The sequence below is a fragment of the Microbacterium sp. PRC9 genome, from assembly GCF_031844125.1.
Lineage (GTDB): Bacteria > Actinomycetota > Actinomycetes > Actinomycetales > Microbacteriaceae > Microbacterium.
Genome location: NZ_JAUZUR010000003.1, coordinates 1 through 230,686, shown reverse-complemented (window position 1 = coordinate 230,686; position 230,686 = coordinate 1). Strand labels below are relative to the sequence as shown.

The 230,686-nt window shown below is 70.2% G+C and carries 196 protein-coding genes, 3 pseudogenes and 1 riboswitch (1 of these 200 cut by a window edge); of the genes and pseudogenes, 104 read left to right on the top strand and 95 right to left on the bottom strand.

The window, feature by feature from the left end; all coding sequences use genetic code 11:
- On the top strand, positions 1-510 hold the 3' end of the coding sequence (locus Q9R33_RS08030) for a hypothetical protein (RefSeq protein ID WP_311293419.1). Its footprint begins 1,068 nt before the window's first position; only the last 510 of its 1,578 coding nucleotides appear in the window; the start codon falls outside the window, past its left edge; the stop codon is at positions 508-510.
- A gap of 21 nt (positions 511-531) precedes the next feature.
- On the opposite strand, the gene Q9R33_RS08025 is transcribed toward Q9R33_RS08030, so the two are convergent.
- Both Q9R33_RS08025 and Q9R33_RS08020 read right to left on the bottom strand, forming a co-directional pair.
- A complete protein-coding gene (locus Q9R33_RS08025; RefSeq protein ID WP_311293418.1) occupies positions 532-1,503 on the bottom strand; it encodes a phosphoribosylaminoimidazolesuccinocarboxamide synthase in 972 nt (323 codons plus the stop codon).
- A 63-nt stretch (positions 1,504-1,566) separates the two neighbouring features.
- Positions 1,567-1,920, bottom strand: coding sequence for a hypothetical protein (locus tag Q9R33_RS08020; protein ID WP_056365207.1), 354 nt, complete (start codon positions 1,918-1,920; stop codon positions 1,567-1,569).
- Positions 1,921-2,021: 101 nt separating this feature from the next.
- On the opposite strand from Q9R33_RS08020, the gene Q9R33_RS08015 reads away from it, so the two are divergent.
- From Q9R33_RS08015 to Q9R33_RS08005, 3 genes are all read left to right on the top strand, one after another.
- The gene (locus Q9R33_RS08015; RefSeq protein ID WP_311293417.1) at positions 2,022-2,642 is read left to right on the top strand and encodes a PadR family transcriptional regulator; all 621 of its coding nucleotides are present in this window, start codon (positions 2,022-2,024) and stop codon (positions 2,640-2,642) included.
- 149 nt (positions 2,643-2,791) lie between these two features.
- Positions 2,792-4,216: a DHA2 family efflux MFS transporter permease subunit gene (locus tag Q9R33_RS08010; protein ID WP_396654080.1), complete on the top strand. Its 1,425-nt coding sequence runs from the start codon at positions 2,792-2,794 to the stop codon at positions 4,214-4,216.
- Between the two features lie 62 nt (positions 4,217-4,278).
- The gene (locus tag Q9R33_RS08005) at positions 4,279-4,437 is read left to right on the top strand and encodes a hypothetical protein (RefSeq protein ID WP_311293416.1); all 159 of its coding nucleotides are present in this window, start codon (positions 4,279-4,281) and stop codon (positions 4,435-4,437) included.
- Between the two features lie 120 nt (positions 4,438-4,557).
- Here Q9R33_RS08005 and Q9R33_RS08000 read toward each other — a convergent pair whose 3' ends face one another.
- From Q9R33_RS08000 to purD, 7 genes are all read right to left on the bottom strand, one after another.
- Positions 4,558-5,211, bottom strand: a complete 654-nt coding sequence (locus tag Q9R33_RS08000) for a response regulator transcription factor (RefSeq protein WP_311293415.1) — start codon at positions 5,209-5,211, stop codon at positions 4,558-4,560.
- On the bottom strand, positions 5,208-6,398 hold the full coding sequence (locus Q9R33_RS07995; protein ID WP_311293414.1) for a histidine kinase: 1,191 nt from the start codon (positions 6,396-6,398) through the stop codon (positions 5,208-5,210). Before Q9R33_RS07995 ends, Q9R33_RS08000 begins: the two co-directional genes overlap by 4 nt.
- 4 nt (positions 6,399-6,402) lie before the next feature.
- Positions 6,403-7,104, bottom strand: a complete 702-nt coding sequence (locus tag Q9R33_RS07990; RefSeq protein ID WP_311293413.1) for a DUF2306 domain-containing protein — start codon at positions 7,102-7,104, stop codon at positions 6,403-6,405.
- Positions 7,105-7,238: 134 nt separating this feature from the next.
- Positions 7,239-8,498 carry an L-2-hydroxyglutarate oxidase gene (lhgO, locus tag Q9R33_RS07985; protein ID WP_311293412.1) on the bottom strand — a complete coding sequence of 420 codons (1,260 nt, stop codon included), beginning with the start codon at positions 8,496-8,498 and terminating at the stop codon, positions 7,239-7,241.
- A gap of 102 nt (positions 8,499-8,600) precedes the next feature.
- Positions 8,601-8,930, bottom strand: a complete 330-nt coding sequence (locus Q9R33_RS07980) for a DUF6176 family protein (RefSeq protein WP_311293411.1) — start codon at positions 8,928-8,930, stop codon at positions 8,601-8,603.
- Positions 8,927-9,304, bottom strand: coding sequence for a hypothetical protein (locus Q9R33_RS07975; protein WP_311293410.1), 378 nt, complete (start codon positions 9,302-9,304; stop codon positions 8,927-8,929). The genes Q9R33_RS07980 and Q9R33_RS07975 overlap by 4 nt, the downstream gene beginning before the upstream one ends.
- Before the next feature lie 75 nt (positions 9,305-9,379).
- Positions 9,380-10,654: a phosphoribosylamine--glycine ligase gene (purD, locus tag Q9R33_RS07970; protein ID WP_311293409.1), complete on the bottom strand. Its 1,275-nt coding sequence runs from the start codon at positions 10,652-10,654 to the stop codon at positions 9,380-9,382.
- 415 nt (positions 10,655-11,069) lie between these two features.
- On the opposite strand from purD, the gene Q9R33_RS07965 reads away from it, so the two are divergent.
- The gene (locus Q9R33_RS07965) at positions 11,070-11,438 is read left to right on the top strand and encodes a sterol carrier family protein (protein ID WP_311293408.1); all 369 of its coding nucleotides are present in this window, start codon (positions 11,070-11,072) and stop codon (positions 11,436-11,438) included.
- A gap of 87 nt (positions 11,439-11,525) precedes the next feature.
- Here the strand turns inward: Q9R33_RS07965 and Q9R33_RS07960 are convergent, their stop codons facing one another.
- The 3 genes from Q9R33_RS07960 to Q9R33_RS07950 are packed head-to-tail and all read right to left on the bottom strand — an operon-like array spanning position 11,526 to position 14,601.
- Positions 11,526-12,350 carry a heme ABC transporter ATP-binding protein gene (locus Q9R33_RS07960; RefSeq protein ID WP_311293407.1) on the bottom strand — a complete coding sequence of 275 codons (825 nt, stop codon included), beginning with the start codon at positions 12,348-12,350 and terminating at the stop codon, positions 11,526-11,528.
- A complete protein-coding gene (locus Q9R33_RS07955) occupies positions 12,347-13,453 on the bottom strand; it encodes an iron ABC transporter permease (RefSeq protein ID WP_311293585.1) in 1,107 nt (368 codons plus the stop codon). The genes Q9R33_RS07960 and Q9R33_RS07955 overlap by 4 nt, the downstream gene beginning before the upstream one ends.
- 8 nt (positions 13,454-13,461) lie before the next feature.
- The gene (locus tag Q9R33_RS07950; protein ID WP_311293406.1) at positions 13,462-14,601 is read right to left on the bottom strand and encodes an ABC transporter substrate-binding protein; all 1,140 of its coding nucleotides are present in this window, start codon (positions 14,599-14,601) and stop codon (positions 13,462-13,464) included.
- Between the two features lie 145 nt (positions 14,602-14,746).
- On the opposite strand from Q9R33_RS07950, the gene Q9R33_RS07945 reads away from it, so the two are divergent.
- Both Q9R33_RS07945 and Q9R33_RS07940 read left to right on the top strand, forming a co-directional pair.
- Complete coding sequence (locus Q9R33_RS07945; protein WP_311293405.1) at positions 14,747-17,938, top strand: HtaA domain-containing protein; 3,192 nt, start codon at positions 14,747-14,749, stop codon at positions 17,936-17,938.
- 101 nt (positions 17,939-18,039) lie between these two features.
- Positions 18,040-18,393 carry a potassium transporter Trk gene (locus Q9R33_RS07940; protein ID WP_311293404.1) on the top strand — a complete coding sequence of 118 codons (354 nt, stop codon included), beginning with the start codon at positions 18,040-18,042 and terminating at the stop codon, positions 18,391-18,393.
- Positions 18,394-18,402: 9 nt separating this feature from the next.
- Here Q9R33_RS07940 and Q9R33_RS07935 read toward each other — a convergent pair whose 3' ends face one another.
- Positions 18,403-19,014, bottom strand: coding sequence for a hypothetical protein (locus Q9R33_RS07935; protein ID WP_056365169.1), 612 nt, complete (start codon positions 19,012-19,014; stop codon positions 18,403-18,405).
- 303 nt (positions 19,015-19,317) lie between these two features.
- Here Q9R33_RS07935 and Q9R33_RS07930 point away from each other — a divergent pair, with 303 nt between their 5' ends.
- From Q9R33_RS07930 to Q9R33_RS07915, 4 genes are all read left to right on the top strand, one after another.
- On the top strand, positions 19,318-20,187 hold the full coding sequence (locus Q9R33_RS07930; RefSeq protein WP_056366623.1) for an endonuclease domain-containing protein: 870 nt from the start codon (positions 19,318-19,320) through the stop codon (positions 20,185-20,187).
- A gap of 224 nt (positions 20,188-20,411) precedes the next feature.
- Positions 20,412-21,563: a phosphoribosylformylglycinamidine cyclo-ligase gene (gene purM, locus Q9R33_RS07925; RefSeq protein WP_311293403.1), complete on the top strand. Its 1,152-nt coding sequence runs from the start codon at positions 20,412-20,414 to the stop codon at positions 21,561-21,563.
- A 36-nt stretch (positions 21,564-21,599) separates the two neighbouring features.
- Entirely contained in the window at positions 21,600-23,060 is a 1,461-nt protein-coding gene (gene purF, locus Q9R33_RS07920; protein WP_056365162.1) for an amidophosphoribosyltransferase, read from the top strand.
- 52 nt (positions 23,061-23,112) lie between these two features.
- Positions 23,113-24,351, top strand: coding sequence for an MFS transporter (locus Q9R33_RS07915; RefSeq protein WP_311293402.1), 1,239 nt, complete (start codon positions 23,113-23,115; stop codon positions 24,349-24,351).
- 78 nt (positions 24,352-24,429) lie between these two features.
- Here Q9R33_RS07915 and Q9R33_RS07910 read toward each other — a convergent pair whose 3' ends face one another.
- Positions 24,430-24,624, bottom strand: coding sequence for a DUF3073 domain-containing protein (locus tag Q9R33_RS07910; RefSeq protein WP_045296302.1), 195 nt, complete (start codon positions 24,622-24,624; stop codon positions 24,430-24,432).
- A gap of 169 nt (positions 24,625-24,793) precedes the next feature.
- On the opposite strand from Q9R33_RS07910, the gene Q9R33_RS07905 reads away from it, so the two are divergent.
- On the top strand, positions 24,794-25,333 hold the full coding sequence (locus Q9R33_RS07905; RefSeq protein WP_056365157.1) for a universal stress protein: 540 nt from the start codon (positions 24,794-24,796) through the stop codon (positions 25,331-25,333).
- A 326-nt stretch (positions 25,334-25,659) separates the two neighbouring features.
- Here the strand turns inward: Q9R33_RS07905 and Q9R33_RS07900 are convergent, their stop codons facing one another.
- Positions 25,660-26,268 (bottom strand): PadR family transcriptional regulator, encoded by a 609-nt coding sequence (locus tag Q9R33_RS07900; protein WP_056366620.1) that lies wholly within the window; start codon positions 26,266-26,268, stop codon positions 25,660-25,662.
- 5 nt (positions 26,269-26,273) lie between these two features.
- Positions 26,274-27,242, bottom strand: a complete 969-nt coding sequence (locus Q9R33_RS07895) for a DUF4097 family beta strand repeat-containing protein (protein ID WP_311293401.1) — start codon at positions 27,240-27,242, stop codon at positions 26,274-26,276.
- Between the two features lie 283 nt (positions 27,243-27,525).
- Here Q9R33_RS07895 and Q9R33_RS07890 point away from each other — a divergent pair, with 283 nt between their 5' ends.
- On the top strand, positions 27,526-28,308 hold the full coding sequence (locus Q9R33_RS07890) for a MerR family transcriptional regulator (RefSeq protein WP_310244558.1): 783 nt from the start codon (positions 27,526-27,528) through the stop codon (positions 28,306-28,308).
- Between the two features lie 150 nt (positions 28,309-28,458).
- Here Q9R33_RS07890 and Q9R33_RS07885 read toward each other — a convergent pair whose 3' ends face one another.
- On the bottom strand, positions 28,459-28,623 hold the full coding sequence (locus Q9R33_RS07885; RefSeq protein WP_162239839.1) for a DUF2207 domain-containing protein: 165 nt from the start codon (positions 28,621-28,623) through the stop codon (positions 28,459-28,461).
- A 214-nt stretch (positions 28,624-28,837) separates the two neighbouring features.
- Here Q9R33_RS07885 and Q9R33_RS07880 point away from each other — a divergent pair, with 214 nt between their 5' ends.
- The 6 genes and pseudogenes from Q9R33_RS07880 to Q9R33_RS07855 form a co-directional block, all read left to right on the top strand.
- A complete protein-coding gene (locus Q9R33_RS07880; RefSeq protein WP_311293400.1) occupies positions 28,838-29,722 on the top strand; it encodes an SDR family oxidoreductase in 885 nt (294 codons plus the stop codon).
- Between the two features lie 36 nt (positions 29,723-29,758).
- Positions 29,759-30,025, top strand: a complete 267-nt coding sequence (locus Q9R33_RS07875) for a Rho termination factor N-terminal domain-containing protein (protein ID WP_311293399.1) — start codon at positions 29,759-29,761, stop codon at positions 30,023-30,025.
- A 72-nt stretch (positions 30,026-30,097) separates the two neighbouring features.
- Positions 30,098-31,066 carry a DNA topoisomerase IB gene (locus tag Q9R33_RS07870; protein WP_310244567.1) on the top strand — a complete coding sequence of 323 codons (969 nt, stop codon included), beginning with the start codon at positions 30,098-30,100 and terminating at the stop codon, positions 31,064-31,066.
- A gap of 161 nt (positions 31,067-31,227) precedes the next feature.
- Positions 31,228-31,641, top strand: coding sequence for a CrcB family protein (locus tag Q9R33_RS07865; RefSeq protein ID WP_056365141.1), 414 nt, complete (start codon positions 31,228-31,230; stop codon positions 31,639-31,641).
- A complete protein-coding gene (gene crcB, locus Q9R33_RS07860) occupies positions 31,638-32,009 on the top strand; it encodes a fluoride efflux transporter CrcB (RefSeq protein ID WP_311293398.1) in 372 nt (123 codons plus the stop codon). The genes Q9R33_RS07865 and crcB overlap by 4 nt, the downstream gene beginning before the upstream one ends.
- Positions 32,010-32,100: 91 nt before the next feature.
- Positions 32,101-35,253: pseudogene (locus tag Q9R33_RS07855) on the top strand (efflux RND transporter permease subunit); the annotation flags it as partial.
- Between the two features lie 1,242 nt (positions 35,254-36,495).
- On the opposite strand, the gene Q9R33_RS07850 reads toward Q9R33_RS07855, so the two are convergent.
- The 3 genes from Q9R33_RS07850 to Q9R33_RS07840 form a co-directional block, all read right to left on the bottom strand.
- Positions 36,496-36,855: a hypothetical protein gene (locus Q9R33_RS07850; RefSeq protein WP_311293397.1), complete on the bottom strand. Its 360-nt coding sequence runs from the start codon at positions 36,853-36,855 to the stop codon at positions 36,496-36,498.
- A 101-nt stretch (positions 36,856-36,956) separates the two neighbouring features.
- Complete coding sequence (locus tag Q9R33_RS07845; RefSeq protein WP_311293396.1) at positions 36,957-38,348, bottom strand: DUF3696 domain-containing protein; 1,392 nt, start codon at positions 38,346-38,348, stop codon at positions 36,957-36,959.
- Positions 38,349-38,606: 258 nt separating this feature from the next.
- Positions 38,607-39,389, bottom strand: coding sequence for a hypothetical protein (locus Q9R33_RS07840; protein ID WP_311293395.1), 783 nt, complete (start codon positions 39,387-39,389; stop codon positions 38,607-38,609).
- A gap of 442 nt (positions 39,390-39,831) precedes the next feature.
- On the opposite strand from Q9R33_RS07840, the gene Q9R33_RS07835 reads away from it, so the two are divergent.
- Entirely contained in the window at positions 39,832-40,212 is a 381-nt protein-coding gene (locus Q9R33_RS07835; RefSeq protein WP_311293394.1) for a hypothetical protein, read from the top strand.
- A gap of 346 nt (positions 40,213-40,558) precedes the next feature.
- Here the strand turns inward: Q9R33_RS07835 and Q9R33_RS07830 are convergent, their stop codons facing one another.
- A complete protein-coding gene (locus Q9R33_RS07830; protein WP_311293393.1) occupies positions 40,559-41,032 on the bottom strand; it encodes a hypothetical protein in 474 nt (157 codons plus the stop codon).
- 173 nt (positions 41,033-41,205) lie between these two features.
- Between Q9R33_RS07830 and Q9R33_RS07825 the strand changes: the two genes are divergently transcribed.
- A complete protein-coding gene (locus tag Q9R33_RS07825) occupies positions 41,206-41,955 on the top strand; it encodes a hypothetical protein (RefSeq protein ID WP_311293392.1) in 750 nt (249 codons plus the stop codon).
- Positions 41,956-42,177: 222 nt separating this feature from the next.
- Here the strand turns inward: Q9R33_RS07825 and Q9R33_RS07820 are convergent, their stop codons facing one another.
- Entirely contained in the window at positions 42,178-44,232 is a 2,055-nt protein-coding gene (locus tag Q9R33_RS07820) for a GMC family oxidoreductase (protein ID WP_311293391.1), read from the bottom strand.
- A 101-nt stretch (positions 44,233-44,333) separates the two neighbouring features.
- On the opposite strand from Q9R33_RS07820, the gene Q9R33_RS07815 reads away from it, so the two are divergent.
- Positions 44,334-44,963 (top strand): TetR/AcrR family transcriptional regulator, encoded by a 630-nt coding sequence (locus Q9R33_RS07815; protein ID WP_311293390.1) that lies wholly within the window; start codon positions 44,334-44,336, stop codon positions 44,961-44,963.
- A 337-nt stretch (positions 44,964-45,300) separates the two neighbouring features.
- On the opposite strand, the gene Q9R33_RS07810 is transcribed toward Q9R33_RS07815, so the two are convergent.
- The 6 genes from Q9R33_RS07810 to Q9R33_RS07785 are packed head-to-tail and all read right to left on the bottom strand — an operon-like array spanning position 45,301 to position 49,746.
- The gene (locus Q9R33_RS07810) at positions 45,301-45,627 is read right to left on the bottom strand and encodes a CHY zinc finger protein (RefSeq protein ID WP_056365120.1); all 327 of its coding nucleotides are present in this window, start codon (positions 45,625-45,627) and stop codon (positions 45,301-45,303) included.
- On the bottom strand, positions 45,624-46,235 hold the full coding sequence (locus Q9R33_RS07805; protein WP_311293389.1) for an energy-coupling factor transporter transmembrane protein EcfT: 612 nt from the start codon (positions 46,233-46,235) through the stop codon (positions 45,624-45,626). Before Q9R33_RS07805 ends, Q9R33_RS07810 begins: the two co-directional genes overlap by 4 nt.
- On the bottom strand, positions 46,229-46,912 hold the full coding sequence (locus tag Q9R33_RS07800; protein ID WP_311293388.1) for an ABC transporter ATP-binding protein: 684 nt from the start codon (positions 46,910-46,912) through the stop codon (positions 46,229-46,231). The genes Q9R33_RS07805 and Q9R33_RS07800 overlap by 7 nt, the downstream gene beginning before the upstream one ends.
- Complete coding sequence (locus Q9R33_RS07795; protein WP_311293387.1) at positions 46,909-48,033, bottom strand: thiolase family protein; 1,125 nt, start codon at positions 48,031-48,033, stop codon at positions 46,909-46,911. Before Q9R33_RS07795 ends, Q9R33_RS07800 begins: the two co-directional genes overlap by 4 nt.
- The gene (locus Q9R33_RS07790; RefSeq protein WP_311293386.1) at positions 48,023-49,111 is read right to left on the bottom strand and encodes a class I adenylate-forming enzyme family protein; all 1,089 of its coding nucleotides are present in this window, start codon (positions 49,109-49,111) and stop codon (positions 48,023-48,025) included. The genes Q9R33_RS07795 and Q9R33_RS07790 overlap by 11 nt, the downstream gene beginning before the upstream one ends.
- Entirely contained in the window at positions 49,108-49,746 is a 639-nt protein-coding gene (locus Q9R33_RS07785; protein ID WP_056365108.1) for a biotin transporter BioY, read from the bottom strand. Before Q9R33_RS07785 ends, Q9R33_RS07790 begins: the two co-directional genes overlap by 4 nt.
- Positions 49,747-49,835: 89 nt before the next feature.
- Between Q9R33_RS07785 and Q9R33_RS07780 the strand changes: the two genes are divergently transcribed.
- Together Q9R33_RS07780 and thiC are read left to right on the top strand one after the other, a co-directional pair.
- Positions 49,836-50,435: a TetR/AcrR family transcriptional regulator C-terminal domain-containing protein gene (locus tag Q9R33_RS07780; RefSeq protein WP_311293385.1), complete on the top strand. Its 600-nt coding sequence runs from the start codon at positions 49,836-49,838 to the stop codon at positions 50,433-50,435.
- 67 nt (positions 50,436-50,502) lie between these two features.
- A riboswitch (TPP riboswitch) is annotated at positions 50,503-50,611 on the top strand.
- Positions 50,610-52,343 (top strand): phosphomethylpyrimidine synthase ThiC, encoded by a 1,734-nt coding sequence (gene thiC / locus Q9R33_RS07775; protein ID WP_311293384.1) that lies wholly within the window; start codon positions 50,610-50,612, stop codon positions 52,341-52,343. (Overlaps the previous riboswitch by 2 nt.)
- A gap of 54 nt (positions 52,344-52,397) precedes the next feature.
- Here thiC and thiE read toward each other — a convergent pair whose 3' ends face one another.
- Complete coding sequence (gene thiE / locus Q9R33_RS07770; RefSeq protein WP_056365098.1) at positions 52,398-53,045, bottom strand: thiamine phosphate synthase; 648 nt, start codon at positions 53,043-53,045, stop codon at positions 52,398-52,400.
- A 51-nt stretch (positions 53,046-53,096) separates the two neighbouring features.
- Here thiE and thiO point away from each other — a divergent pair, with 51 nt between their 5' ends.
- From thiO to Q9R33_RS07745, 5 genes are all read left to right on the top strand, one after another.
- Complete coding sequence (thiO, locus tag Q9R33_RS07765; protein ID WP_311293383.1) at positions 53,097-54,290, top strand: glycine oxidase ThiO; 1,194 nt, start codon at positions 53,097-53,099, stop codon at positions 54,288-54,290.
- Positions 54,287-54,526 (top strand): sulfur carrier protein ThiS, encoded by a 240-nt coding sequence (gene thiS, locus Q9R33_RS07760; protein WP_311293382.1) that lies wholly within the window; start codon positions 54,287-54,289, stop codon positions 54,524-54,526. Before thiO ends, thiS begins: the two co-directional genes overlap by 4 nt.
- The gene (locus tag Q9R33_RS07755) at positions 54,489-55,301 is read left to right on the top strand and encodes a thiazole synthase (protein WP_311293381.1); all 813 of its coding nucleotides are present in this window, start codon (positions 54,489-54,491) and stop codon (positions 55,299-55,301) included. The genes thiS and Q9R33_RS07755 overlap by 38 nt, the downstream gene beginning before the upstream one ends.
- Complete coding sequence (locus Q9R33_RS07750; RefSeq protein ID WP_311293380.1) at positions 55,298-56,518, top strand: ThiF family adenylyltransferase; 1,221 nt, start codon at positions 55,298-55,300, stop codon at positions 56,516-56,518. The genes Q9R33_RS07755 and Q9R33_RS07750 overlap by 4 nt, the downstream gene beginning before the upstream one ends.
- Positions 56,519-56,680: 162 nt before the next feature.
- A complete protein-coding gene (locus Q9R33_RS07745) occupies positions 56,681-57,535 on the top strand; it encodes a PhzF family phenazine biosynthesis protein (RefSeq protein ID WP_311293379.1) in 855 nt (284 codons plus the stop codon).
- Between the two features lie 71 nt (positions 57,536-57,606).
- Here Q9R33_RS07745 and Q9R33_RS07740 read toward each other — a convergent pair whose 3' ends face one another.
- From Q9R33_RS07740 to Q9R33_RS07690, 11 genes are all read right to left on the bottom strand, one after another.
- Positions 57,607-58,422 carry a hypothetical protein gene (locus Q9R33_RS07740; RefSeq protein WP_311293378.1) on the bottom strand — a complete coding sequence of 272 codons (816 nt, stop codon included), beginning with the start codon at positions 58,420-58,422 and terminating at the stop codon, positions 57,607-57,609.
- A 223-nt stretch (positions 58,423-58,645) separates the two neighbouring features.
- Positions 58,646-58,858, bottom strand: coding sequence for a hypothetical protein (locus tag Q9R33_RS07735; RefSeq protein ID WP_056365077.1), 213 nt, complete (start codon positions 58,856-58,858; stop codon positions 58,646-58,648).
- Positions 58,859-58,980: 122 nt separating this feature from the next.
- A complete protein-coding gene (locus Q9R33_RS07730) occupies positions 58,981-60,393 on the bottom strand; it encodes an FAD-binding oxidoreductase (protein WP_311293377.1) in 1,413 nt (470 codons plus the stop codon).
- A 414-nt stretch (positions 60,394-60,807) separates the two neighbouring features.
- Entirely contained in the window at positions 60,808-61,584 is a 777-nt protein-coding gene (locus tag Q9R33_RS07725; RefSeq protein ID WP_310244624.1) for a hypothetical protein, read from the bottom strand.
- On the bottom strand, positions 61,584-62,201 hold the full coding sequence (locus tag Q9R33_RS07720; RefSeq protein ID WP_311293376.1) for a hypothetical protein: 618 nt from the start codon (positions 62,199-62,201) through the stop codon (positions 61,584-61,586). The genes Q9R33_RS07725 and Q9R33_RS07720 overlap by 1 nt, the downstream gene beginning before the upstream one ends.
- 120 nt (positions 62,202-62,321) lie before the next feature.
- Positions 62,322-62,894, bottom strand: a complete 573-nt coding sequence (locus Q9R33_RS07715; protein ID WP_310244627.1) for a YdeI/OmpD-associated family protein — start codon at positions 62,892-62,894, stop codon at positions 62,322-62,324.
- A gap of 63 nt (positions 62,895-62,957) precedes the next feature.
- Positions 62,958-63,851: a formylglycine-generating enzyme family protein gene (locus Q9R33_RS07710; RefSeq protein WP_310244995.1), complete on the bottom strand. Its 894-nt coding sequence runs from the start codon at positions 63,849-63,851 to the stop codon at positions 62,958-62,960.
- A gap of 183 nt (positions 63,852-64,034) precedes the next feature.
- Positions 64,035-64,463, bottom strand: a complete 429-nt coding sequence (locus Q9R33_RS07705) for a hypothetical protein (RefSeq protein WP_311293375.1) — start codon at positions 64,461-64,463, stop codon at positions 64,035-64,037.
- A 177-nt stretch (positions 64,464-64,640) separates the two neighbouring features.
- On the bottom strand, positions 64,641-65,279 hold the full coding sequence (locus Q9R33_RS07700; protein WP_311293374.1) for a PQ-loop domain-containing transporter: 639 nt from the start codon (positions 65,277-65,279) through the stop codon (positions 64,641-64,643).
- Between the two features lie 22 nt (positions 65,280-65,301).
- A complete protein-coding gene (locus tag Q9R33_RS07695) occupies positions 65,302-66,108 on the bottom strand; it encodes an LLM class F420-dependent oxidoreductase (protein ID WP_311293373.1) in 807 nt (268 codons plus the stop codon).
- Positions 66,105-67,028 carry a helix-turn-helix transcriptional regulator gene (locus tag Q9R33_RS07690; RefSeq protein ID WP_311293372.1) on the bottom strand — a complete coding sequence of 308 codons (924 nt, stop codon included), beginning with the start codon at positions 67,026-67,028 and terminating at the stop codon, positions 66,105-66,107. Before Q9R33_RS07690 ends, Q9R33_RS07695 begins: the two co-directional genes overlap by 4 nt.
- Positions 67,029-67,130: 102 nt before the next feature.
- Here Q9R33_RS07690 and Q9R33_RS07685 point away from each other — a divergent pair, with 102 nt between their 5' ends.
- The 3 genes from Q9R33_RS07685 to Q9R33_RS07675 all read left to right on the top strand — a co-directional run bounded on the left by Q9R33_RS07685 (position 67,131) and on the right by Q9R33_RS07675 (position 69,591).
- Positions 67,131-67,583 (top strand): cyclophilin-like fold protein, encoded by a 453-nt coding sequence (locus tag Q9R33_RS07685; RefSeq protein ID WP_311293371.1) that lies wholly within the window; start codon positions 67,131-67,133, stop codon positions 67,581-67,583.
- A gap of 135 nt (positions 67,584-67,718) precedes the next feature.
- Positions 67,719-68,477 (top strand): class I SAM-dependent methyltransferase, encoded by a 759-nt coding sequence (locus Q9R33_RS07680; protein ID WP_056365050.1) that lies wholly within the window; start codon positions 67,719-67,721, stop codon positions 68,475-68,477.
- 271 nt (positions 68,478-68,748) lie between these two features.
- Positions 68,749-69,591, top strand: a complete 843-nt coding sequence (locus Q9R33_RS07675) for a hypothetical protein (protein WP_311293370.1) — start codon at positions 68,749-68,751, stop codon at positions 69,589-69,591.
- Positions 69,592-69,734: 143 nt separating this feature from the next.
- Here the strand turns inward: Q9R33_RS07675 and aztD are convergent, their stop codons facing one another.
- From aztD to Q9R33_RS07655, 4 genes are all read right to left on the bottom strand, one after another.
- Positions 69,735-70,946, bottom strand: coding sequence for a zinc metallochaperone AztD (gene aztD, locus Q9R33_RS07670; protein ID WP_311293369.1), 1,212 nt, complete (start codon positions 70,944-70,946; stop codon positions 69,735-69,737).
- Positions 70,947-70,974: 28 nt separating this feature from the next.
- Positions 70,975-71,898 carry a zinc ABC transporter substrate-binding protein AztC gene (gene aztC, locus Q9R33_RS07665; protein ID WP_396654074.1) on the bottom strand — a complete coding sequence of 308 codons (924 nt, stop codon included), beginning with the start codon at positions 71,896-71,898 and terminating at the stop codon, positions 70,975-70,977.
- Entirely contained in the window at positions 71,895-73,097 is a 1,203-nt protein-coding gene (locus Q9R33_RS07660) for an ABC transporter (protein WP_311293367.1), read from the bottom strand. The genes aztC and Q9R33_RS07660 overlap by 4 nt, the downstream gene beginning before the upstream one ends.
- Before the next feature lie 87 nt (positions 73,098-73,184).
- On the bottom strand, positions 73,185-73,904 hold the full coding sequence (locus Q9R33_RS07655) for a metal ABC transporter permease (RefSeq protein WP_311293366.1): 720 nt from the start codon (positions 73,902-73,904) through the stop codon (positions 73,185-73,187).
- 180 nt (positions 73,905-74,084) lie between these two features.
- Here Q9R33_RS07655 and aztA point away from each other — a divergent pair, with 180 nt between their 5' ends.
- Complete coding sequence (aztA, locus tag Q9R33_RS07650) at positions 74,085-74,732, top strand: zinc ABC transporter ATP-binding protein AztA (protein ID WP_056365035.1); 648 nt, start codon at positions 74,085-74,087, stop codon at positions 74,730-74,732.
- Here aztA and Q9R33_RS07645 read toward each other — a convergent pair.
- A complete protein-coding gene (locus Q9R33_RS07645) occupies positions 74,716-76,287 on the bottom strand; it encodes a molybdopterin-dependent oxidoreductase (protein WP_311293365.1) in 1,572 nt (523 codons plus the stop codon). The genes aztA and Q9R33_RS07645 overlap by 17 nt on opposite strands.
- A 292-nt stretch (positions 76,288-76,579) precedes the next feature.
- Positions 76,580-77,875 (bottom strand): protein kinase domain-containing protein, encoded by a 1,296-nt coding sequence (locus tag Q9R33_RS07640; RefSeq protein WP_311293363.1) that lies wholly within the window; start codon positions 77,873-77,875, stop codon positions 76,580-76,582.
- Between the two features lie 182 nt (positions 77,876-78,057).
- Here Q9R33_RS07640 and Q9R33_RS07635 point away from each other — a divergent pair, with 182 nt between their 5' ends.
- Positions 78,058-79,731 carry an alkaline phosphatase D family protein gene (locus Q9R33_RS07635; RefSeq protein WP_311293361.1) on the top strand — a complete coding sequence of 558 codons (1,674 nt, stop codon included), beginning with the start codon at positions 78,058-78,060 and terminating at the stop codon, positions 79,729-79,731.
- Between the two features lie 276 nt (positions 79,732-80,007).
- Entirely contained in the window at positions 80,008-80,310 is a 303-nt protein-coding gene (locus Q9R33_RS07630; RefSeq protein ID WP_310244654.1) for a hypothetical protein, read from the top strand.
- A gap of 447 nt (positions 80,311-80,757) precedes the next feature.
- Here the strand turns inward: Q9R33_RS07630 and Q9R33_RS07625 are convergent, their stop codons facing one another.
- From Q9R33_RS07625 to Q9R33_RS07615, 3 genes are all read right to left on the bottom strand, one after another.
- Positions 80,758-81,438 carry a DUF2461 domain-containing protein gene (locus Q9R33_RS07625; RefSeq protein WP_311293360.1) on the bottom strand — a complete coding sequence of 227 codons (681 nt, stop codon included), beginning with the start codon at positions 81,436-81,438 and terminating at the stop codon, positions 80,758-80,760.
- A 72-nt stretch (positions 81,439-81,510) separates the two neighbouring features.
- Positions 81,511-82,554, bottom strand: a complete 1,044-nt coding sequence (locus tag Q9R33_RS07620; protein WP_311293359.1) for a zinc-binding dehydrogenase — start codon at positions 82,552-82,554, stop codon at positions 81,511-81,513.
- A gap of 25 nt (positions 82,555-82,579) precedes the next feature.
- Complete coding sequence (locus Q9R33_RS07615; RefSeq protein WP_311293358.1) at positions 82,580-83,812, bottom strand: MFS transporter; 1,233 nt, start codon at positions 83,810-83,812, stop codon at positions 82,580-82,582.
- A 143-nt stretch (positions 83,813-83,955) separates the two neighbouring features.
- On the opposite strand from Q9R33_RS07615, the gene Q9R33_RS07610 reads away from it, so the two are divergent.
- The 4 genes from Q9R33_RS07610 to Q9R33_RS07595 all read left to right on the top strand — a co-directional run bounded on the left by Q9R33_RS07610 (position 83,956) and on the right by Q9R33_RS07595 (position 87,889).
- On the top strand, positions 83,956-84,846 hold the full coding sequence (locus Q9R33_RS07610) for a helix-turn-helix transcriptional regulator (protein ID WP_311293357.1): 891 nt from the start codon (positions 83,956-83,958) through the stop codon (positions 84,844-84,846).
- Between the two features lie 167 nt (positions 84,847-85,013).
- Positions 85,014-86,060 carry a hypothetical protein gene (locus Q9R33_RS07605; RefSeq protein WP_311293356.1) on the top strand — a complete coding sequence of 349 codons (1,047 nt, stop codon included), beginning with the start codon at positions 85,014-85,016 and terminating at the stop codon, positions 86,058-86,060.
- A 7-nt stretch (positions 86,061-86,067) separates the two neighbouring features.
- Entirely contained in the window at positions 86,068-87,009 is a 942-nt protein-coding gene (locus Q9R33_RS07600; RefSeq protein ID WP_311293355.1) for an ABC transporter ATP-binding protein, read from the top strand.
- Positions 86,996-87,889 (top strand): ABC transporter permease, encoded by an 894-nt coding sequence (locus Q9R33_RS07595; protein WP_311293354.1) that lies wholly within the window; start codon positions 86,996-86,998, stop codon positions 87,887-87,889. The genes Q9R33_RS07600 and Q9R33_RS07595 overlap by 14 nt, the downstream gene beginning before the upstream one ends.
- A gap of 67 nt (positions 87,890-87,956) precedes the next feature.
- On the opposite strand, the gene Q9R33_RS07590 is transcribed toward Q9R33_RS07595, so the two are convergent.
- The gene (locus Q9R33_RS07590; protein ID WP_310244682.1) at positions 87,957-88,838 is read right to left on the bottom strand and encodes an aldo/keto reductase; all 882 of its coding nucleotides are present in this window, start codon (positions 88,836-88,838) and stop codon (positions 87,957-87,959) included.
- A 99-nt stretch (positions 88,839-88,937) separates the two neighbouring features.
- Here Q9R33_RS07590 and Q9R33_RS07585 point away from each other — a divergent pair, with 99 nt between their 5' ends.
- The gene (locus Q9R33_RS07585; RefSeq protein WP_311293353.1) at positions 88,938-89,648 is read left to right on the top strand and encodes a lysophospholipid acyltransferase family protein; all 711 of its coding nucleotides are present in this window, start codon (positions 88,938-88,940) and stop codon (positions 89,646-89,648) included.
- A 7-nt stretch (positions 89,649-89,655) separates the two neighbouring features.
- Here the strand turns inward: Q9R33_RS07585 and Q9R33_RS07580 are convergent, their stop codons facing one another.
- Positions 89,656-91,908, bottom strand: a complete 2,253-nt coding sequence (locus Q9R33_RS07580) for a zinc dependent phospholipase C family protein (RefSeq protein ID WP_311293352.1) — start codon at positions 91,906-91,908, stop codon at positions 89,656-89,658.
- A gap of 245 nt (positions 91,909-92,153) precedes the next feature.
- Here Q9R33_RS07580 and Q9R33_RS07575 point away from each other — a divergent pair, with 245 nt between their 5' ends.
- Entirely contained in the window at positions 92,154-92,978 is an 825-nt protein-coding gene (locus tag Q9R33_RS07575) for a sugar phosphate isomerase/epimerase (RefSeq protein ID WP_157549322.1), read from the top strand.
- Complete coding sequence (locus Q9R33_RS07570) at positions 92,975-94,099, top strand: Gfo/Idh/MocA family oxidoreductase (protein ID WP_311293351.1); 1,125 nt, start codon at positions 92,975-92,977, stop codon at positions 94,097-94,099. Before Q9R33_RS07575 ends, Q9R33_RS07570 begins: the two co-directional genes overlap by 4 nt.
- A gap of 151 nt (positions 94,100-94,250) precedes the next feature.
- Here the strand turns inward: Q9R33_RS07570 and ppk2 are convergent, their stop codons facing one another.
- The 3 genes from ppk2 to Q9R33_RS07555 form a co-directional block, all read right to left on the bottom strand.
- Positions 94,251-95,156: a polyphosphate kinase 2 gene (gene ppk2, locus Q9R33_RS07565; RefSeq protein ID WP_310244997.1), complete on the bottom strand. Its 906-nt coding sequence runs from the start codon at positions 95,154-95,156 to the stop codon at positions 94,251-94,253.
- Positions 95,157-95,598: 442 nt separating this feature from the next.
- Positions 95,599-96,513, bottom strand: coding sequence for an alpha/beta hydrolase (locus tag Q9R33_RS07560; RefSeq protein WP_311293350.1), 915 nt, complete (start codon positions 96,511-96,513; stop codon positions 95,599-95,601).
- Between the two features lie 130 nt (positions 96,514-96,643).
- Positions 96,644-97,615 (bottom strand): LacI family DNA-binding transcriptional regulator, encoded by a 972-nt coding sequence (locus Q9R33_RS07555; protein WP_311293349.1) that lies wholly within the window; start codon positions 97,613-97,615, stop codon positions 96,644-96,646.
- Between the two features lie 123 nt (positions 97,616-97,738).
- Between Q9R33_RS07555 and Q9R33_RS07550 the strand changes: the two genes are divergently transcribed.
- The 12 genes from Q9R33_RS07550 to Q9R33_RS07495 all read left to right on the top strand — a co-directional run bounded on the left by Q9R33_RS07550 (position 97,739) and on the right by Q9R33_RS07495 (position 109,164).
- Positions 97,739-98,659: a ribokinase gene (locus Q9R33_RS07550; protein ID WP_311293348.1), complete on the top strand. Its 921-nt coding sequence runs from the start codon at positions 97,739-97,741 to the stop codon at positions 98,657-98,659.
- Positions 98,660-98,724: 65 nt separating this feature from the next.
- Positions 98,725-100,044, top strand: a complete 1,320-nt coding sequence (locus tag Q9R33_RS07545; protein WP_311293347.1) for an extracellular solute-binding protein — start codon at positions 98,725-98,727, stop codon at positions 100,042-100,044.
- A gap of 8 nt (positions 100,045-100,052) precedes the next feature.
- Positions 100,053-101,000, top strand: coding sequence for a sugar ABC transporter permease (locus tag Q9R33_RS07540; RefSeq protein ID WP_311293346.1), 948 nt, complete (start codon positions 100,053-100,055; stop codon positions 100,998-101,000).
- Position 101,001: 1 nt separating this feature from the next.
- On the top strand, positions 101,002-101,913 hold the full coding sequence (locus Q9R33_RS07535; protein ID WP_194396261.1) for a carbohydrate ABC transporter permease: 912 nt from the start codon (positions 101,002-101,004) through the stop codon (positions 101,911-101,913).
- Position 101,914: 1 nt separating this feature from the next.
- A complete protein-coding gene (locus Q9R33_RS07530; RefSeq protein ID WP_311293345.1) occupies positions 101,915-102,406 on the top strand; it encodes an RpiB/LacA/LacB family sugar-phosphate isomerase in 492 nt (163 codons plus the stop codon).
- A 62-nt stretch (positions 102,407-102,468) separates the two neighbouring features.
- On the top strand, positions 102,469-103,245 hold the full coding sequence (locus Q9R33_RS07525; protein WP_311293344.1) for an RraA family protein: 777 nt from the start codon (positions 102,469-102,471) through the stop codon (positions 103,243-103,245).
- Between the two features lie 61 nt (positions 103,246-103,306).
- Positions 103,307-104,299, top strand: a complete 993-nt coding sequence (locus Q9R33_RS07520; protein WP_311293343.1) for a LacI family DNA-binding transcriptional regulator — start codon at positions 103,307-103,309, stop codon at positions 104,297-104,299.
- Between the two features lie 37 nt (positions 104,300-104,336).
- Positions 104,337-105,104 carry an SDR family oxidoreductase gene (locus tag Q9R33_RS07515; protein ID WP_311293342.1) on the top strand — a complete coding sequence of 256 codons (768 nt, stop codon included), beginning with the start codon at positions 104,337-104,339 and terminating at the stop codon, positions 105,102-105,104.
- 49 nt (positions 105,105-105,153) lie between these two features.
- Positions 105,154-106,167, top strand: a complete 1,014-nt coding sequence (locus Q9R33_RS07510) for a TIM barrel protein (RefSeq protein WP_311293341.1) — start codon at positions 105,154-105,156, stop codon at positions 106,165-106,167.
- A gap of 71 nt (positions 106,168-106,238) precedes the next feature.
- The gene (locus Q9R33_RS07505; protein ID WP_311293340.1) at positions 106,239-107,651 is read left to right on the top strand and encodes a glycoside-pentoside-hexuronide (GPH):cation symporter; all 1,413 of its coding nucleotides are present in this window, start codon (positions 106,239-106,241) and stop codon (positions 107,649-107,651) included.
- A gap of 78 nt (positions 107,652-107,729) precedes the next feature.
- The gene (locus Q9R33_RS07500; RefSeq protein ID WP_311293339.1) at positions 107,730-108,710 is read left to right on the top strand and encodes an alcohol dehydrogenase catalytic domain-containing protein; all 981 of its coding nucleotides are present in this window, start codon (positions 107,730-107,732) and stop codon (positions 108,708-108,710) included.
- Positions 108,711-108,780: 70 nt separating this feature from the next.
- On the top strand, positions 108,781-109,164 hold the full coding sequence (locus Q9R33_RS07495) for a DUF2255 family protein (protein ID WP_311293338.1): 384 nt from the start codon (positions 108,781-108,783) through the stop codon (positions 109,162-109,164).
- A gap of 20 nt (positions 109,165-109,184) precedes the next feature.
- Here the strand turns inward: Q9R33_RS07495 and Q9R33_RS07490 are convergent, their stop codons facing one another.
- Entirely contained in the window at positions 109,185-110,333 is a 1,149-nt protein-coding gene (locus tag Q9R33_RS07490) for a serine hydrolase domain-containing protein (RefSeq protein WP_311293337.1), read from the bottom strand.
- A 102-nt stretch (positions 110,334-110,435) separates the two neighbouring features.
- On the opposite strand from Q9R33_RS07490, the gene Q9R33_RS07485 reads away from it, so the two are divergent.
- Together Q9R33_RS07485 and Q9R33_RS07480 are read left to right on the top strand one after the other, a co-directional pair.
- Positions 110,436-110,930: a hypothetical protein gene (locus tag Q9R33_RS07485; protein WP_310244693.1), complete on the top strand. Its 495-nt coding sequence runs from the start codon at positions 110,436-110,438 to the stop codon at positions 110,928-110,930.
- Positions 110,931-111,075: 145 nt separating this feature from the next.
- Positions 111,076-111,621, top strand: a complete 546-nt coding sequence (locus Q9R33_RS07480) for a hypothetical protein (RefSeq protein WP_310244695.1) — start codon at positions 111,076-111,078, stop codon at positions 111,619-111,621.
- Here Q9R33_RS07480 and Q9R33_RS07475 read toward each other — a convergent pair.
- A complete protein-coding gene (locus tag Q9R33_RS07475) occupies positions 111,606-112,820 on the bottom strand; it encodes an MFS transporter (RefSeq protein WP_311293584.1) in 1,215 nt (404 codons plus the stop codon). The genes Q9R33_RS07480 and Q9R33_RS07475 overlap by 16 nt on opposite strands.
- Before the next feature lie 615 nt (positions 112,821-113,435).
- Between Q9R33_RS07475 and Q9R33_RS07470 the strand changes: the two genes are divergently transcribed.
- Positions 113,436-113,639, top strand: a complete 204-nt coding sequence (locus Q9R33_RS07470) for a cold-shock protein (protein ID WP_045296627.1) — start codon at positions 113,436-113,438, stop codon at positions 113,637-113,639.
- 187 nt (positions 113,640-113,826) lie between these two features.
- The gene (locus Q9R33_RS07465; RefSeq protein WP_056364935.1) at positions 113,827-114,933 is read left to right on the top strand and encodes an acyl-CoA desaturase; all 1,107 of its coding nucleotides are present in this window, start codon (positions 113,827-113,829) and stop codon (positions 114,931-114,933) included.
- On the opposite strand, the gene Q9R33_RS07460 is transcribed toward Q9R33_RS07465, so the two are convergent.
- Together Q9R33_RS07460 and Q9R33_RS07455 are read right to left on the bottom strand one after the other, a co-directional pair.
- Positions 114,918-116,081 carry a DUF6596 domain-containing protein gene (locus Q9R33_RS07460; protein ID WP_311293336.1) on the bottom strand — a complete coding sequence of 388 codons (1,164 nt, stop codon included), beginning with the start codon at positions 116,079-116,081 and terminating at the stop codon, positions 114,918-114,920. The genes Q9R33_RS07465 and Q9R33_RS07460 overlap by 16 nt on opposite strands.
- The gene (locus Q9R33_RS07455; protein ID WP_056364929.1) at positions 116,078-116,485 is read right to left on the bottom strand and encodes a YciI family protein; all 408 of its coding nucleotides are present in this window, start codon (positions 116,483-116,485) and stop codon (positions 116,078-116,080) included. The genes Q9R33_RS07460 and Q9R33_RS07455 overlap by 4 nt, the downstream gene beginning before the upstream one ends.
- Positions 116,486-116,608: 123 nt before the next feature.
- Between Q9R33_RS07455 and Q9R33_RS07450 the strand changes: the two genes are divergently transcribed.
- Entirely contained in the window at positions 116,609-117,778 is a 1,170-nt protein-coding gene (locus Q9R33_RS07450) for an MFS transporter (RefSeq protein ID WP_311293335.1), read from the top strand.
- Between the two features lie 37 nt (positions 117,779-117,815).
- Here the strand turns inward: Q9R33_RS07450 and Q9R33_RS07445 are convergent, their stop codons facing one another.
- The 4 genes from Q9R33_RS07445 to Q9R33_RS07430 form a co-directional block, all read right to left on the bottom strand.
- Positions 117,816-118,343, bottom strand: coding sequence for a hypothetical protein (locus Q9R33_RS07445; protein WP_311293334.1), 528 nt, complete (start codon positions 118,341-118,343; stop codon positions 117,816-117,818).
- 93 nt (positions 118,344-118,436) lie between these two features.
- The gene (locus Q9R33_RS07440; RefSeq protein ID WP_311293583.1) at positions 118,437-118,976 is read right to left on the bottom strand and encodes a DUF6578 domain-containing protein; all 540 of its coding nucleotides are present in this window, start codon (positions 118,974-118,976) and stop codon (positions 118,437-118,439) included.
- A gap of 30 nt (positions 118,977-119,006) precedes the next feature.
- The gene (locus Q9R33_RS07435) at positions 119,007-119,501 is read right to left on the bottom strand and encodes a hypothetical protein (protein ID WP_310244702.1); all 495 of its coding nucleotides are present in this window, start codon (positions 119,499-119,501) and stop codon (positions 119,007-119,009) included.
- A 70-nt stretch (positions 119,502-119,571) separates the two neighbouring features.
- On the bottom strand, positions 119,572-120,723 hold the full coding sequence (locus Q9R33_RS07430) for a hypothetical protein (protein ID WP_311293333.1): 1,152 nt from the start codon (positions 120,721-120,723) through the stop codon (positions 119,572-119,574).
- A gap of 155 nt (positions 120,724-120,878) precedes the next feature.
- Here Q9R33_RS07430 and Q9R33_RS07425 point away from each other — a divergent pair, with 155 nt between their 5' ends.
- The gene (locus Q9R33_RS07425; RefSeq protein WP_311293332.1) at positions 120,879-121,619 is read left to right on the top strand and encodes a hypothetical protein; all 741 of its coding nucleotides are present in this window, start codon (positions 120,879-120,881) and stop codon (positions 121,617-121,619) included.
- Positions 121,620-121,625: 6 nt separating this feature from the next.
- Here Q9R33_RS07425 and Q9R33_RS07420 read toward each other — a convergent pair whose 3' ends face one another.
- Positions 121,626-122,429 (bottom strand): MBL fold metallo-hydrolase, encoded by an 804-nt coding sequence (locus Q9R33_RS07420; RefSeq protein ID WP_311293331.1) that lies wholly within the window; start codon positions 122,427-122,429, stop codon positions 121,626-121,628.
- A gap of 102 nt (positions 122,430-122,531) precedes the next feature.
- Between Q9R33_RS07420 and Q9R33_RS07415 the strand changes: the two genes are divergently transcribed.
- Positions 122,532-123,338, top strand: coding sequence for a hypothetical protein (locus Q9R33_RS07415; protein ID WP_311293330.1), 807 nt, complete (start codon positions 122,532-122,534; stop codon positions 123,336-123,338).
- Between the two features lie 6 nt (positions 123,339-123,344).
- On the opposite strand, the gene Q9R33_RS07410 is transcribed toward Q9R33_RS07415, so the two are convergent.
- The 3 genes and pseudogenes from Q9R33_RS07410 to Q9R33_RS20470 all read right to left on the bottom strand — a co-directional run.
- The gene (locus tag Q9R33_RS07410; RefSeq protein WP_056364902.1) at positions 123,345-124,430 is read right to left on the bottom strand and encodes a DUF998 domain-containing protein; all 1,086 of its coding nucleotides are present in this window, start codon (positions 124,428-124,430) and stop codon (positions 123,345-123,347) included.
- Positions 124,431-124,498: 68 nt separating this feature from the next.
- The gene (locus Q9R33_RS07405; RefSeq protein ID WP_235560079.1) at positions 124,499-125,119 is read right to left on the bottom strand and encodes an antibiotic biosynthesis monooxygenase; all 621 of its coding nucleotides are present in this window, start codon (positions 125,117-125,119) and stop codon (positions 124,499-124,501) included.
- A 143-nt stretch (positions 125,120-125,262) separates the two neighbouring features.
- Positions 125,263-126,015 (bottom strand): annotated as a pseudogene (locus Q9R33_RS20470) (hypothetical protein); the annotation flags it as partial.
- A gap of 275 nt (positions 126,016-126,290) precedes the next feature.
- Here Q9R33_RS20470 and Q9R33_RS07400 point away from each other — a divergent pair.
- Positions 126,291-127,961, top strand: a complete 1,671-nt coding sequence (locus tag Q9R33_RS07400) for a DEAD/DEAH box helicase (RefSeq protein ID WP_311293329.1) — start codon at positions 126,291-126,293, stop codon at positions 127,959-127,961.
- Positions 127,962-127,972: 11 nt separating this feature from the next.
- Here the strand turns inward: Q9R33_RS07400 and Q9R33_RS07395 are convergent, their stop codons facing one another.
- Positions 127,973-129,250, bottom strand: coding sequence for a nucleotide disphospho-sugar-binding domain-containing protein (locus Q9R33_RS07395; RefSeq protein ID WP_311293328.1), 1,278 nt, complete (start codon positions 129,248-129,250; stop codon positions 127,973-127,975).
- Between the two features lie 523 nt (positions 129,251-129,773).
- The gene (locus Q9R33_RS07390) at positions 129,774-130,436 is read right to left on the bottom strand and encodes a TetR family transcriptional regulator C-terminal domain-containing protein (RefSeq protein ID WP_311293327.1); all 663 of its coding nucleotides are present in this window, start codon (positions 130,434-130,436) and stop codon (positions 129,774-129,776) included.
- Positions 130,437-130,506: 70 nt separating this feature from the next.
- Between Q9R33_RS07390 and Q9R33_RS07385 the strand changes: the two genes are divergently transcribed.
- Positions 130,507-131,448, top strand: a complete 942-nt coding sequence (locus tag Q9R33_RS07385) for an alpha/beta hydrolase (RefSeq protein ID WP_311293326.1) — start codon at positions 130,507-130,509, stop codon at positions 131,446-131,448.
- 162 nt (positions 131,449-131,610) lie between these two features.
- Here the strand turns inward: Q9R33_RS07385 and Q9R33_RS07380 are convergent, their stop codons facing one another.
- Positions 131,611-133,779: an intein-containing Rv2578c family radical SAM protein gene (locus Q9R33_RS07380; protein WP_311293325.1), complete on the bottom strand. Its 2,169-nt coding sequence runs from the start codon at positions 133,777-133,779 to the stop codon at positions 131,611-131,613.
- Positions 133,780-133,900: 121 nt separating this feature from the next.
- Here Q9R33_RS07380 and Q9R33_RS07375 point away from each other — a divergent pair, with 121 nt between their 5' ends.
- Together Q9R33_RS07375 and Q9R33_RS07370 are read left to right on the top strand one after the other, a co-directional pair.
- Positions 133,901-135,247, top strand: coding sequence for a M15 family metallopeptidase (locus Q9R33_RS07375; protein ID WP_157549307.1), 1,347 nt, complete (start codon positions 133,901-133,903; stop codon positions 135,245-135,247).
- Between the two features lie 146 nt (positions 135,248-135,393).
- On the top strand, positions 135,394-136,557 hold the full coding sequence (locus tag Q9R33_RS07370; RefSeq protein ID WP_056364887.1) for an acyl-CoA dehydrogenase family protein: 1,164 nt from the start codon (positions 135,394-135,396) through the stop codon (positions 136,555-136,557).
- A 330-nt stretch (positions 136,558-136,887) separates the two neighbouring features.
- Here the strand turns inward: Q9R33_RS07370 and Q9R33_RS07365 are convergent, their stop codons facing one another.
- The 5 genes from Q9R33_RS07365 to Q9R33_RS07345 all read right to left on the bottom strand — a co-directional run bounded on the left by Q9R33_RS07365 (position 136,888) and on the right by Q9R33_RS07345 (position 141,858).
- Positions 136,888-137,511 carry an ECF transporter S component gene (locus Q9R33_RS07365; RefSeq protein WP_311293324.1) on the bottom strand — a complete coding sequence of 208 codons (624 nt, stop codon included), beginning with the start codon at positions 137,509-137,511 and terminating at the stop codon, positions 136,888-136,890.
- A complete protein-coding gene (locus Q9R33_RS07360) occupies positions 137,508-138,380 on the bottom strand; it encodes a siderophore-interacting protein (protein WP_311293323.1) in 873 nt (290 codons plus the stop codon). The genes Q9R33_RS07365 and Q9R33_RS07360 overlap by 4 nt, the downstream gene beginning before the upstream one ends.
- 31 nt (positions 138,381-138,411) lie before the next feature.
- The gene (locus Q9R33_RS07355; RefSeq protein WP_311293322.1) at positions 138,412-139,260 is read right to left on the bottom strand and encodes an energy-coupling factor transporter transmembrane component T; all 849 of its coding nucleotides are present in this window, start codon (positions 139,258-139,260) and stop codon (positions 138,412-138,414) included.
- Positions 139,257-141,224: an energy-coupling factor transporter ATPase gene (locus tag Q9R33_RS07350; protein ID WP_311293582.1), complete on the bottom strand. Its 1,968-nt coding sequence runs from the start codon at positions 141,222-141,224 to the stop codon at positions 139,257-139,259. The genes Q9R33_RS07355 and Q9R33_RS07350 overlap by 4 nt, the downstream gene beginning before the upstream one ends.
- 82 nt (positions 141,225-141,306) lie before the next feature.
- Positions 141,307-141,858, bottom strand: a complete 552-nt coding sequence (locus Q9R33_RS07345; protein WP_056364878.1) for an ECF transporter S component — start codon at positions 141,856-141,858, stop codon at positions 141,307-141,309.
- 139 nt (positions 141,859-141,997) lie between these two features.
- Between Q9R33_RS07345 and Q9R33_RS07340 the strand changes: the two genes are divergently transcribed.
- Positions 141,998-145,018, top strand: a complete 3,021-nt coding sequence (locus Q9R33_RS07340) for a S8 family serine peptidase (protein WP_311293321.1) — start codon at positions 141,998-142,000, stop codon at positions 145,016-145,018.
- A gap of 115 nt (positions 145,019-145,133) precedes the next feature.
- Here the strand turns inward: Q9R33_RS07340 and Q9R33_RS07335 are convergent, their stop codons facing one another.
- On the bottom strand, positions 145,134-146,120 hold the full coding sequence (locus tag Q9R33_RS07335; protein ID WP_311293320.1) for a pirin family protein: 987 nt from the start codon (positions 146,118-146,120) through the stop codon (positions 145,134-145,136).
- Positions 146,121-146,134: 14 nt separating this feature from the next.
- Positions 146,135-146,455 (bottom strand): GNAT family N-acetyltransferase, encoded by a 321-nt coding sequence (locus tag Q9R33_RS07330; RefSeq protein WP_056364873.1) that lies wholly within the window; start codon positions 146,453-146,455, stop codon positions 146,135-146,137.
- A 173-nt stretch (positions 146,456-146,628) separates the two neighbouring features.
- Between Q9R33_RS07330 and Q9R33_RS07325 the strand changes: the two genes are divergently transcribed.
- Together Q9R33_RS07325 and Q9R33_RS07320 are read left to right on the top strand one after the other, a co-directional pair.
- A complete protein-coding gene (locus tag Q9R33_RS07325) occupies positions 146,629-147,468 on the top strand; it encodes a GDSL-type esterase/lipase family protein (RefSeq protein ID WP_310244731.1) in 840 nt (279 codons plus the stop codon).
- Positions 147,469-147,743: 275 nt separating this feature from the next.
- Positions 147,744-150,296, top strand: a complete 2,553-nt coding sequence (locus tag Q9R33_RS07320; protein WP_311293318.1) for a DUF3516 domain-containing protein — start codon at positions 147,744-147,746, stop codon at positions 150,294-150,296.
- Positions 150,297-150,355: 59 nt separating this feature from the next.
- Here Q9R33_RS07320 and Q9R33_RS07315 read toward each other — a convergent pair whose 3' ends face one another.
- Positions 150,356-151,294, bottom strand: a complete 939-nt coding sequence (locus tag Q9R33_RS07315) for an SDR family oxidoreductase (RefSeq protein ID WP_311293317.1) — start codon at positions 151,292-151,294, stop codon at positions 150,356-150,358.
- 154 nt (positions 151,295-151,448) lie between these two features.
- Here Q9R33_RS07315 and Q9R33_RS07310 point away from each other — a divergent pair, with 154 nt between their 5' ends.
- Complete coding sequence (locus Q9R33_RS07310) at positions 151,449-151,985, top strand: DUF1697 domain-containing protein (protein WP_310244733.1); 537 nt, start codon at positions 151,449-151,451, stop codon at positions 151,983-151,985.
- 217 nt (positions 151,986-152,202) lie between these two features.
- Positions 152,203-154,251, top strand: a complete 2,049-nt coding sequence (gene recQ, locus Q9R33_RS07305) for a DNA helicase RecQ (RefSeq protein WP_311293316.1) — start codon at positions 152,203-152,205, stop codon at positions 154,249-154,251.
- Positions 154,252-154,255: 4 nt separating this feature from the next.
- Here the strand turns inward: recQ and Q9R33_RS07300 are convergent, their stop codons facing one another.
- Positions 154,256-155,530 (bottom strand): TetR/AcrR family transcriptional regulator, encoded by a 1,275-nt coding sequence (locus Q9R33_RS07300; protein WP_311293315.1) that lies wholly within the window; start codon positions 155,528-155,530, stop codon positions 154,256-154,258.
- Between the two features lie 154 nt (positions 155,531-155,684).
- Between Q9R33_RS07300 and Q9R33_RS07295 the strand changes: the two genes are divergently transcribed.
- Both Q9R33_RS07295 and Q9R33_RS07290 read left to right on the top strand, forming a co-directional pair.
- Positions 155,685-156,986 (top strand): MFS transporter, encoded by a 1,302-nt coding sequence (locus Q9R33_RS07295; RefSeq protein ID WP_056364854.1) that lies wholly within the window; start codon positions 155,685-155,687, stop codon positions 156,984-156,986.
- The gene (locus Q9R33_RS07290; RefSeq protein WP_311293313.1) at positions 156,986-158,782 is read left to right on the top strand and encodes a glycoside hydrolase family 3 N-terminal domain-containing protein; all 1,797 of its coding nucleotides are present in this window, start codon (positions 156,986-156,988) and stop codon (positions 158,780-158,782) included. Before Q9R33_RS07295 ends, Q9R33_RS07290 begins: the two co-directional genes overlap by 1 nt.
- A gap of 151 nt (positions 158,783-158,933) precedes the next feature.
- Here Q9R33_RS07290 and Q9R33_RS07285 read toward each other — a convergent pair whose 3' ends face one another.
- Together Q9R33_RS07285 and Q9R33_RS07280 are read right to left on the bottom strand one after the other, a co-directional pair.
- Positions 158,934-159,827, bottom strand: a complete 894-nt coding sequence (locus Q9R33_RS07285) for a universal stress protein (protein WP_311293312.1) — start codon at positions 159,825-159,827, stop codon at positions 158,934-158,936.
- The gene (locus tag Q9R33_RS07280; protein WP_056364847.1) at positions 159,824-161,302 is read right to left on the bottom strand and encodes an APC family permease; all 1,479 of its coding nucleotides are present in this window, start codon (positions 161,300-161,302) and stop codon (positions 159,824-159,826) included. Before Q9R33_RS07280 ends, Q9R33_RS07285 begins: the two co-directional genes overlap by 4 nt.
- Before the next feature lie 198 nt (positions 161,303-161,500).
- Between Q9R33_RS07280 and Q9R33_RS07275 the strand changes: the two genes are divergently transcribed.
- Positions 161,501-163,195 (top strand): formate--tetrahydrofolate ligase, encoded by a 1,695-nt coding sequence (locus Q9R33_RS07275; protein WP_056364843.1) that lies wholly within the window; start codon positions 161,501-161,503, stop codon positions 163,193-163,195.
- A gap of 17 nt (positions 163,196-163,212) precedes the next feature.
- Here Q9R33_RS07275 and Q9R33_RS07270 read toward each other — a convergent pair whose 3' ends face one another.
- Together Q9R33_RS07270 and Q9R33_RS07265 are read right to left on the bottom strand one after the other, a co-directional pair.
- Positions 163,213-164,037 (bottom strand): glycoside hydrolase family 16 protein, encoded by an 825-nt coding sequence (locus tag Q9R33_RS07270; protein ID WP_311293311.1) that lies wholly within the window; start codon positions 164,035-164,037, stop codon positions 163,213-163,215.
- A 25-nt stretch (positions 164,038-164,062) separates the two neighbouring features.
- Complete coding sequence (locus Q9R33_RS07265) at positions 164,063-164,419, bottom strand: VOC family protein (protein WP_311293309.1); 357 nt, start codon at positions 164,417-164,419, stop codon at positions 164,063-164,065.
- 220 nt (positions 164,420-164,639) lie between these two features.
- On the opposite strand from Q9R33_RS07265, the gene Q9R33_RS07260 reads away from it, so the two are divergent.
- Complete coding sequence (locus tag Q9R33_RS07260; RefSeq protein ID WP_311293308.1) at positions 164,640-166,745, top strand: acyl-CoA dehydrogenase; 2,106 nt, start codon at positions 164,640-164,642, stop codon at positions 166,743-166,745.
- 125 nt (positions 166,746-166,870) lie between these two features.
- Here Q9R33_RS07260 and Q9R33_RS07255 read toward each other — a convergent pair whose 3' ends face one another.
- Positions 166,871-167,278: a glucose-6-phosphate dehydrogenase gene (locus Q9R33_RS07255; RefSeq protein WP_311293307.1), complete on the bottom strand. Its 408-nt coding sequence runs from the start codon at positions 167,276-167,278 to the stop codon at positions 166,871-166,873.
- Positions 167,279-167,402: 124 nt separating this feature from the next.
- Here Q9R33_RS07255 and Q9R33_RS07250 point away from each other — a divergent pair, with 124 nt between their 5' ends.
- The 12 genes from Q9R33_RS07250 to Q9R33_RS07195 all read left to right on the top strand — a co-directional run bounded on the left by Q9R33_RS07250 (position 167,403) and on the right by Q9R33_RS07195 (position 189,914).
- Positions 167,403-168,020, top strand: a complete 618-nt coding sequence (locus tag Q9R33_RS07250; RefSeq protein ID WP_396654073.1) for a DNA-3-methyladenine glycosylase I — start codon at positions 167,403-167,405, stop codon at positions 168,018-168,020.
- Positions 168,021-168,060: 40 nt separating this feature from the next.
- Positions 168,061-170,307 carry an LLM class flavin-dependent oxidoreductase gene (locus Q9R33_RS07245; protein WP_311293581.1) on the top strand — a complete coding sequence of 749 codons (2,247 nt, stop codon included), beginning with the start codon at positions 168,061-168,063 and terminating at the stop codon, positions 170,305-170,307.
- A gap of 164 nt (positions 170,308-170,471) precedes the next feature.
- Positions 170,472-172,820, top strand: a complete 2,349-nt coding sequence (locus Q9R33_RS07240) for an excinuclease ABC subunit UvrA (RefSeq protein ID WP_311293306.1) — start codon at positions 170,472-170,474, stop codon at positions 172,818-172,820.
- A 216-nt stretch (positions 172,821-173,036) separates the two neighbouring features.
- A complete protein-coding gene (locus Q9R33_RS07235; protein ID WP_311293305.1) occupies positions 173,037-179,090 on the top strand; it encodes an Ig-like domain-containing protein in 6,054 nt (2,017 codons plus the stop codon).
- A gap of 49 nt (positions 179,091-179,139) precedes the next feature.
- Positions 179,140-180,111, top strand: coding sequence for a MoxR family ATPase (locus Q9R33_RS07230; RefSeq protein WP_311293304.1), 972 nt, complete (start codon positions 179,140-179,142; stop codon positions 180,109-180,111).
- Positions 180,111-181,373: a DUF58 domain-containing protein gene (locus Q9R33_RS07225; protein ID WP_311293303.1), complete on the top strand. Its 1,263-nt coding sequence runs from the start codon at positions 180,111-180,113 to the stop codon at positions 181,371-181,373. The genes Q9R33_RS07230 and Q9R33_RS07225 overlap by 1 nt, the downstream gene beginning before the upstream one ends.
- Positions 181,370-183,904: a transglutaminaseTgpA domain-containing protein gene (locus Q9R33_RS07220; RefSeq protein WP_311293302.1), complete on the top strand. Its 2,535-nt coding sequence runs from the start codon at positions 181,370-181,372 to the stop codon at positions 183,902-183,904. Before Q9R33_RS07225 ends, Q9R33_RS07220 begins: the two co-directional genes overlap by 4 nt.
- The gene (locus Q9R33_RS07215) at positions 183,901-185,148 is read left to right on the top strand and encodes an RDD family protein (protein ID WP_311293301.1); all 1,248 of its coding nucleotides are present in this window, start codon (positions 183,901-183,903) and stop codon (positions 185,146-185,148) included. Before Q9R33_RS07220 ends, Q9R33_RS07215 begins: the two co-directional genes overlap by 4 nt.
- On the top strand, positions 185,148-186,005 hold the full coding sequence (locus Q9R33_RS07210) for a protein phosphatase 2C domain-containing protein (RefSeq protein ID WP_311293300.1): 858 nt from the start codon (positions 185,148-185,150) through the stop codon (positions 186,003-186,005). Before Q9R33_RS07215 ends, Q9R33_RS07210 begins: the two co-directional genes overlap by 1 nt.
- The gene (locus Q9R33_RS07205) at positions 186,005-187,552 is read left to right on the top strand and encodes an FHA domain-containing protein (protein ID WP_311293299.1); all 1,548 of its coding nucleotides are present in this window, start codon (positions 186,005-186,007) and stop codon (positions 187,550-187,552) included. The genes Q9R33_RS07210 and Q9R33_RS07205 overlap by 1 nt, the downstream gene beginning before the upstream one ends.
- On the top strand, positions 187,549-189,174 hold the full coding sequence (locus Q9R33_RS07200) for a serine/threonine-protein kinase (RefSeq protein WP_311293298.1): 1,626 nt from the start codon (positions 187,549-187,551) through the stop codon (positions 189,172-189,174). The genes Q9R33_RS07205 and Q9R33_RS07200 overlap by 4 nt, the downstream gene beginning before the upstream one ends.
- Positions 189,162-189,914 carry a hypothetical protein gene (locus Q9R33_RS07195; RefSeq protein ID WP_396654072.1) on the top strand — a complete coding sequence of 251 codons (753 nt, stop codon included), beginning with the start codon at positions 189,162-189,164 and terminating at the stop codon, positions 189,912-189,914. Before Q9R33_RS07200 ends, Q9R33_RS07195 begins: the two co-directional genes overlap by 13 nt.
- A gap of 34 nt (positions 189,915-189,948) precedes the next feature.
- Here Q9R33_RS07195 and Q9R33_RS07190 read toward each other — a convergent pair whose 3' ends face one another.
- The 3 genes from Q9R33_RS07190 to Q9R33_RS07180 form a co-directional block, all read right to left on the bottom strand.
- Entirely contained in the window at positions 189,949-190,440 is a 492-nt protein-coding gene (locus Q9R33_RS07190; RefSeq protein ID WP_235560074.1) for a recombinase family protein, read from the bottom strand.
- Between the two features lie 98 nt (positions 190,441-190,538).
- Complete coding sequence (locus tag Q9R33_RS07185) at positions 190,539-192,311, bottom strand: sodium:proton antiporter (protein WP_311293297.1); 1,773 nt, start codon at positions 192,309-192,311, stop codon at positions 190,539-190,541.
- Between the two features lie 54 nt (positions 192,312-192,365).
- Positions 192,366-193,388, bottom strand: a complete 1,023-nt coding sequence (locus Q9R33_RS07180; protein ID WP_311293296.1) for a malate dehydrogenase — start codon at positions 193,386-193,388, stop codon at positions 192,366-192,368.
- Positions 193,389-193,481: 93 nt separating this feature from the next.
- Between Q9R33_RS07180 and Q9R33_RS07175 the strand changes: the two genes are divergently transcribed.
- The 3 genes and pseudogenes from Q9R33_RS07175 (at position 193,482) to Q9R33_RS07165 (ending at position 197,687) form a co-directional block, all read left to right on the top strand.
- The gene (locus Q9R33_RS07175) at positions 193,482-194,351 is read left to right on the top strand and encodes a neutral zinc metallopeptidase (RefSeq protein ID WP_311293295.1); all 870 of its coding nucleotides are present in this window, start codon (positions 193,482-193,484) and stop codon (positions 194,349-194,351) included.
- A pseudogene (gene pip / locus Q9R33_RS07170) lies at positions 194,348-195,316 on the top strand (prolyl aminopeptidase); the annotation flags it as partial. The gene Q9R33_RS07175 and the pseudogene pip, both read left to right, overlap by 4 nt.
- Positions 195,317-196,082: 766 nt before the next feature.
- Positions 196,083-197,687, top strand: coding sequence for a DEAD/DEAH box helicase (locus Q9R33_RS07165; RefSeq protein ID WP_311293294.1), 1,605 nt, complete (start codon positions 196,083-196,085; stop codon positions 197,685-197,687).
- A 372-nt stretch (positions 197,688-198,059) separates the two neighbouring features.
- Here the strand turns inward: Q9R33_RS07165 and Q9R33_RS07160 are convergent, their stop codons facing one another.
- The 8 genes from Q9R33_RS07160 to Q9R33_RS07125 form a co-directional block, all read right to left on the bottom strand.
- Entirely contained in the window at positions 198,060-199,721 is a 1,662-nt protein-coding gene (locus Q9R33_RS07160; RefSeq protein WP_311293293.1) for a GMC family oxidoreductase N-terminal domain-containing protein, read from the bottom strand.
- Positions 199,718-201,514, bottom strand: coding sequence for an aldehyde dehydrogenase family protein (locus Q9R33_RS07155; protein WP_311293292.1), 1,797 nt, complete (start codon positions 201,512-201,514; stop codon positions 199,718-199,720). Before Q9R33_RS07155 ends, Q9R33_RS07160 begins: the two co-directional genes overlap by 4 nt.
- A 90-nt stretch (positions 201,515-201,604) precedes the next feature.
- Positions 201,605-203,002, bottom strand: a complete 1,398-nt coding sequence (locus Q9R33_RS07150; protein WP_311293291.1) for an MFS transporter — start codon at positions 203,000-203,002, stop codon at positions 201,605-201,607.
- Positions 203,003-203,319: 317 nt separating this feature from the next.
- Positions 203,320-204,585: an aminotransferase class V-fold PLP-dependent enzyme gene (locus tag Q9R33_RS07145; RefSeq protein WP_311293290.1), complete on the bottom strand. Its 1,266-nt coding sequence runs from the start codon at positions 204,583-204,585 to the stop codon at positions 203,320-203,322.
- Positions 204,572-205,552, bottom strand: coding sequence for a hypothetical protein (locus tag Q9R33_RS07140; RefSeq protein ID WP_311293289.1), 981 nt, complete (start codon positions 205,550-205,552; stop codon positions 204,572-204,574). Before Q9R33_RS07140 ends, Q9R33_RS07145 begins: the two co-directional genes overlap by 14 nt.
- Entirely contained in the window at positions 205,552-206,400 is an 849-nt protein-coding gene (gene kynA, locus Q9R33_RS07135; protein ID WP_311293288.1) for a tryptophan 2,3-dioxygenase, read from the bottom strand. The genes Q9R33_RS07140 and kynA overlap by 1 nt, the downstream gene beginning before the upstream one ends.
- 61 nt (positions 206,401-206,461) lie before the next feature.
- Positions 206,462-206,734: a glutaredoxin domain-containing protein gene (locus Q9R33_RS07130; protein WP_311293287.1), complete on the bottom strand. Its 273-nt coding sequence runs from the start codon at positions 206,732-206,734 to the stop codon at positions 206,462-206,464.
- Between the two features lie 60 nt (positions 206,735-206,794).
- Positions 206,795-208,255, bottom strand: a complete 1,461-nt coding sequence (locus Q9R33_RS07125) for a M1 family metallopeptidase (RefSeq protein ID WP_311293286.1) — start codon at positions 208,253-208,255, stop codon at positions 206,795-206,797.
- Between the two features lie 159 nt (positions 208,256-208,414).
- Here Q9R33_RS07125 and Q9R33_RS07120 point away from each other — a divergent pair, with 159 nt between their 5' ends.
- A complete protein-coding gene (locus Q9R33_RS07120) occupies positions 208,415-209,563 on the top strand; it encodes a glycosyltransferase (protein WP_311293285.1) in 1,149 nt (382 codons plus the stop codon).
- Positions 209,564-209,593: 30 nt separating this feature from the next.
- Here the strand turns inward: Q9R33_RS07120 and Q9R33_RS07115 are convergent, their stop codons facing one another.
- Positions 209,594-210,190, bottom strand: a complete 597-nt coding sequence (locus tag Q9R33_RS07115; RefSeq protein WP_311293284.1) for a DapH/DapD/GlmU-related protein — start codon at positions 210,188-210,190, stop codon at positions 209,594-209,596.
- A 175-nt stretch (positions 210,191-210,365) separates the two neighbouring features.
- Here Q9R33_RS07115 and Q9R33_RS07110 point away from each other — a divergent pair, with 175 nt between their 5' ends.
- The 14 genes from Q9R33_RS07110 (at position 210,366) to Q9R33_RS07045 (ending at position 230,685) form a co-directional block, all read left to right on the top strand.
- Positions 210,366-216,419, top strand: a complete 6,054-nt coding sequence (locus tag Q9R33_RS07110; protein WP_311293283.1) for a DUF4082 domain-containing protein — start codon at positions 210,366-210,368, stop codon at positions 216,417-216,419.
- An 86-nt stretch (positions 216,420-216,505) separates the two neighbouring features.
- Positions 216,506-217,567 carry a Gfo/Idh/MocA family oxidoreductase gene (locus tag Q9R33_RS07105; RefSeq protein ID WP_311293282.1) on the top strand — a complete coding sequence of 354 codons (1,062 nt, stop codon included), beginning with the start codon at positions 216,506-216,508 and terminating at the stop codon, positions 217,565-217,567.
- The gene (locus Q9R33_RS07100; protein WP_311293281.1) at positions 217,564-218,559 is read left to right on the top strand and encodes an NAD-dependent epimerase/dehydratase family protein; all 996 of its coding nucleotides are present in this window, start codon (positions 217,564-217,566) and stop codon (positions 218,557-218,559) included. The genes Q9R33_RS07105 and Q9R33_RS07100 overlap by 4 nt, the downstream gene beginning before the upstream one ends.
- A complete protein-coding gene (locus Q9R33_RS07095; protein WP_311293280.1) occupies positions 218,556-219,704 on the top strand; it encodes a DegT/DnrJ/EryC1/StrS family aminotransferase in 1,149 nt (382 codons plus the stop codon). The genes Q9R33_RS07100 and Q9R33_RS07095 overlap by 4 nt, the downstream gene beginning before the upstream one ends.
- Positions 219,697-220,323, top strand: a complete 627-nt coding sequence (locus tag Q9R33_RS07090; RefSeq protein WP_311293279.1) for a NeuD/PglB/VioB family sugar acetyltransferase — start codon at positions 219,697-219,699, stop codon at positions 220,321-220,323. The genes Q9R33_RS07095 and Q9R33_RS07090 overlap by 8 nt, the downstream gene beginning before the upstream one ends.
- Positions 220,320-221,441 (top strand): DegT/DnrJ/EryC1/StrS family aminotransferase, encoded by a 1,122-nt coding sequence (locus Q9R33_RS07085; RefSeq protein WP_311293278.1) that lies wholly within the window; start codon positions 220,320-220,322, stop codon positions 221,439-221,441. The genes Q9R33_RS07090 and Q9R33_RS07085 overlap by 4 nt, the downstream gene beginning before the upstream one ends.
- Before the next feature lies 1 nt (position 221,442).
- On the top strand, positions 221,443-222,657 hold the full coding sequence (locus tag Q9R33_RS07080; RefSeq protein ID WP_311293277.1) for a glycosyltransferase family 4 protein: 1,215 nt from the start codon (positions 221,443-221,445) through the stop codon (positions 222,655-222,657).
- Positions 222,654-224,261, top strand: coding sequence for a lipopolysaccharide biosynthesis protein (locus tag Q9R33_RS07075; RefSeq protein ID WP_311293276.1), 1,608 nt, complete (start codon positions 222,654-222,656; stop codon positions 224,259-224,261). The genes Q9R33_RS07080 and Q9R33_RS07075 overlap by 4 nt, the downstream gene beginning before the upstream one ends.
- Before the next feature lie 2 nt (positions 224,262-224,263).
- On the top strand, positions 224,264-225,538 hold the full coding sequence (locus tag Q9R33_RS07070) for a glycosyltransferase family 4 protein (protein WP_311293275.1): 1,275 nt from the start codon (positions 224,264-224,266) through the stop codon (positions 225,536-225,538).
- A 13-nt stretch (positions 225,539-225,551) separates the two neighbouring features.
- Complete coding sequence (locus tag Q9R33_RS07065; RefSeq protein WP_311293274.1) at positions 225,552-226,841, top strand: nucleotide sugar dehydrogenase; 1,290 nt, start codon at positions 225,552-225,554, stop codon at positions 226,839-226,841.
- A gap of 19 nt (positions 226,842-226,860) precedes the next feature.
- Positions 226,861-228,267, top strand: coding sequence for an AMP-binding protein (locus tag Q9R33_RS07060; RefSeq protein WP_311293273.1), 1,407 nt, complete (start codon positions 226,861-226,863; stop codon positions 228,265-228,267).
- A 3-nt stretch (positions 228,268-228,270) separates the two neighbouring features.
- Entirely contained in the window at positions 228,271-229,125 is an 855-nt protein-coding gene (locus Q9R33_RS07055) for a hypothetical protein (RefSeq protein ID WP_311293272.1), read from the top strand.
- Between the two features lie 47 nt (positions 229,126-229,172).
- Complete coding sequence (locus tag Q9R33_RS07050; RefSeq protein ID WP_311293270.1) at positions 229,173-230,390, top strand: pyridoxal-dependent decarboxylase, exosortase A system-associated; 1,218 nt, start codon at positions 229,173-229,175, stop codon at positions 230,388-230,390.
- A gap of 34 nt (positions 230,391-230,424) precedes the next feature.
- Positions 230,425-230,685 carry a phosphopantetheine-binding protein gene (locus tag Q9R33_RS07045; RefSeq protein ID WP_311293269.1) on the top strand — a complete coding sequence of 87 codons (261 nt, stop codon included), beginning with the start codon at positions 230,425-230,427 and terminating at the stop codon, positions 230,683-230,685.
- Position 230,686 lies beyond the last annotated feature (1 nt).

Sequence of the window (230,686 nt, the reverse complement as noted above, 5' to 3'; positions counted from 1 at the left end):
ACCGAGGTCGCGACGGGCGCGCGCGGTCGCGCCGACCGCCTCGGGCGCATCCTCGCCGCCGCCGCGGTCGCGGTGCCGCTGGTGCTGCTGGCCGCGGCACTGCCCTTCGCGTTCGCGGGCGACTGGACGCAGTTCCCCGGCATCCTCGGCATGGCGCTCGGCATCCTCTTCACCTGCTACGGCGTCTGCGCCGTCACCTCGGCCCAGCTCGTGGTGCCGGTTCCGGGCTCGGGCGACAACCCGTTCAAGCGCGTCCCGGGCACGACGTTCCTGCAGGGCATGGCGTTCTTCGGCATCTGGCTGGTGGCGCTCGCGCTCTCGGCGCCCGCGATCATCGTCGGGCTCATCGGGTACTTCATGCAGAACCCGGCCCTGAGCTGGATCGCGTTCGCCATCGGGATCGTGGGCGGCACCGCGGTGCTCGTCGCCGGCATCCTGATCGGCGGCAGGATGCTCGACAGCACGGGGCCGGTGCTGCTGGCCCGACTGAAGGCGATGAAGAACGCGTGAGGCGGATGCCGCGCCGCGGCGTCAGGCGGCGGTGAGGCGCTCGAGCAGCTCGCGGTAGCGGGCGGTGGTGCGGTCGATGATGTCCGCCGGGAGTGCGGGCGGCTCCCCCTCGCGCGGGGCCGCCCAGTTCGCGGCCAGCCAGTCGCGCACGATCTGCTTGTCGAAGCTCGCCATGCGCTCGGCGGGGGTCGTGCCGGACGCCCAGGCCGCGGCATCCCAGTATCGTGACGAGTCGCTGGTGAGCACCTCGTCGGCGATCGTCAGCACCCCGTTGCCGTCGAGGCCGAACTCGAACTTCGTGTCGGCGAGGATCACGCCGTGCGCCTCGGCGGTCGCGGCCGCACGCGCGTAGATCTCGAGCGAGAGGTCGCGGAGCTCCGCCGCGCGCTCGGCGCCGACGAGTTCGACGGTGCGCTCGTACGAGATGTTCTCGTCGTGCTCGCCGAGCGGCGCCTTGTAGGCGGGGGTGTAGATCGGCTCGGGCAGCCGGTCGCCGTTCGAGAGCCCTTCGGGCAGGGCGATGCCGCACACCGTGCCGTTCTCGCGGTACTCGGCCCAGCCCGAGCCGGTGAGATACCCGCGCACGACGCACTCGATCGGCAGCATGTCGAGGCTCTTCACGACCATCGCGCGGCCGGCGACGGCCTCCGGGATCAGGCTCTTGAGGTCATCGGCGGTGTTGGCCTCGCCGTCGGCCCCGAGCGTGAGCTCGTGCGAGGCGGCGAGATGATTCGGGATGCTGCGACCCCCGTCCGCACCCGCGAGCCGGTCGAACCACCAGAGGCTCAGGGTGGTGAGCAGCTCGCCCTTGCCGGGAATGCCCGGCGACAGCACGTGGTCGAACGCGCTGACGCGGTCGCTCGCGACGACCAGCATGCGCTCGGGCGTCGCCCCCTCGGGCGTGTCCGCCGGGACGTAGAGGTCGCGGACCTTGCCGGAGTAGGCGTGGCGCCAGCCGAGGAGCTCTGTCGTGGGGGTGGGGATAGCCGTCACCCGTCCATTATCCCGGGTGACTCCGGCGGGTTTCGGGGCGGGGTCGCATCGGGGCGGACGGGCTCACGGCGTGATCTCGTCGACGTGCGCGAACGCCTCGGCGACGAGCGCGGGCCAGCGGTCGGCAGCATCCGTCCCCGCGGTCGCCCACTCGCGCATCGGCCGCCCCCGCATGACGGCGGGCTCGGCTTCGCCCGCCTCGGCCAGCTCGCCGACGCGGCTCTCAGGCAGCTTCACCATCAGTGCGCCCTCGAAGGTGACGAAGGCGAACACCTTGCCGCGGACGTTCAGGCCCTCGGACCCGAACATCGCGCCGAGCGAGACGTCGGGCCGCGTCGTCCATTCCGCCACGATCGGGTCGAAGATCGCGTACGACTCGGGGAATTTCTCCCTGCGCGCGGCGCCCTTGTCTGCCATGACCCTCACCGTACGACGCCCCACCGACAGAGCGCGAGGGATGCATGTCGCGATGAAGAAGCGTATAGTCCACGTGGACTAATCGAAGTGGAGTGATCATCATGGAGGACCAGATCGCGCGCCTGACGTCGCTTGGGGTGGCCGTGCTCGCGCTGCTGAGCGAGGGCGACATGCACCCGTACGAGATGATCCGGCTGATGCGGTTTCGTCGTGACGACCGGCTCGTCACGATCACGAACGGCACGGTCTACCACACCGTGGGGCGGCTCGAGCGGGCGGGACTGATCGCCGAGGTCGGCGTCGACCGCGACGGCAACCGCCCGGAGCGCACCACCTATACGCAGACGGATGCCGGCGCCGCCGCGGTGCTCGAATGGGTGCGCCGCGAGCTGCCGCGTGTGGACCGCCCGGCGGAGTTCCGCGTCGCGCTCGCCGAGGTGCACGGACTGGATCGCGACGAGGCGATCGAGCTGCTCGGCGTCCGACGCGACGCGCTCGCGGCCACGCTCGGGTCCCTCGAGGACGGCCAGCGTCACGCCCTGGAGAAGGGCGTGCCCCCGCAGTACCTCATCGAGATCGACCGCGAGCTCGCGCTCCTGCGCGCGGAGCTCGTGTGGATGGACGCGGTGCTCCCGCGCATCGCCGATCCCGACTTCGCCTGGGGTCCCACCCCGACCCCCTCGGAACGCTATCTCGCCCAGAGAAAGGCAGCACGACAGTGACCACCCCCGAAACGCCGGAGTCCCGCCCCACGGCGGGCGCGGCATCCGCCACCGCTCGGGTCGCCGGCCCGATCACCGGTGCCTACGCCGTCGGGCACAAGCCCCAGAGCCCCTGGCCCGCCCTCTGGGCGCTGGTCATCGGCTTCTTCATGATCCTCGTCGACACGACGATCGTCTCGGTCGCGAACCCCGCCATCAAGGCGGCGCTCGACCCCGACACCAACAACCTCGACAACGTCGTGTGGGTCACCTCGGCCTATCTGCTCGCGTACGCGGTGCCGCTCCTGATCACCGGCCGCCTCGGCGACCGGTTCGGGCCGAAGAACATCTACCTGATCGGGCTGACGGTGTTCACGCTCGCGTCGCTGTGGTGTGGTCTGTCGGGCACCCTCGAGATGCTCATCATCGCCCGCGCGGTGCAGGGCCTCGGCGCCGCGCTGATGACCCCGCAGACGATGGCCGTCATCACGCGCACCTTCCCACCGAACCGCCGCGGCGCGGCGATGGGCCTGTGGGGCGCCACCGCCGGTGTCGCGACCCTCGTCGGGCCGCTGGCCGGAGGCCTGCTGGTCGACGGCTTCGGGTGGGAGTGGATCTTCTTCATCAACATCCCCGTCGGTGTCATCGCGTTCGTGCTCGCGTGGATTCTCGTGCCCAAGCTCGAGACGCACCCGCACCGCTTCGACATCGTCGGCGTCGTGCTGAGCGCCGTCGGCCTCTTCCTGATCGTCTTCGGCCTGCAGGAGGGCGAGAAGTACGACTGGGCGCCGTGGGTGTGGGCGATGATCTCCGGCGGCGTGGCGGTGATGGCGCTCTTCATCTGGACGCAGGCGCGCACCAAGAACGAGCCGCTCGTGCCGCTGCCGCTCTTCCGTGACCGCAACTTCTCGGTGTCGAACCTCGGCATAGCGATCGTCGGATTCACCGTGACGAGCATGTCGCTGCCGCTGATGTTCTTCATCCAGCTCGCCCGGGGGCTCACCCCCACGCAGTCGGCGCTGCTGCTCATCCCGATGGCCGTCCTCTCCGGCGTCGGCGCGCCGTTCGCCGGCCGTCTCCTCGACCGCACCGACCCGCGGTTCCTCCTTGTGCCGGGCCTGCTCATGGTTGCGGGTTCGCTGTTCTGGTACTCGTCGCTCATGAACGTCGACACCCCGATCTGGATGTTCCTCCTGCCGTCGGCGCTCATGGGCATCGGCAACGCCGGCATGTGGGGGCCGCTCGCGACCACGGCCACGCGCAACCTGCCTCCGCGACAGGCCGGTGCCGGCGCGGGCATCTACAACACCACCCGGACGATCGGTTCGGTGATCGGCTCGGCATCGATCGCGGCCTTCATGCAGGCCCGGCTCGAGGCGAACCTTCCTGGCGCGTCCGACGCATCGGGCGGGTTCGGCGAAGGAACGCTGCCTCCGTTCGTGATCGACGGATTCTCGCAGGCGATGGCGCAGGCCATCCTGCTGCCGGCCGCGGTCATGCTCGTCGGCGTCGTCGTGGTGCTGTTCCTTCGTCGGCCGAAGACGACGTCGACCGAGGATTGGCAGGCCGCGAACGCGGCTGCCGCATCCGACTAACGCCGTTCGGGGAGCTTGTCAAGAGCTTGGTCGGCGGCGGCTCAGCCGCCCACCATGGTCACATGACCGGACTCGCAGTGATCCTGCTCATCGCCGGAATCGTCCTGCTGCTGCTGGGCGTATTCATCGAAGCGGCCAAGTTCCTGCTCTGGATCGGCCTCGTGATCATCGTCATCGCCGTGATCGCGTGGCTGATGCGCTTCATCCGTCGTCAGACCTGATTTCCCCAGCTCAGGTCGCGCGGCGCCCGCAGGGTCCTCCCCGATCCCGGGCGTCGACAGGACGCCGGCCCGCATGTCCCCCAGCACGCGGCGCCGGCGTCCTTCTTTGCTTCCCGTGGTTCAGTGCCGACCGCGGCCGCGCTCGTGTGCCCAGATCGCGAGCTCGACGCGGTTGCGGGCGCCGAGCTTGGTCGAGATGTTCGCGAGGTGCGTCTTCACGGTGCTGAGCGAGACGTGCAGCTCGTCGCCGATCTCGCTGTTGCCGAGCCCCCGGGCGACGCCGGCGAGCACAGCCTCCTCCCGGTCGGTGAGGGGAGCCGACGGCGGCGTCGGCGGCTCTGGCATCGCACCCGCGAACGCCTCGATCAGGCGCACCGTGACGTTCGGGTCGATGAGCGCATCGCCGCGGGATGCCGCGCGCACGGCCTCGGCGAGCAGCACGGCGCCGGCGTCCTTGAGCAGGAACCCGCGCGCTCCCGCGCGCAGCGCCTCGTACACGTACTCGTCCAGATCGAATGTCGTGATGACCACGACGGGAATCGGGTCGGCGACGTCCGGTCCGGCGAGGGCGCGGGTCGCCGCGAGCCCGTCCATCACCGGCATGCGGATGTCGAGCAGGCAGACGTCGGGCCGGAGGCTCCGCGCGAGCGCAACCGCCTCGGCGCCGTCGGCGGCCTCGCCGACCACCTCGATGTCGGGCTGCGCGTCCAGGATCATGCGCAGCCCTGTCCGAACGAGATCCTGGTCGTCGGCGACGAGCACGCGCACGCTCATGCGGTCCATCCTGCCCGCGGGAGCTTCGCGGCGACGACCCAGCCTCCGCCGAGCGCAGGTCCGGCCTCGCACGTGCCACCCAGCAGCGCCGCGCGCTCGCGCATGCCGGTGATCCCGTAGCCGGACGAGGGAATGCTCCGCACGTCCCCTCCACGCAGCGCTGGCGCGCTGCGCGGAGCCTCCGGGCGCGTGGGCCCAGCTGCAGCCCCGCCGTCGTCGCGCACCTCGAGCTGCACGCCCTCCGCGTCGACCTCGACACCCACCTCGATCCGGCTGGCGTCGCGGGCATGACGGCGGGCGTTCGTCACCGCCTCCTGTGCGATCCGGAACACCGCGGCGGCGACCGCCTGCGGCACGCTGTCGAGGTCACCGCCGAGCCTCACGACGACGGCCGGGGTCGCAGCATCCGTCGTCTCCAGAGCGCGGATGTCGGCGAGCCCGGGAGTGGGCGCGAGCGCGTCGCCCGGCCCGCGCAGCACGCCCACCATCGCGCGCATCTCGCGGAGCGTGCGCGTCGCCTCGGCCTCGATCGCCTGCAGCACCTGCACCGTCGCGCCCGGGTCGGTGGCGGCCACAGCGCTGCCGGCCTGCGCCTGGATCGCGATCGCCGAGACGTGGTGCGCGACGGTGTCGTGCAGGTCGCGGGCGAGCTGCTCGCGCTCGAGCAGCCGCACCTGCTCGAGCTCGCGGGTGCGGGCCCGTCGACGCCAGCGCACGGCCAGGCCGAGGGTCGCCGTCATGACCGCGACGGCCATGCCGCCGATGACGTCGGCGACCTGGGGCGGTGTCGCGAGGAAGGTGAGCAGCATCCCGATCCCCATCAGCACGCCGCCGCCGATCATCGCCCGTCCGGAGCCCCAACGGAACACCGCGTACAGCAGGATCAGGAAGTACGCCGTCGTGTACAGCTGCGGGTCGCCAGCCGTGGCGAGGCCCACGGTCGTGCCGACGGCGAACGCGATCGCGAGCATCGTGAACGGGTGCGACCGGCGCCACAGCAGCGTGGGAGCGAGCACGGTGAGCACGACGGCCCACAGCCAGCGCCACGGCACGTCGACGCGGACGGATGCCTCGAACACGGCGAGCACGGGGATCACGCCGACGAGCACCCCGTCGCGCCAGACCCGCCGCGGCGGCGCCGGAACCGCCGCGGGCGCGTCCCAGAGCGCGAGGACCGGGCTCGTCATGCCCTCATGATAGGCGGGCACCGGTCGCCGCCATCGGGGCGCCGCGGCGGCTGCGCCCGGCGCGAGCGCGCCGCCGGATGACGACCTCGGCGATGACGAGATTGATCACCCAGCCGGCGGTCATCAGCAGCGTGTGGGTGAACGGGGCAGGCGTGCCGATCACCAGCGTGTAGGGCATGAACACGAGAACTTGCGTGCCGGCGCCCATGCCGATCGCGTAGGCGCGGGTCATCCACGCGCTGTGCGTGCCCACGTCGCCCCGCCGGATCGCGACGAAAGCGACGACGATGGCGCTTGCCATGGCCGTGCCCAGCACGACCCGCACGGCGGCGAGTCCCGGCCCTGTCACGGCTGCCGGCATGTCGTAGAACAGCGTCATCCAGAGTGCCGAAAGCGCCGAGACCAGCCCCGCGGGTGCGACGACGCGCCCGGCGATGCGGTGCCATCGCCGCCGCCGCAGCGACGGCGAGAACTGCAGCGCGCCGAGCACGAGGAACACGCTCGACCCGATGATGTGCGCCGCGACGGGGATGGGCGAGTCGAAGAACCGGGCGTTCTCGGCGGTGACCGTGGCTCCCGTGGTGAGCTGGGTGAGACGGGCTGAGCCGGCCACGATCGGCACGAGACTCAGGGCGATGAGGCCGGCGGGCACGAGCCATTCGGGCCGGCGTCGAGTCGGCTGCGGGCGGGCGGTGGTGGTTGTCATGCCGCCATGGTCGCCGCGGCAGGGGGTCGCCCGCTTCGGCCGCCCGGCTCGAAACGCCTCGTCCGATCGGCCGATGGACGGCGACCGCGTCGGCCATGAGCGCCGCGGCTCCGGGGCCTTGGTTCGGTGGACGCTCAAGGGGCCGGCGTGGCGGGCGGTGCAGCATCCGTCGCCGCCGTCTTCACCGCAGGAGCAGCAGCCCCCGGCGCGTCGAGGTAGTGGTCGATGACGTAGTCGGCGATCGCGATGGAGCTGGTCGCGGCGGGCGAGGGGGCGTTGCGCAGCAGCGTGACCGGGCCGACCTGGTCGACCGCGAAGTCGTCGAGCAGCTCGCCCGCGCGGCCCCACGCCTGCGCGCGCACCCCGGCGCCGTGCTTGTGCGTCAGGTCCGACGAGCGCAGCTCGGGGATGAACCGGCGCGCCTTCTGGAAGTACAGCGGCTTGATCAGCGATCCCGAGACCTCGTCCACACCCATCCGCCAGTGCTGCTTCGCGAGTGGCCACGCGCCCGGCCACCGCAGCGACTCGAGCGTGTCCTTCACCGACCACTGCAGCCAGTTGTACCCCTCACGGGCGAGGGCCGGCACCGCGTTCGGGCCCACGTGCACGTTGTCGTACACCCCGCGCGTAAAGTGCACCCCGAGGAACGGGAAACGCGGATCCGGGACCGGGTAGATCATCCCCTTGACGAGGTCGGTGCGCTCCGGCGCGAGCTCCCAGTACTCACCGCGGAAGGGCAGGATCTTCGGTGACGGGTCGGCGCCGACGAACCGGGCCACCACGTCGGACTGCAGACCGGCGCACACGATCGCCCGGTCGAACACGTCCTCCGACACCGGCGTCACCACCCGCACCCGGCCGTTCTCGAGCGTCATCGCGGTGACCTCGTGGCCGAGCCGCACCTGACCGCCGCCGGCGCGGACGTCCTGCGCCATCGCCTCGGTGATGCTGGCGTAGTCCACCACGGCGGTGTGCGGCGAATGCACGGCCGCGACCCCGGCGACGTGCGGCTCGATCTCCCGCAGCCGCTCCGGGTCGTCGATGCGGGTCAGGTCGGGCACCCCGTTCTCGAGCGAGCGCCGCTCGATCTCGGCCAGCGCGGGAAGCTCGGACTCGTCCACCGCGACCACGAGCTTGCCGACCTCCCGGTAGGGCAGGCCTTTCGCCTCGCAGAACTCGCGGATCGACACCCGCCCGGCCGCGCACAGCGTCGCCTTCAGCGACCCCGGCTTGTAGTACAGGCCCGCGTGCACCACCCCGGAGTTGTGTCCGGTCTGATGCTGCGACAGCCGGCCCTCCTTCTCGAGGACGATGACCTCGTCGCCGCGCGCGCTCAGCGCCCGGGCGAGCGCGACGCCCACAATGCCGCCACCGACGATCCCGGTCGTCCCCATCAATGCGTCCTCACCGCCGTCTTCACCCGAGTGTAGAAGCGGGTCGCCTCCCGCGCCGATCACTTCGTCGCGGAGGCTCCACAGCGGCGCGCGCAGTCCTCGCTAGCGTTCGTCGGCGCGCAGGTCGAGCACGATCTCCGCCGCGACGGGTCCCGCATCCGCCGCGCGCATCACCGCGCGATGCTCCGCGTCGATCGGTCGCTGCGACTTATCGGTGACGGCACGCGAGCGTTCGAGGTCATCGGTCTGCATCGCGTAGACGATGATCGGGCCTTCGCTGGTGTCGATTATCATCGCCGTCTCGTGGTCGACGCCCTCAGCCGCGAGCGATTCGAGCGCCTCGGGGCGACGGGGCCCGTCGATCCCACCCAGCCAGGCGATCACCCGATCGCGGTGGTCGGCACGAAGGCGTCGGGCAACGAGGTGGATCACGGCTCGCGCAGGCACCCGCCGTCGGCGTTCACGCCGCCGAGGTCGATCGAGACGGTGCCCGAGGTGCCGACCGAGCCGTACACGCAGCCGCCCGACACTTCAGCCCCGAACAGCAGGCTGTCTCCCACGACGCGCGTCTCGACCTCGGCCGCTCCGGCCTTCTCGAGCGCGTCGCGCACGGCATCCTCGGTGACCGCACCGGTTGCCTGCAGCGCCTGCAGCCCGGTCGTGGCCGCGGCCACGAGGGCCTCGTTCGCGACCTGGTGCGCCTGGTCCATCAACTCCTTGCCGGGGGCGTCGATGTCGACGGCGCCCGAGCACCCGGTCATTGTCGCGCCGGCGACCAGCAGGGCGACGGAGAGAACGGTCCTCACGCCCACGCGACGCGCCGCTGGCGCGTCGCGCGGAGCCTCCGGGCGCGTGGGCCCAGCCGCGCGCCGACGCATGCGTCAGAGCCCTTCGGCGACGCGCGCGGCGATGTCGGTGCGGTGCTGGCCCCCCTCGAGGCCGATCGCGCCGAGCGCCCGGTACGCGCGGTCGCGGGCCTCGACGAAGGTGGTGGCGACGCCGACCACGTTGAGCACGCGTCCGCCGGTGGCGACGAGGCCACCGTCGGTCTCGGCGGTGGCGGCGTGGGCGAGGTGCACCCCGTCGACCGACTCCGCCTCGCGCAGGTTCGTCAGTGCCCGGCCGGTGATCGGCGATGCCGGGTAGCCCTCGCTCGCGAGAACGACGGTCACGGCGACGTCGTTGGCGAAGGCCGGCAGGGGGAGATCCTCGAGATGACCGGATGCCGCGGCCAGCAGCAGCTCCGACAGCGGGTCGACGAGCCGGGGGAGCACGACCTGGGTTTCGGGGTCGCCGAAGCGGGCGTTGAACTCGATGACCTTCACGCCGTCGTCGGTCAGGATGAGGCCGGCGTAGAGGAGTCCGATGAACGGGGTGCCCTCAGCATCCAATTGGCGGATCACGGGCTCGGCGATGTCGCGCGTGACGAGCTCCACGAACTCGCGCTCGCTGCCGAACCTGCCGTCGAGCCAGGGGAGCGGGGAGTACGCGCCCATGCCGCCGGTGTTGGGGCCTTCGTCGCCGTCGAGCAGGCGCTTGTAGTCCTGGGCGGGGCTGAGCGGCAGCACGTGGTCGCCGTCGCTGAGGAAGAAGAGCGACACTTCGGGTCCCGAGAGGAACTCCTCGACGAGCACCGCGCCCGACGGCAGGTACTCGTCGGCGTGCGCGAGGGCGGCCTCGCGGTCGTTCGTCACGATGACGCCCTTGCCGGCGGCGAGTCCGTCGGCCTTGACGACGTGCGGGGCGCCGAGATCGTCGAACGCGGCCTCGACCTCGGCGTGCGTGTGCGCGCGCACGGCGCGGCCCGTCGGAACCCCGGCGGCATCCATGATCCGCTTGGCGAACGTCTTCGATCCCTCGAGCTGCGCGGCCGCCTGGCCGGGCCCGAACGCCGGAATGCCGCGCGTGCGCACCGCATCGGCGACGCCCGCCACCAGGGGGGCCTCCGGACCGATGATGACGAGGGCGATGTCGTTGTCGATCGCGAACTGGCTGACGGCCACGGGGTCGTTCTGATCGAGGGCGACCAGCTGCGCGTCCTGCCCGATTCCGGCGTTGCCGGGGGCAGCGAAGATCTCGTGCTCCGCCTCCTCCGACCGCAGCGCCAGGATGATGGCGTGCTCCCGCGCGCCCGAGCCGAGAACCAGGATCTTCACGCGTTCCAGCCTACCGGCGGCCCTTCTCGCTGTTTCGGAGAACCGGAGGCGCTAACCGCACCCCGCCCGCCCCCCGGCGGTGTTCCGTCCCGTCGCCGGTCCGCCCCCTCGATGCTCCGCAGTCGGTCTTGGCGGGTGAGGCGCGTGGTGACCCGCACGAAGTGACGGCGGAACGGTGGGGCGGCGGGCCGTCGGGCTGCCGGGGGCGTTCGCGTGCGTGTTCCGCAGTCGGTTTTGGTGGGTGAGGCGCGTGGTGACCCGCACGAAGTGACGGCGGAACGGCGGGGCGGCGGAACGACGGGGGCGTCCGCATGCGTGTTCCGCAGTCGGTTTTGGTGGGTGAGGCCCGTGGTGACCCGCACGAAGTGACGGCGGAACGAGGGGCATGGCGCCCGGGGCGGCGTAGCGTGGAGGGGTGGCCCGCAAGATCTCGACCGATGACGGCCGCGCCGCCCTGAGCGCGGTCGCGGCGGCGGTGGAGGCATCCGTCGCTCCCGCGCGCACCGACAACGCGACGGCCGTGCGCTACCTGCTGCAGCTGCTCGCCGAGAAGGCGCCGGGCAACTCGGTCGAGGTGCGGGTGCCGCCGTTCGGCGCGGTGCAGGTGGTCGAGGGACCCCGGCACACGCGCGGCACCCCGCCCAACGTCGTCGAGACCGATCCCGCGACCTGGATCGCCCTCGCGACCGGCGCTGAGCAGTGGACGGATGCTGCGACCGCCGGTCGCATCAGCGCCTCGGGCACGCGAGCCGACATCTCGGACCTCCTGCCGCTGCGGCCCTGACCTCGCGGGTCAGGTATCTGCGTCGGGCGTTTCGTCTGGCTCGTTCCTCGCTCGCTCAACGACCGGGGATGAGGCCGATTCTCCTGGTCAGCGCCGGGGCATGACCACGGGCGTGCCCGACACCGGGTGCGGGAAGACGTCGACCCGCTGCCCGTAGACCTCCTCGATCGCCGCCGCCGTCAGCACCTCGGACGGCGCACCCGAGGCGACGACGCGACCCCGCGAGAGCAGCGTCACGCGGTCGGCGACGCCGACCGCCGCATTGAGGTCGTGCAGCACCACGGCCACTGCCGCGCCCTCCTGCGCACGATCCCGCGCGATGCGCAGCACGTCCTCCTGATGCTTGAGGTCGAGCGCCGCGGTGGGCTCGTCGAGCAGCAGCACGTCGCACCCCTGCGCGAGCACCCGCGCCAGCGCGGCCCGCGCGCGCTCGCCGCCCGACAGCGACGTGATGCCGCGCCCGGCCAGCGGCGTGAGGTCGGTGGCCGCGAGCGCCCGCGCGACCGCGGCGGCGTCGTCGTCCTCGGCGGGCGTGCGCGCCCACGGGGCACGACCCATGCGCACGACCTGCTCCACCGTGAACGGGAACGACACGGCGTTCTGCTGCAGCAGCACCGCGCGCCGCTGCGCGAGAAGGCGCGGACGGATGCTGCCCAGCGGCGTCCCGTCGAGGCTCACGTCGCCGGAATCCGGGGTGACATCCCCCGCGAGCACCCCGAACATCGTCGACTTGCCGGCGCCGTTCGGACCGACGAGGGCGTGGAGCTCACCCGCGCGGACGTCGATCCCGGCGTCCGCGAGCACCGGCCGTCCGGCGCCGTGCGGCGTGACGGTCACGCCTCGGGCGCTGAGCCGCACGGCGCCCGGAGCAACGTCGACCGTCGAGGTCGCGGCATCCGTCGTCGTGCTCATCCCCAGCCCCCCGCCGTGCGGCGTGTGCGCAGCAGCAGCCACAGGAAGAACGGGCCGCCCACGAGTGACGTGATCATGCCGATCGGCAGGTCCGCGAGGGGCACCGCCGTGCGGGCGATGAGGTCGGCGACCGCGATCAGCAGCGCGCCGCCGAGGGCGCTCGTGACCATCAGCGGCAGGTGGGCGGGCCCAACGGCTATGCGCAGGAGGTGCGGCACGACGAGTCCGACGAAGCCGATGATCCCGGCGAACGCGACCGCCGCGCACACGAGCAGCGCGACCATGACGATGACGACGACGCGCAGCAGTTCCACGCGTACGCCGAGGTGACGCGCGGTGCGCTCGCCGAGGGCGAAGAGGTCGAGGCGGTGCGCGACGAACACGGCTGCGGCGACGCCGATCGCGACGAGCGGCGCGACGACGGCGATGTTCTGCCACAGCGCGCCGTTGAGGCTGCCGAGCTGCCAGAACACGATCTGCTCGCGGGTCGAGGTCGTGCCGACGAACGTGAGGAACGCGAGGCCCGCGCCGGCGATGGCGTTGATCGCGATGCCGGTGAGCAGCAGCGTCACGACCTCGGTACGCCCGCCCGAACGGCTGATCAGGTACACCGAGAACGCCGCGATGAGCCCGCCGACGAAGGCGAAGGCCGGGGTCGTCCACATGCCGAACACCGCGAGCCCGAACGTGAGGCTCGCGGCCGCGCCGAATGCCGCACCCGACGAGACGCCGACGACGGCCGCGTCGGCGAGCGGGTTTCCGAAGATGGCCTGCATGAGCACGCCCGAGACGGCGAGCGCTGCGCCGACGAGGAGGCCGAGCACGATGCGGGGGAGTCGGATGTCGAGGATCACGCCGGACGCGGTCGGCGCCTCCGGTGCCCACGACGTGTCGATCCCGAGGGACTGCAGCAGCACACCGATCACCTGCGCCGGGGTGAGCCAGTACTGCCCGAGGCCGAGCGACACCACGACCACGAGCACGATCGCGACCGACAGCCCCGCCGCCGTGAGCGCGAACCGGCGACGGCGGTGCGTCGTCGGCACCTCGGTGACGACCTCGGCCGTCCCGCCCTCCGCGGCCTCGACCTCGGCGGCCGTCATCGTCCCCGTCACGACGCCGGCTCCGGGGTGGCGCTCGACGCCGGCGCGTAGACGGCACGTGCGAGCGCCCGGATGATCTCCGCCGTGCGCGGCCCGAAGCTCAGGATCTCGGCATCCGCCATGTCGACCACGCGGCGGTGCTCGCCCGCGGGCGTCTGCTGCAGCGCCGGGATGCGCTCGAGCAGCCCGTCGACCCCACCCACGGATGCGAGGCCGTCGGACATCATCACGACGAGGTCGGGCTGCGCGGCGACGAGGGCCTCGGCAGTCATGGGCTTCATGCCCTCCCAGCCGATCTCGCTCGCGACGTCGACGCCGCCGACCGCCTCGATCAGGGAATCCGCCCCCGAGTCGCGCCCGAAGATGTAGTAGACGTTCGCGCTGCCCCGCACGTAGAGGAAGAGCATGCGCGGACGATCGGATGCTGCCGCCGGCGCGATCTCGGCCACCTCGGCGCGCGCCGCCACGACGTCGGCATCGAGCCGCTCTGCGAGCGCGTCACCTCGGCCGGGAACGCCCAGCGCTCCGGCGATCTCCGAAACGAGGTCGGCGACCGTGTCGGCGCGCCGCTCGCTCGAGACCACGACGACGGCGATGCCGGCGTCACGCAGCTGCTGGCGCACCTCTTTCGGGCCGATCGAGGTGTCGGTCAGCATCACGGTCGGGGCGAGCTCGAGGATCGCCTCGGCGTTGAGCGTGTGCCCCGACTTCGTCACGACCGGTAGGTCCGCGGTGCCGTCGAACGACGTCGATGAGTCGCGTCCGACGACCGCGTCGCCGAGACCCAGACCGAAGACGGTCGCGGCGATCGTGCCCGAGATGTCGACCGGCAGGATGCGGCTGACATCGGTGATCTCGACCGCGCGGCCCTCAGCATCCGTCACCGTCACCGGCAGGTCGGGGGCGTCGTCAGCCGCGACAGGCTCGATCGCGTGCGACGCCAGGCAGGCCGTGGAGGGTCCGGTCGTGGTGCGCGGGTTCTCGGCGAGAGTCAGCGACGCCAGCGGAACGGATGCTGCGGGGCAGTGCGCGTCGGCGGCATCGGCGGCCGGCGCGGCACAGCCGGCGAGGGCGACCGCGGCCACGAGCAGCGCGATCACGCCGGCCAGGCGCGGCGAACCGCGGCGGGAAGAGGAGATGGGGAGCATTAGGTGAGCCTTACCTTAGGCTTGACGCCGGCTGTGAGAGTGCCCTACATTCGTGTCGATATTAGGTTAGCCAAACCTAAGTAACCAACCCGAATCGCACTGATGCGCCGGTGCGCTTCGGCGCGCGCGGCGCCGGAGACACCCCGTGAATACGCAGCCGTTCCTGGATCGCAGCCGCGCGAGCATCGCCGCGCTCCTCGCCTTCCTGCTCGTCGTGGCAGGAGCCCTCACCGCCGTTCCGGCCTTCGCCGCCAGCCCGACCGTCTCGGCCACGCAGGCCCCACGCGCGGGCGGCACGATCACCGTCACCGGCTCCGGCTTCTCGGGCGTCGCGCCGGGGGTCTACGTCGGCGTCGGCGTCGCAGGTCTCAGCGGCTTCTACGGGGGCACGATGAGCGACGTCGTCTGGGTGTCCCCCGGCAACGCGGAGGGCTCCACCGGCGCCGGCCGCACCGCGCCGATGACGGAGTCCGGAACGTTCAGCGTTCAGCTGAGCGTCCCCGCGCACGCCGAAGGCGCCCAGTACACCGTCTACACCTCCAAGGCCCACGGCGGAGGTTTCACCGACCCGAGCCAGAACGCCTCGACGGCAGTCGCGTGGCAGCCGCTCCCCGCCGTCGCGACGACCACGACCCTGACGGTCGACCCGGCCGCCTCGAGCCTGCCCGGCGCGGACTTCGCGCTCGGCGCGACCGTCGAGCCCGCAGCATCCGGAACCGTCTCGTACTTCGACGGCGAGACGCAGCTCGGCTCCGCGCCCGTCGGCACGACGGTCACTGCGAGCATCGCGACCGCCGGCACCGCGCAGCTGAAGGCCGTGTTCACGCCGGCTGACGCCGCGGCGTTCACCGGCTCGGCCTCGCCCATCGTCTCGTACGAGATCACCGCGCCGCCGGTCGAGCCCGAGCCCGAGACCCCGACGCCCACCGTGACGGTGTCGAAGACGACGAGGCTCGACCCCGACGGGGAAACCGTCACGGTGTCGGGTTCGGGGTTCGTCCCGAACGCGCCGGCGACCGACGGCGTCCGTCCGCCGCTCGCGGGGAAGTTCGGCGGCTCGTACATCGTCTTCGGCAAGTTCCTCGACGAGTGGACGCCTTCTTCCGGTGCCCCGACCTCCGCACGGCCCGGCATCGACACGAAGTGGGGTGTGCACGTGGCTGATGTCGCGTCCATCGGCGGCGCTGCGCGCGGAGGGATCGCGATCGCCGCTGACGGCACGTTCGAGACGACGCTGACCCTCTCGCGCAGCGAGGCGTCCCAGGCGCTCGCCGGAAACTACGGCGTCTACACCTACTCGGGAGCGGGCGCGAAGTACGCCGCGTTCGAGACGTACACGCCGATCACGTTCGCCGAGCCCACGCCGGTGCCGGCCGTCGACGTGACGGTGACGGATGCCTCGGCCACCGCCGGCGCGTCCGTCGAGGTCGCCGCCTCGAACCTCGGAGATGTCACCGGCGCCTACGCCGCCATCATCGAGAAGGGCACCGAGTCGGCGGTCACCGCCGGCGACGGCTTCGCGGCGGTGCAGTACGTGCGCCCGATCTCGGGCGGTGCGTTCACGGTCGACCTCGTCGCGCCGACGGCCAAGCTCGACCGCACGAAGCAGTACGAGGCGATCGTGTGGAAGCAGCACTCCAACCCGGGTGCCGACACGATCTACGCCCGCGCCGACGTGCCGTTCACCGCCGATCACTGGACGAAGCTCTTCCCCGATGTGACGCCGCCGACCGACCCGGAGCCCCCGGTCGATCCCGGCACGCCGGTGACCCCGCCGGCGACGGTGCAGGGCGGCTCGCTCTCGTGGGCGATCTCGTCGAGCTTCGCGAGCTACATCACGGGCAGCATCGCGCACGGCAGCATCGCCGTGACGGGCGGCGCCACGCGTTCCGGCGGCCTGTTCCAGTTCGGCCAGGCGACGGGCAGCACGTTCGACGCGGCGACCGGCACGGGCACCGTCTCGTACACCGGGTCGGTCCGCTTCACCGGCCACGGCGGCGTGCTCGACGTCACGATCGCGAACCCGCAGGTGCGCATCACCTCGGCGAACGCGGCGACGCTGTACGTCACGAGCGGCGGCTCGCAGGTCGCTTTCGCGAACCTCGACCTGTCGGCCGCGGTGCGCGTCACCGCCAGCGGCACCGTCTCGTACTCGCGCGTGCCGGCCACGCTGACCGCCGCCGGGCGCGGCCAGGTGTTCCAGGGCTACACGACCGACCTCGACCCGCTGGCGTTCACGATCGGCGTCGCGGCGGCCGCGCCCGCGGGTTCGACGGGCACCATCGCGGCGGCTCCCGCGTCGACCACGCGCACGACGACGCTTCCTGCCGCTCCGCCGGCATCGACGGGCATCGACCTCGACGACGACACCCTCGCCGCGCTGCAGAAGGGGGAGCCGGTCACGGTCTCCGCGTCGGGTTTCACCCCGAACGAGGAGGGCATCAAGGTCGTCGTGTACTCGACGCCGACGCTCCTCGGCGAGGTGTCGGCGGATGCCTCGGGCAACGCCACGTGGACGGGTTCGCTGCCCGCGACGCTCGAGGACGGCGAGCACACGCTGACGTTCCAGGGGTCCGTGGACCGCGGCATCCGCTTCACGCTCGCCCGTGCCGCGATCGCCGACGGCTGCTTCGTGGAGGCCGCCAGCCTGAACTGGGGCTTCAAGGAGACCTTCCGCACGTACATCGAGGGCATCGCCGCCGGCGGCTGGGAGCTGACCGACGTCGCGTACGAATACCCCGAGTTCGTCTGGACGGCGGGCACGGGAGCGGTGGATGCTGCGACCCGGGCAGGTCTCGTCACCTATGGCGGCAGCATCCGTTTCACCGGTCACCAGGGCGCGCTCGACACGACGCTCGCGAACGCCCGGGTGGAGCTGGCGGGCGACACCGGCTACCTGGTGTTCGACGTCAGCGGCACGACGCAGGCGGGTGCGCCGGTGACGGCCGCGGGCATCCGCTTCGCCGAGTTCGCCCTGCCCGACCTCGAGGTCACCGACGACGGGCTCGTGCTCGACGCGCTTCCGGCGACCCTGACCGACGCCGGCGCGGCCGCCTTCGGCACGTACCCGGCGGGCGACGAACTCGACCCGGTCTCGGCCGTGCTCCCGGTGGCAGGCGACTGCGCGGTCGCTGCAGCGCCGGTGAAGGCCGAGGAGGCGCCGGCGGCCGAGGCTGCCGAGGCCGAGGTCCTCTCCGCCGACCAGACGACGGCGCCCGTGTGGCCGTGGGCGCTCGTGGGGATCGCCCTGGCTCTCGGGATCGGGGCCGTGGTCTGGATCGTGGTCTCCCGCCGCCGTGCGACGGCCGGCGGCAACGGAGACCAGACGGCCGGCTGACCCCCGGCCGTCACCCCGGCGGCGTCCCGCTCTCGGCTTCCGAGCGGGGCGCCGCCACTCCTATGGGCGCGTTCCCGCTCGCCGAGTGGGACAATGGATGTATGCCCGAGCACAGCCAGGACCGCATCGAGACCGTGCGCGTGCGACGCGCACCGAAGATCTCGGTGTTCCTGATCGTCGGGGCACTGGTCGGCGTCTTCGTCGCGATGATCCTGACGTTTGCGTTCAACGGCACCGCCGACGCCAGCCCGAACACCGGGGTCATGTACTCGCAGGGTCAGGTGTTCGGCTTCCTGGCGCTCATCTGCGCCCCGATCGGCCTCGCACTCGGCGGCGTCCTCGCGCTGATCCTCGACCGCCGGTCACGGCGTCACACACACCAGATCGCGGTCGACCACCAGCAGGTGCACGTCGACCCGGATCCCGGCACCAACGGCCACGGCCCGGCCCACTGAGCCCGAGCGCTACGCCAGCTCGGCGATGATCGGGTGGATCGCGGCGTCGAACGCCGCGACATCGCCCCGCAGTCCGTCGGTGACGGCGATCGTGAGAGAGCCGATCCACCAGACCCCGCGCTGATTCAGCGGCAGCACCTGCACGTTGAGCTCGAACGAGTGCGCCCGGCGGCCGACCTGCCGCTCGTGCTCGGCGATCGCCCCCGCATAGGCGCGGTACGCCGTGCCGGTGCTGTGCGACGCCTCCTTGCGGTACCGCGCGTTCGCCGACTGCGCGAACGCCACCGCCTCGATCGCATGGGGTACGAAGGCTGCGCGCAGCTCGTCGCATCCCTCGGTGGGGAGGGCGAGCGCGGTGTCGAAGCCGTCGACGAGATCGAGGGGGACCGGCGACGGATGCGCCTGCGGCTCGACGGTCATCGCCCAGAACTCACGCCACTGCCGTTCCAGCAGCGCCTGGGCCTCTTCGGACCGGTCGTTCGCGCGCGGAGGGATGCCGCGCAGGTGCGGAAGCTCCTCCGGAGAACGGATGCCGAGCACCTGGCGCAGATACAGGGCGAGGAGAACGGGCTGACCGGCGTCTTCGCGGATCAGCCACTCCGGAGTACCGGCGCCGCCCATGTGGCCATTGTAGAACCGGGCATCGACGTCGAGGCGGTGCGAACCGCGTCCCGGGACCCCCGCTCGAACCCCGCGCGCGATGACGGGAGGAGACGTGGGGAACGGAGGGCGGAACACGCCGTTTGCATCCTCCCGTCGTTGCATCTCCTCCGCTCCTCACGCGCCACGCGCGCGGCGGCACGGCGCGGACGACGTGGCCGACGTACGGGAGGCGGTCCTCCCCAACCACCCCGGGCGGTGAGTTCTGCACAGCAATGACATCGGCTCGACCCGACGAGCCCACTGTTCCCGATGATCAGGACGATGAAGCTGACAGCGGAGCAACGCGCGCTCGCGCTCCTGTCCGCGGTATCCGACGCAGGCGGAATCGTCCGTCGGGCTGCGTTGGTCAGAGCCGGGCACGCACAGCGCACGATCGAGGCGGCGATCACCGGCGGGCTCCTCCACGTGGTGCGGCGTGTCTGGGTCGCCGTTCCCCGCGTCGATCCACTGCTTCTCAAGGCTGCGCAGGCAGGGGTCGTGATCTCATGCGTCACCCGTGCACGCCGCCTGGGGCTCTGGATCGCCGCCGAGAGCACCGAGACGCACGTGGCCGCGCACCCGCATGCAGGTCGCGTCGTGGTGAGGAAGGGGATCCACGTCCATCGGGCCGCGCCCGTCATTCCGCGAGACCCGGCCGCCCTCGAGGACTCCATCGAGAACGCGCTTCTCCTCGTGTGCGTGTGCCAGCCGTTCGAATCTGCACTTGCGATCGTGGAGTCCGCACTCAACAAGGGACTCGTGCAGAAGTCAGCGCTCCTGCGTCTGCCTTACGCACCCGGCGTGCGGAAGATCCTCGAAGTCGCCAGTCCCTACTCGGACTCGGGGCTCGAAACGTATGTCGTGCCACGGCTCCGATGGATGAAGCTCCGCATCGTTCCCCAAGCTTGGATCGCGGGGCACCGGGTCGACTTCCTCATCGGCGAGCGACTGGTGCTGCAGGTGGACGGTGGCCACCACGTGGGAAGGCAACGCGCAAGCGACAACACCCACGATGCGGTCCTCCGCCACATGGGGTACCACGTCATCCGAGTGGGGTACATCCAGGTCATGGAGGACTGGCCCGGGGTGCAGGCCCTGATCATGCAGGCGGTCGCGCAGGGGCTGCATCTCGCACCGACCGGCGGCGCGTGATTCGTCACCGCGGGCGGAGATGTGGCCGGGGGAGGACCTCTTGGTGCAGCATCCGTCCTCCGCTGCCCACATCTCCTCCGCTCGTCACGGGAGCCGGCTCGTCGAGGAGCGGGATCATGGATGCTGCCACCCGGCCGAGGCGAGAGTCTTCACTTCGCGGGGCCCGGCGTAACAGCGGCGGTCCCCGGCATCCGTCCAGGCGGGGCGCCGGTAGGCTGGTAGCCGTGGCCTCATCCGAACGCGATGCCCCCTCCCGCCCCGAAGAGCCCGTGAACCCATACGCGGCTGCCGGCGTCGACACCGCCGCCGGCGACCTCGCCGTCGAGCTGATGAAATCGGCGGTGCGGCGCACCCACGGCCCCGAGGTGCTCGGGGGCGTCGGCGGCTTCGCCGGACTCTTCGACGCGGCCGCGTTGAAGGCCTATGACAAGCCGCTGCTGGCGACCAGCACCGACGGCGTCGGCACGAAGGTCGCCATCGCGCAGGCCATCGACAAGCACGACACGATCGGGCAGGACCTCGTTGGCATGGTCGTCGACGACATCGTCGTGGTCGGCGCCAAGCCGCTGTTCATGACCGACTACATCGCGTGCGGCAAGGTCTTCCCCCAGCGGATCGCCGACATCGTCCGGGGCATCGCCGAGGGCTGCGAGGCCACCGGCACGGCGCTCGTCGGCGGCGAGACCGCCGAGCACCCCGGCCTTCTGGGCGTCAACGACTACGACGTCGCGGGTGCCGCGACCGGCGTCGTCGAGGCCGATCGCGTGCTGGGCGCCGAGCGGGTGCGCGAAGGCGACGTCGTCCTGGCGCTCGCAAGCTCGGGCCTGCACTCCAACGGCTACTCGCTCGTGCGCCACATCGTGGCGCGCTCCGGCATCCAGTACGGCGACAACGCCGCCGACTTCGGCACGACGTGGGGCGAGGCCCTGCTCGAGCCGACCCGCCTCTACACGCTGCCGCTGCTGCGCCTCATCGAGGCGACCGGCGACGCGGTGCACTCCCTCAGCCACGTCACCGGCGGCGGCATCGCCGCGAACCTCGCGCGCGTGCTCCCGCAGGGCACGTGGGTCGAGGTCGATCGCTCGACGTGGTCGCCCTCGCCGGTGTTCCGCGTCCTCGCCGACCTCGGCGGCCTCGAGCTCGAGGCGACCGAGGGCACCTGGAACCTCGGCATCGGGTTCCTCGCGGTCGTGGCCTCCGACAGGGCCGAGGCCGCAGCATCCGCTCTCTCCCGTGACGGCATCGCGACGTGGCAGGTGGGTGTCGTGCGCACCGGCGACCGCCCGGCCGACGGCCACTGGGAGCAGGGCGCCAAGGGCGTCGACGGCGGCGCGGTGCGCCTCGTGGGCGCGTACGCAGACCACGCGGCTCGCTGAGCCGCAGTCAGAACACAGCAGGAGCAGGCAACACCCATGTGCGGAATCGTCGGAATGGTGGGCCGCGGGTCCGTCAACCAGGAGATCTACGACTCCCTCCTCCTCCTCCAGCACCGGGGTCAGGACTCCACGGGCATCTCGACCGCCGAGCGCAACGGCGTCGTGCACATGCACAAGGTCAAGGGGCAGGTGCGCGAGTCGTTCCGCACGCGCGACATGCGCGCGCTCCTCGGCGAGATCGGCCTGGGCCACGTCCGCTACGCGACCAAGGGCACGGCGTCGAACGAGGAGGAGGCGCAGCCCTTCTACGTGAACGCCCCGTACGGCATCGTGCTCGTGCACAACGGCAACCTCACGAACACGCGTGAGCTCACCGAGGAGCTGTTCCACAAGGATCGCCGCCACCTCAACACGTCCTCCGACACGGAGCTGCTGGTCAACGTCCTCGCGAACGAGCTCCAGTCCTCGATCTCGGGCCTCGAGCTCGACCCGGCGCAGGTGTTCCACGCGGTCAGCCGCGTGCACGAGCGCGTCGAGGGCTCGTACGCGGCGATCGCGCTGATCGCGGGCTACGGCCTGCTGGCGTTCCGCGACCCCTTCGGCATCCGTCCCCTCATCCTCGGCACGCGCAAGAACGACGACGGTCACTATGAGTGGGTCGTCACGAGCGAGTCGCTCGTGCTCGAGAACGGCGAGTTCGAGGTCGTGCGCGACGTCGACCCGGGCGAGGCCGTCTTCATCGACCTCGAGGGCAACCTGCACACGCAGCAGTGCGCCACCGACGCGCAGCTCGTGCCGTGCTCGTTCGAGTACGTGTATCTCGCCCGCCCCGACTCGGTCATGAACGGCATCTCGGTCTACGAGGCGCGTCTTCGCATGGGCGACCGGCTCGCCGACACCATCGCGAAGTACACGCCGAAGGAAGCGATCGACGTCGTCATGCCGATCCCCGACTCGTCGCGCCCGGCGGCCATGCAGGTCGCCCGCAAGCTCGGCGTCGAGTACCGCGAGGGCTTCTACAAGAACCGCTACGTCGGCCGCACGTTCATCATGCCGGGCCAGGCCGCGCGCAAGCGCAGCGTGCGCCAGAAGCTCAACGCCATGTCGAGCGAGTTCAAGGGCAAGAACGTGCTCCTCATCGACGACTCCATCGTGCGCGGCACGACGTCGAAGGAGATCATCCAGATGGCACGGGATGCCGGGGCCAAGAGCGTCACGTTCGCCTCGGCGGCGCCGCCCGTGCGTTACCCGCACGTCTACGGCATCAACATGCCGTCGCGTCACGAGCTGGTGGCCCACGGCCGCACGATCCCCGAGATCGCGGAGGAGCTGGGCGCCGACTTCGTCGTCTACCAGGAGGTCGAAGACCTCAAGGCGGCGATCCTCGAGGGCTCCGACGTCGAGGATCTCGACATGAGCTGCTTCGACGGCCGCTACATCACGGGCACCGTCACCGACGAGTACCTCGCCTGGGTCGAGGGCTCGCAGGAGTCCTGACTCTCCTCTCGGCCCGGGCCGAGGCATCCGTCCACGCCCGTAGGGTGGATAGGTGAAGTCGTCTCCTGCCCGCCCGCTCTGGCAGGGGAGGACCCTCGCGCTCGTCGGGATCGTGCTGTTCGCGTTCTCGCTGCGCTCTGCGGTCGCCTCGCTGTCGCCCCTCTACGACCACATCGCGGCGGACTTCGCCGTTCCGCCGGCGGTCATCGGGCTCATCGGCACGGCGCCGCCCGTGTGCTTCGCGATCTTCGGGCTGCTGACGCCCGCCCTCGAGCGCCGGTTCGGGCTCGAACGCCTCGCCGTCGCGGCGATGGCGGTGGTGACGCTCGGGCTCGTCGCGCGCAGCTTCGCGCCGAGCTGGGGGCTGCTGCTCGCCGGCACCGCGCTGGTGTTCGCCGCGGTCGGCACGGGAAACATCCTGCTGCCGCCGCTCGTGAAGCGGTACTTCCCCGACCGCATCGGCCTGATGACGACGATCTTCTCGACCACGATGGCCGTGTCGACCTTCCTGCCGCCCCTCATCGCCGTTCCGATGGCGGATGCTGCGGACTGGCACCTTTCGCTGGGCCTGTGGGGCGTCTTCGCCCTGGTGGCGATGATCCCGTGGATCGGTCTCGCGCTGCGCCACCGCGCCGCCCAGGCCGCGAAGGACGACGACGACATCGAGGAGCCGAGCCCGCAGGCGTTCGGCCGCATGTGGCGGATCCCGCTCGCGTGGGCGCTGCTCGTCTCGTTCGCGGTGTCGAGCACGATCGCCTACACGTCGTTCGCGTGGATGCCCCAGCTGCTCGTCGACATCTCCGGCGTCACGCCCGCCACGGCCGGTGCGCTGCTGTCGCTCTTCGGATTCATGGGCCTGCCGGCATCCCTCGTGGTGCCGCTGCTCGTCACGCGCTGGAACGTCACGCGACTGCTTTTCGGGGTCGCGGTCGCGTGCGGGTTCGCCGGCATCGCCGGGTTCCTCTTCGTGCCGACGGCCGCGCCGTGGCTCTGGGTGGTGCTGCTCGGGCTCGCGCCGCTGCTGTTCCCGATGATCCTCGTGCTGCTCGGTCTGCGCACGCGCACGCACGAGGGCTCGGTCGCGCTCAGCGGGTTCGCGCAGAGCGGCGGCTACGCGATCGCCGCGCTGTTCCCGTTCGGCATCGGTCTGCTCCACGAGGCGACGGACTCGTGGACGGGTCCGCTCATCGTGCTGGCGATCGTCGTCGCGGCCGCGATCCCCGCGGGCGTCGTCGCTGCGCGCCCCCACACCGTCGAGGACGACTGGGAGCGCCGGCACGGCGCCTGGTGAGGCATCCGCGGTGCCCTGGGCATCCGGGGTCGACGAACACCGATCAGGCCGCCAGAGCGGCGGCCGACATGCGAGGCGTTACGCCTGCGACGACGAGAGCGGCGAGGTCTCGTCCTCGTCTTCGTCGTTGTACTGGTCGGCCCACTTGTCGACGTACTCGTCGTCATGGTGACCGAGCTCGCGCTCGAGTGCGGAGTAGTTCACGTTGTACGTGTCGTACTTCAGCTCACGGGCGATCTTGGTGTGCTTCGCCTTCTGACGGCCACGCCCCATGCGAGACCCCCTCATTTAAGGTCGCGGGCTATTTTGGGAGGCTCTCGGCCTCGCAAACCCGGGCATTCACGAATCCGGCTTCGAACCGGTAAGAGTAGCATTCAGGATAACACGGAGCCCCGGTAACCCGGCCGTTCCGACGCCAGTGGTGGACGAGGAGTGCGGACATATGACCGACGAGGCATCCGAGCCGGAAGGCGGCGCGACGACCGATGCGAGCCTGCACGGGGCGGTGATCGCGGGTGTGATCCCCGACCAGTCGCCGCGGGTCCTGAAGGAGGCGGCGCGCTACGCGAAGCTTCTTCAGGCGCCCCTCGTGGTCGTGCATGTCGACATCACACGCTTCGTCACCTACGAGGACCCCGACGGGTACGTCCACTCCGCGCCGATCGACATCAACATCGCGGCCGGCGAGGGCGAGCTGGTGAAGGTGCAGGACGCCGCAGCATCCGTCCTCGGCGATTCCGGGCCGGACTGGACGGTACGCCAGCTCGTGGGCGACCCCGCGATGGCCCTCAAGCACTTCGCCGACGAGATCGACGCGCGCCTGCTCGTCGTCGGCACCCGCAAGCGCGGCTTCGGCGAGTCGGTCCGCGAGTTCTTCACCGGCTCGGTCGGCGCGCGCCTCGCGCACCGCCAGCACCGCCCGATCCTGATCGTCCCGCTCGGCGAGCCCGTGCCCGACGACGAGGAGATCTGGCCCGCCTGAGCCCCGGGCCCGCCTGAGCCCCGGTTCGGCCCGGACTCCGTTCCGCCCGGACTCCGTTCCGCCCGGACTCCGTTCCGCCCGGACTCCGTTCGCCCGGACTCCGTTCCGCCCGGACTCCGTTCGCCCGGACTCCGTTCCGCCCGGACTCCGTTCGCCCGGACTCCGTTCCGCCCGGCCCGCGCCGCCCGGCCCCGCGCCGCCCTTTCAACGGTGAGACGACAGCCGGCGGACGAGACCCTGGGTGAACCCCGAGGTCTCGTCCGCCGGCTGTCGTCTCACTGGTTTGGGTTGTGGACCGCCTCGTGCGAGAGGACGGATGTTGCGGCTCAGCCGCGCAGCGCGCGTGTCACGTCGCGGGCCACACGGTCGAGCTCGCTCGCGAGCTGGTCGACGATCGACGAGGCGAGCTCGCCGCCCCGGGCGACGTGGACGCGGACGTCGCCGCGCACGTTGGCGCGGAACTCGTTCACGAGGGCGTCGACGCGCTGCACCTGCTCACGGCTGCGCACCCGCGGGTCGTCCTCGCGCGAGGGCTGAGGTGTCGTCTGGCGCTCCTCGCGCGAGGCGGCGGCGAGGTCGGCGCGGAGGCTCTTCATCGCCTCGCGGACGCTCCCGCGCACCTCGTCGGCGATGAGCCGCACCGAGTCGGCGAGGCCGGCCTCGATGCCCTCGAGCTCGCCCGCGCGCGACTGCACCTCGGCGTGGCCGGCCTCGGTGATCGCGTACACGGTCTTGCGTCCGTCCACGGTCTTGGTCACGAGGCCCTCCTCTTCGAGCTTCGCCAGACGTGGATAGATGGTGCCGGCACTCGGGGTGTAGGTGCCCCCGGTGCGGTCCGACAGGGCCTGCATGATGTCGTAGCCGTGGCGCGGCCCCTCATCGAGCAGGTTCAGCAGGTACAGGCGAAGATCGCCGTGCGAGAAGACCGGGGTCATGGTGTTCACAGCCCTTCTCGGTCGTAGCCGTCCGCCGCTTCACCGGCGGCCGCTTCGTCGACACCCGCAGCGGGGGCCGACGACTCGGCCGAAGCCGGAGCCGGGGGCGACGCCGGGGCGTCGACGGACGCGGGGGGCGCAGCATCCGTCACCGGAGAAGCCGCGCGGCGCAGCACCGTGATGTCGCCCGAGACGCTGTGGGCGCGCACGTCGGCGAAGCGGCCCGAGAGCTCGCCGACGGAGCCGGCGTAGTTGGTGGTCGGGCCGGTGCCGTTGCCGGAGCGCACGACGCCGTCCACCTGGACCTTGCCGCTGACGCTGCGGATGACGTAGTTGGCCGGATGGCCCTCGTCGAGGCGCACGGTCGAGGTGCCGCTGACGGTGTTGAGGCCGACCGACAGGATGTCGCCGACCGAGTCCACGAGCACCGAGCCCGAGACCGTGTCGATGGTGGCCTTGCGGAGGGTTCCGGTGGTGGCCACGTCGCCCGAGACGCTGTTGGCGTTGAGCGAGCCGACGAGCTCGCGCACCTGCACGTCGCCCGAGACGGCGTTGACCGACAGGTCGCCGGTGAGGCCGTCGACGATGATGTCGCCCGACACGGTGTTGAGCGAGGCGTTGTTCTGCAGGCCTGAGACGAGGGCGCTCGCGCTGACGACGCCGAGGGTGAGGGCGACCTCGCGGGGGACCGCGACGCTGATCTCGGCCTTCGGGCCGGTGTTGCCGAAGTTGCGGAACACCTCGAGGAAGTTGTCCCAGCGCAGCTGCGGGTGGTCGATCTCGACGTGGTCGTCGGCGACCTCGATGCGGAGGTCCTTGACGGTGACGTCGTGCACTTCGATGCGGACGCCGGGCTCGTCGTGGGCGATCACGTCGACCTGCCCGCCGACGAGGCCGATCTTGAGCGTGCGCACGTCCTCGATGTCGATGACGCGCGTCTCGCCCGGGTGGATGATCCACTTCTCCAGGGTCATGACTGCTTCTCCTGCGTATCTCTGAGTGTTGGTCGGAGTTGCGATATATCGCGTGATGCGAGGATAACACGATATATCGCGTCTGTGCCAAGGGCGCGGGTCTCGATCCTCAGGTTCCTCCCGGGTTTGGGGCGCGTCGCGCACGGTTGGGGCGTGTCCGCCGCGCCCCGATTGGCCGCGGCGCGCCCCGACCAGAGGGCGAAATGGATGCCGCGGCTTGACCTTGACGCAACGTCAACCTTTAGCGTTGTCAGCGACGACGAGGAGACGAGAGGAGGTCGTCATGGAAGACGAGCAGGAGTGGTCGATCCAGCAGATCGCGAAGCTCGCCGGCACCACCAGCCGCACCCTCCGCCACTACGACGACATCGGCCTGCTCGCGCCGTCGAGCATCGGCCACAACGGCTACCGGTACTACGGCCAGGCCGCGCTCGTGCGGCTGCAGCGCATTCTGCTGCTGCGCGAGCTCGGACTCGGGCTGCCGCAGATCGCTGCGGTGATCGAGCGGGAGACCGGCGAGGTGCCCGCCCTCGAGGCGCACCTGTCATGGCTCCGGCAGGAGCAGAGCCGACTGGCGCGGCAGATCGCGTCGGTCGAGAACACGATCAGTGCAGTGAGAGGAGGTGAACGACTGATGGCAGAGAACATGTTCGACGGCTTCGACCACACGCAGTACAAGGACGAGGTCGAACAGCGCTGGGGAAAGAAGGCGTACGCCGACAGCGACCGCTGGTGGCGCTCGATGAGCGCCGACGAGAAGGCCGCGTGGCAGCAGCGTGTCTCAGACCTCGGCCGTGACTGGATCGCGGCCGCGGAATCCGGGATCGCCCCCGACAGCGACGAGGCCCAGGCGGTCGCGAAGCGGCACGTCGAGTGGCTGACCGGCATTCCCGGGACGCCCGCGGCGGCGCCCGGCGGCGACGTGAAGGCGTACGTGATCGGCCTCGGCGAGATGTACGTCGCGGACCCGCGGTTCGGCGCGAACTACGCGACGAGCCAGGGCGGCACGCACGGCGCCGAGTTCGTGCGCGACGCGCTCCGCGTCTACGCGGACGCGAACCTGTAGTCCTCCTCGCTCACCTGTCGCGATATGCCGGTCCGACCGACGATTCGTGACAGGTGAGCGGGAAGAGCGCCAACCGCGAGAAGACGGACGGATGCCGCGGCCAGCAGTGGCCGCGGCATCCGTTCGTCAACTGATCCTGTGGTGCAGGGGTCAGGTGCGTCGTCCGCCGCTGATCACTCGGAACAGGAAAGCGATCAGGGCGATGACGCCGACGATGATGGCCACCCACAGCAGCCAGCTCAGCGCCGTATTCAGGCCGCCGACGATCGCAAGGATGATCGCGACGACGATGATGATGATCAGGGCGAGGTTCATAGGAGCTCTCCTTCTTCGTCGTCGATGCATGTGATGCATCGCGTGCCTCGTGGGCACATCTCGACAGTGGCACCCGGAGGGCACGGTCCGTAGGGGGTTGACGACCCTCGTCGGCCGGTGATACGCCGGGCCTACCGGCGCGGTGCCTAGGGCGGTCCGGCGGGCGCTGTCAACCCCCGTGAGCGTTCGGGACCGCGTCCGTAGCTTCGCGGGTATGAGCACATCCGCGACCGATCCGACGACCGCTCACCACGACGACGGCTTCCCGGCGCAGCACCAGGAGCAGCCGGGCCTCACCGATGAGACGCGACCCGAGCCCGACCACGGCGAACGCTCGTATCGGGGCGCGCTGCGGCTCTCGGAGCGCCGGGCGCTCATCACGGGCGGCGATTCCGGCATCGGCCGCGCCGTCGCCATCGCCTTCGCCCGCGAGGGTGCGGACGTCGCGCTGACCCACATGCCAGAGGAGCAGGAGGACGCCGACGACACCGCGCGGTGGATCACCGAGAGCGGTGCGCAAGCCCTTCCGCTGAAGGGCGACCTGCGCGACGAGGACTTCTGCGCCGAGATCGTCGAGCGGACGGTCGGCGAGTTCGGCGGACTCGACGTGCTCGTGCTCAATGCCGCGTATCAGAAGGATCGCGACGGCATCGAGAACCTCGAGACCGAAGAGCTGGACCGCGTCTTCCGCACCAATCTGTACGCGCAGATGTTCACCGCGCGTGCCGCGATCCCTCACCTGAAGCCCGGATCGTCGATCATCGTCACCACCTCGATCCAGGCGTTCAACCCGTCGCCGGGGCTCATCGACTACGCGATGACCAAGGCTGCCCAGGTCGCGTTCGTCAAGGCGCTCGCCGAAGAGCTCGGCCCGAAGGGCATCCGCGTGAACGGCGTCGCGCCGGGTCCGATCTGGACGCCGCTCATCCCCGCGACCGGATGGGATGCTGAGCGCCTGGCGACGTTCGGACAGGACACGCCGCTGGGCCGCGCGGGTCAGCCCGCCGAGCTCGCCGGCGCCTACGTGTACCTCGCGAGCGACGACGCGTCGTTCACGTCGGGCGCCATCCTGCCCGTGACCGGAGGGAAGGGCCTGTGAAACCCGCCCCCGCGGCGGTGGACGAAGGAGGAAGCCATGCCAGGACGACGCGGATCGAACCTCAAGGACCGCGACATGTACGAGGAGCTCCGCAAGGACGGCGCCTCGAAGGAGAAGGCCGCACGCATCTCGAACGCCGCGGCGGCGCAGGGCCGCAAGACGGTCGGCAGACGCGGTGCGAAAGCGAAGGACTACGACGACCGCACGGTGCCCGAGCTGCGCAAGCGCGCGAAGGAGCTGGGCTTGACGGGGTACTCGGGCAAGAAGAAGTCCGAGCTCATCTCGATGATCCGCAATCACTGACGCAGCAGGAGACTCGGCCGGCCGGTCACCCGAGCCCGTCGGCCGGCCCTGCGATCCCGGTAGCGTGATCGGATGCCGAAGCTCGCGCGCGTCCGTCCCTACGAGGACCCCGGCTTCCGTCGGCTGCGGTCCGGGTCGGGCTTCCGGTACCTCGACGCGAAGGGCCGCACGCCCGGACCCCGGCACCTGGACCGGATACACGGCCTGGTGATCCCGCCCGCGTGGCAGGACGTGTGGATCAGCACGCGGCCCGACGGGCACATCCAGGCGGTGGGCGTCGACGACGCCGGGCGCCGCCAGTACGTCTACCACCCCGACTGGACCGCAGGCCGAGACCGTGGCAAGTTCGCGCGGTCGCTCGCGCTCGCCGAGGCGCTGCCGCGCGCGCGGGCGCGCGTCACCACGTCGATCCGCCGCGAGGCGCTCGACCGCGAGCGGGTGCTCGCGGTCGCGTTCCGCCTCCTCGACGACGCAGCCCCGCGCATCGGCTCGGAGCGGTATCTCGCCGCGCACGGCAGCCGGGGCCTCACGACGCTGCAGCGACGGGATGTCTCGGTCGAGGCATCCGTCGTCTCCTTCGCGTTTCCGGGCAAGAGCGGCAAGCACCAGGTGCTCGAGCTCGACGACGCCGACCTCGCCGCCGCGATGGAGGTGCTGGCCACGGGTCGGCCGCGGTCGCCGCTGCTCGCGTGGCAGCGGGGCGGGCGCCGGGTCGCGCTCACCCCGGCGGAGGTGAATGCGTACGTGCGGGCTCTCACGGGCGGCAAGTTCACCGCGAAGGACTTCCGGACGCTGCGCGGCACGATCCTCGCGGCCGAGGCGCTTGCACGCATCGGCACGGTCGACACCAAGACCGACCGCAAGCGCGCCGAGGTGCTCGCCGTGCGCGCGACGGCCGAGGCGCTCGGCAACACCCCGGCGGTCGCGCGGGGGTCGTACATCGACCCGCGGGTCTTCACGCGGTACCGCGAGGGGAACCTGCTCGACCTCTCGATCACGCCGGAGTCGGCGATCCGGGGGCTGCTGCGGCCGGGACGCTGAGCCGGCGTTGCGACCGCGCTCGGGGCGTTTCGACTCGCTCGTTCCTCGCTCGCTCAACGAGCGAAATCTCTGACTTCCCGCTCGTTGAGCGGAGCGCGCTCCGGCGCGCGAAGTCGAAACGCTCTGAGTATCCGGGATCATCGGGCGAGTAGCGTGAAGGGATGCCGCAGCCCGTCGATCCCCGGATCCTCGGGGTGACGGTGGCCGGCGGCGCGATCGGCGTCCTCGCCCGCGCGCTCGTGCTCGACCCGGTGACCGATCCCACGGCGGTGCCGTGGGTGACGCTCGGGATCAACGTGGTCGGGTCCCTCATCCTCGGGGTCGTCGTCGGCTGGCTCGATGATCGGCGGCCGATGCTCCGCTCGTTCCTCGGGACGGGGATCATGGGCGGCTTCACGACCTACAGCGCGTTCGCGGTGGCCACTGCTCTGTGGGTCGCGACGCCGTGGATGGCTGCGGGGCTGGCGGCAGCATCCATCATCGCGGGTGTCGTCGGCGCGATCGTCGGACTGTTCATCGGACGCCGGATCGCCGACCGGCCCGGCGAGATCGAGTACCCGGAGGACGCCGAGTGAGCCCCTGGCTGCTGGTCGCCGCGCTCGCGGGCGGCGTCGGGGCGGGGCTGCGGTACGTCGTCGACCGGTGGCTGACCCCGGCGAACGGTGCACGTTTCCCGGTCGGGATCCTCGTGGTCAACGTGTCGGGCTCGTTCGTGCTCGGCGTGATCACCGGGCTCGGCACGGCCATCGCCCCGGAGTTGTCGCTCGTGCTCGGGCTCGGCCTGCTCGGCGGGTACACGACCTTCAGCACCGTCACGGTCGAGACCGTGCTGCTCGCCCAGCGGAAGCGCTGGCAGCACGCCGCCCTCAACCTCTTCGGCACGCTCGCGCTCGCAGCCATCGCGGCGGGTCTCGGCCTCCTCCTCGGGGGAGCGGTTTCATGAGAGCCGCATGAAATACTGAAACGCGATACATCTCCGTATCGTGCGGGCTCGCGCCCTCCCCCTGCATCACCTCACCAGCGAAGGCCTCCGTGTGTCGAACCTCGCCGTTCTGAGTCTCAAGAACCGCGCGCTCATCGCGCTCATCACGATCGTCGCCGCCATCTTCGGCGGTCTCGCGCTCACGAACCTCAAGCAGGAACTGATCCCGTCGATCGAGTTCCCCGCGCTCATCGTCGTCTCGACGTACCCGGGCGCGTCGCCCGAGGTCGTGAGCAACGACGTGTCGGTGCCCATCGAGACCGCCATCCAGGGCGTTCCGGGGCTCGAGTCGACGAGTGCGACGAGCACCACGAACGCCTCGATCGTGCAGGCGTCCTTCACCTACGGCACCGATCTCGCGACCGCCGAGCAGAAGATGACGCAGGCGATCAACCGCATCAAGTCGCAGCTGCCGACCGGGGTCGAGCCCAGTGTCATCTCGGCGAGCATCGACGACTTCCCGGTGATCCAACTGGCCGTGACCGGCTACGACGACGAGGCGACGATCCAGGCGCAGCTCGAGGCATCCGTCATCCCGGATCTCGAGGACGTCGCGGGCGTCAACGCCGCGCAGATCGTCGGCGGCGTCGGCCAGCGCGTCACGATCGCCCCCGACCCGGCGAAGCTCGCCGAGGCCGGCTACACGCAGCAGGCGATCCGCGACGCGCTCGACCAGAACGGCGTGCTGTTCCCGGGTGGCGAGATCACCGAGGGCGACGAGACGCTGACGGTGCAGACGGGCTCGAAGATCTCGTCGGTCGACGAGATCGCGGCGCTGCCGCTCGTGCCCTCGACGGCCGACCAGTTCGTCGCAGGCCCGAAGACCATCGGCGACGTCTCGACCGTTGCGGAAGAGGCCGATCCGGTCACGACCATCTCGCGCGTGAACGGCGAGCCGGCGCTCACGATCGCCGTCACGAAGCTGCCCGCCGCCAACACGGTCGATGTGTCGCGCGGCGTGCTCGCGGTGCTGCCCGACCTCGAGGACTCGCTCGACGGCGCCGAGTTCACGGTCGTGTTCGACCAGGCGCCGTACATCCAGGAGTCCATCGACACCCTCGCGAAGGAGGGCCTGCTCGGCCTCGTCTTCGCGGTGATCGTGATCTTCATCTTCCTGCTGTCGGTGCGCTCGACGCTCGTCGCGGCGATCTCGATCCCGACCAGCATCCTGATCACGTTCATCGGTCTGCAGGCGTTCGGCTACTCGCTCAACATCCTGACCCTCGGCGCGATCACGATCGCGATCGGGCGCGTGGTCGACGATTCCATCGTCGTCATCGAGAACATCAAGAGGCATTACGTCGGCGACGCAGACAAGGGCGACTCGATCCGTCGCGCGGTGCGCGAGGTGGCGTCGGCCATCACGGCGTCGACGATCGTGACGGTCGCGGTGTTCCTGCCGATCGCGTTCGTCGGCGATGTCACGGGCGAGCTGTTCCGTCCGTTCGCGATGACGGTGACGATCGCCATGACCGCGTCGCTGTTCGTCGCGCTCACCATCGTTCCGGTGCTCGCATACTGGTTCCTCAAGCCCGGCAAGCCGATCCTCGACGCCGGGGGCGTCGCGGTCGACCCGGAGGACCCGGCGGCGCCGCCGAGCCGCCTGCAGAAGTCGTACCTGCCGATCCTCCGCTGGACGCTCCGCCATTCGTGGATCACGCTCGCCCTCGCCGTGCTGGTGCTCGTCGGCACGATCGCCGCGGCCCCCTTCATGAAGACGAACTTCCTCGGCGACTCGGGCCAGAACACGTTCACGATGACCCAGGACATCGGCCCGGCCCCCTCGCTCGAGGCCGAGAGCGCCGCCGCGGAGCAGGTCGAAGAGGTGCTCCTCGACATCGACGGCATCGAGACCGTGCAGGTGTCGATCGGCTCGAGCGGCTCGGCCCTGCGCGACGCCTTCTCGGGCGGCGGCAGCGGCATCACGTACTCGATCACCACCGACCCGGGCGTCGACCAGGTCGCGCTGCGCGAAGAGGTGCAGGACGCGGTCGCCGACCTCGACGACGCCGGTGAGATCACGGTCGCCGCGGGGGGCGGCGGCTTCGGCTCGACCGACATCGCGATCGACGTGACGGCTCCCGATTCGTCGACGCTTCAGGACGCGACGGATGCTGTCATCTCGGCCGTCGAAGGAGCCGACGGCGTGGGCCAGGTCACGAGCAACCTGTCGGCCTCGCTGCCGTACATCGCCGTGACGGTGGATCGCGACAAGGCCGCGGAGCTCGGCCTCTCGGAGGTCGCGGTCGGCGCGCTGGTGTCGAACACGATGCAGCCGCAGTCGATCGGCACCGTCGAGATCGACGACACGTCGCTCACGGTCTACCTCGCGGCGTCCGAGACGCCGGCTTCGCTCGACGACCTGCGCCAGCTGCAGGTGCCGAGCGCCACCGGCCCGATCCCGCTCGAGCAGGTCGCGACCGTGGAGGAGAGCGAGGGTCCGACCTCGATCACCACCGAGGGCGGCCAGCGCACGTCGACCGTCACGGTGACCCCGTCGACCGACAACCTCCAGACCGCGACGGCCTCTGTCACGACTGCGCTCGCCGACGCCGACCTTCCGTCGTCGGCCGACGCGACGCTCGGCGGCGTCGTGACGCAGCAGCAGGACGCGTTCTCCCAGCTCGGCCTGGCGCTCCTCGCGGCGATCCTGATCGTCTACATCGTGATGGTCGCGACCTTCAAGTCGCTGCGTCAGCCGCTGCTGCTGCTCGTGTCGGTGCCGTTCGCGGCGACCGGCGCGATCCTGCTGCAGATCATCACGGGCGTGCCGCTCGGCGTCGCATCGCTCATCGGTGTGCTGATGCTCATCGGCATCGTGGTGACGAACGCGATCGTGCTCGTCGACCTCGTGAACCAGTACCGCGAGAAGGGCCTGACTGCCCACGACGCCACCGTGGCCGGTGGTTCGCGACGCCTCCGCCCGATCCTCATGACGGCGCTCGCGACCATCTTCGCGCTCACGCCCATGGCGCTCGGCATCACGGGTCAGGGCGGCTTCATCTCGCAGCCCCTCGCGATCGTCGTGATCGGCGGCCTGGTGTCGTCGACCGTGCTGACGCTGCTCGTGCTGCCGACGCTGTACAACCTCGTCGAGGGTGCGAAGGAGCGGCGCATCGAGCGGCGTAAGCGCCGCGACGAGGGTGATGGCGGCGGCCCGGCTCCGGAGGGCGATGGCCCGGATGGCGGGACGGATGCTGCGACCGCGGGCGTGCTCGTAGGTGCGGGTGTCGCTGCCAGTGCCGCTGGTGCCGCGGGTGCGGGTGACGTTGCGGGTTCGGGTGCAGCCGGTGATGGCGGTGCTGCAGGGGTTGCCGGTGGGGCGGCGTTCGAGACCCGGCGGCAGCGTCGTCAGCGTGCGGTGGGCGGCTCGGCCGATGCCGAGACCGCCCAGGTAGCCGTGCCCGAGATCGAGGAGGGCCCCGACATCGAGGTGTCGGACTCGACCCCTGCACCCGTCGAGGCCGCGCCCGCCCGCGAGGTGGCTGCGCTGGAGGCTGACGCCGAGCCCGCGGCAGAGGTCGAGGCCGGGGCCGAGGTCGAGGCGGGGGCTGAGGTCGAGCCCGAGCCAGCAGGGGAGGTTGCCGCGCTGGAGCCCGAGGTCGAGCCCGAGACGGTGGAGCCCGACGTGGCGTCCGCTCCGGAGGCCGCGGGCGCTGAGCAGCCGGCTGTGTCTGAGCCTGAGGCCGCCCAGGCGCCCGAGGTCAGCGTCTCGGGCGACACCCAGGCACCGGAGAACACGGAGCCGGGGGACGGCGACGGGCTGGGCGGCGAGGCGGCCGAGGCCTCTGACTCCACGACGGAAGCGGCTGATGACGCGGCGCCGGGGGAGACTCCCGATGAGCCGGAGCCCGCCGCAGAACCTGAGCCCGCAGCGGAGTCGGACGAGACGGGCGAGCCGACGAGTGGCGCTCCGGGTGAAACCAGCGTCGAGCCGGAGCCGGTGGAATCGCCCGCGTCCGCTGAGGACTCCGCGGAAGACGGCGACAACGCTACGGGACCTGATCATGCCGACGTCGCGACCGACGAGACGGAGCCGCACGCCGGTGACGCCTCACCCGCAGGCGACGAGTCCGACGGGGCCGACGGGGCCGAGGGTGACGAGGATCGTCCCCGCGACGACCACTGACACAGGTCGGTGTCCTAGCCAGATTGCCGACGGGACTCTCCGCGTGGCCGCGCGAATAGGGCGGCCACGCGGGTCCCTTCGCGGGGCTGGGTAAACGCGCACCACCGCCGCGCGTCCCCACGCGACGGGCCGAGTCCTCAGGCGCCCGCGCGCTGGAGGACCGTCTTGCGCACCGCTCGGGAGAGTCTTGAGCCGCCGCGCGGACAAGAGGGATCACCGACAGTGAGTCGCCGATCCCACGAATTGCCGTGTTAGGGCTGTCCCCATTGGCTGCGATCCTTATGGCACGGCGTCTCAGGCCGCGGATGGCGACACTCTCTACACCTCATCAGCCAGTTCACGCACTCTGATTGAGTGTTCAAGGAGCACGTCTCGCGATTCCGCCCAGTCACTATCCGTCGCATTGACGATCACATCGGCCGACCCTTCGATGTAGACGGCGATCCATTTATGGTCCGAAGGATCGAATGCGCGGAGTGGTTCTGGCAAATACTGCGGGAGAGGTTGGGACGGCTCGAGTTCGATCCGATCCACTCGTCGGCCGTCCCACCTGTTCTGCAGATACCAGCGGAAAAAATAGTCCCCGACGCCGGGTTGGCCGCTGAACTGCATGTAGTTCTTGTACTCGGTTAGCACATGCCCGAGCGTGTCCTCGAGGAGCACCTCGGTCCCGGCCATCAACTCAATCAAACACCTAGCGGCCGCCGCACTAAGGAGCGCATCCGCGTGAGTTTGCCGACCGTTGGCCGCGATCAAGACGTTCGTGTCTACGACGTTTCTCACGCCTCGCGCGCCGCCCGCGCCTCGAGCATGGCGAGCGCCTCCTGTGTCGGGTCACCGAAGAAGTCCCTCGGCCAGTTGGCGATACTGCCGAAGAGGTCCAGTTCTAGCTCGCGAATCTGGCTGGAATCCTGTGCTACCTCACAGAAGTAGAGTGCTACGTCAGCAACGTCGAGCGTGAGTCCGCGGTCCAAAGTGCGTTCCGCGATTCTCCGCTGCAATCTTGCAAGGAGGTGCTCACTGTGGCTCTCGAGGATGATCTGAACACCACGCGCGAGTGCAGTCTCGATGATAATGTCTGCCAACCCGGCCTGCACTGCTGGGTGCAGGTGAATCTCTGGCTGTTCAAGCACAACGGTGTCACCGGGTTGCGCATAGGCAAGAAGCACCAACACGGGGAGCACTTGACTGACTCCAAACCCCACATCGGTGAGCAGAACAGGTGTCGACATTGACCGTCGCTGGACGCTCACGCGGAACACAGTTTCCCGATCATCGAGCGCTTCCACGGTGAAGCGATCGATTAGCCCCAGTTCCTTCAACCACTCCGCAACCAGTTGCTCGGTGGCTATCGCGGGCAATCGATAGTTACGTGAGGTGCGCCCACGCGTCACCTTTGTTCCGGCCAACCGGGAGGCGATCAACGCATCGATCGATAGTTCGCCCCGTCGGCCGACGTCACCAGGTACACCGCCAGCGAAGATGTACTGGCGCCTTGGGTCATCTCTAAGTGGGCCGAGATACCTTATGCGTCCGAATCGTTGCTCCAGCTTCAGTTCGAGATCGCTGAGAAAGCTCGCGTTCTGAAAGTACGCCCTAACCTGATCCGGAAACCCGTAGAACCTGGCGGGGTGAGGCAAAGGCCAGGCTCGTCCGGGCGCCCGAACAAACGTGTACTTGTTGGATGTCAGATCGTATGACGCCTCGCTCTCCCGGCGGACCATTGCGAAGGTGGCGTCGCCGAGCGAGTATTCCGTTCGCTCAACCCGGATACCGCTTTTGTCGATCTGGAGCGACGTACCGATGCCGAGCCGGTCGCTGTCGATGATTGTGGAGCGGAGTTTCCGCGCACGTAGCACTGGGTCGGTGATCTGTATAGCCGAATCCTCGACCCACTCGACTTCAACTCCGACGAGGTTTGCCTGGTCATGCCCGTACTGGATGTCTTGAGCTGTGCCGAGGTCCACGAGTGTCGATGGACCACCGAGGTCGAGAACGCGGCTGCGGTCGGGCGACTCAGTCGTTTGACGCAGCAGCAGCAGGCTCTGAAGCAGACTCGTCTTGCCGGAGGAGTTCGAGCCAAAGAAGGCAGTGATCGGCGCTAGCCGAACATCTCCCGTGTCCTGCCAACTCTTGAAGTTGCGCAGCCTCATTCTTGTCAAGCTCGTCATCGCGTCGCCGCTCCCTCGTCGAGCAAACTCTATTGGTCCCGACTGCCCTTCGCTGCGCAAGCGCTGCTCCTCGGATGTCTAACCCGGCCTTGCGTCCGAACTGAACTTGCGCCGGCCCGCCAGCGAGGCGGCATCTATCGGGCCGTGATCGATTGAGGATTGCCCTACACGCGGCATTACCGCTCGTGGTAACCGCCAGGCACGGATACGTGGCGCTATATCGTTCGAGGATCGTCACGGGCGACGGGAACCGAGGACCTATACCGCGGGGTCGACCGCCACGCTCATGAGTAGGTAGGTGGCGACCGTGGGGCGACCGTCCTCGAGCAGTCGCCCATCCTTGAACGTGAGTCCCCCCGACGATGCCGCGGATAGGAGTGCTGGGTTCCTGCCGACCACTGCATAAATGCCGTTACGGAGGAAGGCGCGTCCGGACATGGGTGCCGGCTTACCCCACAGGTGAGCGCGTTCCGCCCAAACCGAGTCGTTCTTGCCTTTGAAAGTATCTACAAGGCCGCCTACAAGGCTTTCGACAACGTCCAGGTAGGGAAATGCCTTGATCGCATCGATTTCTGTGAGACCTGACTTGTCGAGTACCTGGAGTACCTTCTTGAAACCCTCCGCGAACTGACCGTCGATCTCGTCAAGCGAAAGCCTGAGGTTGATGTCGTTTGTGAACTTCACTTTCGTAAATGCGCCCCGATACATGAAGCCGCTCGCCTTGCGGTAGTCCTTCACGTTGAATGTCAGGACGATCGCGGCCGCCTTCTCATCTTCGGGATCCTGCGGACTCTGAGCATCCACACGAATCGTGAGGCTAGCTTCGTTGTCTTCGGTCAAGTCCGGAAGGTCTCCAGCGTTCAGTCGCAGTAGATCCACCGAGAGATAGTAAGCGGCAGCCTGAGGGAAGGGTTTCGAGCCCGCCTCAGACGATGACGCAGGGACTACCGGGTAATCCTTGCCCTTCTTGAACTCGGAATCTGTGCCGAGGTCTACGAAAAGCAGATCGGGTGCCTGCTCCCCGACGTCACTCTCGTTCATGACTTGCCCCTCCGTAGTAGTTGGCCGATCTAAGCACGACCAAGTTCTCCTTGGCGAGCCCCATCCTCGAAGCGAGTATCAGCGTGGGCGGACCTAACGAACCGAAGACCGATCGATGGTCGGGGCCGGTCGCGTGGAGGGTCGGGTGGGTAGGGACTCGCGCGTGAAGCCGACGGTTACGCCGGGCTCATTGGCGTGCGGTCAGCCCAGTGCGCGCTGACCCCGCGGTATCCGTTCGTAGCGGCGCTGAAGGACGATCCGTGGCGTTGCGGTTTCCGCCAGCCAGAGTCCACTGACTCCGGACGTAGATCCGGTCGAGTGCGCGCCAGCCGTCTATGATCGGGCGCCCGCCCGCAAGCGGATCGAACGCGCTGGCAGGTGTCGACTCGGTTGTTGTCACCTCAGCGGTGTGGCAGTTCGACAGCGCCAGTAGTCTCAGGGCGTGGTGAGTGAGGAGGTTCCCGAATATCGGACTCTGTTGCAGCTCGTTTTCAGCGCCTCAGACATGGGCGATGGCCATTTTGTTGACGACCTAACCCCCTGGGCCTATTTCGGGCTGAACGAGGTTCCCGAGCCCGGCGATGTCATCGCGTATCCGGTGCCCTGGCGTACGCAGTATCTCGTGAAGCGCGTCGCTGAGGGCCAGGGCTTCGATTCCTACCCATACATCTTGGGCGACCCGGTCGAGCTCGGGTGCATCTGGTATGACCTCGACATCCATGGTGAGCGCTGCGCGGTCGATGACTTTCCCGAAGCGCGTAGGTTGATCGTCCGTCGATTCCGGCCTGACCAACCTGAGTCTCGCTCGTACCTCTTCACCTGAACGGCCGGTCCCGCGGTGACACGAACGTCCCCTCGGTGGACGTACCGGCCCGCCGTGGGCAGGGCTGGCGCCCACGAGTACCGTTCAGTGCGACGCACGCACACGGATGGATATGGAACGCGCTCCGACCCGCTCGCAACCCGCGACTACCGACCACTGCCCGTAAGCGGATCGACTTCGCTCGGGACCCTGATCCGGTGAAGACTCGGTGACGACTGGGTCTGGCCGGATCAGTTACACGCGAGTTCGACTGGTGTCCCGGCTAAAGCGGGCGTGGTGACCCGCCCCTCCGATGCTGAAGAGGAAGTGGAGGTGGCCGTGTGCTGCGGCCGCCTCCCTTCGCCGGTTACTGGCGCTGCATCTCGACAGTCATGGTCACGCCCATGGCAGTGAGCTCGTAGCTGAGTACACCGTTGGCATATGCGAACGTCTTGGTCGGATCCTGCGAAGCCAGGAGTGCGTTCTCCAGGGCGGCGGCGTCCGCCTGCGATTCCCACGAGTATGTCTCGGTGTCCTCGGTCGGCGCTGCGTAGGTACCCACCCAGTAGATGGCCTTTGTGGAGTCTGCGTCGTTGACCCAGTTGACGTCGATGCGGTCGGCGCTGATTGTGGCCGCCTGGTAGGAGTCGGCGGACTTCGAGTTGGTCTGCTTCCATTCGCCGGTCAGGTCGAGAGGCTCGGCTGGAGGAGCTTGCGTTTCCTCGGGTGCGGCCGACGACGACGCGGTGCCGCCGGCGCTCGTCGAGTCCGGGTCAGCGGCGGAGCAACCCGTAAGGAGGAGGGCGGCGATAGCGAGCGGTGCTAGGAAGCGGTGATTCACGGACTGAATCCTATGGACCGGCAATGACACACAAGAAGCGACGCTGCATGCCGTGATCGAACCGTGAGACGCGAATGCGCCCGGAGTTGATCGAGGTCGGCGCTGCGGCATGGTCGTGCGAATTGCCGGCGCTGTCGACCGATAGCGTGGCGGATATGAGAACCATTGGGGGAATGGCGACGATTCTCGCCGCGTCGCTTCTGCTTACGGCATGTGGAGCCACGGACGAGGAGGCATCGACGAAGCCGACGGCCGCCGCTTCGACGCCATCTGCAGAGCCGGCCGCCCAGGTCGAGCCGCTGCCGTTCAACGCCAGCGGCTACCTCGGTGGAACAGCGCAGCCGAACTTGGGGGACGGCGAGCCAGGCGAGGTAACGGTCGTACAGGTAGGACCGCTCGACGCCGTCAGCGGAACTCTGATCTTCGCGTTTCGAAACAACACAAGCGACGGAATCTCGCACGTCGACTGGACGGCAACCGCGCGCAGCGGAGGATCCATCGTCGCCACCGGCAGCAGTCAGGGGACGACACCAGCGCAGCTCCAGCCTGGTGAGGTAGGGCTCGCGTACATCTTCTTCGAGAACGCGGACGCCATTCCCGCCGACTCTGAGTACGAGTTTGAGGTGAGCACGAGTCCGGTCGACACCAGCCCGTACAACACGGCGCCGCTGACCGTCAGCGAGGCGAATGTGTCGGGAGACGCCATCGTCGGAAGCGCCACGAACGCGACGGGGGCGGAAACAGTCGGCCCCTACGCTGTTTCGGTGTACTGCTTCGAGGGGGACTCGCTCGTGTCGAGCCTGATCACCTTTGCCGAGCAAACCGACGAGGTTGCCGACGGCGGCACCGTCACGTTCTCCGCAAGCCTGTTTGGGGAGTCGTGTCCCACCTTTTCCGTCGGAGTGAGCGGATACTTCTCGTAAGTACGCCGACAGAAGGGCTTCGCTGGTACGGCAGCGGAGCCCTTCGCTGTTTCCAACATCGCGCTGGGAGCGCCAAGTCGAGAAGTTGAACCAGCCCTACCCACTGACGGGTCCCCCGCCCGCAAGCGGATGCCCTTCGCACGCGCTCATGCCCGCACGCGATGGACCGCGTACGTGCAATGCCCGTTTACGGATGGCAGTCGCGCAGCGCGCAGCGGTGGGTCAGTCGGGGATGAGGGTGCCGACGCGGAGGGCGTTGGCGATGACGGTGAGGGCGGGGTTGAAGCCGCCGTTGGTGACGTGGAGGGAGGCGTCCGCGACGTAGACGTTGCGAGTTCCCCACAGTCTGCCCTGAGGGTCGCACGCCCCGGTCGCGGGGTCGCTGGAGAGGCGGGCGGTTCCGGCGGAGTGCTCCTGCCCTTGGGGTGCGATCGGCATCTCCCGAGTCACGATCCGCCCGCCGCCGGCGGCTCGCAGCCAGTCGGCGCAGTGTCCTGCCATGGCGGTGACGTTGGCCCGGGTCGCGTCGTGGGCGGTGCCGCGCAAGCGGGCGGCGGGCATGCCGTGCCGGTCCGTGAGCACGGGATCCAGCAGCACTCGGGTCTGCTCGTGCGGGATCTCCTGCACCATCGACATCGTGCCGACCAGGTTCGGCGTCTCGCGCATCCAGGTCTTGTGGGCGGCACCGAACGGGGCGGGAGCGAGCTGACGGCCGGCTTGGGCCTTGTCGTAGGGGAACTGCAGGGCTGCGTCGAAGATGACGCCGCCTCCCCATCCGTCAGGGTCGTGGTGTACGAAGTCGACGGTGGCGACGGAGTGTCCGGGGCCGATGGTTTCCTTGATGTCGGGGCTGTCCCCGGCGATCGCGAGCGCGACGCCGTGAGTCATGTGGTTGCGGCCGACCCAGTCGTTGCCCAGCCCCGAGGCCAGCAGCAGCCGGGCGGTCTCGATGGTTCCTGCCGCGACGACGACCCGGTCTGCGCGCACCCGGAATCGGCGTTGCCCCGCGGTATCCGAGACCACCCCGACGACGCCTGTCGCGGTTCCGTTGCCGTCGTGCTGGATGGCGGTGACCTGCGCGCCGAGGAACAGATCGGCGCGGCCAGTCGCCAGTGCCCGCGGGATGAAGGTGTTCTGCACCCCGTTCTTCGCGTTGACGGGGCAGGCGTGGCCGATGCATTGCGCGCAGCGGACACAGGCGGCTCTGCCACCCCGAGGAATGGTGTTGATCGCGAACGGGATCGGTGATGTCGTCAGCCCGAGCAGGCGCGCCGCGGCCGTGAACGCGTCCCGGGTGCGGTCGGTGGGCATTGCGGGCATCGGGTAGCCGCGGCGCCGCGGCGTCATCCGTCCGACTGCGCTGTCCGCGTCGCCCGCGACGCCGAGCTCCCACTCCGCGCGCTCGTAGTACGGCTCCAGCTCCGAATACTCGAACGGCCAGTCTGCAAGGGTGCTGCCCGCCGGGACCCCGTAGGTGGACGCCATCCGGAAGTCTTGCTCCCAGAACCGCCACGACATGCCCTGCCAAACCCGCGTGCCACCACCCAGCACCATCGCGTTCAGCCCATAGGCCAGCGCATCGCCCTCGGCGCGAAGCACCTCCGCGCTCCCGTCGGGGTGTTCGAGCACACGCGGGTTGCCGGCGTGCGGGCCCACACGGACGTCATAGCGCCCCGTCCGCTTCCCTTGAAGATGGTTGCCCCGGAGTTCCTCGTTCCGCATCGGCTGCGCCCGGTCGATCAGCAGCACATGCTGGCCGCGCTCGGCGAGCTCGGCGGCCACCGCGCCGCCGCCTGCTCCGGCACCGACGACGATCACGTCGTAGGACTCGGCGAGCGATTCTGCGTCGATCCCCCGAGGATCGGCAGAGTCGACGGGATCGACCCCGTTCGGGACCGCGGAGTAGCCGACCATTGCCCACCCTGCCGGTTCGCGGCTGCCGGCGTAGTAGCCCTGGTAGGCGACGGTGATCAGCGCGTCCAGTGCGCCGCCTTCCCGCTCCTCCGCAAGAAGCGCTGCGAACACGGCAGAGCGATCCTCGGCGGCCAGCGCGGCGAACGATCGCTGATGAACGCGCAGTGCCGCACGCTCCACCGCCTGCACGGCGGCCTCGAGGGGCGACTCGCTCCACGACAGGAAGTCCGAGCCGTGGTCACGCAGCAGGCGTTCGACTCCGCCGTCCCAACCTCCCGCCCAACGATCCGGAGGGATGACCGTGTCGAAGAGGGGGCGCAGCGTCGGATCGACACGGTGTGTGACCTGGTCCTCGTCGGCCAATGACTCACCTTCCCCGCAACGGATGAACAGTATCCAGCTGCTGACTGTTCACGAATAGTACGCGCACGCTAACATTTCAACAAGAGTCGGAGGGTGTGACCATGACCGAAGAGCGGACGAGGCGAGGACCGTACCGAAGCGGCATCGCTCGCCGCCGGCAGATCATCACGACCGCCGCCGAGGTGTTCGCGACCTACGGCTATCGAAACGGCTCACTGCGACAGATCGCGACCGCCGTCGGAGTGACCCCCGCCGCGGTGACCCGCCACTTCGACGGGAAGGAGGACCTCCTCACCGGCGTGCTCCAGTACTGGCGCGAGCAGACCGACCAGCTCAGAGACCCGGACGCCACCGGTCTGGACTTCTTCAACGGACTCCGCAACCTCTTGCGCTACCACGTCGATCACCCCGGATACCTCGAACTGTTCCTCACCCTCAGCACTGAGGCGACCGATCCGAACCACCCGGCCGCGGAGTTCATCCGCAAGAGGTATGACGACACCGTCTCAGACTTCGGCGCACAGCTCACCCTGGCCATCGACGCCGGCGACGCACGCCCGATGAGCGAGGGCGAGATCGATCAGCAGTGCCGCGCGCTCATCGCGTACTTGGACGGCATCGAACTGCAATGGTTGCTCAACCCGACGATCGATCTCGCGGCGCAGTTCGGCCACCACCTCGACGGCGTCATCGCGTCCTGGCGACCGGTCCAGTCCATCGCACCGCGCTGACACGATCACTGCACCACCGACGGAGGAACCCTTGCCCACTTCCAGAGCGAGCGGACGCGGTGATCGCTCGATGGTTGCCGCAATCGCACCTCGTCGCCGATGTGGAACGGATCTTGTTCGCCGGCTACCCGCGCAGGGTCGCCGCAGGCAATGCCCGGGAGGGGTACCCCTTTCGAGGACCGCCCGCAAGCGGATGCCGACCGTACGGCCTGAAGCCGTTCACCTCATCCCGCTTACGTGCGTTGCCCGGATAGGGATCCCAGTGGGCACGTCATCAGGGTGATGATGGCCGTCGGTGGGATCGAAACGCAACGACACTCGGACGGGAGTGTTCGGGTCAGACCTGGAAGTACAGTTCCCAGTGCAGTTTGCATCCGGGGTTGAACGGCGCCGCGCAGGCCGGGCACGCTTCGGCGCGGGCGTACTCCGTGATCGTCAGCCGGTACCCGCACGGCCCGCACAGTACAGCGCGGTCGGCGCGCTCATCGGCGGACCATTGCTCGGCCGGATGGTCGACGGACTCCGCGTGACAGATGTGGCAGGGGTAGAACTCGCCGCAGCACCGGAACCTGATCGCGATGACGTCCAGGGGTGTGGAGTAGTGGATGCAGCGGGTCTCGGCATCCACCACCGGCCCGAGGACGCGGGGGCGCTCCTGCCTCATCGCAGCCCCCGCGCGGCGAGGGCGTCGCCGAGCTGATCGGCGTGCTTGAGCGAGACGACGAGGAACGGGACGACGAAGGTGCGCAGGGTCGCGCGGGCGCCACGGGCTCGTTGCGCGTCGCGGACCTCGCCGGCGAGCCGGGCGAGTACGGGGATGGTGCCGAGCGTCACCGTGAGCAGGAGCGCAGCACGCTCGGAGTCGACGCCGATGCGTCGCAGTGGGCGCAGACCGCGTTCGAACGCGTCGAGAAGCTCGCTGACGCGGGTGGTGAGGACGAGGAGCCCCGCGAGAACGAGGGATGCCGTCACCCGAGCGATGTTGGCGGCCGCCGGTTCCGGGCCGACGAAGAGCAGTTGCCCGGCGACGGTGATCAGGACGATCCAGCGCAGCGCGAACAGCTGACGGCCGAGCTCCCGCATCCCGCAGAGGCCGTCGCCGAGCCCTGCCACCGCGTACGCGCCGACGCTGATCGCCGCCGCCGCGGCGGCCGTCCACCACGCGGTGGGCACCAGGAGCACTCCGAGTGTGACGGCGAGCAGCAGCAGCGTCTTCGGGCCGGCCGGCATCCGGTGCAGCCAGCCGTCGCCGGGGCGGTAGAGCGTCAGCATCGCAGGAGCACTTCATACTCGGCGACGACCGCGGCGGGCTCGCCGACCGCCGCGACCCGGCCCCCGGCGAACAGCACGGCCGTCTCGCAGCGCTGGGCGAGGTTCAGGTCGTGGGTCACCAGGATCAGCCGGTGGCCGGCGTCGGCGAACAGATGGTCGGCGATGAGCCGCGCGTTGCGGGCGTCGAGGTAGGCGGTCGGTTCGTCGGCGATCACGAGGTCCGGTCGCCGGACGAACGCGCCGCACAGGGCGAGCAGCTGCTTCTGTCCTCCGGAGAGGTCATGAGCGGACCGCTCGGCGAGCGACGTGAGGCCGAACCTCTCGAGAGCCACCTCGACCCGCTCGCGGACCTCGGCCGACGGCATCCGTTCGGCGCGGAGCGAGAACGCGACGTCCTCTGCGACGGTCGGCATGACGATCTGCGCGTCGGGATTGCTGAACACGAGCGCGGTGCGTCGGCGGAGCTCTGCCGCGTGGCGGGCGGTGTCGAGGCCGAGGATGCTCAACGAGCCGCCGCTCGGACGCACCAGGCCACCCATCAGCCGGGCGAACGTCGACTTGCCCGACCCGTTCTCGCCGATGACCGCCACGGTGCGCGCGTCGAGGTCGAGTGTCACGTCGCTCAGCACATCCGTGTCGCCGAGCCGGAGGCTCACGGAGTCCAGCCGGATCGTCACCGCACCACCTCGACCACTGCCGCGATCCCCAGTCCGCCGCCGACCGACGCGGCGGCGACCCCGAGCGTGCCCGCGGGCCGGCCGTTGCGCACGAGTCTGCTGAACAGGCGCACGAGAGCCACGGCGCCGCTGGCGCCCCACGGGTGTCCGAGCGCGAGGGCGCCGCCGTCGGCGCAGACCCGCGGATCGTCGTCGGCGACGCCGAGCCGGTCCAGCACCGCGAGGCTCTGCGCGGCGAACGCCTCGACGATCTCGAACGCCGCCACGTCGGCGACGGTCGCACCGGCTGCCTGCAGGGCGGAGTGGATGCCGGGGGCCGCGCCGACGCCGGGAAGCGCGGGGTCGCATCCGACCACGGCGGACGCGCGCACGGCGAGTCCCGGGCCGGTGCCGGCGGGGGCGACGACGACGGCTGCCGCGCCATCGCCGATGCGCGTCGAGGTGCCCGCGGTGACCGTTCCGCCGGGAAACAGGGGAGGCAGCCGCGGCAGCAGCGGTTCGGCCCCGCCGATCGCATCGTCGTTACGGAGGCCCGCGAGCGGCACCAGCTCGGCCTCGAAGCGCCCCGCGGCTCGGGCGGCCCGGGCCCGCGCGTGGCTGCGGGCCGCGTGCGCGTCCTGCCGGGAGCGCGCGATCCCGTCGTGCGCCGCGAGGTCCTCGGCCGCCCGTGTCATGTCAGGGTCAGGGAAGCCGGAGGGTGCGAACGGGGCCCGGTCGTAGGCGACACCCCCGACACTGCGCACCGGAGCGGTCGAGGGGCTCTCGACGCCCCCGGCCACCCGCATCCGGTCGTCGCCGCCGCGGATCGCGGCCACTGCGTCCAGCACGGCGGCGAGGCCGCTGCCGCACTGGCGGTCGACGGTGCCGCCCGGCACCGAGGGCGCCAGGCCGGCGGCGAGGGCGGCCACGCGCCCCGGGTTGCCGCCCGGGCCCATGCAGTTGCCGAGCAGGACGTCGGCCACCGTGACGGGCGAGCCCGTCGCCGTCGCGGCGTCGACCAGCGTCGCGCGGATCACGGCGGCGCCGAGCGCGCCGACGTCCAGCCCGGCGAGAGCCCGCCCGCGGGTGCCGATCGGCGTCCGGCGGGCGGCGATGATGACGGGGTCGCGGTCAGACGGCAACGCGCGGCACCTCCCCGTCCAGGACCTGGCGGACGGCTTGCGCCCGGGCCGGTTTGCCCGATGCGGTGCGTGGCAGTTCGCCGGCGAACCACTGCCGTGGCCGGTGAGCAGGTGCCAGGCGGGTCGTGACCGTTTCGCGCAGGTCATCGGCGTGGCCGTCGAACTCCACGAACGCGGCGACGAGCGCCCCGACCCGTTCGCGGGGAAGTCCGAACACGATCGCGTCTCGGATGCCGGGAACAGAGCGGAGCACCTCCTCGACCTCCTCGGGAACGATGGTGGCCGACGCGCTCAGGATCGCGTCATCCGCGCGGCCGAGCAGCCGCAACCGTCCGTCGACGAGCTCGGCGCGGTCGCCGACCGTGGCCCACGCGCCGTCGCGCCGCAGCGGACCGGGGGCGCCCGCATAGCCTGATGCGACGAACGACGACCGCACCCACAGCTCACCGTCGCGGACGCGCAGCTCCACCCCCGGGAACGCCCGCAGCCCGTCACCGTGGTCGACGGCGACGAACGACAGCTCTGCGGCGCCGTAATACGCGACGACACGGATGCCGGCGGCCCGGGCGCGCTCGCGCAGCGCGTCGTCGAGGTGCGAGCCTCCGACGAGCGCCGTCCGCAGCCGCGGCGGGGCGCCGGCGTCGAGCACGACCCGCAGCGCCTGCGGGGTGCAGTGCAGACACGTGGCATCCGGGCCGACGGCGGCGCCCAGCAGCGGACGCGGGCCGCCGGCAAGCGCGTGCGCGACCGAGAACATCGTGAGCGAGGACACGGGCGGCGACGGCAGCGCGACCACGTCATCGAGGCCGACGGCGAGCAGCCTCGACACGGCGCCGAAGGAGTCCTCCCACGAGGAGGCGGTGCGCAGCACGATCCGCGGTCGACCCGCGCTGCCCGACGTCTGCGTCGCCCAGGCGATGCCGTCGGGAGAGCCCGCTTCGGCAGCCGCGGCGATCACCGCATCCCATTGGGCACGCGGCCAGCGCGGATCGCCCACGAGCGGGATGTCGCCGGCTTCGCGCGTCGCCCGCACGCGCTCGAGCAGGTCGGCCGCGTCGCCGGCGAGCGGGACGATCACGACACGGGTGCGGGATCGATGTCGGCGGGCTTCGTCGTCCACGCCCGGCGGAACGCGCGCGGGTATGCCCGCACGAGCGTCACCACGATTGCCGTCGCCAGCACCGCCTTCACCAGATCGCCGGGCACGAACACCAGGCTCATCAGCGCCGTCTCGGCCAGCGGCAGCCGCGTCACCAGGCTCTGCACCGGGATGCCGAGCGCGTACACGACGAGGATGCCGCCGACCACGACGCCGAGCAGCGTGCGCCAGGTCGTGGGCTTGCGGCCGCCGGCGTGAACGATGAGTCCGATCACGATGGCCCCGGCGACCCACCCGAGCAGGTATCCGGCGGACGGGCCGAAGAAGACGCCGATGCCGCCGCGTCCACCCGCGAGCAGCGGCATCCCGACCGCGACGAGGCCGAGCAGGACGGTGACCGACAGCGCGCCCAGCCACGGGCCGAGGATGGCGCCTGCGAGCATGACGCCCAGCGTCTGCGCCGTGATCGGCACCGCGCCGAGGATCGTGAAGCCGCCCGGCAGTCCGAGTACGGCGATGATCGCGGCGAACACCGCGACGCGGGCCAGCGCGGTCGCGTCGAGCGCGTGAACGCCTGTCTGCGGGGCGAGCGAAGATGCGGGGGGAGTGGCCATCGGACGAGGTCCCTTCGATGGATACAGTGGTCCTGAACGGTGTTCACTTGAACGCTGTTCACTATAACGCTGTTCAGTAGAGTGCTGTGATGGGGTCGGCGAGAGCAGGTCGGGGTCACACCCGCGACGAGGTCGCACGCACCGCGATGCGGATCCTCGACGAGTACGGCCTGCCCGACCTGACGATGCGTCGCCTCGCGGCCGCGCTGGAGGTGCAGCCGAGCGCCCTGTACTGGCACTTCCCGAACAAGCAGAGTCTGCTGGCGGAACTCTCCGACCGGATCGTCGCAGAGGTGGACTCCGGATCGGCGGATCCGGAGTGGGCCGCCCGCGTCCGCGCGGAAGCGTTCGCGCTTCGCGCCGCGCTGCTCGCTCACCGGGACGGTGCCGAACTGGTGGCGAGCACGTTCGCCCTCGGCCTGGGGTCCCGGGCCGCGCAGCACCGCCTCGCTGCGGCGATCGCCGCCGGCGGGTTCGACGATGAATCCGTTCAGCGGGCGACCGCGGTCCTGCTCCATTTCGTGCTCGGTCATGTCCTGCACGAGCAGCAACGGCAGCAGTACCGCGACCTGGGTGTCCAGGTAACCGGGATCGACGAACCGCGGCAGGACGAGGCATCGGATGCCGAGTTCGTGTTCGGCGTCGAGCTCCTCGTCGGGGGACTGCAGCTGCGCCGCGGCCACGGCTGACCGCGCGACGCCGGGACTGTGTGCGCCGGGCTCCGTCCGATCGCCTGGGGCGGATGCGGTAGCGTGGCGCTATCCACACGGGTGCCCTCGCAAGGGCTGAGATCGGGCTGACGCGGCCTGCGACCGTTCGAACCTGTCCGGGTAATGCCGGCGAAGGAAGTAGGAGTCGCCTCCATGGAGTCCGTCCATTCATCGCGCGTTCTCGCGCATCTGCACGACGGTGAACACGACATCCGGGTCCCGGTGGACCGGATCGCGCTGGAGCCGTCTCCTGACGGGTCGGTCAACGCGCCGGTGACGGTGTACCGCACCCAGGGTCCGGGCAGCGATCCGGTGCGCGGGCTCCCGCCGTTGCGGGAGCAGTGGATCTCCGCACGCGAGGACACCGAGTGCTACGACGGTCGCGACCGGGATCTGCAGGACGATGGGCGTTCCGCGGTGCGCCGGGGCGCAGCATCCGCGGAATGGAAGGGTGAGAAGCGGGCCGCGCGGCGTGCCAAGCCGGGGCGCACGATCACGCAGATGCACTACGCCCGCAGCGGGATGATCACGCCGGAGATGAGGTTCGTCGCGCTGCGGGAGGATTGCGACGTGGAGCTGGTGCGCGCCGAGGTCGCCGCCGGGCGCGCCATCATCCCCAGCAACGTGAACCACCCCGAGTCGGAGCCGATGATCATCGGCAAGGCGTTCCTGGTGAAGATCAATGCCAACATCGGCAACTCTGCCGTCACCAGTTCGATCGCCGAGGAGGTGTCCAAGCTGCAGTGGGCGACCACGTGGGGCGCCGACACCGTCATGGACCTGTCGACCGGCGACGACATCCACACGACGCGCGAGTGGATCGTCCGCAACTCGCCGGTGCCCATCGGCACGGTGCCGATCTACCAGGCGCTGGAGAAGGTGAATGGCGACGCGTCGGCGCTCACGTGGGAGGTGTACCGCGACACGGTCATCGAGCAGTGCGAGCAGGGTGTGGACTACATGACCGTCCACGCCGGAGTGCTGCTGCGGTACGTGCCGCTGACAGCCGACCGGGTGACGGGAATCGTCTCACGGGGTGGGTCGATCATCGCCGGCTGGTGCCTGGCCCACCACCAGGAGAACTTCCTCTACACCCACTTCGATGAGCTCTGCGAGATCTTCGCCCGATACGACGTCGCGTTCTCGCTCGGTGACGGGCTGCGGCCGGGGTCGATCGCCGACGCCAACGATGCCGCGCAGTTCGCCGAGCTGGACACGCTCGCCGAGCTGACGAAGCGGGCCTGGGAGTACGACGTGCAGGTGATGGTCGAGGGACCCGGGCACGTGCCGTTCCATCTGGTGCGGGAGAACGTGGAGCGGCAGCAGGAGCTGTGCGACGGTGCGCCGTTCTACACGCTGGGACCGCTGGTGACGGATGTCGCGCCCGGCTACGACCACATCACGTCGGCGATCGGGGCGACGGAGATCGCCCGCTACGGCACCGCGATGCTCTGCTACGTCACCCCCAAGGAGCACCTGGGACTGCCCAACCGTGACGACGTGAAGACCGGCGTCATCACGTACAAGATCGCCGCGCACGCCGCCGACCTGGCGAAGGGGCATCCCGGTGCCCGACTGCGGGACGACGCCCTGTCGAAGGCGCGGTTCGAGTTCCGGTGGCGCGACCAGTTCGCGCTGTCGCTGGACCCGGTGACGGCGGAGCAGTTCCACGACGAGACGCTGCCGGCCGAGCCGGCGAAGACCGCGCACTTCTGCTCGATGTGCGGTCCGAAGTTCTGCTCGATGCGGATCTCGCAAGACATCCGCGACCAGTTCGGCCTCGTCGCCGAGTCCACGCGCACGACCGGGATGGCGCAGAAGTCCGCGCAGTTCAGGGAATCCGGCGGGACGGTCTACGTGCCGACGCCCGCGCTACGCCAGCCTTAGGCACTGCGCATGGCTCACTCGAACGACCAGAGGGCCGCCGGACGCGGGGAGAGCTCAGACGAGCCCCACCGTGACAGCCGCGGGGAGGGCTGCTCGCAGCCGCCTCGCGCTGTCGGCGGGGTCGTCCGCCTCGGTGATCGCCCGGACGACGACCACCCGCTCGGCGCCGGCCGCCACGACCTCCTCGATGTTCGACAGGTCGATACCGCCGATCGCGAACCACGGACGTGCCGTGGAGATGCTCGTGGCATGGCGGACGAGCCCGGTCCCGACGGCGGCGCGCCCGGGCTTGGTCGGGGTCGCCCAGACCGGCCCGACGCAGAAGTAGTCGAGATCGTCCGCGCCGGCGGCGGCGTCGACCTGCTCGGGGGTGTGGGTGGACATGCCGACGAGCACGCGCGGTCCGACGACCCTGCGGGCAAGACGGGCGGGAAGGTCCTTCTGACCGAGGTGCAGCACGGGGGCGCCGGTGACGTGCGCGATGTCGGCGCGATCGTTGACGGACCAGAGCCGGCCGTGACGGGCGGCCGCATCCGCGAGGACGCCCAACAGGTCGAGCTGCTCGCCACCCTCCAGAGACTTGTCCCGCAACTGGATGATGTCGACGCCGCCCGCGAACGCGGCATCCACGAAATCGGCGAAGTCGCCCTGACGGGCTCGGGCGTCGGTGCAGAGGTAGAGGCGCGCGGCGGCGAGGGACATGCGCTCAGCGTAGCGACGGGCCCCCGGGGTCTTGACGGGCCGCCCGTCGATGTGGTCGTCGTCGGCGGTGGGATCATCGGGCTCAGCATCGCGTGGCGCGCGGCGCAGACCGGCCGCTCCGTGCGGCTGATCGACCCGGCGCCGGCCCGGGGCGCCACCTTCGCGGCGGCGGGGATGCTCGCCCCGGTCAGCGAGTACCACCACCAGGAGGATGCGCTCCTGCCGGCGATGCGGGAGTCCGCGGCCCGCTACCCCGAGTTCGTGCGCGCGCTCGCTCCCGCCGACGAGGTGGCGGGCTACCTCCGGAACGAGACGCTGCTGGTCGGCATCGACCACGGCGACCGGCAGGCCCTCTCCGATCTTCACACCGCGCATCGTCGTGCCGGACTCGCCGCCGAGCCCCTGACGACCCGGGAAGCGCGAACCCGCGAACCGCTGCTCGGCCCGCGGGTGACCAGCGCCTACCGCGTCCCCGGCGATCATCAGATCGACCCGCGGATGCTCACCGCACGGCTGATCGACGAGCTCACGAGGACGGTAGCGGGGAGCCGGCGGGTCGGCATCGTCCGCGTCCAGGCGGTCGCCCTCCTGCACGACGATCCGTCGGACCACGACTCGCCCGTCACCGGGGTGCGCCTGGCGGACGGGACGACGGTCGCCGGCGCCGAGGTCGTGCTCGCGAACAGTCTCGGGGCCCGGATGATCGACGGGCTGCCCGACGGTCTCGAGCTGCCGGTGCGACCCGTGTTCGGCGACATCCTCCGCCTGCGCATGCCCGACCCGACCCGCCCGCTCCTCGGGACGACGGTGCGAGCTCTGGTCCATGGCGAGAGCGTGTATCTGGTGCCCCGTGCCGACGGCACGCTCGTGGTCGGCGCGACACAGCGGGAGGACGGACTGGAGGCCGTCTCGGCGGGCGGCGTGCACCGGCTCCTCCACAATGCGCAACTGGTGCTGCCCACCGTCGCGGAACTGCCGCTGGTGGAGGCGACGGCGAGGGCGCGACCGGGCACCCCCGACAACGCGCCCCTGCTCGGACGCATCCGGGGCCGTGACGGTGCGGCGATCTCGGGGCTGGTCGTGGCGACCGGGTTCTTCCGACATGGTGTGCTGCTCGCCCCGCTCGCCGCCGACATCGTGCTCGGGCTCTTCGACGGACACCCCGATCCGCGGTGGGACGCGTTCCTCCCCGATCGACTCGCACATCCCCGTGCCGACCTCACGGCAGAAAGGACACCCCGATGACCACGATCACCGTCAACGGCGAACCACACCACAGTTCGACGCAACCGTCCGTCGCCGACCTGGTGGAGAAGATCCTGGGCGTTCGCATCGCCCCCGATGGCACCCTCCCCGACGGGACCACCCTCGGCATCGCCGTCGCGGTCAACTCCGTGGTCATCCCGCGTGCGGACTGGGGCCACAACCATCTCGTCGACGACGATGCGGTCGAGATCGTCAGCGCGACCCAGGGAGGCTGAAGTGACCACCGACACGCTGCGCATCGACGGCGTCGACCTCGGCTCCCGCCTGATCATGGGAACCGGCGGCGCGCACAGCCACACCGGACTCGGCGACGCCCTCCGGGCCTCCGGCACTGAACTCACCACCGTCTCCATGCGGCGACACGATCCATCGACCAGCGGATCCCTCTTCCGGCTCCTGAGCGACCAGGGCATCCGCCTCCTTCCGAACACGGCGGGATGCCTCACCGCCAGGGAGGCGGTACTCACAGCCGAACTGGCGCGCGAAGCCCTGTCGACGAACTGGATCAAGCTCGAGGTGATCGCAGACGAAGACACCCTCCTCCCCGACGGTGCCGAACTCGCCCTCGCCACCGAACAGCTCGTGGGCCTCGGCTTCGTCGTCTTCGCCTATACCAACGACGACCCGGCCCTGGCGCTGCGGCTCGAAGACCTCGGTGCCGCGGCCGTCATGCCGCTGGGTGCCCCGATCGGCACCGGCCTCGGCATCCTCAACCCGCACAACATCTCGCTCATCGTCGAACGCGCCAGCGTCCCGGTCGTCCTCGACGCCGGAATCGGCACCGCCTCGGACGCCGCGTTCGCGATGGAACTCGGCTGCGATGCCGTCCTGCTCGCGACCGCCGTCACCCGCGCGCAGGATCCCGTCGGCATGGCTGCCGCCTTCCGGCACGCGGTGATCGCGGGACGCCTCGCCCGCCTCTCGGGCCGCATCCCCCGACGCACCACCGCAGAAGCCTCCTCGACCATGGAAGGGCGACCCGACCTATGACCCTGACACCGCGGCCTGCCACTCTGCCGCCGCTCGTCGCGCCGGCGTCCAGCCTGGGGCCGGCGGAGATCGACCGCTACTCCCGGCACCTCCTGCTGCCCGAGATCGGAGACATCGGGCAACGGCGGCTGAAGAACGCGCGCGTGCTGGTCATCGGCGCCGGAGGTCTCGGATCCCCGGTCCTCCTCTACCTCGCCGCCGCCGGCGTCGGCACGCTCGGCATCGTCGACGACGACCGCGTGGAGACCAGCAACCTGCAGCGCCAGATCGTGCACGGCATCGACGACATCGGCCGCCTCAAGGTCGACTCGGCGCGCGACACCCTGGGCGCGATCAACCCCCTCGTGCACGTCCGCACGCACCCCTTGCGGCTGTCGGCCGACAACGCGGTGGGACTGTTCGCGCAGTACGACCTCATCATCGACGGCGCCGACAACTTCGCCACCCGCTACCTCGTCTCCGATGCCGCGACGGTCACAGGCAGGCCGTGCGTCTGGGGCTCGATCCTCCGGTTCGGCGCTCAGGTGAGCGTGTTCTGGAGCACCCACGGACCCACCTACCGCGATCTGTACCCCGACGCACCACCGCCTGACGCGGCGCCCTCCTGCGGCGAGGCCGGCGTGCTCGGCATGCTCTGCGGAGTCGCCGGATCGATGATGGCGGCCGAGGCGATCAAGCTGATCACAGGCACCGGACGCTCCCTGCTCGGTCGGCTCTCCATCGTCGACCTCGCAGACACCACATGGCGGGAGCTGACGGTGTTCCCCGACACCAACCGGCCGCCGGTGACACTCCGCGACAACCTCCCGGACGCGTGCGCCGCCGACGTTGCCGCGACCTGCGGACCCGAGGTCATCACCGTCGAAGAGCTGACCGTAGCTCTCCACGAACGCTCCGCCCGCCGGGCGGCGTTCGAGCTGCTCGACGTCCGCGAGCCCGACGAATACGCTCTCGCACACATCTCCGGCTCGTGTTCCACGCCACTCAGCCAGATCCGAAACGCCGGACCACACTCCCTCCAGCTGCCGGTCGACCGCCCGGTCATCGTCTACTGCAAGGTCGGCCCGCGCGCCCAAGCCGCCGCGAACCTCCTCCTGGCCGCCGGACACACCGACGTACGTGTCCTCAGCGGAGGAATCGACCGATGGACCGAGAAGTCCGAGCGGCGTCCGGAAGGGGCGCCACCCGCGTGCATCCGCGCCAATGGAAACCGCTGAGCGACGGTTGCGACTGAGACCGTCTCAGGGTCGCACTGGAGCCACCCGCCCGGGGCCGGTCGTGCCGTGTCGTGGGGCTCGAGGGCGCCGACCCCGGGTGTCGGTCCGCGGCGTGCCAAGTGGTCTGTCGACAGGTCCACACGCAGGAGGCACGATCGGGGGATGGATGCTGTTGTGCGACGCGCTTTCCGTCAGGTCGATGTCTTCGGACTGGGCTCAAACGACGGCAATCCCGTGGCTGTGGTGCTCGACGCGGATGGCCTGACGGATGACGCGATGCGACGGTTCTCGGTGTGGACGAACCTGTCGGAATGCACCTTCGTGCTTCCTTCGACCGTGCCCGATGCGGACTATCGGGTGCGGATCTTCAGCTTGAACACCGAGCTCCCCTTCGCAGGTCACCCCACGTTGGGAACGGCGCGCGCGTGGCTCGATGCCGGTGGTATTCCAGCCACGCCAGGTGTGGTCATGCAGGAATGCGGTGCCGGTGTCGTTCCCGTGCGCCTCGACGGTGACATCCTCGCCTTCGCGGCCCCGCCCCGACTCCGCTCCGGCGCGGTCGATGCCGACCTGCTCGCGGCGGTCACCGAGATCCTCGGCATCGACGAGGGGCAGATCGTGGATGCCGAGTGGCTCGACAACGGCCCCGGCTGGGTGGGTGTGCTGCTCGCAGACGCGGCGACTGTTCTGAAGCTGCGTCCGGATGCCTCCGGGCACCCCGGCCGCTGGGACATCGGCGTTCTCGGACTGCACGGAGCCGACTCGCTCCCGGCTGTCGAGGTGCGGGCGTTCTTCACGGACGGTGACGGGCCGCTCCGCGAGGACCCCGTCACGGGCAGCCTCAACGCCGCCGCCGCGGAATGGCTCATCGCCACCGGACGAATTGGAGCGCCGTACCTCGCGGCTCAGGGTGGCGCCATCGGCCGACGCGGACGCGTGCACATCAACCGCGAAGATGGTCGCATCTGGGTCGGTGGCCGCGCGGACGTCATCATCTCCGGAACCGCCGACCTCTGACCGACCCGTCAGAGCGGATCCCTCAGCGGTGACGCCGTACCTCGTTGTGAGCAAGGCGAGGGGAGGACACATCAGCTGTCGTTGATCTCCATGGTCATGTAGGCCCGACCGTCCCATCCGAAGGTCACCCGCTGATCGGGTGTCATGCCCGGGGGTCGCTGATCTTCGGCGAGCTTGTAGAAGGCGAGCGACACTCCAACCGTCCGCTCCGCGGTGGCATCGTGGGGAATGCACTGCGCTTCGGTCGCAGCGCCATCGGTCAACAGCAGGCAGTTCTCCGGTCCGTGCCGGCTCGATACTCTTGCGACCCATACCGCCCATCCGTAGTAGTCGCCGAGTGACTGCGCCCACATCGTCACGCCGCTGGCGGGAAACATCGGCCCATCGGGCCGCGAGGACACGTCGATGAACTCGCCGCGCACCCTGTCGACGAGCAGAGGGATGGTCACGCGACCGTTCGCGGTGGGGTCGGTCGCAGCGGGACTTGTGGGAGAAGGCACGGTGGCCGCGCCAGCGCCGGTCGGGTCCGGCGTGGTCTGCAGCCCGTGGACCGCCCCGAGTGCGGCCGCGGACAGCGTGACCGAGGCGACGAGGCCGAAGACCAGAAGGCGGCGGGGCGAGGGGCGGCCGGTCGCCGATCCGTCGGCCGTCGGGCCCGCATCGGATGGTGGTCCTCTGTGAGTGAAGGGATCCAGGGTGGAGTCCTCGGGCTCTGGGGCGCCTGACGCGCACGACGGCGCGGGTGCGGTCACAGACCGGGCTGCGAGGGCGAGCCCTTCGAGCTCGGACAGACGCTCCAACGCGACTTCGTCGTCGGCGATGTCGGCGTCCCGGTCATACGCGCGGCGACGTAGTGCGGCCAGTTCGGCGCGGGCAGCAGCATCCATCGTCAGCCGATCCTGCCCGCGCCGGGTGTGCGCGTCTCTGAGCTCGCCACGCTGTCACGCTACGCCCCGAGGGGGCGGCGGGGGGCGAAGTCCACGAGACCGACCTTGGGTGCTTTCGGGCCCAAAGGCTCGGTCCCGTCGCGACGTCGATCCGTATCCGTGCGGTGCACGCTGATGGGGTGTTGCGGGCGATGGTCCAAGCCCTTCGCCGCGCGTCCTCTCGTCAGCGGGAGTGAGTCTTCTCCTTGGTGAGGAGCGAGATCACAAGCACGGAGGCTGCCGAGAGCGCGACCAGAATGGCGATGAGCATGACATTCGCGTCGGCGGGGAGCATCGCGCACCCAGCTGAGGTGTCTTCGTCGTCGCAGCTACGCCACGGCTGGAAGAAGTACACGACGGTCACGATGGCGCCGACCGCGGCGGTCACTGCGCTCACGACAATCAGCCAATGACGGTGCCGGTCAGCCATCGTGCACCAACCGAACGTCAGACCCCGGCGATGACGACGACGCCGGCGACGATGGCCCACACGGCGATGGCGTGGTGACGGTCGGCTGTTCAACCTCGCGGCGGGATGTTGTTGTTCATCCGGAACAGGTTGCCTGGATCGTACGTCGTCTTGGCCGCCACCAGCCGATCGTAATTCGCGCCGTACGAGGCGCGAACGAGCGCCTCCTTCTCTTCGCCGAAGCCGACGAAGTTCAGGTAAGCGCGGTCCGTGGCGAATCGCTCCTGCATCGCCGCCCAGGTCCTTCGGGTCCAGTCGATGCACCGCTCCGTTGCGTCGGGATCGAACCACGAGGTGTCGAGGCTGAGCAGGTACTTCGCGTCCCGCTGCGCGAACGCCGTGGCATCCGGAGCGACCCGTCCGATCTGGCCGCCCAACTGCCAGAAGTTCACGATCGCATCAGGCGACGGCCGGTCGGCGGCAACTTCGACGACCGCGTCCAGCAGGTCATCGCTCGGCTCACCCACCAGCAGTGACTTCCAGTAGTAGTAGCCGCCGGACGGGAAGAACGCATCGAACGAGCTCTGGGCGACCGCCCAAGGCGCACGCCCGCTGAGGTCGAGGATCGGAGTCGCCCAGTCGAGAACCGGCGCCAGCAGCCGCTCCCCCTCGTCAGGGTCGCCCGAGTAGACGACCAACACGACCATGATCGGCATCCCGTGCAGCTCCGCCGGGAAATCGTCGACCGCCGGCACGCTCCAGAACATCGCCTGCGGCCCGAACTCGTCGGGCGCGGTCGCGCAGAAGTCCCGGTACTTGCGCAGCACGGCCGGCGCATCGTCGAGCGAGAAGATCGGGGCCGCTTGGTAGATCTCGGGTCCGACCGGATGCAGCGCGAATTCGAACGACGTGACCACGCCGAAGTTGCTCCCGGCACCCCGCACGGCCCAGAAGAGCTCGGGGTTCACCGATTCGCTCGCCGTGCGCACCTGACCGTTGGCCGTGACGATCTCGACCGATCGCAAGCTGTCGAGCGCCAGCCCGTACTTGCGATGCAGCGAGCCCAGACCGCCGTGCAAGGTCAGGCCGGCGACGCCGGTCGTGCTCACCTGGCCGCCCGGCGCGGCGAGACCCCACAGCTGCGTCTCACGGTCGACGTCGCCCCACGTCGCACCGCCCTGCACGCGCGCGACACGGCGCTCGGGATCGACGTGCACGCTGTGCATCTCTGAGAGGTCGATGACGATCCCGCCGTCGTTGACCGCATTCCCGGCGACGTTGTGCGCGCCGCCCCGGATCGACACCAGCAGGCCGAGTGCACGGGCGAATTCGACAGCGTCGACCACGTCGGCCGTTCCCCGGCACTGCACGATCAGAGCCGGGCGCCGGTCGATCAGCCCGTTCCGGACGGCGCGAGCCTCGTCGTACGCGGCATCGCCCGGCTGGAGGACGCCGCCGCGCAGCCCCGCTGCGAACTGCTGGATCCGCTCCGCATCGATCGACGCGGCTACTTCGGCGCTCATGGCAGGCTCCTTCGACACGTCGGAAGCTGCCCAATCGACGGGTGCACCGGGCCGGGCACCGATAGTCAGCGCGTTGCCGAGCGTGACCGCGAGGGCGCCGATCGCGAGATCCGACCCCGACGCCCATCATCCTCTTGCCCTACCTGCGGAGTCCAGCATCCGGGCGCGGTCGATACGTGTCGCGTGCCACCGTCTACCGCGAATTGCAGCGTCGCTGCGTGGCATTCCTCGCCACGTGCGAAGCGCATATCTGAACCCGCGTCGTCGCGGCCACCCGCCGCTGCGGCGGCCGGCGGCGGCGGTCAGTCCCCCCGCAACAGGGCTACGGATCGGGTCGGGCCGCGAGTCCCCTAGGCCGCCACGTACTCCTGCCGGACCGCGCCCCGCGTGGCTATCTCGATGCGCGCACGTCGCTCAGTCGGTATGCGACGCCGGGTAGACGTGTACATCCACTCGGTCTGCGAGGTAATGGAACCGGATGATGCTTCCGGCGGGGAGCGGTTCGGAGTTCTCGGCGACCGATTCGGAAAAGAGCGCCATGTCAGCGAACAGATCCACTCCGGGCGGCACGCAGTTGGCGCCGTCGACATAGGCCGGAGGCGTGACCAGCATGAAGCAGTTGTAGCCCTGCTCATTCTCGAAGAACCAGGGTTCGATTCCCCGGTAGCTCTCGTAGCCGCGGATCGTCGTGGCGTCGGGTTGCGCGTCGAGGAAGTGGATCATCGAGAGCGCGGCGTTGCTCGCCTCGTCCGCGGTAGGACGGAGGGTGGCATCCGGATGCGCACCGACGAGCCAGCCCACCGCATACCCGACGGCGAGGACGGTGGCGAGGGCAGCCGCGACGATCGTCGCGCGGCCGCCGCGTGTCGCGGCGGCACCCCTCCATCCCGAATGCGGCGGAATCTCGGATGCCGCGATGTCGGGTGAGATGTCGCCTCTGGGCCCTGCGCCCTCGGCGTGCCCTCCCGTCGCGGACGGCTCGACGACGGGCTCGCCGCCGGGCGAGGCTCCGGGCATATCGAGCTCGTCGTCTGCGGGCTTCGGTGGCCTCGGGAGGTGCGTCGCTTCCAGTTCCCACAGCCGCGCAAGCGCGGCGGGGTCCGTCTGGATGTCGGCATCAGGGCCGTACGCTCTCGCGCGGAGTTCGGCGAGTTCGCGCTCAGCATCCGATGGGACCGAGGAGGTGTCCATCAGTCGGTCCCCGGCATCAGGTGGACATAGGCGTCTACGGTGTCGCCACGGTGGATGAACCGGATGAGCCCTTCGCCGGGCAGCCCGTCGTAGTCGTCGCCGAACGACGCGATGTCGATGAAGAGCTCCGCAGGGTGAGGCGCACATCGCAGGTCGGAGAGGGTGTCGTTGGCCCGGTTCACCGAGAGGATGCACGGAGAGCCGAACCCATCTGTCCCGGACCAGATCTCCAGACCGAGGAAGGACCCGTAGCTGCGGAGTGTCGAGTCGGCGATGTGAGCCCGCGAGGCCTCGCGGGCCACCAGACCGCGAACCAGATCGTCAGGCTCAGCTGCCGTCACATGCAGAGTCTCGTCGGGACGCGGTGTCGTCGAGAGTACGACCGTCAGGGCGATTGCGCTCCCGACGACTACCAGCGCGCCTGCCGCCCACGCCAGCCGACTCCATCGCGTCGCGATCATTCGCTGCCACAGCGACCGCCAGCTGCGTGCAGGCGGCGGCGTCGCAGACGCAGGACCGGCCGGCGTCCGCGATTCGGGTTCCGGACCGTTCGTTGCACTCGCGCGCGGTTCACTCAACTCGCGGTCGGCATCCGAGCGGTGCGAGGACCCGTCCACGGGTGCAACGTACACCCGCAGCAGCGGCCGATCCATGGCGCAGCCGCGCCGACCACCGCTCGACCCCCGCCGTCGTCGCACGCAGCAGGATTGGAGGCGGTCGACTTCTCGCCGCGCGACTCAGTGGATCGTCTCGCCCTGCGCGAGCATGGCGACGTACTGAGCGACGCGGGCCGCACGGGTCTCCGGGCGCTTCAGGCTACTCACGCGGAAGGCCATCGCGAAGCGGTTCTGCGCGGACTGCGCGGCGAACGCGGCGGCGATCGCCGGGTCGGCGTCGAGTGCCGCCTGGAGGTCGGGCGGGACCTCACCGTCGCGCTGACGATAGGCGGCGTCCCATCGCCCGTCCGCCTTCGCACGTTCGATCTCGCGGTGGCCGGCGGGCCGCATCCGGCCCTCCTCGATCAGGCGGGCGACGTGCTCGATGTTGACCTTCGACCACACCCCGCGCGGCCGGCGCGGCGTGAAGACCTGCAGGAAGTAGTCGGCATCCAACGACTGCTTCTGCCCGTCGATCCAGCCGAAGCACAATGCGGCGTCCAACGCCTCGGCATAGGTGATGCCCGGCTTGCTCGACGCCACCTTGCGGACGCGCAGCCTCACTCCGTCGGGATCAGGACCGGACTCCAGCCAACGCTCCCATTCCTCGACGGTGTTCACGTGCAACTCGGGCTTGGCAGAGGCGGCGACCATTCTCGAACGGTAGACCCTGGCGCCGACAGGTTCCCCATTGGGGCACGACCCGCATGCGAATCCTCACGCGTCGCGCGCGCACCGGAACCCGATGTGCGACATCCCCGTGTCCTCGGACTGCGGCGAACGCGCTGCCGGCCGGAACCGCAGACAGTACTCCGGCGAGCACAGGAACGACCCGCCCTTCAACACGCGGCGTGCGGTCGCCGGGAACGCCTCGTCGGCGCTCGCCCGCGCCAGAAGATTCCGCCGCTTCTGCGGATCGACCGGACGATCCGACAGCCTCACGTGCCTGGGCGTGTAATAGTCGCTCGTCCACTCCCAGACGTTCCCGATCATGTCGAACAACCCGTATCCGTTCGCCGGATACGAACCAACCTCTGCCGTCCCCCCGACCCCCTGGTTGTCATACGGGAACCGGCCCAGCCACGAATTCGCCTGCGGCACCCCGCCAGGGTACGGATCCGCACCCCACGCGAACCGTTCGCCATCCGCCCCGCCGCGGGCCGCGAACTCATGCTCCGCTTCCGTCGGCAGCCGCGACCCCGCCCACGCGGCGTACGCGGTCGCGTCCTCGAACGCGACGTGAACGACAGGATGCTGCATCCGATCGTCGATCGATGATCCGGGTCCGAACGGGCGCCGCCAGAACGCGCCCGGCTGCCACCGCCACCACTTCCGCCAGTCACCCAGTTCCACCGGACCCGCCGTCGGGGTGAACACCATCGACCCCGGGACGAGGTCGGCGGGATCCGCACCCGGAAAGCCCGCAGCATCCAACTCCCGCTCCGCGACGGTCACATACCCGGTGGCATCGACGAACACGGAGAACATCTCGTTCGTCACCTCGTACCGATCGATCCGGAACGGCTCCACGGTGCGCTCATGCACCGGCCGCTCATCCGGATAGAACTCCTCCGAACCCATCCGGAACGTGCCACCCTCGATCAACACCATCCGCTGCGTGTCCACTGCCACAGCCCCACCGTACCCATCGCACCCGACCAGGTCGCCGCCCGCGTCGCGCCTGCGCAGTCGAGGGATGGGGCCTGAGCATCGACAGTCTTGCTGGGCCGGGGCGACGCACGCAGTGCATTGGCCGCCAAGCCTCTGCGGCGTGGATGCAGGCGAGCGTGAGTGTCAGCGACGACCGATCGAACGCACGATCGCGCCCAGCACCACCACCGCGCCCGCAGCTGCGGCGATCACCAGGCCGGGACGCTCGCGATAGGTCTGCTTCAGCTTGTCCGTCCACTCCGCTGCGACCGTCTTGGTCTGGGCGGCAAGGCTGTCGAAATCGACGTTGTCGGCCGCATCCTTGATACTCGCGGTTGCGGCCTTCGCGGCATCGACGGCGGCATCAGCGGCTTTTCCGGCCGCGGCCCTCGCCTCGGACGCAGCGCTCTTGGCTCCATCGACGACGTCCCCGACCTTCTCGCTCACCGTGTCTGCGAGGTCGCTCACGGTTCCTGCGACATCGCTCTTCGCGGCCTGCGCGCCGGCCGAGACCTCGTCAGCGATCTGCTCCGCCGTGGCGCCGAACGATTCAGCGCCGTCGGCGGCCGACATGCGCACTCGCTCGGCGGCGTCTCGCGCCGCCTGTGTGGCTTCGGAGTTTCCCTGGGTGTCGGTCATTCTCGTCTCCCTTCGTCGTGCGATCGCGCAATCGTATGCGCGCCACCCGTGACTGAGCATGAAATCGGGGTGGGGTTGCCAGGGACGCGGACGAATGCTACGACCCTGGGTTCATCCGGGGCGGGAGAGCTCGCGCTCAGGTGATGCGGTAGTCGGCCAGATCGGCGGAACGCCGAGTTGGCGGGCGATGTACCAGATGAGGTTGAAGAGCGCGATGGTGCCCGTTGTGCCGGCGGCGATGATGGTGCCGAGGTCGGCGACGAGGATGGACCAGGCGAGCCAGAGCACTTGGTTGAGCACGGCCAGGATCAGGAACAGCGCGGACACTCCGCCGACGTGCGGTGCGCGGATGAGGGCGACGCTCTGGCCGGCGTTCGCGATCACCGCCGGGATGAGGGCGACGGCACCGTAGGCGCCCGAGCCGAAGATCTGGTCGATGCCGATCATGATCGCGCCCAGCACGAGGCCGGGGAGCAGGGTGAGGAGGAAGTTCCGGTGGAGGTGCCGTGACAGCAGGTAGAGGATCGGGATGGTCGAGGCGAGGGAGAGGGCGCTGGCGACGATCTGGGGCGCTTGGCCGATCGTGATGCCGTGGGCGGTCCACCCGATGCCGACGGCGAGGAACGCTTGCCACGCCGGCAGTGAAAGTCCCTCGACGTTTCGCGTCCGCGCGAGCCGGATGAGTTGTGGCAGGCCGAGCAGGATGGCGGTGAGGGTGCCCGCCCATCCGAGGTAGTCCGCCATCGTCATGACTGTCTCGTTCGGATCGCGGTCAGGCGTTCTTGTGGTCGCGCCAGGCGAGCCAGTCGGTCACGACGGTGAGGTCGTAGTCGGGGCCGGAGAGCCCGATCGTGAACAATGTCGTCCCCATCTGGTGGAGCTCGTCGGCGTCTTGGAAGGATCGGTGGGCGATGGAGTCGAGAACGCCGGCGGAGATCTCGATCTCCGAGGTGTCGCGGCCGATGGCGCTGCCGTGGTCGGCGAGGACCGCGAGTTTGCGTTCCAGGGTGGGGATGTCGCTGTAGCTGTGCCAGATGTCGGCGTGGGCTGCGACGATGCGCAGCGTCTTCTTCTCCCCGGCTCCGCCGATGAGGATGGGGATCCTGCGGGTGGGCGGCGGGTTGAGCTTCCCCCAGCGTTCCTCGATGACGGGGAGGTTCTCGGCGAGGGCGTCCAGACGCTGTCCGACGGTGCCGAACGCGTATCCGTACTCGTCGTAGTCGCGCTCGAACCAGCCCGACCCGGTCCCGAAGATGAACCGGCCTCGCCCTGTCCCGTGGGCGCTGATCCGGTCGATGGTCCTCGCCATGTCGGCCTGCAGGTTCGCGTTGCGATAGCTGTTGCAGTTCACCAGGGCGCCCAGTTCGATTCGGCGGGTCTGCTCGGCCAATGCGGCGAGCATCGTCCACGACTCGAAGTGCTCACCGTCGGGGTCACCGTTGAGCGGGAAGAAGTGGTCCCAGTTGAAGAGGATGTCTACGCCGAGTTCCTCCAGCTCGGCCGCCCTGTCGCGGATCGTCTCATATGTCGCGTGCTGCGGCTGCAGCTGCACCGCAATGCGCACCGGTCGGTTGGTCATACGGTCTCCCCGGATTCTCTCCGCGTCTTCTCCACGTCGGTCTGGTGCGGAGGCTTCCGGCGTGAGGTGGACGAGGCCCAACCGCCCAGCAGCTGGAGCGCGTCATGGTCAGGTGAGCCCGGTTCCGCGGTGAGCACCGTCAGCTGCACCCCTGATTCGCCCACCAGGTCCAGCCCGTTGAAATGGAGAGTCAGGTCGCCGACCGCATGGTGGTGGAAACGCTTCACTCCGGACTGGTGCTCCCACACGTCATGGCGGCCCCACAGAGTCCGGAAGTGATCGCTGCGTGTCGACAGCTCTCCGACGAGGTCGTGCAGCGGTTTGCTGTGCGGGTCGCGTCCGGCCTCGGTGCGCAGCTGCGCGACGTTGATGCCAGCGATCGCCTCCCAGTCCGGGTAGAACCGACGGGCGACAGGTTCCAGGAAGATGAACCGAGCGAAGTTCGGCGGCGTGCTGGTCGCCGTTGCGAGCATCTCGTCCATGAGCGCGCCGCCGAGGGGGTTCCAGGCCAGCAGATCCGTGCGGCCGTTGCCGACCATCGCCACGGCGGACTGCATCGAGTCGAGGAACCACTGGATGCTCGGCGACGGCCGCCATACCGGCGCCGGCTTCCGGGCCCGGCGGGCGCCGGTCGTCGTCCCTGCGGCTTGGTGCGCGAGCCGGTGCAGGTACTCGCGCTCGGCATCGTCCATCCGCAGCGCCCTGGCGACGCCGTCCAGCACCGCCTCGGACGCGCCGGCGATCTGCCCCCGCTCCAGACGGGCGTAATACTCGACACTCACCCCTGCCAGCGCGGCCGCCTCACCCCGACGCAGCCCCGGCACACGACGATCGGCACCCCGCGCAAAGCCCACATCTTCGGGCTCCACCCGGGCTCGCCGCGACATCAGGAAGTCGCGCACCTCGGAACGGTTGTCCATGCACACAGGCTAGGTCGACCAGCCACCGCACTGGGATGCCCTGCCAGGGCACGTCAGACCAGGGACTCCCGCCCGCGTCCGGCAAGCCGTTGGCTGGGCACCATGCCCCAGCTCTCACTGCTCCGACTTGCGCCCCAACGCGTTCTCAACAGCGTCGTCGCCGCACTCCTGCTCCTCACGATGCCTACCCTTGCCCCTGCCGGCGCTGTCCCTCCGCCGCAGGCATCCGTCGCACTCGACGACTCCGCCACCGCCGCGCAGATCGCCGCCCTCCTTCCCCTCACCGTGACATTCCACGACCGGATGGGCACCGCCGTGCTCGCGCAGCTTCCCACGCCCCTCCCGACCGACCACGCCGCGCCGATGAACGAGTACCGCGCCGGCGACGTCGCCTACGTCACCGCCGAGCAGAGCATCGTCGTCTTCCTCACCGACGGGTCCGCGGTCCCCGACCACGGCCTCACCCTCCTCGGCCACCTCACCACTGGACTGGACGAGCTCGTCGACTGCGGGCGCGACTGCACCGTTGAACTGACGCTCGGTTCCAGGACCTGACACCGGCGCGAACCGACAACGCTCACGTGCACCTCCCTGACGACGCGGCCAGCACCGGCCCACGCGCATCTGACGGCGTGGGCTCTGTCACGCCACGGACCTTGACGGGTGCGCGGCGACTGGGAGGATGACGTGATGGTCGATCAGCAGAGGATTTGGGACGACGATGTCGCCCAGAACTATGACACTCCTGGCGAAGGCATGTTCAGCGACGACGTGCTGGGGCCGACGGTAGAGGTGCTGTCAGAGCTGGCCGGAGATGGCCGGGCAGTCGAGTTCGCGATCGGCACAGGCCGGGTCGCGATTCCGCTGGCCGAGGCAGGGGTGGCGGTGACCGGCATCGAGCTGTCGACCGCGATGCTCGCCCGGTTGCGGGAGAAGGTCGCACCTGATGATCTCCCGGTGGTGCAGGGCGACATGACGACAGCGAGCGCGGGTGACGGCTACGCGCTCGCGTATCTTGTGTTCAACACCATCTCGAACCTGCTCACCCAGGACGAGCAGGTCGAGTGCTTCCGCAACGCCGCCCGGCACCTGCGTCCCGAGGGGCGGTTCGTGATCGAACTGTGGGTGCCCCAGCTGCGCGCACTCGTGCCGGGGCACGGTGGCACTCTCGAGGTGAGCGAGCCCGGCTATCTCCTCGTCGACACGTACGACACTCTGCAACAGCTGGTCGTCTCGCATCACGTGTCCTTCGACGCGCAGATCACCGGCAGTCGCGAAGCGCGGATCGGGAGGTCCCCGCACCGTTACATCTGGCCGAGCGAGCTGGACCTCATGGCGCGCCTCGCAGGGTTCGAGCTCGAGTCCCGATGGGCGGACTGGGACCGCAGCGCGTTCACCGCGGCATCCAACAGTCACGTATCGGTCTATCGCCTGATGCGGGACGCCTGAGGGGCCGGCGTTCGTGTCGCGTCTCGATCGCCTCGCCAGACCTGAGCAGGGGATCGGCTGAGCGCCCTCCGCGACGTAGGTCCGCGGCGACAGGACGTCCCTCAGGATCGGTACGCAGTCGTGCCGGCCGGCATCTCGAGGAGCGAGAGCTCGAACCCCTGCTCGACCAGCTCGAACTTCACGCCGATCCCGAGGCTGACCCCACTACTGCGGCAGGGCACGCGGGAGTAGCTTCGCGATAGCCGGTTCCTGCGTGTGAGGCGGGTGTCAGATGTTCCTGGTGATCGTATGCGGGGCGCTGCTGATCACGGGGGTGGTGCTCGCGATCCTGTGGAATGGCGAGCGGCTCACCGTGCCGCACTTTCCCGGGGCGGATGCACCCACACGACGTCATCGCGCCGGCTTGCGCTACTACGTGTGGTGGGTGTCGGTCTTCCTGGTCGCGGCCACGGCCTCGAGCATCCTCGTGACCGGTGCGGGCGGGCGGCTGGTGATGCGTCTGCTGGCTGTCACCTCACCGCGAGCCAGGGGGCGGCTCACGGAAGCGGGGGAGCTCGTCGGGTTCATCACGCTGGAGGGGACGCTCGGCTATCTTCTCTTCGGCGCGATACCGTTCGCGTTCGCATCGGCGCTGCTGTATCTCCTCGTGGAACCGTGGCTTCCCCCGGGACGACTGCGCGGCCCGGGTTTCGGTGTCCTGCTGCTCGTGACCGTATCGCCCTTCATCGATCCTCTGCGCTCCGACAACATCGACTTCGACATCGTCGGGCCTGGATGGCTCGCGGTGCTCCTCTTCGCCGGGCTCGCCGTGCTGCAGGGCGCGTTCCTCGCGGCAGTCGCGGGGCGATTGAGCCGCAGCCTTCCACTCATGTCGCGACGCAACTGGCCGGCGACGACCGTCCCACTGCTCCCGGCTGTCGTGCTGTGGCCGCTCGGAGTCCTGCTCGCTCTTGCCGGACTCGTCGCGCTGGCATTCCCCCGCCTGCTGCCGGCGTTGCTCGCAGCCCGCGCGTCGAGGATGGGGGTCCTGATCGGACGGATCCTGCTCGCGGTGGCATCACTCGCGGCGCTTCCCGCCTTCATCGCTTCACTGGTCTCGATCTGGGCCCGCTGACCTCCGCGAACCACGACGAGCGGGGGCGATGGCCATCCTGATCATGCCCGCATCTCCACGGCGATCGCTCTTCGGCGCCGGCCCCTCTCGAGCGAATCGACATGGACAGCGAGGGCGGACGTGGAGCCCGCCCTCGCTGTGGATCAGCCGGCGGTGACCGCGATCTCGTTCGGCGCGACGTCGAGGGTCGTCGACGCCACGATCTCGCCGGTCGTGACGTCGACGGCGTGGATCGCGTCCGCGGCCGGCTCGGTCACATAGGCGATGTCGCCGAGGACGACGATCGCCGGGTGCGGGTCCTGCCACTGGGCGGGGCCCTCCCATGCCTCGATCACGGGGAACGCGTCGGTGATCTCGCCGGTGGCGGGGTCGAAGACGTGGATGGATCCGTCGCTCGCGAGGATGTAGGCGAGGTCCTCGGGCCCGCGGGCGATGTCGCGGAACGTGTACTCCACGCCCTCGGGCAGGTCGACGACTTCGAGGGTGCCGGCCTCGGTGTCGATGACGGTGACCGCTCCGAGGAGGTAGCCCTCGGCATCCGGGTCGTTCTTGTAGTCGCCGACGACGAGCGGGCTCGTCTCGCTGACGTACGCGTTGCCCATGCGGCCATAGGGCTGGTCGGGGGCGTCGAGCTTGAGGATCTCGCCGTCGCGGTAGAGGAGTGCGCCGTTCTCGCAGCCGAAGACGACGGCCTCGTCGGCGGCGGTCCCTTCGCCGTGCACGCCGGGGCAGGCGTCGCTCGTGGCGATCACTGCGCCGGAGGCATCGCGCGCCGAGACGCCGGTGCGGCCGTCGGCGCCACCCACGGTCGTGAGGAAGGTGCCGTCTTCGAGGACGACCGAGACGCCGTGGTGCGCCTCGACGCCGGGCACCGTCTCGGTGGCGGGCAGCTCGTCGTCGGCCGAGAGCAGTGCGTCGGTGTCGAAGACGGTCGTGTCGCTCGTGCCGTCGGCGTAGAGGATCGTCTTGCCGCCGTGGCGGACCACGTGGCCCGGGGTGTCGGCCGCGAAGATCAGATCGGTGAGCTCCGGCTCGTCGGTGCTCCCCGCCGCGGTGTCGAGCACCTGGAAGCCTTCGCTCATCGTGACCAGCACGTGGCGGCCGTCGCCGGCGGGGTTGAGGCGGGTGAACTCCTCGGAGGCGAGGTCGGCCACCGGTTCGAGGGTCTCGCCGTCAAGCACGAGGATGCCGCCCTCGTACGAGAGCGCGATCCGGGGCCCTGCCGCGGTGGCCGTCGGCGTCTCGGCTCCGCCGTCGACGGGTGCCGCAGGGGCGGATGAACAGGCCGCGAGGGTCGCGACGGCACCGGCGGCGACGGCGATCAGGCCGGCGCGGCGCAGCGTGCGTGTGCGCATGGGTGTTCCTCTTTCTTGGGGGTGGGGCTCATCGCGTGAGCCCGGTGGCGATGCGCTGCGTGTTCTCGCGCATCATGGTCAGGTAGTCCTCCGCGCCGCCGCCTGAGGCGGTGAGCGACTCGGTGTACAGCTCGACGACCTCCACGTGCGTATCGGTCTCCGCCGCGAGGGCCTGCATCAGCCGGTCCGGCGAGGACGACTCGGCGAACACCGCCGGCACGTCGTTCTCTTCGATCGCGGTCACCAGGCCGGCGAGGTCGGCCGCACTCGGCGCGGCCAGTGTCGTACCGCCGGGGATCGCGGCGCCCACGATGCGGAATCCGAAGCGCTCGGCGAGATAGCCGAAGACATGGTGGTTGGTGACCAGTGCCCGGCGCTCCGCGGGAACCGTCTCGAACGCCGTCGTCATGTCGTCCTCGAGCGCTGCGAGCTCGGCGAGGTAGGCGTCGACGTGCGCGTCTATGCCGCCTGCATCCACCCCCGACAGGGCGGACAAGCGCGGAGCGAGCGCTTCGACGACATCGATCATGCGGCCCGGGTCGGTCCAGAAGTGCGGGTCGGGTGTGCCGGCGGCATCGCCCGAGGCGTATTCGAGCACTGCGATGGCTTCGCCCGCGACGAAGCTGTCGACTCCTTCGGCGACGGCGGCGTCGATGTGCTGCTGCAACCCTTCCTCGAGGCCCAGACCGTTCGACACCAGCAGGTCGGCGGTGCGCAGGCGCGCGGCATCCTGTGCGGAGATCTCGAAGGAATGCGGATCGGCGTCCGGCCGCATCAGCGTCATCACCTCGACGTCGTCGCCCACGAGCCGGTCCACGACGTCGCCGAGGATGTTCGTCGACACCACGACGAGCGGGCGTTCATCGTCCGCCGGCGCGCACCCCGCGAGGACGGATGCTGCGAGCCCGGCTGTCAGCAGCGCGGTGAGCGCTGCGGGCACCCGCCGGCTCATCGACCGGTCTCCGCGAACAGGGCGGGTTCCGTCGGTGTCGCGAAGGTCCGCGAGATGCGGGCGGCGTCGGCGAAGTCGATCTCGTAGACGACCTGCTCCGCCGGCCCGTTGAGGTAGGCGCGGGCCTGGTCGGCGATGAGCGTCGGGCTGCCGGCATCCGTCGCGAGCGAGTCCGCGACCAGCGGCCCGGTCTGCGACAGCAACACCCCCGTCTTCCCGTCGATCACCAGCACCCGCCCGTCCACAGCGAGCGCGAGCACGTGCTGGGCCTCGTCGTCGACGGCCGTCGCCTGCACGATCGGTCGGTCGACCGCAAGCAGCGTCCAGGTGCGCTCGCGAGTGTCGAGCAGCCAGATGCCCTGGTCTCCTGCCGGACCGGCGACCGTGGGCCGGCCGTCCCGTCCCGCGAACGCCGTCGCCGGCGGAGTCGTCGTGCCCGCGGGGTACGGGATCCGCTCGAGCTCCACGCCGCCGTCGACGAGGGTCGCGAGGAGCGCGCCGTCGGCGCATCCGATGACCGTACCGACACGGGTCGTGACAGTGCCCCGCGCATCGGCGCAGTCGGCGGTGGCGCCGGGCTGCGGCATCCCATCCTCGTCCAGCACCGAGACGGATGCCGCCACCCCGGCCTGCGGCTGTGTCACCAGCGCGTACCCGCCGATCGGCACGACCAAGCCGTCGTGGGGGTCGACCTCCAGGCGGAATCGCTCGACGAGTTCGCCTCTCGACATCGCCGCGGTGTCGAGGAGCACCGCTTCGCCGCTCTCGGCGAAGAAGACCCCGGTACCGCCGGTGGTCGAGGACGAGGTCGTCGCCACGGTCGCAGGCCCGCGGCCCGGCACCTCGCCCAGCATCTTCGGTGCGGCGAGATAGTAGTGGAAGTGGTCGACGTGATCCCACGTCCACCGGCCGCTGTCGACGATCGAGAGCCCGTCGCCACCGTCGGCGAAGACGTAGCGGCCGTCGCTGCTCGCGCGAGATGCCACCGGTACCTCGCCGAGCTCCGCGACCGACTCGTCGAGCAGGTCGAGCTGGCGCACGGTGCCGCCCGGGTCGATCGTCACCACGGCGAGCGGAGGCTCGCTCATCTCGGTTGCACGGGCCACGGCGCCATGGCCGGTGGATTCGCGACTCGCAGCGGGCGCGTCCGCCTCGGCACGCGCGCAGCCGGTGAGCGTGAGCATGGCAAGCGTGAGCATGGCGGTCAACGGGGCAGATCTGTGGGGCACGGGGGCTTTCGTTCCTTCGTCGGATGGGGGGTGGATGCTGCGGCGCCGACCTCTCGGTCAGGCCAAGGCGCCGCGCGTGGTGAGTGTGTGCACACGAGCGGCGTGCGCGGCCCACGAGGCCGCCGCGAGGAGCACAGCGGTGAGGGCGATGGAGGCGCCGGCGGCGGTTCCCGCGTGCCACGACAGCAGCAGGCCGAGAACGACGGCGGCGATGCCGAACGCGCACGCGAGGGCCATGGTGGACGGCAGGCGGCGAGTCCAGTGGCCGGCGGCGACTGCCGGCGCGATGAGGAGACCCACCACCAGGAGCGAGCCCACGGCCTGATACGACGCGACCACCGCGAGTGTGACAAGGCCGACCAGCGCGGCCTGTGCGATCTTCGGCCGGAGCCCGAGCACCGCCGCCACTCTGCGGTCGATCGCGAGCGCCACGAGGGAGCGGTGCGCCACCGCGGCGACCGCGAGGCCGATACCCGTCGCCCAGGCGAGCACGACCAGATCTTCGGTCGAGATCGCGAGGATGTCGCCGAAGAGGATGGCCGTGGCATCCGTCGCGAAGCTTCCCGAGTGCGAGATGACGATCACGCCGGCCGCGAGCATGGCCACGAAGAGCATGCCGATGCTGGTGTCGTACGAGAGTCGCCCGCGTCGCTGCAGCGCACCGATGCCGAGACTCATCGCCACTGCGCTGACGCCCGCGCCCAGCAGCACGGGCACACCGAACAGGGTCGCCAGAGCGACGCCCGGGAGCATTCCGTGGCCGAGAGCCTCGCCCACGGAATGCCATGCCGCGAGCGACGACCCAGGTGCCGACGACACCGCACAGCACGGCCACGAGGCCGCCGCCGAGGAGGGCGCGCTGCACGAACTCCAGGGTGAACGGATCGGTCATGAAGGTCACGAGCGACGACCGTAGCGTTAATGAGAACGATTCTCAAAAGCAGTTATGCTGAGCTCGTGCCCTTCCGAACGACGTCCGCAGCGCTGTCTCTGCGCGCGGTCTTCGTGGACCATGCCGGGACGCCGGCACTGCGTGACGTCGACTTCGACGCGGCTGGGGGCACCCTCACCGTGATCGCCGGGCCGAACGGCGCCGGCAAGTCGACGCTGCTCGAGGTGCTCGCGGGAACGATCGCACCGCGTGCAGGCAGCGTCGCGATTCGCGCGGCGTCACGGGCCTTCGTGCCTCAACGCGCGGCGATCTCGCCGACCCTGCCGCTCACCGTGCGCGATGTCGTCACTGTGGGAGCGTGGGGGCGGGTCGGCGCGTGGCGCCGGCTGGATCGCGCGGCACGAGAGGCGGTCGATGCCGCCCTCGATCGCCTCGACCTCACCACCCTCCAGCGGGCGCCATTCCCGGCGCTGTCGGGAGGACAGCAGCAGCGGGCCCTCCTCGCGCAGGGGTTGGCGCGCCGAGCCGACGCCCTCCTGCTCGACGAACCCACGACCGCGCTCGACCTGGACAGCGCGAGACGGATCCTCGGTGCGATGAGATCGGAGGCGGATCGCGGCGTCGCCGTGGTGTGCGTCAGTCACGATCAAGCGGTGATCGATGCTGCGGACGTCGTGGTTCGCCTCGACGCGGGCATCAGGTCACCGAGATGAGGGACCTCTGCCAGCCCGATGACCCGTTCGGCGCGATCGGTGCCACCTCTTCGCGCTGCAGTTCGCCGTTCTTGTTCGTCGCCCGCACCGAGACGTAGTGAGTGCCGGGTGCGGCATCCCATTCCAGGAACCACTGCACCCACGTGTCGGTGTTGATCGGAGTCGAGAGTGTCGCGGGCTGCCAGGCGCCGTCGTCGATGCGCACTTCGACGCCTTGGATGCCGACGGACTGCGCCCATGCGACGCCGGCGATCGGGATGCGGCCCGCCGCGACCGGCTTGCCGATCTTCGGGGTGTCGATCCTCGACGAGAACTTGATCGGCGCCTCCGCGCTGTAGCCGCGGGGCGTCCAGTAGGCCTCGTCCTGCGCGAACGTGGTGACCTTCAGCTCGGTCAGCCACTTGGTGGCCGAGACATAGCCGTAGAGACCGGGCACCACCATCCGGACGGGGAATCCGTGCTCGAGTGGCAGCGGCTCGCCGTTCATCGCGACGGCGAGGATCGCGTCGATCCCGTCATCGGTGAGGGCGGACAGCGGGGTGCTGGCCGTATAGCCGTCGACGCTGCGAGAGAGCACCATGTCGGCGCCGGATCGCGGCCCGGCGAGGCGGAGGACGTCGCGCACCGGCACGCCCAGCCACATGGCGTTTCCGACGAGCTCGCCGCCGACCACGTTGGACACACAGGTCAGCGTGATCGCGTACTCGTCCAGCCCCATCGCGAGCAGCTCCTCGAAGCCGAGCTCGACACGTCGGTCGACCATGCCGTCGACCACCAGCCGCCAGCTGTCGGGATTCACGGTGGGCACGGTGAGGGCCGTGTCGACCCGGTAGAAGTCCCCATTGGGCGTGAACAGGGGCGTGAGGCCGGGGATGTCGAACTCCGCGCCCGCAGGCACCGTCACGGTCGATCGTGCCGCGGGGAGGCGCAAGGCACGCCGAACCGCCTCCACGGACGAGGTGGCCATGCTCACGGCTCTCGCCGTCACGCCGATGATCACCGCGGACGCACCGGCGACACCGGCGATGACGAAGAACCGGCGCCGATCCACACCCGAGCGACTCGTGCTCGCCTGCTCATCAGGCTCCGGCGGAACGATCGCACTCTGCCATCCTCGAAGGTGCCGGCAGAGCACGACCAGCACGATCGAACCCGCGACCGCTCCGATCACCGGCGGCAGGAACGCGAGCGGGGTGGCGCCGGCCCGTGTCACGATCGCCGCGACCGAGAGCGCCCCGGCGAGACCGAGCGCGACGACGCCGAGGGGCGGCCTCGCGAATTGCAGCACCCCCGCGATCGCGGAGGCGATCACCACCGCGAGCCCGAGTCCTGCCAGCAGGGCGACCTTGTCGAACTCGCCGAACGTGGAGATGGCGAGTTCCTTCAGCGGTTGCGGCACGACGTCGATCACGAACGATCCGACGGCCAGGATCGGACTGGCATCGTGCGCCACCAAGAGGGCGAGCACCTCGGCAGCAGCGAGGAACACCGCTGCGCTGACCACGCCTGCGAGTGCGGCGAGCGCGAAGAACCTGCGCGGGCGACGTACGGTCACCGTGCACCCCCCAATCCACGAGCCGAGTGCTCGACGGTTGTTCGGAGCGCCGCTCCGATCGGATCTGAGGCGCCGGTTCCGCGGGGCGCCGGCTCGTCCGAGCGGAGGGACCTGTGGCGACGGCCCGCCCGAAGGGACGGGGCGGAGGCGAGTCGGGCTCCGCTGCGGCGCAGGGGACCCTCTTCACCGCGACCGGCAGCTCGGATCAGACCTGACATCGCGCAGCGGGGCCTCGCGACGAGATCTTCACGTCTGAAAGCGGGCCGACCGTCGCACGGTCTCTGCGTGGCGATCAGTCGTCGTCGTCCTCCCGCTGCTCTTCCCTGAGCCGCTTCTCCTCCTCTTGGGCCTGCTTGCGCTGCTCCCGCTCAGCCTGCTTACGCTCCTCCTCGGTCACGCCCGAGTCTTCGCCGCCCCCGGTCCCGGTGTTCACCTCGGCGGGCGGGGAGTCGGACGGGTCGGGCGCTGCCGGGGTCGTCACCACAGGCGCCGGCGCGGGCTCCGGCTGATTGAGCGCCGCGATCCCGGCGACCGCTCCGACGAGGACGGCAACGGCCGCAAGCGCGCCCGCAAGTGTGGCCATGAGGCGCTTGCGTCGGGCCTTGTTTCCGGCTGCGTCCGGCGCGAGGGCTGCCGCTTCTGCTCGCCCGGACGAGGCAGCGATGACGCCCCCGGCTGGAGCGATCAGCGTCGGCGCCGTGAACGGAACGGTGGCCCCGGTCGTCGCGGCGAACGACCCGGCGGCAGGAGTGTGCTGCGCGAGGCTGCCGGTCGCAGCCGCGACCTCGGCGGCGGTCGGTCGCTGCGAAGGATCGGGGTGCAGCATCCGTGTCAGCAGTTCGATCCACGGCTCATCCAGAGAGGCGGGGATCTCGGGCCGGCTCTCGAGGCGAGCCACCGCGGCTGCCATGCCGCCACCCTGCGGGTGCACCCGCTCGCCCGTGAGCGCCTCGAGGAACACCAGACCCAGCGAGTAGATGTCGGCCGCGGGTGTGGGCGGGTCACCGCGGAGCTGCTCGGGGGCCAAGTAGGCCACCGTTCCGATCACCAGCCCCGGCGAGGTGATCCTCGACGTGTCGAGCAGGTAGGCGATGCCGAAGTCGGCGAGCTTCGCGCGCGGGCGCGCGCCCGGGATCTGCGGCGGGCTCAGGAGCACGTTGGAGGGTTTGATGTCGCGGTGCACGACGCCGGCCTTGTGGACGACGTGCAGGGCCTCGGCGAGCTCGGCCCCGAGGTGACCCACGATGTGCGGTGGCAGCGGCCCGCCCGAGGCCAGTCGAGCACCGAGGGTCGGGCCGTCGACGAACTCCATGGCGAGGTACTCGGGCTGACCGGGCACGAGGCTGGCATCGAAGAGTGTGACGAGCGACGGGTGGTTCAGCGAAGCGAGCACCGTCATCTCGCTGCGCGCGCGCTCCGACGAAGCGCCGTCTATTCCTGGCCGGATGAGCTTGATCGCCACCGTGCGGCCCAGCAGAACGTCCTCCGCGCGGTAGACGCGGGCCATGCCGCCTTCGCCCACGAGGTCGCCGAGTCGATAGCGGCCGTCGATCAGCGGCGCCGTGTCGTCGGCGTTCGCTTCTGCCATCGGTTCCTCCTCGCCGCGGACCGAGCCCGCGACAGCCCCTTCGACGCTACCCGCTGCGCAGGTACCGCGCCGTGCCCTTGACGGTTCCGCGCAGCCGTGGGAGATGACGACGGCGGCGCTCGAGGGCGCGGTCGACGCAGGCACCTCTGGCCGCTGGGGTGTGACCGCGGTAGAACGGGTTCATGGGATCCCCGCTCGTGTTGGGGCCGATGCTGCGCTATGTCGATGAGACGTCGGCCGCTATCTGGGTGGAGACGCGAGCCGAATGTCTGGTGAGTGTCCATGCCGAGGGGCGATCGTGGCAGGCCCGCAGCTTCGCCGTGCACGGCCACCATTACGCGCTCGTTGAAGTCGACCGGCTCGAGCCCGGCAGCGTCTCACCGTACGAGATCGAGATCGACGGGGTCTCGGTCTGGCCGGAGCCAGGCTCTGAGTATCCGGCATCAGTGATCGCCACGCGTGCGCCCGGGCAACGGTCGCGGATCGCCTACGGATCGTGCCGTACCAGCGTCCCGCACGACCGGTCAGGCAACCGAACCCACGGCGTCGACTCGCTGCGCGCCTTTGCGCTTGCGGTGGCCGACGGCCGCGTGGACCGACCGGACATGCTGCTCTTCCTCGGCGACCAGGTGTACGCCGACTCCACCACGAAGGAGATGCAGGCATTCATCCGCAGCCGCCGCGACATCCATGAGGAACCAGGCAAGGAGCTCAAAGACTTCGAAGAATACGCCCACCTGTACCAACTGGCCTGGTCGGACGATGCGAATCGGTGGCTGCTCTCCTGCGTGCCGAGCGCGATGATCTTCGATGACCACGACATCCGCGATGACTGGAACGCCTCGCTCGATTGGAAGCGGAAGATGCAAGCCACCACCTGGTGGCACGAGCGCATCGTCGCCGGCTTGGCGTCGTACTGGGTGTACCAGCACCTCGGCAACTTGTCCCCCCGGGAACGTGCCGCTGACCAGATGTGGCAGCAGGTCATCGGGCGGCGCCACGACGCCCCTTCTCCCGACCTGAGCACTGCGCTGGACGAGTTCGCTGACCGGTGCGACAAGGACCCCGACAGCTATCGCTGGAGTTACTCCCGGGACTTCGATGGAACGCGGCTGATCGTCCTGGATTCACGCGTCTCGAGAGACCTCACTCCGTCGGCTCGGGGACTGCTCAACGGTCAAGAGCTGGCGTGGTTCGACCGTCAGATGCGGGGCGGATTCCGCCACGTTCTGGTCGCCACCTCGCTCCCGATCCTTCTGCCGCTGGGTTTGCACCATGTCGAGGCATGGGATGAGGCGATCGCACAGGGCGCTTGGGGTCGACCGGCCGCGTGGGTCGGGGAACGGCTGAGGCAGGCATTCGACCTGGAGCACTGGGCGGCGTTCCAGAACAGCTTCCAGGCGGTTGCGGGGATTGCGACGGAGCTCGCGGACGGCACCCGCGGCCCGTCGCCGCTGACGGTGACCTTCCTCTCCGGCGACGTGCACTACTCGTACCTGGCGGAGGTAGAGCGCCAGGACGGCAGTCGCATCTTGCAGGCAGTCTGCTCACCGGTTCGAAATCCGTTGCCCCGCTTCCTGCGTTGGTTCTCGGTGGCGATGTCGTACGGCGCAGCGACGCCGCTGGGCGCTGCAGCCGCGCATTCCGCAAAGGTTCCCGACCCGCCCTTCCGCTGGAGGACGGTAGAGGGTCCGTGGTTCGACAACAACCTCGCGCTGCTGCAGGACGGACCCGATGGACTCACGATGACATGGCACACCGGGGTGGTCGAGGACGGGGACGAACGGCATCCTCGTCTCGAGGAGGTGGCAGCCATCACGGTGCCCGCGAAGAGGGACTCCAGAGCTTCGTCCTGAGCGGCTGCGGACGGGTTCGGCTCCGGCGTGCGTGGGGCTCGAACTCGTCGACCCTCCGCGAGAACCTCTGGCGAGCGCGGAAGAGTTGGCACTCACCCCTTGAGAGTGCCAACCCAGCTTCCTATCCTTGAAGTGACCACATTCCGGCGGGAGTGCTCGCGTTCGTACGTCCGGGGTTCTGGGAGTCCGTCCTGCGGGCAGTCGCACGGTGACGTGCGTGCTGCGGACGTGACAGGCGGGCGCTTTCTGCTGGGTGATCCAGATCGGAGGCGAACAATGTCAACTGAACCGAACCCTCGATTCGAGATGCGCAGGGTCTCCTCTATCAAATGGCTGATCGAGGACCTCTCTCTGCCCGAGAGCCACACTGAACGTGTGGTGGCACACGTCTATGAGGTTGACGACCTGGAATACGACGTCGTGTGGCTGCGCGACCTCGGGCTCGCGGAGCACTTCATGTGCCCCTCTGACGTCCTCGACGCGGTCATCGACAGGGTCACGGCCCCGCGACGGCCCGCTGCGCGGCGCCCGATTCCGATCCCGCACCGGCCGCCGGTCAGGGAGCGCATCCCCGCCTGAGGCAACCGCCGCCGCTCCGGTGGTGGGTGCCGCTGCCACCGAGCGGCGACGGTGGGGTGGACCGCCTCAGCCACCCTTCGCGAACGTCCGACGCGCTGTCAACCCCCGACCTCAGGCACGCGTGATCGGTGAGAGTGGAATCGTCCACATCACGGAGGTACCGACGAGATGGCCAGATCAGGCGCGATCGCAGCGAGCAGCCGGGACGACCACGACCATTCCCTTCGTGATCAGGCCGACGATCTCGAAGATGACCTGCGCGCCGAAATGATCAGGTCGGGCCTGATCGCGGACTGGTGATGTCCGACAGGGGCGATCGGCGGGCGGCCGCGCCCTTCGAGCTGTTCCGCATCTCCCCCTGCGCGCACCTCGCTGAGTCTGGATCGTCGTCACGGGAGCACGCGCCGTCTGGGGGTTCACGGCCCGCGATGTGCTGAGCCGCGGTCGTCACGTCCGGTCGCTGCGACCCCGCCGCGACGACTGTGCGGCCTCGAGCAGCTCGGGGCCGAGCGTCTCGGTCAGCCAGGCGCACCAGCTCGAGACGGTGCGCCAGTCGTCGGCGATGATGTCGTACGCGTCGGGCGTCCACATCCAATCGGCGGGAGGCTCGCGCCTGCCGACCGCGAGTCGTTTGAGCTGCAGCAGCTCAATGCGCGGGTGGTCGGCTCGGTAGCCGCGAGGCGCGGTCTTGAGGGCGTCGTCGCGGAGGAGCTCGAAGCCCGCGCCGCGCAGTTCCGCGAGCAGCGCGTCGAGATCCTCGGCGGTGCGCGGATCGTCGACGGCTTCGCGGAAGCGGGCCAGCGCCGCGGGCGGCACGTCATACACGCCGCCGCCCAGCATCAGGCCCTCCTCGCTCAGCTGCACATAGTGCGCCACTCGCGCCTGCGAGACCATGCCGATGTGCAGCTTGTAGGGCGTCTTGTCGGCGCTGAACCGGACGTCGCGGTACGGGCGGAAGATCTTCACCGCGCCGAACTCGGGCTCGAGTTCCGCACCGAGCTCTTCGAACGGCCCGCGAACGGCCGTGTCGTAGCGGGTTTTGTTGGCCGTCCACCACGTCTTCGTGTTGTCGGCGCGAAGCTCGGCGTAGAACGAGACGGCGTCGCGATCGAGTCCTTCGAATCCCACCCGCCGATCGTAACGAGCGGATGCCGAGGGCAATAGCCGACCGGCACCACGGGCTCTCGCCGCCCGGCGAGGTCACGGGGTGATGAGGACCTTGAGCGCGGTGCGCTGGTCCATGTCTCGGTATCCGGCCGGTACGCCGTCGAGATCGGTGGTGGCGTCGAACACCTTGCCGGGGTCGATCTTCCCATCGAGGATGTCGGGCATCAGCTCGTCGATGTACGCGCGGACGGGCGCAGGGCCGCCGGCGAGCCGGATGTTGTGGCGGAACAGACTGCCGACGCCGATCGGTGCGTCTTCGTACTGCGGCACGCCGACGCGGCTGATCACGCCCCCGCGACGGACGACGCCGAGCGCCTGCTCGTACGCGGCCATGTAGCCGACGGCCTCGAGCACCACATGGGTGCCGTGCCCGCCGGTGAGATCGCGCACCTGGGCGATGCCCTCCTCGCCCCGGGCGGAGACCACATCGGTCGCACCGAACTCCCTGCCGAGGTCGGTGCGCACCTGATGGCGGCCCATGAGGATGATCTGCTCGGCGCCGAGGCGCTTCGCTGACAGCACAGCGAGCAGTCCGACCGCGCCGTCGCCGATCACGGTGACCGATGAGCCGGCCTTCACGCCGCCGGCGACCGCGGCGTGGTAGCCGGTGCCGAACACGTCCGACAGGGTGAGCAGCGACGGGACCAGAGTCGAGTCGGCGGCCACCGGCAGCTTGACGAGGGTGCCGTCGGCGAGCGGCACACGCACCGCTTCGGCCTGGCCGCCTTCGTCGGGGATGCCGTCCCAGAAGCCGGCCTCGTGGTGCAGGCAGGAGGTCTGCAGGTTCTCCTTGCAGATCTCGCAGACATTGTCGGAGATGGCGAAGGGGGAGACGACGAGGTCGCCCTCCTTCACCGTCACGACGTCGGACCCGACTTCTACTACGACGCCGATGAACTCGTGACCCATGCGGGCCGGTGCGGCCGCAGCATCCATCGAGTGATAGGGGTGCAGGTCGGACCCGCAGATGCAGGATGCGGTGATCCGCACGAGCGCGTCGGTGGGGTTCTTGATGCGGGAGTCGGGGACGTTCTCGATGCGGACGTCGCCGGCACCGTACATGAGCGTGGCACGCATATTCGGGTTCCTTTGCAGTTGGGGGTCAGGAGCGCTCGGGGCTGCGGTGACGCAGAACCGCGAGCGCGACGGTGGGGATGAGGGTGAGCGCGACGATGACCGCCCCGATGGCCGCTGGTCCGTGGACGCCGAGCGGGCTGGACAGAGCGGCACCGGCGATCGTGGTGCCGATGGCGGTGCCGGCGTTGAACGCCGAGACCGCGAGCGCGGAGCCGAGGGTCGCGGCCGGCCCGGCGGAGCGGACGACGACATGGATGAGCACGCCGTTAGCGCTCAATCCGAACAGGCCGAGCAGGACCACGAGCCCCGTCATGACGAGCGGAGCGCCCGTGGTGACGCTGATCGCCGCGAGGATCGCGGTGGTCACGGCGGGAGTGAGGATGGTGACGAGGCCGGGATGACGGTCGCCGTAGCGGCCGCCCAGCACCGTGCCGACGAACGAGCCGATGCCGAACCCGGTGAGCACGAGCGGGACGTAGCCCGCATCGACGCCGCCCTGATCGGTGAGGATCGGCGCGATGTAGGAGTATGCGGCCAGCACTCCGCCGGTCGTGGTGATGCACGCCAGCAGCGCCAGCCACAGGCGGCCTGAGCGAAGCCCGCCCAGTTCGCGCCGGAGTGACGCGACAGGCTGGTTCGGGTCATCCGAGGGTACGAGACGGGCGACGAGAACGGTCGCGATGACGGCGGCGACGGCGAGCGCCCAGAAGGTGGTGCGCCAACCGCCCGCCTGCGCGATGAACGCGCCGATGGGGACGCCGAGGACGGTCGCCAGTGCGCCGCCGGCGGTGACGACGCCGAGGGCGCGAGCGCCTGCGCTCGCACCGGCCGCGCGGGTGGCCACCACAGCCGAGACCGCCCAGAACGCACCGGTCGCCACCGCGGTGACGAAGCGGGCGCCGAGCAGGATGGCGAAGTCCGAGGTGAGGGCGACGGCGATGTGCCCCGCGACGAAGATCAGCATCGCGGTGATCAGGGTGAGTCGCTTCGACATCCGCATCGTGAGCAGCGCCATCAGCGGGGCCCCGATGATCATCCCGGCGGCGAACACTGTGATGAGGCTTCCCGCCTGCGCGAGTGAGATCTGCAGATCCGTGGCGACTTCGGGAAGGATGCCGGCAACCACGAACTCCGTCGTCAGCATCAGGAACGTCCCCACCGCGAGCACGTACACGACGAGCGGCAGTCGCGTCCGCGACGGGTCGGTCGACGGGGCGGTCTCTCGTGGCCGGGTGGCCTGGATGCCGTCGGTGGTCATCGGTGGCAGCTCCTTCGGATGTCCGCGGATCTCGCGGCGACAGCATCCATCACATCCCGGCGCTCGAATGCGCGGGAGGTCGGGCTTATAGGGGGTACAGGCGCCACCCCCTACGCAGCCGTGCCCGGGGTTACCGTGGGGGAATGGAGAGCCCGAGCAACCGCGATGACATCCGGGACTTCCTCGTCAGCCGGCGCGGACGCATCGCCCCCGAGCAGGTCGGGCTGCCCGCCGGCAGCCGCCGACGCGTGCCGGGCCTGCGGCGCGAGGAAGTCGCGGTGCTGTCCGGGGTGAGCACGGAGTGGTATACCCGCCTGGAGAAGGGGCACATCACCGGCGTCTCGGAAGAGGTCCTCGGAGCCGTGGCGCGCGCTCTCGAGCTCAACGACGACGAACGCGAGTACCTCTTCGATCTGGCCAAAGCCGCCCGCCCCACGGTGCGGCGCCAGCCTCGTCCCAAGGATGGGGGCCTCGACGGTCCGGTCCGCTGGCTGATCGATTCCGTGACGCTGTCTGCCGTGTTCCTCCGCAACGGCCGGCTCGACGTCCTCGCCACCAACGCCCTGGCCCGCGCCCTGCACGCGCCGATGTTCGAGAGCCCGACCGCCGTCGGCGACCGGGCGAACTTCGCCCGCTTCCACTTCCTCGACCCCGCAGCTCGCGACTTCTTCGTCGACTGGGAAGGGGGAGCATCCGCCACGGTCGCCCTGCTCCGAGCGGAGGCCGGGCGCGAACCCAACGACCGCGCGCTTCGCGAGCTCATCGGAGAGCTCTCCACTCGCAGCCACGACTTCACCGGGCTGTGGTCCTCTCACGACGTGCGCAGCCGCCACGAAGGACTCAAGCGCCTCCGCCACCCCGTGGTCGGCAACCTCGAGCTCACCTATCAATCCGCCGAGCTCGCCAACCCGAACCGCGCGGCGCGGACCCTGAACCTCTACACCGCCGAGCCGGGCACCCCTCACGAGGACCGGATCAAGCTCCTCGCGAGCTGGACCGCGACGAACGCCCCCGGCGAGACCCTGTCGACGTAGGGGGGGCGGATCCGGCACCCGCCGGCATCGCCGGGGGTATCGAACTCAGGAGGATAGGCCCGCGAGTCGGCGCCGAGGCGTACCCTTTCCCCATGGATAGGCGGCATCCGCCCCGGTCACCAGCTCGTTGGCTCCCGATCGCCGGCGCATTCGTCTTGGCCGCGGCCGTGACTGCGGCCGTGGTCATCCCGGCAGCCGCGGATGCCCAGGTGAACCTTCCCGACAAGACTCCCGCCGAGCTCCTCGAGTTCGCCGCCGCGAGCGATGTCACCGCGATGACCGGAACCATCGAGCAGACGTCGGATCTCGGTCTGCCTGACCTGTCGAGCCTGACGGGCCCGTCGGACACAGCGGATTCGAGCGCAGACGCCTCCGACGCCATCGAGCTCCTCACCGGTTCGCATACGGCCAAGGTCTATCTCGATGGCGACAAGTCGCGCGTGCAGGTGCTCGATCGCCTTGCCGAACGCGACGTGTACATCGACCGGGCCGCGGGGGAGGGCTGGTTCGTCGACTCCGAGACCAAGACTGCGACGCACTACACGGCGAGCGGCGACATGACCGCTCCGCAGCAGCAGCCTGACGCGACGGCACAAACCCCGCAGCAGATGCTCGACGACGCCCTCACCAAGCTCGGCGACTCGACCGAGATCTCGGTAGGAACCGACGGGCGCGTGGCAGGCCGTGACGTGTACGAGCTCGTGCTCGTGCCGGACGACGCCACCAGCCTCGTCGGCGAGGTGCGCTTCGCGATCGACGGTGAGACGGGCGCTGCGCTCGCAGCATCCATCGCCGCCCGCGGCGCCGACCAGCCCGCGTTCGACATCGAGTTCACGGACGTCTCTTTCGCTGCGCCCGACCCCGCGACGCTCACGTACACTCCCGCGTCGGGATACACCGTTGAGAACAAGACGCTGTCGGCCCCGGACCACGGGGCAACGCACGGCCAGGGCGATACGGGAACGGATGCCGCGCATCAGCCGGTCGTGCATGGCGAAGGCTGGACCGCTGTCGTCGAGTTTCCGCCGGCCGACACCAGCACCTCGGGTGCGACGAGCCAGCAGCAGGCGACGCTCGAGAGCCTGACCCGTCCGGTCGCGGGTGGTCGCGTGCTCGAGACGGCGCTCGTGACGGTGTACTTCGCGGACGACGGCCGCGTGTTCGCGGGTGCCGTCAGCGCCGATCACCTCGCACACGTCGCGGCCGGCGACTGAGCCCGCGGTGGCCGATCTCGCGATCCAGACCTCCGGTCTGACCAAGAGGTTCGGCGCGCAGACCGCCGTGGATGCGGTCGCGCTCGACGTGCCGCATGGTTCGGTGTTCGGGTTCCTCGGGCCGAACGGATCGGGTAAGACGACGACGATCCGGATGCTCCTCGGCCTCGTTCGTCCGACCGCGGGTGAGGCGCACGTGCTGGGGCAGCCCGTCCCCGACGCACTTCATACCGTGCTTCCACAGGTCGGCGCACTCGTCGAGGGTCCGGCGTTCGCCCCGTTCCTCACCGGCAGGCAGAATCTGCACCGGTTCGACGCGGCGGCCCGGCACACGGCATCCACTTCCCGTCGTCGACGCGTGGACGAGGCGCTCGAGCGCGTCGGACTGACCACGGCGGCCGACAAGAAGGTGCACGCCTACTCGCTCGGGATGAAGCAGCGCCTCGGCATCGCCAACGCCCTCCTCACTCCCCGCGCGCTGCTCGTGCTGGACGAGCCGACGAACGGGCTCGACCCGCAGGGGACGCGCGAAGTGCGCGGACTCATCCGCTCGCTCGCCGGCGAGGGGGCGACCGTGTTCGTCTCGAGCCACCTGCTCGCCGAGGTCGAGCAGGTGTGCACGCACGCCGGGATCATGAGCGCGGGGCGGCTCGTCGCCTCGGGCACGCTCGACGAGCTGCGCCGCGGCGACGGCGCGGGCCGCCTGCAGCTGCAGACCCCCGACGTCGCGCGCGCGAGAGAAGTGCTCGCGAACGCGGGGATTCAGACGACGGATGCTGCGCCCTTCACGCTCGTCGGCACGCTCGGCGAGCACGGGCCCGAGCCGGAAGACCTCGTCGCGGCCCTCGTGCGTGCCGATGTGCGTGTGCGCGGCATCACGGTCGAGCGGACGAGCCTCGAGGACAGATTCGTCGAGCTGACGGGGCAGGGCTTCGATGTCGTCGCGTGATGCCGCGTCTCGGCTGACCGACGCCGCTCCGACGGCGTCCGGGTCGCGCAGCGTGGCGCGCGGGAGCGGGGTTCCAGGTCTTCTCGGAAGTGAGCTGGCGACGCTCTTCCGCCGCCTCCGCACGTGGATGATGCTCGGAGCGCTGTGCCTCGTCCCCATCCTCCTCGGCGTCGCGGTGCGGATCGCGGGCGGCACCCGTGCAGGCCGCGGGCCGGCGTTCCTCGATCAGATCACCGACAACGGCGTCTTCGTCGGCCTCGCCGCGCTGACGATCGCGACCCCGCTCTTCCTTCCCCTCACCATCAGCGTCGTCGCCGGCGACACGATCGCCGGCGATGCGAGCCTCGGCACCCTTCGCTACCTGCTGGTCGCACCTTCGGGGCGCGTCGCGCTCCTCGCGGTCAAGTACGTCGTCGCCGCGGTCTTCTGCGTGATTGCGACCTTCGCGGTGGTCGCGGTGGGTGTGATCGTCGGCGCGATCCTCTTCGGCGCCGGCCCGCTGACCCTGCTCAGCGGGACGCAGGTGAGCCTCGCCGAGGGACTGGTCCGCTGTCTTGCCGTCGTCGCATACGTGTCGGTGTCGATGCTGGGGCTCGCGGCGATCGGCGTGTTGCTCTCGACCCTCACGACGGTGCCGGTCGGTGCCATGGCGGCCACCGCAATCCTCGCTGTCGCGGCGCAGATCGTCGGTCAGATCCCGCAGCTGTCGGCGGTTCACCCCTACCTCTTCACCGACCGTTGGCTCGACTTCGGCGACCTGCTGCGCTCGCCGATCTCGTGGGACTCGTTCCTCGACAATGCGCTGCTGCAAGCGGTCTGGATCGTCGTCGCGGGGGCACTCGCGGTCTGGCGGTTCACGACCCGAGACGTGCTGACGTAACCGCAGTCCTTCGAGTGACCGGCCGGTCTTTGGGCGTCCGCTCGGCAATAAGCCTGTACCCCGGTCTCTACGCCTCGGGGATGACGCGGCCGAAGGCCTCGAGGGTGATCGCTTCGGGTTCGGGGCCGCCGCGCTGGCCGGTGTCGAGGGCGTCGATCTGGGCGACTTCGTCGCCGGTCAGGTCGAAGTCGAACACGTCGAAGTTCTCGGCGATGCGTTCGGGCCGGGTCGACTTGGGGATGACTTGGATGCCCTTCTGGATGTGCCAGCGGAGCATGACCTGCGCGGCGGACTTGCCGTACTTCGCACCGATGGCCAGGAGCACCGGCTCGTCGAAGCTGCGTCGGGCGGAGTCGCGGTAGGACGTGATCCCGCCGATCGGCGACCACGCCTGCGTGAGGATTCCGTGCTCCTGGTCGAGCGCCTGCAGCTGCCGCTGCTGGAAGTACGGATGCACCTCGATCTGATTCACCGCGGGCACCACGTCGGTGCGGTCGAGCAGTTCGGTGAGGTGGTTCGGCATGAAGTTGCTCACGCCGATCGCGCGCACCTTTCCGTCGGCCAGCAGCGTCTCGAGCGCCTTGTATGCGGCGATCGTCTTTTCGAAGGCGGACGGCAGCGCCTGGTGAAGGATGAACAGGTCGAGCCGGTCGACGCCCAGCTTTCCGGCGCTCTTGTCGAAGGCGTGCAGGGTCTGGTCGTAGCCGTAGTCGCTGATCCACACCTTCGTCTCGATGAAGACGTCCTCACGCGCCACGCCCGACTCACGGATGCCTCGACCGACCTCGCGTTCATTGCCGTAGGCCGCCGCGGTGTCGATGTGGCGGTATCCCGTGCGGAGGGCGGCGGTCACCGCATCGACGGTCTCGGCGGGCGGAGTCTGGAAAACCCCGAGGCCGATGGCGGGGATGTCGACACCGTTGTTCAGGGTGAAGTTCGGAACGGTCATGTCCCCACGCTAAGCACCGGTTCGCTGCGGCGGGAGGCACTGACGCTCACCCTCTCCCGCATGCGGATCGCACCCGACGATGACGGATAGGGTGGCGAGGTGACAGCCCCCGCTTCGACGAGCCCTGCCCCGGTGCCGCGGCCGGGCACCATCTACTTCCTGGGGCGGGTCGTCCTGCGACCGTTGTTCTGGCTCATGTACCGCCCGCGCATCGTCGGCCGAGCGAACGTGCCTGAGCATGGGCCGGTGCTGCTGGCGAGCAACCACCTCGCGTCGCTCGACACGGTCATCATCCCGACATCCGCGGCCCGCCCGGTGCAGTTCCTCATCAAGTCGTCGTACTTCACGGGCTCGGGGACGCTCGGCCGCGTCAAGCGCTGGTTCTTCACCTCGATCGGCGGTGTTCCGGTGTACCGCGCGACCGGTCGCGATGCCCGCGCCGCGCTCGACGCGGGCAGCAGCATCCTCCGGGCCGGGAGTGTGTTCGCGGTGTTCCCCGAGGGAACCCGCTCCCGCGACGGGAAGCTGCACGAGGGTCACGGTGGCGCGGCGTGGATGGCCCGCGACACAGGTGCCGCGGTCGTGCCCGTCGGGCTGATCGGAACCGGCAGCGTCAAGCCGCTGAGCCATCTGCTGCCGGGGAGGCCGCGTGTCGAAGTGCATTTCGGCGTGCCGCTCGATCTCGCCGACCTCGAGGGCGTGCCGGACGGCAAGGCTCGTCGCGAGATCACCGAGCGCATGATGGCCGCGATCGCACGCCTGAGCGGACAGGAACGCTCCGGCAGCGTGAACGCGACGTCGCGCGACTGAGCCGCCGTCAGCTGAGTTCGGTGTGCCTCCAGGCGTCTTGGTACCAGAGCTGATGCACGCCGCCGTCCTCGGCGGTGAAGAAGACCTGCTGAGCCTGCGGCTGCGCGAGCGTGGCGAGAGTGCTCCCGGTGCCCGCGGGGGGCGCGCTCGACGCCGCAGTGATGTCGGTGTCGCGCCAGCCCCCGCTGTACCAGAGCACATGGATGTGGCGGTCCGTCGACAGGAAGTACACCTGCGGCTGGGGTGAGGCGAGCGTGGCGAGCGGCGAATCGGCGGCGGGAAGCGCGCCGCCGGCGGACGCCGTGAGGTCTGTGTCCTTCCACTTGCCGTCGTACCACAGCGCGTGGAGGTGGCCGTCCTGCTTCGCCAGGTACGACAGCTGGGTGTTCGTCGACAGCGCGGCGAGCGGCGTCGTGATCGCAGGATCGGGCGCGCCGGCGGATGCCGTGAGGTCGGCGTCCTTCCAGACGCCCTGGTCCGTCCACAGGGCGTGAACGTGGCCGTCCGTATCCGCTGTGTAGAACACGCGCTGGCTCTGGCCGACGGCGAGTGCCGCGATGGCGGTCGCTCGCGCGGGGACGGGTGCCGCCGCCGCGGCGGTGAGGTCGGTGTCGCGCCAGCTCTGGGTGAACCAGAGGCAGTGCAGATGGCCGTCCGCGTCGGAGGTGTAGAACAGCTGTCGGTGAGGGGTCGTGAGCGCCGCGAACGAGGTGTCGGGGTCGGCGTCGGGTCCTCCCGCCGTCGCGGTCAGGTCCGACGCACGCCACGAGCTCTCGTACCAGTACGCCACGATGTGACCGTCGCGTCCGCGAAAGAGGATCTGCTCGGACGGTGAGCCCATCGCAGCGAGCTGTGTCGGCGGCCTCAAGGCAGGCAGCATCCGATCGATCACCGTGCTCAGGTCGGTGACCACCCACCGCCCGCCCCTGCATTCGAGCTGGTGGAGATGGGCGCCGTCGGCGTCGGGGTCGCGAACCGGATCCGAACCCCCGGCCGACAGAAAGACGACCTGCTGAGGCGCGCCGAGTGTCGCCAACGCGCCGGGGATCGCTTTCGTGCTGTCTCGACCTGTCACGAGCACGGGAGACTGCGCCGCCCAGTAGAGCAGCAGGCCGGTCGTGACCCGTTGGGCGAGCTTCAGCATCGCCGTGGCGTCCGCCATCCAATCGGGGTGCGGCTTGTTGGCGCCTCTCTTGTCGAGCTTCGGCATGGTGGAGGTCTGCCCTCCGATGGGCGACGTCTGAACCCCGATCCAGGATGTGAAGACGGCGAGGCCCTTCGTCGAGGCGAGCGTGTACCAGTCGGCGGTCGTCGACACCCTGAGCTCGTTGAGCATGAGCTCGTGGAGCGGCAGCCGGCACGAGTCCTGGACATTCGCGATCCACTGCTCGTAGTTCTCGTGCTGGAAATTGATTCCGGGGTCGTTGCCGTAGAGGCCGGCGTGCATGGGCTGGCATACGTCCTGGAGGTAGTGGATCGCCAGTCCGAGCGCGCGTCCTCCGGCACGGGCATCCGCCGCGTTCACCGCCTTCTCGAAGTAGCTCACGCCGTACTTGAGCGCGTTGACCGCGGCCGGCTTCGGCTCCCAGTTCGGGCCCTTCTTCGTCTGAGGGTTGTAGAAGTGGGCGCTGTAAACGAAGCCCGAGGTGGCGGCGTCGAAGATCCCGGTGTTGTCGGCGGCGTAGATGCCGTCCCGGATCCCGGTGATGAACTCGGGTCGGCCGAGAAGTTCCTTGAGCTGAGCGAGGTTCGGGCTGTGGGAGAAGCCCGGCGTCATGATCAGATCCACTGCTCGGTTGAAGATCCACAGGTGGGTGTTGTGCCCCTCGTCGTACGCATGGCCCTCGTCGGCGCTCCAGTGCATCTGCACGCGCCCCGCGGAGGGAGCGTCGGGCACGTCGGAGACCTGGAACCAGCAGCCGGCTCCGGACGACGGGTCGGCCAGGGTGATCGGTTCACCCGCGCCCGACCCATGAAGGGCGGACCCGGTCGGACCGAGGAACATCATCCGGGTCTCATCCGGTCCGTCGAAATCGACGCGGAACGGCGTTGCGGGGTCCTTCGAGACGCGGACGCCTCCCGAATCCGCGACGATCGCGAGCCCGTCGCCCACGTAGAGGACGACGTCCCCTGGGTCGTTCCCGGGTGAGATGTCGATCGGCGAGCCGTGATCGTCATCGCTGAGGACGAGCGTGTCGCCGTCGATGAGAAGTGCGTGAGGCGTTCCGTCAGCATCGACGGAGGTGATTCTGTTGGCCACGGAGTTCCCCCTCGAACTCGACGACTGGTGGGTTCCCCTGATTCGACCACCGCTGCTCCGCGCCCGGTCGGCCTGGTGAAAACCCAGACGAAAGCGCGATAACGGTCCTTTCCTAGCAGAACGGATGCCGCTCCGCCAGGCCCACGGATCACCCACAGCACAAAACCTCCACGTGGAGGTTTTGTGCTAATCTGCCTTCGCACGGTTCAGCCGATCCGCACGAAGATGTACGAAAGGGGTCCGAAGTGACTCGACCCGAGAGCTCGGTGCAGCTCTACACCCTGGCCGCCGCCTTCTCCGCCGACATGTCCGGCTCGCTGGACAAGCTCGCCGCGATCGGTCTGAAGAACGTCGAGGCCTTCGACTTCGTCCGTCGCCCGCAGGAGATCCGCGCGGCACTGGACGCGGCCGGCCTCGCGTCGCCGACCGGTCACGCTCCGCTCCTGTCGGACGAGCTGTGGACTCCCGACGGCTCGATCCCGACGCCCGCTCCGGAGGTCGTCTTCGAGGCCGCCGCGACGATCGGCGCGACCACGGTCATCGACCCGATGGTGCCGACCGACCGGTGGCTGACCGAGGAAGGCGTCGCCGACACCGCTCGCCGCCTGAACGACCTCGTCGACATCGCCGCCGGGTTCGGTCTCACGGTCGGCTACCACAACCACGCGCAGGAGTTCCTGGCCTCGTTCGACGGCCAGACCGCGTTCGAGCGCTTCCTCGAGCTGACCGACGACCGTGTCGCCATCGAGCTCGACCTGTACTGGGCCGCCGTCGGCGGACAGGACGTCACGGCGCTGACCCGCGCCATCGGCGACCGCCTGGTCGCGCTCCACATCAAGGACGGACTGGTGCCCGCCAGCAACCCGTTCGCTCCCGACGCGCCGGCCTTCACCTCGAAGAGCCTGCAGCAGACCCACCCCGGCGATGGCGTCGTCGCGCTCTCCGACGCGCTCAACGCCGCCACCTCCGTGAAGTACGCCGTCATCGAATACGACAACGCGCCCGGCGACGTCTTCGCCGACATCGCAGCGTCGTACGCGTTCCTGCAGAACGGCGGCTTCGTCCGATGACCCGCGTCGGAGTCGGCATCATCGGCGCCGGCGTCATCAGCGACACCTATCTCGAGAACCTCACGTCGTTCCCGGACGTCGAGGTGCTGGCCGTCGGCGACCTGCTGCCCGACCGCGCGCAGAAGAAGGCCGAGGAGTACGGCGTGCCGGTGCACGGCGATGCCTCTGCGGTGCTCGACCACCCGGACGTCCAGGTCGTGGTGAACCTCACCATCCCGGCGGCGCACGTCGAGGTCTCCGAGGCCGCGATCAACGCCGGCAAGCACGTGTGGACCGAGAAGCCGGTCGGACTCGACCTCGCCGACGTCTCCCGCATCCTGGCGGCCGCGGACGCTGCCGGGCTGCGCGTCGGCTCGGCGCCCGACACGATCCTCGGACCGGGCTTCCAGACCGCCAAGCGGGCGATCGCGGAGGGCGTCATCGGCGAGCCGCTGTTCGCGCAGACCGCGTTCCAGACGCAGGGCCCCGACCTGTGGCATCCGGATCCCGCGTTCCTCTTCAGCACGGGCGCCGGCCCGCTGCTGGACATGGGTCCGTACTACATCAGCGGCCTGGTGAGCCTCCTCGGACCTGTGGCCCGCGTGTTCGCGGCAGGCCTGCGCGCTCGCGACGAGCGCACGGTCCACCTCGGCCCCATCGCCGGCACCAACTTCACGGTGGAGGTGCCGACGACGGTGCAGCTGACGACGGTGTTCGAGGCAGGCCAGCAGGCGCAGAGCCTGCTGAGCTTCGACTCCGCGCTCGAGCGCCACGGCGTCTTCGAGGTGCACGGCACCGAAGGCACGATCGTGCTGCCCGACCCCAACCAGTTCGAGGGTCGCATCGCCTACGTGAAGCCGCTCGGCGTGCTGCGCGACGGTGCGAAGTTCGAGCAGGAGTGGATCGACGTCCCCCAGCAGGGCGCGGTCGTCGGTCGCGGCCTCGGCCTCCTCGACATGGTGCGCGCCATCGCCGAGGACCGCCCGCACGTCGCCAGCGGCCGGCTCGGACTTCACGTGCTCGACGTCATGCTCTCCGCTGAGCAGTCCGTCGAGTCCGGCCAGTCCGTCTCGATCGAGACCACCGTCGACGCCGTCCCGTCGGTGCCCGCGGACTTCGATCCGTTCGCCGCGACGCTCTGACACCCGTACGCACACGAGGCCGCGCCGTCCCCTCCAGGGCGGCGCGGCCTCTTGCGTATGGTGACGGATGCTGCGGTGAAGGGCGAACCCCGGGCCGCAGCATCCGTCACCCGACGACGATCCGGCGACGTGCGGGTGCTCCGCTTCCTCGCTACTCGTCGGCGGTCTCGCGGATGCCGCGCATCACCAGGCGCGGGTCGGGCGTGCCGATGACCTTGTCGTCGCGTCCGTCGTAGTCGAACTGGCGGAGGAAGAAGCGCATCGCGTTCAGGCGGGCGCGCTTCTTGTCGTTGGAGCGCACGATGATCCAGGGGCCGTGCTTCTTGTCGGTGCGACGGAACATCTCCTCCTTCGCACGGGTGTAGTCCTCCCAGCGGTCCAGCGATGCCAGGTCCATCGGCGACAGCTTCCACCGCCGGACCGGATCGAGCTGGCGGATCGCGAACCGCGTGCGCTGCTCGGTGCGCGACACCGAGAACCAGAACTTGGTGACGTGGATGCCGGAGTCCACCAGCATCCGCTCGAATTGGGGTGCCTGCGTCATGAACTGCTGGTACTCCTCGTCGGTGCAGAAGCCCATCACACGTTCCACGCCCGCCCGGTTGTACCAGGAGCGGTCGAACATCACGATCTCGCCCGCCGTCGGCAGGTGTTCGATGTAGCGCTGGAAGTACCACTGCCCGAGTTCCCGCTCGGTCGGCTTGCTGAGCGCGACGACCCGCGCGGTGCGGGGGTTGAGGTGCTCGGTGAATCGCTTGATCGTGCCGCCCTTGCCCGCGGCATCCCGTCCCTCGAACAGGATGATCGCCCGCCGGCCGTTGTCTTCCAGCCAGTACTGGAACTTGAGCAGCTCGATCTGCAGCCGGTACTTCTCGAACTCGTACGCATCGCGGTCCATCAGATCGCCGTACGGGTAGCCCTCCTGCCAGGTGTAGACCGGGTTCCCATGCGGGTCGATCAGATCCGGATCCGCGGTGTGCCCGTCGCGCACCGAGTAGCCCTCCTGACGCAGATGCTCGATGTACTCCCGCAGGCCCTCGACCGGCACGCCATCCATCACCGTCAGCTCCCTTCATGACGGCGCACCCGCGCCGTCATGCACCGCATTATCCCGGGCGCCGGTGACCAACCGATACGCCGCCCGGCAACCCGCGGCGGCGAGTCCCCACCACGGTCACGCCGTGTCGGCGTCCTTCGCTCGTGCGCCGAGGGTCGTCCAGCCGATCGTGCCGGCGCAGACCGTGACGCCGGCGAGGACGAGCAGTGCGGCCGGGAGCGTCCACGCGGTGGCCACGGCACCGACGAGGAGAGGACCGCCGGCGGCCAGGGCGCCGAGAGCGATGGAGAGGGCCTGGATGCCGAGCGTGTAGACCAGAGCGACGCCGCGACGAACCCCAGGAGGCCGCCGACGATGACCGGCTTCGCACCGATCCTGTCGCTCAGAGCGCCGAAGATCGGCTTGAGGAACACCTCGGCGACGTCGTATCGACCAGGGACGCTCAGGGCGCGAGGCGCTCCCCGAGCCAGTCGCGGGCGGTGGCGAAGAGCCGGCGCGCCATCGGGTGGCCGGGCGCCCACGCCTCGAATCCGTGCGGCGCGCCGTCCACCACCTCGAGCGTGACGTCCGTGCCCGCCGCCCGGAGCCGGTTCGCGTAGTCGACGTCCTCGTCATGGAACAGCTCGATGTCGGAGGTGTACATCCACGTCGGCGGCATGCCCCGCAGGTCCTCTCGGCGTGCCGGCGCCGCGTAGGGCGGCAGCGACTCGGCGCCGACGGCAGAACCGAGATACGACGACCAGCCGACGCGGTTCGAGCGGTTGCTCCACATGAAGTGATTGGCAGCGTCATGGCCGCGGTCCGCGGCGGTGCGGTCATCGAGCATCGGGCAGAACAGCCACTGCGCCGCGACCGGGTCGCCCGCGTCGATCGCGCGCTGGACCAGGCTGGCGGCGAGCCCGCCACCCGCACTCTGCCCGCCGATCGCGAGGCGCTCGCCGTCGAGGCCGAGTGCCTCCGCGTCGGCGCGCAGCCACTGCCACCCGGTGAAGCAGTCGTCGATCGCGGCGGGGAACGGATGCTTCGGCGCGAGGCGGTAGTCGACCGAGACGATCGTCGCGCCGGTGTCGCGTGCGGTCTCACCACAGTGCACGTCGTCCATCGCGGCCGATCCCAGCACGAGCCCGCCGCCGTGGATCCACAGCAGGCCCGCTCCGGAAGGCTGTGCGGGGGTATAGACCCGCAGCTTGACGCCGTCATGGCGGAGTGTGCGGCGTTCGACCCCTTCGACGCGCTTGCCGGGGATGAGAGACGACGCGGTGGCGGCGAGCCAGCGCGTCGCGCCGTTCTCGATGTTCACCGCGGGTGCCTTCTCCGTCGCGGCGCGCAGTGCCGGGTTCACTGCTGAGATGTCCATGCAAGCTCCGTCCTCGCCGGTCATCGTCGACCGCCGCTCCATCGTAGAGCCGCACCGGACAAGCTTGTCCGGCGATTAGCCGTCTGACTTCGCCTCCTGGAGTGGGCTGTCTACTCGTGGCGGACGGCGCCTACGTCCGGCGGGACCCCGTGGATTCCCGAGGAGTGAGCGTGAATTCCGTCCCGTCGAGAGTGAGCACGCGATCGTCCCGGGTTGCCGACGTGATCGCGTCGACGGCGCGTTCGGCGATCTGATCCAACGGTGAGTCGACCGACGTGAGGCGGGGGACGGTGTACTCCGCCGCCCGACCGAACTCGATGGCCACCACCGCGATCTCGGAGGGTACCCGGACGTCGAGGTCCGCGGCCGCACGGAGGAAAGCTGCCGCATGCAGGGGCGAATCGATGACCACTCCGTCAGGGCGGCGAGGGCTGGTCAGAAGGTCACGCGCAGTCTCGTAGCCCGCGGACTCGGACCCGTCCACGCGCAGAAGCGTTGCATCGGCGGGAGCGATGCCACGCTCACGGAGGACGCGCTCCCAGCCTCGGTCTCTCCGGCGAGTCATCTGACCCTCCGCGTCAGCGCTCAGGCGAGCGACACGACGGCGGCCGGATGCGATGAGGTGCTCGGTGGCGGCTGCCGTGCCTTCGACGGCGACGATCGGTCGGTCGACGAGCAGTATCGGCATTCCCAGGTCGGCAGCCCAGGTCAAGTCCTGCGCGGGGTCGACGCTCATCAGGATGACTCCGTCGACCCGTCTGCCGGCGAGGTCGGTGAGGTGCTCGCGCTCGACGTCGACATCTCCGTTCGACGTGGCCACGATGACGCTGAGGCCACGCGCACGGGCGATCTCAGTGATCCGCTGTGTCATCACGGAGAAGTACTCGAGCCTGATCTCGGGGAGCACGAACCCTATCGAGTTGGTCGTGCGGGTGCGCATGGAGCGGGCGACGCTGTCCGGCCGGTAGCCCAGTTCCTCGATGGCGGCCAGCACTCGCGCGCGTGCAGCTGTCGAGACCGGGCGGGGCCCGTCGTTGAGCACGTACGAGACGACCGCCGTGGACACCCCGGCGGCGCGAGCGACGTCGTTGCGCGTGACCATGCGGCGATCCTATGACGCGACCGCCACCCGACCTCGCGAGCAGCTTTCCCACATCTCTCCTTGCCAAATCAATCTACTCGTGTAGATTGCTTATCTACACGAGTAGATCAACGGAGACAGAACATGAGCAACGGCGCTGTGAACACCGGCCGGGTGTTCGTATTCGGTTCGGCGAACCACGACCACGTGCTGGTGGTCGAAGAGTTTCCTCGGGCCGGGGAGACGGTGCTGTCAGGCGCATACTCCCTGGGCCTGGGCGGTAAGGGTGCGAACCAGGCGGTGGCCGCCTCCCGTGCGGGCGGACTGGTCGCCTTCGTCGGCTCGATCGGTTCTGATCAGCCGGGGGACGACGTGCTCGCCAACTTCGCCGCGCACGGCATCGACACGAGTTCGACTGCCCGCTCCGCCGATGAAGCCACGGGCGTCGCGATCGTCCTCGTCGATGCCCACGGCAGCAACGAGATCATCGTGGCGCCCGGCGCGAATGCCGACCTCGCTGCCACGACCGTGGACGCGGCACTCGATGACATCGCACGGAACGACATCGTCATCGTCCAGTGTGAGATCCCCATCCCACGCGTCGAGCAGATCATCCGCGGCGCTGCCCGCAGGCAGGCGACCGTCGTGGTCAACCTCGCCCCCTACGCGGAACTCGAGCGCACCACCTTCTCCGACATCAGTCTCCTCGTCGTCAACGAGTCCGAGGCGCGATCGCTCGTCGGCGCGGCCCCGGACGGCGAGGACCTGGCCACTGCCGTCGTCACGGCCACCGGCTGCGCCTGCGTCGTGACGCTCGGAGAGCGCGGTTCGGTCTTCGCCTCCACGCGCGGCCGAGTCGCCGCGGTCGACGCGGTCATCGTGCCACACGTCGTCGACACGACGGGAGCCGGCGACGTCTACGTCGGAACGCTCGCCGCCTCGCTGGCGCGGCGCGAGGACATCGTCGCCGCGATGGCGGCCGCATCGGCCGCCGCAGCCGCGTCCGTCTCCAGCCCTGGCGCCCAATCGCAACCGGACCGCGCCGCCGCAGAGGCGATCGCCTGACCAACCACCCCCCCGCGATCAGACACCAGAACGAACGATCGCATCTCAACGAAGAGGAGCAACACATGTCGAAGAAGTCCATCCGAATGACGACGACGGTCGCCGCGCTCGCTGCGGGAGCCGTCGCCTTGTCGGCCTGCGGCGGCGGCAGCGGTCCGTCTGACGCCTCGGGCGCCGTCGAAGGCACGATCGCGTACGGATTCTGGGGAACGCCCGCCAGAGCGGAGAAGGTCGACGCTGTCGGCGATCTCTTCAAAGAGGCGTACCCCGATGCGTCGATCAAGACCGAAGTTGCCGACTACTACGCCTACATCGAGCGACTCACCGTCCGCGCCGCGGGCAACGACCTGCCGTGCGCCACGGGGACGCAGAGCACGTTCTTCGCGCAGTATGCCGACAACGGTGTGCTGCGTCCGCTCGACGATCTCATCGAGTCGGGTCAGATCGATGTCAGCGGCATTCCCGATGATGTGCTCGAGGCGGGTCAGATCGGCGGCGAGCAGTTCATGATTCCCACCGGCACCTTCGTCCGCCTGCTCGCTTACAACGCCGACATGGTCGCGGAAGCAGGCCTCGAGAAGCCGAACGACGACATGACGTGGGAGGACTACGCGGCGTGGCTCGAACAGCTGCAAGCCAACCTCCCTGCCGGCGTCTATGCCGCGGAGAACGAAGGCGGGCTCATGTTCACCTTCTCCTCCTGGATCATCGGCCACGGAGGAGAGGTCTTCACCGAGGACAACGAGCTCGGCTTCGACAAGGAGATGCTCGCCGACTACCTGCAGTACTGGCTCGACCTCGCCGACGCCGGCGTGATCCTGCCCCCGTCGTCGATCCCCGAGCAGAACGGCGCGCTCGAGCTCACCCCCATGGCGACCGGCGCCGCCGTCGCCGGCACCCGCGACATCCCACACATCTACATCACCGAGCAGGCGCTCGCCGGTGCGGGCAAGCCCTCGAACATCGAACAGGTCTCGATCCCGAGCGAGGACGAGGACCAGTCCGCGAACATCCTCGGCTCCAACGGCATCTCCATCCCGGAGTCCTGTGACAATGTGCCGACGGCTGCCGCGTGGATCGACTTCTTCGCGAATGACGTGGACGCGGCGCTCGCCTTCCAGTCCGACAACGGCATCCTCACCAACACCGACGCGCAGGATGCGCTGCTCGAGGACGACGCGACGCCCGATGGCGTCAAGCAGAACGTCACGATCCTTCGCGGCCTCACCGAAGCCGGCGATCTCACCACCTCGCGGTACCCGGCAGGACTCAACACCATCAGCAACGAGCTGCTGCGCTTGTACCAGTCGGTCGCGTTCGGTGAGATGACCGTCGACGCCGCCGTCGACGCCTTCTTCGCCTCGGCTGAAGACGCACTGAACTGACTCCGACCATGACCACCACCATCGAGCGCCCGGTCGCCCCCGTGCCGACTGCTGTACGCAGCGGCCGGGCGCGCCGGCGGCGCGAGAATCTCGCGGGCTACGCGTTCATGACGCCGTGGCTGCTGGGGTTCGTGTTCATCATCGGCGGCCCGGTCGTCGTCTCGCTCTACCTCTCGTTCACCGACTACGCAGTGATCGGGGACGCCGAATGGATCGGGACAGAGAACTACGTGCGGATGTTCACGTCCGATCCGCGGTTCTGGGCGGCACTGCGCGTCACGTTCATCTACCTTCTGGTCTCCGTTCCGCTGGTCCAGGTGTTCGCCCTCTTCCTTGCGACCGTCCTCAACCGGGGCATCCGTGCCCTGCCGGTCTACCGAGCGGTGTTCTACGTCCCGTCGCTCATCGGCGGAAGCGTGGCGATCGCGATCCTGTGGCGGTTCATCTTCGAGAGCGACGGCCTGCTCAACAACCTGCTCTCCGTCGTCGGCATCGAGACGAGCTACTCCTGGATCGGGACGCCTTCCACGGCGCTGAGCACACTCATCGTCCTGAACATCTGGCAGTTCGGCGCGGCCATGATCATCTACCTCGCCGGACTGAAGAACATCCCGACCGAACTGTACGAGGCGGCCCAAATCGACGGGGCCGGCACGTGGCGGCAGTTCCGCTCGATCACTCTGCCGATGCTCAGCCCGGTGATCTTCTTCAACGTCCTGATGAACGTCGTCGCGGCGTTCCAGGCTTTCAACTCGGCGTATGTCGTCTCGAACGGCACCGGTGGGCCGGCGGACTCGACCCTCTTCTACACGCTGTACCTCTACCAGCGCGGCTTCGTCGACTTCGACATGGGCTACGCCTCGGCGCTCGGCTGGGTGCTGCTGATCATCAGCGGTGCCGTCGCCGTGCTGCTGTTCACGCTCAGCCGCCGCGTCGTCTACTACGGAGACGAGTGACATGACCACGATCACCGAAACGGAAGCGGTCGTCGTCCCGCCGCTCCACAAGCGCGGGCGCCGCGGTGAGCGTCCCCGCCCCCTCGGCAAGCGGCAGTTCTACCGCCACCTCATGCTCATCGCGATGGCATCCGTGATGTTCTACCCGCTGCTGTGGATGCTGGGAGCGTCGTTCCGCGACGACTCACAGATCAACGATCCCGGCATCTGGCCGGGCCAGTACTTCACGCTCGAGGGTTACGAACAGGGATTCGCGGGGGTTGCAGGGACGCCGTTCTGGCGCTTCATCTTCAACTCGCTGCTGGTGTCGGGACTGTGCGTGCTGGCGAACCTCATCGCATGCTCGCTCACGGCCTACGCCTTCGCCAGGATCGACTTCAAGTTCAAGAAGGTCTGGTTCGCGGTCATGCTCGCCACGCTGATGTTGCCGCACCACGTGATCCTGATCCCGCAGTACATCCTGTTCCGCGAGTTCGACTGGATCAACACGTACCTGCCGTTCGTCGTCCCGAAGATCCTCGCCACCGACGCGTTCTTCATCTTCCTGCTGGTGCAGTTCTTCCGTGCCATCCCTCGCGAGCTCGACGAAGCGGCCCGTATCGACGGCTGCGGACATTTCGGAATCTTCTTCCGCGTGATCCTCCCGCTGTCCAAGCCGGCGCTCGCGACGACGGCGATTTTCACCTTCATCTACAGCTGGAATGACTTCTTCACACCGCTGATCTACCTCACCGACACCGAGCTGTACACGGTGCCGCTGGCGCTGAGGTCGTTCATCGACGCCACCTCCTACTCCGCCTTCGGCGCCCTGTTCGCGATGAGCATCGTCTCGCTGCTGCCCGTGCTCGGGATCTTCATCGCCTTCCAGAGACTGCTCGTTGAAGGCATCGCCACCTCCGGATTGAAGGGCTGACATGCGCATCGCACTCTCCAACGACCACGCCGGCTTCCTGCTGAAGCCGCATGTGAAGGGCTTCCTCGAATCGATCGGGCACGAGGTGATCGATGTCGGCACCCTCAACGACGATCCCGTCGACTTCCCGATGATGACGCAGCGCGTGACCGCGCTGGTCGCGTCCGGCGAAGCCGAGCGGGGGATCCTCGTCTGCGGCACCGGGGTCGGCGCGGCGATCGCGGCCAACAAAGTGCCCGGAATACGTGCCGCGGTGATCCACGACACATACGTCGCCCGGCAGGGCGTCGAGCACGATGACGTCAACGTGGCGTGCCTCGGCGCGTGGATCGTCGGTCGCAAGATCGCCGAAGACGTCATCGCGGCCTACCTCAAGGCCGAGTTCAGCACCGACCCAGACTTCCGGCGGCGCGTCGCGCAGCTCGCCGACATGGAAGCGGCCACCCGCGAGGCGCAGAACCTCGTGGGCGGCCGACACGAAGGAGCCCGCTAGCTCCCGCGCAAGACCGGCGCCGCCTGGCGCAGGCCATCAACAACAACGAAAGGTTACACACCATGGCTCTCTCCGCTGAGCGGAAGAAGGAAATCCTCGAGACGGTCAAGCACCTCCGGGTCACCGACATCCGCGACGGAATGGACTGGATGGGGCGCCACCACTTCGGCACGGTCTCGCCCGAGATCCGCCCGCTGTGGCGCACGAAGGCGGCGGGTTTCGCGCACACCATGCGTCACATCCCGACGCAGCAGGTCGTGCCCACCATGACCCCCGAGGAGTACACGTCCTACGCGTACGAGTACTGGTACGGCAAGGTCTTCGCCAACGACATGGCCGACCTGATCGATGACACCACCTTCCTCGTGGTCGACACCTGCAACACGCAGACGCCGGCCGTCGGATCGATGGACTCGATGATCTGGGCCGCGCTCGGCGCGCAGGGCTGCCTCACCAACGGTGGCGCCCGCGACACCGACGAGACGCTGGAGTCGAAGCACCTCCCGGTCTGGTCGCGCTGGGTCGTCCAGCCGATGTACCAGGGCCGCGTCGAGTGGGGCGGGCACAGCATGCCCGTCGAGATCGGTGGCCAGATCATCAACCCCGGCGACTTGATCGTCGCCGACGGCGACGGCGCGATCGTCGTGCCGGAGGACATCATCGACGGCGTGCTGAAGTACGCCATCCAGGAGTCCGAGCAGGACAAGATCGCCCGCGGCTATCTGTTCGACGCGCTCGGCATCCCGCGCAACGAGTCGACCCAGTCGAAGTTCGACGTCGAGACGCACCCGTTCGCGCCGACCGCCGAGACGCTCGCCAAGACGCTGCGTCGCGCCTGACGGCTGTACCGAGCACGAGGGGCGGGGTGGGGACACCCCGCCCCTCAGCGAAAGGAATCACGTGGCCGTCACCAGGAACGATGTCGCGCGCGCGGCGGGGGTCTCCCCCGCAGTGGTGTCGTACGTGCTGAACGACGGGCCTCGCCCGGTATCGGATGCCTCGCGACGCCGCGTGCTCGAAGCGGTCGAGTCGCTCGGCTATCGTCCCGACGGTCTGGCGCGGTCCCTGCGGATGGGTCGTACGAACACCCTTGGACTCGTCCTTCCCGACGCGTCGAACCCCTTCTTCGCCGAACTCGCCCGATCGATCGAGGACGCCGCCTACACGCGGGGTTACGCCGTCATGGTCTGCAACAGCGCTGACGACATCGAACGCGAGCGCACCTACATCGCGTCCCTGGCCGAGCGTCGGATCGACGGCCTCATCCTCGTCTCAGCGACGGCCGATCAAGATCTGACGGACCTCACCGACCTCGCCATCCCCGTCGTCGCATTGGACCGCTCGCCCGATGAAGCCCCCATCTCGACGATCCGCGCCGACAATGAGCGCGGAGCATACGTCGGAACCCAGCACCTCATCGAACACGGGCACCGCGTCATCGCGTTCGTCGGCGGTCCCGATGCCGGAGTCTCCGACGCCCGGCAGGACGGCTGGCGGCGCGCGCTCGACGAAGCACAGCTCAACCCGTCGGTGGCGGAGCGCGCCGCGTTCAGCTTCGCGGGGGGCTTCTCAGCCGCGCGGGCCGTCGCCGCGCAGACGCCCGCACCCACTGCCGTCCTGGTGTCCTCGGACATTCAGGCCCTGGGCCTGTTGCGCGGCCTGGACCGGGAGGGGATCACGGTTCCCGCGGATGTCGCCGTGGTCGCGATCGACGGCACGACCGCGGGCGCGTTCGCCGTCCCGCCACTGAGCTCGATCGCGCAACCCATCACCGAGATGGGGGCGCAGGCGGTCGCCCACCTCATCGACAGCCCGGCTGAGGTCATCCACCGCGCGCTCGAGAACATGCTCGTCGTCCGACGAAGCTGCGGATGCGATCAGGAGGCGGCATGAAGACGACGAACGCACAGATCTGCGAGGAACATCGGTGATGTCATCCATCAACTTCGGCTTCAACGGCGCCGTCGCCTTGGTCACGGGTGCGGGAAGCGGAATCGGCCGGGCCATCGCCCTCGAGCTCTCGCGATCGGGTGCTGCAGTGGGGTGCATCGACGTCACTGCCGCCGGCGCGATCGAGACGGCGGACAGCATCCGCTCGATCGGAGGTCTCGCCCTCGCCGCGACCGCAGACGTCACCGATGCCGACCAACTCGACAGCGCGGTCTTCATCGTGGAGCACGAGCTGGGCCCGCTTGCTCTGGCTGTCAACGCCGCCGGCATCGCGGGCGCGGCTCCTGCGGAGGAGATGACCCCAGGGCAATGGCAGCGTGTGATCGACATCGACCTGACGGGTGTGTTCCTGTCGGCGCAGGCCGAGGGGCGGGCGATGATGCGCAACGGCGGTGGCGCGATCGTCAACATCGCCTCGATGTCGGCGACCATCGCCAACCGGGGGCTGCATCAGGCGCACTACAACACGGCGAAGGCAGGCGTCGTCCACCTGGGCCGGAGCCTGGCGTGGGAATGGGCGCCCCACGGCATCCGGGTCAACTCCGTCAGTCCCGGCTACACCGTCACGCCGATGACCGAGCGCCCTGAGCAGTCGGATGCCATGGCGGGGTACGCGGCAGACACGCCGCTCGGGCGCAACGCGCAACCCGATGACATCGCGGGGCCGGTCGCTTTCCTGCTCAGCAGTGCCGCGGCCTACATCACCGGCATCGACCTCCTCGTCGATGGCGGCCATGTCATCTGGTGACCCGCGGCACCTGATCACTGCCCACGACGCAGACGCGAGAAGGACGACCATGCAGCACGAACAGCGCTTCGGTGCGGGGATCTGGCACTTCGCCACCTATGTCGACCGCTATGCGACCGACGGATACGGCGACGCGCGCACCATCCTGGATGCGATCGACCTGGCGGGTCGGGTGCGGGACCTCTCCGTCGTCGACCTCAACTATCCGTACTTCGGCGGCGACTTCAGCCACGACCAGATCGAGTCGGCCCTCCGCCGCAACGACCTTGGCGTCATCGGCATCACCCCGGAGATCTACACCCGCGTCTTCGCGAAGGGCTCGTTCACGAACCCGGATCCGGGGGTGCGGCGCTGGGCACACGAGCTGGTGACCGAGTCCGCCGATGTCGCGCGCCGACTCGGCGCGGAATACGTCAAGTTGTGGCCGGGCCAAGACGGCTGGGACTACCCGTTCCAGGTCGACCACGGCGCGCTGTGGACCGCCTCGATCGATGGGGTCGGCAGACTCGCGTCGGAGAACCCGGACCTGCGATTCGTCATCGAGTACAAGCCGCGCGAACCGCGCGTGCACATGAGCTACCACTCGGTGTCGCGCACCCTGCTGGGAATCGAGCGGATCGGGCTCCCGAACGTCGGCGTCCTCCTCGACTTCGGGCACGCACTGTTCGGAGGCGAGTCGCCCGCGGACTCCGCGCAGCTGGCGATCGACCATGGCCGGCTGTTCGGGATCGACGTCAACGACAACCTCCGTGGGTGGGACGACGACATGATCGCCGGCAGCATCCATCCGATCGAGCTGTTCGAGTTCTTCTACACCCTCCGCAAGCACGACTGGCACGGTGTGTGGCAGCTCGACCAGTTCCCGTTCCGCGAGGACAGCGTCGAAGCGGCCGACGCGGCGATCGACTTCCTCAAGCAGATCTTCCGCGCCCTGGACACGCTCGACGTCGACGCGCTGATCGCCGCGCAGGCGAAACACGACTCCGTCGCCGCACTGCGACTCGCCAGCTCCGCCCTTTACACTGCGCACGCGGACGCGTGCGATCGACACCTGAATCCATGACGGTGGCCAAGGCGGGAACCACTGCTGCTGCAGCGTGTTCCGCAGCGCCCATCGCACTCGAAGGAGAGACGATGACCGAGCGAGCATCGACCGAAACCGTATCCGCATCGCAACCGCTCAGGTTCCGCTCGCTCGCCGCGTTCGGATCGGGAACGGCCGGCGTCGCGTTCTTCATGATCCCGACGGCATCGCTGATGCTGTTCTACTTCACGGATGTCGCAGGTATCTCGGCAGCTGTCGCGGGCGTGATCATCCTGCTGATGCGGGGACTGGACGCCGTCGTGGACATCCCACTGGGGCTGATCATCGACAAGTGGAAGCCGGGGCGGTTCGGCAAATTCCGCCGGTGGCTGCTCATCATCCCGATCCCCCTCCTCATCACGACAGTCGCGCTGTTCTCCATCCCGCAGTTGGGTCCGGTCGGCACCGTCGCGTGGGCGGTCGTCGCCTACTCCCTGTTCGGCGCGCTCTACAGCTGCCTCGACATCCCGCTGGGATCGATCGGCGCCTCGATGACGCAGCGACCAGCCGACCGCACCAAGCTCTCGAGCGCCCGTTCGATCACGCTCCTCGGCGTTCAGACGCTCGTCGTCGCCCTCGTGCTGCCGATGCTGACCCCGGACCGCGATCTGCGCACCGTGTTCACCGTCACCATCCTCATCCTCGGGGTCATCGGCACGAGCCTCGTCGTGACTGCCGCTTTCGGGACCCGCGAGCGTGTCGCACGACCCTCCGGTTCCGTCTCCGCCCGAGACGGCCTGCACATGCTCATCACGAACCGACCGCTCCTGATCATCTCCTTCGCGGCGTTCCTCTGCTTCTCGGCGGCCGCGGTCTTCAACGGGGCGATGATCTATTACATGCGCGACATCCTGGGCGCGCTTCAGCTCGCTCCGATCGTCTCGGGGATCTCTTTCGCGCTCACCGTCACCGCTGCGATGCTGGCACCTTGGCTCGTGCGCCGCATCGGCAAGCGGCGGACCTTCTTCGTCGCCGCGACGACGTCGCTCGCCGGCACGATCGTCCTGCTGTTCGCCGATGGCGTCGTCGCTGGATTCACCGGCATCGGCCTGTTCAACGGCGGACTGGGACTCATCGTCGTGATGTGCTTCGCGATGCAGGCCGACACCGTCGAGTTCGGGCAATGGCGCACCGGGGTTCGTGCCGAGGCCGTCGCCTTCGCCGTCTTCGCGTTCGTCACGAAATGGGCTGCGTCGCTCGGCGGTGCCCTGGGAGCGTTCGTTCTGGCATGGGGCGGCTACGTCGCAGGACAGGCGATCCAATCGGAAACGGCGCTCGGCGGCATCCGGATGTCGTTCGCCGCGGTCCCTGCCGTGCTGGTGGCGCTCGGCATCGTGCTCGTCGCCTTCTATCCGCTCACCGACGCCCGCTTCGCCGAGATCGCGCGCGAGCTGGAACTCCGTGAGAGCGACGACTCCGGCTCATCGCGCGAAGCCGCGCACGTCGCGGCGTCGGCACAGTAGATGACGGCAGGAAGGGACACACACATGCGCGCAATCGTCTTTGCCTCAAAGGGAGAGCTCGCGGTACAGGACCGCCCGGTGCCCGCCCCCGGGTACCGCGAGGTCCTCATCGAGACCGCGGCCGTCGGCATCTGCGGTACGGACGTCCACGTGCTGGACGGCGAGTTCGAGGGGACCGTCTTCCCGCTGGTGCCCGGTCACGAGGCGACGGGCGTCGTTCGCGCCCTCGGAGAAGGGGCTGCCGGCGGCGTCGCGGACCTTCATGTGGGTGATCACGTCGTCGTCAACCCCAGCAACGTCTGCGGCGACTGCGAATACTGCCTGAACGGTCATCAGAACCTGTGCAGGTTCTGGGACGGACTAGGCGTCGTCGCCTCCGACGGCGCTTCGCAGCAGTTGTTCACGGCTCCCGTGCGCAATGTCTACAAGCTGAAGCCCGAAACGGATCTGTACGAAGCCGCGCTCATCGAGCCGCTCGCGTGCGCCATCCGAGGGTGGGACGTGCTCCCTCGCCGCCTCGGCGACCACGTCCTCGTCTACGGCTCGGGCACGATGGGCCTGCTCATGGCACAGCTCGCCACGCGCGCCGGCGCCGCGTCGGTGACGATCGTGGATCTCAACGAGGATCGGCTCCAGACGGCCGCGGAGTGTGGGATCGAGCTGCGCTACACCTCGGCGGATGACGCCGATCGTGCGCAGTGGGACGTCGTGATCGACTGCACCGGAAGCATCCGCGCGATCGAAGACGCGCTCAGTCGGGTCAGGCCGGCCGGGTACTTCCAGGACTTCGGCGTCGCCCCGGCGGATCGCACCGCGCAGTTCTCGCCGTTCCGGGTGTATCGCGACGAGGTGACGATCGTCGGATCGATGGCTGTGCACAACTCATTCGGTCGCGCGGTCGAGCTCTTCGAAGCCGGCGCCATCAACGCGACCGCGATGATCAGCCACTCCTTCACGCTCGATCACTACGCCGAGGCGCTGGAGATGTTCCGAGCCGGCAACGGGCGCAATCTGCAGATCCGGCCCAACGACACCGAGTCTCGCATCCTCATCGGTTAGATCGGCCGGCTCGCGGGCCCGACGCGGTCGGCGGTGGCGAAAGCGCCGCCGCCGGTTGAGAATGGCGCACATGACCTCGAAGCCGCTGCGAGAGTGGTCGTCCGAGGAGTTGCGCGTCCTTTCGGACGCGATCGAGATCGAGGTCTCGGCGTCGCGCGGCGATGGCGGCTTCGGCCGCTGGACGACGATCTGGGTCGTGGTCGCCTGGGCCGAGGTCTTCGTTCGCACGTGGCATCGGCGCGAGACCGGTTGGTACGGCGGGGCCGTGCGGTCGGGGGCGGCGCGGGTGCGTGTCGGCGACACCACCGTCGACGTGACCGTTGAAGCGATCGGTGACACGGATGCTGCGACCGTCGATGCCGCGTACCGCAGCAAGTACGGAAATCTCGCAGCCCGGAGCATGGTGACCGCGGAAGCCGCGGCATCCACCCTTCGTCTCATCCCTCGCCGCTGAGTGCGGACCAGGCCCTCGGGTCATCCGTGCAGCGTCTGGAACTCTCTGATCAGCTCGATGACGGGATCGCCGAGTTCGACCTGGGTGAGAAGGATCCCGATCGTGCCGTCGGGGTCGGCGTAGAAGTTCGTTCCTTGTCCGCCGGACCAGGTGAACCGCCCGGCGTGCGGGCCGGTCGCCTCGATGCCGACCCCGAACCCCCATCCCATCTCGTCCCAGAATGCGGGGGAGAAGAAGCTGTCCGGGGCTTTGGCGGCGGGCGGGGTCTGGTCGCGGATCATGGCGGCGGCGAGGTCGGCGGGCAGCATGCGCTCGCCCCGGGCGTCGCCGGTCTGCGCGATTCCGCCGTGCACGAGCATCCGCAGGAATGCCAGGTAGTCGTCGGCGGTCGAGACCAGTTCGGCGTGACTGACGTCGAAGCGCGGGGCGCCGGCGTAGAACCCGCCTCCGGCCGGTTCGGTCTCGGTCAGCCCGTCATCGGTGTGCCGGTATGCGGCAGGCAATCGATGAGCCTGGTCGAGCGGAACCCAGAACGCCGTGTCCACCATTCCGAGCGGACCGGTCAGGTCGTCGCGGAGATGATCGCCGGTCGGGCGACCGGTGACACGGGAGATGAGGATGCCCAGGATGGCGAACGAGTGGTGATAGCGCCATCCCTGTCCCGGTTGGAAGGCGAGCGGCAGTTCGGCCAGCCGCGCCAGCCACTCGTCGGCGCCCATCGCGACAGGATCGGCGCCCGCCTCGGTGCCGTTCTCGGCCATCGCCTGCTGCAGCGGCGAGGACACGGGGATCATCCCGTATCCGCTCGTGTTGGTCAGAAGATCGCGCACGGTGATCGGCCGCGACGCGGGCACCGTGTCGGAGAGCATCGCGTCCGGCGAGACCAGCACGCGGCGTTCGGCGAGTTCAGGCAGCCAGGGTTCGACGCTGTCGTCGAGGTCCAGGCGGCCGGACGCGACCAGACGCAATGCCGAGACGCTGGTGATCGCCTTCGTCATGGACTGTATCCGCATGATCGCGTCCGGGCGCATCTCTGCTCCGCCCACCGCGGCGCGACCGACCGCGACGGCTTCGAGTGGGTCGTCGCCGACGGCGAGCACGGCGACGGCGCCGGGGACGGTGCCCCACTTGATGTGTGTGCCCAGCAGATCCACCAACGGCGTGGTCATACCGGGAGTCTTCCACCGGCGGTGGCGCCTGACCATGACCGCGCGCCCGTCGACGGTGGTCGCCGGTGAGCGTACTCTGGCGCTCATCATGTGGGAGGCACCGTGACGAGGCGGCATGCTCAGCAGCAGATCACCCCGGACGAGCAGATCGCGCGATACGCGTACGTCCTCGGGAACGTGCCGGCGAGCGTCGCTGACAAGGCGTACGCCGCCGCGTACTTCCGGCTTTCCGCCGTGGAACGCGAGGAGATCCTCGGCCAGCTGAGTGCGGAGGTGCCGGGCGCGCCGAGGGAGGCAGCATCCGTCGATCCCGGCGCGTTCGCCACGCTCATGCGCGATCTGCTGGCACGCGATGCGCTGGTGCGCATCCGAGATGGCGTCGTCGTGGCCGCTGCGTTCGTCGCGAGCCCTCCCATCGCCGCGTACTTCACGACCGGGGCGGGGTCGGTGACGATGGAGCAGCAGCCGCCGTGGATCCACCAGTTGGCCGGGCACGAGACGGCCCCCGTCGACGGCGGGAGGACCCACCACCGCCCCGGTGTGCCCGGCTTCCTGCGCTTGGGCCACGACAACTCGGGTGACTCGCGGGAGTGGTGAATCGGGCGACCTGTCGGCGCGTCGTGCGCCGGAGTACCCTCTGGCGCAAGGAGGGCGTCAACGCAGCCGGTCCTCTCGGGAAACTGCGCGTGACCGTGCGCGGACACCGTCCCTCCGCATGTCCGCTCACCCGAAGGGCACCACCATGTTCAGGAAGCTCACTCCCCTCACCGCCGCGCTCCTCGCCGGAGGACTCGTCATCGCCGCGGCCGGCCCAGCGAATGCCGCCGTCGTCGAGCGCTACAGTCTCGACTTCTCGGACAGCGGGGTCGCAGACGACTTCTGCGGCGTCGGGCTGCAGCCCACGTTCACCTACGACCAGACCGGGTCCGGCTTCGTCATGAATCGGGGCAAGGACGGGCTGTTCTGGTTTCACGAGAAGCTCACCGTCGTGCGGACGTTCACCTACAACGGGATGACCGTCACCGACATCCAGCCCAACACCCTCGCCAAGGACCACAAGGTCGTCGACAACGGCGACGGGACGCTCACCGTCACCCAGCTCCTCACCGGCGGGGGCCGGACGCTCGGCAGTGACGGCAAGATCATCGCCAAGAACGACGGGCAGATCCGGGTGCGCCTGACGATCGACACCGCCACCGACGAGGTGATCGACGAAGAGCAGATCTTCGGTTCGACGGGCACGAACGACGACTTCTGCGATGCCGTCCTGGCCTACTGGGGTGTCTGAGGTGTGACTTCGCGAGCCGTGTCGGCGGCCGGCTTCTGCGCACGGCTCAACAGGACGAAGGGGACGGCCACCGCAGATATCACGCCGCTCCAGACCAGTGACGCGCCGTAGCCGCCGACATCCGCCACCCGTCCCAGCACCGGCTGGACGGCGACGCCGCCGGCGGAACCCATGAGCGAATCGAAAGAGAGCACGGTGGCGCGCTGCTTCGACGGGATCATGTCGTTGAGGTAGGCGCGATGCACGGGGTCGTCGATCGCCGACGCGATGCCCCAGAGTGCGACGAGCACGACGGCGACCCAGAAGTTGCGCACGAGTCCGATGCCGACCAGCACCAGCGCGCTGGTGATCGTCGCCAGAAGGATCGTCGAGGTGCGCCGGCGGAAGAGCTTGCGCACCCAGGGGGCGAGGGTGCCGCCGAGGATGGCGGTGCCCGACACCAGCGCCGCCGCGAGCCCGGCGACGGTGTACGCCTCGTCGTCGCCCCACAGCTCCAGGAGGTAGGGCTGCAGTGCGTAGAACACGTAGATGCCGACGCCTGCGGTGAACGGGCTCGCGAGCATCAGCCAGCGCACGGGTGGATCACCGAGGCCGTAGCGGATCGAGGCGCGCAGGACGGTGCGCGTCGCGCGCAACGGGCTCTCGCTCCGATCCGGTGTGAAGCCCAGGTCACGCATCAGCAGCGCGGCGACGACGAACATCACCAGCAGGATGGCGCCGCGGAGCAGGAAGGGAACGCCGAGGTTCGTCACCTGGGCGATGACACCGCCCAGCACCGATCCCGACAGCATCGCGACGCCGCCCACGATCTGCGCCCGGCCGAAGACGGTCTCGAGGCTGCCCGTGTAGCTGGTCGCCTTCAGTGCGTCGACGAGCCACGCATCCACCGCGCCCGAGAAGAACGTGAAGCCGAGACCGAGCAGCACCGACACGAGCGCCCACGCCCAGAACGGCGATTGCCAGACCCACAGCATCCAATACAGGATCGTCGTCACCGCCAGCGTGACCGTGCCGAGCAGGTACGAGGCCCGGCGTCCGACGGTGTCGGCCACGACGCCCGTCGGGATCTCGAAGATGAGCATCCCGGCGCTGAAGAACGCATTCGCCGCGAAGGCCTCGAGGTTGGAGAGCCCGGCGTCGAGCAGGAACAGCGTGTTGACGCCCCAGATGAGGGAGGCGGCAAGCGTGTTGCCGAGCATGAGCGTGTAATACGTGCCTTGCACCCTGCGCGGACTGGGCAGGGAGCCCGTGGCATCGGGCCTGGAGATCGCGGCACCGCCTCTTCCAACGGGATCTGACGTCACCGCGAACGTATCCCTCGCACGCTCCGACGGCTACCCCGATTTCGGTATCTGGAGACACCCGTGCTACAGTTACGAGTTGCCTTCGGGCAACCTCGCGTTCATCTCTCTGCCTCATCGTGGAGATGCAGATTCGAACGTCTCATCCTTCCCGCGGCTTCTGCACGCCGCCCCCGCGAACGCCAAGCTTCGCGCCAACGAACGAAACACATCACCATGCACTCCCACCTCCAGGCGCTCGCCTGGCGACAGGCCGACGACGATGTCTATGTCGCAACGCGCTCCGACGAATACGCTGGCTTCATCGATACGACGTCGAGCGGATTCCGCGCACACGGACCCCGAGGTGAGGACCTCGGGCTCCATGCGACACACGATCACGCCCGCGCGGCGGTCGCAGCATCCGCATCCTCACCGTTGTCGGCTCCGGCACCGGTCCACATCCGTCCGCACCGCATTCGTCGGCGCGGCACCCCCGGTCGCTCCGGCGGCCCGAAGAATAGGAAAGACACGATGGCCACTGGCACCGTGAAATGGTTCAACTCCGAGAAGGGCTTTGGCTTCATCGCTCCCGATGACGGCTCGGCCGATCTCTTCGCACACTTCAGCGCGATCGCAGGCAGCGGTTTCAAGGAGCTCCGCGAAGACCAGAAGGTGGAGTTCGACGCCGAGCAGGGCCCCAAGGGCATGCAGGCGGCGAACATCCGTCCGCTCTGACGCTCCCGCGTTCACAAGCGCCCGCCCCGGCTTCGGCCGGGGCGGGCGCTGCTGTTCACCTGGGCATCGCCTACGAATCAGGAAGTATTCCCTCCGGATCATGTGGGTCCACGTAACCTGAGGACAGCGATGGGCAACCGCCTCTGGCTTTCAACGGCCAAACGGTCCCCATCGGAACTGGTGCATCATCTCCTCCACCGCTCTCGAGTCCCGACTCGGTCCCGTCCGTCAGACGTACGCCGGCACGGCTGACTTCCCGCCGATGGCCCGCGCGTACACCGAGGTGTCGCAGGTCGTCCGCGAGACCGGTCTCCTCCGCCGTGCCGAGTGGTTCTACGCCCTCGTCGGCGTCGGCCTTCTCCTGGGCTTCGGAGGCGTCATCACCGGCTTCGTCCTGCTCGGCGACACCTGGTACCAGCTGCTGATGGCCGGTGCCCTCGGCATCCTGTTCACGCAGGTCGCCTTCCTCGCGCACGAGGCCGCGCACCGTCAGATCCTCGCGTCCGGCCCCGCGAACGAGCGGCTCGCGCGCTTCCTCGCCGCCGGCATCGTGGGCATCAGCCTCTCCTGGTGGAACAACAAGCACAACCGCCATCACGCGAACCCCAATCGGGTGGGCAAGGATCCCGACATCGAGGTCGACACGATCTCATTCCTCGAGACGGATGCCGCCTCCGCAGGTCGATTGCGCGCTCTGGTGACCCGCAAGCAGGGGTGGCTGTTCTTCCCGCTGCTCACGCTCGAAGGCCTGAACCTGCACGCGCACGCGTTCCGGCACCTGTTCTCGCGCGACGGCGTCAAGGATCGCTGGATCGAGCTCGCGCTCATCGCCGCGCGCTTCGCGGTGATCTGGACGCCGGTGTTCCTCTTCCTGCCGCTGGGGATGGCGTTCGCGTTCCTCGGCGTGCAGCTGGCCGTCTTCGGCGTCTATATGGGCGCGTCGTTCGCGCCGAACCACAAGGGCATGCCGATCATCGCCGCGGACGCGAAGCTCGACTTCTTCAGCAAGCAGGTGCGCACCTCCCGCAACGTCAGCGGCGGCTGGTGGGCGACCTGGCTGATGGGCGGACTGAACTACCAGGTCGAGCACCACCTGTTCCCCAACATGCCCCGGCCGCATCTCGCACGCGCCCGCGAGATCGTCATCGAACAGTGCCGTACCCTCGGCGTGCCGTACACCGAGACGACATTGTGGCGCTCCTACGGGATCGTCATCGACTACCTCAACCGCGTCGGCCTGGCAGCCCGGGATCCGTTCGACTGCCCGATGGTCGGGACCTACCGCCGGGGCTGACGCAGGCGCTCCGCCTGACGCAGCAGGTGCTCCTGCTCGAGGGCGCTGGTCGCGCGGCGCGCGGCCTCCGCGTATTCGGCGGCGGCAGCATCCGTCACGCCCGCCCGTTCGTGGAGGTATGCGAGCGCGGCGTGGTACCGCGGCACATCCTCGCCGACGGGGTGGAGAGCGGCGAGGCCCGCTTGCGGCCCGTCAGCCTCCCCGACCGCGACCGCACGGTTCAGGCGGATGACGGGAGAATCCCCGAACGTCAGCAGCTCGTCGTACCACTCGACGATCTGCACCCAGTCGGTCTCGTCGGCCGTCGGTGCGTCGGCGTGCAGAGCCGCGATCGCGGCCTGCGCCTGGTACTGACCCAGCCGGTCGCAGGCGAGGGCCGACTGCAGGATGGCGACGCCCTCCGTGATCGCGTCCACGTCCCACAGGGTGCGATCCTGCTCGGCGAGCGGGATGAGCCGCCCGCCGAGCACACGTGCCGGCTGCCGCGCATGGTGCAGCAGCATGAGTGCGAGCAGACCGTCCACCTCGGGCTCGTCGGTGAGCACAGCGAGCTGCCGGGTCACGCGGATCGCCTCGGCGGCGATGTCGATCTCGCCCGAGTAGCCCTCGTTGAAGAGCAGGTAGAGCACGCGCATCACGCGGGACAGATCGCCCGGCTGATCGAGTGCGATGCCGACGAGTCGCTGCTTCGCCCGACTGATCCGCTGCGCCATCGTCGCCTCAGGCACGAGGAAGGCATCAGCGATCTGCCGGGTCGTCAGGCCCGCGACCGCCCGAAGCGTGAGGGCGATCGCCGACGTCGGGGTGAGGACCGGATGGGTGCAGAGGAAGTAGAGCCCGAGCGTGTCGTCGTGCTGCGGGACCGGCCCGGGCTCGGGCTCCTGCGCGAGCCGTTCCTCGCGCGCGGTACGCGCCGTATCGCTGCGCACCTGATCGAGGAACGCGCGCCACGCGACCGTGACGAGCCACGCCCGGATGTCGCGCACTCCCTCTGGGCCCGGTCGCTCGAGTGCGCGCACCAGAGCGGTCTGCACGGCGTCCTCGGCCGACGCGAAGTCCGCGCCGCGCCGGACGAGGATGCCGACGACCTCGGGGATCGCGCGGCGCAGGGCGGCAGCTGGGCCGGGCGTGGGGGCCGCCTCGGTCATCCGACGTCGGCGGGCGGCGCGCTCATCACCTCACGGAGCTCGAGCCACTCCCCGAGCGGCGTGCCGCCGGCCCACGGCGCCGCCGACAGCTCGGAGGCGACGTCGAGTGCGCGCTGGTAGGAGTCGACCTCGATCATCATCCAGCCGGCGATGAGGTCCTTCGTCTCGGCAAAGGGGCCGTCGACGACGGGCGGGCGGCCCTCGCCGTCGAAGCGGACCCAGGCGCCCTCCATGGCGAGCCCCTCGGACGAGACCAATTCGCCCGAAGCGATGAGGCGCTCCTCCATGTCCTGCATGTACTGGATGTGCGCGGCCCACTCGTCCGGCGTGAGCTGATCCATCGGGACCGAGTTCACCGAGGGGCGTCCGCCCCGGTAGTGCTTGAGCATCAGGTACTTGGCCATGACAGCCTCCCGTTCCGGTGCGGCCCATTCTGGCCGCTTCAGATAGGAGACGGAACCGAACGCGCGATCTCTACATCGGCCGGTGAGGATCTCTGCCCAGGCCGAGCATCCTAGAATCCAGGGATGACCGCGCCGATCACCCTTGCGCGAGTATCGGCTGCGCGGCGCGGGGTCTCGATGCTCTTCGTCGCGAACGCGTTGGTGTTCGCGACGATCGTGACCCGCTACCCGGAGTTGAAGGATCGATTCGGCCTGGGTGAGCTGGCGTTCGGCCTGATGGTGGCGTGCGGGCCCGTGGGCTCCGTCGTCGGGAGCCTCCTCGCCGGAAGGCTGGTGAATCGCCTCGGCGCGGTGCCGGTCGCCGTCACGTCATCCGCGATCCTCGGCGCCCTGCTGGTGGGAGCGGGCTTCGCCGGCACACCGGTCGTCCTCGCGGTGGTGCTGTTCGCGATCGGGTTCGGGGATGCGACGGGCGATGTCGGAAACAACGCACACGGGCTCGCCATCCAGCGACTGATGGGCCGATCGATCATCAACGGCCTCCACGGGGCGTGGAGCGCCGGAGCGATCGCGGGTGCCCTGCTCGGCGCACTCGCCCTTCAGTTCGCGATTCCGATCTCCGTCCACCTGCCCGTCATGGGTGCCGTCATCATCGCGGGAAGCCTCGGCGCGCTCCCGCTCGTGCGGCTGCGCACCGAGCCGGCCCCGCGATCGGAGCACCCGCACTCCCGTCGGCATGGTCGGCTCAGCGCGATGCTCATCGCCGCCTGCGCCATCGCTGCCATCGGCGCCTTCCTCGAAGACCTCGGATCCACGTGGGGCGGCGTGTATGTGGTCGCGGAGACCGGTGCCGGTGTCGCCGAGGCAGCGATCCCGTTCGCCGCGCTGATGGGTGCGCTGACGCTGGGCAGGTTCGCCTCCGACGCGCTCGTCGACCGCATCGGTGCCGTCGGTACGGTTCGGGTCGGCGCTGTGGCGGCCTTCGTCGGACTCGTCACCGCCGTGTTCGCTCCCGAGACCTGGGTCGTCGCCGTCGGTCTCGGCCTGCTCGGGCTCGGAATCGCACCGATGATCCCGCTGGCGATGGACGCCTCCGAACGCGCGCCCGGACTCGACCCCGGGACCGGCCTCGCCGCCGCAGCGACGGTGATGCGCGTCGGCCTCCTCGCCTCGCCGTTGCTCGTGGGTGCCATCGCCGAGTGGGCCGGGCTTCGGCTCGCGATCGCTGTGTGCCTGCTCGTCCCTGCCGCGGCGCTGCTGCTCGCGGGACGGCTGCGCCATCCCGAGGTGTGAACCCGGAGCCGCTTCGCCGGCGCTGACCGACCTGCCGTCAGTTCACCGTCAGCACGGAGTGCGCGTTGGTGGCGGTGTCGCACGTCGTGATCCGCCAGGCCGGCGTGCCGTCCTCCATGACACGGGCCATCTCGATGATGAGCGGGCTCGGCCACTGCTCGCCGGAGAGCTGAGCCGCGGCGAAGGCGCTGGTGCCAAGCATCCGTTGTTCCGCCTCGGTGAGCTCTGTCTCGTGGGAGGCGATCACTCGCATCGTCCTGACGTCGACGATCGACTCCTTGCCGTAGCTCGGGTCGTCCACGCGCTCGCCGAACCCGTCCTCCTTCGTGTCGACGCTGCGAAGACGCCACACCCATTCGGAATCGACGTACTCGAGCCGCAGGCCGACGATGGTCCCGCCGACCGCGGGCGATTCGCCCGGCAAAGCGTCGAGGAAGTCGGTAGGCCACGAGAACTCCGCCGGCATGCAGGTGCCCGGGTAGTTCTCGCCGACCGCGGCGGGAGGATCGGGAACTGTCGAACACCCTGCGACGGTCAGTGCTGCGGCGAGAATCACGACGCTCATGACCACACGTGGTCGCGCGTTCATCCGTCACTCCCTCGTCCTCGACCGGCAACGGGAGCCTATCGCCGTCGACGGATGCCGCGACCCGCCGAGTCAGCGATCTTCGACGTCGACGAGCCATCCGGCGGAGGAGCGTGTCGCCCGCTCAGGTGGCGGGTCGCCGACCGCCGGCGGGGGAGCGTCCTCCGCTGCGGGCGCGAGCCGGACGCCGCGAACCGGCTCGAGCGCGGCCGTGTCCGGCACCGGCATGCTCTCGATCATGAACCGCGACGGTCGCGACGCGGCGAACACGCCGCCGCCGAGTTCGCGCCGGACCATCGGCCACTCCTCGCCTTCCGGTGGCAGGACCGCGTCCGGCGGCGCGCCGTGACCGGGCCTCCGCAGCGACTGCCGTTCCTCGACGTCGTGAGTGACCGCGTGTACGGCGACGACGCGCCCGCGGACTCGATCAGCGAACTCCTCCTCATGGTGCGACTCGATCGCGTCCACCGTTGCGGCGAGCGGCTGGCCGAGCAGTTCGATGAGGGACGGGTCCGGCGTGCGGGCCTGGATACCGAAGTCGACTTCGTCGCCGACGGCGAATGCGTTGCCGCAGCATGCCCATTCCCAGTCGGTGAGCCACACGCGAATCATGCCTGCCACGCTACCCACCCTCGCGCCGCGTCACTCCGCGATCGTGAAGGTCTCAGGAAGGGTGTCGCCGCTGTCGGGCACCACTCGGCGGAACTCGTCGCCGTCGCGCTCGTAGAGTCCGGCCACGGCGCCGGTGATGAAGTAATCTTCCGCGGCGTCGCCGGGGAGCATGGAGGGCGTGAGGAACAGCAGGTATTCGTCACCCTGAGTGAGCACGGGTCCGGTGTCCTGTCTGACATCGATGACATCGCCGACGCCGACCGTGGCGAGGTCGCCCTCGAGGTTGGCTCCCAGCTGAGGATTGCTGGGAGCGTTGGTCACCTCGACCGTCGACACCGTCGTCGATGCGTCGGCGCGCTGCCCGGTCACGGTGCCGATGACGATGATCGAGCTGTCGGCCGCCATCGCGTCGAGGCCGTCGTAAAGCGTCGCGCGGCTCCCCGAGGAGGAGCCCGCGCAGGCGGTGAGCATCGCCGACATGAGCGCGATCAGCGCCACCCCGATGCCTCGCGTCGGTCCCCGCATTGCCACCGCCTCGCTGCCGGTCGCGAACCGGCTGCCGGTTCTGGCGTCAGCCTATCCAGTGCCGTCTGCGTCAGGCGGCAGCATCCGTCTCCGCCGCCGCAGAGTCCGCGCGCTCTGCCGTGGCGAGCGAGCGCGTGAAGAGCAGCAGCCATCCGACCACGAGGCCCGCGCAGACCATCTCGTGCGTGGCGAGGGTGTAATACCCGATCCAGAACAGACTCGCCGAGAAGAAGATGCCCGCCGCGACCGCGTACGCGAGCGTGATCATCGGCCAGCGCAGGCACGGCAGCACCCAGCGCAGGCCGAGCAGGAAGGCCCCGAAGACGATGGCCATGCCGATGGCGAAGATGTTGTGGCCGACCTGGCTGAACGTGACCGGCACGAGCGCGGCGCCGAGGAAGCACGCCGCCAGCGCGAGGAACACGAAGTAGACGATGAGGGCCCTCGTGCGGGTCACTCGGGATTCGGTGCGCGCCCACGCCTGCAGGCTCGTCAAGAGGTACATCGCGAGCAGCGCCGTCACCCCGCCCGCAATGATCAGGGTCGCGTTGAACACCGCGGAGGTGATCCCGCCCCTCCCGCCGAGCTCGCTGAAATTGAGCCGGTACCACTCGTCGTCCTGCGTCGTCGCGACGCTCACGGTGAACCCGGTCGCCACGACGGCGAACAGCAGCAGCACGAGCCGGGTCGCGGTGACGTGTGCCGCGAGGGCGAACGCCGTGTAGCCGCACCCGCCGGCCACGAAGGCGACGATCATCGTCGCCGTGAGCGTGTCGACCGCGGCGCCGGGCCAGATCATCGATGCCGCCTGGAACAGCACCCACTGGACCATGCCGAACACCGCCGCGAGCGAGACCCCGACCGCCGCTGTCATCCACGCCCGCCGAGCACGCGTGACGCCTTTCAGCCACGCCTGCCGCGGATCGCGGGCGGCCAGGCGATAGCTCACCGACGCGGCCGCGAGCGTGACGGATGCTGCGACCACGATGCCTGCCGCGCCGACCGACGCCCCTTCCCACACGAGTGCGGCACGGCCCCAGAACCCCAGGGCTCCGGCGGCCAGGCCGATGCCGAAAGCGAGAGCCGCGACGACGATCGCCCGGGCCTCGGTGCGCACCGCGAAGCGTCGCGCTTCGACCACTCCGTCACGGTGCAGCTGCTTCTCGACCCGTACCGCGGCAGCTTCGAGGCGTGCTTCCTGCGTCCACGCGCCGCGTGCCATGGCTTGATTGTCCACCCATCGCGGCCCCTTCGGGCGGTGCCGCGATGCGCGACCATCCGTCAGGCAGACCTGAGGGGACACGGATGCTGAGGCCCGCAGCATCCGTCATCAAGAGCGTCGCCCCTTCCGCGAGGGCGCGGGGGTACGTTGAGGCTGTGGATGGATCGTCCTCCGCACAAGACTCCGGCCCCGAGTCGCTCGAGCTCACGGCAGGAAGCCCGCGCCCGTCAGACCCCGAACGCGAGCTCGACGAGCTGCGCGCGCGGGCGTACGGCCCGGACGCCGACATCGAGGCGGACCCGGCGGCGATGGCCCGGCTCGTCGAGCTGGAGGCTGCCCACCTGGCCGCTGCCACCGCGGTGCGAACCGGTGGATCGGCTGTCGGCGCCGCGCCCGTCCCGGCAGCCGCGCCCGCGGCGCCGACGGGCGACACGCGACCGGCCCCCGCCCGGCGGCCGCCGCGACGTGCGTGGGCTGTCGTCGGAGCGACTGTCCTCGTCGGCGCCCTCGCGGCTGCCGTGTGGAATCTCGTGCCACGTCCCGATGCGACGCTGCAGCAGGTCGCCGTCGAGGCGGACAGCGACATCATCCGCGTGCTGAGCGCCCAGGGCAGGGGGCCGGTTGCCTCGACGCTGCACCGATTCGAGCTGTACCACGACGTGCGCGTGTGGTCGGTCGAGGATCACGCGGGAAAGGTCTGCTTCATCGTCTGGGACCTCGCCGCGAGCGGCAGGTTCTCCATCAAGTGCGCCCCGCCGGGCACGGAGGTCGCACTGACCCTGAGCGTCGCGCGGGAAGCGGACGAGTTCGGGCATTGGCTGCCCGACGGGAGCAACGTCGACTTCCGATTCCGTGAGAACACGGTGGACGTCTTCGTCCGCCCTCCCGCCGGCTGAGCGCCGTCAGCGGCGCTCGGCGATCGCCTGCACCTGCCAGTCGTGAACGTCGACGAGCCAGTCCAGCGGGGCGGACGGGCCGATGCGCGGGTCGTCGGGGGCGCGGCCGTCGCGGAGGGCCTCGACATACGCGCGGTCCTGGGCGATGCGGGGGCGCAGCTCGCCGGCGCCGCCGACGGAGCCGTGCCCGGGGACGACGGCGGCGACGTCGTCGGCGACACTCTCGAACAGGTCGAGCGCGGCGAGGTAGTCGCCGATCGGATCATCGGCCTGCAGATCGAGGAACGGCATGAGAATGTCGGAGAGCATGTCGCCCGCGACGAGGACGCCGCTTCCTTCGACGAGCAGTGCGGCGTGCCCAGGCGCGTGCGCGCGATGTTCGAGGACGCGCACGGCCGGGCCGTCCCAGGGGAGGTGCGTGGTCCCCTCGGGGAGGCCCGTGATGTGGCCGAGCAGCTCCATCGGGATGTCGTCGGCGTACTCCGGCGGCAGTCCCTCGGCGATCTGCTCCTTCCAGTCCGCCATCGACAGCACTTCGCGGATGGATGCTGCGCCCCGGGCTGTGCCGTAGCGCGGCGCGTCGCCGAGATCGGGGTGCCACAGCACGTGGTCCCAGTCGGGGTGCGTCGAGAAGGCCGCCACGACCGGCCGGCCGAGCTCGCGGAGGTCGTGCGCGAGGTCCGCCATCTCAGCGCGCGTGATGCCCGGGTCGACCAGGAGCACGCCGTCGCGCCCCTGCACGACCGTGGCCTGGGTCTGGATGAACTCGCTCTCGTGGGTGAGAACACCCTCGGCGACGTGATTCAGCATCGGATGCCTCCGCAGGTGGTGTGCGATCGTTCGAGGAAGACGCTAGTCCCGCACCGGACCCGCGATCCAGCCCGCGGCCCGCGGCGTGAGACGATGCACGAGATGGATGCCGCGACCCTCGACGAGCTGCGCACACTGCGTGCTCGCGCCTATGGCCCCTCCGCCGACATCGAGCAGGATCCCGCCGCACTGCAGCGGCTCCGCGAGCTGGAGGCGAGCCGCGATGCGCCGGACGCCGCGGTGCCGGACGAGCCGTCCGAGGGGCAGGCCCACGTCGAGCCCGCACCCGCGGAGGCGCGGGTGCTGCCGCCCGCCGACGACGGCGCCGAGCTCTTCGCCATCGCCGAGTCGAGCGAGACCGAGTCGGACATGCCGGCATCCGCCCTGCCCCGAAGGCCCCGTCGCCTGTCGAGCCGGTCCGTGGCGCTCTGGGCGCTCTCCGTGGTCGGCGCAGCGGCCCTGGCCGCAGGGCTCACGTATTCGCTGACGTCCGCGCCGCCGGTCGATGCCTCCAGCGGTGCGACGCAGGTCGACACGCTCGAGCCCGATCCGTTCATCGAGGTCCCGGCCGGCTGGTTCGGCGCCGGCCCGAGCTCGATGGCCTTCGAGTACTACGGACTCACCCTGTTCGAGAGCACCGGCGGCTACACCGGCGCTCTCGGCACCGACTGCTTCGCCGTGGTGGCGACCGAGCAGATGCCCGAGCTCGACGCCGACACGAACTCGTGGTCGATGTCGGGGACCATGTACAGCGGCTGCGGCGCGGGCGCGTTCCCCGCCACCGTCCAGTTCGTCGTCGACAGCAACGCGCCGCAGCAGCTCCGCGACCGCTTCCCCTCCGACAGCGCCCTGCAGTTCGTCTTCGACGGCAGCCGCATCGGCGTCTTCCTGGCGCCCAGCGAGTCCTGACCCGCGTCAGTCCTTGCGGCCGGCGACGCCCAGGAAGCGGATGAAGACCGCGATCCAGCCGAAGATCAGCGCGAACACGATGATCTCGAACGCGGTGAGCGAGAAGTACCCGACCGCGGGGATGAAGAGGATCACCGAGACCACCATCGCCGCGAGGAACGTCCACGACGCGACGAAGTAGGTCCGCGGCATCCCCCGAAGGAACCGTGGACCGCCGATGAGCAGCACCAGGTACATCACGGCCATGCCGGAGGCCGACAGGTTGTGCGCCGGCATGTTCACGTCGACGGGGAAGATGCCCACGCACGCGAGCATGATGCCCATGATGACGAAGAGCACCGGGACGATGCGCATTCCGCGCGGGTTCTGGAGGACACCCGCCTCGGTGAGTTCGCGCATGTCGTTGGCGACGTAGACGGCGAACGTCGTCACGAGCAGGCCCGCGGCGATGAGGGTGCCGTTGAAAACCCAGCTCGAGAGGTCGTCTTCGAAGGTGCCGAGCTGGCTGAAGTGGAGCGTCCACCAGGTCGGGTCGGGCGTGGTCACCATGGCGGTGAGCGTGCCGATCGCGATGAACGTGAGCAGCAGCGACGACATGCGCTGCGTCGTCATCGCCGACACGGAGAGGTACACGAACCAGGTCGTGAGGCCGAGCGTGATCGCCATCAGCACGACCGCCCAGAACGTGATGATGGGCAGCCCGATGAACCCCATCGCGAGCACGCGTCCCAGCGCGTACACGGCGACGAAGGCCAGCGCCGTGTGCACGATGACGACCGAGATGGTGTTGACGATGTACTTCCACGACGGCAGCGACTGCCGCCACTGCTGGCCCGGGCGGTTGCGGGAGCGCCAGTACTCGACGGTGGAGGCGACGGCGGCGACCACCGCGGCGCCGCAGGCCGCCCAGAATGCGAGCGAATCGGCCTGGCCGCCCAGCTGCACGTCGGGGGCGAGGATCCCCACGAGGAGGCCGTAGACCGCGCCGACGATGCCGGCGGCGAACGCGGCGTAGACCGCCTCGGACTCGGCTTTGCGACCGGGCGTCGGGGGAGCGGCGTCCGGCACCGGCGAGGTGTTCACAGTGCTCACGAGGTCAGAGTACGACCGCGTGAGAACGTCGAGGGTGATCGGCGCAGGAAGATTCGGTCACAGATTCGTCAAGCGCCGCGCTGGAGCCAGGGGCGCAGCATCCGTGTCACCCACGGGAGCACCGCGTACGTCATGACGGGGGTGAGCAGCACCGTCGAGAGGAGCACGCGGGCGATCAGCGGCCACTCCGCGAAGCCCGGGACGAACCCGAGAAGCCACGACGCGAGGAGGTTCGTGGGGAAGAAGCCGAGCCAGATCGTGACGGCCTGCTTCCAGCGCGGCGGAGCGGCCGGGATGGGCTGCTGCACCGGGCCGGTGACCGGTGAAGTCGCGTGACTCGGATGCCTCGACTCGACGTGCGTGGCGAACGGGGCGTCGAACCATCCCTCGATGCCGGTGCGTCGTTCGACCCTGACTTCGCTCGCGAAGGCGCGGCCGGAGTCGAGCCACCATGACCGCTGCGGTGAGTCCTCCCAGGCTTCGAGGGTCGGGATGTCGCGGAAGCGGTAGAGCATGTACCAGAGGTCGCTGCCTTCGCCCGCACGTACCCAGCCTGAGCCGAGGAAACCCGCGAAGCCCGCGGCGAGATCGGTGCCGGCTTGCATCCAGCTCGTGGCTTCGACGGTGCGGGAGGGATCGATGCGCCGTTCGATCGCGACGGTGATGGGATGGGCCACGGGTTCTGCCATGCCATCCATTCTGCGGACGCCGGAGCGGTGGTGGTCACCGGGACGGGTGCGGGCGCGGGTGCGTAGGAGAGGGCGCGCGGCAGCGACAGCAGCCAGAAGCCCATCGTCACGAAGGCGACGAACTCGAAGAGCGCGAGAGTGATGAAGCCGGCGGTGAGCACGCCCATGCCCGTCGCGAGGAGCGCGACGCACAGCATGGTCGCCCGGCGGAATCGGCGACTGCGACCGGGAATTGCAAGTCCCGTCGCGACGGTCGAGACGAACGACAGCCCGAGCGCGGTGGCGATGACGTCGTGCCCTACCGGGCTCACCGGGATCGGGACGAGTCCGACGCCGGTGAGGAACAGTCCCGCCGACACGATCGATCCGCGGAACGCGCGTGACGCACGACGACGGATGCCGCGGGGCAGCGCCACCGCGATCAGCACGCCGTACGCCGCGAGGAAGAAGCCGGAGAAGATCGTGATGCTGTTGAAGGTGCGGCCCGAGAAGTCGGTGTGGGTGCCGAGCTGCGAGAAGTGGAGCTGCCACCACGTGGTGTCGCGCGTCGTCAGGATCGCGACGGCGACCCCGACCGGGAGCGACAGCACGGCGAGCCGGCCGATGCGATGTGCGAGGTATCCGTTGTCGGTCTTCGGCGCCGCGGGTCGGGTCGGGGTCGTGGCGACGGTGGTGGTCGTGACGGCGGTGGCTGCGGCGGTGGCTGCGACGGCGGTGGTGGTCGTCGCCGAAAGGGATGCTGCGTCCGTGGGGGCGCTCGTCGCGGCGTGCGAGAGCACCCGCGCCACGGCGGGTCGGGGGTCTACGCGGGTGAGCGTCGACGCGCTGACGGCGGCCGTCGCGCGCGACGGCGAGACGGTGACCGGTGGAGCGTCGGAAAGGGTCGTGGGAGGCATTCGACTCACGATCGGTTCTGCACGGCGTCCCCGAAGCCGGATATCCCCCCAAAGAACCCCCGGTCCGGGGTCCGTTGGTCAAGACGGCAATTCCCCAGTTCAGCGGCGAACCGCATACCGAAACTGTATCCCGCAGAGCCGAGAAAGCGCTGGTCGGTGGTATACAGCGATTCCGTGGTGTAGGCATCGTGCCCGGTACGCTGGACGGGCCGGTTCACGCGCCGCGCCGCGTGGACGGCGCGCGGGTGCCGCGGACCCGCACCTGGAGGAGCCGGATGCCCAAGAACAAGAAGCCCGGCGGCGGTCGCGCGGCGAAGAACTTCGACCCCCGGTACAACCCGAAGTACCGTGCGGCGAGCGAGGGCCGCGACGCGCAGGACGGCAAGCGCCGGCCCGGCGAATCGTCGGCGGGCAAGGCGGGAAGCCGCAGCGTCGGGCACCGCGGACACCGCACCGAATCCACGGACGCCACGGCGCCGAAGCGCCGCTGGACCGAGCAGGAGCGCGCAGGCCGGGATGAGTCGCGGGCGATCCGCACGCACTCGCGGGACGACCGCGGGCGACCGGGGCGTGACCGGGACGACCGTCGTGATCCGGTGCGCGGCGAGGCGCAGCGCCGGGACACTCCACCTCGCCGCGACGACGGTGCGCGGCGGGACGCCGGTGTGAGGCGGGATGCCGCTCCGCGGCGGGACAGCGCTCCGCGCCGGGAGGAGCCGGGCCGCCGCGATGTCGTGCACGAGCGGCTCGAGGCCGCGGCGGTCGCACCCGCCGAGGTCGGGGGCGTGACGTTCGCCGATCTCGGCCTGGGACAGAACATCGTCAAGACGATCGCCGAGCTGGGGGCGCAGCAACCGTTCCCCATCCAGGCGGCGACGATCCCGGCGATCCTCGCCGGTCGCGATGTGCTGGCGCGCGGCCGCACCGGATCCGGCAAGACCATCGCGTTCGGTGCGCCGCTCGTCGAGAGCGTGCTGCGATCGCAGGCGCGGGAGAAGCGCGAGTTCGGCCGTGCGCCGCGCGCCCTGATCCTCGCGCCGACGCGCGAGCTCGCGCTGCAGATCGACGCGACGGTCCAGCCGATCGCCCGCAGCGTCGGCCTCTTCACGACGCAGATCTACGGTGGCGTGCCCAAGGCGCGTCAGCTCGGCGCGCTCAAGCGAGGCATCGACATCGTCATCGGCACGCCGGGGCGCATCGAAGACCTCGTGGAGTCGCGCGCTCTCGACCTCTCGCAGGTGCGCGTCGCGGTGCTCGACGAGGCCGACCACATGTGCGACCTGGGCTTCCTCGAGCCGGTGCAGCGCATCATGCGCCGCACGTCCCGCGACGCGCAGCGCCTGCTGTTCTCGGCGACGCTCGACGGCGAGGTGACGTCGCTGGTGAAGGAGTTCCTCAGCGAGCCGGCGGTGTACGAGATCGCCGGCGAGACCCAGCGCACCGGCACCATCGATCATCGTGTGCTCGTGGTCGACCATCGCGACAAGCGCGACATCCTGCGCACGCTGGTCGATCGCAGCGGCAAGACGCTCGTCTTCACGCGCACGCGCGCGTTCGCCGAGATGCTTGCCGACCAGCTGGACGACGTGGGCATCCGAGCGCTCGCCCTCCACGGCGACCTCGACCAGGCCCGCCGCACGCGCAACCTCGAGAAGCTCACGTCGGGTCGCATCGACGTGCTGGTCGCGACGGATGTCGCGGCCCGCGGCATCCACGTCGACGACATCGATCTCGTGGTGCAGGCGGACGCGCCCGACGAGTACAAGACGTACCTGCACCGTTCGGGCCGCACGGGCCGCGCGGGACGCTCGGGCACCGTCGTCACGTTGGTGACGCGCGCGCGCCGCGAGCGGCTCGCCGACCTGCTCGACCGGGCCGACATCGAGGCGCCGTTCGACGAGGTGCGCCCCGGCGACGACCTGCTCGAGGAGCTCGCCGGGCGCTGACGTCACGTCGCTCACCGCCCCGACCGGGCCGCGAACCCTTCGAGCAGCTCGGCCGCGCGCGGCGCTCCACCGAGCGACCTGAGTTCGGCGGCGACGCGGGTGGCGGCATCCCTCATCGCGGTGTCCGTCGAGGCGCGCTCGAAGCCTGCCGCGACCTGCGCCGAGGTGGGCGTGCCCGTTCGGAGGTTGACTCCCGCGCCGGCCCACGCGACGCGTGCCGCGATCTCGGGCTTGTCGAGGTCGCCACCCGCGATGACGAGCGGGATGCCGTGGCTCAGCGCGGTGAGCGTGCCGCCCCAGCCGCCGTTGGTGATCACGACGGCGGTGCGGGGAAGGAGTGCGTCGTAAGGGAGGTATCCGGCGATCCGCGCGTTCGCCGGAACGGGGAACGGGAGCTCGTCGCGGCCGCGCACACCGGTCGATACGACGACGAGCACGTCGCGGGCTGCGAGGGCGTCGACCGCGGGGCGGATGAGGTCGGTGGGGTCGATGTTCTGCGTGCCCTGCGTGACGTGGACCACAGTGCGGCCCTCGAGATCGCCCCACCACCCGGGCAGATCGCCGGGCACGGTGGGCGGGGCCGCGAGCAGACCGACGAAGTCGAGGTGCGCGGGCCGGTCGGTGCGGCCGAAGTCGAGCAGGGGCGATCCGCTCGCGAGGATGCGCCGGTCCGACAGCGCCGTCTGCTCGAAGGTGAGAGGCGTCGCGGGCAGCCCGACCGCGACCCGCGCGCGCACGATGGGCTTGGTGAGAGGCCGCATCGCGAGCGGCGCGATGCCTCGGAGCGCAGCATCCCGTGTCTTCGTGATCGGATTGCGGCCCGGCGTGAGTCCCATGCCGCTCGGCGGACCCTGCCCGCTCGAGAGGTGGAGCGGCAGCACGACGATCGTGGCACGGGGGCAGCCGGACCGGTCGGCGAAGAGGGCGGCGCCGATGGAGGTGTCGTCGGTCGCGATCGCGTCCCAGGGCTCGCGGTCCCACTCGGCCTGCAGATCGGCGACCTGAGCGGGGGCGGTGTCGATCATGACGTCTTCGAGGTTCGCGAAGACCTGCCTGAGACCCTTGCGGCCTTCGAGCCGGGGGAACGTCGCGCGCAGATCGTTCTCGTCGAAGTCCGGCGCCTCGCGCCAGGGCACGTGGACTGCTCCGCATGCCTCGATCCCCTCGCGGAACGCGCTTCCGGTGTAGAAGCGCACGTCGTGGCCGCGTGCGACGAGCGCCTGGGCGACCGCGCGCAGCGGGAGGACATGCCCGGTGAATGGCATGGCCGTCACCAGGAATCGGGCCATTGGGACATCGTGTCGCAACCCGGGGAGACGCACCAGGGCCTCGGCGCGCCGTCGAGGCCGAGACCGGCGAGGCGCAGGCCGCTCTGAAAGCGCCCGTTCGTCGACGGCGGCGCGAACCTCACCCACCTCGCTACTCCCGGCCATCCGCTCCTCATTTGAGGTTGTGGGCCGACGTGAGGCCCGGCGGCGGCGCGTTGGCCCGCATCTCGGCTCTGATCCTCAGATGAGGACAAGAGGTCGAGTGCGGGCCGGCCCCAGGGGCGCAGCGTCCGCTCCTCATTTGAGGTTGTGGGCCGACGTGAGGCCCGGCTGCGGCGCGTCGGTCCGCATCTCGGCTCTGATCCTCAGATGAGGACGGGGTGGGGAGCGAGACCGCGGGGGTCGCGGGCGCGGTCGCGCGCGTCGGGGTGTCGGCGAACCTGGGGGCTTCGGCCGAGGCCGGGGGCAGGGCGCCGCTGTTTCGGCGGGAACCCCGTGCTTCGGCGGCGCATGCGGCCACCACCTCGGCGCGTCGGGCGGGGGGTCAGGCGGCGGGCGCGGCGCCGATCGAGGCGATGAGTTCGGGGTCGCCGCCGAGGGACGTGAGGCGCGCGCGGAGTGCGACCTCGGCACGGCGGTAGGGCTCCTCGCTCGTGTGGAGCAGCGAGCGGGTGTTCGCCGCCTCGAGGAAGGACACCATCTCGAACGTGAGCTGGCGCGCGTCATCGAGGAGGGGCAGCTCGCCGGCGGCCATCGCGTGCTCGATGCTCGCGGTGAGGTAGTCCTCCCACTCGCTCGACGCCGTGACGATCGCGTCGCGGACGACGCCCGGCTTCGCATCGAACTCCACGGAGGTCGCGGCGAAGAAGCATCCGCCGCGGAACACGCGATCGCGGGAGTAGTCCAGCCAGTCGCCCAGCAGTGTGCACACGCGGATCAGGCCGCGGGGGGTGCGGGCGCGGGCCGGCGCGACGACGCGGTCGATGAAGACCTCACGCGCGGCCGCCACGACGGCGAGCTGCAGCTGCTCCTTCGAGCCGAACAGCGTCGCGATGCCGCTCTTGCTGTGGCCCGAGGCATCCGCCAGCCGCCCGATCGTCAGGCCGTCCAGGCCGTCGACCGTCGCCGTGTCGACCGCGTGTGACAGCACGGCGCGCCGCGACTCGTCGCCTCGGAGGCGGCGTCGGTCGATGGGGGCTTGTGTCACACGTCGAGATTACCGTACGATCGTTCGTGTTCATAAGTACGATCGTTCGTATTCTTCTGATCGGAGCATCATGAATCTCGCACTCGCCGCCGCAGGCACGTCCGTTCGCGCTGCGGCCGCCTTCTCGCCGCGGTGGGGAGCCGCCGTGGCCATGCCACTCTTCGGTCATGTCGCGAAGCCGCGACCCGTGCACGCCGACGACGAAGCCACGTTCCTGCGCGCGCGCCTGCATGCGGTGCGCATCGCCGGCATCGACCGCCGCGGTGTCGATGTCGACGTCTACGAGTGGGGCGACGGTCCGCGAACGGTCGTGCTTTCGCACGGCTGGAATGGCCGCGCCAGCCAGTTCTCGGTGCTCGTGCGCGAGCTCGTCGCCGACGGGTATCGTGTCGTCGCGTTCGACGCGCCCGCCCACGGGGGATCGGGCGGTCGCCACACCTATCTCGTCGACTGGCTCGACGTGTTCGCCGCGCTCCAGGAGCGCCACGGCGGGTTCGACGCGATGGTGGGCCACTCGTTCGGCGGCCTGGCGACGCTCGTGGGTGTCGCGGGCGGGATCGATGCGGGGCGCGTCGTGACCATCGCCGCGCCCGCCGACGCCGACCTGCTGCTGAGTCAGTTCCAGGGCATGCTCGGCTACTCCGACGCGGTCGCGGCGAGCATGCGCGAGCGCTTCGCGACCCGGTACTTCCCCGGCGAGCCGGACCCGTTCGCATGGCTGTCGGGTGTGCGGCGCCCGCTGCCAGGCGGGGTGCCGCTCCTCGTCGTTCACGACCACGGCGATCGCGTCGTGCCGTTCGCCGAGGCGGGTCGGGTCGTCGTCGCCAACCCGGGGGCGCAGTTGCTCGCGACGAAGGGCCTCGGGCACAACCGCATCCTCACCGACGACGCGGTGCTCGATGCCGTGCTGGACCACGTCCGCACTCCGCTCGTCGACGTCGAACGGGTCGAGCTCGAACGGGTCGAGGCCGAACGTGTCGAGGTCGCGGAGTTGGGCGCGGTCGCGGCGTAGCAGCGCCGCGTGCACAGAGTCGGAGGTTCTGAGCGACGCGCCGGGACACGGATGCTGCCGCTCGGCGCGTCGCGCGAGACCTCCGATTCTGTGCGCACAGATCTCGGCCGTTCGGCACATCTGCGGCGCAGCGCGCAGCGGCGAGTTCTCGCCGGGCGGGGCTCAGAAGAGCCGAGCGGATGCCTCGGCCCCAGGCAACGACCGGGAGGACGCCGCCCGCAGCGACGTCGCGGCGGCACGCCCGCGCGAGGTCGTGATGATCGGCGGCGCGCTGCGCGCATCGGCTCGATCGGCGAGACCCGCCACGGGCGCGCCGCGCGGATTCTCTTCCTCGGCCTGCCCGTCGAGGCCGTGCACGCGCAGCAACGGGCGCACCCGCTTGGCGAGCCACGAGCGGTAAGCCTTCGGCGCGTATGCCGTCGCGCCGGGATAAAGCCCTCGATATGACGACACGAGCTCGGGGTGCCGCTCGGCGAGCCACTCGAGGAACCACTGCTTCGCGCCGGGCCGCAGGTGCAGTGCGCCATAGACGACCCGCACCGCTCCCGCCGCCTTGATGCGGGCGAGTGCGTGGTCGATCGCCGCGATCGAGTCGGTGAGGTGCGGGATGATCGGCATCAGGAACACCGTGACGCGGAAACCCGCCTCGGTCGCCGCGCGCACCGTCTCGAGGCGCGCGGTCGCATTGGGCGTGCCGGGTTCGATGAGATGCTGCAGCTCGTCGTCGAACACCGCGATCGACATCGCGAGCGTCACGTGCACCTGGCTCGCGGCATCCTGCAGCAGGGGCAGATCCCGCCGCAGCAGCGTGCCCTTCGTGAGGATCGAGAACGGCGTGCCCGACTCGGTCAGGGCCGACACGATCCCGGGCATCAGCTTGTAGCGCCCCTCCGCGCGCTGGTACGGATCGGTGTTCGTGCCGAGCATGACCGGATCGTGCTGCCAGCTGCCCCGGCGCAGTTCCTTCTCGAGTACATCGGCGACGTTCACCTTCACCACGACCTGCGTGTCGAAGTCCCGGCCCGCATCGAGCTCGAGGTACTCGTGGGTCCCCCGCGCGAAGCAGTTGTGACTGACAACTCCGTTCGCGATGAAGTCGCCGGTCGACGTCGTGATGTCGACCATGTCGATCGTCTCGCCGAGGTCTTCGATCGAGACGACCCGAAGCGGCGCGTCAGACTTCACGGCATCGCTGATCAGATTCAGCTTTCGGGTGATCGCCGGCCGTGTGAGCTCGAAGAATCGTCGACGCGCCGGGAGGCCGCCGAGAAGACGCACGCTGCTCACCCCGTTCGGTCGCGGAGGTTCCTGAACGAACGCGAAGCCGTGGGCGCGCAATGAGGTCCCGATCATTGCGAGGATCTCGTCGTCTGAGTTAGAGAATCGCAGAATCCCTCGGCTGCAGCTTCCTTCTGCGTCGAAGATTCCGGCCAGGTAACCCCTCATCCATTCGGGTGATGCCGACGCGGGCCATTGGATGAGGGCACCGATTGCTTCGTAATCCGCTGCTTTGGACGTGAAGATCGCGTCCATCCGTCGACGTTCGGCAGTGGCGGGAGTGAACTGACGAAGCGTCGTGGCCGCCCCAGCGGTCCGAAGATACTCGCGCGAGCGTTCCAAGGCCTCCGAATCTGCCAGGGCGAGGCGGAATCGATGCGCTACAGAGGTGCCGTTGCGATTCGACCGCGGGTACGGTCGCTTCAGCATCATCCCGTCACCGCGGATCATCCCGCACAGATACCCCTGTCGGTAGGCGTCGGTCTCCGCAGTCGCCGCCGTCAGGCCGCCGGTGCCGAAGCCGATCAACTTGTTGTTCGTCGTAAGGAACGGGCGCTGGGGTGAACCGGCGGGCGCAGGCTGCACGTACTTCCACCCGCGTTCGGTGAGGAACCTGTGATCGCCGCTCGCGACCAACACGGTGCCGTCGGCGAGCGTCACGCGGTAGGCGCGCTTGCGCGTGCCCCACTGGGCGGACACGGTAGCTCGCACATACCGGCGGTACGAACCCTCACGCCGCGTGCCGATCACCTCGTCGCCGGCGCGCACGTCGCCGATCCGCTTGCTGCGGCCGTCGGCCATCAGTACCTGCGTGTCGGGATGCAAGCAGTAGACGCATGCATGACTGCAGCCCCGATAGGGGTTCACTGTCCAGTCGAAGGGCATCGCGGAGGCGCCCGGCACGTGGTTGAGGGCGGACTTGCAGAGCACCTCGTGGAATGTCACGCCCGCGAACTCGGGGGTCGTCACCGAGCGCACCAGACCGTTCAGCTGTTCGAGGCCGGGCAGGGCCGCAGCATCCGCCACGCCCAGTTCCTGACCTTGCCATCGCATGCATCCATGAGAACAAAGCTTCGAACTTAAGTCAAGACCAGCCACGCCGTGTCTAGAACATCGACGAGACGGATGCCGCTTGCCTGGCCAAAACCGGCCGTCGCGGGTAAGAATGGCTGACGTGACGGAGCCTGGCAGGCTCGCTACCCCCCGAGCCGCCCCCGAGACTCGCCGCGCCGCCCGAGCGATGCGCGAAGAGGCTGCGAGGCGTGCCCGTGCAGCGGAATCCGCCCCCGCCGGCGCGCCCGCGTCCGCCGCCGATTCCGCCGACGACGTCCTGGCGTTCGAGCTGCCGAGCGACGAGTTCGTGCCGGGTTCGATCTCGGCGGGCGCACCGTCCGCGCTGCCGCTCGACCTCCGACCGACGGGCGCCGCTGCGCACCGAACCGACTCGACGCCCCACCGTGTTCCCGAGGCGCGCGTGCGCGGACGCCGACGCGCGGTGCGCTCGCCCCGCCCCGTTGTCAGCGAACGCCGCGCGGCGCGCGCCGACGGACTGCTCGAGGTCGACGAGGGCGCGCAGCCCGTGCGCCATGCGCGGCCGCGTCGACTGACGAAGCGACTGATCCTGGTGGCCGGGCTCGCAACCGGTGCCGCGCTGCTGCTCGGGTCTGCGGCGATGACCGCGATGATGCTCCCGTCCGAGCCGCAAGCCGCCGGCACCGATGCGGCGCTCACGATGACGATGGAGCTGCCCGAGATCGAGCAGCTTCCGGTTCCCCAGGTCGAGGAGTCCCCGCCGGCGGCCGACATCTGCTCGCTTCCCGACGTGGCGGCCGCCGTGCAGCGCGGCGAGGACGAGGCCGCGATCGTCGCAGCCGGCGGCGGCGAGGCGTTCCGCGCCGCGGTCGTCGAAGGCCGGGCTCCGTGCGTGGACCTCGGCGACTCCGCCCGTGTCTGGACCGTCATGGACAAGATCCGGCCGGCCAACCCGATCGACTACCGCCCCAGCGCACTCGTCCTCCCCGACGGGGTGCGCAACATCGAGGGCGGCGCGCTGCGGTCTGACGCGGCATCCGCTCTCGCCTCGCTCGTCACCGCCGCCCGCGACGCCGGTGTCGGCGAGATCGCGCTCGAGAGCGGGTTCCGCTCGTACCAGACCCAGCAGCAGACGTACGGGCGCCACTTCGCCGAGAAGGGCGAGCGCGCCGACCAGGTGAGCGCGCGGCCCGGATACAGCGAGCACCAGCTGGGACTCAGCGCCGACGTCGTCGCGTGCGCCGGCTCGTGCGGGACGCTCGACCAGCTCGCCGCGACGCCGCAGGGCCAATTCGTCGCCGAGCACTCGTGGGAGCACGGGTGGATCGTGCGCTACGCCGAGGGAGCCACGCCGGTGACCGGCTACCTCCCCGAGCCGTGGCATCTCCGCTACGTCGGCCCCGAGCTCGCGAAGGCCTATCACGACGGCGGCTGGAGTTCGCTGGAGGAGTTCTTCGCACTCGACCCGGCTCCCGACTACCTCGGCTGACGTCGGGCGTCGGCACTACTCTGCGGATCACGGATGCCGCGGCTCACAGCATCCACCGGCCTGAAACTGAGTACCATATACGGTGAGATGCAATTCCACCGGGGGTGCGTCTGCACACAGACTCGAAGACGAGAGGAAGGCGCATCATGGAGCGCGAGATCTACGACGAGGACCACGAGGCGTTCCGCGACGTCGTCAAGGAGTTCGTCAAGCGCTACGCGTCGGACGAGAAGCGCAAGCAGTGGGACGCGGACGGCGAGATCGACCGTGCGACCATGCTCGCCGCGGGCGAGGCCGGCATCATCGGCCTGTCGGTGCCCGAGGAGTTCGGCGGCGCGGGCATGCTGCAGGACTACCGCTTCCGTTCGATCGTGCTGGAAGAGACGATCGGCGCGGGCCTGGGCTCGCTCGCCGGCGCACTCGGCATCCAGGACGACCTCGCCGTGCCGTACATCGTGCACATGGGCACGCAGGAGCAGAAGGAGAAGTGGCTCCCCGGCATGGCGACCGGCGAGATCCTCGGCGCCCTCGCGATGACCGAGCCGGGCGCGGGCAGCGACCTGCGCGGCATCAAGACCACCGCCAAGCGCGTCGAGGGCGGCTACATCGTCAATGGAGCGAAGACCTTCATCTCGTCGGGAAAGACGGCCGACATGGTCGTGACGTTCGTGAAGACCGGCGAGGGCAACCGCCCCGACGCCTTCAGCCTGCTGATCCTCGAGGACGGCATGCAGGGCTTCGACCACGGCAAGAAGCTCGAGAAGATGGGCTTCCACGGCTGGGACACCGCCGAGCTGTCGTTCACCGACGTCTTCGTGCCGGAGGAGAACCTCATCGGCGGCAAGGAGGGCCTCGGCTTCATCCAGCTCATGATGAACCTGCCGCTCGAGCGCCTGTCGATCGGCGTCGCCGCGGCCGCGGCCGGCGAGGCGGCGTTCGCCTGGACGCGCGACTACGTGCTCAGCCGTGAGGCGTTCGGCGAGCGCATCGCCGACTTCCAGAACACCCGCTTCAAGCTCGCGGACATGGCGACGACCGTCGACGTGATGTGGGCCTACGTCGACCGCGCCATGCTGCTCTACAAGGACCAGAAGCTCACCGCCGAAGAGGCGGCCAAGGTCAAGTTCTGGACGACCGACCGCGAGGCCGAGCTCCTCGACGTCGGCGTGCAGCTGCACGGCGGCTACGGCTACATCACCGAGTACCCGATCGCCCGGGCCTACCTCGACGCCCGCGTGCACCGCATCTACGGCGGCACGAACGAGATCATGCGCGACCTGGTCTCGCGCCAGATCGTCGGCAAGCGCTGACGCTCACTCGATAACGGATGCCGCGACCCGGCGCCTCTGCGGAGGCACCGGGTCGCGGCATCCGTCGTGTGCAAGCGTTCCCTCCGCAGTCACCTTCGGCGGGTGCAGTTCGTTCCGTTCCCGCACAAAGTGACTGCGGAACTCAGACGCCCGGCGCTGAGCAGTCAGTTCGGGTGGGTTCGTGGTGCTGGGACGCGCCAAAGGTGACTGCGGAACCTCGGGGCGGCGGGGCGGCGGGCGGTGGGCTGCGAGGAGGCGGGGCGGCGGGCGGCGAGGAGGCGGGGCGGCGGGGAGGCGGGGCGGCGAGGAGGCGGGGCGGGAGCCGCGGGGTCAGTGCTGGCCGGCGGGGCCGGAGCCGCGGCCGAGGCCGCGCGCCGCCAGGCCGCGACGACGGGCGAGCTTGGCCACTCCGGCCTTGCGGAGGCGGTCGGCCACCAGGATGCCGAGCGCGACGCCGGCGACGCAGCTCGCGATCGTGAGGGCGAAGAAGGTGATGAGGGCCCACGGCTCCATCGCCCACAGGTTGAACGACGCGGCCGCGAGCACGGGGTAGATCGCGCCGACGAACACGGCCCCGGCGTAGTACTGCCACGTGCGCCACGACCGGTACAGGGTCACCAGGAACGCGAGCTCGGCGAAGAACGCCCACCAGATCGCCGCCCCGAGGAACGGGAACACGACGAGCCCCGAGATCACGCCGACGAGGATGCCGGCGAACGGGCGCTCGAGCAGGCGCAGCGCGACGGTGGCCGGCAGGAGCCAGAGACCCGCGATCGCGACCGAGACGAACGGCACCGTCGCGAAGAGGACGGTGGAGATCCAGCCTGCGCCCCACAGCATCACGCCGCCGGCGACGCCGATCGCGGCGCACGTCAGCAGGTACGCGGTGGTCGCGCGGCCGCGGGTGCTCCGCGGCGTCGGCGCGGCGGGCGTCTGGGCGGCGGGCCCGCTCACGAGTGGGCCTCGGCCGTCGCGCGCTGGGACTTCGGGGCGGGCGACGCGGCGCCGACGCGCCAGTAGCCGCAGAAGCTCACGAGGTCCTTCGGGACGCCGCGTTCGCCGACGAGGTGCCGGCGACCCTCGGTGGCGAGGGCCTGCTCGCCGACGATGTACGCGTGGGTCGCAGCATCCGGAATCGAAGCGTCGCGGAGGGCCTGCAGCGCCAGGGTTCCGGGCTTCACGTCGTGGTCGCGGACGATCCAGCGCACGATGATTCCGGCGGGATGCGGGAAGTCGAGCGCGTCCTCGGCGGAGGGCACCTCGATGATCGCGAGGCCGGTCGCATGCGACGGCAGCGCGGCGCAGATGCCCGCGATCGCCGGCAGCCCCGTCTCGTCGGAGACCAAGACGACGCGGTCGGTGCCGCGGTCGGGGTTGAAGGTGAGGCCCTCGTCGATCACGACGACGCTCTCGCCCGCCTGGCAGGACTCCGCCCAGCGCGAAGCGGGACCCGCGGTGCCGTCGGCCGCGGAGCCGTGCAGCACGAAGTCGACGTCGATCTCGGCGCCCGTGGTCGCCGTCGCAGGGCGGAACGCGCGGACGGTGTAGTTGCGCATGACCGGGCGCACACCGTCGGGGATGCGGAGGTACTTGAGGTACCCGAACATCTTGTTCGCCTTCGCGGGCAGGCGCTCGAGGCCCTCGTCGCCCCCGAGGGGAAGGAACAGGCGGAACCACTGGTCGTAGCCCATGGCGCGGAACCGATCGATCTCGCCGCCGCCGAGCGTCACACGCAGCCAGTGCGGGGAGAGTTGTTCGGTGCGCAGCACCGTGAGGTGCACGAGGCCCTGTGTCTCGGGCTTGACCAGTCGAGGATGAGCCATGTCGGTGCTCCTTGTCGGGCGGGCGAGGGGGTCAGAGGCCCCAGGGGAAGAAGGCGGCGAACAGCGCGGCGGACGCGAGCCAGAACGCGAGCACGAACACGGTGTCGCGCACCCGCCACGGCACGAGGTGCCGCTCGGTGCGGTCGGGGTGCGCGCCGAAGGCACGGGCGTCCATGGCGAGGGCGACCCGCTCGGCGTGACGGATGGCGCCCGCCATGAGCGGCACGACGTAGCCGAACCAGCGGGCGATCGCGGCGAAGGGCCCGCGCCCGCCGTGGGCGCCGCGCACGCGGTGCGCCTGGCGGATGACGTCGAGCTCGTGCCCGAACCGCGGCACGAAGCGGAACGCCGCCAGCGCCGTGTACCCGATGCGGTAGGGCACGCGCAGCTGCTGCACCGAAGCGCGCACCAGGTCGGGTCCGCTGGTCGAGAGCCCCGCGATGAGCGTGAGGGCGAGGATCGCGGCGAGGCGCAGACCCGTGGCGAAGCCCACTTCGAGCGCGCCGCCGTACATGGTCCAGCCGCCGAGCTGCCACACGATGACGGACTGATCGACCCGCGAGGCGTCGGTCCACAGCGCGAACCCGAAACCGATGACGAGCGCGCTGAGCGGCAGCGCGAGGAACAGGATCGCCGCGAGGCGCCGGGTGAACGACACCCCCACCAGCAGCACGACGTACGCGAGCGCGAGGAACGCGGCGGGGGTGGCGAGATCCCGCACGAACACGAGCAGCGCCATCGCGGGCAGCGGCGCGGCGAGCTTCGCGAGCGGGTTCATCCCGTAGAGGAAGCGGACAGCGGATGCCTCGACCCGCCGCGCGTACGGATCGAACGTCGAGTGTGCGGCCGTCGCCGCGGTGAGCGGGCCGGTGTCGGTCACGCGGCACCTCCCGTGGCGTGCGGGGTCGGGGCGGCCGTCGGCGTCGATCCGGTTCGCAATTCAGGATCGTTGGGGCGCGGCAGGTCGATTCGGGCGGGTTCGCCTGCATCGGTCCTGAATTGCGAACGCGACGTGGGGAGGGGTGCGGGTGCGTCGGGGAGGTCGGCGAGGCGGGCGATCCGGGAGAGCTCGGGATGACGCTGCACGCCCTGCAGGGCGCGGCGGAGGGGCGGCGGACGCAGGCCCGCGCGGGCGATGAGGGCGTCGTCGGCGAACAGGTCGGTCGTCGGGCCCTCGGCCAGCACGCCGCCGTCGGCGAGCACGACGGTGCGGTCGGCGTAGTCGGTCACCAGCTGCATGTCGTGCGTGACGACGACGATCGTGGTGCCCTCGGCGTTCAGCTCGGAGAGGAGGGAGAGGAGTTCGTCGGCGCGGGCGCGGTCCTGGCCGAACGTCGGCTCGTCGAGCACGAGCACCGGGGCGCCGGCCACGAGGGCGGTGCCGACGGACAGGCGCCGCTTCTGTCCGCCCGAGAGAAGGAAGGGGTGGCTCTCGGCCTTCGCTTCGAGCCCGAAGCGCTCGAGGAGCGCCTCGGTGCGACGTCGCACCTCGTCGTCCGGCAGGCGCTGGCGCCTCAGGCCGTGCGCGATCTCGTCGAACACGGTATGCGCGATGAACTGATGCTCGGGGTTCTGGAACACGAAGCCGACGCGCGAGCTGAGGGTGCGCGCGTCGGCGCGGCCGACGTCGAGCCCGTCGACGTGCACCGTGCCCTTGGGCGGTGAGACCACCCCGGCGAGCGCCTGGATGAGGCTCGTCTTGCCCGCGCCGTTCGCTCCGACCACCGCGACGAAGGCGCCTCGCGGCACGTCGAGGTCGACGCCGTGCAGGACCTCGGTGCGGCCGCGGCGGAGCGTGAGGCTCCTGACGCGGATCAGCGGTGCATCCCCACCCCTTTTCGCGGATCCGGAATTCGGAGATTCGTCGCGTGTGCGGAGCGCGGCGGCCGCAGCACCCGGAATCGGCGCGATTGTCCGAATTGCGGATGCGGCGGGGAGAGGCGCGTGCGAAACCCCGGCGGGAGCGGGGGCCGACAGGGCGGGCTCGGCGTCGAGAGCGGCACGCAGCTCGTCGGGGGTCAGCGGCAGCGGGTCGAGGCGGAAGCCCGCGCGGCGGAGCCGCAGGGCGGCGATCGTCGACACCGGCAGCCACACGCCCATCGCGTGGAGATCGTCCGCGCGGCCGCGCAGCACGTCATCCACTGAGCCGTCGGCGGCGAGAAAACCGTCGTGGTCGAGCACGACGACCCGGTCGACGAAGCCGACGGCGGCGTCGAGGTTGTGCTCGACGAGGAGGATCGCCCGGTCACCGGCTGCGACGAGTTCGGCGAGGGCGGCGTAGACCTCTTCGATCCCGGCCGGGTCGAGATTCGCGGTCGGCTCGTCGAGCACGAGCAGCGGCGACCCCATGGCGAGGGCGCACGCGATCGCGAGCCGCTGGCGTCCGCCGCCCGACAGGTGGTCGGGGTTCTCGCGTCGGCGCTCCCACAGGCCCACTCGGCGGAGGGCCTCCTCGGCGCGGGCGAGCACCTCGGCCACCGGCATCCGGAGGTTCTCCGGCCCGAAGGCCACTTCGTCGAGGAGCGTGCCGGTCACGAGCTGCGCGTCGGGGTCCTGGAAGACCATGCCGACACGGGTGCTGAGCTCGGCGACCGGCGTCGCCTGCGTGTCGAGGCCGTCGACCTCGACCGATCCGGTGACGGTCGCCGGCACGGCCTGCGGCAGCAGCCCGTTGAGAGCGAGGGTCAGCGTCGACTTGCCGGACCCACTCGGGCCGAGCAGCAGCACGACCTCACCGGGGGCGACATCGAACGAGACGGATGCCGGCGCCGGCGTGGTCTCGCCGTCGTGGGTGATGCCGAGCTCGCGCACGCGCAGCAGCGGCACGGCAGGAGACACGGGGATCCGATCGTCGAGGGAAACTTAGCCTTCCCTAACTTACCGGCCGACCGCGTGGCGGCGAAACGGCTCCGGGGCGACGGATGCCTCAGAGCTGGCTGCGTCGGGCGACCCCCGCGCGCCGCAGCGCGGAGCCGATCGCGAGACCCACGGCGGTCCATGCCACCGGGCCGACGATGAACAGTGCCACGTAGACGATCTGACCCCACAGGGGGAAGCGGGTCACGTCGGCGGCGAACCAGATCGCGGCGGCGATGACGACGCCGACGATGACTGCCGAGAGGAAGAATCGCCACGGCTCCCAGCGCTTGTAGCGCGAGGTCGCGGCGATGATCTCCTGCAGTCCGCCGATGAGGAGGGCGGTGCCGATGTAGCGGCCGATCCAGAGTGGCACGACCGCGCTCGCGACGAGGGCGGCGACCATGTGCGTGATCAGCGCGACCCATGGCCGGCGCAGCAGTTCCTGCGCGACGACACCGGGAAGCACGTGCACGCCGAGGACGAGTCCGTAGAGGATCGGCGCACCGGCCGAGACGAAGCCGCTGATCGCTCCCGCGCCCGCCTGCAGAACGCCGGTCGCGACGCCGATGGCGGCGCAGGTGAGCAGAACGCTCGTCGAAATCCGGGTGCGGGCAGCCACCTGCCCAGCGTACTGGGACGCGGCCTCGCGATTCTCACTGAGCTCTCATTAACTGAGATTCACCTGGCAGTTACGTTTGAATCCGTTGCGCCCCGACGATGTGGCGCAGCGACTCCCCACATATCAATGGAGGCCACGTATGGGTCGATCCTCCGTCAGAGCAGCAGCGGTCGTCACACTCGCCGCACTGTTCACGGGCACCGCCACCGCCAGTTTCGGCAGCGTCCCGGAGGAGGTGAACACCCCGACCCCCATCAACGCTGAGGACGGCCAGTACATCGTCCTCCTCAAGGACGCACCCCTCGCCACCTACGAGGGCGGCACGAGCGGCATCCAGCGCACCAAGCCCGACAAGGGCACGCAGCTGGACGCCAATTCGACGGACTCGAAGAAGTACCTCGCGCACCTCAAGAAGCAGCAGGCGGATGTCGCGGCCGAGGCCGGCGTCACGCCCCAGCAGTCGTACGGCGTCACCGTCAACGGCTTCAGCGCCGCGCTGACGGCGAAGCAGGTTGCCGAGCTGAGCGCAGACAAGGGTGTGCTCGGCGTCTTCCCCGACGAGATCTACCACCCCACCGCCGCCGTTCCGTCGACGGAGTTCCTCGGCCTCGGCTCGAACACGACCGGCTCGGGCGGCATCTGGGATGCCGTCGGCGGTGTGAGCGAGGCAGGCAAGGGCGTCGTGGTCGGCGTGATCGACACGGGCATCGCGCCGGAGAACCCCTCGTTCGCGGGCGACCAGCTCAAGAAGAAGGGCGCTCAGGGCGTCCCGTACACGGAGAACGGCGACACGATCGTCTTCGACAAGGCGGACGGCGGCCAGTTCCGCGGGCCGATCACGATCGCCCAGAGCTGGGACAAGCGCCACTACAACACCAAGCTCATCGGTGCGCAGTACTTCTCCGCGGGTGCGGCGGCGTCGGGCTTCGACTTCAGCTACGACTTCCTGTCGCCGCGTGACGGCGACGGCCACGGCTCGCACACCGCGAGCACCGCGGCCGGCAACTTCGGGGTCGATGCGTCGGTCGAGGGCATCGGCTTCGGCAAGATCTCGGGCGTCGCTCCGGCAGCCAAGGTCGCGGCGTACAAGGCCTGCTACGTCGGACCGGACGACCTCGTCACGACCGACGACATCTGCGCCGGCAGCGACCTGATCGCGGCCATCGACAAGGCCGTCGCGGACGGCGTCGACGTGATCAACTACTCGATCGGCGGCGGCGCGGCATCCACCGTGCTGAGCGCCGACGACTACGCGTTCCTGGGCGCGGCCGCGGCGGGCGTCTTCGTCGCGGTGAGCGCCGGCAACGACGGTCCGGGCGCCTCGACCGCCGACCACGGTTCGCCCTGGTACACGACGGTCGCGGCATCCACCATCCCGACCTACGAGGGCACGGTCAAGCTCCCCAACGGCTTCCAGGCCGCGGGCGCATCGGTGACGGTGCCGTTCGGCAAGGAGCTGACCGGACCGGTCGTCTACGCGGGTGACATCGCCAAGGCGGGCGCCGCACCGAACGAGGCGGCGCTGTGCTTCCTCGGGACGCTCGACCCGGCCAAGGCCGCCGGCAAGACGGTGATCTGCGACCGCGGCACCAACGCCCGCGTCGAGAAGTCGCAGGAGGTCAAGGCGGCGGGCGGCACGGCGATGATCCTCGTCAACGTGACCGCCGGATCGCTCGACAACGACTTCCACTCGGTGCCGACCGTCCACATCGACGCGCAGTACCGGGCGGCGCTGCTGGACTACGTGCGCACCGCGGGTGCCGGCGCGACGGCGACGCTCGTGGGCGACAACGTGACCGGCAAGGTGACGCCGACGCCGCAGATCGCCGGGTTCTCGAGCCGCGGCCCGATCCTCGCGGACGGCCGCGACGTCATCAAGCCCGACGTGTCGGCTCCGGGCGTCGCGATCCTCGCGGCCACGCACAACGGACCCAAGGAGAAGCCCACGTTCGGCTTCAAGTCGGGCACGTCGATGTCGTCGCCGCAGGTGGCCGGCCTCGGTGCGCTGTACCTCGGCGAGGAGCCGCTGGCGTCGCCCGCGAAGATCAAGTCCGCGCTCATGACGACGGCGTACAACCTCGTCGACGCGAACGGCCAGCAGACGGCCGACACGTTCGCGCAGGGTGCAGGTCACGTCGATCCGAAGCGGTACTTCAACCCGGGCCTCGTGTACGAGAACGGCATCGTCGACTGGGCAGGGTACCTCGAGGGCGCCCTCGGGCAGGACTACTTCGACGGCGTCGACCCGATCGACCCGAGCGACCTGAACCTCGCCTCGATCGGCATCGGCGCGCTCGCGGGCACGCAGACGGTCACGCGCACCGTGACGGCCACCACCGCCGGCGCGTACACGGCGTCGGTGAACGTCCCGGGTGTGGACGCGGTGGTCGAACCGGCGACGCTCGACCTCAAGGCCGGCGAGTCGAAGTCCTTCACGGTGACCTTCACGACGGCCGGTGCGTCGCTCGAGAAGTGGGCGACCGGATTCCTCACGTGGACGGGCGCCGGCAACACGGTGCGCTCGCCCATCGCGGTCTACCCGGTCAGTGCCGACGCGCCGCCGACGGCGTCAGGCACCGGTGCCGAGGGCGACCTCGACATCACGGTCACCCCGGGCTTCACCGGGCAGCTGCCCCTGACGGTGCTCGGCCTCGCCAAGGCCGACGTGCTCATCGACGGCACCGAGAAGACCGGCGAGGCGAACGACGGCACCACGAACGTGCTGGTCCAGGTGCCGGCGGGCATCGACGTGGCGAAGTTCGCGCTGAACTCGTCGGTCGACACGTCGGGCACCGACCTCGACCTCACGGTCTACCGTGTGGTGAGCCCGACCGACCTGCGCTACTACGAGCGCTGGCAGTCGGCCACCGCGTCCGCGGACGAGGCGGTGCAGATCACGAAGCCGACCGAAGGGTGGTACGTGATCTCGGCCAACGTGTACGCGTTCACCGCACCGTTCACCTGGACGGCGACGAGCGCGCTCGTCGGCCCGGGCGGCGTCGGCTCGCTCACCGCGGACCCGAGCACGCTGGCCGCCCAGCAGGGCGAAGCGGCGACGTACAACCTGTCGTGGTCGGGTCTCGACAAGGGCAGCTACCTGGGCGTCGTCCGCTACGGCGACTCGCAGGTGCGCACCGTGGTCTCGGTCGACGTGCCGTAACCCGCACCGATGCAGCGGGGGCGCCCGGGCTCAGGCCCGGGCGCCCTTCGCGTCTGTGGATTTCGGATGCTGCGGCCCGCAGCATCCATCCCCCTCGACGTCGTCGCGCTCGGGGTTACAGGCGGCGGCGGCGCCGGGTCAGGCGCACGGCGGGCATCGGCGGAGCGGGGATGCGCTCGTCGCCGTGGTCGACGACGCGGCCGAAGCGGTCGGAGCCCGCCTCCCAGGCCTCGCGGGCCTCGACGATCTCTTCGTGGGTGCGGCCGACGAAGTTCCACCACATGACGACGTCGTCCTCGAACGGTTCGCCGCCGAGGAGGAACAGCGTCGCCCCGGCCCGGCTCGAGATCACGACATCGTCGCGGTGCGTGCCGAGGTAGAGGAGGTGCGCCGCATCGACCACGACGTCGTCGCCGGCGTCCGCCGTGACGGCGGCCTGGCCGTAGACGGCGACGAGCGCGTGCTCCCACGCGGAATCGAGCGGCACCGTCACCGTCGAGCCCGCCGGAATCCGCAGCTCCGCGCCGACGATCGGCGTGTAGACGGTTGCCGGCGACGCGACGCCCGCGAGCTCGCCGAGCACGACCGTGGCCGAACCCGCGTCGCCGGTGACAGGCGCGAGCTCCACCTCGGGCAGCACCGCGTGCTGCTCGAACGCGGGCCCGCCGTGGCGTCGCGACTCCGGCAGGGCGACCCAGAGCTGCAAGGCGTCGAGCGGCGCGGCATCCTCGCCGACCGAGTACTCGGAGTGGGCGATGCCCGCGCCGCTCGTCATGAGGTTGAGGGCTCCGCGATGAACGACGACGTCGCTGCCGACGGAGTCGCGGTGGCGCACATCGCCGAGGTACGGCCAGGTCACCGTCTGCAGGCCGATGTGCGGGTGAGGTTCGACGCGCATGCGCGTCTCCTGCGGACCGAATCGGTCGAGGAAGCACCAGGCGCCCACGAGCGGCAGCTCGCGCTGCGGGAGTGCGCGGTGCACCGACATCGCGCGCACGCCACCGAGCGGCACTTCGCGGGCCTCGAGCAGGAGGGTGCGCGGTCCCGCACACTCGACCGCGGATTCGGTCGCGACGGCGTCGTCGGCGTCCATTCGGGTCATGTCGCCGGCTCCGATCACTCCGGGTGCGGCTGGTCGGGCCACTCGACGGTGAGCCCGGGCACATCGTGCGTGCGGAGGTACTTCGCCACCACGGGACAGTGCGGCACGACCGTCTCGCCGCGGCGGGCGGCATCCGCCATCGCCTCCGCCACGACCGTCTGGGCGATGCCCCGGCCGCGGAAGGCGGGGTCGACCTCGGTGTGCGGGAAGTGCAGGCGGCCCTTCGCGTCGATGCGGAACACGGTGAATCCCGCGAGCACCCCGTCGACGTGCCCCTCGTAGCGGCGATCCTCGTCGTTGCGGGTCACGATGGTCTGCGTTTGCGTCTCGGTCACTTCAGTCCCTCCGTCGTCCTACTCAACGTACGGGTCCGCCGCGCGATTCCGCCACCGCACACACGCGGACCCCTGGCGGGACGGTGGCCACGGGTCTATCGTCGGCCTCGTCCGCACTGCGCGGGCCGATTCGGGGGAATCGATCGATCCGTCCACGGATTCGAAGGGGAATCATGAAACGACGCATTCTGGCCGCGCTCGCGGCCGTCGCACTGGGGGCCGTCGTGCTCGTCGCGGGGGCTGCAGGGCCTGCCACGGCTTCGCCGCTGCTGGTCGCCAAACACGTCGCCCTCGGCGACTCCATCGCCGCGGGCCAGGGTGGCGGCGTCCCGCTGGACGCCTGCGCCCGGACCGACGGGGGCTACGCGGCCCAGCTCGACCAGGCGCCGAAGTTCAACCTGCTGCGCAACGCCGGGTGCTCCGGTGCCACGATCGCCGACACCATGGCGCAGCTGGAGCAGGTGAACCGCGGTACGAACGTCGTGACGCTCACGGTCGGCGCGAACGACCTCGACCTCGACCAGGTCTACGCCGCGTGCGCGGCGGCCGCGGCGGGCGGGGACCCCGCGCCGTGCCTCGCCGCGATCCAGATGGCCGTCGGTTCCGCGCCGGGGATCGTGATGCCGCTCAGCTCGCTGATCGGATCGGTCGCCCAGCGCTCGCCGAATGCGACCATCGTCGTCACCGGTTACCCGCACCTGCTCGCGGCGCCGCCGGGCGCCCCGCAGTTCGCCCAGCTCGCCGCCCTCGTCGCCGCGGTGAACGGGGCGACCGACGCGCTCAACGCCGCGATCCAGGGCGCCGTCGGCGCCGCCGCTGCGGGCGGTGCGAACGTGCTCTACGCCGACGTGGTCGACGCGTTCGCCGGGCACGGCGTGCAGCTCGTGCCGGGCGTACCCAGCGACCCGTGGTTCGGGCTCGATCCGGTGGGTGACCCGGCGGGCTATCTGCACCCGACGTATGCGGGGTACACCGCCTACACCGACGTGATCCTGGACGCGCTCGGGCGCTGATCCGCGAGGACTGACGGATGCCGCGGTCCGCGGCATCCGTCAGTCCTCATGCCCCCCGCACCGCCGCCTCCTGCCTGCCCGTGCCGACCCCATCTCGCCGATCCGGAATTCGGAGGTGTGATCCCTTTCCGGAGCAGGGACCCCCCGCGGCTCCGGAGACTTCACGAACGTCCGAATTCCCGATCCGCGAAGGGGCGGGCGGCGCGCGCGAGAGGGTCGCGCGAGCGGGGGGACCGCCAGGACGATCGGATGCTGCGACCTGGCAGACTCGGACGGTGACGCTTCTCGAGACCATCAGTGCCGCGGCCGAGGCCTCGGGTGCGCCCGCGGGGGCGCCCGACGCCGACGCGCTGTACGACGCGTTCGTGGAGTGGGCGGGGGATCAGGGCTTCGCGCTGTACCCCGCGCAGGACGAGGCGGTCATCGAGATCGTGTCGGGGTCGCACGTGATCCTGTCGACGCCGACGGGCACGGGCAAGTCGCTCGTGGCGGTCGCGGCTCACGCGGCCTGCGTCGCCCGTGGCGGTCGCACCTATTACACCGCGCCGATCAAGGCGCTCGTGAGCGAGAAGTTCTTCGCGCTCGTCGAGATCTTCGGTGCCGCGAACGTCGGCATGGTGACCGGCGATTCGTCGGTGAATCCGGATGCCCCGATCGTGTGCTGCACAGCGGAGATCCTCGCGAACCTCTCGCTGCGGCAGGGCGCGGACGCCGCGGTCGACCAGGTCGTGATGGACGAGTTCCACTACTACGGCGACCACGATCGCGGGTGGGCCTGGCAGGTGCCGCTGCTGCTCCTGCCGCGCGCGCAGTTCGTGCTGATGTCGGCGACGCTGGGCGATGTCACGCCGATCGCCGAGGATCTCGAGCGCCGCACCGGGCGCACGGTCTCGCGGATCACGGGGGTCGAGCGCCCGGTGCCGCTGCACTTCTCGTACGCCCGCACGCCCGTGCACGAGACGGTCGAAGAGCTGCTGCACACCGGCGAGTCGCCCGTCTACATCGTGCACTTCTCGCAGGCCGCCGCGATGGAGCGGGCGCAGGCGCTGTCGTCGATCAAGATCGTCTCCCGCGAGCAGCGCGACGCGATCGCCGAGGCGATCGGCGGCTTCCGCTTCACGACCGCGTTCGGCCGCACCCTGTCGCGCTACGTGCGCGCGGGCATCGGCGTGCACCACGCGGGCATGCTGCCGCGCTACCGCCGGCTCGTCGAGACGCTCGCGCAGCGAGGGCTCCTCCGGGTCATCTGCGGCACCGACACCCTCGGCGTCGGCATCAACGTGCCGATCCGCACCGTGCTCATCACGGCGCTGTCGAAGTTCGACGGCACGAAGATGCGCCAGCTCTCGGCGCGCGAGTTCCACCAGGTCGCCGGTCGCGCGGGACGCGCCGGCTACGACACCTCGGGCACCGTCGTCGTGATGGCGCCGGAGTGGGAGATCGAGAACGAGGCTGCGCTCCGCAAGGCCGGCGACGACCCCGCCAAGCGCAAGAAGATCGTGCGCAAGAAGGCGCCGACGGGCGTCGTCAACTGGGGCCTCGGATCGTTCGAGCGCCTCGTCGAGGCCGAGCCCGAGCCCCTCGTTCCGCAGCTGCAGCTCACGGCCGCGATGCTCATCAACGTCATCGCGCGCGGCGGCGACGTGTTCGAGAACGTCCGCAGCCTCGTGTTCGACAACCACGAGCCGCGCGCCCGGCGGTACGAGCTCGCGCGGCGCGCGATCGCGATCTTCCGCACGCTGCTGGCGGCCGACGTGGTGGAGATCGACCGGAGCGGAGGCGATGTCGAGGGCCGCAGCATCCGTCTCACCGTCGATCTGCAGCCGAACTTCGCACTCAACCAGCCGCTCTCCCCGTTCGCGCTCGCCGCCATCGAGCTGCTCGACCCCGACGACACGGCGGGCGCCGCGGGAACAGGGCATTACGCGCTCGACGTCGTGAGCGTCATCGAGGCGACGCTCGATGACCCGCGGCCGATCCTGTCGCAGCAGGAGTTCAAGGCGCGCGGCGAGGCCGTCGCCGCGATGAAGGCCGACGGCATCGAGTACGACGAGCGGATGGCTCTGCTCGAGGAGGTCACGTATCCGAAGCCGCTCGAGGAGCTGCTCGCGCAGTCGTACGAGGTGTTCGCGTCGAGCCAGCCGTGGGTGCGCGACTTCGAGCTGTCGCCGAAGTCGGTCGTGCGCGACATGTTCGAGAGGGCGCTGTCGTTCTCGGAGCTGATCTCGCTGTACCAGCTCGCGCGCAGCGAGGGACTGGTGCTGCGGTACCTCTCGGACGCGTATCGCGCGGTGCGCCAGACCGTTCCGGCCGAGGCGCAGAACGACGACCTCCACGATCTGGTCGCGTGGCTCGGCGAGGTCGTCCGACAGGTCGACTCGAGCCTCGTCGACGAGTGGGAGGCGCTGATCAACCCCGTGGACGACCCGTCGGCTCCGGTGGTTCCGCCGGCCCCGCCGTCGGTGCTCACCAACCGCCGCGCGTTCGGCGTGCTGGTGCGCAACGAGCTGTTCCGCAGGGTGCAGCTCGCCGCGCTGCAGCGCGACGAGGAGCTCGTCGAGCTCGACCCCGAGGTGGACTGGCCGGCCGCGCTCGACGCGTATTTCGATGACCACGACGAGATCCTGACGGGCGGAGCGGCCCGGTCGCCGCGACTGGTGACCGTGGACGAGACGGATGCTGCGTCCTCGGGGCTCTGGCGCGTGGAGCAGACGATCGACGACCCGGCGGGCGATCACGACTGGCGCATCCGGGGCGTGGTCGACCTCGCCGCGTCGGAGGAGGCGGGCACCGCGGTGGTGCGGGTGACCGAGGTCGTGCGGCTGTAGCCCGAACGCCCCGATCGTGCCCATCGCACAACGAACCCCCGGCGCGGCTGCGACCGCGCTCAGCCGAGCCCGAGTCCGCCGTCGGTCGACAGCACCTGGCCCACGACCCACGCACCGTCGGGCGTCGCGAGCCAGCCGATGAGCCGCGCGGGATCCGCGGGCTCGCCATAGCGGCCGAAAGGCGTCGACCGCATCCACGCCTCGATCTCGTCGAGCGGCCGGTCGGTCGTCTCCGGGTCGAGATAGCCGGTGTTGACCGGACCGGGATCGATCGTGTTGAGGATGATGCCGAGGTCGAGCAGCTCCGCCGCCACCGTCTTCGTGACGCCGGCGAGCGCCGCCTTGCTCGCCGCGTATGCGACCTCGCCGCGCATCGCGCCGTGGATCTGGCCCGATGTCATCCAGAACACGCGGCCGGTCGGCTCGGTGAACGGCCCCCGTCGCTCGACGCGCTCGCCGGGGCGCGAGTCGGGTGCAGGTGCGCCCGCGTGCAGCCTCGCGAACTCGCGCGTCAGCAGCAGCGTCGACCGTGTGTTGGTCTGCCAGAAGGCGTCGAGCCGGTCGGCGGTCATGTCGAGGATCGACCCGTCGTCGCCCGACCGCGCGTGATTGCACACCAGGATGTCGAGCCGCCCGGTCAGTGCCGTGGCGGCCTCGATGACGAGGGAGACGGTCCCCACGCCCCCTCCCCGCGCCGCTGGCGCGTCGCCCGGAGCCTGCGGGCGCGTGGGCGCAGCCGCGTCCCGCAGGTCCGCGCTGATGTCGCCGAGCTGTGCGCCCGGCGCCAGCTCCGCGCGCAGACCCTCGCGCACGGCGTCGAGGTCGTCGCCGCCCCACGGCAGGCGTGTGTCGTGCGGGCGGTAGTGGTGGAAGAAGACGTCGGCGCCGAGGCGCGCGAACTGGGCGGCGACGGCGAAGCCGATGCCCCGCCGGCGCGAGACGCCGGTGACGAGGGCGGTCTTGCCGGTGAGCGGCAGGGACGACGAGGAGGGGAACATGCGATGCCTTTCGCGGACGCCGGCACGCGGCATCCATGATTCTGTGGCTGCGCGGATCGCGCAGACCGATGGTGACGGAGACGGGGTCACAGGCATTGCATGGGGGTGACGCTACCGCATGCGGTGGAAGGGAGGCATCCGGGATGATGGCGTCATGCCGACGTATGTGGCGTTCCTGCGGGCGATCAACCTCGGGGCGAACCGGAAGTTCCCGAAGGGCGACATCGTGCGCGTGGTCGAGGGCGTCGGGTTCGCCGCCGTCGAGACCCACATCAACACGGGCAACGTACGCTTCACGACGCCGATGCGCTCGCGGGCGAAGATCGAGAAGGCGCTTGAGGACGCCTTCGCCGCGGACCGCGGGTTCGACGTCCCCACGATGGTGTTCACGATCGACGAGCTTGCGGCGATCGCCCGTGACGCCGTCGTCCTCACCGCGGGCCGGCGCGGCCTGGAGCGGCACTACGTGTATCTGCTGAAGGAAGCGCCACAGGCCGACACGATCGCCGAGATCGAGGGGCTCACGACGGATGCCGGCGAGATGGTCGTGCGCGGCCGCGTCGCGCACGCGCTTCTCGGCCCGGGCTACCAGGCCGGAACCGTCGATCCGCTCCGCGCGGCGAAGCTGCTGGGCGTCGCGACCAACCGCAACGCGAACGTCATCACCACGCTCGCGGAGAAGTGGTGCTGAGCTCGGGGTGTGGTGGCTTCACTCGCTCCTCAATTGAGGTCCAGGGCCGGAGTGCGGCCCCGACCCCGGCGCGCCGCTCCTCATCTCGGCCCTGATCCTCAATTGAGGATGCCGGGAGGCTCCTCCACACAACCCGGGGACATGGGTTCGGCTCGGGTTGTGCACCGGGCGGGGTGCGCGGGGGAGCGCGTCGGATCCCGCGGCTACCCTGGGACGGGTGACAATCCCCCAAGGCGACCCGTACGCCGACCTCGCGTGGGAGCCCGAGTTCGCTCCTGCGCCCGACGATTCGTGGGCGCCGCCGGAGGACGGGTGGTCCCCACGCCCCCTCCAGACGCCGCTGGCGCGTCGCCCGGAGCCTCCGGGCGCGTGGGCCCAGCCGCCTCCCGACCCCATGGCGGGCGGCTCGACGTCGATCGACCCCTTCGCGGGCGCCGGTCCGCGCCGGGACTTCACGGGCGCCGACGCGGCCACCGTGCTGCGCGAGGTGTACGGGTACGACGCGTTCCGCGGTGAGCAGGGCGCGATCGTCGACCATGTGATCGCCGGCGGCGATGCCGTCGTGCTGATGCCCACCGGTGGCGGCAAGAGCGTCTGCTACCAGGTTCCGGCGCTCGCTCGCCCGGGGACGGGGCTCGTCGTAAGCCCGCTCATCGCCCTCATGCACGACCAGGTCGACGCGCTCGTCGCCAACGGCGTGCGGGCCGCGTACCTCAACTCGACCCAGGCGCCGCCCGAGCGCGCGGCCGTCGAGCGGGCGTACCTGGCGGGCGAGCTCGATCTCCTCTACGTCGCACCCGAGCGGCTGAACACCGAGGCGACGCTGCGATTCCTCGGGCGCGGAGAGCTCAGCGTCATCGCGATCGACGAGGCGCACTGCGTGTCGCAGTGGGGTCACGACTTCCGCCCCGACTACCTGGCGCTGGGTACCCTCGCCGAGCGATTCCCCGGGGTGCCGCGTCTCGCGCTCACGGCGACGGCGACTCCCGCGACGCACCGCGAGATGACCGAGCGGCTGCAGCTGCCGCAGGCGCGCCACTTCGTCTCGAGCTTCGACCGGCCCAACATCCAGTACCGCATCGAGGCCAAGTCCGACCCGCGGCGCCAGCTCGTCGCGTTCATACGCTCGCAGGGGCCCGGCGCGGCGGGCATCGTCTACGCGCTGAGCCGCAAGTCCGTCGAGCAGACGGCCGAGTTCCTCTCGGCGCAGGGCGTCGACGCGCTGCCGTACCACGCCGGTCTTCCCGCCGAGACGCGCGCCGCGAACCAGTCCCGCTTCCTCCGCGAGGACGGCGTCGTCATGGTCGCCACGATCGCGTTCGGCATGGGCATCGACAAGCCCGACGTCCGCTTCGTCGCGCACATCGACCTGCCGAAGTCGGTCGAGGGCTACTACCAGGAGACCGGCCGGGCGGGCCGCGACGGCGAGGCCTCCGTCGCGTGGATGGCCTACGGCCTCGGCGACGTCGTGCAGCAGCGCCGCATGATCGATCAGTCGCCCGGCGACCGAGCCTTCAAGACCCGGCTCGGCCAGCACCTCGACGCCATGCTGGGCCTCTGCGAGACGGTCGGATGCCGCCGCCAGAACCTGCTCGCCTACTTCGGCGAAGCCTCCGCCCCGTGCGGCAACTGCGACACATGCCTCGAGGCGCCCGACACCTGGGACGGACTCGTCCCCGCGCAGAAGCTCCTCTCGACGATCGTGCGTCTGCAGCGCGAGCGCGGCCAGGCGTTCGGCGCCGGTCACCTCGTCGACATCCTCCGCGGCGCCTCGACCGACCGCATCCGGCAGCAGGGCCACGACCAGCTCTCGACGTACGGGCTCGGCGCCGATCTCAGCGATCAGGACTGGCGCAGTGTGATCCGCCAGCTGCTGGCCCGCGGCATCCTCGTCGCCCGCGGCGAGTACGGCACGCTCGCGCTCGGCGATTCTGCGGCGGGCGTACTGCGCGGCGAGACGCCGGTGCCGTTGCGCCGTGACGTGATGGGCCGCTCCGGCGGCGTCGCACGCGTGCGCAAGTCGACCGCTCCCGAGACGCTCGACCCTGCGAACGCCGGTCTCTTCGAGGCGCTGCGCGCGTGGCGCGCCGGCGTCGCGAAAGAGCTCGGCGTGCCTGCCTACATCGTGTTCGGCGACGCGACACTGCGCGCCGTCGCCGAGCGCCGGCCCGCGAGCCTCGCCGACCTCGACGGTGTCTCGGGCATCGGCGCAAAGAAGCGCGAGGCCTACGGCGAGGCCGTGCTCGCGGTGGTCGCCGCCGCCTGACCGGTCACCGCGGCAGTACGTCGTCGAGGTGCGCCGTGAGCTGAGCCGCGACATCCACCGACGAGCGGTCGTAGAGCCACTGGTACTGCAGGCCGTCCCAGAGCGCGGTGAGCCAGAGGGCCTCGAACTCGGGGTCGCGGTGAGAGGGGAGATCGCCGTCCTCCTGCGCGGCGCGGAACAGCGCGGCGAAGTGGTCCACCACGCCGCGGAAGCGCTCCTCGAAGTAGGCGTGCGCGGGATGGTCGGCGGGCACCGCCTCGCACGAGAGCACGGCGTAGACCTCGATGAGGCCCGGGGCCGTCGCCGCGTTGACGGCGGCGCCGCGGGGGAGGCCGCGCAGCTCCGTGACCGCCCGGTCGGCGGGAACGTGGTCCGCCCGCGACTCGATCTGCTGGTCGCGGTGGCTCAGCACCGCGCTCAGCAGAGCCTCCTTCGACCCGAAGTAGTGCAGCAGCGTCGACTTCGAGACGCCGACGCGTTCGGCGATGTCGCGCAGGCTCGTGTCGCCGTAGCCCTCCTCGGCGAAGAGCGCCGTGGCGCCGTCGACGATGAGCGCGCGGCGCTCGCGGCCCACGCGATAGCCCGAGGGCGCAGCATCCGGTGCCGCGAAGGAAGGCATCGGCGGCACCGGCGCCGCCGTCGAGGCGGGTGGGGGATCGTCGGCGTCGCGCCAGCCCACGGGCAGTGCGAGCGACGCCTCGTACGTCTCGAGGGTCTCGGCGATGTCGACCCGCTCGGGAAGGTACTGTGCGAGCAGCTGGAGGCCGTCCCACGCGGCGGGAACGCGCACGGCCTCGCCGCCCGGGTCGCGGTCCGCCGCGACGGTGTCCTGCGTGATCGCCTCGTCGATGGCGTCCGTTGACAGCTGGCGCAGGCGCGCGTACCGGTCGCGCATGATCTCGTGCGCGGGATGACGGGGGGTGGATGCCTCGCCCGTGAGCGCGGCGAAGAGCGCCCGGTATCCGGGCACGGTCTCGTTGCGCCGCGCGAGCTCGCTGTAGGCGAGGGTGCCGGGGTCCTCAGCCGCCATGCGCTCGAGGAGCTCGGTCTCGTTGTCACGCTCGAACAGGTCGACCACGGCGGCGAGCAGCTCGTCCTTCGTGGCGAAATGCCGGAGCAGACCGGGGTGGCTGATGCCGGCGGCGGCCGCGATGTCACGCAGCGACGTGGCGCGGTATCCCCGGGTGACGAATGCGTCGTGCGCCGCGGCGACGATCGCGGCGCGGGTCTGCTCGGTGCGGGCGGTGCGCACGGCGCCGGGTGCGGTGGTCGTCGTCACGTCGTCACCGCCTCCCTGCGCTCGTCTGCGCCCATCCTATCCTCGTCGATTACCAAGCGGTCGAGTTTCAGTTACCAAACGGTCGAGTTTCAGGTACGCTCGTGGCTGGACGCGCGTCGGAGTCGACGCGCGTCGCACCCGAGAAAGGACTCCGATGACAGAGATGTCGCCCGCCGCGACGGTTGCGGCCGCCGGAACGACCGGCTTCAAGGCACCGGGCACCACGCCCGAGAAGACTCCCCGGGGCTACACCCCCGGCCTCGCCGCGGTGAACTTCGGCGTCTATCTCGCGCTGCTGACGCCGGTGCTCGTCTCGATGGCCTTCAAGGTCGAGCACATCTCGCCCGAAGGCACCGCCACCGCCAACCTCGGGCTCATCATGGGCGTCGGCGCGCTGTTCGCGCTCATCGCCAACCCGCTCGCCGGCCGCCTGTCCGACCGCACGACCTCCCGCTTCGGCATGCGCCGCCCGTGGATCCTCGGCGGCACGCTCGTCGGCCTCGGAGGCTTCGCCCTCATCGGCGTCGCGGAGTCGGTGTGGGTCGTGCTCATCGCGTGGTGCCTCGTGCAGACCTCGATGAACGCCGTGCTCGCCGCCGCCAACGCGACGCTCCCCGACCAGGTGCCGGTCACCGGCCGCGGCAAGGTGTCGGGCATCGTGGGCCTCACCACGCCGCTCGGCATCCTCGCCGGCTCGTTCCTGGTCAACTTCCTGTCGGACGACTTCGCCCGCTTCGTCGTGCCCGCGGCCATCGCCACCGTGCTCGCGGTGCTGTTCGTCCTCGTGCTGAAGGACCGCCGCCTCGACCACAAGCCCGCGCAGAAGTTCACGGTCGGCCAGTTCTTCGGCTCGTTCGTCTTCAACCCGGCCAAGCACCCCGACTTCGGCTGGACCTGGCTCACCAAGTTCCTCGTGATGTTCGGCTACGCGGGCATCGCGACGTTCCTGCCCTTCTACCTCACCGAGAAGTTCGGCCTCGACGAGCAGACCGCGATCACCACGATCCTCATCGCCAACCTCGCGTCGATGGTCGCCATGGCCATTTCGGGCCCGCTCGGCGGCGTGCTCTCCGACAAGATCGGCAAGCGCCGCCCGTTCGTCGCGATCGCCGGCGTCATCATGGTCGTCGGCCTCGTGACCCTCGCGTTCGCACCGAGCATCGCCGTCGTCCTCGTCGCCCAGGCGATCATCGGCTTCGGCGCCGGCTCGTTCATGTCGGTCGACCTGGCCCTGGCGACCGAGGTGCTGCCCAACCGCGACGACACCGCGAAGGACCTCGGCGTGCTCAACATCGCCAATGCGCTGCCGCAGTCGATCGCCCCCGCGATCGCCCCGGGCATCATCGCCCTCGGCGCCACCACCTCCCTCGGCGGCTACACCGTGTACTACCTCTTCGGCGCGCTCGTGTCCCTCGCCGGCGCCGTGCTCGTCTACCGCATCAAGGGAGTGAAGTGATGACCGACACCACGACGACGATCGCGGATGCGGCGACCCCTGCCCCATCGGACCGGCCCTGGCTCGACGCGAGCCTGCCCGTCGAGGAGCGCGTCGAGCTGCTCCTCGCCGAGATGACGGTGGAGGAGAAGGCGGGCCTCTTCTTCCAGACGATGATCGTGATGGGCGAGGGCGGCGAGCTGTCCGAAGGCGACTCCGCGTTCGGCATCCCGTCCAACCGCGAGTACGTGGCCGGCCGTCACATGAACCACTTCAACCTGCTGGGCGTCGCGCCCAAGGCCAGTCACATCGCGGCCTGGCACAACAAGCTGCAGGAGCTCGCGGCATCCACTCGCCTGGGCATCCCGGTGTCGATCTCGACCGACCCGCGCCACTCGTTCAGCGACAACCCGGGCGCCGCGATGTTCGCCGGCCCGTTCTCGCAGTGGCCCGAGCCGCTCGGCCTCGCGGCCACGCGTGACGCGGACCTGGTGCAGCGCTTCGGCGACATCGCGCGCCAGGAGTACACGGCCGTCGGCATCCGCGTCGCGCTGCACCCGCAGGTCGACCTCGCGACCGAGTCGCGGTGGGCGCGCCAGCTGCAGACGTTCGGCGAGGACGCTGCTCTCGCGGGCGAGCTGGGCGCGGCGTACGTGCGCGGCTTCCAGGGCTCCGCGTTCGGCCCGGGCTCGGTGAGCACGATGACCAAGCACTTCCCGGGCGGCGGCCCTCAGAAGGACGGCGAGGACCCGCACTTCGACTACGGCCGCGAGCAGGTCTACCCCGGCGGGCAGTTCGAGCTGCACCTCAAGCCGTTCGAGGAGATCTTCGCCGCGGGCGGCCGCCAGATCATGCCGTACTACGGCATGCCGGTCGGCACGGAGTACGAGGAGGTCGGCTTCGGCTTCAACAAGGGCGTGCTCACGGGCCTGCTGCGCGAGCGCTTCGGCTTCGACGGCATCGTCTGCACCGACTGGGGCCTGGTCACCGACCAGCCGATCATGGGCACGGACTTCGCCGCCCGCGCGTGGGGCGTGGAGCACCTGACCCCCGCCGAGCGCATGGTGAAGATCCTCGACGCCGGCGCCGACCAGTTCGGCGGGGAGCACGACCCGGAGCTGCTCCTCGGCCTCGTGCGGGACGGCCGCGTGAGCGAGGAGCGCCTCGACGTCTCCGCCCGCCGTCTGCTCCGTGAGAAGTTCGAGCTGGGCCTGTTCGAGAACCCGTACGTGGACGTGGAGGCGGCCGACGCCATCGTCGGCTCGGCGGAGTTCCGCGCCGCGGGCGAGGCCGCGCAGCGCGCCTCGATCGCCGTGCTGTCCAACGACCAAGCCCTGCCGCTGCGCCGCGGACTGAAGCTCTACGTCGAGGGCATCGCGCCCGAGGCGGCGGCTCACTACGGCGAGATCGTCGAGACGCCGGAGGAAGCGGATGCGGCGATCCTGCGCCTGCAGGCACCCTACGAGCAGCGCGCCTCGATGTTCGAGAACTTCTTCCACGCCGGGTCGCTCGACTTCCCGGAGGACGTCGTCGCCCATGTGCGCGCGGTGTCGGAGGTCGTGCCGACGGTCGTGGACGTGTTCCTCGACCGTCCCGCGATCCTCGGCCCGATCGTCGATGCCGCGGCCGCGGTCACGGCGAACTGGGGCGCGAACGCCGATGCACTGCTCGACGTCCTGACCGGCGGATCCCCGGCGACCGGCAAGCTGCCGTTCGACGTGCCGAGCTCGATGGCGGCCGTGGAGGCGTCGCGACCCGACGTGCCCTTCGACACCGCCGACCCGCTGTTCCGCTTCGGCCACGGGCTCTCGCTCTAGCCGGCTGAGACGAGGATGCTGCGCCGCGACCTCGCGGCGCAGCATCCCTTTTGTCGTTTCGCCGCGCACAGAATCGGAGACTGTGCCCGACACGCGGGCTCGGGATGCTGTGACCCGGCGTGTCGCCGAGAGCCTCCGATTCTGTGCAGGGCTACCCGCCGGCGCCGGGCACGACCACGACCGGCACGGGTGCGTTGCGCAGGATCTTCGATGCGCTGGAGCCCAGGAACACCTGGGCCAGGCGGTGCGTCGACGACGAGCCCACCACCATGACATCGCCCTCGGTCCAGCCGACCGACGACACCGCCGTGCCCCAGTCGCCGGCGGCGGCGATGCCGTACTCGAGATCGTCGTCCGAGAACCCCAGGGTCTTCAGGTGCGCTGCCGCCTCCTGCTGCGCGGCGGCGGCCTGCACGCCCCACAGCTCGATGACCTGGGTCTGCGCGTGGCTGATGTCGGTGGTGACGGGGCGGCGTGACGGGTTCACGAGGAACGTGACCAGGCGCATCCGCGCCGAGGCGAGTCTGCTGAACTCCGCGACGCGGTTCAGCAGCGACCAGCTGGCATCGTCATCGCGGAAGCCGACGGTCACCCTCGTGACGGCGCTCGTCGTGCGGAAGCTCCGCGGAGCGATGGCCACCGGCAGGGGCGAGGAATGCACGAGCCGGTCGGTCTTCGAGGTCAGCCGCACGCGCCCCGGCTCCGCCTCCTCGGCGGATCCCACCACGATCATCCGCGCGTCTCGCGCCACCGCCTGCTCGATCAGTGTCGCCGGCGCTGATCTGCCGGCGACCCACACCGCCTCGGCGGGGATCCCGGGGTGGTGGGCGAAGTCCGACAGGGCGAGCTCCGCACTCAGCCGGCCTTCGCCCGCGGCCCACTCCTCGTACTCGCGGTCGACGCCGCCGGCGAGCGGCGTGCCCCACCCCTGCGGGACGACCGACACCGCCACGACCGGCTCGGGGTGCGAGCGGGCGAACTGGAACGCGAGCTCGATCGCGCTCCGATCGTCGCCGCGCGGTCCGTAGCCGACGAGGTACGTCACGTCTCGTCCTCGGGATGGATCGGCTCGGCGATCTGCTCCGCCGAGGTGTAGTCGTTCAGCGTCGCGTGCTTGCGTCCGTAGAACCAGTAGTAGAGCAGCACGATCGCGATCCAGGTGCCGAAGATCACCCACGTGATGGCCGCCAGCCCCGACAGGATGTAGACGCATGCGGCGATGGTGAGGATCGGCACCACCGGGTAGAGCGGAACCCGGAAGGGGCGCTCGAGGTCGGGCTTCGTGCGCCGCAGCACGATGACGGCGAGCGCCACGACGCTGAAGGCGACCAGCGTGCCGATCGAGACGGTGTCCCACAGATAGTCGGACGGCACGAACCCGGCGATGATCGCGACGATCACCGAGACGACGATCGTGTTGTAGATGGGCGTCATCGTCTTGGCGTTGACCTTGAGGAACCGGCGGGGGACGAGGCCGTCGCGAGAGATCGAGAACAGGATGCGGGTCTGGCCGTACAGCGTCACCAGCGTCACGGAGAAGATCGAGACGACCGCACCGGCCGCCAGGATCGTGCCCCAGATCGGGTTGCCCGTGATGTTCTCCAGGATCTGGGCGAGGCCCGCCTCACTGGCCTCCTCGGTGGAGTAGAACTCCACCGGCTCGGCGGCGAGCCCCGCGATGGCGACCAGGATGTACACCGTCGAGACGATGATGAGGGCGCCGATGATCGCCTGCGGGAGCGCCTTCTGCGGGTTGCGCACTTCCTCGCCCGCCGTCGCGACGGCGTCGAGGCCGATGAACGAGAAGAAGATGGTCGCCGCGGCGGCGCTGATGCCGGCCGCGCCGAACGCGAAGAAGTTCTCGAAGTGGTCGGCGTTGAACGCGGTGAAGCCGAGGACGATGAACAGCGCGAGCACCCCGAGCTTGATCAGCACCATGATCGTGTTCACCGTGGCCGACTCGGCGACGCCGCGGATGAGGAGCAGGCAGCACAGGCCCACGAGGACGACGGCGGGCAGGTTGATGATGCCGCCGGTCGCCGCGCCATCGGATCCGGGGATGAACGACACCGACAGGGCATCCGGCAGCCGGAATCCGAGCGTGTTCTCGAGCAGTTCGTTGAAATAGCCGCTCCAGCCCACCGCGACCGCCGAGACGGCGACGCCGTACTCGAGCAGCACGCAGCCCGCGATGATCACCGCCCAGATCTCGCCCAGCGCGTGGTACGTGTACGAGTAGGTGGAGCCGCTCACGGGGATCGCCGAGGCGAGCTCGGCGTAGCACAGCGCCGACAGGCCGGCGCAGATCGCGGCGACGATGAAAGAGATGATCACCGCGGGGCCCGCCTCGGGGATCGACTCGCTCAGCACGAAGAAGATCCCGGTGCCGACGGTCGCGCCGACGCCGAACATCATGAGCTGGAAGGTGCCGATGTTCCGGGCGAGCTCCTCGCCCTTGTGGTGCTTCTGCTGGATGACGATGGGCTTGCGCCGAAAGAGCTGTTCGCCGAGTGCGGCCATGTCGGACTCCCCACGGGGTGGCCGGGCCACAGCGCCCGGAGTGCCCCCAGTCTGGTGCGCGGTGCCGATCGGGCATAGGCCCGCACACCCGACCAGCGTCTGGGATCACAGACGTCAGTCGGTGCGCGTCCGCGACGAGTGAGCGCCACCCGCATAGGCTGACGGAGGCGGGCGACGAGGCCCGCAACGGGAGCGAGCGTGGCCACGAGCAACATCGAGATCGCACAGCAGGCCGAACTCTGGCCGATCACCCGGATCGCCGAGGGGCTCGGCATCCCTGACGAGGAGCTCGAACCGTACGGCCGGTTCAAGGCGAAGGTGTCGCTGCGGCACCTGCGGACGCTCCAGGAGAAGCCGCGCGGGCGGCTCGTGCTGATGACCGCCGTGTCGCCCACCCCAGCGGGCGAGGGCAAGACGACGACCACCGTGGGCCTCGGCGACGCGCTCACCCGCATCGGAGAGCGGGCGATGATCTGCCTGCGCGAGCCGGCCCTCGGGCCGGTGTTCGGCATGAAGGGCGGCGCCGCGGGCGGCGGGTACGCACAGGTCGTGCCGATGGAGGACATCAACCTCCATTTCACGGGCGACTTCTCGGCCATCGCGATCGCGACGAACCTGCTCGCGGCGCTCATCGACAACCACGTCCACCACGGCAACGCCCTCGGCATCGACGTGCGTCGAGTGACCTGGCGGCGCGTGCTCGACGTCAACGACCGGGCCCTCCGCGACGCCGTGATCGGCCTCGGCGGTCCATCGAACGGCTACCCCCGCGAGGACGGCTTCGACATCGTGGTGGCGAGCGAGGTGATGGCGATCTTCTGCCTCGCCACCGACCTCGCCGATCTCAAGGAGCGGCTCGGTGAGATCGTCGTCGCGTACACCCGCGACCGCACGCCGATCCGCGCCCGCGACCTGCAGGCGCACGGGGCCATGGCCGCGATCCTGCGAGACGCGCTCGCGCCGAACCTCGTCCAGACGCTCGAGCACACCCCGGCGTTCGTGCACGGCGGCCCGTTCGCGAACATCGCGCACGGCTGCAACTCGTACCTCGCCACCGATTCCGCGCTGCGGATGGCCGACTACGTCGTCACCGAGGCCGGCTTCGGCGCCGATCTGGGCGCCGAGAAGTTCGTCGACATCCTGTGCCGGACGACGGGCCTCCGCCCCGACGTGGCGGTGGTCGTCGCGACCGTACGCGCCATGAAGTTCCATGGCGGCGTCGAGGTCCAGGACCTCCCGCACGAGAACGTCGCCGCCCTCGAGCACGGCACGGCCAACCTCCTGCGGCACCTGAAGACCCTTCGCGAGACGTGGGGCATCCCGACGGTGGTCGCGATCAACCATCGCGCGGAGGACACGGATGCTGAGACCGCGGCGCTCGTCGCGGCCGCCGAGTCCGTCGGGGTCACGGCCGTGGTCGCGAAGCACTTCGCCGAGGGCGGCGCGGGCGCGGAGGAACTGGCGCGCGAGGTCGTGCGCCTATGCGACGAGCGTGCCGCGGGACCGGAGGACGCGCAAGCGCTGCACTTCACGTACCCGGATGACGCGACGCTGTGGCGCAAGATGAACGCGATCGCGACGCGCGTCTACGGAGCGTCCGAGATCACCGCGTCGACCGCCGTGCGCGCGCAGATCAAGCGCCTGCAGGACGAGGGGTACGGCGGGTACCCGGTGTGCGTCGCGAAGACGCAGTACTCGTTCTCGACCGATCCGAAGCTGCGCGGTGCGCCGACGGGCCACGTCGTCGACATCCGCGAGGTGCGCCTCGCCGCGGGCGCGCGGTTCGTCGTGATGATCTGCGGCGACATCATGACGATGCCCGGGCTGCCGGTGACCCCCGCCGCGAACAGCATCGACGTCGATGATGAAGGGCGCATCGTCGGGCTCTTCTGAGACGGGCCACCCGGCGGTCAGAGCGGCGGAAAGGTGCGCACCCGCTCGACGCGGAACGTGTGCGGAAGCGCCGTGAGGTCGCGGGTGCCGTCTGCGCGCGGCAGCTCGTAGAGATCCAGCATGAGCTGCACGGGGTAGTCGATCGCCTGGTGCACGGTCTTCACCCAGCGGTGGTCGATGAAGAACCGCACCGCGTCGGGCGTCCACTCGACGGCGTAGTCGTGCATCGCGGTGAGATCGCCCTCGACACGGACTTTCTCGAAGTCGTCGCGCAGGCGCGGGTCGTGCTGGCGCTTGATGCCGACGCCGACCCAGCCGCCCTCGTCGTCGATCTCGCTGCCGAAGATCTCGGCGATGCAGATCTCGCCGGAGTCCTCGGGGCGGTCCTCGAAGCCGATCGGCCAGAACGCCACCATCGCGTCGGGGTGGCGCACCGCGGCCATGCGGACTTCGATCACGCCGAACCGGGGCAGGTGGAGCCGGCGCTCCGGCTGCTCCTCGCGCACCACCAGGCCATCGCGGAAGCGGTGCTGCCCGATCGCGCTGCCCCGCACGCCCGCGAACTGGCCGGTCTGCACGTGCGAGACGCGGTTGTCGCCGTCGAACTCCGGTGACCATGGCGCGGTATCGGCGTCGATGAAGAGCTCGAGCGCGTCGGGCGCGATGCAGTAGCGGGCGGCGGTGCGCTCGCGCGACGACCAGTGCGGCAGGTAGTGCGGCCACCACACCTTCTCGTCGAGCACCCCCTCGCCGAACCGCTCGTCGAGATCGGGCTCGCGGCCGTCGAGGTCGAGCGGCGACATGTCGACGAGCGGAGCTCCGGCGGCGGTCTCGTTCATCATGGATCGCAGACTGATGCCCCGGTCATCAGCGATCGGTGACGAGGATGGTGTTCCCGTCGGGGTCGGTCGCGGTGAAGAAGAGGCAGCGGTCGGGGTCGCCGAGCTCGTCGGTCGGGTGCGCTCCGAGCCGCGCGAGGCGCTCGTGGACGGAGGCGAGGTCATCGACGCGGAAGTTGCACGTCGCCCACGGCAGGCCGGGGTCGACATGGATGCCGCTCTTCGGCCCCATCAGCGTCACCTGCCCGTGCGAGCCCGCGAGCACGCTCGAGGCGTCGCTCTCTTCGACGACGCCGAGGCCGAACGCATCCGCGTACCAGTGCGCGCTCGCTCGCGGATCGTGCACGGGGATGAACGCGGTCGTGATCGCCGTCGGCGGGCTCATGACCCGAGCCTAGGCCTCGCCGCGGACGTTCGCGCGGTCCTGCCGGTGCATCCCCGTCACGGCGTCCGGAGGCGCCCTGGCTGTGCGTCTTGCACAACGCATCCGTCACCCGTGTCGCTCCGACCTTGTGGACATCCACCAGAGGCTTTGAGGGGACGTTGTCGGAGTTCTACGGTCGAAGGGAACTTGATCCTTCCCGTCGCACCGAGAGGTGATGCACATGGCTGACGCCGCCGTCCGCACCAAGAAGCCCGCCGTCCACAAGAACACGCCCGCCGGGGGAGCCCCGACCGCTCCGCACACCGCGGCCGAGGCATCCGATCCCCGTATCGACATCGCCGCGGTCACCGACCTGCTCCTCGGGACGTGGGGTGAGACCCGCCGCGAGGCCCGCGAGATGATCAAGGACCCCGCGTTCTGGCGCATCGAAGGGCAGCCGATGCCCGAGCACCGCGAGCGCGTGCTGACGCAGCTGCACCTGCTCGTCGAGCACGGCGGTTCGCGCCGGGCGATGCCCGAGAAGTTCGGCGGACTCAACGACAACGGGGCGAACATCGCCGGCTTCCAGGAGCTCGTGCTGGCCGACCCCAGCCTGCAGATCAAGTCCGGCGTGCAGTGGGGCCTGTTCGGCTCGGCCGTCTTCCAGCTCGGCACCGAGAAGCACCACGACAAGTGGATGCCGGGCATCACCGACCTCTCGATCCCGGGCGCGTTCGCGATGACCGAGACCGGACACGGCTCGGATGTCGCGGCCATCGGCACGACCGCGACCTACGACCCCGAGACCGAGGAGTTCGTGATCCACACGCCGTTCCGGGGCGCCTACAAGGACTACCTCGGCAACGCCGCGCTGCACGGCAAGGCCGCGACGGTGTTCGCGCAGCTCATCACGGGCGGCGTCAACTACGGCGTGCACTGCTTCTTCGTGCCGATCCGCGACGACGAGGGCGCGATGCTCCCGGGCATCATCAGCGAGGACGACGGCGTCAAGGGCGGCCTCAACGGCATCGACAACGGCCGGCTCGCGTTCGACCAGGTGCGCGTCCCGCGTTTCAACCTGCTCGATCGCTACGGCCAGGTCGCTGCCGACGGCTCGTACACGTCCGACATCCCGACGCCCGGCCGCCGCTTCTTCACGATGCTCGGTGCGCTCGTGCAGGGCCGCGTGTCGCTCGACGGCGCCGCGACCACCGGCACCGCGCTCGCCCTCCACATCGCGCTCACGTACGCGAACCAGCGCCGCCAGTTCGACTCGGGCGCCGGCACCGAAGAGGTCGTGCTGCTCGACTACGGCAAGCACCAGCGGCGCCTGCTGCCGCTCCTCGCGCAGAACTACGCGCAGTTCTTCAGCCACGACGAGCTCCTCAAGAAGTTCGACGCCGTGTTCTCGGGCCGCACCGACACCCCCGAGGAGCGCGAAGACCTCGAGACGCTCGCCGCCGCGCTCAAGCCCCTGTCGACATGGAACGCCCTGTCGACGATCCAGGAGGCCCGCGAGGCCTGCGGCGGCTCCGGCTTCCTCGCCGAGAACCGCATGGTCGGCCTCCACCAGGACCTCGACGTCTACGTCACCTTCGAGGGCGACAACAACGTCCTGCTCCAGCTGGTCGGCAAGCGACTCCTGTCGGACTACGCCAAGCAGTTCAAGGGGGCGGATGCTGCGAAGCTGGCCCGCTTCGCCGTCGGCCAGACCGCGGGAAAGGTGTTCCACGGCGCGGGCCTGCGCCAGCTCGGCCAGACGGTGACCGACTTCGGCTCGACCGCGCGCTCGATCGAGCTGGGCCTGCGCACCGACCAGCAGCACGAGCTGCTCGCCGGCCGGGTGCAGCAGATGGTGGCGGATGTCGCGGCCGCCCTGCGTCCGGCATCCAAGCTGTCGCCGGCCGAGGCCGCCGCGCTGTTCAACAGCCACCAAGCGGAACTCATCGAAGCGGCCCGCGCACACGGCGAGCTGCTGCAGTGGGAGGCCTTCACCGACGGCGTGAACCGTGTCTCGGACGAGGGCACCAAGCAGGTGCTGACGTGGCTGCGCGACCTGTTCGGGCTGCACCTCATCGAGAAGCACCTCGCGTGGTACATCATCAACGGCCGGCTCTCGACCCAGCGTGCGGCATCCGTCTCCCGCTACATCGATCGTCTCGCGGCGCGGCTGCGTCCGCACGCGCAGGATCTCGTCGACGCCTACGGCTTCGCGCCCGAGCACGTGCGCGCCCCGATCGCGTCGGGTGCCGAGCGCAAGCGCCAGGACGAGGCGCGCGAGTACTACCGCGCGCTCGCCGCGTCGGGCGAGGCGCCGGTGTCGGAGAAGTCGCTCAAGAAGAAGTGACGGCGCGCGGCTCGCACCGTGCGAGCCGGCGTCCTCGAATGAGGAGCTGAGCCGGGATGAGGGCTGGTCTGCGCCGACGGCTCCGCATCTCGGCAACGATCCTCAATTGAGGATCGAGAGCGACTTCAGGAAGCGGACCAGCCGCAGTTGCCGCACTCGCCCGTCGCGGAGATCTCGATGAAGCAGTTCGGGCACATGGCGCGCACGCGCTCGGGGACGACGGGCTTCGCGACGCGACGCTGCGTGGCCGGACGCGGAGACGACGACTTCGCGCGCGCGGTCGGCGCGGCCGCCGCCGGCTGCGGCACGATCGCCGCCGCGGGCACGTGGTACGCGCAGTAGAAGCGGACGTAGCCGTCGTGGTTCTTCGGGTGCCGGTGCTTGTACGCCCACAGCTCGGTGCGCTCCAGCAGCTCGGAGTCGGGGCCGCACGTGAAGCAGCGCGTCGCCTCGCCCGGGACCACGTCCGCGAGGAGCACAGGGTTCTCGAAGGGGACCGAGTCCCGCCAATCCGCCGACGCGACGATCTTCATGGTCCTGCCTCCCAGCTGCGCGGACCCGAACAGCCCGACATTCCAAGGTAAGCGACGCAGGCGCCATCCGGGAATCGAGCGGGTGTCGGGCGGCTGAACTCGGCCGGTCGTGCCTGGCTGGGCGATGCCGCCCGACCCGACGTCGGCGGGGGAGCCTAGGCTGGCGCGGGTGAGCACTGACGTCCGCCTCGGCGCCGACGGCCGCGCGCGCTGCGCGTGGGTCGGCGACGACTCCGAATACGCCCGCTACCACGACGAGGAGTGGGGCGTGCCGCTGCACGGCGACCGTGCGCTCTTCGAGAAGATGAGCCTCGAGGGGTTCCAGGCAGGGCTGTCGTGGATCACGATCCTCCGCAAGCGCCCGCGGTTCCGCGAGGTGTTCGCGGGGTTCGCGCCCGAGTCGGTCGCGGCGTTCGGCGACGACGACATCGCACGATTGATGATGGATGCCGGCATCGTCCGCAATCGCGCCAAGATCGAGGCCACGATCTCCAACGCGCGGCTGGTGCTCGGCCTCGAGCCCGGTGAGCTCGATGCGTTCATGTGGTCCTTCGCGCCGGTGGCCCATCGGCGACCGGCGACCTTTGCCGAAGTCCCCGCGATCACCCCCGAGGCCCAGGCGATGAGCAAGGCCTTGCGCAAACGCGGCTTCCGCTTCGTCGGCCCGACCACGATGTACGCGCTCATGCAGTCCGCCGGCATGGTGGACGACCACGTCGACGGGTGCTGGCGCGTCGGCTGACGCCCGAGGAACAACGAGCGCACCCCATGCGTTCGAATGGATCGTGGATTACGGACACCCGCTCGAATTCGGCGCCTTCATCACCCCCTCCGCCGCGAGCCCTGAGGCGCCGGTGCTGCTGTCGCAGGTGGCCGAGGCATCCGGTCTCGATCTCGTCACCTTCCAGGACCACCCGTACCAGCCCGCGTTCCTCGACACGTGGACGCTCATGTCGTTCGTCGCCGCGCGCACCGAGACCATCCGCATCGCGCCCAACGTGCTGAACGTGCCGCTGCGCCCGCCCGCCGTCGTGGCGCGGGCCGCCGCGAGCATCGACCTGCTGTCGGGCGGGCGGTTCGACCTCGGCCTCGGCGCCGGCGGCTTCTGGGACGCGATCGAGGCGATGGGCGGCACGCGGCTCACGCCGGGTCAGGCTGTGACGGCGCTGGGTGAGGCGATCGATCTCATCCGCGAGCTGTGGCGCACCGACGAGCGCCGGGGCGTGTTCACGGGCGGGAAGTTCCACGCGGTTCACGGCGCGAAGCGCGGGCCGAGGCCGGCGCACGACATCCCGATCCACATCGGCGCGTACAAGCCGCGCATGCTCGCGCTCACCGGGCGCAAGGGCGACGGATGGCTGCCGTCGCTCGGCTACATGCAGCCGGGCGACCTCGCCAAGGGCAACGCCGCGATCGACGAGGCCGCCCAGTCGGCCGGCCGCGACCCGCGCGAGATCCGGCGCCTGCTCAACATCGGGCAGCTCGCCGCCGATCCGCAGGAGTTCGCCGAGCGCCTGGCCCGCCTCGCTCTCGACGACGGCATCGGCACGTTCATCATCGCGGCCGACGACCCGAACCTGCTCCAGCGCTTCGGCGAGGACGTCGCCCCCGCCGTGCGCGAGCTCGTGACCGCCGAACGCGGCACCCGAGGGGTCGACGCCGCGCCGGTGCGGTCGGCGGCGGCGCTCGCCGCCCGCCGTGACGGCATCGCGTACGACGATGTGCCGGCAGGCCTCCGCGCGATCGAGCCCGGAGACTTCGGCTACGGCGACGTGCGCGCCACCTATATGCGCGGCGGACGCCCCGGCCTGGTGCTGCAGCCCTCGTCGCCCGAGCAGGTCGCAGAGGCGCTCGCGTTCGGGCGGCGGCATCCCGAGCTCCCGCTCGCCGTGCGCAGCGGCGGCCACGGCATCAGCGGCCGGTCGACGAACGACGGCGGCATCGTGATCGACCTGCGGCGTCTCGACGAGATCGAGGTGCTCGACGCCGGTCGCCGGCTGGTGCGCATCGGCCCCGGCGCGCGCTGGGCGCAGGTCGCCGCGGCGCTGGGCGAGCACGGCTGGGCGCTGACGTCGGGCGACTACGGCGGCGTGGGGGTCGGCGGCCTCGCGACGGCGGGCGGCATCGGCCTGCTCGCTCGCGAGCACGGCCTCACCATCGACCATCTGCGTGCCGCCGAGGTGGTGCTCGCCGACGGCTCGATCGTGCGGACGGATGCCTCGGCCCACCCCGATCTCTTCTGGGCGATCCGCGGCGCCGGCGCCAACGTCGGCATCGTCACGGCCTTCGAGTTCGAGGCCCAGGAGGTCGGCCAGGTGGGCTACGCGCAGCTCGCGTTCCAGGTGGACGACGTCGCGGACTTCCTCGAGGGCTACGGCCGCATCGTCGAGTCGTCGCCGCGCGACCTCACGATGTTCCTGCTCACCGGCGGGCCCCGCCCCGGCCAGCCGCAGGTCGTCCAGTTGTACGGCGTCGTCGATTCCGACGACCCCGACACGATCATCGCCCGCCTGCAGCCGTTCGCCGAGCTCGCGCCGCTCGTGCAGCAGTCCGTGCAGCTCACGACGTACCCGCAGATCATGGCGAACGCCGACCTCGGCCCGCAGCACGGCGCGGGCGAGCCGCACTCGCGGTCGGGCCTCATCGAGCACGTCACGCCCGCCTTCGCTGCGGCGGCGGAAGGGATGCTGCGCTCCGGCGCCGTCCCGTTCTTCCAGCTGCGCGCGGTCGGCGGGGCGGTGGCCGACGTCGCCGAGGACGCGACCGCGTACGCGCACCGGTCGGCGAACTTCTCGGTCGTCGCGCTCGGATCCCACCCCGACCGGCTCGACGCCCAGTGGCGCATGCTCGCGGACCACGTCGACGGCATGTACCTGAGCTTCGACTCGTCCGAGCGCCCGGAGCGGATCGCCGAGGCGTTCCCGCCTGCGACGCTTGCCCGGCTGCGCCGCGTGAAGGCGACCTACGACCCGACGTGCGTCTTCCGCGACAACTTCGCGATCGAGCCCGCAGACTCCGACGCCGCCTGAGGCGCAGCATCCGTCCCCCTCCCGCGGGTTTGGGGCGCATTCCTTCCGTTGGGGCGCAGATTCTCCGCCCCAACGGAGTAAGTGCGCCCCAAACCCCCGAGGTGGTCCGGATCGAGCAGGATTCAGGAAGCGGGGTGTCCGGGTTGACCGGCATACTCGTCGGCATGGCATCCGAGTCCCACATCGCTGATTCGCACGAAGTCATCCGCGTCGTCGGCGCCCGCGAGAACAACCTCAAGGACGTGTCGGTCGACATCCCGAAGCGGCGGCTCACCGTCTTCACTGGGGTGAGCGGGTCGGGCAAGTCGTCGCTGGTGTTCGGGACGATCGCCAACGAGTCGCAGCGCCTCATCAACGAGACGTACCCGACGTTCGTGCAGCAGTTCATGGGGCAGCTGAGCCGCCCCGAGGTCGACGCGCTCGAGAACGTGAGCCCCGCGATCATCGTCGATCAGGAGCGCATGGGCTCGAACGCGCGGTCCACGGTGGGCACCGCGACCGACGCGCACGCGATGCTGCGGCTGCTGTTCAGCCGCATCGGCGTGCCCCACGTCGGCTCGCCCCAGGCGTTCTCGTTCAACATCCCGTCGGTCTCGGGCGCCGGCGCCGTGACGTTCGAGAAGGGCGGCAAGAAGGTCAAGGAGCGCCGCTCGTTCGAGATCACCGGCGGCATGTGCCCACGCTGCGAGGGACTCGGCGAGGTGAGCGACGTCGACCTCGACGAGCTCTACGACAAGACCAAATCGCTGAAGGACGGCGCCATCCAGGTCCCCGGCTACAACCCCGACGGCTGGATGGTGAAGGCCTTCACCGAGTCCGGCTTCGTGGACCCCGCCAAGCCCATCCAGGACTACACCGAGCAGGAACGTGCGGACTTCCTCTACAAGGAGCCGACCAAGGTCAAGATCGCCGGCATCAACATGACCTACGAGGGTCTCGTGCCGAAGATCACGAAGTCGATGCTCCAGAAGGACCGCGAGGCGCTGCAGCCCCACATCCGCGCGTTCGTCGACCGCGCTGTGAAGTTCCTGCCCTGCCCCGACTGCGGCGGCACACGTCTCAACGAAGGCGCACGGTCCTCGAAGATCAACGGGACGAGCATCGCGGATGCCGCGGCCATGCAGATCACGGACCTCGCGGTGTGGCTCGATACGGTGGACGACCCCTCCGTCGCGCCGCTCATGGTGGGCCTGCGCCAGACGATCGCGTCGTTCATCGACATCGGACTCGGCTACCTGTCGCTGGACCGCGCCTCGGGCACGCTCTCGGGCGGTGAGGCGCAGCGCACAAAGATGATCCGGCACCTGGGTTCGGCGCTGACGGACATCAGCTACGTCTTCGACGAGCCCACGGCGGGCCTGCATCCCCACGACATCCAGCGGATGAACCGGTTGCTGAAGCTGCTGCGCGACAAGGGCAACACCGTGCTGGTCGTCGAGCACAAGCCCGAGGTCATCGAGATCGCCGACCACATCGTCGACCTGGGCCCCGGCGCCGGCCGTGCGGGCGGCGAGGTGCAGTACGAGGGGGATGTCGAGGGTCTGCGCACGTCCGGCACCATCACCGGCCGTCATCTCGGCGACCGCGCGCGCCTCAAGGACTCGACGCGGGTCGCGAAGGGCGCGCTCGAGATCCGCGGAGCCACTCAGCACAACCTCAAGGAGGTCGACGTCGACGTGCCGCTCGGCATCCTCACCGTCGTGACCGGCGTCGCGGGTTCGGGGAAGTCGTCGCTCATCCACGGCAACGTGCCCGGCTTCGACGACGTCGTGGTCGTCGACCAGTCGCCCATCAAGGGCAACCGTCGGTCGAGCCCGGCGACGTACACCGGCATCCTCGACACGATCCGCTCCGCGTTCGCGAAGGCCAACGGTGTGAAGCCCGCCCTCTTCAGCGCCAACTCCGAGGGCGCCTGCCCCGCGTGCCGCGGCCTCGGCGTGATCATCACGAACCTCGGGTTCACGCAGACGGTCGAGACCCTCTGCGAGCTCTGCGAGGGATCGGGCTTCAGCGATGAGGTGCTCGAGTACACCCTCGACGGCAAGAACATCGCCGAGGTGCTCGCGATGTCGGCGGCCGAGGCATCCGTCTTCTTCTCCAAAGGTCCCGCGCACACGACCCTGATGCGCATGATCGACGTCGGCCTCGGCTACATCACGCTCGGCCAGGCGCTCAACACCCTCTCGGGCGGTGAGCGTCAGCGCCTCAAGCTCGCGATCTCGATGGCGAAGAAGGGCGCGATCTACGTGCTCGACGAGCCCACCACGGGGCTACACCTGGCCGATGTCGAGAACATGCTCGGGATGCTGGATCGCCTGGTCGAAGCCGGCAACAGCGTGATCGTGATCGAGCACCACCAGGCCGTGATGGCGCACGCAGACTGGATCATCGACATCGGTCCGGGCGCCGGTCACGACGGCGGCTCCATCGTGTTCGAAGGCACGCCCGCCGACCTCGTCGCGGGTGCAGAGACGCTGACGGCCCAGCATCTGCGGGAGTACGTCGGCGCGTGACCGAAGCCCGCGGGCGGGGATGGGTGTTTGTCCCCATCGATCATGTCTGATCAGGTGGAATACGATCTCCGCAGTTGACACTCCCTGTCTCGTCACACCCCGTGCCGCGGGTTAGGCTGGGGTGTTCCCCCAGGTCTTCTGTGAGCTCGCGACGCCCCTCGCCGGGGTCCCACGCCACGACAAGACGCACGATGCCCCGGAGGAGGCCGACGTCCCATGAGCTCATTCGCCTGGCTTCGCGCGCGCCCGCGCGCCCTCGCGTCGGCGGGCGCGGTGACTGCTGCCGCGGTCACGATCACGACGCTCGCGTTCGTCTATCAGGGCGTGCCCACCACTGAGGTCGACCTCCACGACGGTGGTGTGTGGGTGACGAAGCAGTCGAGCCTGCTGGTCGGGCACTTCAACCACGAGTCGCAGGTGCTCGACGGCGCCTTGCGCACCACGAGCGACGACTACGACATCCTCCAGTCCGGCAGCACCGTGCTCCTCGTCGACGACTCGAGCTCCTCGGTGAGTGTGGTCGATCCCGCGATGGTCGCACTCTCGGGCGCGGCCGGCGTGCCCGCCGACGCCGACGTGGCGCTCGGCGGCGAGACGGTCGCGATCCTGGACCGCGCCTCCGGCGACCTGTGGGTGGTTCCGAGCGCAAGTGTCGGCTCGTTCCAGATCGAGGGCACCGACCCCACCGCCAGCCTCGGCAAGGGAGCGGATGTCGCGGTCGGCGTCGACGGCGTCGTCTACGCCGTCTCACCGAAGACCTCCGAGCTGGTGACGATCCGCATCGGCGCGGACGGCACCCCGGAGGAGCCGGCCCGGTCCGGACTCGACGACGTCGGCGACAGCGCGGAGCTCACGGTGACGGCGGTCGGCGACAAGCCCGCCGTGCTCGACACCGCCACCGGCACGGTGATCGTCGACGGCCGCGCCACCGAGATCGACGGCGGACGCAACGCCGTCCTGCAGCAGCCGTCGGCGGCATCCGATGCCGTCGCACTCTCCACGGCATCCGCGTTCGTGCGCGTGCCGTTCGACGGCTCGGAGCCGAAGTCCGTCAAGGCCGGTGCCGAGGGCGCGCCGGCGTCGCCGGTGTGGCTCGACGGCTGCGGCTACGCCGCGTGGACGGGGTCGGGACGATTCGTGCGCGACTGCGCCGGCGAGGCCGACGACCTCGCGGCCGACATCGACGGCATCGAGCCGACGTCGCTGCTGAAGTTCCGCGTCAACCGTGACGTGGTCGTACTCAACGACGTCGTCGGCGGTGCCACGTGGATGGCGGTCGACGAGCTGCAGCGCGTCGACAACTGGGATGAGATGACGCCTCCTGAGGGCGAGACCGAGGACGACGAGCAGACCACCGAGGAGACGACCGAGACGGTCCTCCCCGAGCGCTCCGACATCAACACCCCGCCCGACGCCAACGACGACGATCTGGGCGTGCGCCCGGGCCGCACCACGATCCTTCCCATCCTCGACAACGACAGCGATCCCGACGGCGACGTCCTGACGACGCGTGTGGTCGACGGCGGGCCGTCGGTCGGCGAGATCCAGTCGATCGACAACGGCCGGGCCCTGCAGATCGCCGTTCCCGAGGACGCCCAGGGCTCGACCTCGTTCACCTACGAGGTGTCCGACGGTCGCGGCGGCACCGACACCGCCCGGGTCTCGCTGGCGGTGCACGGCTGGGACGTCAATTCGCCGCCGAAGCAGAACCGCGTGACGACGGTTGCGGTCGAGGCCGGCGGCACCATCACGTACAACGTGCTGCCGGACTGGATCGACCCCGACGGGGACGACGTGTTCCTCGGCTCCGTCCAGCCGGCGGAGGGCGATGAGGCCGACTTCACGTCCGACGGCCGCATCACCTATCGAGCCGTCGGTGGCACGCAGGGCCGCAAGGACGTCGAGATCACCGTCTCGGACGGCTCCGACGTGACGGTCGGAACCGTGCGCTTCGATGTGCGGCCGGTCGGTTCCATCGACCCGGTCACGAACGCGGACTACATCGCCGTTCGCACCGGCCAGACGGCGACCGTCTCGCCGCTCGCCAACGACGTCGGGGCGGGGCGCGAGCCGCTGCGCCTGGCACGCGTCGACCCGGTATCCGGTGCCGACATCGTGCCCGACTACTCCAACAAGACCTTCACGTTCCGCTCCGCGACGCCCGGCACGTACTACGTCCAGTACATGGTGGCGGCGGGCGCTTCCGGCGTCCCCGGCATCGTGCGCGTCGACGTCATTCCCGAGGGCGAGACCGACCTGCCCCCGGTCGCCGTGCGCGACGTCGCGCTGCTGCCGAGCGGCGGCGAGGTGCTGGTCAACGTGCTCACCAACGACTCGGACCCCTCGGGTGGCATCCTCGTGGTGCAGTCTGTCACCGTCGAGCCCAACTCGGGCGTCGCGGTGGCCGTGCTGAACCACGAGACCCTCCGCATCAGCGACCAGGCGGCGCTGTCGGAGCAGGTGCGCATCTCGTACCGCATCTCCAACGGCTCGCAGTCGGCCGAGGGCGACGTCATCGTCATCCCCATCCCGGCCCCGGCGCAGCTGCGCCCGCCGGTCGCCAACGACGACCAGGTCGTCGTGCGCGCCGGCGACGTCGTGACGATCCCGGTCCTCGACAACGACTACCACCCGAACGGCGACACGATCCACGTCGCGCCGGAGCTCGTGCCGCCGCTCATCGAGCCCGAGGACGGCGAGATCTTCGTCTCGCAGGACACCGTGCGCTTCCGCGCGTCGGACGAGCCCGGGACCGTCTACGCGACCTACGAGGCCGTCGACAGCACCGGACAGAAGGACGCCGGCTACATCACCATCCAGGTGCTGCCGGTCAATGCCGACACGAACGCGGCGCCGCGGCCGCGCGACATCACGGCCCGCGTGCTGGCCGGCAGCCGCGTGAACATCGCGGTGCCGCTGGACGGCATCGACTCCGACGGTGACTCCGTCGAGCTCGTCGGGCTCGCCTCCTCGCCCGGAAAGGGGCGGATCACCGAGACCGGGGCCGACCACTTCGTCTACGAGGCGTTCGACGGCACCGCCGGCGTCGACACCTTCACCTACCGCGTGCGCGATCGTCTCGGCGCCGAGGCGACCGCGACCATCCGTGTCGGCGTCGCGCCCGCCGAGGGCGTGAACCAGGCGCCGTACGCCGTCAAGGACTCCGTGATCATGCGCCCCGGCCGCTCGGTCGCCGTCCCGGTGCTCGCGAACGACTCCGACCCCGACGGCGACGAGTTCGGCATCGTCAAGAACGGCCTGATCCTGCCCGACGTCTCGGGACTCAAGGCGAAGGTCGAGGGTAACCGCGTCGTCGTCACGTCGCCGTCGCAGCCCGTCGAGACGTCGCTGCAGTACACGATCCGCGACGCGCGCGGTGCCGAGGCGAAGGCCGTGCTGCAGATCACCGTCGCCGAGGACGTCCCCCTCCAGAAGCCGATCGCGCGCGACGATTACGTGCGTGCGGCCGATGTCGAGGACGGCGTCGTCGACATCGAGGTGCTCGCGAACGACGAGGACCCCGACGGCACGGTGGACGACCTCGAGCTGAAGGTCGCCGACACGAACTCGCGGGTCCTCGCGGACGGCAAGGTGCGGGTCACGCTCGGTGACGCGGGCCGGCTCGTGACCTACACGATCACGGATCGCGACGGCAACGAGGCATCCGCGTTCATCCATGTGCCGTCGCTGTCCTCGCTGCCTCCGACTCTCGTGTCGACGGAGCCGGTCGAGGTCAAGAGCGGCGAGACGGTCGAGCTGGCGCTCTCGAAGCACGTGCGTGCGGCGGGCGGCGGCAAGGTCGTCATCACCGAGGCCGCCAAGGTCACCGCCGCCCACAACGACGGCTCGTCGCTGATCAAGGACCAGACGACGCTCGTCTACACGTCGGCGCAGGGCTACTTCGGACCGGACGCCATCACGTTCGAGGTGACCGACGGCACCGGGCCCGACGACCCCGAGGGTCGGAAGGCCACGCTGACCATTCCGATCACCGTGCTGCCGCCTGAGAACCAGCAGCCGACGTTCGTGAACGGGCAGATGGATGTCGCGCCCGGCGAGGATCCGGCGACTCTGGACCTCGGCGGCCTGACCACGGACCCCGACCCCGAGGATGCGGGCCGCATCGAGTACCAGATCGTGGGCGGGTCGCCCCAGGGCATGACCGCGTCGATCGAGGACGACGAGCTGCGCGTCGGCGCGGCCGCGGACACGAAGAAGGGCACGGCGGGGACGATCCGTCTGCGCATCACCGACGGCACCACGGAGCCCATCGAGGGCACGGTGAACGTCCGGGTCATCGCATCGACGCGTGAGCTGCCCACCGCGAACGACGACATCGTCGAGGAGGCGCATCAGGGCAAGACCGTCACGGTGCCCGTGCTCGCCAACGATGTGAACCCGTTCCCCGATAAGCCGCTCAAGGTCACCACCGCGATCATGGAGACAGGGCAGGGCGATGTCACCGTCTCCGGCGACAAGGTCGACGTCACGCCCGACGCGAAGTTCTTCGGGACCATGGTCGTCCGCTACCGCGTGCAGGACGCCACCGGCGACCCGGATCGCGAGGTCGAAGGAAGGATCCGCCTCACTGTGCAGGGCAAGCCCGATGCGCCCGGCACCCCGGTGGTCTCGAGCGTGCAGGACCGCACGGTCGTGCTGTCGTGGACGCCGCCGGCGAACAACGGCGCCGAGATCGAGCGGTACCTCGTCTCGTCGACCGCCGGCAACTACGAGAAGGAATGCCTCGCGACCACGTGCACGCTCGACGGGCTGACCAACAACGTCGAGTACAACTTCACGGTCGTCGCCGAGAACCGTGTCGGTCCGTCCGACCCGTCAGCGCCGTCCGAGACGGCTCGTCCGGATGCGCGTCCTGACACCCCGGCCGCGCCGAGCCTCGTGTTCGGCGACCGGAGCCTCAACGTGTCGTGGGTGACGCCGACCACGCCGGGTTCGCCGGTGGAGAAGTACACCCTCGAGATCTCGCCCGCCCCGCCGTCGGGCATTTCGCAGAAGACCGACGTGGTCGGCAACTCGATCGTGTGGGACGGACTGCAGAACGGCGTCGCGTACCAGGTCCGCGTGCAGGCGCACAACCGTGCCCCTGAGCCTTCGAGCTGGAGCACGTGGTCGGTGAGCGAGATCCCGGCTCGGGCGCCCGATGCGCCCGCGGCGCCGACGACGGCGCGTCTTCAGCCGGTCGGTTCTCAGGCGCAGATGCAGGTGTCATGGAGCGCCCCCGCCGACAACGGCGACGCGATCTCGGGTTACCAGCTCGACGTCCTCCGCGGATCGGCGCTGGTGAACTCGATTCCGGTCTCCGCAGGACAGACCAGCCAGGCCGTCGTGGTCGATACGTCGACGACGGACTACACCTTCCGTGTTCGCGCGCAGAACAAGGCGGGATGGGGCCAGTTCAGTCCCAACTCGCCTCCGCAGCGCGCCTTCACGGCGCCCGGCGCCCCGACGAACGTCACGGCAAAGGAGGGCGACCGCTCCCTGACCGTCACCTACCAGCCGGGCCCGCTGAACGGCGCAAATCCCAGTGAGGTCGCTTACCAGGCGTCGGTGAACAACGGCAACTGGCAGGCACTGGCCGGAAACGGTGTCATCGGCGGGTTGGCCAACGGCACGGACTATTCGGTTCGCGTCCGCGCGGTATCCACTGTCAGCGGTGCGAGCGAGCCCGGCGCGGCCTCGGCGCCGTCGAACACCGTCCGGCCGTACGGTCCGGTGCGCAACCCCTCCGTCTCGGCCAGCGCCAACGGCACGAACATCACGTTCAGCTGGAGCCCGCCGAGCGAGAACGGGCGCAGGATCACGCAGGTGCAGATCCGCATCGACGGCGGCGGCTGGCAGAACGTGGCCAACAGCGGTTCGCGCACGAACAGCTACGGCTACAGCGAGCGCCACACCATCGAGGCGCGGGCGCAGGATGCCGAGGGCCAGTGGAGCGGCATCGCGTCGGACGCGACGACGACCATGGCCAAACCCCAGCCGTCGGCACAGACCGTCAAGGGCGCGTCGGGGAGCTGGAGCGACTGCAACTCGGCGTCGTGCGCCTACATGGCGGTCACGGTGAAGAACTTCCCCGCCGGCAACTACCGCCTGACCTGTCACGACAACGGCGGCTCGTGGGGCGGCGGCAGCACGACATGGGTTCCCGAGAACGGCACCGTCCGGGCCAACTGCTACTACGGCTACCCCGGTGGCCGCGCCTGGGTGACCATCGAGGGCTGGGGCAACGCCGACGCGATGAACTGGTACTGACCCGGCACAGCCGACGAACAAAGACACGCGACGAGAGAACGAGACGAACATGACGATGACCCCCGAACAGGCGGCCTGGTTCCAGGGCACCTTCGCGCGACTGGTCGACAACGTCGACCAGGCCCTCATGGGCAAGCGCGAGGTCGTGGCGCTGGTGCTCTCGGCGATGCTCGCCGAAGGCCACGTGCTGTTGGAGGATGCTCCGGGCACGGGCAAGACGAGCCTCGCCAAGGCTCTCGCGGCCACGGTGCAGGGCACGAGCAGCCGCATCCAGTTCACGCCCGACCTGCTGCCCTCCGACGTGACCGGCGTCACGATCTACGACCAGGCCTCGCACCGCTTCGAGTTCCACCGCGGTCCGGTGTTCGCGTCGATCGTGCTGGCCGACGAGATCAACCGCGCCTCGCCGAAGACCCAGTCGGCGCTGCTGGAGGTCATGGAGGAGTCGCGGATCACGGTCGACGGCGTCACTCACGACGTCGGCCGCCCGTTCCTCGTGATCGCGACGCAGAACCCCATCGAGCAGGCGGGCACCTACAAGCTGCCCGAGGCGCAGCTCGACCGCTTCCTCGTGAAGACCTCCATCGGCTACCCCGACCTCGCCGTGGCCGAGCGCATCCTCGCCGGCGCGGCCGACCGCAACCCGTCGGCGCACCTGCCCGCGATCATCACGACCGGCGCGGTCGCCGACATGGCCGACCTCGCCGGCACTGTGCACGTCGACCCGGCCGTGCTGCGCTACACCGCGCAGCTCGCCGAGGCCACGCGCAACGACCCGGCCACGCGGGTGGGGGTCTCGGTGCGCGGCTCGCTCGCGATGATCCGCGTCGCCAAGGTCTACGCGGCCGCACAGGGCCGCCACTTCGTGCTGCCCGACGACGTCAAGGCGCTCGTGGCGCCGGTGTGGACCCACCGCCTCGTGCTCGACCCCGAAGCGGAGTTCGCCGGCACCTCGGCCGAGACCGTCATCGGGCGCGTCCTCGAGTCGGTGGCCGCACCGCAGGCGAGGTCCGCGGCCTGATGACGACGGAAGCACTCGGGCAGTCGGCGGCCACGGAGGACCGCCGCGCCTGGTACGGGCAGCTGGTGCTCGGCGCGCTCCGGCGCGTCGGCGCGGTGCTCGGCCGCGTGTTCGGGGTCGTGCGCCCCGTCGCCTGGGTGCTCATCGCCGGTGCGCTCACCTTGTGGATCGCCGGCCAGTCGCTCGGCTGGTGGGAGCTCACCGTCGCGGCGATCTCGATCACCGTCGTGCTGGCGCTCTGCCTGCTGTTCCTCATCGGCCGCACGGCCTACGACGTGTCGCTCGACCTCAACCGCACGCGCGTCGTGGTGGGAGAGCGGGCCGTCGGTGCGCTGACGCTCGCCAACACCGGGTCGCGCGCGATCCTCCCCTCGCGTGTGCTGCTGCCGGTCGGGGGCGGCCGCGGCGTCTTCGACGTGAACCGGCTGGCCGCCGGCGAATCCGCCGAGGAGCTCTTCGCCATCCCGACGTCGCGACGCGCGGTCGTCAAGGTCGGCCCGGTGAGCGTCGTGCGCGGCGATCCGCTCGGCCTCTTCGAGCGCGTGCACCGCCGCGACGAGCCGGTCGACCTCTTCGTGCACCCGCGCACGGTGCTGTTCGACGGGCAGTCGCTCGGGTTCCTCCGCGACCTCGAGGGCCTTCCCGCCACCGACCTGTCGCCGGACGACGTCTCGTTCCACGCGCTGCGCGAGTACCAGCCCGGCGACGACCTCCGCCACGTGCACTGGAAGTCGACCGCGCGCACCGGCCACATGATGGTGCGCCAGTACGAGGAGACCCGACGCTCGCACTTCGTGATCGGCCTGTCGACGAGCCCCGGCGACTACCGCGACGACGACGAGTTCGAGCTCGCGATCTCGGCGGCGGGCTCCCTGGGCCTGCGCGCGCTGCGCGACTCGCAGCGCGTCGAGGTGCGGGTGCAGGAGCGCGCGCTGCCGGCCGGCACGGGCAAGCAGTTCCTCGACTCGCTCTCGGCGCTCGGGCATTCGAAGGCGAAGGCGGGCTCCGTCGTCGAGCTCGCCGGCGTCGTCGCCGCGACGCTGCCCCTCGCGAGCGTGGTCGTGCTGGTGTGTGGCAGCAAGGTCGATTCCAACGATCTGCGCACCGCATGCAGCCGCCTCCCGTTCGGTGCGCGCGTGCTCGCCGTGGTCGCGTCGCCCGGTGACACCGCGCCGTCGCTGCGGAGGATCGGCGACGCGGATGTCGTGACCCTCGGCGCGCTCGACCAGCTCCCGAACGCGCTGCGGAAGGTGCTCGCATGAGCGCGCCCGTCACGCCGCTTCCGACGCGCGCCGAGCCCGCCGCGCCCGCGCGGGCCGCAGCATCCCACCCGCGCGTTCCGCGCACGGACGCGCTCCCGACCCGGCGCTGGATCCTCGACCTCGGCGCCGTCGCCCTGCTGCTGCTCATCCCGATCGTCGGATTCGCGCCGACGTTCGACGGCGCGAGCTATCTCGTCGCCGCGCTCGGCGGACTCGTGCTCGGCATGGGGCTGGGCGTGCTCGGACGGCTGTTCCGCTGGGGCATCCTCCTCCTGACGGCAACTGCGATCGCGGTCTACTTCCTCTTCGGCGGGGCGCTGGCGCTGCCGCACACGACGGTCGCGGGCGTCATCCCCACCCTCGAGACGCTGCGCCAGCTCGCGCTCGGCGTGGTCATGTCGTGGAAGCAGCTCCTCACCACGATCGCTCCGGTGGCGACCGACGACGGCCACCTGATCGTGCCGTTCATCCTGTCGCTCGTCGCGGCGGTGCTGACGACGTCCCTCGCGCTGCGGCTGCGCAGCGCCGGCTGGGCGCTGATCCCTGCGGCCGCGTTCCTCGCCATCGAGATCGCGCTCGGCACGTCCGAGCCGTTCGTGCCCGTCGTGCAGGGCGTCGCGTTCGGGCTCGTCGGCGTGGTGTGGCTGGCGCTGCGCCAGGCGTGGCAGCCGCAGGCGGCCGCGATCCCGGTCGGCGAGGGGTCCGCGAAGTCGGGCGCCGGCGTGCGTCGCGTGCTGATGGGCGCCGCCGTCGTCGCGATCGCCGCCGTCGTCGGCGTCGCGACCAGCGGGTTCGCGGCACCGTCGTCACCGCGGTACGTGCTGCGCGACATCGTGATCCCGCCGTTCGACATCCGCGAGTTCGCGAGCCCGCTGCAGTCGTTCCGCGCCTATGTGCGCGACCACCCCGACGACCCCCTCTTCACGGTGAGCGGCCTGCCCGAGGGTGCCCGCATGCGACTGGCGACGATGGACGCGTACAACGGCACCGTGTACAACGTGTCGGACGACGGCAGCGGTTCGTCCAGTGCCTTCGCGCCCGCCCGCACCAACATGTCGGCCGACGCCGAGGGTACCCCCGCGACGGTGCACGTCGAGATCGGGGAGCTCGAGAGCGTGTGGATGCCGGATGCCGGTGCCGTCCGCAGCGTCACGTTCGACGGCGACCGCGCCGATGACCTGCGCCGCACCGCGCACTACAACGAGGCGACCGAGACCGGGGTCGTCACCGTCGGGCTCGAGAAGGGCGACGAGTACACGCTCGACGCCGTGATCCCCGAGGTGCCGAGCGACGAGGCGCTCGGCGACCAGAGCTTCGCGCCGCTGAGGATGCCGAAGCAGACCGGTGTGCCCGAGGCGCTCGCCGACATCGCATCGAAGACCGTCGCCGAGGCCGAGACGCCCGTCGAGCAGGTGCGCGCGCTGCAGCAGATGCTGTCGGAGGGCGGGTACTTCAGCCACGGTCTCGCCGGCCAGCCGCTCTCGCGCGCCGGCCACGGCGCGGAGCGCATCGCGACGCTGCTCGGCTCGGAGCAGATGGTCGGCGACGACGAGCAGTACGCGACGGCGATGGCCCTGCTCGCCGGCCAGGTCGGCATCCCGGCGCGCGTCGTGATGGGGTTCTACCCCGACGAGGACGCCGCCGGCGAGCCCGTCTACACCGCGACCGGCGAGACGCTCCACGCGTGGGTCGAGGTCGCGTTCGACGGCGCCGGATGGGTGCCGTTCGATCCGACGCCTCCCGAGGACCAGGTCCCGAGCGACCAGACGACCAAGCCCAAGGCCGACCCCAAGCCGCAGGTGCTGCAGCCGCCGCCCCCGCCCGCGGAGCCCGTCGACCTGCCGCCGACCGTCGCCGACGACCGCGGCTCGGAAGACGAGGACGCCTTCGACGCGGCCCTGCTGTGGACGATCGTGTCGATCGGTGCGGGCCTGCTGGGCCTCCTCGCGGTGCTGCTCGCGCCGTTCATCGTGATCGGAGCCCTCAAGGCCACGCGCCGCCGCAAGCGCCGTGACGCCGAGCGCGCGTCCGACCGCATCAGCGGCGGGTGGGACGAGCTCGTGGATCGCGCCTCGGACTTCGGGGCCCCGGTGCGCCCCGGTGCGACCCGCCAGGAGGACGCCGGCGTGCTCACCGCCGCGTTCGCCGAGCCCCGGGTCGCGACCCTGGCCTCCCGCGCCGACCTCGAGGTGTTCGGTCCGACCGAGCCGTCGCCCGACGACATCGCGGCGTTCTGGACACAGGTCGACGAGATCGTCGGGGGCATGGGGAAGGGGCGCTCGATGTGGCAGCGTCTCGGCGCGAGGCTCAGCATCCGTACACTCCTCGAAGGCACGCGATTCGCCCTGCCTGCACGCCCGGCACGGGCCCCGCGCACGGCGCCGACAGCGACGCCGGACGCTGTCGCCGCCGCGCAGCCCGACGCGTCGGACGCCGTTTCGGCACGGACGTCGACCCGGCGCTCGCGCCGCGGCAGCAAGACCCGGAGCTCGCCCGAGCGCTCCGCCCACCCCCCACAGGAGAACGAATGACCGTGAGCCCGCCAGGCGCCGCCCCCGCGGCGACCATCGGACGCCGTGTGGGGGCGTTCGCGATCGACATCGGCGTCGCCTGGGTGATCGGCGCCGTGCTGGTCGGCATCGTCGTGGGCATCATCTTCGGAGTGGGCCCGGCTGGGGACCGCGAGGGCCTGGCGGTCATGATCCTGCTCGGCTACGCCGGCATCGGACTTCTGATGTTCGTCTGGTGGCTCGTCTACTCGGCGATGCAGGGCAGCGGCGGCGGGTCGATCGGGCAGCGGATCCTCGGTCTGCGCCTGCACGACGCCTCTTCGGCCGCCCCGATCGGATTCTGGCGCGCGATCCTGCGCAACCTCGTGTTCGGCCTCGCCGCGTCGATCGTGGTCGGCTACTTCACGCCCCTCTTCGACGCGAGCGGCCGCCGCCAGGGCTGGCACGACATGGCATCGCGCGCTGTGGTCGTCGACATCCGGAAGGCGGATGCCGCGCCTTCGGCCCCTACCGCCGTAGCCATGGTGAACCCGTACCTGCCGCATCCGACGGGCACTGCACCGCTGCCGCCCGTGCCGTCGCTGCAGCCGGCGGCCCCGGTGCCCGCACCGGGATTCACGGCCGCCCCCGTGGTGGCCCCGCCCGCGACGCGGCCCGCCCCGCCGGTGCCGATGGGTGTGATCGCCGACGTCCCGTGGATCACGCACGAGCCCCTCGGCACGCGCGCGCCCGAGCCCTTCCCCAGCGTGACGATGCCGTTCCCGGCCGCGACGACGACCGAGCCGCTCGGTGCCATCGCCCCCACGACCGCCGCCGCCATCGCGCCTGCCGCAGCACCCGTGTTCGCCGCATCCCTGGTCCCGGCGTCCGTGGAAGAGGATGTCGAGTCCACGCGCATCGTCGTGCCGCCGCCCGCCCAGCGGGCCGCGCTGTACGACGGCGCGCCGGTGCTCGCGGTGCTGACGTGGGATGACGGCACGCGGATGGCCGTGTACGGGCGCACCCTCTACGGCCGCAACCCCGCGAGCGAGGACGGCGCGGTCGCGATCCCCGTGCGCGACGAGACGCTGTCGCTGTCGAAGACGCACTTCGAGGTCGGCGGCGACACCGCCGGCGCGTGGATCGCCGACCGCCACTCGACCAACGGCACGACGCTCGTCCGCGACGGCGGACGGATTCCGCTCACGCCGGGTGTCCGCACGAATCTGCGCGACGGCGACACACTCGAGTTCGGCGACCGGCGCGTGACGGTGGGGCTCGCGTGATGACCGGGACCACGCCGCCCATCGCGGTCGCGTTCGGAGCGTCGACGGATGCGGGCCTGCGCCGCCGCATCAACGAGGACTCGTACCTCGCGGTGGCGCCGCTCTTCCTCGTGGCCGACGGCATGGGCGGTCACAATGCCGGCGAGATCGCCAGCGCGACGGTGATCCAGGAGTTCTCGGGCCTCACCGGTCGCGAGAGCCTGACCATCGACGACGTGCAGGCCGCCGTCGCCGGCGCGCGCCGTCGCGTCGCGGCGCTGCCGGCCGGCGCCGGTGCGGGTGCCGGCACGACGCTCGCGGGCGTGGTCATCGCCGATGTCGACGGCGAGGGCTACTGGCTCGCGATCAACCTGGGCGATTCGCGCACCTACCGCCTCAGCGAGGGCCACTTCGAGCAGGTGAGCGTCGACCACTCGGTCGTGCAGGAGCTCGTCGACAGCGGACAGCTCGCCGCCGACGCCGCACAGCGCGATTCCCGCCGCAACGTGATCACGCGCGCGATCGGCGCGGGCAGCGACGCCGAGCCCGACTACTGGCTCATCCCGGCCGAGGACGGCGACCGCATCCTGGTCTGCTCCGACGGACTATCGGGCGAGCTCGAGCAGGACGCGATCCACGGCATCCTCCTCGCCGAGGCCGACCCGCAGGCGGCCGCGACGCGGCTCGTGCACGAGGCGATGGTGCGCGGCGGCCGCGACAACATCACGGCGATCGTCGTGGACGCCCTCGCGGTGCGCACGCGCACGAGCCGCGCGTGCGAGCGCGACACGGTGCCGGTGAACGCCACCGACACCACCGACGACGCCGACATCGACGGCGACACGCTGCCCCGCGCGGTGTTCGCGGGAGGATTCTGATGCCCACGCTCTACGCTCCGGGACCCACACCGGTCGCCGTCACGCCGCGCGGATTCGCCGTGCTCGAGCCTGGCGCCTCGGCGGCGCTGCTCACCCGCATCCGGTCGGTGCTCGCCGACGGCCGTGGCCTGGGCGGCGTCCTCGAGGCGCTCACCGGCGCGTACGGTGCCTCGCTCACTGCGATCCCCGCGTTCGCGGTGGCACTCGCAGACGACGAGGGGGTCCGCGTCGCCGTGCGCGGCGACTTCGCGTTCGACATCGACGGCGCCGCGTCCGAGCGCGTGTCGGGCGCCGGCGTCACGACGTGGACCGAGCGCGTCATCCCGGGTGCGATGCGCGTCGCGCTCGCGACGCCGGGGTCCGACGCCCCGGCCGAGTTCGAGATCACCGACGGCATCGTGCTGGCGAGCCGGATCGAATGGGATGCCGCACCCGTGGGTTCGGTCTCGCCTGCCGGTGGCGCTCCCGCCGGGGCTGCTCCCGCCGGGGCTGCTCCCGCCGGGGCTGCTCCCGCCGGGGCTGCTCCCGTCGGGGCTGCTCCCGCCGGGGCTGCTCCCGCCGGGGCCGCTCCCGCCGGGGCTGCTCCCGCCGGGCCCGCTCCCGTCGGGGCTGCTCCCGGTGCTCGCCGGCATCCGGTGCCCGCCGGTCCGAACCCCTCCTTCCTTGCCGAAACACGGGTCGGTGACGGCGACACACCGGAAACGGATGCCTCGGCCCGGCGTGTCGGGCAACCGGCCCGTGTTTCGGCATCGCCGATGACGCCGGGTACCTCGCCGATGACGCCGGGGGAGCCGGGTGAGTCGGGGGAGCCGGGGGAGCCGGGGGCGCTCATCGACTCGAGCGCGGTCCCATCGGCCACCGACGGCGAAACGCTGCTTCCCCTGGACTCCGCCCTCGCCCCGCCTGTCGGGGCCTCCGCCATCACGACCTCGGCCGCCGAAGCGGACGTCGCCGCGACCACCGGCTTCGACGACCTCTGGGGGGCGACGGTGATCCGCTCTGCCGACGGCGACCGCACGGCCGAGGGCGAGGACGAAGACCGCGCTTCCGCCGAGGCTCCTGCGCCCGCCGGTGACCACGACGGCGCGACGATCTCACTGGCCCAGGCCCGTGCGCTGCGTGAAGCGGCGGGCGGCGCCGGGGGCGCAGCATCCGGTTTCCCCATCGATTCGACCCCCGCGCCGCTTGCGCCGCCGCGCCCGCCCGCCCCGGGACGCATCCGGGTGTCGACGGGGCAGGTGCTGTCACTCGACCGCACCGTCGTGATCGGCCGGCGTCCGCGCTCGACGCGCGTGAGCGGCACCGACCTGCCGCACCTGGTGGCCGTCGACAGTCCGCAGCAGGACATCTCGCGCAGTCACGTCGAACTGCGGGTCGAGGGCGAGAGCATCGTCGCGACCGACCTGCGCACCACGAACGGCACGACGCTGCTGCGCCAGGGCGCCGACCCCGTGCGGCTGCACCCCGGGGAGAGCACGGTCGTGATCCCGGGCGATGTGCTGGACCTCGGCGACGGCATCACCGTCGCGATCGAGGGGCTGTCGTGAGCGCCAAGCGCGCGCCCATGGCGCCGCCGGATCTTCCCGGCTTCACCTACGTCGACCTGCTCGGCTCGGGCGGCTTCGCCGACGTGTTCCTGTACGAGCAGCAGCTGCCCAAACGTCGGGTCGCGGTCAAGGTGCTGCTCACGGACCGCATGTCGAGCGGCTCGGTCGAGGAGTTCACCGCCGAGGCGAATGTCATGGCGATGCTGTCGACACACCCGGCGATCGTCACGATCTACCAGGCCGGGGCCGCGAAGGACGGCCGCCCGTACCTCGTGATGGAGTACTGCCCGCGGCCGAACCTGCAGGTGCGATACCGGCGCGAGCCCTTCTCGATCGCGGAGTCGCTGCGCGTCGGCGTGCAGGTGGCGGCCGCCGTCGAGACGGCGCACCGCGCAGGCGTGCTGCACCGCGACATCAAGCCCGCGAACATCCTCGTCACCGAGTACAACCGCCCGGCGCTCACCGACTTCGGCATCGCATCGACCACGAACGCGGCCGCCGAGTCGGCGGGCCTGTCGATCCCGTGGTCGCCGCCGGAGTCGTTCGCCGACGTGCCCCGCAGCGACCCGCGCTCCGATGTGTACGCGCTGGGGGCGACCGTCTACACGCTTCTGGCCGGGCGCTCGCCCTTCGAGCTGCCGGGTCAGCGCAACGGCGCGGCCGAGCTCATCCACCGCATCGAGACGCTGCCGCTTCCCGCTCTCGGTCGCGCGGACGTGCCGGTGTCGTTGCAGCGCGTCCTCGAGCGTGCGATGGCGAAGGTGCCCGCCGACCGCTACGAGAGCGCGCTCGCCCTCGCCCGTGCGCTGCAGACGGTGCAGATCGAGCTGTCGCACTCGGTCACCCCGATCGACATCCTCGACGACCACGTTCCGGAGGACATCGAGGAGGACGAGGACGACGGTCTCACCCGCGTCCGCGGCGTCGTCAGCATCAACCCCGAGACGACCCCCGCGGCGGGCATGACCCGCCCGTCGGCGGTCACGGCACCGAGCGCCGCCGCTGTCGCGCCGCGGTTCGACCCGGCCCCCGTCGAGACCGAGACGGTCGCTCGCCGCGCACCCGCACCCCCGTCGGCGTACGAGCAGACGGTGCGGCGCGATCAGGTCGGTCTGCCGGTGTCGCTCGACGAGACGATCGTGCGCGCTCCCGCCTTCGACGCGGCCCCTCCCCAGCAGGAGGAGGATGCTGCGCCCCCGCGTCGCCGCCGGACGGGACTCTGGATCGGGCTCGGCGCCGCCGCGCTCGTGATCGTCGCGGTCATCGTCGGTGTGTCGCTGCCGGGCATCCTGTCGGGCACGGCCCAGGAGCAGCCGAAGCCGAGCGAGTCGTCGAAGCCGCAGGATGTGGTTGCGTCCACCGTGCCGGCCGTCACCGACGTCGTCGGTGCGCCGGTCGACGGCGGCGTGACGTTCACGTGGACGAACCCCGACCCCGAGGACGGAGACTTCTACATCGTCGAGGCCGTCTCGCTCACCGACAGCACGGGCGAGGCCGAGCCGGTCGAGGTTCCCGAGATCACCGTGCCGGCTGCGGCGACAGGGCAGACCTGTGTGGACGTCACGCTGGTGCGCGCCAACGGTCAGCAGCAGACCGACCCGACGCGGGGGTGCACGCCGTGACAGCCGCAGAGGTCGACGAGCTCAGGGTCGAGTTCGCGGGCGAGGAGTTCTCCGTCGATCCCGGCACGGTGTTCACGGTGGGCCGCGAGGGCGACCTCGCGATCGACGACAACCTGTTCCTGCACCGCAACTTCCTCACGATCCAGAACGTCGAAGGGCTCTGGCTGCTCTCGAACGTCGGCTCACGCCTGTCGGCGACGGTCACCGACTCGGGCGGGCGGGTGCAGGCCTGGCTCGCACCGGGTGCACGGCTGCCGCTCGTCTTCGCCGCGACATCCGTCATCTTCAGTGCCGGCCCGACGACGTACGAGCTCACCATCCACGCCGCCGAGCCGACCTTCCGCGACACGCAGCAGCCCGCCGACGACGACGGCCTCTCGACGATCGGCGAGGTGCCGCTGACCCACAGTCAGCGCGTCATGATCCTCGCGCTCGCCGAACCCGTGCTGCGGCGCGACGGCACCGGCATGAGCGAACTGCCGACGTCGGCGCAGGCCGCCGAACGGCTCGGCTGGACGCTCACGCGCTTCAACCGCAAGCTCGACAACGTGTGCGACAAGCTCGATCGCGCCGGGGTGCCCGGCATGCGCGGCGGGGTGCGCTCGTACGCCACGAACCGCCGCGTGCGACTCGTCGAGCACGCGATCGCGGCACGCCTCGTCACGCGCGACGACCTCCCCCTCCTGGATGTCGAGCACGAGAGCTCGCTGCGCGGTGAGGCTGAAGCGGACGAAGCCTGATCGCGCCGCTCGTCGGCTGACCCGGCGAGGCGCGTCAGCGCCCGGCGTCGTACAGGTGGCGCCCGCCGTGGCTGACGACCTTCACCACCACACCCCGGCGGTGCAGCTCCGCGACGGTGCGGGTCTCCTCGTCGATGTCGCGGCCGAGGGCGTGCACGTTGGCGACCACGAGCACGTCGCCCCGGACGAGCGTGCCGAAGAGGCGGACGAGCCGGTCCTCCCAGGACTCGAGGGTCTCGGGAGCCGGGTGGCGGAAGCCTTCGATGGGCACGCCGAAGCGGGTGAGGTCGCCCCGCTGCTCGACGACGGACGGCATGTCGTCGCGTGAGATCACGAGCCCGACGAGACGTGAGCCGGCGGGCTGGGCGAGCCACCAGTTGCGGTTCTGCTGCAGCTCGGTGAAGCACTTGGGGCACTCGGCCGCCTGGTGCGGCAGATGCAGCGGCGCGGTGTCGGCAGCGACCGACCCCGCAGCCGCCGCCGCGTGCGTGTGCGCGGCATCCGGCGTCTTCGTCGTCTCGCTCATGTGAGGCCCCCTCGCTCGATCCCCATTCTCTCACCCGGCTTCCCGGTCGTTGAGCGAGCTTGCGAGTCGAAACGCCCGAGCGCGGCGCAGACCCGCCGTCAGTCCTCTTCGTCGTCGAGCCGCAGCTCGAGGCTGAGCTGGTCGGCGTCGAGCTCGGCGAGTGCGTGGCGCAGGGCGGGCGTCGAGTACTCGCCGCCCGACGACAGCTCGTTGAGGCGCCCGCGCATCGCCTCGATCATCGCGAGCCGCAGCTCCAGCAGATCACGGGTCGGGAGCCCGTCGGCCTCGTCGGGCGGGTCGACCATGCGGCTGCCGATCCGTTCGACGAGTTCCTCGTCGAACGCCGACCCGTCGCGGCGGCGCAGCGCGGGGCTCGACAGCGCGCCGATCGCGGCATCGCGCAGCTCGTCGTCGAGTGCCGACTGCTCGGCCTTGTCGAGGCTGTCGGCGCCCGGCCGTTCGAGCCGCAGCGCCCTGACGAGCCACGGCAGCGTGAAGCCCTGCAGCATGAGGCTGCCCACGGCGACCGCGAACGCGATGAACACCAGCAGCGCCCGGTCGTCGGTGACGTCGCTCGAGATCGTCTGGGCCGCCGCGAGCGTCACCACGCCGCGCATGCCGGCCCACACGATGATCGCGCCGTGCTTCCAGCCGAGCGGCGACGCCTGGTAGTAGTCGAGGTCGCTGAGCGCTCGTGAGACGCGAGACCGCATCGACGAGAGGCGCCGCTGCGCACGCGGGTCGTCGAAGGAGGCCTCGCTGCGACGGCTGCGATATCGCGGGTCCGGCACGATCGAGCCGTCGGCGATCTGGTCGAGCCGCGTGTTCATGGCCTCGAGGCGCGTGCGCTGCCGCCCGCGGGCGCGTCGGCTCTGCAGCCACACCAGCAGCGAGACGTACCCGGCGCGCGCCGCGATGATGATCGCCAGCGCGCCGAGCGCGATACCGAGCCCGGTGCCGAGACCGTTGTGCTGCTCGACGTTCTGCTCGACGATGTCGCTGAGTTCGAGCCCCATGATGAGGAAGACCGCGCCCTCGAGCACGAGTTCGATGGTGTGCCAGTTGTGCTCATCCGATCGTCGCTGCTCGGGCGAGAACCACCGGGCTGCACCCTGACCGGTCACGATGCCCGCGACGACCGCGGCGACCAGGCCCGATCCGCCGAGCTCCTCGGTCGGGATGTACGCGATGAAGGGCACCACGAAGCCGATCGCGGTGTTCGCCGCGGAGTTCTTGATGAGCGACCGCAGCCGCAGGTTGAGCCATCCGACGATCGCGCCGATCACGACCGCGACGACGACGCCCCACGCGAACGCCGGGATGAACCCGAACCCGATGCGGGTGTCGCCGGTGACACCGGTCGCGAGTCCGACCGAGGCGATCATGGTCCGCAGCAGCACCAGTGCCGTCGCGTCGTTGAGCAGGCTCTCGCCCTCGAGCATCGTCACCACGCGGCGCGACACACCCAGGCGCTTGACGATCGAGGTGGCCACAGCATCCGTGGGACTGAGGATCGCCCCGAGCGCGACAGCGACGGCCGGATGGATGCCGGGGATCACGGCCATGAAGAAGAACCCGAGCAGCACGGAGCTCAGGATGACGAGCAGGAACGACAGGCCGGCGATCGGTCCGAAGTCACGGCGGAACTCGATCGCGGGGAGCGAGACGGCCGCCGAGTAGAGCAGCGGCGGCAGTACGCCGACGAGGATGAACTCGGGGTTGATCTCGGGGATCTCGAGGAACGGCAGCAGGCTCACCGCGCCGCCGACGAGCACGAGGATCAGCGGCCCCGCGATGCCCAGCTTGGGCGCGACCGCCGTGGCGAGGGCGATCACCACGATCGCGATGATGACGACGATCAGGGCTTCCACGACTCAGAGCCTATTGCCGGGCCCGTTCCGGCCTCCCGCGAACCGTCGAGCGCGTCAGAGCACGCCGAGCGCCCTTACCGCGTCGCGCTCCAGGGCGAGTTCGTCGACGGATGCCGCGACCCTGGCGCGTGCGCGCTCGTCGAGGTCGAGTCCCTCGACGACGCGATAGCCGTCGTCGTGGCCGCGTGAGGTGACGGGGAACGAGCACACCAGTCCCTCGGGCACCCCGTACTCGCCGCGTGAGACGACCGCCGCCGAGGTCAGGCCGCGGCGGGTGCCGAGCTGCTCGTCGCGCACGTGATCGATGGCGGCGTTCGCCGCGGACGCGACCGACGACGAGCCGCGCACCTCGATGATCTCGGCTCCGCGCTTCGCCACGCGCGGGATGAAGACGTCGTCGAGCCACGCCGTCGCTGCGGCCTCGCCGCCGAGCCGCTCGGCCAGCGCCTCGAGCACCGGCATCCCGTCGGGCAGGATCGCGTGCGACACATCGGGGAACTGGGTCGCCGAGTGGTTTCCCCAGATCACGACATCGGCGATGTCGCCGGGAACGACGCCGAGCGCCTCGGCGAGCTGGCCGACGGCGCGGTTGTGGTCGAGGCGCGTGAGGGCGGTGAAGCGCTCGGACGGGATGTCGGGCGACGCGGATGCTGCGGCGATGAGCGCGTTCGTGTTCGCGGGGTTGCCCACCACGACGACGCGCACGCCGTCGTCGGCGACCGCGCCGATCGCGTTGCCCTGCGGCCCGAAGATGCCGGCGTTCGCGGCGAGCAGGTCGCCGCGCTCCATGCCCGCGGTGCGCGGCCGCGCGCCGACGAGCATCGCGATGCGGGTGCCGTTGAAAGCCGTGAGCGGGTCGTCGGTGACGTCGACGTCGGCCAGCAGCGGGAACGCGCAGTCCTGCAGCTCGAGCGCCGCGCCCTCGGCCGCGCGCATGCCCTGGGGGATCTCGAGCAGGCGCAGCCGAACCGGACGATCTGGGCCGAGCATGTCGCCCGCAGCGATGCGGAACATCAGCGCATAGCCGATCTGGCCCCCGCCGCCGGTGATGGTCACGGTCGTGGGTTCGCTCGCCATGCCCCCGAGCCTAGACCTGCGGCATTGTACTCATTCCCGTCGATTAGGGAATGGTTCCTGCTCTGGATCGGACTGTCGGGGTACCGTGACGGCATGACGTTCAATGAGAACGCCAACGTCGGGGGGAACACGGCGCGGCGTCGAGGAGCGGGCGTGGCGGTGGCAGGCGGCGGTATCGCCGGCCTCGGCGCGATCGCGGTGATCCTGTTCCAGCTGTTCACCGGACAGGATCTGTCGAGCGTCATCCCCTCGCAGCCTCAGGTCGGATCCGGCGAGGAGTCCGAGATCCAGCAGTGCGAGACGGGCGCCGATGCGAACGCCGATGACGACTGCCGTCTCGCCGCCGGCAGTGTCGTGCTCGACCAGTACTGGGAGTCGCAGGTGCAGGGCTACCGTGCACCGCAGCTGATCATCGTCGACCAGCAGACGGGCACCGCGTGCGGCACGGCATCCAATCAGACAGGCCCGTTCTACTGCCCTCCCGAAGAGACCGTCTACATCGATCCCACCTTCTTCGGCCTCCTGCGTCAGCAGTTCGACGCGTCGGCCGGCGACCTCGCCCAGCTCTATGTGCTCGCCCACGAATACGGCCACCACGTGCAGTACATCACCGGCATCATGGACCAGCACCCGAACAATGGCACCGGTCCCGACAGCAACGGCGTGCGGACCGAGCTGCAGGCGGACTGCTTCGCCGGCGCGTGGGTGGGCGACATGACCGAGCAGCGCGACGAGAACGGCGTACCGTATCTGAAGGAGCCCACGCAGCAGCAGATCGCCGACGCGATCAACGCCGCCGGCGCGGTGGGCGACGACCACATCCAGCAGGAGTCCGGGGGCTACGTGAACCCCGAATCCTGGACCCACGGTTCGAGCGAGCAGCGACAGCGCTGGTTCGAGACCGGTTACCGCAACGGGCCTTCCGCCTGCGACACCTTCGCCGTCTCGGGGGCAAGCCTATGAACGAACACCTCGACGACATCCTCTATCCGCCCATCGAGCCCTACGACACCGGAACCCTCATCGCCGGCGAGGGCAACCGCATCGCGTACGAGCAGAGCGGAAACCCCGAGGGCAAGCCGGTGGTGTTCCTCCACGGCGGTCCGGGCGCCGACACGTCGCCCTGGCATCGCCGCTTCTTCGACCCCGAGCGGTACCGCATCATCCTGCTCGACCAGCGGGGCTGCGGCCGCTCCACCCCGCACGCGAGCGAGCCCGACGCCGACCTCCGCCACAACACGACGTGGCACCTCGTCGCCGACATCGAGCTGCTGCGCAAGAACCTCGGCATCGAGCGGTGGCAGGTGTTCGGCGGCTCGTGGGGGAGTGCGCTCGCTCTCGCCTACGCCGAAGCGCACCCGCAGGCCGTCACCGAGATCGTGCTGCGCGGCATCTTCACGTTGCGTCGCCACGAGCTGGAGTGGTTCTACGAGGGGGGCGCAGCATCCATCGTCCCGGATCTGTGGGAGGAGTTCATCGCTCCCATCCCGATCCTGGAACGCTCGCAGCTCATGCAGGCCTACCACCGCCGCCTCTCGGATCCCGACCCCGCCGTGCACGTCCCCGCTGCGGTCGCGTGGTCGCGCTGGGAGGCCGCGAACCTCACGCTGCTCCCTGACGCCGAGCTCATCGAGGCGATGACGGAACCGCGCGCGGCGGTGGCGTTCGCCCGCATCGAGAACCACTACTTCCTTCATGGCGGCTGGTTCGAACCCGAGCAGCTGATCGCGAACGTCGGCCGCATCCGCGACATCCCCGCCGTCATCGTGCAGGGCAGATACGACGTCTGCACGCCCGCCATGACTGCGTGGGACCTCCACCGCGCGTGGCCCGAGGCCGACTTCGTGATGATCCCGGATGCTGCGCACGCCGCGTCCGAGCCGGGCATCGCGTCCGCCCTGCGCGCCGCGACGGACCGCTTCGCGGACCGGGCGCCGGCTGAGGAATCACACGCGGAGGATGAGCCCGACGCCCGCGAGGCGTTCGCGGAGGAGTCTGCGGCGCAGGCGGAAGAGCCCGACGATGCCGGAACCGCACCGGAGCCCGAGGAGGCGTCGGAGCCGGAGGTTCCTGAGGCGGAGCCGACGGTTGAGCCCGACGATGCCGGAGCCGCACCGGAGCCCGAGGAGGCGTCGGAGCCGGAGGCTCCTCAGGCGGAGCCGACGGAGGCGTCGGACATGCCCGAGTCGGGGGAGGACGTGCCCGCCGGGCCGGAGGCGGAGGCCTCCGGGGCCGACGCCGACCGCGAGGCCGACGGCGACACCGAAGACGCCCCTGATCCTGAGGACTCCTCGGTGGCCGAGCCGGCACTGCGCCGGGAGCGCATCCGCAAAGGGTCGAAGAAGCGCAAAGACACCGCCGACCTCTGACGAGGGAGGGAGAAGCGCTGGGACTCTCCCGCACCCCACGCGGCGTTTCGTCGTGCCTGGCCTGTTCTGCGGTCGTTGAGCGAGCTTGCGAGTCGAATCGCCCCGGACCCACCGACGACTCCGGCCGGGCAACGCCCAGCCACCCACTGGTAGGGTGGAAACCCTTGCAGCGCATTCTTGCGCTTCTCGCGTCGTAGAACGCTTCCCTCGCCGGCATCCGGACCCCGATCCGAAGAACCGCGCTGACATCTTTCGTACGGCGACCCGCGGGCGAGATACGCCCCGGCCACCGACAGGGCACTCGCGTGCCCAGAGAACATCCCTCATGACCGAAACCTCGTTCGGCGCGCTCGGCGTGCCGCAGCCCCTTGTCGACGTGCTCGCCGCGAACGGCAAGACCACCGCGTTCCCGATCCAGGTCGACACGCTCCCCGACACGCTCGCCGGCCGCGACGTGCTCGGCCGGGGCAAGACCGGCTCGGGCAAGACGCTCGCCTTCTCGATCCCCATGGCCGCGCGCCTGGGCGGCAAGCTCGCCGGCGGCACCCGCCGCAAGGGTCGTCCGCTCGGCCTCGTGCTCGCGCCGACCCGCGAGCTGGCGACGCAGATCGACGCGACCCTCGCGCCGCTCGCCAAGGCCTACGGCCTCACGACCACCACGATCTTCGGCGGCGTGAACCAGAACCGTCAGGTCAACGCCCTCAACGCCGGCGTCGACATCGTCGTCGCCTGCCCCGGCCGCCTCGAGGACCTCATGAAGCAGGGCTACGTGCACCTCGACGCCGTCGAGGTCACCGTCATCGACGAGGCCGACCACATGGCCGACCTCGGCTTCCTCCCGGGTGTCACGCGCATCCTGAACGCGACGCCGGCCGGCGGTCAGCGCCTGCTGTTCAGCGCGACCCTCGACAACGGGGTCGACAAGCTCGTGAACCGCTTCCTGCAGAACGAGGTGCTGCACTCCGTCGACGAGGCGCACTCGCCCGTCGCCGCGATGACGCACCACGTCTTCACGCTGGCCGACGCCGACGCCAAGAAGGACGTCGTCACGGCCCTCGCCTCGGGCATGGGCCGCCGCATCCTGTTCATGCGCACCAAGCACCAGGCGAAGAAGCTCGCGAAGCAGCTCACCGGCCAGGGCATCCCGGCCGTCGACCTGCACGGCAACCTGTCGCAGGCCGCGCGCGACCGCAACCTCGCGGCGTTCTCGTCCGGCGCCGTCAAGGTGCTCGTGGCGACGGATGTCGCGGCCCGCGGCGTGCACGTCGACGACGTCGAGCTCGTCATCCACGTCGACCCGCCGATGGAGCACAAGGCGTACCTCCACCGCTCCGGCCGCACCGCTCGCGCCGGCGCCGAGGGCGCCGTCGTCACCCTCGTGCTGCCCGAGCAGCGCCGCGACGTGTCGCAGCTGCTGCGCAAGGCCGCCATCTCCGTCGAGCCCGTCGCTGTCACGGCGACCTCGCCCGAGGTCGTCGAGCTCGTCGGCAAGGTCGCCCCGTACGTCAAGCCGGTCCCCGTGGCCGAGACGCCGCGCGGCACCAGCCAGGGCGCGAACGCCCAGCGCAAGCGCGCTGCGCGTGACGCACGCGAGACGGATGCTGCCGCCACCGCGAGCCGCTCCGGCGGCGGCCGTCGCCGTCGCGGTTCGGGCCAGGGTGGTTCGGGCCAGGGTGGTTCGGCGCAGGGTGGCTCGGCGCAGGGCGCCGGCCGTCAGCAGGCCGCGGGCGGTCAGCGTCGCGACGCCGCCACCACGCACGACAAGGCCTCGCACCAGCGTCACGACCAGAGCGCGGGCCACTCGCGTTCGGCCCAGCCCGCCGGCAACCCCCGCACCCCGGGCCGTCGCGCCTCGTCGGGCGGCACCGGCAAGCTCATGGTCGGCTCGGTCGTCCGCCCCAACGGCGCCAACCGCCGCGGCGGCCGCTGAGTCTCCGCACGTTCGGACCCCCTCCGCCCTCGCCCGAGGGCGCGAGGGGGTTCGTCGTTCCGCGCGACACGGCCGTCACCCGCCGCCGGCCGCCACGTCAACGCTGCGAAGTCCGGACTTCGCGGGTCCTGGAGCGTGGGATGCTGCGATACCCGGACGGGTGCGGGTGGGGCGGGCTGCGACTGTTTCTGCGAAGTCCGGACTTCGCGGGCGCTGGAGCGTGGGATGCTGCGATACCCGGACGGGTGCGGGTGGCCGGGCTGCGACTGTTTCTGCGAAGTCCGGACTTCGCATGTCCTGGAGCGTGGGATGCTGCGAAACCCGGACCTGAGACGACACCCGCGCCGACCGGACCGGCCGGAGGGGTGAAGGTCAGACCCGGCGGCCGAGGATGAGGTCGGCGGCGACCTCGCCGATCACGATCGCGGGAGCGTTGGTGTGGCCGCGGATCACCGTGGGCATGACGGATGCGTCCGCCACGCGCAGTCCGGCGACCCCGCGGACGCGCAGCTCGGGATCGACGACCGAAGCGGCATCGGTCCCCATCCGTGCCGTGCCGACGGGGTGATAGAGGGTGTGCGAGTAGCGGCGGAGCGACAGCTCCGCGCGATCGGCGGGCGTCATGTGTTCGCCGCCCTCGGGCAGCACCCACCCGCCGGTCGTGATCTTCCGCAGCGCCTCGGTGTCGATCAGACGCTCGCACTCGGCGAGGCCCGCGCGCAGCGTCGTGGCGTCGATGTCGTCGGCGTCCGACAGGTATGCGGGGTCGATGAGCGGGGCCTCGGCCGGGTCGGCCGAGGCCAGGCGGATCGTGCCGCGGCTGATCGGCCTGAGCAGGATCGCGGCGACCGTCAGCCCGTGCGCCGGCATCGGAACCAGGCCTTCGCCGACGTACGGCCCGGGCACGAAGATGATCTCGATGTCGGGGAGACCCTCGGGGACGCCGGCCGCATCGGCCACGGGCGTGCGAACGAAACCGTAAGCCTCGGCGGCGTTCGAGGTCAGCATCCCCTTGCGGGCCACGAGGTACTTGACGAGCTCGGCGGGCTTCTCGGCATCGTAGAGCGTTCCGCCGTGGGCCGCGGGGGCGAGCCCCGCGACGAGGTGGTCCTGCAGGTTCGCACCCACCTCGGGCGAGTCGACGACCACGTCGATGCCGCGTGCGGTGAGGTGCTCCGCCGGGCCGATACCGCTCAGCATCAGCAGCTGGGGCGTGTTCACGGCGCCGCCCGACAGCACGACCTCTCGTCGCGCGCGCACGTGGCGCGTGATCCCGTCGATGTCGACGTACACGCCGGTCGCGCGCGGTTCGCTCGGAGTCTCGGTCCCTGGGCCGGTCGACGCCGCGAAGGTCACGCGTCGCACGTGCGCCCCCGTCACGACGCGCAGGTTGCGCCGCTTCTTCACCGGCCGCAGGTACGCGTCGGCGGTCGAGGCGCGGGCGCCGCGGTGCTGACTCACCATCGTCTGCGAGAACCCCTGCCCAGCCGGGAGGTTCGGCGGAGTCACCGGATGCCCCGTCTCCTGCGCCGCTGCCAGGAACACGGCCGTGTGCGGCCGGGGGTCGCGTTGGTGCTCGACCGACTGCGGCCCCTGGGAACCCTGCGTCGGGTCGACCGGGTCGACGGTCCGCTCGACACGTTGGAAGTAGGGGACCAGGGCGTCCCACGACCACGCCGGACCGGCAGCATCCGCCCACTCGTCGTAGTCGGCGGCGAAGCCCCGGATCCACATCAGTGCATTGAGCGACGACGACCCGCCCAGCGTCTTGCCGCGCGGCCAGTAGACCGTACGGCCTTCGAGCTGCGGCTGGGGCACCGTGTCGTAGTTCCAGTCGTACTCGCCGCGGAACAGCTTCGAGAACGCAGCCGGCACGTGCAGCTGAGGCGCTCTGTCGGGGGCGCCGGCCTCGAGCAGCAGCACCGAGACGGCGGGGTCGTCGCTCAGCCGGGCCGCGAGCGCCGCTCCCGCCGAGCCCGCGCCGACGACGACGTAGTCGGCTTCGAACCCGTCGGAGCCGAAGCCGGCGGTCACGCCTGCATGGCCTTGGTCAGGGTCTTCACCAATCCGGGGAGCTTGCCGTCCACGAGATACCGCGTGAGCCCGGCGCTGACCTCGGCGCCGGTGCGCGAGCTCACGAACCACGGCGGCGTGGGCAGGATCGTGGATTTCGAGAGGCTCAATCGCCGAAGCTGGTCGCCGACCGACCGGGGGAACGGGCGGAACGGACCTCGGGCCACCGACCGCTCGACGCGATCCAGCAGCAGCGCGTTGTGCACGACGCCGATGCCGCTCGACACGTCGTCGAGCGTCGCCCCGGGGAACCCGCCCCACGTCAGACGTGCGGTGAGGAAGTTGAAGGCCGTCCACGTGTTGATCGCGATGTCGCCGTAGCGCAGGTCGGCGATCGCGCGCTCGAACCCTTCGCCGAGCGCCTCCTCGGTGGCGGGGTCGATGATCACGTTGGCACCGAGGGTGCCGGTGAGCCTGTCGTTCGCGTGCACGACCGCCGCGTCCAGGAACTCCTGGCCGGTGCCGCCCACCAGGGCGACCCCGAGGATCGGCGCGAAGTACTCGACCGTCTCGACAGCGTCGGCGTCCTCGCTCTCACCGACCCCGACGATCGCGCGCGTGCGGTCGGCGCTCCACACGGCATCGGGATAAGCGGATGCTGCGGCCTCCAGCCGCTCTTCGCTGCGGGGGTACCAGACCGGGCGCTCCGGGGCCGCGGCGTACGCCGCGTGCAGCTCGCGCAGGAACTCGGCGCGCTGCGGCCAGTCCGAGCTCACGATAACGACCTGGCCCGCGATGCAGTTGTGTCCGGCGTTCACGAGGCGCATCGTCGCGACGTGCTCCGCCTGGTACTTCAGGTCGGCCGCCGACCACCGGCCCGGGACCACGATGATGGGCGAGACGCCGCCGAGCTCGGCCGTGATCGGAACCTGCAGCTTCGGGCGTGCCGCCGCGCGTGCCGCCGCGGCATCCTCTCCGGTGCCCCACACGATCGCGTCGAACGTGACCGCCGAGCCGGTGATGTGCACGTGCGTGAAGCGCGGGTGCGAGGTCAGGTAGGCGCCGGTCGCGGCTCCGCCGCGCACGATGCGCACGAAGCCGGGCTCGATCAGCGGGGCGAGCGCGCGCTCGAACACGGGCACGAGCGCGTCCTGCGTCGGGTTGACCTTGAGCAGCGCCACGCGATTGTGCGCGAAGAGCTCGTACAGCACGTCGGCGACCGGGATGGAGCTCACGTTGCCCGCGCCCAGCACGAGGCCGACGCCACCGGACACGGTCGGGGTCAGCTGGGCGAGGCCCGCCGCGCGGTTCGCCTCGATCGCGGAGACGCCCGGCTCGAACCACACCTCGCCGGTGAAGCCCGACAGCAGGAACTTCTCGGTGTCGTTCAGGGGGAAGGTGTGCGCGCGCAGGCGCCCGCCCGGAGCCTCGTCGAGCGTGACGCCGTCGAGCGGGCTGCCGCCCTTCGCGAGCGCCTCGAGCGTCTCGCGCAGCGCGTCGAGCAGTCCGATGACGGCGTAGGGCCCGCCGAGCCACTCTTCGCCCGACAGCGGATGTCCAGGGGGCAGGCCCTTCGACATCGTCGCCGCGTCGGCCCACTCCTGTGCGACGACGCCGGCCGCGTCGCGGACGCGGCCGAGCAGGCGGGCGCGCTGGTCGAGGGTGAGCGCGACCCACACCTTCGCGCCCGCTTCGAGCCGATCGATGTCGGCGTCGAGCGCCGCGCGCTCATCGGCCGGAAGATCGGACTGCGGCGCGCGCTTCGCCGGCGCCTTACGCGGCTTCGCCGGCGTCGCGGACGAGGTGGGGGACATGTGTTCTCCTTCGAACTCGCGCGCGACTCCCGCTCGTGAGTACGTCACCGGGCATCCTATGCCACCGCGCCTGTGCGGCGGCACTCGGTCTCAGGCGGGCTGCGACTCGGTGTCGGGGTCGATGTCGGCGCGGCGCAACGGGTAGCGGGCGAGCGTGAGAAGGCTCAGCGCGATCAGCACGGCCGGTGCGAGGCTGAAGCTCACGACGATGCCCGTGATCGCCGCATCCGGCTGCTCCACCACCTGCGTGCCCGTCGACGAGACGTATCCCGTCACGGCCAGGATCACCGCCAGCGTCGTCGCGCCGAGCGCGAAGCCCACCGTCTCGCCGGCGGTCCACACGCCGCTGAACGACCCGGCGCGGCCGGGTCCGTGCGTGCGCTCGTCGTGCGAGATGACGTCGGGGAGCATCGCCATCGGCAGTGACTGCATGCCGGCGTACGCGATGCCCGCGATGCCGACCGGCACGTAGATCCAGTCGCCCGGCGCCCACAGCATGCCGAGGATCGATACCGCCGCGATCGCGAAGACGATGCTCGCGATCGTGAACGTGCGCTCCTTGCCGATGCGGCGCGCGACCACTCCCCACGCGGGTGCGGCGAGCAGCGCCGGCGCGATGAGCGCGACGAACAGCAGCTCGACCGCCGCCTGCGAGTCCAGCACCCAGGTCGCCACGTACTGCGCGCCCGCGAGCATCAGTCCGGTGGCCAGCGCCTGCAGCACGAAGGTCGAGAGCAGCAGCCGGAACGGCCTGCTGCGCGTGAGCGCACCGATCCCCTCGGCGAAGTGCTCCCGGATCCCCGCCGCCGCGGCATCCGTCGTTCCCGCATCCCTCTCGCGGGTCGGTTGAGGGGCGGTGGATGCTGCGCGCCTCGCGACACCCGTGGCCACCAGCATCCCGATCCCGATGACGACGCCGCAGACCACGCCCATCACGAGGTACTGGACGAACGGGTCCTCCGATACGCGACGCAGCGCCGGGCCCCCGGCGCCGAACAGCAGGATCGCCAGCGTGAGCACGACGACGCGCCATGTCAGCAGGCGCGTCCGCTCGTCGTAGCGCGGCGTGAGTTCGGCGGGAAGCGCGATGTAGGGCACCTGGAAGAGGCTGAAGGCTGTCGCCGTGAGCGTGAACGCGAGCAGCACCCAGATGCCGGCGACCACCGGCCCGAGCGACGGCGGCACCGCGAACGTCAGCGCGAACAGCACCGGCAGTGCGAGCGCGCCGATCACCATCAGGCGCCGGCGGCTGCCGTGGCGGGCGAGGTCGCGGTCGGTGAGCGCGCCGATGACCGGGTCGATGACGACGTCCCACACCTTCGCGACCGTGATGACCGCGCCGGCCGCGAGCGCGGCGACCCCGAGTGAGTCGGTCAGGTAGTAGGTCAGCACCAGGCCGGGCAGGGTCGCGAAACCGCCCGTGCCGAGCGAACCGGACGCATACCGCGCGATGGTGCCCCGGCTGAGACGGGCGGAGGTGGTCCCCACGTCCTCTCCACGCGCCGCTGGCGCGTCGCGCGGAGCCTCGGGGCGCGTGGGCCCAGCCTGATCCCCAGTCGCCGGCGGAGCCTCATTGCTCATCGCGCCAGTGTAGGTCAGTGCCGAAACGGCGCGAGCCCGGTTGTGGACGATGGATGCCTTGCTCGTTGGTCCGGGGCGTTTCGTCTCGCTCGTTCCGCGCTCGCTCAGCGACCGAGAGGAAGGCCGCGATTTCCCGGTCGTTGAGCGAAGGGCGCTCTAGCGCCCGAAGACGAAACGCCTCGAGCGTGCGGGATGCTCAGGCACGTCCTCCTGGTCGCCCCCGGTCAGGACTCGGCGCGGACTGCGGCCTCGACCGCCCGGAGGCCGGTGAGGGTCTCGGCGAAGGAGGTGGAGAGCGGGGAGAGGCCGATGCGGAGTCCGCCCGGATCGCGGTAGTCGGGGATCACGTCCTCCGTCCAGAGGCGAGCGGTGACCGCGCGCATCGACGGGTGCGACAGCGTCACGTGTCCGCCGCGCTCGGCGGGATTCCGCGGCGACGCGACCGTGACCCCGAGCGGGGTGAGCAGCTCGTCGGCGACGCGCACGGCGAACTCCGTGAGTGCGATCGACTTCGCGCGCACGGCCTCGATGCCGACCTCCTCGAGCAGGTCGAGGGTGTCCTGCATCGCGAGCATGCCGACGATCGGCGGCGTGCCCGACAGGAAGCGCCGCATGCCATCGGCCGGCCGGTACTCCGGCCCCATCGCGAAGACGTCGGCCGCGCCCATCCACCCCTGGATGGGCTGGGCGAGCCGATCCTGCAGCCGCGCAGCGACGTAGGCGAACGCCGGCGAGCCAGGGCCGCCGCCCAGGTACTTGTACGTGCAGCCGACCGCGAGATCGAAGCCCCACGCGTCGGCCTCGACCGGCACGGATCCCGCCGAGTGGCAGAGATCCCACACGATGAGCGCGCCGGCGTCGTGCGCGATGCGGGTGAGGGTCGCAGCATCCGTCAGATATCCCGACCGGTACGCGACGTGCGACAGCAGCACGACCGCGGTCTCGGGGCCGACCGCCGCGCGGAGCGCGCCAGCGGACACACCGCCGTCGAGGTCGACGTCGATCCACCTGATGCGTCCGCCCCGCTCCGCGGCGATGCCCTCGACCAGGTAGCGGTCGGTGGGGAAGTTGTCGCGGTCGACGACGATCTCGACGCGTGCCGGATCCGCGGCGACGGAGGCGTCGAACGCGGCCCGCAGCAGCTTGTACAGCAGCACCGTGGTCGAGTCGCCGATCACCGTCTGGCCCGCCGCGGCGCCGATCGCCGCGCGCCCGACGGCGTCGCCGATGTCGAACGGCAGCTGCATCCACGACTCGTCCCAGCCGCGGATCAGGCGACCGCCCCACTCGTCCCGGACGAACGTGGCAAGCCTCTCGACGCTCGCGCGCAGGGGGCGCCCGAGCGAGTTCCCGTCGAAGTACACGAGCGAGGTCTCGGCTCCCACGAACGCGTCGCGGTGCGCGGCGAGGGGGTCGGCGGCGTCGAGGACGGATGCCTCGTCCTCGAGTCCGTGGGCCACCGGCGCCCCGGTCGGGTCAGTGGCCGTCATGGATGAGCTCCTCGGTGGGGACGACTGTCGCGCCCCGCAGCCACTCGGCGACCTCGTCGAGTTCGGTCGGCGGCGGGCCGGGGACGAAGGTGCAGACACCTGAGGGCGGGTCGGCGAGCGGCCACGGATCGGCCAGCGCCGAGATGAGAGCCGCACCGCGGATGCCCGCGCGGTCGAGCGCCGCGACCTCGTCGGGGTTGACGCCCACCGGCTGCTCGCCGTTGCCGAGGTCCGTGCCGTAGAGCACGCGTCCGCCCGCGGCGGCGAAGCCCGCGAGGTTCACCCGCGCGAACTCGGCGGCCTCGTCGTCGTCGCGGTGGATCGCGAGCGTCGAGATCCACACCTGGCCGGCGGCGACCGCGTGCGCGGTGAAGGTGCGTCCGACGAACTCGGTGAACGGCGTGTGGGCGAAGCCGTCGAGGCCCGCGTCGAGTGCGAGCTGCGGCATCCCATTGCCTTCCGCGTGTGCGACGACGGGCAGCCCGCGCTCGCGCGCGACCTCCACGATCGCGGCGAGCGCCTGCGCGTCGAGCACGGGACCCGCGACGCTGTTGAGTGAGGCCTTGATGACGGATGCCCCGAACGAGGCCTGCTCGTCGACCGCCGTCGCCGCGCCGCCGGCGACACCGGGGTGGGTCGACGCGTCCGCGATCTCACGGGCGATCTCCGCGGGTGCCCAGGTCCTGCCGACCGGGTATCCGCCGACCGCTGTGAGGAACGCGCCGGCATATGCCACGCGCGGAATGCTGTGGTTCCCCCGCCGTGCCAGTGCCACCGGGTCGCCGCCGAGATCGACGACGCCGGCGATGCCGCCTGCGGCCAGACCGCTCTCGTCGATGAGGTGCAGGTGCACGTGGTGGTCGGTGAACGGGGGCAGCGAGACTCCGTGCTCGCCGGTGATCGCCCGGTGGCAGAGAGCCGCATCGGCGCCGAGGAGTTCGCGCAGCGCGTCGGGATCGTGCGACATCACAGCTCCGTCCGCACGGCGTACAGCTCGGGGAAGAACGTGAGGTCCAGTGCGCGCTGCAGGAACGGCACGCCGCTCGAGCCGCCGGTGCCCGTCTTCAGGCCGATGATGCGCTCGACCGTCTTGAGATGGCGGAAGCGCCAGAGCTGGAAGTTGTCCTCGAGGTCGACGAGCTCCTCGCACGTCTCGTAGGCCGCCCAGTGGCCCTCCGGGTCGCGGTAGATCTCGGTGAGCACCGGCACGAGCTCCGGAGTGTAGGTCCACGCCTTCGTGACATCGCGCTCGAGCACCTCGGCGGGGATCGGGTAGCCCGAGCGGGCCAGCATCGCGAGGAACTCGTCGTAGAGGCTCGGCGCCTCGAGAGCGGCCGCGACGAGGGCGTGGGCGGCGGGGTCGGAGGCGAACACCCGCAGCATGGCGGCGTTCTTGTTGCCGAGCGTGAACTCGACGGCGCGGTACTGCGCCGACTGGAAGCCGCTGGCGTTGCCCAGCACGCCGCGGAACTGCCCGTACTCGGCAGGGGTCAGCGTCGCGAGCACCGACCACTGCTCGGTGAGGGTCTTCTGGACGTGCTTGACGCGCGCGATGCACTTGAGCGCGGGTGCGAGCTGGTCTTCGCGCAGCAGCCGGCAGGCGGCGCCGAGCTCGTGCAGCACGAGCTTCAGCCACAGCTCCGTGGTCTGGTGCTGCACGATGAACAGCAGCTCGTCGTGGTGCTCGGGGTTGCTGAGCGGCCGCTGGGCCGACAGCAAGGTGGCGAGATCGAGGTAGCCGCCATAGCTCATGCGGTCCTCGAAGTCGGTGACGACAGATCCCTCGATCGCCCGGGTATTGCGTTCGACGCTCACGGCCTCAGCCTAATGAGCAGGGGCGGTGCGGCGTCAGGCCCGAGACGCGATCAGCGGAGCCTCAGATGAGGGAGAGCTCGCGCAGCTTCGACTCGACGGCGGCGTTCGACGGCTCGACGTGGTGCGAGGCATCCGGGTAGACGACGACCGGGATGTTGGTGCGACCCGAGATGTCGCGGGCGACGTCCGCGGCCGCGGGGTCGGCGACGAGGTCGACGTAGGTGTACGAGATGCCGAGCTCGTCGAGCTGCTTCTTGGTGCGGATGCAGTCCCGGCACCAGTCGGCGCCGAACATCGTGATGGTGGAGGGGGAGGAAGCCGGGAAAGTCACCATCCCATTCTCAGCGATGGATCCTGGGTGGGCGCCGCACGCGCCGCCCACCCAGCTCCACCTTCACCAGCTGGTCGGCTTCGGCGGCTGGTAGGCCCACACGTCGAAGAACGTGGCGAGGTCCTGATGGGAGACCTCTTCCGAGAGTGCGATGAAGTCCGAGGTGGTTGCGGTGCCACCGCCGAAGCGCGCCACCCACTCCTTCGCGATGTCGAAGAACACGTCGTCGCCGACCTTCACGCGCAGCGCGTGCAGCAGCGCCGCGCCGCGGTTGTACACCGGCCTGTCGAACAGTCCGAACGGGCCGGGATCGGCGAGCACGGTGTTCCACGCGGCCTGCGAGGGCGAGTTCATCAGTGCGTTGAATCGCGCGGCGGCGGTCTGGCCACCGTCGTGCTCGGTCCACATCCACTCGGAGTAGGTCGCCCAGCCCTCGTTGAGCCAGATGTCGGCCCAGCGGCCCGGGCTGACCTGGTTGCCCATCCACTGGTGTGCGAGCTCGTGGGCGACGGTGCCCAGCGACGCCTGGCCCGAGAAGAACGACCGGGTCTGCGTCTCGAGCGCGTACGACACGGAGTCGTTGTCGACGATGGCGCCGTACGAGACGAAGGGATACGCGCCGTACAGGCCCTCGAAGAAGGTGAGCATCTCGCCGGTCCTGGCGAGGTTCGCGTACTGGCCCGGCTGCCGCGACTTGTCGATCGCGTCGATGATCGGTGTCCCGTTCGCGGCCGTGTACTGCTCGAGCCGGAAGTCGCCGACCGTCGCGGTCGCGAGGTACGCCGCCATCGGGTCGGGCGCGTTCCAACGCCACGTTGTCCTGCCGTCCGTGGTCTCCGACCCCTCGAGGAGTCCGTTGGCGACGGCGACGAGCCCCTCGGGCACAGTGATCTCGTAGAAGTAGGTCGCCTTGTCGGTGGGGTGGTCGCTCACCGGGAACCAGGTCGACGATCCATCGGGCTCGCTGACCACCATGGCGCCGTCGCGCGTGGTCACCCACCCGTAGAGGGCGTCCTCGATGTCGGTCGGACGGCCGGTGGTGCCGCCGTATGTCACGACGACGGTCGCGGACTGCCCGGTCTTGAGCTTCGGGCGCGGGGTCACGACGAGCTCTCCGCCGCCCTGCGTGAACGCCATGCTCTTTCCGTTCACCACGACTGACGACGCGCTCAGTCCGCGCAGGTCCAGGTTGAAGCGGTCGATGTCGGCCGTCGCGACGAGGTCGATGGTCGCCACCCCCGCCAGCTGCCCTTCCAGGGGAGCGGGTGCGGGCGCCGGCGGCGTGTAGTCGAGATCGAGGTCGTAGTGCTGCACGTCGATGCCGCCGTTGCCGGCGAGCGGGAAGTACGGGTCGCCTGCGCCCTCCGACCCCGGTGCGTAGCGGGGACCGAGCGCGCCGCCGGGTGCTGCGTTCGCCCCGGCGGCGCCGGCGAGCGAGGCGACGATGAGTCCGGCGGCGAGCGAGCCGAGGACGATCGACCTCGCGGTCCTCGTTGACGGGCGAGGGGACGGACGTGCGGGCATGGCAGCCTCCGGGGGGTCGGCGAGGGTTTTCGCCCAGCATCCTCGGCTTCCGCACGCGTGTCGAGAGGAGAATCGCCCCCCTGCGTTGACCGAGGGTCTCCCCTGCGTCTGCTGAACCCTGAGTGGACCATTCACCGACGCGTGGGAGGATAGCCCGCGATGCTGTTGTCGATCGTGGTTCCGACGTACAACGAGGCTCCGAACATCGCGGAGCTCGTCCGGCGTATCACCGCCGCCGTACAGAACCGTCTCGACGCCGAGATCATCTTCGTCGACGACAGCACGGATGCCACTCCCGACGTGATCCGCGAGGTCGCGGCATCCGCTTCCCTGCCGGTCCGGCTGATCCATCGGGATCGACCCGTGGGCGGCCTCGGGGGAGCGGTCATGGAAGGCTTCGCCGCTGCCGAGGCGGACGCGTGCCTCGTCATGGACGCCGATCTGCAGCATCCGCCCGAAGAGATCCCGGAGCTCTGGCACCGCTACTCGCGCGGCGACGTGGATGTCGTGATCGCCTCGCGCTACGCCGGCGGAGGCACCGCGGGCGGACTCGCCGACCGCACCCGGGTGATGGTGTCGAAGGCCTCGACCGCGGTGACGCGGGCGATGTTCCCCATCCGGCTGAAGGACGTGTCCGACCCGATGACGGGGTTCTTCCTCATCGATCGCCGCACGATCGACGCTGAGCAGCTGCGGCCGCGGGGCTTCAAGATCCTGCTCGAGATCCTCGCGCGCCGCCCGATGCGCGTGGCCGAGATCCCCTTCGACTTCGCCGACCGCCACGCGGGCGAGTCGAAGGCGTCGGTGCGCCAGGGGCTGCACTTCCTCACACAGCTGACCGCGCTGCGGTTCGGCAAGATGTCGCTGTTCGCCGTGATCGGCGGACTCGGCGCCATCGCCAACGTCGCGATCGTCTGGGCGCTCACCCACTGGGGCGTCGACTACATCGTCGCCGCGATCGTCGCCGCCGAGGTCACGATCGTCGGCAACTTCCTGCTGCAGGAGCGCTTCGTCTTCCAGGACATGCGCGAGAGCGCCTCCGGCGTGAGGCTGCGCTTCGCGAAGTCGTTCACGTTCAACAACGCCGAGGCCGTCATCCGCATCCCGATCGTCGCGATGATGGTCTCGACCGGGCACATCTCAGCGGTCGTGGCGACGGCGATCACCCTCGTGGTCGCGTTCTTCGTCCGCTTCCTCTTCCACTCGCTGGTCGTCTACGCGCCCCGCAAGGCCGGCGCCGAGGTCAGCCCCGCCCGCCGCTTCGTCGAGGACCTCGACCGCGAGGCGATGCAGCCCGGCGAGCTGTAGGGAAGCGGATGCTGCGGCCCGCGGCATCCGCTATCCGACAGGCGTGAGGCGCTCGCCGACCTGCGTGTAGCGCTCACCGGTGTCGGGGCACACCCACTGGTCGCCCTCGGGCCGCAGGGGCTTGCCCGCGCGCCCCACCCAGCCGACCCGGTGCGCCGGCACGCCGACGACAAGGGCGTGGGGCGCGACGTCTTTCGTCACCACGGCGCCCGCGGCGACCAGCGCCCATTCGCCGATCGTGACCGGGGCGATGCAGACGGCCCGGGCGCCGATCGACGCTCCCGTGCCGATGGTGACGCCCACCCGATGCCAGTCGTCCTCGGTCTTCGGGGTGAGGTCGGGATTGACCGCCCGCGGGAACTCGTCGTTGGTGAGCACGGCGGCGGGGCCGATGAAGACGCCGTCGCCCAGACGCGCCGGCTCGTACACGAGGGCGTGGTTCTGGATCTTGCACCCGTCGCCGAGCACGACGCCCGGGCCGATGTAGGCACCTCGGCCGATGTTGCAGTCGGCGCCGAGCACCGCGTCCTCGCGGATCTGGGCGAGGTGCCAGACGCGTGTTCTGGCGCCCAGCCGGGCACTTTCGGCCACGTCGGCGGACGCCTGGATCGTCGTGGAATCGCCCATCGTCCTCTTCCCCGCTTCGCCGCTCGGGTTCCATTGTGCGTCGTGATGCAGTTATACTGCGCGCGGGACCCTCCGCGGGCACTGGGGAAGTATCGCACGCGGATGTCTTCTCAGCCGGTCACCCGAAGGCCGACGGGAAGGCAGCACCGACGAGGGCGTCGGGAACAGGGAAGCAATGGGGAACAACCAGCCTTTGGCGTCGGTTCCGCCCGCATCACGGACGTACCGCACGAAGCTCGTCACTTTCGCTGCGCTCGCAGCACTGGTGACCGCGCTGCTGATCGCGCTACCGCCGGGTCCGCAGGCGCGCGCGGCGAGTCCGTGCGGGGCGAACATCAACCCGATCGTGTGCGAGAACCAGAAACCGGGTACGAGTCCCTCGGAGTGGGACATCAACGGCGCCGGAGACTCCACGATCCAGGGCTACGCGACCGACATCTCGGTCAATGCCGGACAGAAGATCGACTTCAAGGTCGACACCAACGCCTCGGCGTACAGCATCAAGATCTACCGGACGGGCTGGTACCAGGGCCTCGGTGCGCGCTTCATCACGTCGGTGCCCGTCACGGCGACGCTGCCGCAGCGGCAGCCGCAGTGCGTCACCGATGTGGCGACCGACCTGTACGACTGCGGCACGTGGAAGGTGTCGGCGTCGTGGAACGTGCCCGCCGATGCGGTCTCGGGCGTCTACATCGCCCTGCTGGAACGCGCCGACAACGGCGGTGCCAGTCACATCATCTTCATCGTGCGCAGCGACAGCAGCACGTCCGACGTCCTCTTCCAGACGTCCGACACGACGTGGCAGGCGTACAACATCTACGGCGGCGCCAGCTTCTACCAGGGCGGATCGGCCGGCCGCGCGCTCAAGCTCAGCTACAACCGTCCCTTCTCGACACGGGACTGGCAGAGCGGACGCGACTTCTACTTCAGCTCGGAGTACGCCACCGTCCGATTCCTCGAACGCAACGGCTACGACCTCTCGTACATCGCCGGCGTCGACACCGACCGGCGCGGTGCCGACCTCAGGAACCACAAGGTGTTCCTCTCCGTCGGGCACGACGAGTACTGGTCGGGAGCCCAGCGGGCGAACGTCGAGGCGGCGCGGGACGCAGGCGTGAACCTGCAGTTCCTCTCGGGCAACGAGATGTACTGGCGGACGCGCTACGAGGCGTCGATCGACGGCTCGCAGACGGCGTACCGCACGCTCGTCTCCTACAAGGAGACCTGGGGCAACAACAAGATCGACCCGAGCACGGAGTGGACGGGCACCTGGCGGGACCCGCGGTTCGCTACGCCCGCACAGGGCGGCCGGAGCCCCGAGAACGCCCTCACCGGGACGATGTACATGGTCAACGACGACGACCTCGCCGTCACCGTATCGAGCGAGGAGGGCAAGCTCAGGCTCTGGCGCAACACGAACCTCACCTCGCTCGCCTCGGGCACCCGCGCGGCGCTCGCCCCCCACACCGTGGGCTACGAGTCGAACGAGGACGTCGACAACGGCATGCGACCCCCCGGGCTCATCCGTCTGTCGACCACCACCGGCTCGGTCCCGCAGTATCTCGTCGATTACGGGAACACGGTGGTGGCCGGCAGCACCACCCATCACACCACGCTCTACCGTGCGGCGAGCGGAGCGCTCGTGTTCTCCGCCGCCAGCATCCAGTGGGGGTGGGGCCTCGACCAGACGCACGACGGGAACGGCGCAGCCGCCGACTCGCGGATGCAGCAGGCGCAGGTCAACCTGCTCGCCGACATGGGGGCCCAGCCGGGCTCGCTGATGTCGGGACTGGCGGCGGCGACGAAGAGCACCGACACGACCGCGCCCACGACCACGATCACGACGCCGACGGCGGGTCAGAGCATCGCGCACGGCACGAGCGTCACGATCACCGGCACGGCATCCGACGTCGGCGGCAGGGTGGCCGGTGTCGAGGTGTCGACCGACGACGGCAGCACGTGGCACGCCGCGACGGGCACGACCTCCTGGAGCTATACGTATCTGCAGCAGGGCTCGGGAACCGTGACGCTGCGCGCCCGGGCAGTCGACGACAGCGCCAACTTCGCGACGGCCGCCGCGACGCGCCAGGTGACGGTCACCGGGCCGTTCTCGGCCTTCGGAGCGCTGACCCCGTCGATTCCGTCGGCCGACGACACCCAGCCGGTGGAGCTCGGTCTGCGCTTCACGCCGGAGTTCGACGGATACATCGCCGGAGTGAGGTTCTACAAGGGCGCCGCGAACACGGGACAGCACTCCGGATCGCTGTGGGACGCGACAGGCGCCAAGCTCGCCGGGGTCGCCTTCGGCACGGAGACGGCGACGGGATGGCAGACGGCCGAATTCACCGCGCCGGTGCAGGTGTACGCGGGCCAGGAGTACACGGTCTCGTACACGGCACCCCGGGGCGGCTACTCGATGCAGGCCCGGTTCTGGCCGTACACGTCCAAGACGTCGCCGATCACCGTGAGCTCCGCGGTGGGGGCGGCCGCCGCCGGTGTGTACGGCGTCGCGGGGACCAGGCCCACCAGCACGTGGAACGAGTCGAACTACTTCGTCGACGTGCTGTTCACGAAGTCCGACACGTCGCCGCTGCGCGTGCTCACGCGAGTTCCGGCCGCGGGCGTGTCGAGCGTGCCCCTCACGACCGACGTGCGGGCGACCTTCACCCGAGCGGCGGACCCGGCGACGGTGTCGCTCACGGTCACCGACCCGGGCGGGCAGACGGTCACCGGCACCACGACCTACGACGCCGCGGCGAGGACGGCGATCTTCACGCCGGCGCAGAGCCTGGCGCCGAAGACGACCTTCACCGTGGCGATCTCCGCGGCCGACCCGAACGGGGTCGGGCTGGAATCCGGTGCAGGGTGGAGCTTCACCACGCAGGACGTCGACCGGCCGGCGGGCGAATGCCCGTGCTCGCTCTTCCCCGAGAGCCGGGTGCCCGCGGTGATCGCCGCGAACGACAGCGACAGCGTGACGCTCGGAGTGAAGTTCACGGTGTCGACGCCGGGGACGATCACCGCCGTCAAGTTCTACAAGGGCCCGGGGAACGGCGGCGCCCACACCGGCGCGCTCTGGAGCGCGAGCGGCACGAAGCTTGCCTCGGCGACCTTCACCGGGGAGTCCACACAGGGATGGCAGGTCGCGCAGCTCGACACCCCGGTCACGGTCGAGCCCGGCACCACCTACGTCGCGTCCTACCTGGCGCCGCAGGGGCACTATGCGGCGACGGCGGGCGGATTCTCCGCCGCCTACGCGCGAGGTCCGCTGGCGGTCCCCGCCTCCGGTGCGGTGTTCACCTACTCGAGCGGATTCCCGTCGTCGACGTCCACGACGGACTACGGCGTCGACGTGGTATTCGCACTTCCCACCGATGTGCCGGTCGTGGTCAGTCGTACGCCCGACGTCGACGCGACGGGCGTCGCGCCGGGCACGACCGTGAAGGCCACGTTCGAGGAGACCGTGCAGTCCGCCTTCTCCGGTTCCGTGACCGCGGACGGCGTCGAGGTCGCCGGCACGTGGGCCCGCGACGCGTCGCAGAAGACGCTGACGTTCGCACCCGGTGCGGCCTTCGACGCCGGAGCCCGCGTCGTGGTGACGCTCACCGGGGTCAGGAGCGCGTCCGGCACGCCGGCCCCGCCGATCACCTGGGCGTTCACGATCGGCGGCGGTGCGGCCGCGATCACGTTGTTCAGCACAGCGACGCCGGTCGCGGTCGACACGGACGCCACGGCGGTCGAGCTCGGCATGGCGTTCAGCTCGACCGAAGCTGGACGCATCCGGGCGATCCGGTACTACAAGCCCGCAGGGGCGACGGGAACGCACGTCGGCTCGCTGTGGGGGCCGAACGGACAGCGCCTCGCGCAGGTGACCTTCACCGCCGAGACGGCATCCGGTTGGCAGCGCGCGGTGCTCAGCACTCCCGTCGCGATCGTGCCGGGCTCCGTGTACACCGTGTCGTATTACGCCCCGGCCGGCCGGTACGCATACACCTCGCAGGGGTTCGCCGCACCCGTGGTGAACGGGCCGCTGACGGGGCTCAGCCCCGACAACGGGCGCTATCGGTACGGCACCGGCGGCACGATGCCGACGTCGACCTGGAACTCGTCCAATTACTTCGTGGACGTCGAGTTCGTGGGCGACGTCGGACCGTCCGTCGCGATCGAATCGGTGTCGCCCGCCAGGGACGCCGTCGACGTCGCGGTGACGGCCAACGTGCAGGTGACACTCACCGCGGACCCCGGCACGCGGTCCGTCGCGGTCGCGGTCGTCGGACCCGATGGCGCGGTCGCCGGCACCTCGACGTACGACGCCGCCGCGCGCCGCATCACGTTCGACCCGGTCGACCGGCTCGCGAGCGCGACGACGTACTCGGTGTCGGTCACGTCCGACGGCGCCGCCGTCGACACGTGGTCGCTCAAGACCGCGGCGGCGGTGCAGTCGCTGTTCGGCACGACCGCCCCGCAGGGCACCGTCACCGACACGGCCCCGATCGAGGTCGGCACCGTCTTCCAGGTCGCCGAGGCGGGCTCGGTGACCGCGATCCGGTTCTACAAGGCCGCCGGATCGACGGGTACGCACCGCGGAACCCTCTGGAACGCCGCGGGCGAGGTCCTGGCGCAGGTGGACTTCACGAACGAGACCGCCTCGGGGTGGCAGCGGGCACAGCTGTCGGCCCCCGTCACCGTCCAGCCCGGCACCGTCTACACCGTGTCGTACTTCGCTCCTGCCGGGGTCTACGCCTACACGAGCGCCTACTTCGCACAGGAGCGCACGGTCGGCTTCCTCACGGCGCCGGCGACGACCAACGGCCGCTATCTCTATACGGTCACCGGCGGACTGCCGACCGAGTCGTTCAACGCCACCGCGTACTTCGTCGACGCAGAGGTCGACTTCAGTGGGGGCCAGACGCCTCCGCCGCCGCCCGCGCTCACGAGCTTCGCGCCGGCGGCCGGCGCGACGGGGGTCGATCCTGCCACGGCCGTCGTGTCGGCGAACGTCTCCAACGCGACGACCGCATCGATCCAGGTGACGACGGGCGGCGCGGCGGTCGCGGGCAGCTCGACGTTCGACAGCGCAACGGGCGCGGTGGTCTTCACGGCGACGCCCGCGCTGCAGCGGGGGAGGACGTACATCGTCGCGGTCACCGCCAACGGCGCCCCCGTCACCGGCGGAACATGGTCGTTCACGACGCGCCCGGCAGTGGCCATCTCGTCGACGTCCCCGTCGGCGGGCCAGACCAATGTCGACCCGGCGGTCACGACCAGCGTGTCGGCGACGCTCACGAACGCCGCTTCGGCGTCGCTCGCGCTCACCACGGGCGGCACCGCGGTCCCCGGCACGTCGAGCTACAACGCCTCGACCGGCGTGGTGACGTTCACGCCTTCCGCTCAGCTCGCCTGGGGCCGTACCTACGCGGCGACCGTCACCGGTGACGGAGCGGCCGTCGGCACGGGATGGTCGTTCTCGACGCTGCCCGTCGCGACGCTGACGTCGACGACGCCGGCTGCCGGGGCGGCGAACGTAGACCCGGTCACGGCCAGGGTGACCGCGACGCTCGGAAGCGCACTCTCGGCTGCGATCGCCGTGAGGCTCGGGACGACGCCCATCGCGGGGACGTCGAGCTTCAACGCCACGACCGGCGTCGTCACCTTCACGCCCACCGCGCAGCTCGACTGGGCGAAGACCTACACGGCGACCGTGACCGGCAACGGCACGGCGGTGACCAACGGCACATGGTCGTTCACGACGGTGGTCAAACCCGACCAGGTCAGCCTCTTCACCACCGGCACGCCCGCCAACGCCAACGCCAACGCGGGGCTCGCGTACCAGGTCGGAACCCGATTCCGTACGAGCGCGCCGGGCGTCGTCACGACGATCCGCTACTACAAGGGCAACCAGAACAACGGAACGCACACGGGCTACTTGAGGAGCGCGAACGGCACCGTTCTGGCCACGGTGACGTTCCGCAACGAAACCTCGTCCGGCTGGCAGACGGCGGTGCTGTCGTCGCCGGTGCGGCTGACGATCAACACCGAGTACCGCGTGACGCTGCTCAACTCCTCGGGGCGCTACGCCGTGACCAACGGCGCGCTCGCATCTCCCGTGACGGTGGCACCGCTGTCGACGGTCGCCAACGGCGGCGTTGCGGGCTTCGGATCGGGCAACCCGGCGATCACCAACGGCAACAAGTACTGGGTCGACGTCGTCTTCGATCCTGACAACTGAACTTTCGACAGATGAGGTGAACGCCTCGTAGCGAGCTGAACGCTCCGGTTGGGGGACCGGGGCGGAAGAGATTGGGGGTGCTCGAAGTGGCGACACGACTGAGGGCGGCGGTGATCGGCGCGGGATACTGGGGTCCGAACCTTGCCAGGAACTTCCGCGCGTCGGCGGAATGGGAGTTGGCCGCGATCTGCGACCTGGATGTCGCGCGCGCGCTGCGGGTGTCCGACAGCATCGGTGGCGTGCCGGTGACCGCGCAGTACGAGGACGTCCTGGCGGACCCGACAATCGACGCGGTCGCCATCGCCACGCCCGCGCGCACCCACCATGCCGTCGTGCTCGCGGCCCTCGACGCGGGCAAGCACGTCATCGTCGAGAAGCCCGTCGCCGACACCCGCGAGCGCGGTGCCGAGATGGTCGAGCGCGCGCGCCGCAACGGCCTGGTGCTCATGGCCGACCACACCTACTGCTACACGCCGGCAGTGCTGAAGATCCGCGAGCTCATCGACGACGGTGCGCTGGGTCAGATCCTCTTCGTCGACAGCGTGCGCATCAACCTCGGGCTCATCCAGCCAGACGTCGACGTGTTCTGGGACCTCGCCCCCCACGACCTGTCGATCATGGACTTCGTCCTGCCCGGAGGGCTCGACGTCACGTCGGTGTCGGCGCACGGCTCCGACCCGCTCGCCACGGGCAGAGCCTGCATCGGCTACCTCGCGATGCCTCTGAGGGGCGGCGGCATCGCCCACGTGCACGTCAATTGGCTGAGCCCCACGAAGATCCGCCAGATGGTCATCGGGGGCACCAAGCGCACGCTCGTGTGGGACGACCTGAATCCGCAGCAGCGCCTCAGCGTCTACGACCGCGGGGTCGACCTCGCGCTGCAGTCCAAGGCGACGGCCGACAGCCGGGCCGCCAACATCTCCTATCGCCTGGGCGACACCTGGGCGCCCGCTCTCCCCGAACGCGAGGCGCTCGCCGCGGTGGTCGGGGAGTTCGCCGGTGCGATCCGGGAAGGGCGTCCGGCGCGGACGAGCGGCGACGCCGGACTGCGCGTCCTGTCGGTGCTCGAAGGGGCCTCGGCGAGCCTGCTCGCGTACGGCGCCCCGCGCCCGGTCCAGTCCCTCGTCAAGGAAGTCCAGGGAGCATGACCGAGCTCGAAGGCGCCCGCGTCCTCGTCACCGGCGGTGCGGGCACGATCGGATCCACCCTCGTCGACCAGCTGCTCGCGGCCGGGGTCGCCCACGTCGACGTGCTCGACAACCTCGTCCGCGGACGCCGCGCCAATCTCGACGACGCGCTGGCCTCCGGTCGGGTCGAAATGGTCGACGGCGACATCCGTGACGCGCGCCTCGTCGACGACCTGACCGCCCGCAAGGACATCGTCTTCCACCAGGCCGCGATCCGGATCACGCAGTGCGCCGAGGAGCCGCGCCTCGCGCTCGAGGTGCTCGTCGACGGCACCTTCAACGTCGTCGAGTCCGCGGCACGGCATCGCGTGACGAAGCTCGTCGCCGCCTCGAGCGCGTCGGTGTACGGCATGGCGGAGGAGTTCCCCACGACCGAGCGTCATCACCACGAGAACAACGACACCCTGTACGGCGCGGCGAAGACCTTCAACGAGGGCCTCGTCCGCAGCTTCCGCGCCATGCAGGGGCTGGACTACGTGCTGCTGCGCTACTTCAACGTGTACGGCCCCCGCATGGACGTGCACGGCCTGTACACCGAGGTGCTGGTGCGCTGGATGGAGCGCATCGCCGACGGGCGCCCGCCGCTGATCTTCGGTGACGGCACGCAGACGATGGACTTCGTGTGCGTGCCCGACATCGCCCGGGCCAACGTCCTTGCCGCCCGCAGCGACGTCGTCGAGGGCACGTACAACATCGCCAGCGGCACAGAGACGAGCCTGCTCGAGCTGGCGCAGGCGCTGCTGCGCGTCATGGACTCCGACCTCGGTGTCGAGCACGGTCCCCAGCGCGCGGTGAACGGGGTGGTGCGCCGTCTGGCCGACACGTCGGCAGCGCAGCGCGACCTCGGCTTCGAGGCGACGACCGGCATCGACGAGGGGCTCCGGCAGCTGGTCGAGTGGTGGCGGCCGCTGCGCGACGAGATCGCCGCGGGGCGGGCGGTGACGGTCCGATGAGCGGTCGCATCAACGTCATGGTCCCGTGGCTCGGTCAGGAGGAGACGGATGCTGCGGCCGAGGCCATCGCGAGCGGCTGGATCGCGCAGGGACCCCGGGTGGCGCGGTTCGAGCAGGCGTTCGCGAAGGCCATGAACGCGCGCTCCGCCGTCGCCACCAGCAGCTGCACGACGGCGCTGCACCTGGCGCTCATCGTGGCGGGGGTCGGACGGGGGGACGACGTCGTGGTGCCGTCCTTCTCGTTCATCGCCACCACGAACGCCGTGCGCTACGTGGGCGCGAGCCCCGTGTTCGCCGACGTCGACCCCGTGACCGGCAACGTCACCGGCCACACCGTCGCCGACGCGCTGACACCGCGAACGCGCGCCGTCATCGCGGTCGACCAGGGCGGTGTGCCCGTCGACATCGACGACATCCGCTCGTTCACCGATCAGCTGAACATCGTCGTCATCGAGGACGCCGCGTGCGGGGCCGGGTCGACCTACAAGGGTCTTCCGGTCGGCGCGGGCGCCGAGATCGCCGCGTGGTCCTTCCATCCGCGCAAGCTGCTCACCACCGGCGAGGGCGGGATGCTCACGACCGCGAACCCGGACTGGGCCGACCGCGCGCGGCACCTGCGCGAGCACGCGATGAGCGTCTCGGCCGCGGACCGTCACGCGTCGGTGCTGCCGCCTGCCGAGGAGTACACCGAGGTCGGGTTCAACTACCGCATGACCGACCTGCAGGCCGCCGTGGGCCTCGTCCAGCTCGGCCGGCTGCCGGAGATCGTGGCCCGTCGGCGCGAGATCGCCGGTCGCTACCAGGCGGCGATCCGCGACATCGCCGGGCTCCGCGCGGTGAGGGACCCCGACTACGGCACGGGCAACTTCCAGTCGTTCTGGGTCGAGGTGGGCGACGACTACCCGATCGACCGCGACGGCCTCCTTGAGGCGCTCGCCGATGAGGACATCTCCGCGCGGCGAGGGATCATGGCTGCGCATCGGCAGCCTCCCTATCGCGACCTCACGCCGGAGGAGGGGCTCCCCGCCACCGAGCGCCTCACCGACCGCACACTGATCCTGCCCGTGTTCCATCAGCTCACCCAGGAGGACCAGGACCGCGTCATCGCCGTCCTCCGACTGCCGGGCGGAGGGCATCATGCCTGACGGCATCCTGCTCATCGGTGCGAGCGGACTCGCTCGCGAGGTGCTCGCCGCCGGCATCACCGGCGTGGTGGGAATCCTCGACGACGACGTGGATCTGTGCGCGACCGAGATCTCCGGCGTTCCGGTCCTCGGGCCGGTCATGGAGGCGAGCTCGCGGAGCGAGGACCTGCTGGTGTGCGTCGGGCGCAGTCAGGGTCGTCGCAGCGTCGTGCGGCGCCTCCGCGACGCCGGAGTCGGCGAGCGGCGCTATGTCGCCTTCGTCGCGGGCTCGGTCCGGATGGGGCCTTCGAGCCACATCCTCCCGGGCACGATCCTGCTCGACGGCGTCGTCGTCACGGCCGACGTCGCCATCGGCCGGCACGTCGTGGTGATGCCCAACTGCACGATCACCCACGACGACGTCGTCGAGGATTTCGCGACGCTCGCGGCGGGTGTCTCCCTCGGCGGATCCGTGCGTGTCGGCGAAGCGGCGTACATCGGGATGAACGCGTCCGTTCGGCAGGGGCTGCGGGTCGGCGTCGCGGCGACCGTGGGGATGGGGGCCGTCGTCCTCGACGACGTGCCGGACGAGGAGACGTGGGCGGGCGTGCCCGCACGCGAGATCAGGCGGCCGGCATGAGAACCCCGGTCCCGTTCCTCGATCTCGCGGCGCAGCAGGCCGAGATCGCCGACGAGGTCGTCGCCGTCTGGCGGGACCAGCTCGCGTCGGCGTCGTTCATCGGGGGCCCCGAGGTCGAGGCGTTCGAGCGCGAGTACGCCGCGTACATCGGGGTGGACCACGTCGTCGGCGTCTCGAACGGCACCGATGCGCTCGAACTCGCCTACCGCGGGATCGGAATCGGTCCCGGCGACGAGGTCATCATGCCGGCGAACACCTTCATCGCGACCGCTGAGGCCGTGTCGCGTATCGGTGCGGTGCCCGTTTTCGTCGACGTGGACGATGACCGCCTCCTGATCGACCCGGACGCGGTCGAGGATGCCGTCACCTCTCGCACGAAGGCCATCACCCCGGTGCACCTGTTCGGCCAGACGGCCCCGATGGGGCGCATCACGGCGATCGCCGCGACGCACGGCCTCGCGGTCGTGGAGGATGCCGCGCAGTCGCAGGGCGCATCCGGCCCGGAGGGGCGTGCCGGCGCGATGAGCCGGGTGGCCGCCACGAGCTTCTACCCGGGGAAGAACCTCGGTGCCGCGGGGGACGCGGGCGCGGTGATGACCGACGACGCGGGGCTCGCAGCATCCATCCGGAATCTGGCATGCCATGGCAGCTCGACCAAGTACGTCCATTCCCGCGTGGGAATGAATGCCCGTCTCGATGCCGTGCAGGCCACGGTGCTGCGGGCGAAGCTGCGCCGGCTCGACGCGTGGAACGCTTCACGGCGCACCGCCGCGGGGTGGTACGAGGAGCTGTTGGGCGGCATCGACGCCGTCCGTCTGCCGTCCGTGCTCCCCGGCAACCAGGACGTCTGGCACCTGTACGTTGTCCGCGTGCCCGACCGCGACCGGGTGATGGCCGAGTTGTGCGCCGCGGGCATCGGCTGCGGCATCCATTACCCGACCGTCGTGCCGCGAACCGCCGCCTATGCCTGTCTCGGCTACCGACGCGGACAGTTCCCCGTCGCCGAAGCCGCCGCCGCCCGCATCCTGTCGCTGCCCATGTTCCCCCACCTGTCCGAGGCGCAGTGCCGGACGGTGGCCGACCGGCTGCGCACCGCGTTGAGGGGCGGTGATCGGTGACATGCGCGTGCTCGTACACCTCAACAGCCTCGAGCTCGGCGGTTCGCAGATCAACGCCGTCGACTTCGCGCGCACGCTGGGCGATCGCGGGATCGAGTCGATCCTGGTCGGCGAGCGCGACACGATCGCCGGAGCGCCATCGCTGCTCGACTACGCCGAGCAGCACGGCATGCGCATCACGGTCTACGACCCAGCTGCCGGGCTCCTGCCCCACGCCCGGCAGCTGCGGCGCATGGCGGACGAGCTCGACGTGGATCTCATCCACGCCTACGGGATGTGGGGCGCTGCCCGCAACGTGTACTGGGGTCCCGCGACCTTCGGCAGGCTCCCGTGGGTGCACACGGTGTATGAGATGAGCGTCACCGACATCGTGCACAGCCACGTGCCGCTCGTCGTGGGAACGGAGTACCTCGTCGAGGAGCTCGTGGATCGCCCCGCGCGGACCATCCTCATCTCGCCGCCGGTCGACCTGACCGCCGACTCCCCACGCAGCGACGGCGGCCAGAGGGCATTCCGAGAGGAGCACGGCCTCGGCGACGGCGTGCTCCTGGGAATCGTGAGCCGGCTCGAGCGGCAGTTGAAGGCCACCGCCATCGGCGTCACGATCGACGCGATGCGCGAGCTCGCGTCGACCGGAGCCACCCTCTTCATCGTCGGCGACGGCGACGCGCACGCCGCGCTGCGGGCCGAGTCGGACGCGGTCAACGACGACGTGGGCAGGTCCGCTGTGCGCATGCTGGGTGCCCTGTCGGACCCGCGTCCGGCCTACCTCGCCGCGGACATCGTCGTCGGGATGGGGGGATCGGCCGCGCGCGCCCTCGCCTTCGGCAAGCCGCTCATCGTCCACGGCGAAGAGGGGTGGTCGCGGATCTTCGAGCCAGACACCTCGCGATCGCTCGCCCGGTCCAGCTTCTGGAGCCCGGAGCGCCCGGAGCATCCCGTCGCCGACTTCGTGCGGATCGCGCGGCCGCTCATCGCCGACGAAGCCCGGCGCAGGGAACTCGGCGCGTTCGGGCGCGAGTTCGCCCGGGAGCGCTTCGGCCTCGACGCGATGTCGGACCGGCTCGCGCTCTTCTACGCCGACGCGATCGGCGCCTACGGTGCGCGGGAGTGGGTCCTCGACCTGCCCCACGAATGGCGGCGGCTCGTGAAGAAGGTCACGCGCCTCGCCCGTCGGATGGCGCCGGTCGCCCTGCCGGAAGGCAGCCGAGCATGAAGAGGCGGCCACCCGACGCGCCGGACTTCGAGGCGCTGCCGAACCGCGAGTGGGCCCCGCCGAGCCCTCTCCCGGAGGGTGAGGACATCACCGCCGCGGCGGCCGGCCCCGCAAGCGCGCCCGACCGGGTGAGCGGTCGTGCTGCGTCGGGGGTGCTGCTGCTCACCGCCCAGAAGTGGGCCATCAGGCTTCTGGGTCTCGTCACGATCGCCGTCCTCACCCGCCTGCTGAGCCCCGAGGACTTCGGCACCGTCGCCGCGGCATCGACCGTGCTGCCCTTCTTCTACCTGCTGGCAGACCTCGGCTTCGCCGCGTACATCGTGCAGGCAGAGAAGACGGACGCACGGATGCTGAGCACCGCGTTCTGGTTCTCGCTCAGCGCCGGCGGGGCGCTGTGCGCGATCCTGTTCGCGCTGTCGCCGTTGTTCGGCGCCGTCTTCCGCGACGACGGGGTCGTCCCGGTGCTCCAGGCGCTCTCGCTCTGCGTGGTCTTCGCCGCCATCGGATCGGTCCCGACCGCGGTGCTGCGGCGCGAGATGCGCTTCGGAACGCTCGCCTGGCAGGGGGCGACCGGCGCGGCGATCGCGCAGGGCGTCGCGCTGGTCGTGGCGTTCAGCGGCGGAGGCGTGTGGGCGCTGGTCGCCCAGAGCCTCGTCGCTCCCGCGATCGCCACCGTGCTCGCCTGGACGGCATCGCGCTGGCGGCCGAGCTTCGCGTTCTCGCGATCCGAGTTCCGGACGATGGCGAGCTTCGGCGGTCAGGTTCTCGGGGTGGAGTTCGTCGCGATGCTGCGGGCCTGGGGCGAGGCGGCGGTCATCGCCGCGACGCTCGGAGTGGCGGCGCTCGGCTACATGAACATCGCGCAGCGGCTCGTACAGATCGTCCAGGATCTCACCGGCAGCGCGATCGTCCCGGTGACGAACGTCGCTTTCGCCAAGATCAGGGATGACCCGGCGCGGTTGCGGAGCGCGTACCTGCGCGCCCTGCGGCTCACCTACTTCACCCTCTCGCTTCCCCTCACGGTGCTGGCGGTGACCGCCCCGCTCATCCTTCCGATCGTGTTCGGCGCGGGCTGGGAGCCGAGCTATCGGGTCGCGCAGATCCTGGCGATCGCCGGCACGCTGTCCGTCGGCGCATGGCTCGACCACGGCCTCTTCTACGGCGTGGGCAAGCCCGGTGTCTGGTTCGTGTACGCGGTGATCATCGACGGCATCACCTTCGGGACGACGGCGGTGCTCGCGCCGTCGGGCCTCGTCGCGATCGCCTGGGGATTCCTCGCCGTCTGCGTCGTGGCGACGGTGAGCCGATGGTTCCTCACCGCCCGCATCCTGCAGGCGCGGCCTCGGGACGTCGCCAGTCCGTTCGGATACCTGATCGTCGCGGTCGGGGCCTCGGCCGCCGCGGGTTGGGCGGTGGTGACGGTCGGCGCGTCGCTGCCGGTCTGGATCCGCCTGATCCTCACGGCGCTCAGCGTGTCCGTCGTCCATCTGCTGGTCACGCGGGTCATGTCGCCGCGCGTGATCCCCGAGGCTCTGGCCGTCATCGCGGACTCGAGAGTCGGCGCACGTCTGCCCGTCGTGCGCCGGTACAGGAAGGGGGAGTGATCATGGACCTCGACCTCGAGAGCACATCCGGATCGCTGTACGGCACCAGGATCGCGATCCTGGTGCAGAATCTGCCGGTGCCGTTCGACCGCCGGGTCTGGCAGGAGGCGACCTCGCTCGCCGCCGCCGGCGCCGACGTGACCGTCGTCTGTCCGAGCGATCCGCGTCATCCTGCGGGGGATTTCGTGATCGACGGCGTGAGCGTGCTCCGGTACGAGGCGCCGCGCGAGGCGAACGGCGTCCTCGGCTACTTCGAGGAGTACGGGGTCTCGCTTCGGCGCATGGCAGCCGCCATCGAGCGCGCCCGCACCGCCCAGCCGTTCGACATCGTGCACTTCTGCAATCCGCCGGACCTGCTGTACCTCGTCGCCAAGCGTGCGAAGCAGAAGGACGGCAGCGTGCTGGTATTCGACCAGCACGATCTCGGACCCGAGCTCGTCGAGGCGAAACGGATGCCGCTGCCCTGGCTGTTCGGTGCAGTCGCGCGCTTCTTCGAGCGGCGCACCTACGCGTGGGCCGACCACGTCATCTCCACCAACGACAGCTACCGCGACATCGCCATGCGCCGAGGTCGCTTCCGCGGCGAGGACGTGACCGTCGTACGCTCCGGACCGTACCGCGCGTGGGCGTCGTATCGCGCGACCGGCGAGGACTGGCATCGGGGGCGGCTGTTCCTCCTCGGCTACGTGGGCGTGATGGGCCGGCAGGAGGGCATCGAGTACCTGATCGACGCGGTGAAGATCCTGGTCGCGGAGCGGCACCTGGACGTGCATCTCGCACTGATCGGATCGGGACCCGACCGGGAGCGGCTGGAGAGCCTCGCCCGCAGCCGCGGCGTGGCGGATCGCATCGAGTTCCACGGGCGTGTGCCCGACGATCAGATGAAGAGCATCCTCGCCGACGCCGACGTGTGCGTGAACCCGGACGAGGTCAACGCCATGAACGATCTGTCGACCATGAACAAGATCATCGAGTACATGGCGCTGGGGCGACCGATCGTGCAGTTCGACGTGCGGGAGGGGCGCGTCTCGGCTCGGGATTCCTCTCTCTATGCCGACCGTGACAACGACGCGCGCAGCTTCGCCCACGCGGTGGAGCGCGTGCTGCGCGACCCGGAGCTCGCCGAGGCGATGGGCGACGCCGGACGCGCGCGGTTCGAGCAGGCCCTGTGCTGGGAGATCCAGGCGGAACGGCTCATCGCGGCATACCGCGGCATGACGCGGGAGCGCGTGCCGCTCGCAGACAGCTCGGCCACCGGCCGGCACGCAGGACAGTAAGGAGCGTGGACCCGTGAAAGTAGCAGTCTTCGGGCTCGGGTACGTCGGCAGCGTGACGGCGGCCTGCCTCGCGGATGCGGGGCACCAAGTCGTGGGCGTCGATCTCGCCGGATCGAAGGTCGACGCGATACTGCAGGGGCACGCGCCGCTGGCGGAGCCGGGGCTCGACACCCTCACCCGGAGCGTCGTCGAGTCCGGACGCCTGTCGGCGACGACGGACGTCATGACCGCCCTGGCGGGCGCGGATGCCGCGGTTATCTGCGTCGGCACGCCTTCCGCGGCCAACGGGTCGCTGGTCACCGAGTTCGTCGAGGGGGTGCTGGCCGAGATCAGCGAGTTCCTCGACGTGAGCCCGGACGCCGGTCACCTCACGGTCGTGGTCCGCAGCACCCTCCTGCCGGGGACGACCGACCGGCTCGTGGAACTGCACCTGCCCGCCGCAGGCGGCGGCCGATGCGGCGTCGCCTACTGCCCGGAGTTCCTCCGCGAGTCGACGGCGATCGAGGACTTCCGGCATCCGCCGTTCACCATCATCGGGACGGAGGACGACCTCACGTTCGAGTCGGTCATGAAGCTGTTCGAGGTCGTCGACGCGCCGATCCGCCATGTGACGATCGCGACCGCGGAGTCGATCAAGTACGCGAGCAACGCGTTCCACGCCGTGAAGATCGCGTTCGCCAACGAGATCGCGCGGTTCGCCGACGCGTACGGCGTCGACGCCGACAAGCTCATGGCCGTGTTCGTCGAGGACAGGATCCTGAACGTGTCGGAGCGGTACCTCCGGCCGGGGGCTTCGTTCGGCGGGTCGTGTCTTCCGAAGGACGTGCGCGCGCTCACCTATGCGGCGCGTCGCGCCGACGTCGACGCGCCGCTGCTGGAGAGCCTGCTCGTGAGCAACTCGTCGCACACGCGGCGGGTGGTGGACCATGTGCTCATGCTCGGGTGGCGGCGGGTGGCGCTGCTCGGACTGGCGTTCAAGAGCGGGACCGACGACCTCCGCGAGAGCCCGTACGTCGACATCGCCGAGACGCTGACGGGCAAGGGCGTGGAGGTGCGCATCTACGACGCCGTGGTGAACCCGGCGGAGCTCGTCGGCAGCAACGAGTCTTACATCCGCCTCCGCCTGCCGCACCTGGAGAAGCTCCTCTTCGAGTCGCGCGCGGCCGCGATCGACGACGTCGACGGCATCATCCTCGGTTCCGACCGCGCACCAGACGGCTTCCTCGAGGGGTCGGGCGTGCCGCTGCTCGACGCGAACCACCCCGCCCGCCACTGGCCGCAGTTCGCGCCCGTGACACGATGACGAGAGGCAGCCGAGACGCATGAACGCCTTCGCCGAGATCGTGCTGGCCGCGCGCGCGGGCAGCCCGCACGCTCTCGCCGTGGCCGACACCCGGCGCTCGCTCACGCACGCGGAGCTCGTGGCTGCCGCGCGGGCCGAGGCGCGCAGCATCCATCGAAAAGCCGGCCGTGGATCGCCGCTCGTCGCGGTCTGCCTCCCGCTGTCGGTCGACAGCGTCGTAAGTCTCGTCGCGGCGATCCTCGGCGACCACTCGGTCAGCTTCCTCGACCCGACGGTGGCCGCGGATCGGCGTGACGCCGTCCTCGCGGCGCTCGGGCCCGACGTGATCGTCGACGCCGAGGGGATGAGGCGGTCGGCCACGCCCGGCGGCGCCGCCGACCGGATCACCGACCCCGGGTATGTCGCGAGGTCGTCCGGGTCCACCGGAGGGGCGCCCAAAGGCGTCCTGGCGTCGTGGTCGTCGCTCGCCGCCTTCGTGCGGTGCGGCGCCGAAGCGCTCGAACTCGACCGCGACGGGAGGTGGGCGGAGCTCTCCCATCCCGCGTACGACATGGCGATGACCAACCTCCTGCTCGCGCTCGCGGCGGGTGCCGAACTGCACCTCTCGGGCGCGCTGGGGGATCAGCTGCGTCCCCTGCGCTTCGTGGATCGCGTGGCCGCGACGCACGTGCGGCTCGCGCCGCGGTTCATCGAACTCGCCGCGGCCGAGCGCCGCCCGCCATCGGCGGCGCTCGCGCTCCGGGTGTGGGGTTCCGGTGGCGACCGCCTCCATGCCGCCCACGCGGAGCAGGCCTTCGCGTTCGGCGTGCCTGCGGTGATCAACACCTACGGCACGAGCGAGACGGTCGGGTTCGCCAGCGTCGCCCGGCTCACGGCCGCCGGCCCGGTCCCGTCCGTGCAGGGCTCCGCGCCCATCGGCCGCGGGCGGGTCGGCGAATGGACGACCGGCCTCGTGGAATCCGGGACCGCCACGATGCTCAGCATCCGTTCGCCCCATCTTCCCCGCGGGTATCTGTTCGGCGCCGTCGCCGACTACCCCCGCTGGCACCACGCGGACACCGTGCTGACCGGAGACATCGGCATCGCGGTCGCGGGCGACCTGTTCTGCCTCGGCCGGGCGGGGCGGCGAGTCAAGCGCAACGGGAGCTTCGTCGAGCTGGATGAGATCGACGTGGCGCTGCGGGGCGCGCGATCCGTGCCGTCGTTCACGGTCGCGACGCTGTCGGGAGACCTTCTGAGCCTGGTCGAGGCGGACGAGAGGCAGATCGACGGACTGCGCAAGGAACTGGCGTCGTCGCTGCGGCCCGAGGTCGTGCCCGACGAGGTGATCGCCGTCGCCCGCCTGCCCCGGCTCGCCAACGGCAAGGTTGACCAGTCGGCGGCTTCCGCGCTCGCCGAGTCCCTGCTCGCACGGAAGGAGGGATGACGGATGCCGGTTGCCCTGAGTCCGATCACGGACGCCGACGTGCCCGCCGTCGCGCGGTTCTTGCACGAGAACCTCAACGACCGGGTCGACACCGCGGCGTGGGCCGGCGCGCTCGCTGTTCCGTGGACCGTGTCGGCGCCGAATCACGGGTATTTCCTGCGCAGCGAGGGGGAGGTGGTGGGCGCCTATCTGGCGTACTACTCCGACCGCACGATCGACGGCCGCACCGAGCGGTTCTGCAATCTCGGCGCCTGGTGCGTCAGCGACAGCCATCGTGCGCAGGGTCTTCGGCTGCTGACGTCCCTCCTCCGCCAGCCCGGCTATCACTTCACGGACTTCTCGCCGAGCGGCAACGTCGTGCCGCTGAACCGGAAGCTCGGCTACGTCGATCTCGACACGACCACGACGCTTCTGCCGAACTTCCCCTGGCCGCCGCCCCGCGGCGCGCGCATCACCGGTGATCCGGAGGAGCTCGAATCCGTGCTCACCGGGCACGAGCGGAGGATCTACGACGACCATCGCACGACGAGCGCGGCCCGTCACCTCCTGCTGCTGTGCGGCGACGAGTCCTGCTACGTCGTCTTCCGCAAAGACAGCCGCAAGCGGATCCGGGCATTCGCCTCCATCCTCTACGTCGGCAACACGCGGCTGTTCCAGCGCATGGTCCGGCCCTTGGGGGGCCACCTGCTGCTCCACCACGGGGCACTGGCGACGCTGCTCGAGAGCCGTGTCGTCGGGGGCGCGCCGCCGGGCGGGATCCCGCTGTCCCGCGCACGGCCGAAGATGTTCAAGAGCGACACCCTGACCGCCGACCAGATCGACTACCTCTACAGCGAGCTCACATGCCTGGAGTGGTGAGCGCCGGCGTCCGCACCGCCGGCGGGGAGAAGGAAGGTGAAGCGAAAATGGCCTATCGACCTCGGTTCGAGACCCGTGACGGCGGCATGCTGCTCGGCGGCATGCCGGTCGAGCGCCTCGCCCGTCGCGTCGGGAGCACGCCGTTCTTCGCCTACGACCGCTCGGCGCTCAGCGGGCGAGTCGCTCTCCTGCGAGCGGAACTCCCCGAGGATCTCGAACTCAGCTACGCGGTGAAGGCCAACCCGATGCCGGCCCTCGTGCAGCACCTCAGCCGGATCGTCGATTCGCTCGACGTCGCCTCCGGAGCGGAGATGAAGCTCGCGCTCGACACGCCGCTCCGGCCGGGCGCGATCAGCTTCGCGGGACCCGCGAAGTCGAACGCCGAGCTCTCCCAGGCGGTGGCCGCCGGGGTGATCATCGAACTCGAGTCGTCGACGGAGGCCGACCGGGTCGTGAGGATCGGCGACGAGACCGGGGTGCGTCCGCAGGTGGCCATCCGGGTGAACCCCGACTTCGAGGTCAAGGGATCCGGCATGCGGATGGGAGGCGGGCCCCAGCAGTTCGGGGTCGACGCGGAGGACGTGCCGTCGCTCATCGCCCGGCTCGAACGCTCCGACGTCGATCTGCTGGGCTTCCACGTGTTCGCGGGCTCGCAGAACCTGCACACCGAGATCATCCTCGACGCACAGCGCAAGACGGTCGATCTGCTGCTCGCGCTGGTCGATCACACAGCCTCCGGGGTGACGTACCTGAACCTCGGCGGGGGACTGGGCATCCCCTATTACGACAACGACGATCCGCTCGACCTGCACGCGGTGGGCGGCAACCTGGAGGACCTGCTCCGCACCCGGATCCGGCCCCGGCTGCCCTCCGCCCGGGTCGTGCTGGAGCTGGGCCGATACATCGTCGGCGAGTGCGGCGTGTACGTCACCCGGGTCGTGGACCGGAAGGTCTCGCGCGGCAAGACGTTCCTCGTCGTCGACGGCGGGATGCACCACCAGATGGCCGCGTCGGGGAACTTCGGGCAGGTGATCCGGCGCAACTATCCGATCGCGGTGGCCGGACGCCTGGACGCCGAGGACGTCGAACCGGTGCAGGTCGTGGGCTGCCTGTGCACGCCGCTGGACCTGCTCGGGAACGGGGTGCTCCTCCCGCGCGCAGAGGTGGACGACCTCATCGTGCTGTTCCAGGCCGGCGCCTACGGCCTCACGGCGAGCCCGACCGCGTTCCTCAGCCACCCCGCGCCGCAGGAAGTGCTCGTCTGACCATGTGCCTCTTCTGATATCGGGGGAAAAGAAAATGAACGTCAGCATCGCCACCGTCGACAGCGTCAAGGCCGTGATCGTGAGAACACTCGAGATCTCCGACCGGGCGGACGCGCTGGATGCCGATACCGCCCTGTTCGGCAGCATGCCGGAACTGGACTCTCTCGCACTGCTCGAACTCGCGACCTCGCTCGAGGACGAGTTCGGGTTCGTGATCGACGACGAGGACTTCACCGAGGAGGTGTTCGCCACCGTCGGATCGCTCGCGGAGTTCGTCGAGCGCAAGCGGTCCTGAC

Bases quoted from the DNA above. Each gene is read 5' to 3' on its own strand.
- Q9R33_RS07710 (WP_310244995.1), bottom strand. From the start codon at position 63,851: ATGGTGTTGATCGAGGGTGGCACGTTCCGGATGGGTTCGGAGGAGTTC.
- Q9R33_RS07540 (WP_311293346.1), top strand. From the start codon at position 100,053: ATGACCACCACCATCGAGCGCCCGGTCGCCCCCGTGCCGACTGCTGTA.
- Q9R33_RS07125 (WP_311293286.1), bottom strand. From the start codon at position 208,255: ATGCCCGCACGTCCGTCCCCTCGCCCGTCAACGAGGACCGCGAGGTCG.
- Q9R33_RS07120 (WP_311293285.1), top strand. From the start codon at position 208,415: ATGCTGTTGTCGATCGTGGTTCCGACGTACAACGAGGCTCCGAACATC.
- Q9R33_RS07380 (WP_311293325.1), bottom strand. From the start codon at position 133,779: ATGCGATGGCAAGGTCAGGAACTGGGCGTGGCGGATGCTGCGGCCCTG.
- Q9R33_RS07470 (WP_045296627.1), top strand. From the start codon at position 113,436: ATGGCCACTGGCACCGTGAAATGGTTCAACTCCGAGAAGGGCTTTGGC.
- Q9R33_RS07525 (WP_311293344.1), top strand. From the start codon at position 102,469: ATGGCTCTCTCCGCTGAGCGGAAGAAGGAAATCCTCGAGACGGTCAAG.
- Q9R33_RS07910 (WP_045296302.1), bottom strand. From the start codon at position 24,624: ATGGGGCGTGGCCGTCAGAAGGCGAAGCACACCAAGATCGCCCGTGAG.
- Q9R33_RS07885 (WP_162239839.1), bottom strand. From the start codon at position 28,623: ATGAACCTCGCCCTGATCATCATCATCGTCGTCGCGATCATCCTTGCG.
- Q9R33_RS07530 (WP_311293345.1), top strand. From the start codon at position 101,915: ATGCGCATCGCACTCTCCAACGACCACGCCGGCTTCCTGCTGAAGCCG.
- thiC (WP_311293384.1), top strand. From the start codon at position 50,610: ATGGAGTCCGTCCATTCATCGCGCGTTCTCGCGCATCTGCACGACGGT.
- Q9R33_RS07325 (WP_310244731.1), top strand. From the start codon at position 146,629: ATGAAACGACGCATTCTGGCCGCGCTCGCGGCCGTCGCACTGGGGGCC.
- Q9R33_RS07615 (WP_311293358.1), bottom strand. From the start codon at position 83,812: ATGACCACCGACGGCATCCAGGCCACCCGGCCACGAGAGACCGCCCCG.
- Q9R33_RS07475 (WP_311293584.1), bottom strand. From the start codon at position 112,820: ATGCTCGGCAACACGCTTGCCGCCTCCCTCATCTGGGGCGTCAACACG.
- ppk2 (WP_310244997.1), bottom strand. From the start codon at position 95,156: ATGGATGGCGTGCCGGTCGAGGGCCTGCGGGAGTACATCGAGCATCTG.
- Q9R33_RS07480 (WP_310244695.1), top strand. From the start codon at position 111,076: ATGTTCAGGAAGCTCACTCCCCTCACCGCCGCGCTCCTCGCCGGAGGA.
- Q9R33_RS07825 (WP_311293392.1), top strand. From the start codon at position 41,206: ATGGCGACGATTCTCGCCGCGTCGCTTCTGCTTACGGCATGTGGAGCC.
- Q9R33_RS07055 (WP_311293272.1), top strand. From the start codon at position 228,271: ATGCCGGTTGCCCTGAGTCCGATCACGGACGCCGACGTGCCCGCCGTC.
- Q9R33_RS07890 (WP_310244558.1), top strand. From the start codon at position 27,526: ATGGAAGACGAGCAGGAGTGGTCGATCCAGCAGATCGCGAAGCTCGCC.
- Q9R33_RS07745 (WP_311293379.1), top strand. From the start codon at position 56,681: ATGGATGCTGTTGTGCGACGCGCTTTCCGTCAGGTCGATGTCTTCGGA.
- Q9R33_RS07590 (WP_310244682.1), bottom strand. From the start codon at position 88,838: ATGACCGTTCCGAACTTCACCCTGAACAACGGTGTCGACATCCCCGCC.
- Q9R33_RS07050 (WP_311293270.1), top strand. From the start codon at position 229,173: ATGGCCTATCGACCTCGGTTCGAGACCCGTGACGGCGGCATGCTGCTC.
- Q9R33_RS07675 (WP_311293370.1), top strand. From the start codon at position 68,749: ATGTTCCTGGTGATCGTATGCGGGGCGCTGCTGATCACGGGGGTGGTG.
- Q9R33_RS07250 (WP_396654073.1), top strand. From the start codon at position 167,403: ATGCCGCCCGACCCGACGTCGGCGGGGGAGCCTAGGCTGGCGCGGGTG.
- Q9R33_RS07415 (WP_311293330.1), top strand. From the start codon at position 122,532: ATGGATGCCGCGACCCTCGACGAGCTGCGCACACTGCGTGCTCGCGCC.
- Q9R33_RS07190 (WP_235560074.1), bottom strand. From the start codon at position 190,440: ATGAGCGAGACGACGAAGACGCCGGATGCCGCGCACACGCACGCGGCG.
- Q9R33_RS07295 (WP_056364854.1), top strand. From the start codon at position 155,685: ATGACAGAGATGTCGCCCGCCGCGACGGTTGCGGCCGCCGGAACGACC.
- Q9R33_RS07110 (WP_311293283.1), top strand. From the start codon at position 210,366: ATGGGGAACAACCAGCCTTTGGCGTCGGTTCCGCCCGCATCACGGACG.
- Q9R33_RS07400 (WP_311293329.1), top strand. From the start codon at position 126,291: ATGCCCAAGAACAAGAAGCCCGGCGGCGGTCGCGCGGCGAAGAACTTC.
- Q9R33_RS07315 (WP_311293317.1), bottom strand. From the start codon at position 151,294: ATGTTCCCCTCCTCGTCGTCCCTGCCGCTCACCGGCAAGACCGCCCTC.
- Q9R33_RS07260 (WP_311293308.1), top strand. From the start codon at position 164,640: ATGGCTGACGCCGCCGTCCGCACCAAGAAGCCCGCCGTCCACAAGAAC.
- Q9R33_RS07570 (WP_311293351.1), top strand. From the start codon at position 92,975: ATGACCCGCGTCGGAGTCGGCATCATCGGCGCCGGCGTCATCAGCGAC.
- Q9R33_RS07405 (WP_235560079.1), bottom strand. From the start codon at position 125,119: ATGGCAGAACCCGTGGCCCATCCCATCACCGTCGCGATCGAACGGCGC.
- Q9R33_RS07075 (WP_311293276.1), top strand. From the start codon at position 222,654: ATGAAGAGGCGGCCACCCGACGCGCCGGACTTCGAGGCGCTGCCGAAC.
- Q9R33_RS07635 (WP_311293361.1), top strand. From the start codon at position 78,058: ATGGGATCCCCGCTCGTGTTGGGGCCGATGCTGCGCTATGTCGATGAG.
- Q9R33_RS07610 (WP_311293357.1), top strand. From the start codon at position 83,956: ATGGAGAGCCCGAGCAACCGCGATGACATCCGGGACTTCCTCGTCAGC.
- Q9R33_RS07870 (WP_310244567.1), top strand. From the start codon at position 30,098: ATGCCGAAGCTCGCGCGCGTCCGTCCCTACGAGGACCCCGGCTTCCGT.
- Q9R33_RS07550 (WP_311293348.1), top strand. From the start codon at position 97,739: ATGAGCAACGGCGCTGTGAACACCGGCCGGGTGTTCGTATTCGGTTCG.
- Q9R33_RS07090 (WP_311293279.1), top strand. From the start codon at position 219,697: ATGCCTGACGGCATCCTGCTCATCGGTGCGAGCGGACTCGCTCGCGAG.
- Q9R33_RS07995 (WP_311293414.1), bottom strand. From the start codon at position 6,398: ATGACGAGCCCGGTCCTCGCGCTCTGGGACGCGCCCGCGGCGGTTCCG.
- Q9R33_RS07840 (WP_311293395.1), bottom strand. From the start codon at position 39,389: ATGAACGAGAGTGACGTCGGGGAGCAGGCACCCGATCTGCTTTTCGTA.
- Q9R33_RS07960 (WP_311293407.1), bottom strand. From the start codon at position 12,350: ATGAGCACGACGACGGATGCCGCGACCTCGACGGTCGACGTTGCTCCG.
- Q9R33_RS07810 (WP_056365120.1), bottom strand. From the start codon at position 45,627: ATGAGGCAGGAGCGCCCCCGCGTCCTCGGGCCGGTGGTGGATGCCGAG.
- Q9R33_RS07505 (WP_311293340.1), top strand. From the start codon at position 106,239: ATGACCGAGCGAGCATCGACCGAAACCGTATCCGCATCGCAACCGCTC.
- Q9R33_RS07140 (WP_311293289.1), bottom strand. From the start codon at position 205,552: ATGTCGCACGATCCCGACGCGCTGCGCGAACTCCTCGGCGCCGATGCG.
- Q9R33_RS07950 (WP_311293406.1), bottom strand. From the start codon at position 14,601: ATGCTCCCCATCTCCTCTTCCCGCCGCGGTTCGCCGCGCCTGGCCGGC.
- Q9R33_RS07545 (WP_311293347.1), top strand. From the start codon at position 98,725: ATGTCGAAGAAGTCCATCCGAATGACGACGACGGTCGCCGCGCTCGCT.
- Q9R33_RS07930 (WP_056366623.1), top strand. From the start codon at position 19,318: ATGAAGCTGACAGCGGAGCAACGCGCGCTCGCGCTCCTGTCCGCGGTA.
- Q9R33_RS07155 (WP_311293292.1), bottom strand. From the start codon at position 201,514: ATGTCCCCCACCTCGTCCGCGACGCCGGCGAAGCCGCGTAAGGCGCCG.
- Q9R33_RS07555 (WP_311293349.1), bottom strand. From the start codon at position 97,615: ATGGTCACGCGCAACGACGTCGCTCGCGCCGCCGGGGTGTCCACGGCG.
- Q9R33_RS07750 (WP_311293380.1), top strand. From the start codon at position 55,298: ATGACCCTGACACCGCGGCCTGCCACTCTGCCGCCGCTCGTCGCGCCG.
- Q9R33_RS07370 (WP_056364887.1), top strand. From the start codon at position 135,394: ATGGAGCGCGAGATCTACGACGAGGACCACGAGGCGTTCCGCGACGTC.
- Q9R33_RS07265 (WP_311293309.1), bottom strand. From the start codon at position 164,419: ATGAGCCCGCCGACGGCGATCACGACCGCGTTCATCCCCGTGCACGAT.
- Q9R33_RS07310 (WP_310244733.1), top strand. From the start codon at position 151,449: ATGCCGACGTATGTGGCGTTCCTGCGGGCGATCAACCTCGGGGCGAAC.
- Q9R33_RS07880 (WP_311293400.1), top strand. From the start codon at position 28,838: ATGAGCACATCCGCGACCGATCCGACGACCGCTCACCACGACGACGGC.
- Q9R33_RS07640 (WP_311293363.1), bottom strand. From the start codon at position 77,875: ATGGCAGAAGCGAACGCCGACGACACGGCGCCGCTGATCGACGGCCGC.
- Q9R33_RS07455 (WP_056364929.1), bottom strand. From the start codon at position 116,485: ATGGCCAAGTACCTGATGCTCAAGCACTACCGGGGCGGACGCCCCTCG.
- Q9R33_RS07900 (WP_056366620.1), bottom strand. From the start codon at position 26,268: ATGACCCCGGTCTTCTCGCACGGCGATCTTCGCCTGTACCTGCTGAAC.
- Q9R33_RS07740 (WP_311293378.1), bottom strand. From the start codon at position 58,422: ATGGATGCTGCTGCCCGCGCCGAACTGGCCGCACTACGTCGCCGCGCG.
- Q9R33_RS07935 (WP_056365169.1), bottom strand. From the start codon at position 19,014: ATGGGCGGCGCCGGTACTCCGGAGTGGCTGATCCGCGAAGACGCCGGT.
- Q9R33_RS07225 (WP_311293303.1), top strand. From the start codon at position 180,111: ATGACGACGGAAGCACTCGGGCAGTCGGCGGCCACGGAGGACCGCCGC.
- Q9R33_RS07220 (WP_311293302.1), top strand. From the start codon at position 181,370: ATGAGCGCGCCCGTCACGCCGCTTCCGACGCGCGCCGAGCCCGCCGCG.
- Q9R33_RS07235 (WP_311293305.1), top strand. From the start codon at position 173,037: ATGAGCTCATTCGCCTGGCTTCGCGCGCGCCCGCGCGCCCTCGCGTCG.
- Q9R33_RS07440 (WP_311293583.1), bottom strand. From the start codon at position 118,976: ATGATTCGCGTGTGGCTCACCGACTGGGAATGGGCATGCTGCGGCAAC.
- Q9R33_RS07095 (WP_311293280.1), top strand. From the start codon at position 218,556: ATGAGCGGTCGCATCAACGTCATGGTCCCGTGGCTCGGTCAGGAGGAG.
- Q9R33_RS07335 (WP_311293320.1), bottom strand. From the start codon at position 146,120: ATGACCCGAATGGACGCCGACGACGCCGTCGCGACCGAATCCGCGGTC.
- Q9R33_RS07805 (WP_311293389.1), bottom strand. From the start codon at position 46,235: ATGCTGACGCTCTACCGCCCCGGCGACGGCTGGCTGCACCGGATGCCG.
- Q9R33_RS07955 (WP_311293585.1), bottom strand. From the start codon at position 13,453: ATGACGGCCGCCGAGGTCGAGGCCGCGGAGGGCGGGACGGCCGAGGTC.
- Q9R33_RS07695 (WP_311293373.1), bottom strand. From the start codon at position 66,108: ATGACCAACCGACCGGTGCGCATTGCGGTGCAGCTGCAGCCGCAGCAC.
- Q9R33_RS07210 (WP_311293300.1), top strand. From the start codon at position 185,148: ATGACCGGGACCACGCCGCCCATCGCGGTCGCGTTCGGAGCGTCGACG.
- lhgO (WP_311293412.1), bottom strand. From the start codon at position 8,498: ATGGGGACGACCGGGATCGTCGGTGGCGGCATTGTGGGCGTCGCGCTC.
- Q9R33_RS07445 (WP_311293334.1), bottom strand. From the start codon at position 118,343: ATGAGCGTCGTGATTCTCGCCGCAGCACTGACCGTCGCAGGGTGTTCG.
- Q9R33_RS07290 (WP_311293313.1), top strand. From the start codon at position 156,986: ATGACCGACACCACGACGACGATCGCGGATGCGGCGACCCCTGCCCCA.
- Q9R33_RS07215 (WP_311293301.1), top strand. From the start codon at position 183,901: ATGACCGTGAGCCCGCCAGGCGCCGCCCCCGCGGCGACCATCGGACGC.
- Q9R33_RS07905 (WP_056365157.1), top strand. From the start codon at position 24,794: ATGACCGACGAGGCATCCGAGCCGGAAGGCGGCGCGACGACCGATGCG.
- Q9R33_RS07630 (WP_310244654.1), top strand. From the start codon at position 80,008: ATGTCAACTGAACCGAACCCTCGATTCGAGATGCGCAGGGTCTCCTCT.
- Q9R33_RS07560 (WP_311293350.1), bottom strand. From the start codon at position 96,513: ATGGACATCTCAGCAGTGAACCCGGCACTGCGCGCCGCGACGGAGAAG.
- Q9R33_RS07850 (WP_311293397.1), bottom strand. From the start codon at position 36,855: ATGGCCGGGACCGAGGTGCTCCTCGAGGACACGCTCGGGCATGTGCTA.
- Q9R33_RS07990 (WP_311293413.1), bottom strand. From the start codon at position 7,104: ATGACAACCACCACCGCCCGCCCGCAGCCGACTCGACGCCGGCCCGAA.
- Q9R33_RS07340 (WP_311293321.1), top strand. From the start codon at position 141,998: ATGGGTCGATCCTCCGTCAGAGCAGCAGCGGTCGTCACACTCGCCGCA.
- Q9R33_RS07705 (WP_311293375.1), bottom strand. From the start codon at position 64,463: ATGTCGGCCGCCGACGGCGCTGAATCGTTCGGCGCCACGGCGGAGCAG.
- aztD (WP_311293369.1), bottom strand. From the start codon at position 70,946: ATGCGCACACGCACGCTGCGCCGCGCCGGCCTGATCGCCGTCGCCGCC.
- Q9R33_RS07895 (WP_311293401.1), bottom strand. From the start codon at position 27,242: ATGACCCTGGAGAAGTGGATCATCCACCCGGGCGAGACGCGCGTCATC.
- purF (WP_056365162.1), top strand. From the start codon at position 21,600: ATGTGCGGAATCGTCGGAATGGTGGGCCGCGGGTCCGTCAACCAGGAG.
- Q9R33_RS07115 (WP_311293284.1), bottom strand. From the start codon at position 210,190: ATGGGCGATTCCACGACGATCCAGGCGTCCGCCGACGTGGCCGAAAGT.
- Q9R33_RS07535 (WP_194396261.1), top strand. From the start codon at position 101,002: ATGACCACGATCACCGAAACGGAAGCGGTCGTCGTCCCGCCGCTCCAC.
- Q9R33_RS07450 (WP_311293335.1), top strand. From the start codon at position 116,609: ATGACCGCGCCGATCACCCTTGCGCGAGTATCGGCTGCGCGGCGCGGG.
- aztC (WP_396654074.1), bottom strand. From the start codon at position 71,898: ATGAGCCGGCGGGTGCCCGCAGCGCTCACCGCGCTGCTGACAGCCGGG.
- Q9R33_RS07785 (WP_056365108.1), bottom strand. From the start codon at position 49,746: ATGGCCACTCCCCCCGCATCTTCGCTCGCCCCGCAGACAGGCGTTCAC.
- Q9R33_RS08005 (WP_311293416.1), top strand. From the start codon at position 4,279: ATGACCGGACTCGCAGTGATCCTGCTCATCGCCGGAATCGTCCTGCTG.
- Q9R33_RS07045 (WP_311293269.1), top strand. From the start codon at position 230,425: ATGAACGTCAGCATCGCCACCGTCGACAGCGTCAAGGCCGTGATCGTG.
- Q9R33_RS07845 (WP_311293396.1), bottom strand. From the start codon at position 38,348: ATGACGAGCTTGACAAGAATGAGGCTGCGCAACTTCAAGAGTTGGCAG.
- Q9R33_RS07395 (WP_311293328.1), bottom strand. From the start codon at position 129,250: ATGGCCCGATTCCTGGTGACGGCCATGCCATTCACCGGGCATGTCCTC.
- Q9R33_RS07230 (WP_311293304.1), top strand. From the start codon at position 179,140: ATGACGATGACCCCCGAACAGGCGGCCTGGTTCCAGGGCACCTTCGCG.
- Q9R33_RS07680 (WP_056365050.1), top strand. From the start codon at position 67,719: ATGGTCGATCAGCAGAGGATTTGGGACGACGATGTCGCCCAGAACTAT.
- Q9R33_RS07385 (WP_311293326.1), top strand. From the start codon at position 130,507: ATGAATCTCGCACTCGCCGCCGCAGGCACGTCCGTTCGCGCTGCGGCC.
- Q9R33_RS07690 (WP_311293372.1), bottom strand. From the start codon at position 67,028: ATGGACAACCGTTCCGAGGTGCGCGACTTCCTGATGTCGCGGCGAGCC.
- Q9R33_RS07875 (WP_311293399.1), top strand. From the start codon at position 29,759: ATGCCAGGACGACGCGGATCGAACCTCAAGGACCGCGACATGTACGAG.
- Q9R33_RS07660 (WP_311293367.1), bottom strand. From the start codon at position 73,097: ATGCTCACGCTTGCCATGCTCACGCTCACCGGCTGCGCGCGTGCCGAG.
- Q9R33_RS07085 (WP_311293278.1), top strand. From the start codon at position 220,320: ATGAGAACCCCGGTCCCGTTCCTCGATCTCGCGGCGCAGCAGGCCGAG.
- Q9R33_RS07490 (WP_311293337.1), bottom strand. From the start codon at position 110,333: ATGACCACGCCGTTGGTGGATCTGCTGGGCACACACATCAAGTGGGGC.
- Q9R33_RS07175 (WP_311293295.1), top strand. From the start codon at position 193,482: ATGACGTTCAATGAGAACGCCAACGTCGGGGGGAACACGGCGCGGCGT.
- Q9R33_RS07240 (WP_311293306.1), top strand. From the start codon at position 170,472: ATGGCATCCGAGTCCCACATCGCTGATTCGCACGAAGTCATCCGCGTC.
- Q9R33_RS07620 (WP_311293359.1), bottom strand. From the start codon at position 82,554: ATGCGTGCCACGCTCATGTACGGTGCCGGCGACGTCCGCATCGAGAAC.
- Q9R33_RS07595 (WP_311293354.1), top strand. From the start codon at position 86,996: ATGTCGTCGCGTGATGCCGCGTCTCGGCTGACCGACGCCGCTCCGACG.
- Q9R33_RS07360 (WP_311293323.1), bottom strand. From the start codon at position 138,380: ATGGCTCATCCTCGACTGGTCAAGCCCGAGACACAGGGCCTCGTGCAC.
- Q9R33_RS07510 (WP_311293341.1), top strand. From the start codon at position 105,154: ATGCAGCACGAACAGCGCTTCGGTGCGGGGATCTGGCACTTCGCCACC.
- Q9R33_RS08000 (WP_311293415.1), bottom strand. From the start codon at position 5,211: ATGAGCGTGCGCGTGCTCGTCGCCGACGACCAGGATCTCGTTCGGACA.
- Q9R33_RS07435 (WP_310244702.1), bottom strand. From the start codon at position 119,501: ATGCGGGGACCGACGCGAGGCATCGGGGTGGCGCTGATCGCGCTCATG.
- Q9R33_RS07180 (WP_311293296.1), bottom strand. From the start codon at position 193,388: ATGGCGAGCGAACCCACGACCGTGACCATCACCGGCGGCGGGGGCCAG.
- Q9R33_RS07730 (WP_311293377.1), bottom strand. From the start codon at position 60,393: ATGAGCGCCGAAGTAGCCGCGTCGATCGATGCGGAGCGGATCCAGCAG.
- Q9R33_RS07205 (WP_311293299.1), top strand. From the start codon at position 186,005: ATGCCCACGCTCTACGCTCCGGGACCCACACCGGTCGCCGTCACGCCG.
- Q9R33_RS07815 (WP_311293390.1), top strand. From the start codon at position 44,334: ATGACCGAAGAGCGGACGAGGCGAGGACCGTACCGAAGCGGCATCGCT.
- Q9R33_RS07715 (WP_310244627.1), bottom strand. From the start codon at position 62,894: ATGGTCGCCGCCTCTGCCAAGCCCGAGTTGCACGTGAACACCGTCGAG.
- Q9R33_RS07165 (WP_311293294.1), top strand. From the start codon at position 196,083: ATGACCGAAACCTCGTTCGGCGCGCTCGGCGTGCCGCAGCCCCTTGTC.
- Q9R33_RS07145 (WP_311293290.1), bottom strand. From the start codon at position 204,585: ATGACGGCCACTGACCCGACCGGGGCGCCGGTGGCCCACGGACTCGAG.
- Q9R33_RS08015 (WP_311293417.1), top strand. From the start codon at position 2,022: ATGGAGGACCAGATCGCGCGCCTGACGTCGCTTGGGGTGGCCGTGCTC.
- Q9R33_RS07430 (WP_311293333.1), bottom strand. From the start codon at position 120,723: ATGGCACGCGGCGCGTGGACGCAGGAAGCACGCCTCGAAGCTGCCGCG.
- Q9R33_RS07280 (WP_056364847.1), bottom strand. From the start codon at position 161,302: ATGGCCGCACTCGGCGAACAGCTCTTTCGGCGCAAGCCCATCGTCATC.
- thiS (WP_311293382.1), top strand. From the start codon at position 54,287: ATGACCACGATCACCGTCAACGGCGAACCACACCACAGTTCGACGCAA.
- Q9R33_RS07080 (WP_311293277.1), top strand. From the start codon at position 221,443: ATGCGCGTGCTCGTACACCTCAACAGCCTCGAGCTCGGCGGTTCGCAG.
- Q9R33_RS07780 (WP_311293385.1), top strand. From the start codon at position 49,836: ATGGGGTCGGCGAGAGCAGGTCGGGGTCACACCCGCGACGAGGTCGCA.
- Q9R33_RS07460 (WP_311293336.1), bottom strand. From the start codon at position 116,081: ATGACCGAGGCGGCCCCCACGCCCGGCCCAGCTGCCGCCCTGCGCCGC.
- Q9R33_RS07060 (WP_311293273.1), top strand. From the start codon at position 226,861: ATGAACGCCTTCGCCGAGATCGTGCTGGCCGCGCGCGCGGGCAGCCCG.
- thiE (WP_056365098.1), bottom strand. From the start codon at position 53,045: ATGTCCCTCGCCGCCGCGCGCCTCTACCTCTGCACCGACGCCCGAGCC.
- Q9R33_RS07725 (WP_310244624.1), bottom strand. From the start codon at position 61,584: ATGGACACCTCCTCGGTCCCATCGGATGCTGAGCGCGAACTCGCCGAA.
- Q9R33_RS07420 (WP_311293331.1), bottom strand. From the start codon at position 122,429: ATGCTGAATCACGTCGCCGAGGGTGTTCTCACCCACGAGAGCGAGTTC.
- Q9R33_RS08020 (WP_056365207.1), bottom strand. From the start codon at position 1,920: ATGGCAGACAAGGGCGCCGCGCGCAGGGAGAAATTCCCCGAGTCGTAC.
- Q9R33_RS07865 (WP_056365141.1), top strand. From the start codon at position 31,228: ATGCCGCAGCCCGTCGATCCCCGGATCCTCGGGGTGACGGTGGCCGGC.
- Q9R33_RS07270 (WP_311293311.1), bottom strand. From the start codon at position 164,037: ATGATGAACGAGACCGCCGCCGGAGCTCCGCTCGTCGACATGTCGCCG.
- Q9R33_RS07130 (WP_311293287.1), bottom strand. From the start codon at position 206,734: ATGGTGACTTTCCCGGCTTCCTCCCCCTCCACCATCACGATGTTCGGC.
- Q9R33_RS07700 (WP_311293374.1), bottom strand. From the start codon at position 65,279: ATGACGATGGCGGACTACCTCGGATGGGCGGGCACCCTCACCGCCATC.
- Q9R33_RS07070 (WP_311293275.1), top strand. From the start codon at position 224,264: ATGGACCTCGACCTCGAGAGCACATCCGGATCGCTGTACGGCACCAGG.
- Q9R33_RS07515 (WP_311293342.1), top strand. From the start codon at position 104,337: ATGTCATCCATCAACTTCGGCTTCAACGGCGCCGTCGCCTTGGTCACG.
- Q9R33_RS07495 (WP_311293338.1), top strand. From the start codon at position 108,781: ATGACCTCGAAGCCGCTGCGAGAGTGGTCGTCCGAGGAGTTGCGCGTC.
- Q9R33_RS07685 (WP_311293371.1), top strand. From the start codon at position 67,131: ATGCCCCAGCTCTCACTGCTCCGACTTGCGCCCCAACGCGTTCTCAAC.
- Q9R33_RS07940 (WP_311293404.1), top strand. From the start codon at position 18,040: ATGCCCGAGCACAGCCAGGACCGCATCGAGACCGTGCGCGTGCGACGC.
- Q9R33_RS08010 (WP_396654080.1), top strand. From the start codon at position 2,792: ATGATCCTCGTCGACACGACGATCGTCTCGGTCGCGAACCCCGCCATC.
- Q9R33_RS07255 (WP_311293307.1), bottom strand. From the start codon at position 167,278: ATGAAGATCGTCGCGTCGGCGGATTGGCGGGACTCGGTCCCCTTCGAG.
- Q9R33_RS07755 (WP_311293381.1), top strand. From the start codon at position 54,489: ATGCGGTCGAGATCGTCAGCGCGACCCAGGGAGGCTGAAGTGACCACC.
- Q9R33_RS07100 (WP_311293281.1), top strand. From the start codon at position 217,564: ATGACCGAGCTCGAAGGCGCCCGCGTCCTCGTCACCGGCGGTGCGGGC.